The 207,796-nt window shown below is 66.0% G+C and carries 237 protein-coding genes, 5 tRNA genes and 5 pseudogenes; 154 read left to right on the plus strand and 93 right to left on the minus strand.

Going from position 1 to position 207,796, the window contains the following annotated elements; all coding sequences use genetic code 11:
* From LF41_RS04415 to LF41_RS04430, 4 genes and pseudogenes are all read right to left on the minus strand, one after another.
* Positions 1–213: pseudogene (locus tag LF41_RS04415) on the minus strand (hypothetical protein); the annotation flags it as partial.
* Positions 214–355: 142 nt separating this feature from the next.
* Positions 356–1,531 (minus strand): thiolase family protein, encoded by a 1,176-nt coding sequence (locus LF41_RS04420; protein WP_036166499.1) that lies wholly within the window; start codon positions 1,529–1,531, stop codon positions 356–358.
* 98 nt (positions 1,532–1,629) lie between these two features.
* Complete coding sequence (locus LF41_RS04425) at positions 1,630–2,787, minus strand: isovaleryl-CoA dehydrogenase (RefSeq protein ID WP_036166502.1); 1,158 nt, start codon at positions 2,785–2,787, stop codon at positions 1,630–1,632.
* 67 nt (positions 2,788–2,854) lie between these two features.
* The gene (locus tag LF41_RS04430; protein WP_036166504.1) at positions 2,855–3,955 is read right to left on the minus strand and encodes a Glu/Leu/Phe/Val dehydrogenase dimerization domain-containing protein; all 1,101 of its coding nucleotides are present in this window, start codon (positions 3,953–3,955) and stop codon (positions 2,855–2,857) included.
* A 209-nt stretch (positions 3,956–4,164) separates the two neighbouring features.
* On the opposite strand from LF41_RS04430, the gene LF41_RS04435 reads away from it, so the two are divergent.
* Complete coding sequence (locus tag LF41_RS04435) at positions 4,165–5,736, plus strand: tetratricopeptide repeat-containing sulfotransferase family protein (RefSeq protein ID WP_036166507.1); 1,572 nt, start codon at positions 4,165–4,167, stop codon at positions 5,734–5,736.
* Here LF41_RS04435 and pdxR read toward each other — a convergent pair.
* Positions 5,722–7,173, minus strand: coding sequence for a MocR-like pyridoxine biosynthesis transcription factor PdxR (pdxR, locus tag LF41_RS04440; RefSeq protein ID WP_036166509.1), 1,452 nt, complete (start codon positions 7,171–7,173; stop codon positions 5,722–5,724). The genes LF41_RS04435 and pdxR overlap by 15 nt on opposite strands.
* A 78-nt stretch (positions 7,174–7,251) precedes the next feature.
* Here pdxR and LF41_RS04445 point away from each other — a divergent pair, with 78 nt between their 5' ends.
* The 7 genes from LF41_RS04445 (at position 7,252) to LF41_RS04475 (ending at position 17,645) form a co-directional block, all read left to right on the plus strand.
* Positions 7,252–7,938, plus strand: coding sequence for a glutathione binding-like protein (locus LF41_RS04445; protein ID WP_036166513.1), 687 nt, complete (start codon positions 7,252–7,254; stop codon positions 7,936–7,938).
* A complete protein-coding gene (locus LF41_RS04450) occupies positions 7,935–8,735 on the plus strand; it encodes an MBL fold metallo-hydrolase (RefSeq protein WP_036166516.1) in 801 nt (266 codons plus the stop codon). The genes LF41_RS04445 and LF41_RS04450 overlap by 4 nt, the downstream gene beginning before the upstream one ends.
* On the plus strand, positions 8,732–9,202 hold the full coding sequence (locus LF41_RS04455; RefSeq protein WP_036166519.1) for a cupin domain-containing protein: 471 nt from the start codon (positions 8,732–8,734) through the stop codon (positions 9,200–9,202). Before LF41_RS04450 ends, LF41_RS04455 begins: the two co-directional genes overlap by 4 nt.
* Before the next feature lie 115 nt (positions 9,203–9,317).
* Entirely contained in the window at positions 9,318–12,755 is a 3,438-nt protein-coding gene (locus LF41_RS04460) for a methylmalonyl-CoA mutase family protein (protein ID WP_036166522.1), read from the plus strand.
* 555 nt (positions 12,756–13,310) lie between these two features.
* Positions 13,311–16,469, plus strand: coding sequence for an RNA-directed DNA polymerase (locus LF41_RS04465; protein ID WP_036166526.1), 3,159 nt, complete (start codon positions 13,311–13,313; stop codon positions 16,467–16,469).
* Positions 16,470–16,785: 316 nt separating this feature from the next.
* The gene (locus tag LF41_RS04470) at positions 16,786–17,034 is read left to right on the plus strand and encodes an XAC0095 family protein (RefSeq protein ID WP_036166529.1); all 249 of its coding nucleotides are present in this window, start codon (positions 16,786–16,788) and stop codon (positions 17,032–17,034) included.
* Positions 17,035–17,189: 155 nt separating this feature from the next.
* Positions 17,190–17,645: a hypothetical protein gene (locus tag LF41_RS04475; protein ID WP_036166532.1), complete on the plus strand. Its 456-nt coding sequence runs from the start codon at positions 17,190–17,192 to the stop codon at positions 17,643–17,645.
* A gap of 593 nt (positions 17,646–18,238) precedes the next feature.
* On the opposite strand, the gene LF41_RS04480 is transcribed toward LF41_RS04475, so the two are convergent.
* From LF41_RS04480 to LF41_RS04500, 5 genes are all read right to left on the minus strand, one after another.
* Positions 18,239–18,799 (minus strand): hypothetical protein, encoded by a 561-nt coding sequence (locus LF41_RS04480; RefSeq protein WP_036166535.1) that lies wholly within the window; start codon positions 18,797–18,799, stop codon positions 18,239–18,241.
* A 166-nt stretch (positions 18,800–18,965) separates the two neighbouring features.
* Entirely contained in the window at positions 18,966–19,679 is a 714-nt protein-coding gene (locus LF41_RS04485) for an NYN domain-containing protein (RefSeq protein ID WP_036166538.1), read from the minus strand.
* A gap of 27 nt (positions 19,680–19,706) precedes the next feature.
* On the minus strand, positions 19,707–21,632 hold the full coding sequence (locus LF41_RS04490; RefSeq protein WP_036166541.1) for a YaaW family protein: 1,926 nt from the start codon (positions 21,630–21,632) through the stop codon (positions 19,707–19,709).
* Positions 21,633–21,701: 69 nt separating this feature from the next.
* Entirely contained in the window at positions 21,702–21,923 is a 222-nt protein-coding gene (locus tag LF41_RS04495; RefSeq protein WP_036166544.1) for a hypothetical protein, read from the minus strand.
* Positions 21,920–22,933: a nuclease-related domain-containing protein gene (locus LF41_RS04500; RefSeq protein ID WP_152599884.1), complete on the minus strand. Its 1,014-nt coding sequence runs from the start codon at positions 22,931–22,933 to the stop codon at positions 21,920–21,922. Before LF41_RS04500 ends, LF41_RS04495 begins: the two co-directional genes overlap by 4 nt.
* Positions 22,934–23,094: 161 nt before the next feature.
* On the opposite strand from LF41_RS04500, the gene LF41_RS04505 reads away from it, so the two are divergent.
* Positions 23,095–23,943 carry a hypothetical protein gene (locus LF41_RS04505; protein WP_036166547.1) on the plus strand — a complete coding sequence of 283 codons (849 nt, stop codon included), beginning with the start codon at positions 23,095–23,097 and terminating at the stop codon, positions 23,941–23,943.
* 88 nt (positions 23,944–24,031) lie between these two features.
* Here LF41_RS04505 and LF41_RS04510 read toward each other — a convergent pair whose 3' ends face one another.
* Together LF41_RS04510 and LF41_RS04515 are read right to left on the minus strand one after the other, a co-directional pair.
* Positions 24,032–24,502, minus strand: coding sequence for a hypothetical protein (locus tag LF41_RS04510; protein ID WP_036166550.1), 471 nt, complete (start codon positions 24,500–24,502; stop codon positions 24,032–24,034).
* 1 nt (position 24,503) lies between these two features.
* Positions 24,504–24,896, minus strand: coding sequence for an SRPBCC family protein (locus LF41_RS04515; RefSeq protein WP_036166553.1), 393 nt, complete (start codon positions 24,894–24,896; stop codon positions 24,504–24,506).
* Positions 24,897–25,098: 202 nt separating this feature from the next.
* Between LF41_RS04515 and LF41_RS04520 the strand changes: the two genes are divergently transcribed.
* The gene (locus tag LF41_RS04520) at positions 25,099–27,060 is read left to right on the plus strand and encodes a hypothetical protein (RefSeq protein WP_036166556.1); all 1,962 of its coding nucleotides are present in this window, start codon (positions 25,099–25,101) and stop codon (positions 27,058–27,060) included.
* A 40-nt stretch (positions 27,061–27,100) separates the two neighbouring features.
* Complete coding sequence (locus LF41_RS04525; RefSeq protein ID WP_036166559.1) at positions 27,101–27,658, plus strand: YaeQ family protein; 558 nt, start codon at positions 27,101–27,103, stop codon at positions 27,656–27,658.
* Between the two features lie 10 nt (positions 27,659–27,668).
* Here LF41_RS04525 and LF41_RS04530 read toward each other — a convergent pair whose 3' ends face one another.
* Positions 27,669–28,430 (minus strand): potassium channel family protein, encoded by a 762-nt coding sequence (locus LF41_RS04530; protein ID WP_084073382.1) that lies wholly within the window; start codon positions 28,428–28,430, stop codon positions 27,669–27,671.
* Between the two features lie 223 nt (positions 28,431–28,653).
* Here LF41_RS04530 and LF41_RS04535 point away from each other — a divergent pair, with 223 nt between their 5' ends.
* The 6 genes from LF41_RS04535 to LF41_RS16025 all read left to right on the plus strand — a co-directional run bounded on the left by LF41_RS04535 (position 28,654) and on the right by LF41_RS16025 (position 34,748).
* Positions 28,654–29,463 (plus strand): type I restriction enzyme HsdR N-terminal domain-containing protein, encoded by an 810-nt coding sequence (locus LF41_RS04535; RefSeq protein WP_036166563.1) that lies wholly within the window; start codon positions 28,654–28,656, stop codon positions 29,461–29,463.
* Positions 29,464–29,561: 98 nt separating this feature from the next.
* Complete coding sequence (locus tag LF41_RS16020) at positions 29,562–30,656, plus strand: RHS repeat-associated core domain-containing protein (protein WP_052116139.1); 1,095 nt, start codon at positions 29,562–29,564, stop codon at positions 30,654–30,656.
* A 14-nt stretch (positions 30,657–30,670) separates the two neighbouring features.
* The gene (locus tag LF41_RS04545) at positions 30,671–30,925 is read left to right on the plus strand and encodes a hypothetical protein (protein ID WP_152599885.1); all 255 of its coding nucleotides are present in this window, start codon (positions 30,671–30,673) and stop codon (positions 30,923–30,925) included.
* Entirely contained in the window at positions 30,922–31,416 is a 495-nt protein-coding gene (locus tag LF41_RS04550) for a hypothetical protein (protein ID WP_036166568.1), read from the plus strand. The genes LF41_RS04545 and LF41_RS04550 overlap by 4 nt, the downstream gene beginning before the upstream one ends.
* Positions 31,417–31,511: 95 nt before the next feature.
* Positions 31,512–31,994: an energy transducer TonB gene (locus tag LF41_RS04555; RefSeq protein ID WP_036166571.1), complete on the plus strand. Its 483-nt coding sequence runs from the start codon at positions 31,512–31,514 to the stop codon at positions 31,992–31,994.
* A gap of 132 nt (positions 31,995–32,126) precedes the next feature.
* Positions 32,127–34,748, plus strand: coding sequence for a M14 family zinc carboxypeptidase (locus tag LF41_RS16025; protein WP_052116140.1), 2,622 nt, complete (start codon positions 32,127–32,129; stop codon positions 34,746–34,748).
* Here LF41_RS16025 and LF41_RS04565 read toward each other — a convergent pair.
* Together LF41_RS04565 and LF41_RS04570 are read right to left on the minus strand one after the other, a co-directional pair.
* Positions 34,745–35,116, minus strand: a complete 372-nt coding sequence (locus LF41_RS04565; protein WP_036166574.1) for a hypothetical protein — start codon at positions 35,114–35,116, stop codon at positions 34,745–34,747. The two genes, LF41_RS16025 and LF41_RS04565, sit on opposite strands and share 4 nt — an antisense overlap.
* Positions 35,117–35,191: 75 nt before the next feature.
* Positions 35,192–35,566: a hypothetical protein gene (locus tag LF41_RS04570; protein WP_036166577.1), complete on the minus strand. Its 375-nt coding sequence runs from the start codon at positions 35,564–35,566 to the stop codon at positions 35,192–35,194.
* 97 nt (positions 35,567–35,663) lie between these two features.
* Between LF41_RS04570 and LF41_RS04575 the strand changes: the two genes are divergently transcribed.
* On the plus strand, positions 35,664–36,254 hold the full coding sequence (locus LF41_RS04575) for a hypothetical protein (protein WP_036166580.1): 591 nt from the start codon (positions 35,664–35,666) through the stop codon (positions 36,252–36,254).
* Positions 36,255–36,319: 65 nt separating this feature from the next.
* On the opposite strand, the gene LF41_RS04580 is transcribed toward LF41_RS04575, so the two are convergent.
* Positions 36,320–37,141, minus strand: coding sequence for an alpha/beta fold hydrolase (locus tag LF41_RS04580; protein WP_036166583.1), 822 nt, complete (start codon positions 37,139–37,141; stop codon positions 36,320–36,322).
* A gap of 72 nt (positions 37,142–37,213) precedes the next feature.
* Positions 37,214–37,693 (minus strand): carboxymuconolactone decarboxylase family protein, encoded by a 480-nt coding sequence (locus LF41_RS04585; protein WP_036166586.1) that lies wholly within the window; start codon positions 37,691–37,693, stop codon positions 37,214–37,216.
* An 82-nt stretch (positions 37,694–37,775) separates the two neighbouring features.
* On the opposite strand from LF41_RS04585, the gene LF41_RS04590 reads away from it, so the two are divergent.
* The 3 genes from LF41_RS04590 to LF41_RS04600 are packed head-to-tail and all read left to right on the plus strand — an operon-like array spanning position 37,776 to position 39,821.
* Entirely contained in the window at positions 37,776–38,783 is a 1,008-nt protein-coding gene (locus LF41_RS04590) for a bestrophin family protein (RefSeq protein WP_036166589.1), read from the plus strand.
* Between the two features lie 46 nt (positions 38,784–38,829).
* Entirely contained in the window at positions 38,830–39,573 is a 744-nt protein-coding gene (gene rlmB, locus LF41_RS04595; protein WP_036166590.1) for a 23S rRNA (guanosine(2251)-2'-O)-methyltransferase RlmB, read from the plus strand.
* Positions 39,570–39,821 carry a CBU_0592 family membrane protein gene (locus LF41_RS04600; RefSeq protein ID WP_036166593.1) on the plus strand — a complete coding sequence of 84 codons (252 nt, stop codon included), beginning with the start codon at positions 39,570–39,572 and terminating at the stop codon, positions 39,819–39,821. Before rlmB ends, LF41_RS04600 begins: the two co-directional genes overlap by 4 nt.
* Here the strand turns inward: LF41_RS04600 and rnt are convergent.
* The 13 genes from rnt to LF41_RS04665 all read right to left on the minus strand — a co-directional run bounded on the left by rnt (position 39,818) and on the right by LF41_RS04665 (position 50,416).
* Complete coding sequence (rnt, locus tag LF41_RS04605) at positions 39,818–40,471, minus strand: ribonuclease T (RefSeq protein WP_036166595.1); 654 nt, start codon at positions 40,469–40,471, stop codon at positions 39,818–39,820. The two genes, LF41_RS04600 and rnt, sit on opposite strands and share 4 nt — an antisense overlap.
* A 9-nt stretch (positions 40,472–40,480) precedes the next feature.
* Positions 40,481–41,227, minus strand: a complete 747-nt coding sequence (locus LF41_RS04610) for an HvfC family RiPP maturation protein (protein WP_036166597.1) — start codon at positions 41,225–41,227, stop codon at positions 40,481–40,483.
* Positions 41,220–42,038, minus strand: a complete 819-nt coding sequence (locus LF41_RS04615) for an HvfB family MNIO-type RiPP peptide maturase (RefSeq protein ID WP_036166599.1) — start codon at positions 42,036–42,038, stop codon at positions 41,220–41,222. The genes LF41_RS04610 and LF41_RS04615 overlap by 8 nt, the downstream gene beginning before the upstream one ends.
* Before the next feature lie 7 nt (positions 42,039–42,045).
* A complete protein-coding gene (locus tag LF41_RS04620; RefSeq protein WP_161786915.1) occupies positions 42,046–42,465 on the minus strand; it encodes a CREC-EF hand family protein in 420 nt (139 codons plus the stop codon).
* A 129-nt stretch (positions 42,466–42,594) separates the two neighbouring features.
* The gene (gene phoU, locus LF41_RS04625; protein ID WP_036166600.1) at positions 42,595–43,293 is read right to left on the minus strand and encodes a phosphate signaling complex protein PhoU; all 699 of its coding nucleotides are present in this window, start codon (positions 43,291–43,293) and stop codon (positions 42,595–42,597) included.
* The gene (gene pstB, locus LF41_RS04630) at positions 43,290–44,108 is read right to left on the minus strand and encodes a phosphate ABC transporter ATP-binding protein PstB (RefSeq protein ID WP_036167031.1); all 819 of its coding nucleotides are present in this window, start codon (positions 44,106–44,108) and stop codon (positions 43,290–43,292) included. The genes phoU and pstB overlap by 4 nt, the downstream gene beginning before the upstream one ends.
* A gap of 39 nt (positions 44,109–44,147) precedes the next feature.
* A complete protein-coding gene (gene pstA / locus LF41_RS04635; RefSeq protein ID WP_202594022.1) occupies positions 44,148–45,020 on the minus strand; it encodes a phosphate ABC transporter permease PstA in 873 nt (290 codons plus the stop codon).
* Entirely contained in the window at positions 45,017–45,988 is a 972-nt protein-coding gene (gene pstC / locus LF41_RS04640; protein WP_036166603.1) for a phosphate ABC transporter permease subunit PstC, read from the minus strand. The genes pstA and pstC overlap by 4 nt, the downstream gene beginning before the upstream one ends.
* A 6-nt stretch (positions 45,989–45,994) precedes the next feature.
* Entirely contained in the window at positions 45,995–46,993 is a 999-nt protein-coding gene (gene pstS, locus LF41_RS04645; RefSeq protein WP_052116170.1) for a phosphate ABC transporter substrate-binding protein PstS, read from the minus strand.
* 212 nt (positions 46,994–47,205) lie between these two features.
* Positions 47,206–48,483: an OprO/OprP family phosphate-selective porin gene (locus tag LF41_RS04650; protein WP_036166604.1), complete on the minus strand. Its 1,278-nt coding sequence runs from the start codon at positions 48,481–48,483 to the stop codon at positions 47,206–47,208.
* Between the two features lie 99 nt (positions 48,484–48,582).
* On the minus strand, positions 48,583–49,269 hold the full coding sequence (gene nth, locus LF41_RS04655; RefSeq protein ID WP_152599886.1) for an endonuclease III: 687 nt from the start codon (positions 49,267–49,269) through the stop codon (positions 48,583–48,585).
* Positions 49,266–49,634: a hypothetical protein gene (locus LF41_RS04660; protein WP_036166606.1), complete on the minus strand. Its 369-nt coding sequence runs from the start codon at positions 49,632–49,634 to the stop codon at positions 49,266–49,268. Before LF41_RS04660 ends, nth begins: the two co-directional genes overlap by 4 nt.
* A complete protein-coding gene (locus LF41_RS04665) occupies positions 49,634–50,416 on the minus strand; it encodes an enoyl-CoA hydratase/isomerase family protein (protein ID WP_036166609.1) in 783 nt (260 codons plus the stop codon). Before LF41_RS04665 ends, LF41_RS04660 begins: the two co-directional genes overlap by 1 nt.
* A 176-nt stretch (positions 50,417–50,592) precedes the next feature.
* Here LF41_RS04665 and LF41_RS04670 point away from each other — a divergent pair, with 176 nt between their 5' ends.
* From LF41_RS04670 to LF41_RS04680, 3 genes and pseudogenes are all read left to right on the plus strand, one after another.
* A complete protein-coding gene (locus LF41_RS04670; RefSeq protein ID WP_036166611.1) occupies positions 50,593–51,288 on the plus strand; it encodes an FKBP-type peptidyl-prolyl cis-trans isomerase N-terminal domain-containing protein in 696 nt (231 codons plus the stop codon).
* A gap of 71 nt (positions 51,289–51,359) precedes the next feature.
* Positions 51,360–52,216: pseudogene (locus LF41_RS04675) on the plus strand (NUDIX hydrolase).
* 35 nt (positions 52,217–52,251) lie between these two features.
* Positions 52,252–53,097, plus strand: a complete 846-nt coding sequence (locus LF41_RS04680; protein ID WP_036166614.1) for a sulfurtransferase — start codon at positions 52,252–52,254, stop codon at positions 53,095–53,097.
* On the opposite strand, the gene LF41_RS04685 is transcribed toward LF41_RS04680, so the two are convergent.
* The gene (locus tag LF41_RS04685; protein WP_036166617.1) at positions 53,098–53,853 is read right to left on the minus strand and encodes an enoyl-CoA hydratase/isomerase family protein; all 756 of its coding nucleotides are present in this window, start codon (positions 53,851–53,853) and stop codon (positions 53,098–53,100) included.
* A 61-nt stretch (positions 53,854–53,914) separates the two neighbouring features.
* Here LF41_RS04685 and LF41_RS04690 point away from each other — a divergent pair, with 61 nt between their 5' ends.
* The gene (locus LF41_RS04690; RefSeq protein WP_036166621.1) at positions 53,915–54,346 is read left to right on the plus strand and encodes a copper chaperone PCu(A)C; all 432 of its coding nucleotides are present in this window, start codon (positions 53,915–53,917) and stop codon (positions 54,344–54,346) included.
* On the opposite strand, the gene LF41_RS04695 is transcribed toward LF41_RS04690, so the two are convergent.
* Entirely contained in the window at positions 54,343–54,753 is a 411-nt protein-coding gene (locus LF41_RS04695; RefSeq protein ID WP_036166624.1) for an acyl-CoA thioesterase, read from the minus strand. The genes LF41_RS04690 and LF41_RS04695 overlap by 4 nt on opposite strands.
* Positions 54,750–57,722 (minus strand): excinuclease ABC subunit UvrA, encoded by a 2,973-nt coding sequence (gene uvrA / locus LF41_RS04700; protein WP_036166627.1) that lies wholly within the window; start codon positions 57,720–57,722, stop codon positions 54,750–54,752. Before uvrA ends, LF41_RS04695 begins: the two co-directional genes overlap by 4 nt.
* Positions 57,723–57,993: 271 nt before the next feature.
* Between uvrA and rplU the strand changes: the two genes are divergently transcribed.
* From rplU to obgE, 3 genes are all read left to right on the plus strand, one after another.
* Positions 57,994–58,314 carry a 50S ribosomal protein L21 gene (gene rplU / locus LF41_RS04705; protein WP_036166629.1) on the plus strand — a complete coding sequence of 107 codons (321 nt, stop codon included), beginning with the start codon at positions 57,994–57,996 and terminating at the stop codon, positions 58,312–58,314.
* A gap of 12 nt (positions 58,315–58,326) precedes the next feature.
* Positions 58,327–58,581, plus strand: coding sequence for a 50S ribosomal protein L27 (gene rpmA / locus LF41_RS04710; RefSeq protein ID WP_036166632.1), 255 nt, complete (start codon positions 58,327–58,329; stop codon positions 58,579–58,581).
* A gap of 73 nt (positions 58,582–58,654) precedes the next feature.
* The gene (obgE, locus tag LF41_RS04715) at positions 58,655–59,692 is read left to right on the plus strand and encodes a GTPase ObgE (protein ID WP_036166635.1); all 1,038 of its coding nucleotides are present in this window, start codon (positions 58,655–58,657) and stop codon (positions 59,690–59,692) included.
* Between the two features lie 70 nt (positions 59,693–59,762).
* On the opposite strand, the gene rpsT is transcribed toward obgE, so the two are convergent.
* Complete coding sequence (gene rpsT / locus LF41_RS04720; RefSeq protein ID WP_036166639.1) at positions 59,763–60,032, minus strand: 30S ribosomal protein S20; 270 nt, start codon at positions 60,030–60,032, stop codon at positions 59,763–59,765.
* Between the two features lie 140 nt (positions 60,033–60,172).
* Between rpsT and murJ the strand changes: the two genes are divergently transcribed.
* The 6 genes from murJ (at position 60,173) to LF41_RS04750 (ending at position 67,207) form a co-directional block, all read left to right on the plus strand.
* Positions 60,173–61,765, plus strand: coding sequence for a murein biosynthesis integral membrane protein MurJ (gene murJ / locus LF41_RS04725; protein ID WP_202594023.1), 1,593 nt, complete (start codon positions 60,173–60,175; stop codon positions 61,763–61,765).
* A gap of 20 nt (positions 61,766–61,785) precedes the next feature.
* The gene (locus tag LF41_RS04730) at positions 61,786–62,727 is read left to right on the plus strand and encodes a bifunctional riboflavin kinase/FAD synthetase (RefSeq protein ID WP_036166645.1); all 942 of its coding nucleotides are present in this window, start codon (positions 61,786–61,788) and stop codon (positions 62,725–62,727) included.
* Positions 62,724–65,564, plus strand: coding sequence for an isoleucine--tRNA ligase (ileS, locus tag LF41_RS04735; RefSeq protein ID WP_036167039.1), 2,841 nt, complete (start codon positions 62,724–62,726; stop codon positions 65,562–65,564). The genes LF41_RS04730 and ileS overlap by 4 nt, the downstream gene beginning before the upstream one ends.
* On the plus strand, positions 65,564–66,061 hold the full coding sequence (lspA, locus tag LF41_RS04740) for a signal peptidase II (RefSeq protein ID WP_036166648.1): 498 nt from the start codon (positions 65,564–65,566) through the stop codon (positions 66,059–66,061). Before ileS ends, lspA begins: the two co-directional genes overlap by 1 nt.
* A gap of 8 nt (positions 66,062–66,069) precedes the next feature.
* Complete coding sequence (gene ispH, locus LF41_RS04745; protein WP_036166651.1) at positions 66,070–67,020, plus strand: 4-hydroxy-3-methylbut-2-enyl diphosphate reductase; 951 nt, start codon at positions 66,070–66,072, stop codon at positions 67,018–67,020.
* A gap of 111 nt (positions 67,021–67,131) precedes the next feature.
* Positions 67,132–67,207 (plus strand) — tRNA-Thr (locus LF41_RS04750).
* 69 nt (positions 67,208–67,276) lie between these two features.
* Here the strand turns inward: LF41_RS04750 and LF41_RS04755 are convergent.
* A complete protein-coding gene (locus LF41_RS04755; RefSeq protein WP_036166654.1) occupies positions 67,277–67,762 on the minus strand; it encodes a hypothetical protein in 486 nt (161 codons plus the stop codon).
* A gap of 193 nt (positions 67,763–67,955) precedes the next feature.
* Here LF41_RS04755 and LF41_RS04760 point away from each other — a divergent pair, with 193 nt between their 5' ends.
* Positions 67,956–68,276, plus strand: a complete 321-nt coding sequence (locus LF41_RS04760; protein WP_036166657.1) for a hypothetical protein — start codon at positions 67,956–67,958, stop codon at positions 68,274–68,276.
* Positions 68,277–68,369: 93 nt separating this feature from the next.
* A complete protein-coding gene (locus tag LF41_RS04765; RefSeq protein WP_036166660.1) occupies positions 68,370–69,176 on the plus strand; it encodes an MEDS domain-containing protein in 807 nt (268 codons plus the stop codon).
* A gap of 3 nt (positions 69,177–69,179) precedes the next feature.
* On the opposite strand, the gene LF41_RS04770 is transcribed toward LF41_RS04765, so the two are convergent.
* Positions 69,180–69,644: an FUSC family protein gene (locus tag LF41_RS04770; RefSeq protein ID WP_052116144.1), complete on the minus strand. Its 465-nt coding sequence runs from the start codon at positions 69,642–69,644 to the stop codon at positions 69,180–69,182.
* The gene (locus LF41_RS04775; RefSeq protein WP_202594021.1) at positions 69,644–70,141 is read right to left on the minus strand and encodes a hypothetical protein; all 498 of its coding nucleotides are present in this window, start codon (positions 70,139–70,141) and stop codon (positions 69,644–69,646) included. Before LF41_RS04775 ends, LF41_RS04770 begins: the two co-directional genes overlap by 1 nt.
* A 91-nt stretch (positions 70,142–70,232) precedes the next feature.
* Here LF41_RS04775 and LF41_RS04780 point away from each other — a divergent pair, with 91 nt between their 5' ends.
* The 13 genes from LF41_RS04780 to radA all read left to right on the plus strand — a co-directional run bounded on the left by LF41_RS04780 (position 70,233) and on the right by radA (position 88,483).
* Complete coding sequence (locus LF41_RS04780; RefSeq protein WP_036166663.1) at positions 70,233–70,670, plus strand: low molecular weight protein-tyrosine-phosphatase; 438 nt, start codon at positions 70,233–70,235, stop codon at positions 70,668–70,670.
* A 257-nt stretch (positions 70,671–70,927) separates the two neighbouring features.
* Positions 70,928–73,246, plus strand: a complete 2,319-nt coding sequence (locus tag LF41_RS16035; protein WP_052116145.1) for a UDP-N-acetylglucosamine 2-epimerase — start codon at positions 70,928–70,930, stop codon at positions 73,244–73,246.
* Positions 73,247–73,385: 139 nt separating this feature from the next.
* Positions 73,386–75,647 (plus strand): polysaccharide biosynthesis tyrosine autokinase, encoded by a 2,262-nt coding sequence (locus LF41_RS04790; protein WP_052116146.1) that lies wholly within the window; start codon positions 73,386–73,388, stop codon positions 75,645–75,647.
* A gap of 3 nt (positions 75,648–75,650) precedes the next feature.
* On the plus strand, positions 75,651–77,129 hold the full coding sequence (locus LF41_RS04795; protein ID WP_084073388.1) for an asparagine synthase-related protein: 1,479 nt from the start codon (positions 75,651–75,653) through the stop codon (positions 77,127–77,129).
* A complete protein-coding gene (locus LF41_RS16665) occupies positions 77,126–78,529 on the plus strand; it encodes an asparagine synthase-related protein (RefSeq protein WP_036166669.1) in 1,404 nt (467 codons plus the stop codon). Before LF41_RS04795 ends, LF41_RS16665 begins: the two co-directional genes overlap by 4 nt.
* Entirely contained in the window at positions 78,526–79,605 is a 1,080-nt protein-coding gene (locus LF41_RS04805; RefSeq protein ID WP_161786916.1) for a right-handed parallel beta-helix repeat-containing protein, read from the plus strand. Before LF41_RS16665 ends, LF41_RS04805 begins: the two co-directional genes overlap by 4 nt.
* 209 nt (positions 79,606–79,814) lie before the next feature.
* On the plus strand, positions 79,815–80,963 hold the full coding sequence (locus LF41_RS16040) for a glycosyl hydrolase family 28-related protein (RefSeq protein ID WP_052116147.1): 1,149 nt from the start codon (positions 79,815–79,817) through the stop codon (positions 80,961–80,963).
* Between the two features lie 152 nt (positions 80,964–81,115).
* On the plus strand, positions 81,116–82,468 hold the full coding sequence (locus tag LF41_RS04815; protein ID WP_052116148.1) for a lipopolysaccharide biosynthesis protein: 1,353 nt from the start codon (positions 81,116–81,118) through the stop codon (positions 82,466–82,468).
* 35 nt (positions 82,469–82,503) lie between these two features.
* On the plus strand, positions 82,504–83,682 hold the full coding sequence (locus tag LF41_RS04820) for a hypothetical protein (protein WP_036166674.1): 1,179 nt from the start codon (positions 82,504–82,506) through the stop codon (positions 83,680–83,682).
* Positions 83,679–84,833 carry a glycosyltransferase family 4 protein gene (locus LF41_RS04825; protein ID WP_036166677.1) on the plus strand — a complete coding sequence of 385 codons (1,155 nt, stop codon included), beginning with the start codon at positions 83,679–83,681 and terminating at the stop codon, positions 84,831–84,833. The genes LF41_RS04820 and LF41_RS04825 overlap by 4 nt, the downstream gene beginning before the upstream one ends.
* A gap of 19 nt (positions 84,834–84,852) precedes the next feature.
* The gene (locus LF41_RS04830) at positions 84,853–85,620 is read left to right on the plus strand and encodes a YdcF family protein (RefSeq protein ID WP_036166680.1); all 768 of its coding nucleotides are present in this window, start codon (positions 84,853–84,855) and stop codon (positions 85,618–85,620) included.
* Between the two features lie 127 nt (positions 85,621–85,747).
* Positions 85,748–86,821, plus strand: coding sequence for a polysaccharide biosynthesis/export family protein (locus LF41_RS04835; RefSeq protein ID WP_338037844.1), 1,074 nt, complete (start codon positions 85,748–85,750; stop codon positions 86,819–86,821).
* Between the two features lie 264 nt (positions 86,822–87,085).
* Positions 87,086–88,483 (plus strand): DNA repair protein RadA, encoded by a 1,398-nt coding sequence (radA, locus tag LF41_RS04840; protein WP_036166683.1) that lies wholly within the window; start codon positions 87,086–87,088, stop codon positions 88,481–88,483.
* Between the two features lie 22 nt (positions 88,484–88,505).
* Here radA and LF41_RS04845 read toward each other — a convergent pair whose 3' ends face one another.
* The 5 genes from LF41_RS04845 to LF41_RS04865 all read right to left on the minus strand — a co-directional run bounded on the left by LF41_RS04845 (position 88,506) and on the right by LF41_RS04865 (position 94,062).
* Complete coding sequence (locus LF41_RS04845; RefSeq protein WP_036166685.1) at positions 88,506–90,074, minus strand: DHA2 family efflux MFS transporter permease subunit; 1,569 nt, start codon at positions 90,072–90,074, stop codon at positions 88,506–88,508.
* Positions 90,075–90,083: 9 nt separating this feature from the next.
* Positions 90,084–91,265 carry an HlyD/EmrA/EmrK family protein gene (locus LF41_RS04850; RefSeq protein WP_036166688.1) on the minus strand — a complete coding sequence of 394 codons (1,182 nt, stop codon included), beginning with the start codon at positions 91,263–91,265 and terminating at the stop codon, positions 90,084–90,086.
* Between the two features lie 31 nt (positions 91,266–91,296).
* Positions 91,297–92,751, minus strand: coding sequence for an efflux transporter outer membrane subunit (locus LF41_RS04855; protein ID WP_036166691.1), 1,455 nt, complete (start codon positions 92,749–92,751; stop codon positions 91,297–91,299).
* A gap of 1 nt (position 92,752) precedes the next feature.
* Positions 92,753–93,199, minus strand: coding sequence for a MarR family winged helix-turn-helix transcriptional regulator (locus LF41_RS04860; protein ID WP_036166694.1), 447 nt, complete (start codon positions 93,197–93,199; stop codon positions 92,753–92,755).
* A 77-nt stretch (positions 93,200–93,276) separates the two neighbouring features.
* Entirely contained in the window at positions 93,277–94,062 is a 786-nt protein-coding gene (locus LF41_RS04865) for a cytochrome C assembly family protein (protein WP_036166697.1), read from the minus strand.
* A 72-nt stretch (positions 94,063–94,134) separates the two neighbouring features.
* Between LF41_RS04865 and ffh the strand changes: the two genes are divergently transcribed.
* From ffh to LF41_RS04895, 6 genes are all read left to right on the plus strand, one after another.
* The gene (ffh, locus tag LF41_RS04870; RefSeq protein ID WP_036166700.1) at positions 94,135–95,505 is read left to right on the plus strand and encodes a signal recognition particle protein; all 1,371 of its coding nucleotides are present in this window, start codon (positions 94,135–94,137) and stop codon (positions 95,503–95,505) included.
* A 91-nt stretch (positions 95,506–95,596) separates the two neighbouring features.
* Positions 95,597–95,854 (plus strand): 30S ribosomal protein S16, encoded by a 258-nt coding sequence (gene rpsP / locus LF41_RS04875; RefSeq protein ID WP_036166702.1) that lies wholly within the window; start codon positions 95,597–95,599, stop codon positions 95,852–95,854.
* Positions 95,855–95,888: 34 nt separating this feature from the next.
* The gene (gene rimM / locus LF41_RS04880) at positions 95,889–96,410 is read left to right on the plus strand and encodes a ribosome maturation factor RimM (RefSeq protein WP_036166705.1); all 522 of its coding nucleotides are present in this window, start codon (positions 95,889–95,891) and stop codon (positions 96,408–96,410) included.
* A gap of 2 nt (positions 96,411–96,412) precedes the next feature.
* Entirely contained in the window at positions 96,413–97,180 is a 768-nt protein-coding gene (trmD, locus tag LF41_RS04885) for a tRNA (guanosine(37)-N1)-methyltransferase TrmD (protein WP_036166708.1), read from the plus strand.
* Positions 97,181–97,325: 145 nt separating this feature from the next.
* Positions 97,326–97,739 (plus strand): 50S ribosomal protein L19, encoded by a 414-nt coding sequence (gene rplS, locus LF41_RS04890; RefSeq protein ID WP_036166711.1) that lies wholly within the window; start codon positions 97,326–97,328, stop codon positions 97,737–97,739.
* A 63-nt stretch (positions 97,740–97,802) separates the two neighbouring features.
* Positions 97,803–98,219, plus strand: a complete 417-nt coding sequence (locus tag LF41_RS04895) for an RNA-binding S4 domain-containing protein (RefSeq protein WP_036166714.1) — start codon at positions 97,803–97,805, stop codon at positions 98,217–98,219.
* A gap of 11 nt (positions 98,220–98,230) precedes the next feature.
* On the opposite strand, the gene mutS is transcribed toward LF41_RS04895, so the two are convergent.
* Entirely contained in the window at positions 98,231–100,831 is a 2,601-nt protein-coding gene (mutS, locus tag LF41_RS04900) for a DNA mismatch repair protein MutS (RefSeq protein WP_036166717.1), read from the minus strand.
* Positions 100,832–100,891: 60 nt separating this feature from the next.
* On the opposite strand from mutS, the gene LF41_RS04905 reads away from it, so the two are divergent.
* The 8 genes from LF41_RS04905 to LF41_RS04940 all read left to right on the plus strand — a co-directional run bounded on the left by LF41_RS04905 (position 100,892) and on the right by LF41_RS04940 (position 107,239).
* A complete protein-coding gene (locus LF41_RS04905; protein ID WP_036166721.1) occupies positions 100,892–101,392 on the plus strand; it encodes a CinA family protein in 501 nt (166 codons plus the stop codon).
* A 43-nt stretch (positions 101,393–101,435) separates the two neighbouring features.
* Entirely contained in the window at positions 101,436–102,071 is a 636-nt protein-coding gene (gene lexA, locus LF41_RS04910) for a transcriptional repressor LexA (protein ID WP_036166726.1), read from the plus strand.
* 175 nt (positions 102,072–102,246) lie between these two features.
* Positions 102,247–103,281, plus strand: coding sequence for a recombinase RecA (gene recA / locus LF41_RS04915; RefSeq protein WP_036166728.1), 1,035 nt, complete (start codon positions 102,247–102,249; stop codon positions 103,279–103,281).
* 91 nt (positions 103,282–103,372) lie between these two features.
* Positions 103,373–103,849: a recombination regulator RecX gene (gene recX / locus LF41_RS04920; RefSeq protein ID WP_036167060.1), complete on the plus strand. Its 477-nt coding sequence runs from the start codon at positions 103,373–103,375 to the stop codon at positions 103,847–103,849.
* A gap of 64 nt (positions 103,850–103,913) precedes the next feature.
* Positions 103,914–106,580: an alanine--tRNA ligase gene (gene alaS, locus LF41_RS04925; RefSeq protein WP_036166731.1), complete on the plus strand. Its 2,667-nt coding sequence runs from the start codon at positions 103,914–103,916 to the stop codon at positions 106,578–106,580.
* A gap of 171 nt (positions 106,581–106,751) precedes the next feature.
* The gene (csrA, locus tag LF41_RS04930; protein ID WP_036166734.1) at positions 106,752–106,961 is read left to right on the plus strand and encodes a carbon storage regulator CsrA; all 210 of its coding nucleotides are present in this window, start codon (positions 106,752–106,754) and stop codon (positions 106,959–106,961) included.
* 23 nt (positions 106,962–106,984) lie between these two features.
* Positions 106,985–107,077, plus strand: a tRNA-Ser gene (locus LF41_RS04935).
* 85 nt (positions 107,078–107,162) lie between these two features.
* Positions 107,163–107,239: transfer RNA gene (locus LF41_RS04940), tRNA-Arg, on the plus strand.
* A gap of 57 nt (positions 107,240–107,296) precedes the next feature.
* On the opposite strand, the gene LF41_RS04945 is transcribed toward LF41_RS04940, so the two are convergent.
* The 24 genes from LF41_RS04945 to LF41_RS16670 form a co-directional block, all read right to left on the minus strand.
* Positions 107,297–108,172, minus strand: coding sequence for a DMT family transporter (locus LF41_RS04945; protein ID WP_036167062.1), 876 nt, complete (start codon positions 108,170–108,172; stop codon positions 107,297–107,299).
* Positions 108,173–108,213: 41 nt separating this feature from the next.
* Positions 108,214–109,266, minus strand: a complete 1,053-nt coding sequence (gene murB / locus LF41_RS04950) for a UDP-N-acetylmuramate dehydrogenase (RefSeq protein WP_036166736.1) — start codon at positions 109,264–109,266, stop codon at positions 108,214–108,216.
* On the minus strand, positions 109,259–110,314 hold the full coding sequence (locus LF41_RS04955) for a quinone-dependent dihydroorotate dehydrogenase (RefSeq protein WP_036166739.1): 1,056 nt from the start codon (positions 110,312–110,314) through the stop codon (positions 109,259–109,261). The genes murB and LF41_RS04955 overlap by 8 nt, the downstream gene beginning before the upstream one ends.
* 19 nt (positions 110,315–110,333) lie before the next feature.
* Positions 110,334–111,863, minus strand: a complete 1,530-nt coding sequence (gene amaB / locus LF41_RS04960; protein WP_036166742.1) for an L-piperidine-6-carboxylate dehydrogenase — start codon at positions 111,861–111,863, stop codon at positions 110,334–110,336.
* A 21-nt stretch (positions 111,864–111,884) separates the two neighbouring features.
* A tRNA-Arg gene (locus LF41_RS04965) sits at positions 111,885–111,958 on the minus strand.
* Between the two features lie 8 nt (positions 111,959–111,966).
* Positions 111,967–112,953, minus strand: coding sequence for a tyrosine-type recombinase/integrase (locus tag LF41_RS17190; RefSeq protein WP_052116149.1), 987 nt, complete (start codon positions 112,951–112,953; stop codon positions 111,967–111,969).
* A gap of 219 nt (positions 112,954–113,172) precedes the next feature.
* Positions 113,173–113,307 carry a hypothetical protein gene (locus LF41_RS17260; protein ID WP_272913775.1) on the minus strand — a complete coding sequence of 45 codons (135 nt, stop codon included), beginning with the start codon at positions 113,305–113,307 and terminating at the stop codon, positions 113,173–113,175.
* 144 nt (positions 113,308–113,451) lie between these two features.
* Positions 113,452–113,628: a hypothetical protein gene (locus LF41_RS16880; RefSeq protein WP_161786917.1), complete on the minus strand. Its 177-nt coding sequence runs from the start codon at positions 113,626–113,628 to the stop codon at positions 113,452–113,454.
* A complete protein-coding gene (locus LF41_RS04980) occupies positions 113,628–114,194 on the minus strand; it encodes a DUF551 domain-containing protein (protein WP_161786918.1) in 567 nt (188 codons plus the stop codon). The genes LF41_RS16880 and LF41_RS04980 overlap by 1 nt, the downstream gene beginning before the upstream one ends.
* 26 nt (positions 114,195–114,220) lie before the next feature.
* A complete protein-coding gene (locus LF41_RS16885) occupies positions 114,221–114,502 on the minus strand; it encodes a hypothetical protein (protein WP_036166748.1) in 282 nt (93 codons plus the stop codon).
* Between the two features lie 23 nt (positions 114,503–114,525).
* Complete coding sequence (locus LF41_RS04990; RefSeq protein WP_152599889.1) at positions 114,526–114,729, minus strand: hypothetical protein; 204 nt, start codon at positions 114,727–114,729, stop codon at positions 114,526–114,528.
* 27 nt (positions 114,730–114,756) lie between these two features.
* Positions 114,757–115,044 (minus strand): hypothetical protein, encoded by a 288-nt coding sequence (locus LF41_RS04995; RefSeq protein ID WP_036166752.1) that lies wholly within the window; start codon positions 115,042–115,044, stop codon positions 114,757–114,759.
* Positions 115,045–115,695: an ERF family protein gene (locus LF41_RS16045; RefSeq protein WP_052116150.1), complete on the minus strand. Its 651-nt coding sequence runs from the start codon at positions 115,693–115,695 to the stop codon at positions 115,045–115,047.
* 2 nt (positions 115,696–115,697) lie between these two features.
* On the minus strand, positions 115,698–115,877 hold the full coding sequence (locus LF41_RS05005) for a hypothetical protein (protein WP_036166754.1): 180 nt from the start codon (positions 115,875–115,877) through the stop codon (positions 115,698–115,700).
* 97 nt (positions 115,878–115,974) lie between these two features.
* Complete coding sequence (locus LF41_RS16890) at positions 115,975–116,124, minus strand: hypothetical protein (protein WP_161786919.1); 150 nt, start codon at positions 116,122–116,124, stop codon at positions 115,975–115,977.
* Positions 116,121–116,372, minus strand: a complete 252-nt coding sequence (locus tag LF41_RS05010; protein WP_036166757.1) for a hypothetical protein — start codon at positions 116,370–116,372, stop codon at positions 116,121–116,123. The genes LF41_RS16890 and LF41_RS05010 overlap by 4 nt, the downstream gene beginning before the upstream one ends.
* On the minus strand, positions 116,369–116,575 hold the full coding sequence (locus LF41_RS05015; protein WP_036166760.1) for a hypothetical protein: 207 nt from the start codon (positions 116,573–116,575) through the stop codon (positions 116,369–116,371). The genes LF41_RS05010 and LF41_RS05015 overlap by 4 nt, the downstream gene beginning before the upstream one ends.
* Complete coding sequence (locus tag LF41_RS05020; protein WP_036166763.1) at positions 116,572–116,832, minus strand: hypothetical protein; 261 nt, start codon at positions 116,830–116,832, stop codon at positions 116,572–116,574. The genes LF41_RS05015 and LF41_RS05020 overlap by 4 nt, the downstream gene beginning before the upstream one ends.
* Positions 116,829–117,011 (minus strand): hypothetical protein, encoded by a 183-nt coding sequence (locus tag LF41_RS05025; RefSeq protein ID WP_036166766.1) that lies wholly within the window; start codon positions 117,009–117,011, stop codon positions 116,829–116,831. Before LF41_RS05025 ends, LF41_RS05020 begins: the two co-directional genes overlap by 4 nt.
* Positions 117,008–117,178, minus strand: a complete 171-nt coding sequence (locus LF41_RS16895; RefSeq protein ID WP_161786920.1) for a hypothetical protein — start codon at positions 117,176–117,178, stop codon at positions 117,008–117,010. Before LF41_RS16895 ends, LF41_RS05025 begins: the two co-directional genes overlap by 4 nt.
* Positions 117,175–117,453, minus strand: coding sequence for a hypothetical protein (locus tag LF41_RS05030; protein ID WP_036166768.1), 279 nt, complete (start codon positions 117,451–117,453; stop codon positions 117,175–117,177). The genes LF41_RS16895 and LF41_RS05030 overlap by 4 nt, the downstream gene beginning before the upstream one ends.
* Before the next feature lie 127 nt (positions 117,454–117,580).
* Positions 117,581–117,742, minus strand: coding sequence for a hypothetical protein (locus LF41_RS16900; protein ID WP_161786921.1), 162 nt, complete (start codon positions 117,740–117,742; stop codon positions 117,581–117,583).
* Between the two features lie 141 nt (positions 117,743–117,883).
* Complete coding sequence (locus LF41_RS05035; protein WP_036166770.1) at positions 117,884–118,255, minus strand: PAS domain-containing protein; 372 nt, start codon at positions 118,253–118,255, stop codon at positions 117,884–117,886.
* A 28-nt stretch (positions 118,256–118,283) separates the two neighbouring features.
* Positions 118,284–118,826 (minus strand): helix-turn-helix domain-containing protein, encoded by a 543-nt coding sequence (locus tag LF41_RS16670; protein ID WP_152599890.1) that lies wholly within the window; start codon positions 118,824–118,826, stop codon positions 118,284–118,286.
* 94 nt (positions 118,827–118,920) lie between these two features.
* Between LF41_RS16670 and LF41_RS05040 the strand changes: the two genes are divergently transcribed.
* The 59 genes from LF41_RS05040 (at position 118,921) to LF41_RS16070 (ending at position 155,562) form a co-directional block, all read left to right on the plus strand.
* The gene (locus tag LF41_RS05040; RefSeq protein WP_036166773.1) at positions 118,921–119,193 is read left to right on the plus strand and encodes a hypothetical protein; all 273 of its coding nucleotides are present in this window, start codon (positions 118,921–118,923) and stop codon (positions 119,191–119,193) included.
* Between the two features lie 105 nt (positions 119,194–119,298).
* Positions 119,299–119,697: a hypothetical protein gene (locus tag LF41_RS05045; RefSeq protein ID WP_036166775.1), complete on the plus strand. Its 399-nt coding sequence runs from the start codon at positions 119,299–119,301 to the stop codon at positions 119,695–119,697.
* A gap of 103 nt (positions 119,698–119,800) precedes the next feature.
* Positions 119,801–120,019: a hypothetical protein gene (locus tag LF41_RS05050; protein ID WP_036166777.1), complete on the plus strand. Its 219-nt coding sequence runs from the start codon at positions 119,801–119,803 to the stop codon at positions 120,017–120,019.
* On the plus strand, positions 120,016–120,162 hold the full coding sequence (locus LF41_RS16905; protein WP_161786922.1) for a hypothetical protein: 147 nt from the start codon (positions 120,016–120,018) through the stop codon (positions 120,160–120,162). The genes LF41_RS05050 and LF41_RS16905 overlap by 4 nt, the downstream gene beginning before the upstream one ends.
* A complete protein-coding gene (locus LF41_RS05055) occupies positions 120,159–120,446 on the plus strand; it encodes a hypothetical protein (protein ID WP_036166778.1) in 288 nt (95 codons plus the stop codon). The genes LF41_RS16905 and LF41_RS05055 overlap by 4 nt, the downstream gene beginning before the upstream one ends.
* The gene (locus LF41_RS16910; protein ID WP_036166781.1) at positions 120,443–120,667 is read left to right on the plus strand and encodes a hypothetical protein; all 225 of its coding nucleotides are present in this window, start codon (positions 120,443–120,445) and stop codon (positions 120,665–120,667) included. The genes LF41_RS05055 and LF41_RS16910 overlap by 4 nt, the downstream gene beginning before the upstream one ends.
* Before the next feature lie 196 nt (positions 120,668–120,863).
* Entirely contained in the window at positions 120,864–121,913 is a 1,050-nt protein-coding gene (locus tag LF41_RS16050; RefSeq protein WP_052116151.1) for a DUF1376 domain-containing protein, read from the plus strand.
* Positions 121,910–123,244 (plus strand): replicative DNA helicase, encoded by a 1,335-nt coding sequence (locus LF41_RS05080; protein ID WP_036166787.1) that lies wholly within the window; start codon positions 121,910–121,912, stop codon positions 123,242–123,244. Before LF41_RS16050 ends, LF41_RS05080 begins: the two co-directional genes overlap by 4 nt.
* 26 nt (positions 123,245–123,270) lie before the next feature.
* Complete coding sequence (locus tag LF41_RS16915) at positions 123,271–123,429, plus strand: hypothetical protein (RefSeq protein ID WP_161786923.1); 159 nt, start codon at positions 123,271–123,273, stop codon at positions 123,427–123,429.
* On the plus strand, positions 123,407–123,814 hold the full coding sequence (locus LF41_RS05090) for a hypothetical protein (RefSeq protein ID WP_152599891.1): 408 nt from the start codon (positions 123,407–123,409) through the stop codon (positions 123,812–123,814). The genes LF41_RS16915 and LF41_RS05090 overlap by 23 nt, the downstream gene beginning before the upstream one ends.
* Positions 123,811–124,149, plus strand: a complete 339-nt coding sequence (locus LF41_RS05095; RefSeq protein ID WP_036166797.1) for a DUF968 domain-containing protein — start codon at positions 123,811–123,813, stop codon at positions 124,147–124,149. The genes LF41_RS05090 and LF41_RS05095 overlap by 4 nt, the downstream gene beginning before the upstream one ends.
* A complete protein-coding gene (locus LF41_RS05100) occupies positions 124,149–124,442 on the plus strand; it encodes a hypothetical protein (RefSeq protein WP_036166800.1) in 294 nt (97 codons plus the stop codon). Before LF41_RS05095 ends, LF41_RS05100 begins: the two co-directional genes overlap by 1 nt.
* Positions 124,435–124,725: a hypothetical protein gene (locus LF41_RS05105; protein ID WP_036166802.1), complete on the plus strand. Its 291-nt coding sequence runs from the start codon at positions 124,435–124,437 to the stop codon at positions 124,723–124,725. The genes LF41_RS05100 and LF41_RS05105 overlap by 8 nt, the downstream gene beginning before the upstream one ends.
* Positions 124,725–125,045: a hypothetical protein gene (locus LF41_RS05110; protein WP_152599892.1), complete on the plus strand. Its 321-nt coding sequence runs from the start codon at positions 124,725–124,727 to the stop codon at positions 125,043–125,045. The genes LF41_RS05105 and LF41_RS05110 overlap by 1 nt, the downstream gene beginning before the upstream one ends.
* Positions 125,046–125,054: 9 nt before the next feature.
* Positions 125,055–125,333, plus strand: a complete 279-nt coding sequence (locus LF41_RS05115; protein ID WP_036166807.1) for a hypothetical protein — start codon at positions 125,055–125,057, stop codon at positions 125,331–125,333.
* A gap of 43 nt (positions 125,334–125,376) precedes the next feature.
* On the plus strand, positions 125,377–125,685 hold the full coding sequence (locus LF41_RS05120; protein WP_036166810.1) for a hypothetical protein: 309 nt from the start codon (positions 125,377–125,379) through the stop codon (positions 125,683–125,685).
* Positions 125,675–125,851 (plus strand): hypothetical protein, encoded by a 177-nt coding sequence (locus LF41_RS16920; RefSeq protein WP_161786924.1) that lies wholly within the window; start codon positions 125,675–125,677, stop codon positions 125,849–125,851. Before LF41_RS05120 ends, LF41_RS16920 begins: the two co-directional genes overlap by 11 nt.
* Complete coding sequence (locus LF41_RS05125; protein ID WP_152599893.1) at positions 125,848–126,591, plus strand: ribonuclease H-like domain-containing protein; 744 nt, start codon at positions 125,848–125,850, stop codon at positions 126,589–126,591. The genes LF41_RS16920 and LF41_RS05125 overlap by 4 nt, the downstream gene beginning before the upstream one ends.
* Positions 126,588–126,782, plus strand: a complete 195-nt coding sequence (locus LF41_RS05130; protein WP_036166815.1) for a hypothetical protein — start codon at positions 126,588–126,590, stop codon at positions 126,780–126,782. Before LF41_RS05125 ends, LF41_RS05130 begins: the two co-directional genes overlap by 4 nt.
* Positions 126,779–126,976, plus strand: a complete 198-nt coding sequence (locus tag LF41_RS05135) for a hypothetical protein (RefSeq protein ID WP_036166818.1) — start codon at positions 126,779–126,781, stop codon at positions 126,974–126,976. The genes LF41_RS05130 and LF41_RS05135 overlap by 4 nt, the downstream gene beginning before the upstream one ends.
* Complete coding sequence (locus LF41_RS16925; protein WP_161786925.1) at positions 126,973–127,122, plus strand: hypothetical protein; 150 nt, start codon at positions 126,973–126,975, stop codon at positions 127,120–127,122. Before LF41_RS05135 ends, LF41_RS16925 begins: the two co-directional genes overlap by 4 nt.
* Before the next feature lie 22 nt (positions 127,123–127,144).
* The gene (locus LF41_RS05140; RefSeq protein WP_161786926.1) at positions 127,145–127,651 is read left to right on the plus strand and encodes an HNH endonuclease; all 507 of its coding nucleotides are present in this window, start codon (positions 127,145–127,147) and stop codon (positions 127,649–127,651) included.
* The gene (locus LF41_RS05145; RefSeq protein ID WP_036166821.1) at positions 127,641–128,165 is read left to right on the plus strand and encodes an SH2 domain-containing protein; all 525 of its coding nucleotides are present in this window, start codon (positions 127,641–127,643) and stop codon (positions 128,163–128,165) included. Before LF41_RS05140 ends, LF41_RS05145 begins: the two co-directional genes overlap by 11 nt.
* Positions 128,162–128,401, plus strand: coding sequence for a hypothetical protein (locus tag LF41_RS05150; RefSeq protein ID WP_152599894.1), 240 nt, complete (start codon positions 128,162–128,164; stop codon positions 128,399–128,401). The genes LF41_RS05145 and LF41_RS05150 overlap by 4 nt, the downstream gene beginning before the upstream one ends.
* 116 nt (positions 128,402–128,517) lie before the next feature.
* A complete protein-coding gene (locus LF41_RS05155) occupies positions 128,518–128,997 on the plus strand; it encodes a hypothetical protein (protein ID WP_036166827.1) in 480 nt (159 codons plus the stop codon).
* The gene (locus LF41_RS05160; protein ID WP_036166829.1) at positions 128,975–129,178 is read left to right on the plus strand and encodes a hypothetical protein; all 204 of its coding nucleotides are present in this window, start codon (positions 128,975–128,977) and stop codon (positions 129,176–129,178) included. Before LF41_RS05155 ends, LF41_RS05160 begins: the two co-directional genes overlap by 23 nt.
* A 26-nt stretch (positions 129,179–129,204) precedes the next feature.
* A complete protein-coding gene (locus tag LF41_RS16930; protein WP_036166831.1) occupies positions 129,205–129,408 on the plus strand; it encodes a hypothetical protein in 204 nt (67 codons plus the stop codon).
* Entirely contained in the window at positions 129,384–129,854 is a 471-nt protein-coding gene (locus LF41_RS05170) for a lysozyme (RefSeq protein WP_036166833.1), read from the plus strand. Before LF41_RS16930 ends, LF41_RS05170 begins: the two co-directional genes overlap by 25 nt.
* 484 nt (positions 129,855–130,338) lie before the next feature.
* Positions 130,339–130,866 carry a trypsin-like peptidase domain-containing protein gene (locus LF41_RS05175; RefSeq protein ID WP_152599896.1) on the plus strand — a complete coding sequence of 176 codons (528 nt, stop codon included), beginning with the start codon at positions 130,339–130,341 and terminating at the stop codon, positions 130,864–130,866.
* The gene (locus LF41_RS16055) at positions 130,863–131,330 is read left to right on the plus strand and encodes a hypothetical protein (RefSeq protein WP_052116153.1); all 468 of its coding nucleotides are present in this window, start codon (positions 130,863–130,865) and stop codon (positions 131,328–131,330) included. The genes LF41_RS05175 and LF41_RS16055 overlap by 4 nt, the downstream gene beginning before the upstream one ends.
* A gap of 154 nt (positions 131,331–131,484) precedes the next feature.
* Complete coding sequence (locus tag LF41_RS05185) at positions 131,485–132,249, plus strand: DNA-methyltransferase (protein ID WP_036166838.1); 765 nt, start codon at positions 131,485–131,487, stop codon at positions 132,247–132,249.
* 117 nt (positions 132,250–132,366) lie between these two features.
* Positions 132,367–133,476, plus strand: a complete 1,110-nt coding sequence (locus LF41_RS05190; RefSeq protein ID WP_036166841.1) for a right-handed parallel beta-helix repeat-containing protein — start codon at positions 132,367–132,369, stop codon at positions 133,474–133,476.
* A 120-nt stretch (positions 133,477–133,596) separates the two neighbouring features.
* On the plus strand, positions 133,597–134,082 hold the full coding sequence (locus tag LF41_RS05195; RefSeq protein ID WP_152599897.1) for a hypothetical protein: 486 nt from the start codon (positions 133,597–133,599) through the stop codon (positions 134,080–134,082).
* Positions 134,082–134,468 (plus strand): hypothetical protein, encoded by a 387-nt coding sequence (locus LF41_RS05200; RefSeq protein ID WP_036166846.1) that lies wholly within the window; start codon positions 134,082–134,084, stop codon positions 134,466–134,468. Before LF41_RS05195 ends, LF41_RS05200 begins: the two co-directional genes overlap by 1 nt.
* Positions 134,443–135,717 (plus strand): terminase large subunit domain-containing protein, encoded by a 1,275-nt coding sequence (locus LF41_RS05205; protein ID WP_036166849.1) that lies wholly within the window; start codon positions 134,443–134,445, stop codon positions 135,715–135,717. The genes LF41_RS05200 and LF41_RS05205 overlap by 26 nt, the downstream gene beginning before the upstream one ends.
* 3 nt (positions 135,718–135,720) lie before the next feature.
* Positions 135,721–137,133: a DUF4055 domain-containing protein gene (locus LF41_RS05210; protein ID WP_036166852.1), complete on the plus strand. Its 1,413-nt coding sequence runs from the start codon at positions 135,721–135,723 to the stop codon at positions 137,131–137,133.
* A 71-nt stretch (positions 137,134–137,204) separates the two neighbouring features.
* Positions 137,205–138,398 (plus strand): SGNH/GDSL hydrolase family protein, encoded by a 1,194-nt coding sequence (locus tag LF41_RS05215; protein ID WP_152599898.1) that lies wholly within the window; start codon positions 137,205–137,207, stop codon positions 138,396–138,398.
* Entirely contained in the window at positions 138,398–139,480 is a 1,083-nt protein-coding gene (locus tag LF41_RS05220; protein WP_036166857.1) for a phage minor head protein, read from the plus strand. Before LF41_RS05215 ends, LF41_RS05220 begins: the two co-directional genes overlap by 1 nt.
* Before the next feature lie 33 nt (positions 139,481–139,513).
* Positions 139,514–139,747, plus strand: coding sequence for a hypothetical protein (locus LF41_RS05225; protein ID WP_152599899.1), 234 nt, complete (start codon positions 139,514–139,516; stop codon positions 139,745–139,747).
* Positions 139,744–139,887, plus strand: coding sequence for a hypothetical protein (locus LF41_RS16935; RefSeq protein ID WP_161786928.1), 144 nt, complete (start codon positions 139,744–139,746; stop codon positions 139,885–139,887). Before LF41_RS05225 ends, LF41_RS16935 begins: the two co-directional genes overlap by 4 nt.
* Positions 139,887–140,078 (plus strand): hypothetical protein, encoded by a 192-nt coding sequence (locus LF41_RS05230; RefSeq protein ID WP_152599900.1) that lies wholly within the window; start codon positions 139,887–139,889, stop codon positions 140,076–140,078. Before LF41_RS16935 ends, LF41_RS05230 begins: the two co-directional genes overlap by 1 nt.
* Positions 140,075–140,305, plus strand: coding sequence for a hypothetical protein (locus tag LF41_RS05235; RefSeq protein ID WP_036166866.1), 231 nt, complete (start codon positions 140,075–140,077; stop codon positions 140,303–140,305). Before LF41_RS05230 ends, LF41_RS05235 begins: the two co-directional genes overlap by 4 nt.
* Positions 140,306–140,398: 93 nt before the next feature.
* On the plus strand, positions 140,399–141,019 hold the full coding sequence (locus LF41_RS05240; protein WP_052116154.1) for a hypothetical protein: 621 nt from the start codon (positions 140,399–140,401) through the stop codon (positions 141,017–141,019).
* 3 nt (positions 141,020–141,022) lie between these two features.
* A complete protein-coding gene (locus LF41_RS05245) occupies positions 141,023–141,997 on the plus strand; it encodes a major capsid protein (RefSeq protein ID WP_036166868.1) in 975 nt (324 codons plus the stop codon).
* 40 nt (positions 141,998–142,037) lie between these two features.
* Positions 142,038–142,598: a class I SAM-dependent methyltransferase gene (locus tag LF41_RS16060; RefSeq protein ID WP_052116155.1), complete on the plus strand. Its 561-nt coding sequence runs from the start codon at positions 142,038–142,040 to the stop codon at positions 142,596–142,598.
* Positions 142,591–143,259 (plus strand): hypothetical protein, encoded by a 669-nt coding sequence (locus tag LF41_RS05250; protein WP_036166871.1) that lies wholly within the window; start codon positions 142,591–142,593, stop codon positions 143,257–143,259. Before LF41_RS16060 ends, LF41_RS05250 begins: the two co-directional genes overlap by 8 nt.
* Positions 143,259–143,747, plus strand: coding sequence for a DnaT-like ssDNA-binding protein (locus tag LF41_RS05255; protein WP_052116156.1), 489 nt, complete (start codon positions 143,259–143,261; stop codon positions 143,745–143,747). The genes LF41_RS05250 and LF41_RS05255 overlap by 1 nt, the downstream gene beginning before the upstream one ends.
* On the plus strand, positions 143,744–144,097 hold the full coding sequence (locus tag LF41_RS16065) for a hypothetical protein (protein ID WP_052116157.1): 354 nt from the start codon (positions 143,744–143,746) through the stop codon (positions 144,095–144,097). The genes LF41_RS05255 and LF41_RS16065 overlap by 4 nt, the downstream gene beginning before the upstream one ends.
* On the plus strand, positions 144,090–144,533 hold the full coding sequence (locus LF41_RS05265; RefSeq protein ID WP_036166873.1) for a hypothetical protein: 444 nt from the start codon (positions 144,090–144,092) through the stop codon (positions 144,531–144,533). Before LF41_RS16065 ends, LF41_RS05265 begins: the two co-directional genes overlap by 8 nt.
* Positions 144,530–144,943: a phage tail terminator-like protein gene (locus tag LF41_RS05270; protein ID WP_036166875.1), complete on the plus strand. Its 414-nt coding sequence runs from the start codon at positions 144,530–144,532 to the stop codon at positions 144,941–144,943. The genes LF41_RS05265 and LF41_RS05270 overlap by 4 nt, the downstream gene beginning before the upstream one ends.
* A 68-nt stretch (positions 144,944–145,011) precedes the next feature.
* A complete protein-coding gene (locus LF41_RS05275) occupies positions 145,012–145,659 on the plus strand; it encodes a phage tail protein (protein WP_036166877.1) in 648 nt (215 codons plus the stop codon).
* Between the two features lie 8 nt (positions 145,660–145,667).
* Positions 145,668–145,979 (plus strand): phage tail assembly chaperone, encoded by a 312-nt coding sequence (locus tag LF41_RS05280; RefSeq protein WP_036166879.1) that lies wholly within the window; start codon positions 145,668–145,670, stop codon positions 145,977–145,979.
* A 17-nt stretch (positions 145,980–145,996) separates the two neighbouring features.
* A complete protein-coding gene (locus LF41_RS16430) occupies positions 145,997–146,302 on the plus strand; it encodes a DUF1799 domain-containing protein (protein ID WP_272913776.1) in 306 nt (101 codons plus the stop codon).
* Positions 146,295–148,736, plus strand: coding sequence for a phage tail length tape measure family protein (locus tag LF41_RS05285; RefSeq protein WP_036166883.1), 2,442 nt, complete (start codon positions 146,295–146,297; stop codon positions 148,734–148,736). The genes LF41_RS16430 and LF41_RS05285 overlap by 8 nt, the downstream gene beginning before the upstream one ends.
* On the plus strand, positions 148,736–149,284 hold the full coding sequence (locus tag LF41_RS05290; RefSeq protein ID WP_036166886.1) for a DUF2460 domain-containing protein: 549 nt from the start codon (positions 148,736–148,738) through the stop codon (positions 149,282–149,284). The genes LF41_RS05285 and LF41_RS05290 overlap by 1 nt, the downstream gene beginning before the upstream one ends.
* On the plus strand, positions 149,281–150,177 hold the full coding sequence (locus tag LF41_RS05295; protein ID WP_036166889.1) for a DUF2163 domain-containing protein: 897 nt from the start codon (positions 149,281–149,283) through the stop codon (positions 150,175–150,177). Before LF41_RS05290 ends, LF41_RS05295 begins: the two co-directional genes overlap by 4 nt.
* Before the next feature lie 56 nt (positions 150,178–150,233).
* The gene (locus LF41_RS05300; protein ID WP_152599901.1) at positions 150,234–150,653 is read left to right on the plus strand and encodes an NlpC/P60 family protein; all 420 of its coding nucleotides are present in this window, start codon (positions 150,234–150,236) and stop codon (positions 150,651–150,653) included.
* A gap of 83 nt (positions 150,654–150,736) precedes the next feature.
* Complete coding sequence (locus LF41_RS05305; protein WP_036166896.1) at positions 150,737–154,588, plus strand: phage tail protein; 3,852 nt, start codon at positions 150,737–150,739, stop codon at positions 154,586–154,588.
* Positions 154,588–155,562 carry a hyaluronate lyase N-terminal domain-containing protein gene (locus tag LF41_RS16070; protein ID WP_052116158.1) on the plus strand — a complete coding sequence of 325 codons (975 nt, stop codon included), beginning with the start codon at positions 154,588–154,590 and terminating at the stop codon, positions 155,560–155,562. The genes LF41_RS05305 and LF41_RS16070 overlap by 1 nt, the downstream gene beginning before the upstream one ends.
* Here the strand turns inward: LF41_RS16070 and LF41_RS05315 are convergent.
* The 11 genes from LF41_RS05315 to LF41_RS05365 all read right to left on the minus strand — a co-directional run bounded on the left by LF41_RS05315 (position 155,527) and on the right by LF41_RS05365 (position 162,985).
* Positions 155,527–156,483, minus strand: a complete 957-nt coding sequence (locus LF41_RS05315) for an acyltransferase family protein (protein ID WP_084073403.1) — start codon at positions 156,481–156,483, stop codon at positions 155,527–155,529. The two genes, LF41_RS16070 and LF41_RS05315, sit on opposite strands and share 36 nt — an antisense overlap.
* Positions 156,484–156,533: 50 nt before the next feature.
* Positions 156,534–156,713 (minus strand): hypothetical protein, encoded by a 180-nt coding sequence (locus LF41_RS05320; protein WP_036166899.1) that lies wholly within the window; start codon positions 156,711–156,713, stop codon positions 156,534–156,536.
* Positions 156,706–157,020, minus strand: coding sequence for a hypothetical protein (locus tag LF41_RS05325; protein WP_036166902.1), 315 nt, complete (start codon positions 157,018–157,020; stop codon positions 156,706–156,708). The genes LF41_RS05320 and LF41_RS05325 overlap by 8 nt, the downstream gene beginning before the upstream one ends.
* On the minus strand, positions 157,017–157,196 hold the full coding sequence (locus LF41_RS16680; protein ID WP_152599902.1) for a hypothetical protein: 180 nt from the start codon (positions 157,194–157,196) through the stop codon (positions 157,017–157,019). Before LF41_RS16680 ends, LF41_RS05325 begins: the two co-directional genes overlap by 4 nt.
* Positions 157,197–157,470: 274 nt before the next feature.
* Positions 157,471–158,229 (minus strand): anti-sigma factor, encoded by a 759-nt coding sequence (locus LF41_RS05335; RefSeq protein ID WP_036166907.1) that lies wholly within the window; start codon positions 158,227–158,229, stop codon positions 157,471–157,473.
* The gene (locus LF41_RS05340) at positions 158,226–158,771 is read right to left on the minus strand and encodes a sigma-70 family RNA polymerase sigma factor (RefSeq protein ID WP_036167087.1); all 546 of its coding nucleotides are present in this window, start codon (positions 158,769–158,771) and stop codon (positions 158,226–158,228) included. Before LF41_RS05340 ends, LF41_RS05335 begins: the two co-directional genes overlap by 4 nt.
* Positions 158,772–158,894: 123 nt before the next feature.
* Positions 158,895–159,731 (minus strand): alpha/beta hydrolase family protein, encoded by an 837-nt coding sequence (locus LF41_RS05345; protein ID WP_036166910.1) that lies wholly within the window; start codon positions 159,729–159,731, stop codon positions 158,895–158,897.
* Positions 159,728–160,519, minus strand: coding sequence for a bifunctional hydroxymethylpyrimidine kinase/phosphomethylpyrimidine kinase (gene thiD, locus LF41_RS05350; RefSeq protein WP_036166913.1), 792 nt, complete (start codon positions 160,517–160,519; stop codon positions 159,728–159,730). The genes LF41_RS05345 and thiD overlap by 4 nt, the downstream gene beginning before the upstream one ends.
* Positions 160,516–161,913, minus strand: a complete 1,398-nt coding sequence (locus tag LF41_RS05355) for a PhoH family protein (RefSeq protein WP_036166916.1) — start codon at positions 161,911–161,913, stop codon at positions 160,516–160,518. The genes thiD and LF41_RS05355 overlap by 4 nt, the downstream gene beginning before the upstream one ends.
* 14 nt (positions 161,914–161,927) lie before the next feature.
* Positions 161,928–162,425, minus strand: coding sequence for a peroxiredoxin (locus LF41_RS05360; protein WP_052116160.1), 498 nt, complete (start codon positions 162,423–162,425; stop codon positions 161,928–161,930).
* Entirely contained in the window at positions 162,425–162,985 is a 561-nt protein-coding gene (locus tag LF41_RS05365) for a glycine cleavage system transcriptional repressor (protein ID WP_036166919.1), read from the minus strand. The genes LF41_RS05360 and LF41_RS05365 overlap by 1 nt, the downstream gene beginning before the upstream one ends.
* A 196-nt stretch (positions 162,986–163,181) precedes the next feature.
* Here LF41_RS05365 and dapA point away from each other — a divergent pair, with 196 nt between their 5' ends.
* Complete coding sequence (gene dapA / locus LF41_RS05370; protein WP_036166921.1) at positions 163,182–164,087, plus strand: 4-hydroxy-tetrahydrodipicolinate synthase; 906 nt, start codon at positions 163,182–163,184, stop codon at positions 164,085–164,087.
* 12 nt (positions 164,088–164,099) lie between these two features.
* Positions 164,100–164,603, plus strand: coding sequence for a hypothetical protein (locus LF41_RS05375; RefSeq protein ID WP_036166924.1), 504 nt, complete (start codon positions 164,100–164,102; stop codon positions 164,601–164,603).
* Between the two features lie 51 nt (positions 164,604–164,654).
* Here LF41_RS05375 and fdxA read toward each other — a convergent pair whose 3' ends face one another.
* Positions 164,655–164,978, minus strand: a complete 324-nt coding sequence (gene fdxA / locus LF41_RS05380; RefSeq protein WP_036166927.1) for a ferredoxin FdxA — start codon at positions 164,976–164,978, stop codon at positions 164,655–164,657.
* Between the two features lie 147 nt (positions 164,979–165,125).
* Between fdxA and LF41_RS16940 the strand changes: the two genes are divergently transcribed.
* The 5 genes from LF41_RS16940 (at position 165,126) to LF41_RS05395 (ending at position 171,482) form a co-directional block, all read left to right on the plus strand.
* Positions 165,126–165,293 (plus strand): hypothetical protein, encoded by a 168-nt coding sequence (locus tag LF41_RS16940; protein WP_161786929.1) that lies wholly within the window; start codon positions 165,126–165,128, stop codon positions 165,291–165,293.
* A 186-nt stretch (positions 165,294–165,479) separates the two neighbouring features.
* Complete coding sequence (locus LF41_RS16075; protein WP_052116162.1) at positions 165,480–169,871, plus strand: RHS repeat domain-containing protein; 4,392 nt, start codon at positions 165,480–165,482, stop codon at positions 169,869–169,871.
* Positions 169,868–170,242, plus strand: a complete 375-nt coding sequence (locus tag LF41_RS16685) for a hypothetical protein (protein WP_152599903.1) — start codon at positions 169,868–169,870, stop codon at positions 170,240–170,242. Before LF41_RS16075 ends, LF41_RS16685 begins: the two co-directional genes overlap by 4 nt.
* Positions 170,243–170,246: 4 nt before the next feature.
* Positions 170,247–170,714: a hypothetical protein gene (locus LF41_RS16690; protein WP_152599904.1), complete on the plus strand. Its 468-nt coding sequence runs from the start codon at positions 170,247–170,249 to the stop codon at positions 170,712–170,714.
* Between the two features lie 96 nt (positions 170,715–170,810).
* Positions 170,811–171,482: a hypothetical protein gene (locus LF41_RS05395; protein ID WP_036166933.1), complete on the plus strand. Its 672-nt coding sequence runs from the start codon at positions 170,811–170,813 to the stop codon at positions 171,480–171,482.
* 53 nt (positions 171,483–171,535) lie between these two features.
* On the opposite strand, the gene LF41_RS05400 is transcribed toward LF41_RS05395, so the two are convergent.
* Positions 171,536–171,611: transfer RNA gene (locus tag LF41_RS05400), tRNA-Glu, on the minus strand.
* A gap of 161 nt (positions 171,612–171,772) precedes the next feature.
* On the opposite strand from LF41_RS05400, the pseudogene pcnB reads away from it, so the two are divergent.
* The 6 genes and pseudogenes from pcnB to pgi all read left to right on the plus strand — a co-directional run.
* Positions 171,773–173,068, plus strand: a pseudogene (gene pcnB, locus LF41_RS05405) (polynucleotide adenylyltransferase PcnB); the annotation flags it as partial.
* A complete protein-coding gene (folK, locus tag LF41_RS05410; protein ID WP_036166936.1) occupies positions 173,065–173,565 on the plus strand; it encodes a 2-amino-4-hydroxy-6-hydroxymethyldihydropteridine diphosphokinase in 501 nt (166 codons plus the stop codon). The pseudogene pcnB and the gene folK, both read left to right, overlap by 4 nt.
* A 17-nt stretch (positions 173,566–173,582) precedes the next feature.
* Complete coding sequence (gene panB / locus LF41_RS05415; RefSeq protein ID WP_036166939.1) at positions 173,583–174,398, plus strand: 3-methyl-2-oxobutanoate hydroxymethyltransferase; 816 nt, start codon at positions 173,583–173,585, stop codon at positions 174,396–174,398.
* Entirely contained in the window at positions 174,395–175,237 is an 843-nt protein-coding gene (gene panC / locus LF41_RS05420; protein ID WP_036166941.1) for a pantoate--beta-alanine ligase, read from the plus strand. Before panB ends, panC begins: the two co-directional genes overlap by 4 nt.
* 103 nt (positions 175,238–175,340) lie before the next feature.
* Positions 175,341–175,721 carry an aspartate 1-decarboxylase gene (gene panD / locus LF41_RS05425; protein ID WP_036166943.1) on the plus strand — a complete coding sequence of 127 codons (381 nt, stop codon included), beginning with the start codon at positions 175,341–175,343 and terminating at the stop codon, positions 175,719–175,721.
* An 11-nt stretch (positions 175,722–175,732) separates the two neighbouring features.
* Positions 175,733–177,256 carry a glucose-6-phosphate isomerase gene (pgi, locus tag LF41_RS05430; RefSeq protein WP_036166945.1) on the plus strand — a complete coding sequence of 508 codons (1,524 nt, stop codon included), beginning with the start codon at positions 175,733–175,735 and terminating at the stop codon, positions 177,254–177,256.
* 2 nt (positions 177,257–177,258) lie between these two features.
* Here pgi and queG read toward each other — a convergent pair whose 3' ends face one another.
* Positions 177,259–178,323 carry a tRNA epoxyqueuosine(34) reductase QueG gene (gene queG / locus LF41_RS05435; RefSeq protein ID WP_036166948.1) on the minus strand — a complete coding sequence of 355 codons (1,065 nt, stop codon included), beginning with the start codon at positions 178,321–178,323 and terminating at the stop codon, positions 177,259–177,261.
* A gap of 40 nt (positions 178,324–178,363) precedes the next feature.
* Here queG and LF41_RS05440 point away from each other — a divergent pair, with 40 nt between their 5' ends.
* The 8 genes and pseudogenes from LF41_RS05440 to LF41_RS05470 all read left to right on the plus strand — a co-directional run bounded on the left by LF41_RS05440 (position 178,364) and on the right by LF41_RS05470 (position 185,959).
* Entirely contained in the window at positions 178,364–179,857 is a 1,494-nt protein-coding gene (locus LF41_RS05440; protein WP_036166950.1) for a bifunctional ADP-dependent NAD(P)H-hydrate dehydratase/NAD(P)H-hydrate epimerase, read from the plus strand.
* Between the two features lies 1 nt (position 179,858).
* Positions 179,859–180,341 carry a tRNA (adenosine(37)-N6)-threonylcarbamoyltransferase complex ATPase subunit type 1 TsaE gene (tsaE, locus tag LF41_RS05445; protein ID WP_152599905.1) on the plus strand — a complete coding sequence of 161 codons (483 nt, stop codon included), beginning with the start codon at positions 179,859–179,861 and terminating at the stop codon, positions 180,339–180,341.
* A 78-nt stretch (positions 180,342–180,419) separates the two neighbouring features.
* Positions 180,420–181,874 (plus strand): N-acetylmuramoyl-L-alanine amidase, encoded by a 1,455-nt coding sequence (locus tag LF41_RS05450; RefSeq protein WP_036166956.1) that lies wholly within the window; start codon positions 180,420–180,422, stop codon positions 181,872–181,874.
* A gap of 30 nt (positions 181,875–181,904) precedes the next feature.
* Positions 181,905–183,048, plus strand: a pseudogene (mutL, locus tag LF41_RS17345) (DNA mismatch repair endonuclease MutL); the annotation flags it as partial.
* 59 nt (positions 183,049–183,107) lie between these two features.
* Positions 183,108–183,701 (plus strand): annotated as a pseudogene (locus tag LF41_RS17350) (DNA mismatch repair MutL family protein); the annotation flags it as partial.
* A gap of 2 nt (positions 183,702–183,703) precedes the next feature.
* On the plus strand, positions 183,704–184,645 hold the full coding sequence (locus tag LF41_RS05460) for a DUF1684 domain-containing protein (RefSeq protein ID WP_036166960.1): 942 nt from the start codon (positions 183,704–183,706) through the stop codon (positions 184,643–184,645).
* 13 nt (positions 184,646–184,658) lie between these two features.
* Positions 184,659–185,591 carry a TraB/GumN family protein gene (locus LF41_RS05465; RefSeq protein ID WP_036166962.1) on the plus strand — a complete coding sequence of 311 codons (933 nt, stop codon included), beginning with the start codon at positions 184,659–184,661 and terminating at the stop codon, positions 185,589–185,591.
* 5 nt (positions 185,592–185,596) lie between these two features.
* Positions 185,597–185,959, plus strand: coding sequence for a VOC family protein (locus tag LF41_RS05470; protein WP_161786930.1), 363 nt, complete (start codon positions 185,597–185,599; stop codon positions 185,957–185,959).
* Positions 185,960–185,966: 7 nt separating this feature from the next.
* On the opposite strand, the gene rnfB is transcribed toward LF41_RS05470, so the two are convergent.
* The 3 genes from rnfB to LF41_RS05485 all read right to left on the minus strand — a co-directional run bounded on the left by rnfB (position 185,967) and on the right by LF41_RS05485 (position 188,993).
* Complete coding sequence (gene rnfB / locus LF41_RS05475; RefSeq protein ID WP_084073410.1) at positions 185,967–186,377, minus strand: Rnf electron transport complex subunit RnfB; 411 nt, start codon at positions 186,375–186,377, stop codon at positions 185,967–185,969.
* A gap of 13 nt (positions 186,378–186,390) precedes the next feature.
* Positions 186,391–188,451 (minus strand): methionine--tRNA ligase, encoded by a 2,061-nt coding sequence (gene metG, locus LF41_RS05480; RefSeq protein WP_036166966.1) that lies wholly within the window; start codon positions 188,449–188,451, stop codon positions 186,391–186,393.
* A 98-nt stretch (positions 188,452–188,549) separates the two neighbouring features.
* Positions 188,550–188,993: a DUF2147 domain-containing protein gene (locus tag LF41_RS05485; protein ID WP_036166967.1), complete on the minus strand. Its 444-nt coding sequence runs from the start codon at positions 188,991–188,993 to the stop codon at positions 188,550–188,552.
* A 142-nt stretch (positions 188,994–189,135) separates the two neighbouring features.
* Here LF41_RS05485 and apbC point away from each other — a divergent pair, with 142 nt between their 5' ends.
* From apbC to LF41_RS05500, 3 genes are read left to right on the plus strand one after another with little or no spacing between them, the layout of a single operon-like run.
* Positions 189,136–190,206: an iron-sulfur cluster carrier protein ApbC gene (gene apbC / locus LF41_RS05490; RefSeq protein WP_084073406.1), complete on the plus strand. Its 1,071-nt coding sequence runs from the start codon at positions 189,136–189,138 to the stop codon at positions 190,204–190,206.
* 41 nt (positions 190,207–190,247) lie between these two features.
* Positions 190,248–190,817 (plus strand): dCTP deaminase, encoded by a 570-nt coding sequence (gene dcd, locus LF41_RS05495; RefSeq protein ID WP_036166972.1) that lies wholly within the window; start codon positions 190,248–190,250, stop codon positions 190,815–190,817.
* Between the two features lie 33 nt (positions 190,818–190,850).
* A complete protein-coding gene (locus LF41_RS05500) occupies positions 190,851–191,342 on the plus strand; it encodes an RDD family protein (protein WP_036166974.1) in 492 nt (163 codons plus the stop codon).
* Between the two features lie 36 nt (positions 191,343–191,378).
* On the opposite strand, the gene LF41_RS05505 is transcribed toward LF41_RS05500, so the two are convergent.
* From LF41_RS05505 to LF41_RS05515, 3 genes are read right to left on the minus strand one after another with little or no spacing between them, the layout of a single operon-like run.
* Positions 191,379–191,669 carry a hypothetical protein gene (locus LF41_RS05505; RefSeq protein WP_036166977.1) on the minus strand — a complete coding sequence of 97 codons (291 nt, stop codon included), beginning with the start codon at positions 191,667–191,669 and terminating at the stop codon, positions 191,379–191,381.
* A gap of 21 nt (positions 191,670–191,690) precedes the next feature.
* Positions 191,691–192,110: an HIT domain-containing protein gene (locus LF41_RS05510; protein ID WP_036166979.1), complete on the minus strand. Its 420-nt coding sequence runs from the start codon at positions 192,108–192,110 to the stop codon at positions 191,691–191,693.
* Complete coding sequence (locus LF41_RS05515) at positions 192,107–192,775, minus strand: dienelactone hydrolase family protein (protein WP_036166981.1); 669 nt, start codon at positions 192,773–192,775, stop codon at positions 192,107–192,109. Before LF41_RS05515 ends, LF41_RS05510 begins: the two co-directional genes overlap by 4 nt.
* Positions 192,776–192,878: 103 nt before the next feature.
* Between LF41_RS05515 and rimO the strand changes: the two genes are divergently transcribed.
* Positions 192,879–194,228: a 30S ribosomal protein S12 methylthiotransferase RimO gene (rimO, locus tag LF41_RS05520; protein ID WP_052116166.1), complete on the plus strand. Its 1,350-nt coding sequence runs from the start codon at positions 192,879–192,881 to the stop codon at positions 194,226–194,228.
* Between the two features lie 10 nt (positions 194,229–194,238).
* On the opposite strand, the gene greB is transcribed toward rimO, so the two are convergent.
* Positions 194,239–194,739 (minus strand): transcription elongation factor GreB, encoded by a 501-nt coding sequence (greB, locus tag LF41_RS05525; protein ID WP_036166984.1) that lies wholly within the window; start codon positions 194,737–194,739, stop codon positions 194,239–194,241.
* A gap of 73 nt (positions 194,740–194,812) precedes the next feature.
* On the opposite strand from greB, the gene LF41_RS05530 reads away from it, so the two are divergent.
* On the plus strand, positions 194,813–196,279 hold the full coding sequence (locus LF41_RS05530) for a rhomboid family intramembrane serine protease (RefSeq protein WP_036166988.1): 1,467 nt from the start codon (positions 194,813–194,815) through the stop codon (positions 196,277–196,279).
* Here the strand turns inward: LF41_RS05530 and LF41_RS05535 are convergent.
* Genes LF41_RS05535 through LF41_RS05545 form a run of 3 tightly spaced genes read right to left on the minus strand, consistent with a single transcriptional unit; the run spans position 196,276 to position 199,559 of the window.
* On the minus strand, positions 196,276–197,529 hold the full coding sequence (locus tag LF41_RS05535; RefSeq protein WP_036166991.1) for a tetratricopeptide repeat protein: 1,254 nt from the start codon (positions 197,527–197,529) through the stop codon (positions 196,276–196,278). The two genes, LF41_RS05530 and LF41_RS05535, sit on opposite strands and share 4 nt — an antisense overlap.
* Entirely contained in the window at positions 197,526–197,981 is a 456-nt protein-coding gene (locus LF41_RS05540; RefSeq protein WP_036166993.1) for a hypothetical protein, read from the minus strand. Before LF41_RS05540 ends, LF41_RS05535 begins: the two co-directional genes overlap by 4 nt.
* Positions 197,982–198,032: 51 nt before the next feature.
* Positions 198,033–199,559, minus strand: a complete 1,527-nt coding sequence (locus tag LF41_RS05545) for a helicase HerA-like domain-containing protein (RefSeq protein ID WP_036166995.1) — start codon at positions 199,557–199,559, stop codon at positions 198,033–198,035.
* 153 nt (positions 199,560–199,712) lie between these two features.
* Here LF41_RS05545 and LF41_RS05550 point away from each other — a divergent pair, with 153 nt between their 5' ends.
* Positions 199,713–201,257, plus strand: coding sequence for a transglycosylase SLT domain-containing protein (locus LF41_RS05550; RefSeq protein WP_052116167.1), 1,545 nt, complete (start codon positions 199,713–199,715; stop codon positions 201,255–201,257).
* Positions 201,258–201,270: 13 nt separating this feature from the next.
* Entirely contained in the window at positions 201,271–202,374 is a 1,104-nt protein-coding gene (locus LF41_RS05555) for an acyltransferase family protein (RefSeq protein WP_036166998.1), read from the plus strand.
* A gap of 60 nt (positions 202,375–202,434) precedes the next feature.
* Here LF41_RS05555 and asd read toward each other — a convergent pair whose 3' ends face one another.
* Together asd and LF41_RS05565 are read right to left on the minus strand one after the other, a co-directional pair.
* Positions 202,435–203,304, minus strand: a complete 870-nt coding sequence (gene asd, locus LF41_RS05560) for an archaetidylserine decarboxylase (protein WP_036167001.1) — start codon at positions 203,302–203,304, stop codon at positions 202,435–202,437.
* A 4-nt stretch (positions 203,305–203,308) separates the two neighbouring features.
* Entirely contained in the window at positions 203,309–203,956 is a 648-nt protein-coding gene (locus LF41_RS05565) for an SCO family protein (RefSeq protein WP_036167005.1), read from the minus strand.
* Between the two features lie 112 nt (positions 203,957–204,068).
* Here LF41_RS05565 and prmB point away from each other — a divergent pair, with 112 nt between their 5' ends.
* The 4 genes from prmB to LF41_RS05585 all read left to right on the plus strand — a co-directional run.
* The gene (prmB, locus tag LF41_RS05570; RefSeq protein ID WP_036167007.1) at positions 204,069–204,995 is read left to right on the plus strand and encodes a 50S ribosomal protein L3 N(5)-glutamine methyltransferase; all 927 of its coding nucleotides are present in this window, start codon (positions 204,069–204,071) and stop codon (positions 204,993–204,995) included.
* Positions 204,996–205,001: 6 nt separating this feature from the next.
* Positions 205,002–206,102 (plus strand): chorismate synthase, encoded by a 1,101-nt coding sequence (aroC, locus tag LF41_RS05575; RefSeq protein ID WP_036167009.1) that lies wholly within the window; start codon positions 205,002–205,004, stop codon positions 206,100–206,102.
* 57 nt (positions 206,103–206,159) lie between these two features.
* Positions 206,160–207,179 carry an aspartate-semialdehyde dehydrogenase gene (locus tag LF41_RS05580; protein ID WP_036167012.1) on the plus strand — a complete coding sequence of 340 codons (1,020 nt, stop codon included), beginning with the start codon at positions 206,160–206,162 and terminating at the stop codon, positions 207,177–207,179.
* Between the two features lie 47 nt (positions 207,180–207,226).
* Positions 207,227–207,796 (plus strand): type IV pilus assembly protein FimV (locus tag LF41_RS05585; RefSeq protein WP_036167015.1); only part of this gene is annotated, 570 nt, incomplete at its 3' end.

The raw sequence follows: 207,796 nt of genomic DNA on the forward strand, positions 1-207,796 counted from the left end.
GGCGTCGGCAGCGGCGGCGGCCGTGTCGGCAGCAGCCTGGGCAGCGTCGGCGGCAGCGGCGTCGCCAGTGGCGGCGGCGTTGGTGGCGGCCTGCTGGGCCTCACCGGCGGCTTCGGACGCTTCGGCGGCCGAATCGGCAGCCTGCTGGGAGTTCGTGCACGCGGCCATGGAGAGACCCAGGGCAATGGCGAGCAGAGCCTTATTGATGGACATGATCACTTTCCTCGTCGTAGGGATCGGCAACGCGCTTCTGCGCGCCAATATCAATCTCAACCGGCGGTTGTCGCGTGTCAAGTGGCTTGGCCGGAACCGGTCAGCAATGTCGTTTGCGACTTCACGCAAAACAACGATTGCTTCACGCGATCTCGACAGCGATCGCCGTCGCTTCGCCGCCACCGATGCACAACGCAGCGACGCCACGCTTGCCGCCACGCGCCTTCAACGCGTGCAACAACGTGACGATCAAGCGTGCACCGCTCGCGCCGATCGGATGACCGAGCGCACACGCCCCGCCGTTGACGTTGAGCTTCTCGTGCGGAATTCCGAGTTCGCGCATCGGCGCCATCGCGACGCACGCGAACGCTTCGTTGACTTCGAACAGGTCCACCTCCTCGGCTTTCCAGCCCGCCTTTTTCAACACGTTCGCAATCGCAGTCACCGGCGCGGTGGTGAACCATTCCGGCGCCTGCGAGTGCGTAGCGTGCGCGACGATGCGTGCGAGCGGCGTGAGGCCCCGTTTAACGGCTTCTTCAGACGACATCACGACCGTCGCGGCCGCGCCATCGTTGATCGACGACGAGCTTGCGGCGGTGATCGTGCCGTCCTTCTTGAACGCAGGCTTCAGCGTCGGGATCTTCGCCGGATCGATCTTGCCCGGGCCTTCGTCGGTGTCGATCGTGACATCGCCCTTGCGGCCCGCCACGACGACCGGAACGATTTCATTCTTGAACGCACCCGAGGCGACCGCGCCCTGCGCGCGACGCACGCTCTCGGCGGCGTACGCATCCTGCTCTTCGCGCGTGAACGAATACTTCTCGACGCACGATTCACCGAACACGCCCATCGCCTGCTTGTCGTACGGATTGGTCAGGCCATCCCACGCCATGTGGTCGAGCATTTCGACCGAACCGTACTTCGTGCCGGTGCGCGAGTTGTTGAGCAGGTGCGGTGCGTTGGTCATCGACTCCATGCCGCCGGCGACGACGACATTGGCCGAACCGGCCTTGATCAGGTCGTGCGCGAGCATCACGGCCTTCATGCCCGAACCGCACACCTTGTTGATCGTGGTGGCGCCGGCGCTGGTCGGGATCTTGGCGGCGATGGCGGCCTGGCGGGCGGGGGCCTGGCCGAGTCCGGCCGGCAGCACGCAGCCCATGATCACTTCGTCGACCTGGTCGGGGGCCACACCCGCGTGGTCGAGCGCGCCGGCGATGGCGGCCGCGCCGAGGGTCGGGGTGGGAACGCCGGTGAACTGGCCCAGCAGGGAGCCCATTGCGGTGCGCTTGGCACCGACGATGACGATGTCGGACATGGATCGAGCCTCGGGAGGTCAGGCCGGCAAAGGTGGTGCCGGAACGACCCCGATTCTAGGTCCGAATGTTGCAGTGCCGCAAACGTGTGGCCGGGGGTTCAGGACTTCCCGTCGAACAGCTCCCGCCCGATCAGCATCCGGCGGATTTCGTTGGTGCCCGCGCCGATGGCGTACAGCTTGGCGTCGCGCAGGATCCGGCCGGTGGGGAACTCGTTGATGTAGCCGTTGCCGCCGAGGGCCTGGATGGCTTCCAGCGCGACCTGCACCGCGGCTTCGGTGGCGTGCAGCAGGCACGAGGCCGCATCGATGCGCGAACGATGCCCCGCGTCGAAGTCACGGCCGACCTGGTAGGCGAACCCGCGCGAGGACTGCATCGCCGTGTACATGTCGGCGATCTTGGCCTGCATGATCCCGAAGGTGCCGATGGCCTCGCCGAACTGCTTGCGCTCGCGCACGTAGGGCAGGGCGATGTCCATCGCGGCCTGCATCAAACCGATCGGGCCGCCCGTCAGCACCAGGCGCTCGGTGTTCAGGCCCGACATCAACACCTTGACGCCCTTGTGCACTTCGCCGAGCACGTTCTCCTGCGGGATCTCGCAGTTCTCGAACACGAGCTCGCACGTGTTGGACCCGCGCATGCCGAACTTGTCGAGCTTCTGCGCGGTGGAAAACCCCTTCATGCCCTTCTCGACGAGGAAGGCCGTCATGCACTGGCTGCCCGCGTCCTTGCCGGCGGTGCGCATGTAGACGATCAGCACGTCGGCCTCGGGGCCGTTGGTGATCCACATCTTGTTGCCGTTGGCGACCCAGGTGTCGCCGCGCAATTCGGCCTTGCACGCCATCGAACCGACGACGTCGGAGCCGGCGCCCGGCTCGCTCATGGCGAGCGCACCCTTCCACTCGCCGCTGCACAGCTTCGGCAAATACTTGCGGCGCTGCGCGTCCGTGCCGTTGGCGTAGAGGTTGCTGACGCACAGGTTGGAGTGCGCGCCGTACGACAGACCGACCGAACCCGACGCACGCGAGATCTCTTCCATCGCGACCAGGTGCGCGAGATACCCCATGTCGCTGCCGCCGAACTCGCCCGGCACCGTCAGCCCGAGCAGGCCCATCTCGCCGAGCTTCGGCCACAGGTCCTGCGGGAAGACATTCTCCTCGTCGATCTTCGCCGCACGCGGCGCGATCTCGGAATCGGCGAAACGGCGGACCGCCTCGCGCAGTGCATCGATGTCTTCACCCAAGGGGAACGCGCGCATCTGGAACTCCGGAATCGTGAGGTTCGCACAGCAGAACGGGGCCGAAGCCCCGTCCTGAATTTACAACTTAGTGGCCGCGGATGCGTCCCTGGAAACGCGGCTGCGCGCGGCCCAGCGGAAGCTTGAGCTTGCCGATGGCGCTGATGCGCTCCTCGGCGAGGCGGTCGGCAGCCTTGTAGGTCGGGATGCCGTCGCGCTCGCTGATTTCATAGATGCGCGCGAGGTTGTGGTAGATCGTGCGCATCATGCGCATCGCGCGTTCGCGGTTGTAGCCGTCGATCTCGAGCGACACGTTCATCACGCCGCCCGCGTTGACCGCGTAATCCGGCGCGTAGACGATGCCGCGCTTCTCGACTTCGTCGCCGATCTGCGTGTTGGCCAGCTGGTTGTTGGCCGCGCCGCAGATGACCTTCGCCTTGAGGCGGGGCAGGGTCTGCTCGTTGACGGTGGCGCCCAGCGCGCACGGCGAGTACACGTCCGCCGGCACGTCGTAGATCTCGTCCAGGCCCACTGCTTCGGCGCCGTATTCGCTGACGGCCTTGTCGACGAGCGACTTGTTGATGTCGGTGACGAAGATCTTCGCGCCGCGCTCCTTGAGCAGCTTCACGAACTCCATGCCCACGTGGCCGAGGCCCTGCACGGCGTAGGAGTACTTGCCGACTTCCTCGTCGCCGTACTTCTTGTTGAGCGTGGCCATCAGGCCCTGCAGCGTGCCGTAGGCGGTGAACGGCGAGGGATCGCCCGAGCCACCGTGCACCTGGTGCACGCCGGTGACGTATTCGGTCTCGCGGTACACGTATTCCATGTCGTTGACGTCGATGCCGACGTCTTCGGCCGTGATGTAACGGCCGCCGAGCGATTCGACGAACTGGCCGAACGCACGGAACAGCGCTTCGGACTTGTCCTTCGCCGGGTCGCCGATGATGACGGCCTTGCCGCCGCCGATGTTCAGGCCCGCCACCGCGTTCTTGTACGTCATGCCGCGCGAGAGGCGCAGCACGTCGTTGAGCGCGTCGGCCTCGGTCTTGTACGGCCACATGCGCGTGCCGCCCAGCGCGGGGCCGAGCACGGTGTTGTGGATGGCGATGATGGCCTTCAGGCCCGCATCCTTGTTGTGGCAGAACACGACCTGTTCGTGGCCGTAGGTGTCGAGCGTTTCGAAAATCATCGGGAGCTCCGGTCGAGCCGCCCCACATGCGCGGGCTGCGCAGCGTGGACGACACCGACAAGTCGAGGTAAGTCGTTGAGATTCCTGGAGACTGCGGTCGAAAGGCGCGCATGGGCGCCCTCCGCAGGCGGCGCAGTCTACTCCAATCGTCCGGATCGGTCGTGTGTAGCGGCCGCTACAATCACGGCCAAGACCCGATGGATCGACCGATGCAACCGCAGTCCCTGCAGGCCTGGCAAACCGCCGAGCGCCTGCTGAACGCGCAACAGCTGCCGCAGGCGCGCGCGGCATACACCGCCCTCACCAACGCACCGGACGTCGCGGCGCTGGCGCACCTGCGCCTGTCGCTCATCGCCGGGCGCGAAGGCCGCCTGCGCGAAGCCACCCACCACGCGGTGGCCGCGTGGGAAGCCCGGCAGCCCGAAGCCGACGTGCTGGGCATGATCGCCAAGCGCCTCTTCTCGCTGGGCGAACTCGAGCTGGCCGCCGGCATCGCCACGTACGACGCCGTACTGACCGCCGGCGACCCGGGCCTGCATTTCGAACTCGGCAAGCAGATGTCGGTGGCGATGCTGCCCGGCCACGCGCTGCCCCTGCTGGAACGCGCGCGCGAACTCGGCCTCGACACCGGCCAAGTGCGCTATCTCATCGGTTTGTCGAAGATGCACACCGGCGACATCGACGGCGCGCAACGCGAACTCGAATCCGCGCGCATCGCCGCGCCGGACTTCCCGCAGGCCGCGTGGTCGCTCGCCAAACTGCGCACGTGGACCGACGCCGACAATCACGTCGAACAATTGCGCGCCGATGTCGCACGCATCGGCGAAGACCGCCCGGAGTCGGCGCTGTTCCACTACGCGCTGGCCAAGGAACTCGACGATCTCGGCCGCGCGGATGAAGCCTGGCCCGTGCTCGACACCGCGATGCGCCTGCGCCGCGCGAGCGCGCAATACGACGCGGGTGACGCGCAACAGTTGTTCGCGCACCTCGGCGCGCTGGAAGGCGGCGTGTCCGACCTGGTGAAACGAGACGACGACGCCACGCCGATCTTCATCGTCGGCATGCCGCGCTCGGGCACGACGCTGCTCGAACGCATCCTCGGCGCGCACTCGCAAGTAGCCGACGCCGGCGAGCTGCTCGACTTCACCCGCCAACTGCGCTGGATGGCCGACCGCCAGGGCCCGGCGCAACTCGACCTCGCGCTCGCACGGCAAGCGACGGACATCGACTTCGCCGAACTCGGCCGCCGGTATCTCGACCACACCCGCTGGCGCACGCAGGGCAAGCCGTACTTCACCGACAAGATGCCGGAGAACTTCCTCAACGTCGGCTACATCGCCCGCGCGCTGCCGCACGCGAAGTTCCTGCACGTGATGCGCGACCCGATGGATACGTGCTTCTCGAACCTCAAAGAACACTTCGCCAGCTTCTACGGCCACACGTACGACCAGGTCGAACTGGCGAACTACTACAAGGGCTATCGCCAGTTGATGGCGCATTGGCGGCGCCTGTATCCGGACCGCATCCTGGATGTGCGCTACGGCGAGCTCACCATCGACACCAAGCGCGTCACGGGCGACATCCTCGAGTTCCTGGGTTTGCCGTGGGAAGACGCCGTCCTCTCGCCCGAGAAACGCACCGGCAGCGTGGCGACCGCGAGCACGACGCAGGTGCGCGAAGCGATCCACCAGCACGGCAAGAACAAGTGGCGCAAGTACGAAGCGCAACTTGCGCCGCTGAAAACCGCGCTGGGCTCGTACGGTTACTCAGCGCGCGACTGATTCCAGCGCGCGCTTGAGCGAAGCCAGGCGCGCGCTGATTTCATCGGCATCGATCACCCCGTAACCGAACACCACCGCCGGCTCCGCCAACGGCGCCATCGCGTACTCCGCGATCGACTGCGCCCCGGGCGCATGCTCGCGCATCAATCGGAAGAATCGATCCGCGCCACCGGGGTCGCGCAACCGCGCCGCCGTATGCATCCCGGCCTCCGACGGAATCGGATCCAGCCACCGGTCCATCGCCTCCAGCCCCGCGAACAACGCCGCGCGCCGCTCCGCGTAAATCCCGCGCATCTTCCGCACGTGCCGGGCCATGTGTCCATCGCGAATGAAGGCCGCCAGCACCGATTGCGTGATCGCATCGCTGTGCGAATCCACGCACTGCTTGACCTGCGCCAGCGGCGCGCGCGCCCACGGCGGCGCCACGATGAAGCCCTTGCGCAACGCCGGGAACAGACTCTTCGAGAACGTGCCGACGTAGAACACGATCCCGTCGCGATCCAGTGTCTGCAGCGCATCCAGCGGCCGTCCACCGAAGCGGAACTCGCCGTCGTAGTCATCCTCGATGATCACCGCGTTGCGCGACCGCGCGTAATCCAGCAATGCCATCCGCCGCCGCAACGACAACGCCGCGCCTGTTGGCGATTGGTGCGAGGGGGTGACCATCACGATGTCGACGTCGTTGTCGCCCAGGCATTCGACGCACAACCCCTCGTCGTCGACGCGCATCGGCACCAGTTCCGCGCCGACCGCCGCGAACGCCGCACGCAATGACGGATACCCCGGATTCTCCACCGCGACCCGCGTCTTCCCCGGCGTCACCAACAACCGCGCCAGCAGATCGAACGCCTGCTGCGCACCGGACGTCACGATCACATCGTCCGCCGTACACGCCACCGCCCGCGCGAACGCCACGTGCTGCGCGATCGCCGCGCGCAACGGTGGCAAGCCTTCCGACGGCGCGTAACGGAACGGTTGCTTCGAAAACGCCTGCAACGTCTGCGCCGTCAATCGCCGCCACAACGCATGCGGGAAATGCCGATGGTCGCCGACGCCCAGGCGAAAACTGCGCTCCGGCAATTCGCGCGTCGCCATCGATGGCATGAACGGCGTGCGCCAGAACGGCGCGAGCCGCGCATCCTCCACCGGCAACGGCGCATCGGGCTTGCGCATCGCACGCCCGCGCACGTCGGCGACGACCGCCTTCGCACCGCGACGCGGCATCACGTAACCCTCGGCGACCAGCAAGTCGTAAGCGGTCACGACCGTGTTGCGCGCCACCTTCAATTCGATGGACAGCGTGCGCGACGAGGGCAGGGCGGCGCCGGCGGCCAGGCGGCCGTCGAGGATCGCCGCCCGCAACTGCTGGTGCAGCGAGCCCGCCAAGTGGCCCGCAGCCCCGGTCAGATCGGGCGCGAAGGGGAGAACTGGTTCCATGAAGTCTCTCCGAAGTGGTCCGGACGCTGGGCCAGATTGCCGCCACCCTACACCCACGGACACCCATCGGAGGACTCGATGCTCGACCTGTACTTCGCCCGCTCCCCCAACGGCATGAAGCTGGTGCTGTTCATGGAAGAACTCGCGCAGCTTGGCGGCCCGATGCCCGCGCACCGCTGGCACCTCATGCGCCTGTCGGCCGGCGAGCAACACACGCCCGCGTTCCTGACGATCTCGCCGAACAACAAGATCCCCGCGATCGTCGACCACGCGCCCGCCGACGGCGGCCCGCCGCTGCCGATCTTCGAATCGGCCGTGATCCTGGAATACCTCGCCGACAAGACCGGCCAGCTGTTGTCGTGCGACCCGCGCACGCGCATCGAAACGATGCAGTGGGTGGTGTGGCAAGCCGCTGGCCTCGGGCCGATGGCCGGGCAATCCGGCTGGTTCCGCACGCACGCGCAGCAACGCGATGCGTATGCGATGGAACGCTACACGAAGGAAACGCACCGCCTGTACGGCGTGCTGGATCGCCGCCTGGAAGGCCGCGAATTCATCGCAGGCGATGCGTACTCGATCGCCGACATCGCGACCTGGCCGTGGATCGTCTCGCACGCCGGCCACGGCCAATCGCTCGATGACTTCCCGAACGTCCAGCGCTGGTACGAAGCGATTCGCGCACGCCCCGCGACGCAACGCGCCTTCGCCGATTACGTCGACGTGTACGCCACCCCGAAGTTCTCATTGGAAGAGGCCCTCGCATGACACCCTGGATCTGCGCCACGTGCGCAACGCAGTACGCCCCGAGCCACGAACCCCCGTCGAGTTGCCCCGTCTGCGAAGACGACCGCCAATACGTCGACTGGGCCGGCCAACGCTGGACCACGCTCGCCGAGCTCCAACGCAAATACCCGGTGCGCATCGGGGAAGACGCGGGCCTGCTCGCCATCGACATCCCCGGCTTCGCCATCCCGCAACGCCTGCTGCACCTGAAAACCGACGGCGGCAACATCCTGTGGGAATCGCTCGGCATCGTGACCGACGAAGCCGTGGCCGCATTGCAGGCGAATGGCGGCGTCGACTGCATCGTCGTCTCGCACCCGCATTTCTATTCCTCGATGATCGAATGGAGCGAAGCGCTCGGCGGCGTCGGCATCCTGCTGCACGACGCCGACCGCGAATGGGTGCGCCGCCCATCGCCCAACGTGAAGTACTGGCGCGGCGACACGCTGTCGCTCTCCAACGACGTCACCCTGATCAACGTTGCTGGCCACTTCCCCGGCAGCACCGCACTGCACTGGAAGAACGGCCCGCGCGGCCAGACGTTGTTCCCCGGCGACGCGCCGCACGTCGGGCAAGACCGCAAATCCGTCAGTTTCATGCACAGCGTGCCGAACTTCACCCCGATGAAACCCTCGGCCGTGCGCCGCATGCGCGAGCTGCTCGCCCCGTACGACTACGACGACGTGTACGGCTTCTCCTGGGGCCGCAACATCCTCGGCAACGGACGCGCGGCGGTGGAGGCCTCCTTCGACCGATTCCTGCAACAGGTGGCCGCATGAACGCCTTCCTGCACGACGCACTGCGCGGCGCGCTCCCCTCGCGCGCCGTGGCCACCGCCGACCTCCCGTGGGTGCCTGCGGACGAACCCGGCAAATGGGCCAAGCCCTTGCGCTTCCTCGGCGACCGCGGCTTCGTCGAACTCCTGCGCATGGCCCCCGGCACCGTGATGCCGCTGCACCGCCACACCGGCGAAGTACACGTCCACCAACTCACCGGCCAACGCCAGTTGTGCACCGGCGAAATCCTCGGCCCCGGCGACTATGTGCACGAACCGGCGGGCCATGTGGACTGGTGGAAGATCGTCGGCGACGAAGACTGCATCGCCTTCGTCGTGGTGATGGGTGACGTCGAATTCATCGGCCCCGGCGGCGAGGTGCGCGCGGTGGCCAACGCGCAAACCCAACGCGCCGACTACAAGCGCTACTGCGAGTCCCAGCGCGTCCCGATGAAAGACCTGGACGCATAGCACCCCCTCCCCCGCAGGCAGGAGGGCTGGGGAGGGGCCGGGCTCCCCCGACGGCCTTTAACTCCCCCGGCGCTACAATCCGGAATTCGTCGAATCCGTATTGAGCCGCCGCCCCATGAGCACCCCCGCGACCGAAGCCACCGCGCCGACCCCGCTGACCGAGACCAGCCCGCTGCGGTTCGTCACCGCCGCCAGCCTGTTCGACGGCCACGACGCCGCGATCAACATCATGCGGCGCCTGATCCAGGGGCAGGGCGCGGAGGTCATCCACCTCGGGCACAACCGCTCGGTGGAGGACGTGGTGCGCGCCGCGTTGCAGGAAGACGCCGACGCCATCGCGCTGTCGTCCTACCAGGGCGGCCACGTCGAATACTTCAAGTACATGGTGGACATGCTGCGCGAGCGCGGCGCCTCGCACATCCGCGTGTTCGGCGGTGGCGGCGGCACGATCACGCCGGAGGAAATCCGCGAGCTGCAGGACTACGGCGTCGAGCGCATCTACCACCCCAACGACGGCATGCACATGGGCCTCGTTGCGATGATCGAAGACGTGGTGCGCCGCGCGACCTCCGCGCGCCAGCCCGTCGAGAAGCCGCATCAGGTTGACCTGTCGAACGAGATCGCCATCGGCGCGATGCTCAGCGCCATCGAAGAAAGCGCGCTCGACGAGTCCGAACTCGCCCACCTGCGCAAGCAATGGCACCTGGCCGGCGGCAAGACGCCCGTCATCGGCATCACCGGCACCGGCGGCGCCGGCAAGTCGTCGGTCACTGACGAACTCCTCAACCGCTTCCTCGCGTCGTTCCCCGAAATGCGCATGGCGGTGATCTCCGTCGACCCCACCCGCCGCCGCACCGGTGGCGCGCTGCTGGGCGACCGCATCCGCATGAATTCGCTGCGCAGCAAGCGCGTCTTCATGCGCTCGATGGCCACGCGCCGCCAACACATGGCGACCAACGTGGTGCTGAAGGACTGCATCGCGTTCCTGAAGTCCCTCGGCTACGACATGGTGATCGTCGAAACCGCGGGCATCGGCCAGTCCGACTCGGAGATCGTCGACCTCGTCGACTTCCCGATGTACGTCATGACCAGCGACTTCGGCGCCCCGAGCCAGCTGGAAAAGATCGACATGCTCGACTACGCCGAACTGGTGGTGCTCAACAAGTTCGACAAGCGCGGCGCCGAAGACGCCCTGCGCGACGTGCGCAAACAGTGGAAGCGCAACCGCGTGGCCTTCCAGACGAAGGACGAAGACGTCCCCGTCTACCCGACCATCGCCAGCCAGTTCAACGACCCCGGCATCAGCTGGATGTTCGCCAACCTCACGCGCCTGCTGCGCGAGAAGCTGCAACTGCCGGCGGAAAAGTGGACGCCGGAGATCGACACGTCGTTGAAGGAACCGCGCGCCACCGTGCTGATCCCCGGCGCCCGCGTGCGTTACCTCGCGGAGATTGCGGAGCAGGGCAGGAGCATCAACACGCGCATCGAATCGCAGTCGGAGATCGCCGACCGCGCGCAGGCGTATTGGCAATCGCTGCAGGCGCTCGACGATGCGAAGTTGCCGAAGGCGTTGGACCTGTACACCGGCGATGACGCGATGGAAGGCGACAAGACGCTCGCCACGCTCCGCCAGCGTTACCAGGACGCCATCCACTCACTGGACAGCGAAGCCCTCAAGCTCCTGCGCGAATGGCCCGCCCGCCTGAAGTCGATCACCGACGACGTCAACGAATACAAAGTCCGCGACAAGGTGATCCGCGTCGACAACTACCGCGAATCCCTCAGCCACCAGAAGATCCCGAAGATCGCCGCCCCCACCTACAAAAGCTGGGGCGAACTCCTGACCTTCCTGCAGAAAGAAAACCTGCCGGGCTACTACCCGTACACCGGCGGCGTGTATCCCTATCGCCGCACCGGCGAAGACCCCATCCGCATGTTCGCCGGCGAAGGCACGCCCGAACGCACCAACCGGCGCTTCCACTACTTGAGCGTCGGCCAGCCCGCCGCGCGCCTGTCCACCGCGTTCGACTCGGTCACGCTGTACGGCGAAGACCCCGCCGTACGCCCGGACATCTACGGCAAGATCGGCAACTCGGGCGTCAACATCGCCACGCTCGACGACATGAAGAAGCTGTACTCCGGCTTCGACCTGTGCGCGCCGACCACGTCGGTTTCGATGACGATCAACGGCCCCGCGCCGATCATCCTCGCGATGTTCATGAACACCGCGATCGACCAGCAAGTTGAGAAGTATTTGCGTGCCGACCAAACCCGTTGGGACGAAGCGCACGACAAGATCGAAAAGATGTTCGAAGGCCGCAAGCGCCCCGAATACAGCGGCATGCTGCCCGAAACCAACGATGGCCTGGGCCTCGGCCTGCTGGGCGTGACCGGCGACCAGGTGATCGACGCTGAAACGTACGCGCGCATCAAGGAAGACACGCTCAAGACCGTGCGCGGCACCGTGCAGGCCGACATCCTGAAGGAAGACCAGGCGCAGAACACGTGCATCTTCAGCACCGAATTCGCGCTGCGCATGATGGGCGACATCCAGCAGTACTTCGTCGACCAGCAGGTGCGCAACTTCTACAGCGTGTCGATCTCGGGCTACCACATCGCCGAAGCCGGCGCGAACCCGATCTCGCAGCTCGCCTTCACCCTGAGCAACGGCTTCACCATCGTCGAGTACTACCTCGCGCGCGGCATGAAGATCGACGACTTCGCCCCCAACCTGTCGTTCTTCTTCAGCAACGGAATGGACCCCGAATACACCGTCATCGGCCGCGTCGCCCGCCGCATCTGGGCCCGCGCCATGCGCGAACGCTACGGCGCCGGCCCGCGCTCGCAAATGATGAAGTACCACATCCAAACGAGCGGCCGCAGCCTGCACGCGCAGGAAATCCAGTTCAACGACATCCGCACCACGCTGCAGGCCCTGTACGCACTGTTCGACAACTGCAACAGCCTGCACACCAACGCCTACGACGAAGCGATCACCACGCCCACGGAAGAAAGCGTCCGCCGCGCCGTGGCGATCCAGATGATCATCAACAAGGAACTGGGCCTCAACTTCAACGAAAACCCCTGGCAGGGCAGCTTCATCGTCGACAAGCTCACCGACATCGTCGAAGAAGCCGTCTACAAGGAATTCGAAGCGATCAGCGAACGCGGCGGCGTCCTCGGCGCCATGGACACCATGTACCAACGCGGCAAGATCCAGGAAGAAAGCCTGTACTACGAACACAAGAAACATGACGGCTCGCTACCGCTGATCGGCGTGAACACCTTCCTGCCGAAGGATCATGGCGGGGATATCGTTACGGAGATCGAGCTCATTCGATCGACCGAAGGCGAGAAGGGGCAGCAGATCGAGAACGTGGGGAACTACCAGCAGCTGCGGAATGGGGAGAAGGGGTTGGCGTTCTTGCAGAAGACTGCGCGAGAGAGGCAGAACGTGTTTGCGTCTTTGATGGAGGCGGTGAAGACGCATTCGCTGGGGCAGATTAGCCATGCGTTGTATGACGTGGGTGGGGAGTACCGCCGCAACATGTGATTGCTTTGCTCCCTCCCCTGCAAAGCAGGGGAGGGCCGGGGGGCTAGCACTTAGCGAGAACTCCAGCCATGCCTACACGGACGATTCAACCGCATACTCCGTGAACGTCTCCCGCGGAAGCGGCAGCGTATTCGGCGCCTCTGATCGGCATTGGGCGCATAGCGTGCTCGCCTTCGCCTTCGGCGTCCGTCTTGACGCGCCATATGCAGCGAGTGCGCGTTTGGCCTTGGAGGCCCCGGCAAGCGCCGAATCAACCGGCGGCTGTTTTATGAAAGTCGGTGCGAGCGATATCACGACGATGAGGCGAAGATCTGAGAGGCGATAAAGAGTCGTCGTAAACTTACACGTTTGCGGAGCGTTGCCAGCCGCATAGTAAAAAGCGATCGAGTGAATATCGGTCACTACCCATTTGGCCGTTCGACTTTCGTTGTACCGTTCTCCCGGGAATCTTGGCGCGAGCTATATCTGGCCGAAGTTGAAGGGTTGTTTACAGTCCCTTCAGCGCTCTGTGTCGGATGAGTGCTTACGCGGGCGAAATCAGCGGGGGAATGGGGAATGGATTTTTCAGCGATCGAAAGCTGGTCCAGCATTGAAGCCGGCCATTTGTTCTATGCGTACAGGAAAGCAAAATCCGACTGCTTTTATGACCGTACGCCGGATAGTGCTGAGCGCTTTGTTCGGTATGAGGAGGATCTCGCGCGGAACTTGTCCTCGCTCTTCGAACGGCTGCGTGCTGGTCAGGTTCTGAATGTGCTCGGTGTTTCGCACGACAGCGTTCGAGTCGTCGCAAAAAAGCTTTCGGTTGAATCACGAACGACTCAATTGGAACAAGAGGATAAAGAGTCTCTCGTCGAGCCAACTCCCGGTCATGCATTCTTTTCCGACGCAGATCGCGCATTCGCTCGGATGCTGCGCCACTCCAAGGTTGTGCCAGAGTTTAGATTAATCGGCGACTTCAACGTTGATATCCATGTGCTGTCTGCACTCTGGATTGCCACGGTCGGAGACAAGCTAGATAAGGCGCTGCGACCCTCCGCATACGGAGCGCGATTGAGGCGAACTCGCCCGGAACCGGGGGCCCGCGACGGCGAGGTCGGCAATTTTCACACCGAAGCGCTAGGGTCCTTCCAGCCTTACTTCATGCCCTACAAGCGATGGCGAGAGGGAGGGCTCGCTGCAATTCGCAGCGAACTGAAAGCTGAACGCCAAGTTGTTGCCATGTCTCTCGACCTGGCGAACTACTATCACCAGATTGATCCAGCATTTCTCGGAGACCCGAAGTTTTTTTCCTCTTTAGGAGTGGAGCTGACGCCTTGGGAATCCCAGTTCAACGCGGACTTTGTTCAATTTCTACTGAACTGGTCATCTGTCGCGGCGGGGCGGCTTATGGAGCTTGGCGCGACGATCATGAGCGGCAAGGCCGGGATTCCCATTGGAATTGCCGCGACGCGAGTTATTTCGAACGCGCTGCTGGCGGAATTAGACGCTGATATTGAAACTGGCGTGGCGCCTGTCTATTACGGCCGGTACGTTGACGACATTTTTCTAGTGCTAAGAGATCCCGGGCATCTTCTCGACGCGGGTGATGTCTTGCGCTACATAGCGAATCGAACAACCAGCTTTCCGCGCGACTTTGGCGCCGGTGCGATTCAACTGCAGCTTCGCGGTGGGTATCAGGGCGAATCCATACTTGCGTTGCAGCAAAGCAAGCAAAAGGCTTTTTTTCTTACCGGTAGAGCAGGGCTCGACCTGCTCGATAGCATCGAGGCGCAAATACGAAGTGTGTCAAGCGAGAGGCGTCTAATGCCGTCTCCTGACAAATTGAGCTCGATGGCGTCGGCGAAGGTCCTGAGCGCAGCGGCTAGCGGTGGTGAAGAGGCCGACACTCTTCGTCGTGCGGATGGTCTATCAGTTCGGCGCTTGAGTTGGGCATTGCAGTTACGCGCCGTCGAGATACTTGCTCGCGACCTTAAGCACCAGGATTGGAAGAAGGAGCGGGAAGAATTCTACCGATTCTCAAGAAGCCATATTCTTCGCGCGGACAAGATTCTTGATCACTTCGATTACTTGGCCCGTCTATTGTCGCTCGCAGTTGCGATGACCGATTGGTCGGAGGCAAAGCAGCTGTACGATGCTGCGGTTTTCGCGCTTAAAGAATTGCAAGGCAAGACGCACGGAGAGGCTCGTGTAAATGGCATCGATAGCGCCAGTTTGCCAGGGCTATGGACCGGCATATTTGAAACGTTGGCGGATTTTGCTCGCGACGCAATCTTGAGTTCGATTCGCTGGAATACCGTGACATGTACTCCACATGTGCTCCCGCCGGTTGCAATCAAGCTGTGCCGAGAGCTGGGATTGAGCGGCGATTCTGAAATTGAAGCGCGGGCTCTCGCCTATCGGGAAGCCGATCTCGCCAAAACGCCTTACAAGCAGCACATCCGGATAGCTGCAGCGCGACATCGCCCTGCCATCGATGGCGAAGGCATGGTAACTGCAGAGTACGCCCACCTGTCTGATCTTCTGGACTTCTTGAACAAGTGCGAAGAGACACCGAACTCGATCGCAGCAGCCAGAGTAAACGAGCGATTGCGAGGTATGGCGAACGGCGTGGCCTCGCTCTTGCCGTACGTATTTCCAACGCGTCCGTATTCGACTCAGGAAATATCTTTGTTCTTGCCGGAGCATTGCGTTCTAGGCGATGAGCAGGAGAGCGCTAGAAATTGGGCTAGATTTACTCGCGCTGTTCGTGGGTCGTGGGTCTGGGGTGTCACGTCGGCCTCGAGTCGAGTTAGGTCTGCCGGCTTCGCCGGAAATAAGGATCGAGACGTCGCCTACCTCGGAGACGGCGAGACCGACAAGCCAATTCATCTTGGTATCAGTAGTCTCTTGACTGAGGACAGTACTTGGAGCTTAGGTGCTGCCGGTAAGCCAGATGTGAGTCGAGAGCGCTACGCACGGATTGAGTGCATTGTTAACCAAGCAATCCAAGCCAAGCCTCGGCCAACCTATCTCTTGCTCCCAGAGTTGTCGCTTCCGGATCGTTGGATCGATACGGTTGCCGGAATGTTGTCGAACGCTGGCATCGGCCTGATTGCGGGGCTTGACTATCAAATTTCCAAGGAAGGAAGTATCCATAGTTCCGCGGTGTTGGTGTTGTCAGACACTCGCCTCGGGTACCCAGCTTCCGTCGAAATTCGACAGGTCAAATCGCTGCCTGCGCCGGGCGAGGATAAGAACTTGCAAAAGGATTTTGGGCTGAATTGGACTGAGTTGCCCCTGAACAAGCCGGTTTACGTACACAGGGGGCTAGCGTTTGGGGTGCTTGTCTGCTCAGAGCTGCAAAATGTTAGTCACAGACTGCAATTTCAGGGGGACGTAGATTGTTTGATGGTTCTGTCGTGGAATCCGGACATCGAGACGTTCTCGGCTCTAGTCGAGTCTGCGAGCTTGGACGTGCATGCAAGCATCGCCCTCGTAAACAATCGACGATATGGCGACAGTCGAGTGCGCGTTCCTGCAAAGAAGGCTCACCTAAGAGATGTTTGCAGGCTCAGGGGCGGCAAGAACGAGCATCTTGTGGTTGTCGAACTGCAAGTTGATGACCTGAGGTCCTTTCAGAGTCGTGCCAATAGGTGGCCTGAGGAGAGCGATCCGTTCAAGCCTGTTCCAGAGTCATTTGAGATCGCACCCTACCGCTGGCGCGTGCCGAAATAGCAGGGCGTTCGTTCGTTTGTGGCAAAGTGGATTTGGAAAATTCGTATCGACATTGCGTCACGCCCTGCTTGAGATCGGCAGGTCAAGTGCGAATGATGCACGAGGAGTTTAGAAGCTCTCACTAGCAAGCATCCCAGTCAGTTGGCGTGTCACTTCCTCGCTCCTCCGAGGCGGCTCACGATCTCTCTGCGTCGGGAGGGTGGCTAATACAAAACCGCGCAAGCGGAAATACGCCCACCGGCTAGTGCGGCTTCTAACCTCCCGACACCCTTGCGTCGCACCCCGCGACGCAAGCTTCCCCACTCGGAGGTCGATCATGCGCAACAAGTCCCCGCGCGCCCGCGCTGCGTCCGCGTCTCTCGATATCATCCTTCCGCTCGCCTCGAAGCTCTCCCTCGTCCAGATGCGCGATCACCTGCGCTTGCTGGCGGGGCTCATCGATCACCCCGGTGAAGCCGCCGAGGCCGCCGCCAGGTTCACGCCCGATTCGATGGCGTGGTGCCTGACGCGCATGGCGCAGGATCTCGACGACGTCATCGTCGCCGCACACCCGAAGTTGAACTGACCGCCAGTCGCTGGTCGACGGCATCGCCTCCTACCACGAAGGGAGGCGTCGCCGCTCGTCGGTTCTGCCCGATGGTGTATCTGCACCAAGTGGCAATAGCTCGCGCGTTTGCGGCGTGAGAAGACTTCTGCACACTTCAATGCAGGAGCGGTTCCGTGTCGCAGAATCTCGTTTCGATCACCATCACGCCCGAGCAGCAGGCCACTGTCCTGCAAGCGCTGGCCCAGATCGAGGCCGTGCTGAAGGACCTGATTACCTTGGCGCCGCCACAGCGCAAGAAGATGAAGTACATGGGCAGCAAGTCCGTCGACTTCACCCGCACCACCATCCGCACCGCCAGCAGCAACCCGGACGTCCTGCCGCCCAACCTGGACATCGCCGGCGCGGAAGCCGACGTCGCCGCCCTCGACATGCTGCTTCCCATCATGGAGCGCGTGAGCCAGTTGAGCCAACGGATCGATGACACCGTGGCAGCGCTCGGCAGCGACTCCTTCGCCACGGCTCGCAAGGCCTATGCGCAACTCAAGCTGTCCGGATTGGCGGCGGGCCTGGAGGGCCTGGTCAAGGCCTTGGGCGGGACGTTCGCGAGACCGTCCAGGAAGAAGAAGTAGGGCGCGACGGTGGCGAGGTGATCGACGAACGCTGGGGCATCATCGGAGAAGGAATTTTCTTCTCCGATGAACTCCAAAAGGTCTGTCGAGAACGAAAAGCGTTCGTTGATGAAGAAATTTCCTTCGCGCTTCAACGATTGGACATCTCCGGAGAACGAAACTCGTTGATCGGAGATGTACTCGCGCTCTCCGGGGAAGAAATTTCCTTCTCCGGATCAGGTTTGGCGCATCGGCAAGGCGCCGATCAAATGGTGTGGAGGGGAGGAATCGAACCTCCCTCGTTACTCCTCGCTAGCAATCCAATTTCCTCACCAGTCTCTCTCTCGTCCAGGGGAGCTAGCCGACCAGGCCTCCACAGTAACGTTGCTCCACACCAAACGCGAACAGCAGAAAGGATGTTCAGGTTCATCGCAAGTACTCCCATGGCCAGAATGTAAACAGTCATGGAGAGGTCGATTGCTCCCCCGAACGAGATAGCAAAGGTGATTCCCAAGGTTGCCTTCACCGCGAAGCCGGTAATCCGCAATGAATTGCGGACTCATTGCGCAATGGAGACGATATTAGGTTGCGGAGCGGGCAGAGACAAGATGCGATCAAAACCAATTATCCAGGCTCTGCCTTAGCGCGGCACGGAAGGCCTCGATGCCGATGAACTTTGATCCCGACTTTATCCATTTGAGCCCGCGAGATTCAGAAGGTTTCTTGGCTGCGTGGTCCAGATAGTTTTCGACGACGGTAAACAACTCAAAGAATCCGTGGATCAGATTGGCGTTGTCGAGTTGAACAACTTGAACGTCCTCAATCTGGTCGTCCTTAAACTTGAAAAATACAACGCAGGGCAACCCGGCTATCTCGTGTACGTCGAGCGTAGTCAGGAATTGAGCGTTGAACTTCTCAATAGATTTCTCACCGCCTCGATGCAGGTAGAAGATGCTAAGCCGGTCGCCCGACAAGCGATCGAGCTTCGCGAACACACCTTGATCCTTCAGGATCTTGCGAACGGAAGCGTCGTTGAAATCATAGAAGATGAAGGCAAACGCTTGGGCTCGGCCGTCGGCTAAATGTTCTCGCAAGATGTCGTCGAACCGCCCAATGAAAGTATCGACGCTGTGACCAATTCCTTGGCTACGGCCCTGCTCAAATATCGGGATCATGTGCGCCCCTGAATGATGAACTCTCGAAACCCGGCCTGAGCGGGCGTGGGCTGACGAATCGGATCGGGGGACGCGAGACAATCGACATCTCGTTCTCGCGTTCCGCGCTCTCGATAGTGATCTACGCAAAAGAGACAGAGAAACGGCATGCGCAAGTTTTTCGCAGTCACCTGCTGATTGCGTCCCTAATGCGGACGTAGAGGTGGGTGGCCGCGCCGTCGGTACCCGTCACCTGCTTAACCTCCAGAAATGGCAGATCACGCACCAGTTGCCCGAGCTTTTGATAACCGTAGTTGCGAGGGTCGAACGATGGGTGACTTTTGGCCGCCAGGTGTCCGACGTTGGCGAGTGCGGCCCAGCCGTCTTCCCGAGTGGAGTCCTGCACCGCAGGCCGTAGGATCGTCTCCGCAGACAGCGTGACTGGCTGGGGTTCGGACTTCTTGTCCGCGCCGCGAAGGATTTCCAGGAAAACGAACTTGTCGCAGGCGCTGACGAAAGCCTCGGGCGTCTTGTGCTGACCGAACCCGAATACCTCCATGCCCGACTCGCGCAGGCGAGTGGCCAAGCGGGTGAAGTCGCTGTCCGACGACACGATGCAGAAGCCATCCAGCCCGCCGGCGTGCAGCAGGTCCATGGCATCGATAATCAACGCAGAGTCCGTCGCGTTCTTGCGGGAGACGTAGCTGAATTGCTGCATCGGCTGGATAGCCAGCTTATGCAACCAATCCTTCCACGGGCCCAGATTGGGTGTCGTCCAATCGCCGTAGGCACGCTTGACCGAAGCGGTGCCGTATTTGGCGATCTCCGCGAACAACTCCTGCGCCACGCTCGGTTGCGCGTTGTCTGCGTCGATCAAGACTGCGAGTTTCTTGTTGTGCATGGATCCCCTTGGTTACTCCGGATGTCGTCAGCTCGTGGCCATTTCCGCCACGCGTCCATTTCGTATGACAAGCATCAATTCAAGTGGGCTACGGCTCTCGTGCATCAGTCGTTCAAACTCCTCCGCCATCACCTCCGTCTGGTGCTCCAGGGCGGGCAAGCGCGCCTGCTGGGCGATCCGCACGGTTTCGCGGCTCGCCTGTAGCTCGATGCGGCTGTCTCCCCACGCCGAAAATTTAGATAGCTGCCTTCCTACGCTGTCACGCATCCTGTCGATGGCACCCTTCGGCCCCAGCATCCATGCCACGTTCTCGCGAATGCGCTTCTCACGCCCCTCGACTGAGTGGCGGGTTTCCGGAAAGTTGCACAGCAGGCGGCAAGCCATCATGCGCGCGGCCACGCAGAGCTTCCAGAGATGAACGACCTCATCGAAGTCACCTTGCAGGCCAGTCAGCTTGTCGCGAAAAACGGTCATGCCGAACTTGCCGTCATCCTTGGCAGAGCTGGCCTCGGCGATGAGACCTTCGATGTCCGCATGGAGATGGTTTTGCACCCCCAGCAGGCTCAGTTCCATGCTTTCCAGTTGCTTCTCGAAGACATCGCGGATTTCGCCCGCCATGACGGAGTCTGCAATCTGCCGCAAGTACTGCGTTGCACTGACGATCTCGGCCTGGCGTTGGCGCTTCTGAAACGTGCTGATCTGATCGACGCCTTGCTGAATATCGTCGAGGCGGGCACTGATATCGGCCAAGTGCTTTTGCGCCAGGGCCATCGACGCGACATTGAAGACCGCTGCTGCATTCACGACCTTCGACAGGTCGCCATCGAACAGGCGGACGTGTTCCGTAATCTTTCCGTCAGTACCCTGGACGAACCCGCGGAAGCCGTTGCCGTCCTTGGCAAGCGTCAGCGGACCGTTGACCACGACCTTCATGAATCGCTCGCCCGACACTTCGTTGGCCAGCGCTGCAGTCGGTGCGGCCTGCAGTAGTGGAGAGAGTCGACTGATCCCGACCTTTTCGACATCCAGTCGCTTGGCCGAAGTTGGCAGCTCGTGAATGGACAGGTCCGACATGGAGAACGTGTCTTGGCCTGCCTGGTCTTTGATAACGAATGACCCCGGACTGTGCAGATGCGTCACGTTGCTCCCAGCTGATTCTCGCTTCTCGGCCTGGACAATCGCGACAGCGTCGGACACTCGCTCGTTGATCAGGCGAATGCGGATCAACTGGTTCACGCAAGGCAGCGTGATGCGATGCGAGGACACTGTGGAAACGACCTTGCCCATCAAATTCGGCGCGAGCCCACTGGCGGTCTTGCCGATCGCCTTGCCAGCCAACATGCCGAGAGCTCCGAATCTTGAGACGGCCGCCGAGGCGCCGTCCTCTGCCAAGTTCGAATGCGCGTGCAGCAAGTCGGACGGGTACTCCGCCCCGCACAAGAATGAAGCCAGCGCCATCAGACCCTCATCTGTCGTCAGGGCGTCGGACACAGCGTTCCAGCTCGCCTGGGTTTCCAGGGCATTCGCGATTTTCGCCTGAAGCTCCGGCGTGCCCAGATCCCAGAGCATCTCGGCCTGGCGACGCAGCACAGCCAACTCCAACAGCTCCACCTGCTGATCACGCTTGCCTACGAACCTCAGGTGATCGAGCGTGTCGTTGAGGATTTCGGCGTACGACACACCGGCGCCCCGCACCAGGTTGGCTGCCGCGTTGCCGCCATAGTGCTGCAGCTCCGCAACGAAGACCTCCAGTGCCCCGTCGGTAAACAGTTCCCTTTTGGTGGCGGTCTCGACCATCGCCCTGACCGCGGACCCCGTCGCGACTCGGCCTGTTCCCCCTAGCAGCGTGTCCCAAAGCTCCTTGATGGTGCTGACGGGAAGGCCTCTCAAACGCTCAACCAAGAAATGGTCTTTCAGGATGTTCAGACCATCCGTGTGCTCAGCCTTACTCATGTCGTCCCCTGAAAAATGTTCCCCGCGAGAAGTGCGGGACCAGCAATATTTTTAGAATCGGTAGCGAACCTACGTGACTTTGTTGGCACGCTTGCTTCCAAAAAAGTAGAAACTCCCCACGATCACCACCGTCTGCACCACCGCCAACGGCGGAAAGAACAGATGCGTCGCCGTCCATGCCAACGACAACACCAACGCAATCCACATCGCAGTGCGGCCGAAGCGGCTGGCTGCGTACATGATCCCGACGAACAACAACTGATACAGCACCACTGGGATGGTCAGGATCATTGGGTGTTCCGGTGGAAGAGGGCGCTGGTGCCGCACTCGGCGCATTCGCGGAAGAATTCGAGCTTCTCCTTGCGCAGCCGCGGTGCGTGGCCCGGGGCGCACTCGAACTTGATGCTCGTGTTCGTCTCGCACGCGTCGCACTTGAAGTAGTAGCCGAAGCGCCCGTGGAGGATCTCTCCCTTCGCAGCATTGCAGGCTTTGCACGCGGGTCCAGCGATCTGCTCCACCGGGTCCGACGCTACCTTGTTTGAGGCAACGGGAGGCGCGACCGTCGGCGCCTGGCGCTGCATCGGCACATGCTGCGCCGCTAACTGCCGTGCGAGCTGTTCCAGCGTTTCCGACGACACCACCTTCGCCAGTCGCAGCAGGGCTCCCGAGTCCAGGTCCTTCTCGATGAAGGCCTTCAACTGGTCGGCCTTGATGACGCGCGAGGTGTCGAAGCGCTTCGGTCGGTCGACACGCGCACTGGGCGCGACCAGCACCATGTTCACGAACGAAGGCGACAGCGTCAGGCCCATGCGCACGGGCAGGTCCAGGTCCGCCATGACGTCGCGCAGCACCGAGATGTGTCGGTCGTTCTGCGCCAGGGGCGAGGGCATGCCTTCGAACGTCTTCTTGTATCCGTTCCAACGCAGAAACTCGCCGTCGTCGGTGATCTTCAAACCGTCGCGGAAGTGCTTGGACTCCAGGACATAGACCTCGAGCATCCGGTTGATCAGCACGTGGTCGACCTGTGCGACACGCCCATTGCGCTCCAAGCGCAGGTCGTGGAGGACAGCCCAGTTGCGACCGCTGGCGAAATCGAAGTCGATCAGGTACGCGGACTCAGACTCACCCTTGAGCCCCGCCTTGCGGATACGCAGTTCTTCGGCGGCGCGCTTGGCCTCAGGCCCTTGGCCGTTCGCAGTGTGTTCGAGCTGCGCGATGAAAGCCGACTGGTCGTCGGCGGATTTGATCAGCACTTGGTGTTCCCCCCCCCCCCTGTCGCAAGCATAGGTCCACTCGTGCAAAACAGTCTATTCGCCGAGGTTGGTGAATTGTGGTCACCACGATGTTCGACCGGGGCTCGGACGCTTAACTATCCAATTGCGATTGCCCTCTACTCGCGGCGTTGATAACAGCTGCGATCCGTGATCAGATTCTAGCCAAGCCTTGGAGGGCCGCTGTACCCATGCCTGACAAAGACGATTATTTCGATGGTTTCGGAAAGCCGGTTCTTCGAACTTCCTATTGTGCGTTTCTCGATGTCTTGGGCTACACCGCGCGAGTACTCGCTAGTGAAAAGGAAGGGTCCGGGAACGCGCTCCTTCAGGAGTTTCATGGCGTTCTGTCTGAGCGCGTCCAGGAACTGAAAGACGAATCGAGCGATTCACTGCTGTACTTCAAGTCGCTAACCGACAACGTTATCTTGGCGCATCCTCGGTTTAGCGAAGATATGGAGTCGGAATTCGCTTTCATCTTGTGGTCGCTGCGCCGCTACCAGTTCCAGATGGCCAAGAAAGGTTTTTTTATTCGAGGAGGACTCTCCGTCGGCGCACTCTTCGTGGACGAGAACTCCGTGTACGGCCCCGCGCTGATTGAGGCCTATCACCTAGAAAACAAGGTTGCGGTGAATCCGATCGTTGTTCTCTCGGATGACGCGATGGGGTTGTCGCTGCATCACACGGGCTACTATGCAGGCGAGTCATCGCCACAAGAAGAGGACATTCTCGTTGGAGCAGATGGTCGCTTTTTTCTTAACTATCTAGTGGAGTGCGTCGACGACTCAGACTTTCCCACAGTGAACTGGGCTGACCTGCTGCTCCATAAGACTCAAGTTGAGAGCGCGCTTAACGAATACAAAGGAGACCTGCACGTATTCGCGAAGTACGCGTGGCTTGCCGCGTACCACAACTATTTTTGTGAGAGTAAAAAGCATCTTGTCGGATATAGCGACCAAGTTAAGATCAGCAGTTCGTTGGCCGCGACATCTTTCAGGAGATTGTCACAAGTAAAGGCGAAGAAGGCAGGGAAGGCTTAGGTTGGCGCTAAATGTGTTCAACCCTCCAGCGGCGAGGAGGATCAAGCTTCTCCATTAGTTCCATCGTCAGCGATTTCAGCGTGTTTCCTCATTCCCCAATATTCAAATGCGGCCGCATCTCGATGTTCTTCCCAGTGCACACGGGCGTCTGATTGGTGGACGTCACCGGGTGCGCGTCAGGCACGATGTCCTTCTCCGAGTGCACGGTCATCTCGCCGGTGTCTTCCGATACCGAGTAGGCCAGGCGGCTCTCGATCAATGTCCAGTCCGGCGGCACGGGCAGGGTGATCTTCAGTTCGTCCTGGAATGCGTGCACGGCGGCCACGTCGGCGGGCCAGTGCTTGTTCTCGCAGTAGTAGATCGCTGAGACGAAGTTCAGGACCATGTGCTGGTGCACCACGGTCATGATCGCTTTCTGCTCGGCTGTCTCGTCGGCGGCCCACGTGGGCAGGACGGTCAAGGTCAGAAGGGCGGCGAGTGCCCCGCGCAGTCGATTCATGGTGTCCCCTGTGATGGCGTTCGTGCCGATCCGCCACGTCCCCCGACGCGGCAGGGCCATTCTAGCCCTCGAGCGTGTCCTTCATGATCGCCAGCCCTTGCTCCATCAAGTCGTCCACCATCGTGGCCAGCTCGTTGGGCAACAGGTCGGCGATCCAGACGAGCCGGGTGAGCCCGGCGCCTTCATCGAAGACTTGCAACGAGGCGTTGTAGTGCTTGAACTGCCCGCCGACCGCGGCCCATGCGAGGCGGTGTTCGTTGTCGTCGATGGCGATGATGGGCTCGCGCACGATCATCCCGTTCGCGAACGTCACGATGCGGGTGTCGCCGTCGAGCTTGCAGTCGGTGAGCAGGCCGGGGACCAGGCGCTCGTGGACATTGCCGACGTCGCGCACGGCCGCCCAGACGTCGTCGGGGCTTGCGACGATCAGGACGTATTTCTGGATCGATGCCATGGCGGGACTTCAACTACGCCCTTGTCGTGGCGAGGGCAAGGACCAACCGGTTGAAACGCAGCGGTACCGCCATTCCTGCACGACCGGTCATACGCTGAATGCCGGGCCGTTGTTGAACTTTGTTCACCCCTGACCGCCACCGGAAGTGCGCGGCGTTGGGCTGGACTGCGTGCGACGGTTTCGCGCGCGACAAGGAGTGGACATGAATGGCTTCAAGCGCGCTGCGTGGGTGTGTGCATTCACGGGCCTGGTCGGTGCTGTCGCGTTCGCGGCGTTGCGCGACGACGGTGGCGACACGTCAGGTGTTGCGAAGCACGCAACCGCATCTGCGCCGCGCGCCACTGTCGCGAAGCCCGTCAACGGCCCGATCATGGAGATCCTGAGTTCGCCGACAGGCCCGCTGTCCGTCGAGCCGACGGTGCCGCGCCCCGACACGAAGCCCTGCGTCGTCACGCTGCTCTCCAACGAGAACCTGATGGCGTACCCGTTCTTCGATTACTCCCCGCCGGCCGCGTGCCCCGGGCCGTGGGCGAAGATCGTGTTCGAGATGGACATGACGCATGTGCGGCGCACGGGCACGGTCGCCAATGTCCGGGTGGCGCTCGACGGCGGTGGCGAGTTCATCGGGTCCACGTTCTACTCGCGGCGTTGGGATTTGTTCGTCGGTGCGCCCCAGATCAGCGCAGCGACGGGGCGGTGGCACGTCGAGCGCGATCTCACGCATTACGCGTGGCTGCTCGCCGAGCCGGAGGAACTCACCGGCGGCGCTGAGTACACGTGGGACAACAGTGGGGTAGGCGTCGATGACGACGAGGTGCTTGGCACGGCGCGTTTGCTGTTCTATCCGCCGAGCCCCACGCAGCCCGCGCCGCGCGTGCCGGATGCCGTGTTGTCCGACGGCTTCCCCTACAACATGCCGCGCAACATCGTGCGTGCGTACGTTGAGGTGATCGCGCAAGGCCTGGACTCCTCGCCCGAGACCAGCGATCGCTTCTGGTACACGTGCTTGCCGGATCGTGCGTTCGTCATGCATCCGGGATTGCGTAATCCCTTCGCGATCAGCGATGACTGGGGCGGCACGCTCAGTAGCTCGCCCATGGGCTGCGGTGGGGGCAGTTATCGCCAGGTGGTCGTCGAAATCGACGGCGTGCCGGTCGGCACCGCACCGCTGATGCCGTGGTTGCCGAACAACTTCCATCGGCGCTTCCCCAACACGCTCGATCCGCCGTTGCCCGGCGTGCAGGCGCTCAACTTCATTCCCTACCACGTGGATGTCACGCCGTTCGCGGCGTACTTCAACACGCCGGGGCGCCACATGCTGACGTTCCGGATGATGGGCGATGCCACGGGTCCGTTCGCGTCGCACCAGATGATCAGCGGCAAGATGTTCATCTATCGCGATCCCAAGCTCGTGGTGGTGCCGGGCGCGATCACGGCCTACGCGATGGAGCCGGCGCTCGGGAGCCCGACGGGGTCGATGGAATTCACGCGCACGGGCGACGTGCTACGCGGCACGGTGGTGACGCGTAACGACCGGACATGGATGACGGAAGGCTACGTCGATACCAGCGACGGGCGCATCACCACGCGCGTGCAGCAGCGCAATCGGTTCGACAACCGGCAGCAGATCACCGTGGAAGGCGATACGTATCCCAACCACCGCGGCTACATGCAATTCCTGCAATTGCAGAATCGCGTCGACCAGGTGCGCGTGAGCGTGCACGGGGCGGCGGTGGTGGCGGCCGATGCGCGCACGCTGTCGCAGCCGTTGCAGTTGTATTACGCGATGGCGGGCATCATGGAGCCGACGGAGGAGGGCGGCTATTGGTCGGTGAATCAACGCGGCGTGGCCGCCGTCGACCAGGCACGCGATATGCGCGCGGAACATTGGCGTGGCGCGACGCGCTATTCCAGCGCGCTGCGCGATCACTTCTACGCGCAGCGGTATCGCAACTTCCTGACGAGCACGGACACGGCCTGGCGGAGCCAGCGCGACTACGCGTTCATCGATTCGCTCGCGAGTTGCTTCACCGCGCGCCGTGAATCGACGATGGGCGTGTTGACGCTGTCCACGACGGGCGTCGGCTGCCCGGGCGGCGTCAACGACGTGATCTGGCACGCGCGGCCGGATGGGTCGCCGGAGATGATGGGGCGGGCGGAGTAGCGTCTAGAATGCGCATCCGTCTTTCCCTTCGAGGTTCCCCATGGCGCTCAAGGCCACCGTCGTCAAGGCCGAGCTCCAGCTCAGCGACCTCGACCGGCACCACTACGGCTCCTATCCGCTCACCCTGGCCCAGCATCCGTCGGAGACGGACCAGCGGCTGATGGTGCGGTTGGTGGCGTTCGCGTTGTTCGCCGGCGAGCGCCTCGAAATGGGCAAGGGCCTGAGCAACGAGGAAGAACCCGATCTATGGCGCCGCGATTACACCGGAGACATCGAGTTGTGGATCGACCTCGGCCAACCCGATGAGTCGCGCATCCGCAAGGCCTGCGGGCGCGCGCGGCAGGTGGTCGTCATCAACTACGCGGGGCGCGCCGCGGATCTGTGGTGGGAGAAGATTTCCGGCGCGCTCGGGCGTTTGGGGAATCTCACAGTGATCGACGTCGACAGCGCCGCAGTGGATGCACTCGCCGCGATGATGGAACGCAACATGCGCTTCGACGCGGTCATCCAGGATGGCGAATTGCAGTTCATGCACGACAAGGGCGCGGTGGTTGTGCACACGCGCACGCGGATGGGGCCGGCTGCGCGGGCGGCGTGATCGCCGCGCGCTACTCCGTGTTCCGGCGCTTCGCCGCGAACGCTTCCGAAAACGCGCCCGCCAGGATGCCGGTCGGCATCGCGATCAATCCGATACCCGACATCGCGGTCAGGCCGGCAAACACCTTGCCCCACGCGGTGTGCGGGACCACGTCGCCGTAGCCGACGGTGGTGAGCGTGCACACCGACCACCACAATGCGCGCGGGATGCTGCCGAAGGCGTCGGGTTGCAACTCCGCTTCCACCGAGTACAGCGCCGCCGCGGAAATCAGGATGACGCTGCCGGCGAGCGAGATCGAGAACAACAGTTCGTGCCGGCGGCTGTAGATCGAATCCAGCACCAGCCGCATCGCCATCGAGTAACGCACGAGCCGCGAGAGTGCGAGCAAGCGGAACAAACGCAGCAGGCGGATGACAAACGACTGCGAACCCCATCCCGCGAAGAAAGGCGCGATGGACAGCAGGTCGAGCAACGCCATCGGCGTCACCGCGTAACGCACGCGTCCCTGGAGGCCGGCGTAGCGCGGGTCTTCGCCGACGGACCACAGGCGCAACAGGTATTCGGCGGCGAACCAGGTCGCGAACGCGAGTTCGATCGGTGAGATCCAGCGGCCGACGCGCGCCGCGATGTCGGGCTCGGTGATCGCGATGGCGAACCCGACGGAGAGCAGGATCATCGCGGCGCTGAAGCGCTGCGCCCACGTGAGTCGGCCGGGCAGGCTGCCCGAGAGGCCGGCATGAATGCGCGCCCGGAAATCTTCTACAGCAATCATTGAATCCCCCGGGCGTTGAACGGCCCGATCCAATTCTATATGCCGCACAGGTCACCTCGAGACCGAGGGTCACCTCACTCACATGAGGAGAAGAGTCGCCCGGTCTGGAGAGGGCGCGGCGTGCCTTAGACTCTCCTCGGGGCTGTGAAGTGTCGGCGGGCGGTGACCGCTTCGCTTCGAGAGTCGCGTATCGATTACCGCATGCCTTAACAGGGGGATTCAAATGGCTGTCGTTCCGAAGAAGGTTGCCGAGCGTCTGGTGGCCGGCATCAAGCGCTACCAACCGATTCTGTCCGCCGCGAAGGCGCGCGATGTTGGCGAAGCCGACACGGTCACCATCATCAAGGACATGCTCGCGGACGTGTTTGGGTACGACAAGTACTCCGACGTGACGTCGGAGCATTCGATTCGCGGGACCTACTGCGACCTCGCCATCAAGATCGACAACCAGCTGCAGACGTTGATCGAAGTCAAGGCGATCGACATCGAGCTCAAGGATCAGCACGTAAAGCAGGCCATCGACTACGCCGCGAACCAAGGCGTGGACTGGGTGCTGCTGACCAACGGCATCGTGTGGCGCGTGTATCACCTGATCTTCGCCAAGCCGATTGACCAGGAACTCGTTCTGGAGATCGACTTCTGCAAGTTGAACGCACGAAACGCCGCAGACATCGAAATGCTGTTCCTGTGGTGCAAGGAAGGTTGGCAGCGTTCGGTGCTTGGCGAATACCACACTCAGAGGCAGGCGCTCTCGCGCTTCTTCGTCGGTGCGATGCTCCAGAGCGAAACCGTTCTCGACGTCGTCCGTCGCGAGTTGCGTCGCGTTTCTCCGGATGTGCGCATCGATACCAACCAGATTCGGGAAGTCCTCGTCAACGAAGTCATCAAGCGCGAAGTTCTGGAAGGCGAGAAGGCTGATGACGCGCGAAAGAAAATCGCGCGTGCAGCTAACAAGTCATTGCGAGCGGCCAACTCCAAGGCCGACACACCTGCGGTCGAAAAGGCAAAGGTTGCTGACGGCGCTACGGAGTAACCGCTATTGGTGGGGCGGCCCGGGGAGGCGGCTCCATCCCGACATCCAACGACACGATCCGCTACACCTACGACGCGCTCGACAACACCGAAACGCTCGTGGCCCCGGAAAGCGGCGCGAGTGCGGCGCGCGACTTGCGGTATTGCTACCACAAGGAGTCGTACCTCTACGACGCGCACGGGTTCCGGGTGCAGAGCACGTCGCCCGCCGGCAGGATCTTTTCGGTGTACGGCCAGTCCGGCGAATTGGTGTTCCAGCGCGACGAGCGCACCGGCACCAACAAAGCGTACGTGCATCTCGCCGGGAGTCTCGTCGCGACGCGCGAACAACCGCTCTCGGACGGCGCGCCCACACTGAAGTACCACCACACCGACGCGCTCGGGTCGCCGGTCCTGGTCACGGGATTGGGAAGGGAAGTCCTCGAACGAACCGAGTACGAACCCTACGGCCGCGTCCTCAACCGTGCGCGGACAAACACCCCGGGATTCACCGGCCACGTGGAGGACGCCGACACCGGGCTGACCTACATGCAGCAGCGGTATTTCGACCCGGTCATCGGGGGATTTCTCTCAGTCGATCCAGTCACTGCGTATTCCAATGGCGACTGGCGCTACCTGACCCGGTACGCGTACGCGTACAACAATCCGTACAGGTTCACCGATCCGGATGGGCGGCTTGCGATCCAGATTGCGGGTGGTGTTGCCGGGGCGCTTATCAGTGGTGGCGCGTCCTTCCTGAAAGGCAATGATTCGGGAACGATCTTCCGGGACGCAATGGTTGGCGGCGCTGTGGGAATGCTTTCGACTATTCCTGGTGGGGGTGCCATTGCCGCGGGTGTCAGGGCTGGACTGGCTTCTGGCGGTGGCGACGCGTTCACGCAGGCGATGGACAAAGGCGTGGCGAACGTCGATCTGAAGCAGTCGGCGAAGGAGGTCGTTGTCGGCGGTCTTACCGGTGGCGTCGCAAAGGGCTCCGTCGACAAGCTGATTCCCAACCGGGGCATTCCTGGGCTTCCAAGCAGTCATCCCTTGGTACGCGAGGGTCGCGCGATTGCCCAGGCTGGGTCCGAAGCGAGGGATTCCGCGGTACGCGACGCTGCGGAGGTTGCTGGTGGCGCTGTGATCGGCGGGTCTGTCGCCGGGACGAGAGCGGCGTTGTCGGACGAGTCGCCACCATCCGTCAAGAAGGACTAGTGGAGCAGCTACATATGCGCACGAACGATCCTTGGAAGGTTCACGGGTACTTCTTCTTTGCGTGCTTCGGCATCTTCATGGCCGCAATAGGCCGATTGTTCACACGGCTGATGAATATCCCCCCAGACGTGCCCGTCATCGAATATCTGCCACCTGCGCAGCAAATAGTTTTCCTGCTTCTGCTCGGAGTCAGTGCTGCGATGTCGTACCTGCTTGCACGCATAGCCTCGCTGGCTTTCCACAACCTGATCGACTATTTCAAGAAATGACGCAAGGAAAGAACCTCGACCGCGACTTCCTCGCCGCCGCCTGCGCCACCCCATGGTCCTGGGTCGACATCGCGGGCGCCGAAACCATCGGCAAGGGCCACAACCTGATGCGCGCCAACCACGTGCACGTCATGTGCCCAACGCCGTTCGTTCTCGCCGCATTCTCGGTGCGCGAGCCCGGGCGGTGTGAGCGCCATGGCATCCGGCTGATCCGCGATGCCGACGAGGTCGATCAGTTCCTGCGCGCCCCGTGGCGCCCGCACTACCGCTCGCACATGGTCTCGCTGGTCGACTCAGCGCACGACGGCTTCGCCGACTTCATGGATTTCGGCAAGACCTACTCCGTGCTGCGCAAGCGTGTCGCATCGCGCGGGCTCTCAACGGCCGAGCTCGAATACGGCATCGTGGTGCGGGGGCGTCAGAAGCGCGTCGCGGTGTACGCGGATGTCATCGTGCCGATGCGCGTTTGCGTCGCCGTGGATGAATATTGATTCGCAGACGATTCCTCGCCTCGCGGCGGCGCAATCCAATCATCGCAAACGCATTTCGAAGCGATCATGCCGGCCCCCTCAAGCTGGAGTTCGTCATGCGCCGCAATTGCATTGTTGCCTGCGCTGCACTGCTGTTCGCATCCCCCATCGTCGCCCACGCTGAAAAGATCGGTCGGTGGGAAGTGATCGATACCGGCAAGCATCGCCACACGTTCAACGCTGCCGGAGTGCTGACGATGGAAGTGCGCATCTCGCCGGATGGCCGCATCCTCGAGGCGCATCCCGCGCAATGCACGGTCACCGCGCGCAAGCCTGGTGTGCCGTACTTCAAGATCTGCGCGATGTTCGAGCGCCACGCAGCCAAGGTCGCTCGCAAGTGGAAGGCCGAGTACCGTCCGGTGCCGGGCGAGGCGATGCCCACTGTTTCGGAGAACGCCACGATGCCGATCGCCTTCCGCATCGGGAAGCGGGGGCGCGACCAGGAAGGCGAGGTGCGGGCGGCGTGGCGGACGGCGTACGAGTCGCCTTATCGCGCGGCGCCTTGGCACGGCGAGGAAGAGCTCGCTTCGCGGGATTGACCGCGCTGCCAGTCGAGGGTCCTCTCCCCCGATTCCCCGTGCCGCGGGGGAGGGGCCCAGCAGGCGCTTTCACCCCAGCTTGGCAAGCTCAGCGGAACAGTACGGGCTTTCCTATCCCCGGAACCTCCCCGCATGCCGGCTCGATTCCCCCGCCGACACCTCCTTGCCGCTCGCCTGGCGGCGGCCCTGGCCCTGCTTCCGGCGGTCGGTCTGCTGACCGCGGCCACGCCGGTCGACCGCTTCGCCGGGGACCCGGATCGCGTGGTGCTGGTCACCGTGCACTGGGCCAATCGCGCGCAGTTGCAGCAGATCGCGGGCCGATTCGAGCATTTGCGGATCGATGAGAAGCAGCGAACGGCCGTGGTCGAGGCCAACGCGGCGGACCTGGCGATGCTGCGCCGCATGGGCCTGCGGGCCGAGATCGACGATGCCGCCACGCAGAAACTGCGCAAGGGCGAATCGCAGATGGCCAAGGCGTTGTCGGGGCAACTGACGACGGCCAACGCCATCCCCGGATTCGTCTGCTACCGCACGGTCGAGGAAACCTATTCGACGATGGACCAGTTGGTGGCGCGCGCGCCGTCGCTGGCGAGCGTCGTCGACATCGGCCCGACGTGGTCGTGGGCGAAGACCGGCGGCGCGCAGGGCTATCGCATGCGCGTGCTGCGTTTGAACAACGCCGCCACCGATGCGACGGTGCCCAACAAGCCGAACATGGTGGTGCTCGCCGCGATCCACGCCCGCGAGTACACGACCGCCGAGCTCACCACGCGCTTCGCGGAGTGGCTGGTCAACGGCTACGGCACGGACCCAGAAGCGACGTGGATGCTGGACAACTTCCGTTTCCACTTCCTGCTGCAGGCGAACCCCGACGGCCGCAAGAAGGCCGAGTCCGGCATCTCGTGGCGCAAGAACACCGACACCGACAACGGCGCGTGCAGCGCCAATGCCTACGGCGTGGACTTGAATCGCAACTTCAACTGGCAGTTCGGCAACGTGCCCAACGGGTCGAGCCCCGAGCCGTGCGATGCGACGTATCGCGGGCCGGGCGCGCAATCCGAGAACGAAGTGCAGAACGCCGTGCGCTACATCATCGGCACGCCAGGCGCGGGCGGGACGTACAGCGGCGGCATCCTCCCGGACCGCCGCACCGACACGGGCACGGCGCCGGCGGATTACCGCGGCATGTTCCTCGACATCCACAGCTTCTCGCAGTTGGTGCTGTGGCCGTGGGCCGCCACCAATACCGCCGCGCCGAACATGCCGGCGCTGCGCACGTTCGGCCGCCGACTGGCGTACTTCAACAACTATCGCCCCGTGCAATGGACCGGCCTGTACCTGGCCGACGGCACCAACACCGACACCGTCTACGGCGTGACCGGTGCGCCGAGTTACACGATCGAGTTGGGCCAGGAGTTCTTCGAGGATTGTTCGACGTTCGAGTCCTCCACGTATCCGCAGAATTTCAACGCGCTGAAGTACGCCGCGCGCAACCTGATGAACCCGTATGTCTCGCCGGGTGGCCCGGATGCGATGGCGATGGGCGCGTCTGCGAAGTCGATCGAGCGTGGCGAGTCGTTCGCGGTGTCCGGTTGGTTCGATGACAGCCGCTACAACCAGAACAACGGCGCCGAGGCCGTGCAGAACATCGCGAGCGCGACTGCGTGGCTGGACGCCGCGCCGTGGACCAGCGGCGCGGTGCCGATCGCGATGCGGGCGAGCGATGGTGCGTTCGATACGTCGCGCGAGCAGGCGGTCGTCAATATCGATACGAGCGCGCTGTCGTACGGCAAGCACGTCATCTACGTGCGCGGCACCGATGCGTCGGGCACGTTCGGCACGCCGAGCGCGATCTATTTCAGCGTGCGGCGCCGCATCCCCGACGACGATTACGACGCGGATCGCCGCGCGGACTTGTTCTGGCACAACGATTCCACCGGGCAGAACACGATCTGGCGCGCAGGCAGCAATGGTGCGCAGATCGCGGTGACCACCACCGCGGGTGGTTGGCGCTTGGCGGGGCAGGGCGATTTCGACGGCGACGGCGTGTCGGATCTGTTCTGGCGCAATTCGCAGACCGCGCAGAACGTGATCTGGCGCTCGGGCAACAGCGCCGCGCCGATCGCGGTGGGCGCGGCGGGCGGCGGTTGGGAGCCGACGGGCTTCGGTGACTTCAACGGCGACGGGCGCACCGACGTGCTGTGGCGCAATAGCGCCAGCGGCGCGGGGACGATCTGGCGTTCGGCGAATGCGAACACGCAGCAGGCGGTCGCACCGGTGTCCAACGGGGCGTGGAAGGTGGTCGGCGTCGGCGATTTCGATGGCGATGCCGAAGCCGACATCCTGTGGCGCAACACGAGCACGGGCCAGAATTCGATCTGGCGCTCGGGCAACAGCGCGACGCAGATGGTGGTGTCGAGCGTGTCGAACCAGGAATGGAAGGTCGTGGGCGTCGGCGATTTCGACGGCGACGGCGCGTCCGACATCCTGTGGCGCAACAGTGTCGGCGGGCAGAACACCATCTGGCGCGGCGCGAGCAACGCCACGCAGATCGCGATGGCCGGCGCCGGCCCCGCATGGCGCGCGGTCAACGTCGGCGACTACGACGGCGACGGCATCGCCGATATCGCGTGGCGCAACCCGCAGACGGGGCAGAACCTGATCTGGAAGCGCGGCTCGAGCGCGACGCAGCAGGCGGTCGCGCCCGTGGGCGGTGCGTGGACGATCGGCCCGTACGAAAACCAGGTGTTCTAAAGGGTTCCCTTCAGCCACGCCAACGCGGTGGCGCGGTCATGGAAGCGGCGGATCACGAAGTGGCCCGCCGCGCCGGCTTGTTGCATCGGGTCTTCGTAGTCGTCGGGCGGATTGAGCAGTGCGATGCGCGCACCGCGCGGGAAGGTGGAGGACATCCATGCTTCGCGGACCGCGTCGGCGTGTTCGTCGTCCACCGGCGAAGTCGGCTGCGAACGCGTGAAGTCGATCAACAACTGCTTGACCCATCCATCGCGCAGGCGATGCTGCATTTCGTGGATCGCACGCACGCGGACGCGATGATCGATTTCGCCGATGTAGCAAACTTCGAACAGCGTGGCGTCGTCGGAAAGGCGGAGCAGGATGGTCATCGGGTCGATGGTGGGCCGGGTGGACTGAACCTCTCCATCTGACGCAAGCGGCAGGTGGCAGCGGCCATTGCGTCGTTACAACCGACCCCGCAACCATGCGAGCGCATGCCGCCGATCGCGAAAGCGCCGGCCGACGAAATGCGCGGACACACGGCCGACCTGGATCGCGTCGTCGTCGTACTCGCCCGGCGGATTGAGGAAGGCGATGCGCGCGCCGCGCGGATATGTCGCGCGCGCGAGCGTCTTCCGGAATTGTTCGACCTGCTCCGGATCCGCCGGCTCGACGGGCCACGCATCGGAGAAGTCGATCAGGATCTGCTTGACCCATCCATCCTTCAGCCGCCGCTGCGCCGCTTCGACGGCGCGCGTCCGCATGGCGTAATCGAGCGGCCCGACATAGCGCACCTCGAACAGGCGCGCGTCGTCGGAGAGTCGGAACTGGATCGTCATGGCGCGCGGATGGTAACGCGCGGTTCCCTGAAGCCGCCCATGTGACGGATGGCAGTGGTGGGTTAGCATCCGCCGGGGAAAAGGGGAACTACATCACATGAAACTGTTCCGCATGGCGGCGCTTGTCGCCGCGTTGACGTTCGCCACTGCCGCGTTCGCCGCCGACCACGTCAGCAAACACGGATTCCATGTCGACTTACCTGACGACTGGTCGGTCGCCGATATCGACGCGATGATCGCCCGGCACAAGGCCGCGGATCCGAACTGGGTCCCGACCCCCGACGCGATGACCCTGACTGATCCGAAGATCGAGGTCTATCAATACCAAGGCTCGCGCGAAGCGATCATCGTGAGCAAGGAGCCCGAAATGGCACCCACCTCGCTCGCGCTGATCAAGCAGATCTGCGACGACACGCGCGCGACGATCACCGCGACGCCCGGGGCCGGCTTGCCCAAGTGCGAAGCGCGCACCATCGATGGCGTGCACTTCATGGCGTACCAAATGACGCTCAACGACAAGTGGACCCTGCAGGCTGCACTGCCGACGGCGGATGGCCACACGTTGTTGGTGGTCGGCGGCGCGGACGCGACGACGCGCGCGGCGGTCGAGGCGATGCATGAGCGCGTGGTGCAGGCGGGCATTGCGCAGTTTCTGCAAGCGCGCAAGGGTGCTGCGTCGGCGAAGTGATGTTGGTCGGGTGAGGACCCTCACCCCAAACCCCTCTCCCGGAGGGAGAGGGGCTTCAATGGCACTCAGCTCTTGAAGAACGCGAGCAAATCCTTGTTGATCACGTCGGCATGCGTGGTCGCCATGCCGTGCGGGAAGCCTTTGTAGACTTTGAGTGTTGCGTTCTTCAGCAGCTTGGCGGAGAGCAATGCGGAGTCGGCGATGGGGACGATCTGGTCGTCGTCGCCGTGCATCACCAGGGTCGGGACGGTGATGCGCTTGAGGTCGTCGGTGAAGTCGGTTTCCGAGAACGCCTTGACGCACTCGTAGTGGGCGTTGACCGCGCCCATCATGCCTTGGCGGAACCAGTTCTGGCGGACGGCTTCGATGATCGGGGTGCCTTCGCGGTTGAAGCCGTAGAAGGGGATCGGGAAGTCCCAGAACGTGGCGGCGCGGTTGTTCGCCACGCCTGCGCGGATGCCGTCGAAGATGTCCATCGGCAACCCGCCCGGGTTCTTCTCGGACTTCAGCATCACCGGGGGCACGGCGCCGATCAGGACGAGTTTCGCGACGCGGCCTTCTCCGTGGTTGGCGACGTAGTGCGCCGCTTCGCCGCCGCCGGTGGAATGGCCGACGTGGATGGCGTCGCGCAGGTCGAGTTTCTGCACGAGTGCGGCGACATCCGCCGCGTACGTGTCCATCTCGTGGCCGCCGGCGGTTTGCGTCGAGCGTCCGTGGCCGCGGCGGTCGTGCGCGATGACGCGGTAGCCCTGTTGCAGGAAGAACTGCATCTGGGTGTCCCAGTCGTCGCCAGACAAGGGCCAGCCGTGGTGGAAGACGATGGGTTGGCCCTTGCCCCAGTCCTTGTAGTGGATCTGGGTGTTGTCTTGCGTGCTGACGTAAGGCATTCGAGATTCCTGTTGGGGGGAGCAGGAGGAGTTGAGCGGGGAAGGCGGGAGCGTGTCCTTCCCCCATGCGGGTTACGAGAGGTTCGCCTTCGTCAGCCCGTAGGCCTTGTCCATCGAACCGGGCACCGCGCCGAATCCGACGCTGATGCGGTTCCAGGCGTTGATGGCCATGATGCAGAACGTCAGGTCCGAGAGTTCCTTGCCCGTCAGGTGTTCGGACACGCGCTGGAAGATGTCCTGCGGCACGCCGTGCGCCGGCAGCGTCGTCAGCGCTTCGGTCCATTCCAGCGCGGCGCGTTCGCGGTCGTTGAACAGCGGCGATTCGCGCCACACGGCGATGTGGTACAGCCGCAGCGGCCGTTCGCCATGGATGGTGGCTTCCTTGCTGTGCATGTCCACGCAGAAGGCGCAACCGTTGATCTGCGAGGCGCGGATATTGATGAGGTCGATGATCGTCGTTTCGATGCTTGCCTTGTGTGCGTAGACGCTGAATTCGACGAACTTCTTCACGAGGTCGGGCGATTGGGCGTTGTAATCGAGGCGCATGGACATGGGGGTTGTTCCGCCGGGGAGACGCGGTTCAATCTAAGTGCGCGGTGTTGCATTCGGTCGCCGTTCGTCAGGGAGATTCGCCATGTTGATCGAGCGCTCGTACACCGTCCCCGAATTCCTGATGTGGACGCGCCGCAGCATCTACGTGCTGATCGTGCTCGGCACGGTGCCGGTGCTGTTGTACGAAGTGGCCGGCCTGCATTTCCTGCAATTGCCGTTCGCGATCATCTTCCTGCTCGGGACCACGGTCGCGCTGTCGGCGGGCTTCAAGAATCTGCAGACCTACGGGCGGATGCAGGAGGCGCAGGTGCTGTGGGCGTCGATCGGGAGCGCGAGCCGCACATGGGGTGCGTCGTGTCGCGACCTGGTGCCGGATGCCTTCGCGGCGAAGGCGTTGATCCACCGCCATCTCGCGTGGCTCGCGGCGTTGCGGCACGAGTTGCGCAAGCACAAGCCGTGGGAGCAGTCGGACAAACCGTATTTCCAGGAATGGAAGAAGTTCTACACGGTGCCCGAGCACGCGCAGTCGCTGACGTTCGAGCTGTCGCGTTACCTGGTCGCCGACGAAGCCGCGCAGGTGCTCGAAGCGCGCAATCCGCCGTGGCAGGTGCTGGCACTGCAGGGCGCGGAAGCGAAGCGCTTGCTGGAAGCCGGTGCGATTCCCGCCAGTGCGTTCGCGGAGTTGCAGCGCGCAACGCGCGAGTTCGGCGAGTTGCAGGGCAAGGTCGAGCGCATCAAGAACTACCCGTATCCGCGGCAGTTCGCGTTCATCCATTCGCTGTTCGTCAAGATCCTGTGCGTGTTGTTGCCGTTCGGAATGATCAGTGAGCTGGAACGGCTCAACGCCGTCGTCGGCGACTGGGCCGCCGGCTACATGGTGTGGCTCGCGATTCCGCTGAGCGTGGTGGTCTCGTGGATGTACGTGTCGCTGGACCAGGTGGGCGAGAGCACGGAGAACCCGTTCGAAGGTGGCGCCAACGACGTGCCGATCACGCGGATCTGCGAGGAGGTCGAGCGGGACCTGCGCGAGATGCTGGGCGAGATCGGCCTGCCGGCGCCGTCGCAGCTGGAGCGCGGCATCGCGATGTAGGCCTCGACGGGCCGCGCACCGGCACTTCGGGCACAATGCGGCCCCTATGAACAAGCAAGCCCAGTGGATCGCCGGCATCAATGCCGTGGCCTCGGCCGTCGAGCACGACGGCGAGAACGTGCGCGAGGTGCTCCTCGAAGCCGGCGCGAAGAACCCGCGGATCGTCGAGATCGAAACCCAGGCGCGCCGCGCGGGCATCGAGGTGCGGCGCGTCGCCGCGCAGGCGCTCGACGGCGTGGCCGGCGGCTTGCGGCACCAGGGCGCGGTCGCGCGCTACGCGGCGGCGAAGACCTGGGGCGAGGATGAGCTGGAAGGCCTCGTCGAAGCCGCCGGCGGCAAGGCGCTCGTGCTGGTGCTCGACGGCGTGCAGGATCCGCATAACCTCGGCGCGTGCCTGCGGAGCGCGGCGGCCGCGTCGGTGACAGCGGTGGTGATCCCGAAGGACAAGGCGGTGCAGGTCAACGCGACCGTGCGCAAGACGTCGGCGGGTGCGGCGGATTCGATTCCGGTCGTGCGCGTGACCAATCTCGCGCGCTGCCTGCGCGATCTGCAGCAGCAGGGCGTGTGGATCTATGGATTGGCGGGCGAAGCCGAAGCGTCGCTGTATTCGATCGACCTGAAGGGCAACGTCGCGCTGGTGCTGGGTGGCGAAGCGGATGGGCTGCGTCGTCTGACGCGCGAGCATTGCGACCAGCTGGTCAAGATCCCGATGCCGGGTGAGTTCGAGAGTTTGAACGTGTCGGTCGCCACCGGTGTGGCGTTGTTCGAAGCAGTGAGGCAGCGCCTGTGACTTTCGCCTGGTACGACGTGGTCGGTTTCGCGGGGACGTTGATGATCCTCGGCGCGTTCGCGGCGCAGCAGATCGGCAAGATGCGTGGCGATGGCGCGGCGTATCAGTTGCTGAACCTGTTCGGCGCGGCCGGGATCCTGGTGTCGTTGATGGGCTCGTTCAACGTCTCGGTGTTCGTGCTCGAGAGCGCCTGGGTGCTGGTCAGTGCGTATGGATTGTGGCGTTCGCGGAAGCTGCGCGCGCGTTAATCCATCCCGATACCCCATTTGTTCGCCACCGCGCAGAACAGCGCGGCCGTCTTCTCCGCGTCGTAGACCGCGGAGTGCGCTTCTTCTCCGTTCCAATCCATTCCCGCTGCCTGCACGGCGCGGGCGAGCACGGTTTGCCCGTACGCCACGCCGCCCAGGGTCACCGTGTCGAACACGCTGAAGGGGTGGAACGGGTTGCGCTTGTGTTGCACGCGCGCGACGGCGGCGTTGAGGAAGTTGAGGTCGAAGTGCGCGTTGTGCCCGACGAGGATCGCGCGCTGGCAGTTGTGCTTGCGCACCGCGGCGCGGATGGCCGCGAACACGTGGTCGAGGCCTTCCTTCTCGTGCTTGGCGAAGCGGAACGGGTGGTCGAGCACGATGCCGGTGATTTCCAGCGACTTCGGTTCGATCGCCAGGCCTTCGGCGGGGATGAAGTGCGCGCTGGCGACTTCGCCGGGAATGTAGCGGCCCTCTTCGTCGAGATCGATCGGGATGGCGGCGATCTCGAGCAGCGCGTGCTTCTGCCAGTCGAAGCCGCCGGTTTCCACGTCGACCACCACGGGCAGGTACCCCCGGAAGCGTTCGTGCATCTTGCGGAAGGGCGGCGCGTCGCCGGGTTCGGCGGCGGGCGGGGTGTCGGACTGCGTCATCGCGACAGCCTAGCAGCGCGGCGCGGTCCCTAGCAGTACGTCGTCCGCCTTCAGGGCCTGGAGCGTGGCCGCGCCTTCGCTGAGGAAGGCGTCGGGGTCGGGGGCGGCTGCTTCGGCCGCGAGCCGTTGCAACAGCGTGCGGCCGGTGTCGGACGCGTTGGAATCGATCAGTTGCAGCAGGCGGAAGGTGAGCGGGGAGAGGATGGAGAAGTGGACGTCGCCCGCCGGGTCGCGGCGCAGGAGCAGGAGCGTCGGTTCCGCCGGCGGCGCGTCGGGCTGGAAGTCGGGCCCGATGCGATGGACGGGCCAGGCGTAGGCCAGCGGCCATGCGAACGGGGACGCGACCGGGATGCCGTCGAGGAGATGGCCGTCGGGATCGTGGGGTGGGAGCGCGGCATCGGAGATCGAGAGGGCGAGTTCGGCGTATTCGTAGTGGGCGAGTTCGTGCAGCCACGCGGGGTCTCGCGGGGATGACGACAGCCAGGTGGCGAACTCGTTTCCGACTTCCGTGAAAAGTTGGGTTTGCGCGCGATGGTCGGCGAAGAACGCACGCTCCAACGCGCGCCACGCACCATCCCCCAGCGTCTTGCGGATGACCGGGAAGTTCGACGACAGCAATCCATGCAGGCTGTTGAACAACAGGTCGCGGTAGATCTTGAGCCGGCGGTCTTCGATGTCCGACGGCGCGGCCGCATTCTCCGGATCACGCAGATGCGCCGCGAAGGTCATCTGCTGCTGGCGCAGTTCCTCAGACATGGCGACGCTGGATCTCGCGGATGCGCTCGACTTCCGCCAGCAGCACATCGAACGCGGGGAAGTTGAAGTCGCGTTCCAGCAGTGTCGGGTGCACGCCGTGCAGCGCGTATGCGTGGTCGAGCAACGCCCACACATCGTCGATCACCGGCGCGCCGTGCGTGTCGACTTTCAGATCGTCCGCTTCGTCGAAATGCCCGGCGATGTGGTACTGGGTGACGCGCGCGGTGGGCATCGCGGCGAGGAACGCGCGGGCGTCGTAGCCGTGGTTGATCGAATTGACGTAGACGTTGTTGACGTCGAGCAGCAGGTCGCAGTCGGCGGCCTCGAGCACCGCGTTCACGAAGTCGGCTTCATCGAGCGCGCGATGGGGTGCTGCGTAATAGCTGACGTTCTCGATGGCGATGCGCCGGCCCAGGCGGTCCTGCACGCGGCGGATGCGGTCCGAGACGTGCCGCACGGCCGCGTCGGTGAAAGGGATCGGCAGCAGGTCGTAGAGCTGGCCGTCGTCGCTGCAGTAACTCAGGTGTTCGCTGTAGTCGCGCACGGCGTGGCGATCGAGGAAGGCACCCACGCGGTCGACGAATCCGTCGTCCAATGGAGCAGGGCCACCCAGCGACAACGACAATCCATGGCACGTGATCGGGTGCCGTGCGGCGAGCGAGGCGAACGCGTCGCCCAATCGCCCGCCGACGCCGATCCAGTTTTCCGGCGCGCATTCGAGGAAATCGAACGCACCCGCCGGCGCGTCCTGCAGCGCGCCCAGCAGGGCGCGCCGCAGTCCGAGTCCCGCGCTCGCGGCAGGCAGCGCCATCAGGCGATCAACCTTCGGCGCCGCACTTCCCTTCGCCGCACTTGCCTTCTTCCATCATCTTGCCCGCGCCGCCCGAGCCGCCCATGTGGGCCTGCATTTCCTCGGCGCTGATGAAGCCGTCGCTGTTGGTGTCGTGCGAGGCGAACTTGCTGTCGTCGTTGTCGTGCGCGGCGGCGAACTCGGCCTTGGACACCTTGCCGTCCTTGTCCGAATCCATCTTCGCCACGCCGCACTTGCCTTCGGCCTTCGCCTTGTCGCCGGCGGTCTTCTTGCCTTCGGCGGCCTTGTGGTCGGCGCCGCACGAGCCTTCGGCCACGGCCGAGGCCGACACCATGTAGCCCGCAGACAGCGGCTGCATCGCGAAGGCCGAACCGGTCAGCACCAGCCCACCCGCGAGCGTGGCTGCGAGGGCGAGGGGGGATTTCATCTTGCTGTACATACGCATCTCCATGACGCGGCTGGGCCGCAGGGGCGAGCAGGCGGGGATGATGCCTGAGCTCGGTCGGAGATACGCAACTCCCTCCCCCACGGATGCAGGGGAGGGGTGGGTGGGGGTTCAGGCGCTGTTCGTGGCGTCCCGCTTCTCGCGGGGCGGCAGGTCATCCTCGCCATGCACCAGGAACCAGATGTTTTCGGCGATGTTCGTGGCGTGGTCGCCCACGCGTTCGAGGTTCTTCGCCATGAACAGCAGATGCGTGCACGGGGTGATCGCGCGGGCGTCTTCCATCATGTAGGTCAGCAGCTCGCGGAACAGGCCGGTGTAGAGCGTGTCCAGTTCGGCGTCCCGGTTGCGCACGCGCTGGGCGGCGATGGCGTCGCTGTCGCGGTAGGCGATGATCACGTCGCGCACCTGTTCCAGCGCCAGGCGGCCGAGGGCGTCGAGCCCGCGCGTATGCGGCAGCGGCGGCGAGAGGTTCAGCGCGCACGAGCGCTTGGCGATGTTCGCCGCGTAGTCGCCGATGCGTTCGATGTCGGCCGAGACCTTCAGCGCGGCGAGGATCGTGCGCAGGTCGCGGGCCATCGGGCCGCGCAGGGCGAGTTTCATCGCGGCGTGGTCGATCTCGCGTTCGATCACGTCGATCGCTTCGTCGTTGGCGACGATGCGTTCGGCGGCCTTGTCGTCGCGGCGTTCGACGACGTCGAGCGCGGCCTCCAGTTGCGAGGCGGCCATCGTGCCCATTCGCACGATCTCGTCGAGCATGCGGCGCTGTTCTTCGTCGTAGCTCTTGACGATGTGGTCGTGGAGTTGGTTCATCCGAATCGCCCCGTGATGTAGTCCTCGGTCTGCTGCTTCGAGGGATTGGAGAAGATGGTTTCCGTCGTGTCGTGTTCGATCAGGTCGCCCAGGTACATGAAGGCGGTGTAGTCCGAGACGCGCGCGGCCTGCTGCATGTTGTGCGTCACGATGACGATCGTGTAGCGCTGCTTGAGTTCCTCCACGAGCTGCTCGATGCGGCTGGTGGAGATCGGGTCGAGCGCGGAGGTCGGCTCGTCGAGCAGCAGCACGTCGGGGCGCAACGCCACGGCGCGCGCGATGCACAGCCGCTGTTGCTGGCCGCCCGACAAGCCGAGCGCGCTTTTCTTCATCTTGTCCTTCACCTCGTCCCACAGCGCGGCCTGGCGCAGCGCTTCCTCGACGCGCGCATCCATGTCCGCTTTCGACAGGCGTTCGTGGTGGCGGATGCCGTAGGCGACGTTTTCGTAGATCGTCATCGGGAACGGCACGGGCTTCTGGAACACCATGCCGACCTTGCTGCGCAGGCGATTGAGCGGGTACTTCGGGTCGAGCACGTTCTGCCCGTCCAGCAGCACTTCACCCGAGGCGACCTGCTTGGGATACAGCGCGTAGATGCGGTTGAAGATGCGCAGCAGCGTCGACTTGCCGCAGCCCGACGGCCCGATCAGCGCGGTGACGCGGTGCTCGGGGATGTCCAGGCGGATGTTCTTCACCGCGTGGAAATCGGCGTAGTGGAAGTTGAGGCCGCGCGCGGAGAGCTTGATCGGCGCGGGGTGGGCCGTCGTCGCGATCTCGCGCTGCGGGGTTGCGACGGCGATGCGTGCGTCGTTCATGTGCGGGGTCGCCTGGAGGAGCGTCATGGGAATGGGATGTCAGTCGTGGACCATGCGCGACTTGGACACGATCGCGCGGGCGATGAGGGCGACGAGCAGTACGAAGACCGTCAGCACGAACGCGCCGGCCCAGGCGAGCGTGTGCCACGCTTCGAACGGGCTCATGGCGTACTGGAAGATCACCACCGGCACGTTGGCCATCGGCTGGTTGAGATCGGTCGTCCAGTACTGGTTGTTGAGCGCGGTGAACAGCAGCGGCGCGGTTTCGCCGGAGATGCGGGCCAGCGCGAGCAGGATGCCGGTGACGATGCCCGGCAACGAGGCGCGATAGAGCACCTGCACGGTCACCTTCCACTGCGGCACGCCGAGCGAGAGCGCGGCTTCGCGCATCTGCGCGGGCACCAGGCGGAGCATTTCGTCCGTCGTGCGCACCACGACCGGCAGCACGATGAAGGCGAGCGCGATGGCGCCGGCGAGGGCGGAGAAGTGCCCCATCGGCGCGACGACCAACGTGTACACGAACAGGCCGAGCACGATCGACGGCGCCGACAGCAGGATGTCGTTGACGAAGCGGATCGTCTCGCCGAGGCGCGCGGTGAAGCGGGTACGCGCGAACTCCGCGAGGTAGGTACCGGCCAGCACGCCGATCGGCGCACCGAACAGCACGCCCAGCAAACTCATCGCGATGCTGCCGAAGATCGCGTTGAGCAGGCCGCCATCGTCGCCCGGCGGGGGCGTCATTTTGGTGAACAGGTCGAGATCCAGCGCCGAGATGCCGTTGCGCAGCGTCGTCCACACGATCCACGCGAGCCAGAACAACCCGAAGATCGTCGCGGCCGTGGCCAGTACCTGCGCGGTGAGGTTCTTCGCGCGCCGGAACTTGTACAGCGTGTCCATCGAGGCGGCCATCAGTTGCCTTCCTTGCGCGCGAGCTGGCGGAGCATCAGGCGCGCGATGGTCAGCACGGTGAAGGTCACCAGGAACAACACGAAGCCCAGCGCGATCAGCGCGCTGCGGTACATCTCCGAATCGGCTTCGGCGAACTCGTTGGCGATGGTCGCGGCGATCGAGTTGCCCGGCATCAGCAACGAAGCGGTGAGTTCATGCGCATTGCCGAGCACGAAGGTGACGGCCATCGTTTCGCCGAGCGCACGGCCCAGGCCGAGGAAGATGCCGCCGATCACCGCCGAGCGCGTGTAGGGCAGCACGACGTCCCACACCACTTCCCAGCGCGTGGAGCCCAGCGCGTACGCCGATTCCTTCAAACGCCCCGGCACGGTGAGGAACACCTCGCGCATCACGGAGGCGATGAACGGGATCACCATGATCGCGAGCACCAGGCCCGCGGTGCCCATGCCCAGGCCCAGCGGTGGGCCGGCGAACAGTTTGCCGACGATGGGCCACGCGCCCATGTGCGTGTCGACCCAGGGATACACGTGTTCGGACAGCACGGGGACCAGCACGAACAGGCCCCACATGCCGTAGATGATGGACGGAATGCCGGCGAGCAGTTCGATCGCCGTGCCGACCGGACCGCGCAACCACTTCGGCGCGATCTCGGTGAGGAACATCGCGATGCCGAAACTCACCGGCACCGCGATCAACATCGCCACGAACGCGGTGACGAGCGTGCCGTAGATCGGCACGAGCGCACCGAACACCTGGTTCACCGGATCCCAGGCATCGGTCCAGAGGAACTTCAGTCCGAAGGTTTCGAACGCCAGCCGCCCGCCCCAGAACATCGAGAATGCGGCCGCGACGAGCGCGACGAGCACGAACACGCCGGCGGCGCCGACGATCCAGGCGAAGGTGCGGTCGTTGCGGACGTCGGCCGATGCGCGGGCATCGGCGACGTCGACCGGCAGGGCGATGGCATTCATCGACGATCAGTACTTGAGGTTCTGCGACCAGTAGGCTTCGATCTGCTTCACCAGCGCATCGGGCAGCGGCACGTAATCGAGCTTCGTGGCCGACTCGTCGCCGTTGCTGTACGCCCACTGGAAGAAGTCCTTCGCGTTCTTGGCGCCCGCGGCGTTCTTCGGCTGCTTGTACATCAGGATGAAATTGGTCGCGGTGATCGGCCAGGACTGTTCGCCCGGCGCGTTGGTCATCACCAGGTAGAAGTCCTTCGCGTTCGCCCAGTCGGCGCTGGCGGCGGCGGCCTGGAAGCTGTCGTTGCTCGGGTTGACGAAGTTGCCCGCGGCATTCTTCATGCGCGAGTAGGTCATCTTGTTCTGCAGCGCGTAGGACATCTCGACGTAGCCGATGCCACCGTTGATCTGCTTGACGTACGCGGCGACACCCTCGTTGCCCTTGCCGCCGATGCCGCCCGGCCACTTCACGGCCGTGCCTTCGCCGACCTTCGTCTTCCACTCGGGGCTGACCTTCGAGAGGTAGTTGACGAAGTTGAACGTCGTGCCCGAGCCGTCGGAGCGATGCACGATGGTGATCTTCTTGTTCGGCAGCTTCAGGCCGCCGTTGAGTGCGACGATGCGGGGGTCATTCCACATCGTGACCTTGCCGAGGAAGATGTCGGCCAGCAGCGGGCCGTCGAGCTTCATCGCACCGGCCGCAACGCCCGGCACGTTGATCACCGGCACGACGCCGCCGATCACCGAGGGGAACTGCGCCAGCCCGAACTTCGCGAGTTCTTCCGGCTTGAGCGGCGCATCGGACGAACCGAAGTCCACCGTGCCCGCCTTGATCTGGGCGATGCCGCCGCCCGAACCGATCGACTGGTAATTCACCTTCTTGCTGGTGGCCGCGGCGTAGTCGGCCGACCACTTCGACATGATCGGATAGACGAAGGACGCGCCCGCGCCCGTGACGTCGGCGGCGTGCGCGGAGGCGGCGAAACCGCCGGCCAGGACGAGCGCCAGCGACAGCGCGGTGGTGCGGAGCGGAGCGAAGTAGGACACGGATGTCTCCTGGAAGGGATATGCACGGACGACGTCGTCCGGATGCGTGCATTCCATAACCGTTGCGTGACACTCGGATGTTCGCGATATGACAGGGGCGTGACACCGCCATCTGCCGGCAAGAAAAAGGGCGCGACCTTGCGGCCGCGCCCTTCGAGGGACCCGTGGGGGAGTCGGTCTTACCAGTAGAACTGCAGGCGCGCTTCGAGGATGTTCGGGTTGTCGTCGACGACCGCGTTGAACGTGCGGTTGTTGTTGATCGGGTCTTCGGCGTACGTCGCCGAGGTGCGGCCGATGTACTTCGAGGAATCGACCATCACGTAGTCGAGCATGAACTTGAAGTTCGAGCGCCAGTACCAGTTCACGCCGACGGTCCAGGAATCCATCTCGCCGCCGAGCGCGCCGAGCACGGTGGGATTGGCGGTGGGCGTGGCGCGGAACAGCGCGCCGTCGTTCAGGTCGATCGTGTCGTAACGCAGGCCCACCTGCCACATGCCGCCGGCCGGGTTGTTCGGCAGCGGGGTGGTCGGTACGCCGTTCTTGTAGCCGAACGACTCACCGGTGATGTTCCACAGGCCGGAGATGTAGGCGCCGTCGGCCGAGAAGGTTTCCGAATTCGGGCCGAGGCCGTAACGCTCGGTCTCCGTCTTCATGTATTCGCCCTGGACCTTGAACGGGCCATGCGCCCAGAACGATTCCAGTCCGAACGTCTTGTTGCGGTCGGTGTTGCGCATCGTGCCGGTGTCGACGATGCGGTTCGACAGATCGGCCAGCGGGCGCGCGCGCCATTGGGCGGCATCGCCGAAAGTGTCGTAATCGTTGTACGACGCGCCGACGTGGAAGATGTTGCCGTTGCCGTTGATCGGGGCCCAGTAACCGCGGACGCCCCAACCCGGGCCGTGCGGCGTCGGTGCCGGATGCTCGGTCAGCTCGCGCGTGTACATGCTGGCGGCGATCGCCCAGTTGTTGTCGCCGTACTGGTACATGCCGCCGAGGCGACGGCCGAGGCCGAACGTGTTGGTGATCGACGCCTTGGCGATGAAGTCGTTGTTCTTCGTCGAGGAGAGTTCTTCCAGCGACATCAGCTGCTTGTACTGGCCCACCTGCACGAAGTGGTTGCCGTTGCCGCCGAACTTGTACTTCGCGTTGACGTCGAGCCACTTGTCGGCCTTGGCGTCGTAGCCCATGACCCACTCGATGTTGCCCGGGCCCTTGCCCTTCAGCACGAGCTCGGCGCGGCGCATTTCGTAGTCGCCGTCGCGGCCGTCGGGGCCGTCGGCGTTGAGGAGCGCGAAGTCGGCGTCGTACCAGTACATGTCGGCCTGGACGAGGCCTTCGAACGTCACTTCGGAATCGGCGATCACGTCGATCGCGACCTGCGCGTGCGCGGCCGGGGCGGCGAGGGTACCGATCGCGCCGAGCAGCGCGAGGACGAGGGTGCTGCGGGTCAGGTTCATGGCGAGCCCTTCTGGGCGGGGTGGTTGGTGGATGCCGCGCAGCGTAGGGCGTGAATCTTTCGTTATTGTGACAAGTTGCCACCGCATGACAGGGAAGCGTCACTCCCCGTCGGAGGTCTTGTCCTTGTAGCGGCAGAGATCGCGGATGGGGCAGGCCGGGCACAGCGGTTTGCGCGCGATGCAGGTGTAGCGGCCGTGCAGGATCAGCCAGTGGTGCGCGTCGTGCAGGAATTCCGGCGGCACGACGTGCATCAGGTTGTCCTCCACCACGCGCACGTCCTTGCCGGGCGCAAGGCCGGTGCGGTTCGACACGCGGAAGATGTGCGTGTCCACCGCCATGGTCGCTTCGCCGAATGCGGTGTTCAGGACCACGTTCGCCGTCTTGCGGCCCACGCCGGGCAGGGCTTCGAGCGTTTCGCGGGTGCGCGGGACTTCACCGCCGTGCTCGGCGAGCAGCCGGTTGCACAGCGCGATGACGTTGGCGGCCTTGGTGTTGAACAGTCCGATCGTCGAGATGTAGCGCTTCAGTGTTTCTTCGCCGAGTGCGGCGATGGCCGCCGGCGTGTTGGCGACGGGGAAGAGTTTGCGCGTGGCCTTGTTGACGCCGACATCGGTGGCCTGCGCGGACAGCACGACGGCGACGAGCAATTCGAAGGGGGTTTTGAATTCGAGCTCGGTCGTGGGTTTCGGATTGAGTTCGCGCAGGCGCGAGAACAGTTCGACGATCTCGGCCTTCGTCAACAGCGTCCGGCGCTTGCGCGCCTTCTTGGCGACCGCCACCGTCACTCCACCTTCTTCCGCGCCGCCAACGCCTTGGCGCGCTCCAACGCCGCCGCAGCGGCTGGAGGCAACGCAGGCGCGCCCGTCGTGGCCTGCACCGGCGCGCGCTTCGCATCGCGCTCGCGCTGCAACCGTGCAAGGCGCAACGCGCGATCACGATAGCGTTCGCGCGCGGCCAATGCGCTTGCGCGCGCAGCGCGTGCTTCCGCAAGCGCGTGCGTGCATTCTTCGGTGCAGTGCGCGCACGCGATGTCGTCGAGCAACCCGAGATCGATCGCGCGGTCGACGTCGTCCTCGCGCAAGGCCGCGACGATGCGATGCGCCGCGTCGCCGGCCGGCGACGTGCACGCGCAGGCGGGGCAGGGCGCCATCAGCGTCCGGCGAAGGCCGGCTTGCGGCGTTCGAGGAACGCGGCGGTGCCCTCGCGCATGTCGTCGGTGGCGAACATCAGGCCGAACTGCGCGCTTTCGTATTCGAGGCCTTCCTCGATGCCGCACTCGCCGCCGACGTTGATGCAGTCGAGGATGCCGCGCAGCGCGAGGGGCGCTGCATTGGCGAGCTGGTCGGCCAGCGCCATCGTCTGCGCTTCGAGTTCGGCCGTGGGCACGACGCGATTGACGATGCCGAGTTGCTGGGCACGCTGCGCGTCGATCGGTGCGCCGGCCAGGCACAGCTCGAGCGTCGCCGCGCGGCCGGCCAGTCGCAGCAGGCGCTGCGTCCCGCCGAAGCCGGGGATCAGGCCGAGGTTGATCTCGGGCTGGCCGACCTTGGCCGTGTCGGCCGCGATGCGCAGATGGCAGCTCATCGCCAGTTCCAGCCCGCCCCCGAGCGCGAAACCGTTGACCATCGCGATCACCGGCTTGGGCAGTTTCTCGATCCCGCGCATCATCCGCTGGCCGCGCAGGGAGAAATCGCGGCCCTGCACCGGTGTGAGGGTGTTCATTTCACTGATGTCGGCGCCGGCGACGAAGGCCTTCGGCCCACTGCCGGTGAGCACGACGCAACGGACGCTCGCGTCCACTGCGGCCGCCTGGAACGCCGCGTGGAGGGCATCGAGGGTCTGCGCATTCAATGCGTTGAGCTTGTCGGGACGGTTGACGGTGATGACGCGGACGGCGCCGCGGTCGGCGCTCAGCAGGACGGGGTCGGACATGCTCTGGGCTCGTCGAATGGGGGAATCGGTGGGCTTGCGCCGGGTGCGGAACTTCTGCCGTGAGGGCCGGTCACAGGGCCCGGTCGTCAGTGGCGATTCAGCGCCTCCGCCGCTATCCTAGCGCGCCCATCCGGGACCGACGGACGGGCAATCCCATCCCAAGAGGTACGTTCCGAATGAAGTTGCGTTTGCTTGCCGCCACCGTCGCGGCCCTGACCCTCGCCACGGGCTTCGCCCAGGCGCAGGACACCACGAGCGAGAAGGGCAAGCTCAGTTACTACTTCGGCTACCGCTTCGGTAGCGATCTTGCCGCCAGCGGCGAGCAGGTCGACATGGCCACCGTCTACAAGGCCATGCAGGACGCTTACGCCAAGAAGCAGCCCGCCATCGCCGAGAAAGACCTGGAGCCCGTGATCGCCGGCCTGCAGAAGCGCCAGAAGGCGCGTGCCGACCAGCGCAAGGCGGAGTTCGAGAAGGCCTCGGCCGACAACAAGGCGAAGTCCGATCAGTTCCTCGCGGCCAACAAGGCCAAGCAGGGCGTGAAGACCTTGCCGAGCGGCGTCCAGTACCGCGTGATCGAAACCGGCAGCGGCGCCAAGCCGACCAACGCCAGCACGGTGGACCTGGAAGTGACGGGCCCGTTCCCGCTCAACCAGCGCCCGCAGACCGCGCCGGCCGCCGAGAAGCTCACCGGCATCAAGATGAGCGAAGTCGAGATGAAGGGCATGCGCGAAGCGCTGTCCAACATGCCGGCCGGTTCCAAGTGGGAAATCGCCCTCCCGCCGGACCAGGGCTTCGGCAACGACCCGCGCAGCCCGTATCCGCCGAATGTCGCGGTGGTGTTCGAGGTCAAGCTGGTGTCGGCCAAGTAATCCGAACGCAGATGCAACGAGAAACGCCGGCCCCGCGCCGGCGTTTTTCGTTTCACCCCCGATCGCTCAAAATGCTCCCCGTGCACCCCATCCCCACCTACCGCCCGATCCTCAGCCCCTGCATCGGCATCTGCGAGCTCGACACGCAGAACCTGTGTTCGGGTTGCCGTCGCACGACGAACGAGATCGCGCGCTGGAGCCTGATGAGCGACGAAGAACGCCTGCACGTCATGGACGTCCTGCTGCCCGCGCGCCCGCCCTACGCACCGCAGCGATGAGCGTGCGACTGGACCTGATGCACCTGCGCGCGGTGCTGCATCCCGTCGACGCCCCGCCCGCCGGCCCCGGCTGGAACCATTCCGAACTCGAAGGCCTGCTGCCCGACGCGCCGTTGCGCGAAGCCGCGGTGCTCGTCGGCCTGGTCACGCGCGACGAAGGCTGGCAGGTCCTGCTGACGCGCCGCACCGACGCCTTGCGCCACCACGCGGGCCAGGTCAGCTTCCCCGGCGGCCGCATCGAACCCGATGATGCCGACGCGATCGCCGCAGCCCTGCGCGAAAGCCGCGAAGAGATCGGCCTGCTTGCCGCGCAGGCCTCGCCGGTCGGATTCCTCGATCCGCTGTGCACGATCACCGGCTTCCGCGTCTCGCCGCTGGTCGCGCTGGTGGACCCGGAGTTCGTGCCTCGGCCCGATCCGGGGGAGGTGGCCGAGGTATTCGAGGTGCCGCTGGAGTACGTCCTCGACCCCGGCAACCTCAACACGCTCGACGTCGCCACGTTCCTGGGCAGGCCGATCCCCGGCGGACGGCCGCGACAGGTATTCGAATTCGTAGATAGGGGTAACCCGGGGCAGCGGATCTGGGGCGCCACCGCCTCGATCCTCTACAACCTGCGCGAACGCATCAGCGCGGCGGGATCGAACAACTAAGGACCCGCGGGCCCCCGCCCGCACCGGAGGAACCGATGTCCGGCTGGAACACCCTCGTACAGGCCGAAACCCTGGCCATCGCCATCGGCAGGCCCGACGTGAAACTCGTCGACTGCCGATTCACGCTCACCAATCCGATGGCGGGCGAGAGCGCCTTTCTCGTCGGCCATCTCCCGGGCGCGGTGTACGCGCACCTGGATCGCGACCTCTCCGACATGAAGCGCACCGGCGCCGGCCGCCACCCGTGGCCCGACGCGGCGACGTTCACGCAGAAGCTGGGCGAATGGGGCATCGGCCCCGACGACCAGGTGGTCGCGTACGACGACGGCGACGGGTCGCATGCGGCGCGCTTCTGGGTGTTGATGCGCATGCTCGGTCACGAAAAGGTCGCGGTACTCGATGGCGGCTGGTCGCGCTGGACTTCGCTGGGCTTGTCCGTCGACTCCACGCCGAGAAAGCCGATCACCACGCGCTACACCGGCGCGTTCGACACCACGCGCTTGCTCGACGCCGACCAGGTGCAGCAACGCCTCGCCGCCGGAGAGCTGCTCATCGACGCGCGCGCTGCGGATCGCTTCCGTGGCGAGAACGAGATGATCGACCGCGTCGCGGGCCACGTGCCCGGTGCGGTGAATCGGCACTTCGCGAAGAACCTCGACCACGGCAAGTTCAAGCCGCCGGCGGATCTCGCCGACGAATTCCGCGAACTGCTGCTCGGCAAGCACGCCGACGAGGCGATGGTGATGTGCGGTTCGGGCGTCACCGCGTGCCACCACCTGCTCGCGATGGAGCGCGCCGGCTTGCGCGGCGCGCGCTTGTTCACGGGCTCGTGGAGCGGGTGGATCTCGGATCCGGCGCGGCCGATCGCGACCGGCGACTGATCACTTGCCCAGGCGCGCGATCAACGCGCGCAAACCCTTCTGCGTATCGGGCGCGGTCCACGCGTCGACGAACGATTCGAGCTGGATGCGTTCGGGCTGCATCGCGGCGACGACATCCGTGCGCGAAATCGCGCGCGTGCGCAGCATCGGTTCGCGCGGCAACGCGACCAGGCCTTCGAGCCACAGGCGCGCGCGCGTGGCGACTTCGTCGATGCCGGCGAGTTCGTCGACCATGCCGATGGCGAGCGCCTGCGCGCTTTCGATCATTTCACCGCCGACCAGCAAACGTTCCGCGCGATGCAGGCCGACGACGCGGCGCATCAAGTACTGGACGCCTTCGGGCGCGACCAGTCCGACCTGCGTTTCATTGAGGCCGAGGCGATACGGGCCTTCCGCCATGACGCGGTAGTCGCAGCACAACGCGAGCACGCAACCGCCCGCGGGCGCATGGCCGGCGAGGGCGGCGGCGACGGGGACCGGAGACTCCGCGAGTGCACGCGCTGCATCGAAGAACGCGGACCACGCCGACAGCAACGCCGCGCGATCCTCGCCGAGCGACAGCAGGAACGGTACGTCGAGGCCGGCGGAGAACACTTTCGGGCCGCCCGATAGCACGATGCCCTGCGCGCCGTCGCCGATCGCCTCGGCCAGTGCGTTGCGCAGGTCGTTGCAGAGCGCCGGATCGAGCGCGTTGACCGGCGCGCGCGCCAGCTTCAATTCGACGATGGGGCCGTGCGGGATGCGTTCGACGAGCATGCGGGCGGGTCCGACTTTTGGGGGCGAGCAGTATCATAGGCGCATGAACACTGTCCGCCGAATGCTCGCCATCCTCGCCCTGCTGTCCGCCGTGATCGCGACGCCCGCGTGCGCGCGCGGCAAGCCCGACGCGGCCTGCGTGCCGGTCGTGCGCGATGGCTGGATTCGCCTCGTGCCGGGCGGGATGCCGATGCATGCGGGCTTCGGCCGGTTCGAGAATCCGTGCGCAACCCCGGCGACGATCACCGGCGCGAAAAGCGCGTCGTACGCAAGCGTCGAGATGCACGAGACCAGGCTCGTGGATGGCGTGAGCCGCATGCGCGCGGTGCCGACGTTGCCGGTCGCGGCGAAGGGCAGCGCCGAGTTCAAGCCCGGCGGTTTGCACATGATGCTGATGGATCCCACGAAGCCGTTGAAGGCGGGGGACAAGGTCCGCATCGAATTCGCGCTGCAGGATGGGCGGGTGGTGCGCGGCGAATTCCTGGTGCGCTAAGCGCGCGTCGCCATCTCGCGTACGCCGTCGGGCAACGGAATCGGGCGGCCGCTCTTCGGGTCGATCCACACCATCACGACGTGCCCGTCGGAGTAGAGCGTTCCGCCGTCGAGCGATTCGATGCGGTGCCCGACGGTCACGCTGCTGTTGCCCACGCGGTCGGCGAACAGGCTGATCGCGATGTTCGACGGATACGGAATCGGCGCGCGGTAGTTGAGTTGCACCGCCGCGAGCAGCGGCATCATCGTGTCGCTCAACCATTCACGGCCGATGGATGCGAACCACTGGATGCGCGCTTCCTCGAGATACGTCAGGAAGTTGCTGTTGTTGACGTGGTTGAACGCGTCGAGATCGCGCCAGCGCGGCGCAATCTCCATGCGGAACAGCGGCGCGCGCTGCTCGCTCATGCCGCGGACTTCCGCTTGCCGGCGGCCTTTTTCGCGGCCTTCTTGGCGGCGACCTTCTCGGCCTTCGTCGGCGGGCGCGGCGCTTCCGGACGCGGCGAGGGTGCCGGCTTGGTCGGCTTGGCGTCGGTGCCGAGCACCTTCGCCAGGAACCGGCCGGTGTGCGAATGGCCGATGCCCGCGATGTCTTCCGGCGTGCCGGTCGCGAGGATGGTGCCGCCGCGGTGGCCGCCTTCGGGGCCGAGGTCGATCACCCAGTCGGCCGTCTTGATGACGTCGAGGTTGTGCTCGATCACCACGATCGTGTTGCCGTCGTCGCGCAGCTTGTGCAGCACGGCGAGCAGGTGCTCGATGTCGTGGAAGTGCAGGCCGGTGGTGGGCTCGTCGAGGATGTAGAGCGTGCGGCCCGTGTCGCGGCGCGAGAGCTCCTTCGACAACTTCACGCGCTGCGCTTCGCCGCCCGACAACGTCGTCGCCGGCTGGCCGAGCTTGACGTACGTCAGGCCGACATCGACCAGCGTTTCGAGCTTGCGCGCGATCGCCGGCACCGGTTCGAACAACGACAACGCATCCTCGACCGTCATCTCCAGCACGTCGTGGATGCTGTAGCCCTTGTAGAGGATCTCCAGCGTCTCGCGGTTGTAGCGCTTGCCGTGGCAGACATCGCACGGCACGTACACGTCGGGCAGGAAGTGCATCTCGACCTTGATCAGGCCATCGCCCTGGCACGCTTCGCAGCGGCCGCCGCGAACGTTGAAGCTGAAACGCCCCGGCGAATAACCGCGCGCGCGCGATTCGGGCACGGATGCGAACAACTCGCGCAGAGGCGTGAACAGGCCGGTATACGTCGCGGGATTGGAACGCGGCGTGCGGCCGATCGGCGACTGGTCGATGTCCACGACCTTGTCGAACAGGTCGAGGCCCTGCACTTCGCGATGCGGCGAGGGCTTGTGCGACGCGCCGTTGATCTCGTTGGCGGCCAGCGCATACAGCGTGTCGTTGATCAGCGTCGACTTGCCGGAACCCGACACGCCCGTGATCGCCGTGAACAAACCGGCGGGAATCTCGAGGTCGACGTTCTTCAGGTTGTGCCCGCTCGCGCCGAGCAGGCGCAGCGTCATCTTCTTGTTCGGCTTGTGGCGATGCGCGGGAATCTCGATCTTCTTCTTGCCGCTCATGTACTGGCCGGTGAGCGAGCGGGGCGCCTTCAGCACGTCCGCGAATACACCCTGCGCCACGACTTCGCCGCCATGCACGCCCGCGCCGGGGCCGATGTCGACGATGTGGTCGGCCAGGCGGATCGCATCTTCGTCGTGCTCGACGACGATGACCGTGTTGCCGAGATCGCGCAGGCGCGTGAGCGTGCCGAGCAGGCGCTCGTTGTCGCGCTGGTGCAAACCGATCGACGGCTCGTCGAGTACGTACATCACGCCGACGAGGCCCGCGCCGATCTGCGAGGCCAGGCGGATGCGTTGCGCTTCGCCGCCCGACAGCGTGTCGGCCTTGCGTTCGAGCGTCAGGTAATCCAGGCCGACATCGACGAGGAAGCGCAGGCGTTCGGCGATTTCCTTGACGATCTTGACCGCGATCTCGCCGCGCCAGCCGGGCAGTTCGAGGTGCGAGAAGAACGTGAGCGCTTCATCGACCGGCAGCACGACGATGTCGCTCAACGGGCGGTCGGCGACGAACACGTTGCGCGCGCTGCGGTTCAACCGCGCGCCGCCGCATTCCACGCACGGGCGCTCGCTGATGTACTTCGCCAGTTCCTCGCGTACCGCGGCGCTTTCGGTTTCCTGGTAGCGGCGTTCGAGGTTGGGCAGGATGCCTTCGAACTTGTGCTTGCGCGTCGTGCGGCCGCCGGCTTCGGTGAGGTAGGTGAAGGTCACGACGTTGTTGCCGCTGCCGTGCAGCACGGCCTGGCGCTGTTCTTCGTCGAGGTCGTGCCACGCGGTGTCGACGTTGAAGCCGTAGTGGCGCGCCAGTGAGGCGATCAGCTGGAAGTAGTAGACGTTGCGGCGGTCCCAGCCGCGCACCGCGCCGGCCGCGAGCGAGAGCTCGGGGTGCACGACGACGCGCGAGGGGTCGAAGAACTGGCTGACGCCCAGGCCGTCGCACGTCGGGCATGCGCCGACGGGCGAGTTGAAGGAGAACAGGCGCGGTTCGAGCTCCGGCAGCGAGTAATCGCACACCGGGCAGCTGTACTTGGAAGAGAACAGTTGCGGCGCGATGGACGCATCGTCGATGGCCTGCACGATGGCCATGCCGTCGCCAAGCTTGAGCGCGGTCTCGAAGGATTCCGACAGGCGCTGCTTGAGGTCGTCGCGCACCTTGAAGCGGTCGATGACGGCTTCGATGGTGTGCTTCTGGCGCAGCGCGAGCGGCGGCACGGCGTCGATCTCGTGCAGGATGCCGTCCACGCGCACGCGGACGAAGCCTTGCGCGCGGAGTTGTTCGAAGACCTGCGCGTGCTCGCCCTTGCGTTCGCGGATCACCGGCGCGAGCAGCATCCAGCGCTGGTCGGCGAGCTTGTCGTCCTTCGCGATCCCGAGCACCTGGTCGACCATCTGGCTGACGGTCTGCGCTTCCAGCGGGTAGCCGTGGTCGGGGCAGCGCGGCGAACCGACGCGCGCGTAGAGCAGGCGCAGGTAGTCGTAGATCTCGGTGATCGTGCCGACGGTCGAGCGGGGGTTGTGCGAGGTGGCCTTCTGCTCGATCGCGATCGCGGGGCTCAGGCCCTCGATGTGGTCGACGTCGGGCTTCTCCATCACGCTGAGGAACTGGCGCGCGTAGGCCGAGAGGGACTCGACGTAGCGGCGCTGGCCTTCGGCATAGATGGTGTCGAAGGCGAGCGAGGACTTGCCCGACCCCGACAGACCGGTGATGACGATGAGCTTGTCCCTCGGCAGGTCGAGGTCCAGGTTCTTGAGGTTGTGCGTCCGCGCGCCGCGGATGCGGATGAAATCCATCGCCATCGAGTGTGAGATCCGGGGTGTGCGTTCGGAGCCGAACAGGGGAGCCTAGCGAGGTCCCAAGGTCGGGGCAAATCGACGGAAACCCAGCCTCCGGGCGGCCTCGGGCCGGCTGCCCGACCTGAAGCCATTCAGTCTGGGGGCACCCGGGAGGCCGGGTTGGGGAAATCGTGGGGTCGGTTGACCCTAACCGACTGAAACCCCTACAATTCCGCTTCTGTTCGCCCTCGATGGCGGGCAGGCGACCACAATAACTACAGAGGAATGCCTGGTCATGTACGCAGTACTGGTCACCGGCGGTAAGCAATACCGCGTGATGAAGGGCGAGACGCTCCGCGTCGAGCTGCTCGATGTCGAAGCCGGCAAGGAGATCACGTTCGACAACGTGCTCATGCTGGGCGACGGCGAAGGCGTCAAGCTCGGCGACGCGCTCAAGGGCGCCAGCGTCACCGCCACCGTCAAGGGTCACGGCCGCGCCGACAAGGTGCGCATCGTGAAGTTCCGCCGCCGCAAGCACCATCGCAAGCAGATGGGCCATCGGCAGCACTACACCGAAATCGAGATCACCGGCATCGCCGGTGGCGACAAGAAGTAAGGAGAGGCAGCCATGGCACATAAAAAGGGCGTAGGTTCTTCGCGCAACGGCCGCGACTCCAATCCGAAGTACCTGGGCGTGAAGCTCTACGGCGGCCAGGCCGTCGAAGCCGGCAACATCATCGTTCGCCAGCGCGGTACGCAGTTCCACCCGGGTACGGGCGTCGGCCTCGGCCGCGACCACACCCTGTTCGCGCTGGTCGACGGCAAGGTCGCTTTCTCGACCAAGGGCCCGAACAAGCGCCGCACCGTCAGCATCGTCGAGTAACCTCGACGCGCCGGTGTCCGACGAGCCCCGCTCCGGCGGGGTTCGTCGTTTCTGAAGCAAGGAACGCAACACGATGAAACTCGTCGACGAAGCAGAAATCACCGTGATCGCCGGCAACGGCGGCAACGGCTCCATCAGTTTCCGCCGCGAGAAGTTCATTCCGCTCGGCGGCCCCGACGGCGGCGACGGCGGCGTCGGCGGCAGCGTCTGGCTGCAGGCGGACGAGAACCTCAACACGCTCGTCGATTTCCGCCACGACAAGATGTTCCGCGCCAAGCGCGGCGAGAACGGCATGGGCCGCCAGATGTACGGCAAGGGCGGCGAGGACACGACCATCGTCGTGCCTGTCGGTACCGTCGTGCACAACATCGAGACCGACGAGGTCATCGGCGACCTGACCATGCACGGCGATCGCCTGCTCGTGGCCAAGGGCGGCAAGGGCGGCCTCGGCAACATGCACTTCAAGAGCTCGATCAATCGCTCGCCGCGGCGTTCGACGCCGGGCGACGAGGGCGAGCAGCGCACGCTGCGCCTCGAACTCAAACTGCTCGCGGACGTCGGGCTGCTCGGCTTCCCGAACGCGGGCAAGTCCACCTTCATCCGCGCCGTCTCGGCCGCGACGCCGAAGGTCGCGGACTATCCGTTCACCACGCTCTATCCGAACCTCGGCGTCGTCGCGGTCGAACACCACCGCAGCTTCGTCATCGCCGACATCCCGGGCATCATCGAAGGCGCCGCGGAAGGCGCCGGCCTGGGCAGCCTGTTCCTGCGCCACGTGCAGCGCACGCGCTTGCTGTTGCACCTGGTCGACATGGCGCCGATGGAAGGCGGCGTGGAAGCCTCGCCGGCCGAGCAGGTGCGCGCCATCGAACACGAGCTGCGCAAGTACGATCCGGGCATGCTGGAAAAACCGCGCTGGCTGGTGCTCAACAAGTCCGACCTGATGTTCGAGGACGAAGCGCGCGAGCGCGCGGAAGAAGTCGTGCGCGAACTCGGATGGACGCAGCCCTGGTACATGGTCTCGGCGCTGGGCCGCGAAGGCACCTGGCCGATCATGCTGGCGGTGCAGTCGTTCTTCGACCGCCTGCGCGAGGAACAGCACGATGTTTGAGGTCTTTTCGAAGGCAACAAAAAACCCCGCCGAGGCGGGGTTTTTCGAAGCTGCTGCGGCGCCGTTTGTATCAGGCGGCCTGCAGGGCCTTGATGCGCGCCGTGAGGCGGCTCTTGTGGCGGGCGGCCTTGTTCTTGTGGATCAGGCCACGCGAGCTGAAACGGTCGAGAATCGGCTGCGCCACGACGAACGCGGCCTGGGCGGCGGCGGCGTCATTGGCGTCGAGCGCCTTCAGCACCTTCTTGACGGCGGTGCGCAGCATCGAGCGCTGAGCGGCGTTGCGAGCGTTGCGCACGACGGTCTGCTTGGCGCGCTTCTTGGCGGACTTGATATTGGCCACGACGGGAATCCTGGGAACGAAACGATGTGGATGAACGGGAATCGGGGTGCGTGCGGGCCCAAGGCCGGCACGACGAAGCGCGGAAGTATGGGCGTTTCAGGGACTTGCGTCAACCGAGGGGGCGTATGACCGCCCCGAGGATGATCCGGGGGCTGTTGTCCTTCGGCAGCATGACCATGGTCAGCCGCGTCTTCGGGCTGGTCCGGGACATGGTGATCAACGCCGTCTTCGGCGCCAACGCCATGACCGACGCCTTCTGGGTGGCCTTCCGCATCCCGAACTTCATGCGGCGGCTGTTCGCGGAGGGCTCGTTCTCCACCGCCTTCGTGCCCGTCTTCACGGAGATCAAGGAGAAGCGGACCCACGCCGAGCTGAAGGAACTGGTGTCGCGCACCGCGGGCACGCTGGGCGGGGTGCTCACCATCATCGTGGCCCTGGGCGTGATCTTCGCGCCGCAGGTCACGTTGCTGTTTTCGCCCGGTGCGTCGGACGAGCCGCAGAAGTTCGCGCTGACGGTCGATCTGCTGCGGCTGACGTTCCCGTTCCTGTTGTTCGTCTCGCTCACGGCGCTGGCCGCGGGCGCGCTCAACAGCTTCCACCGCTTCGGCATGCCGGCGCTGACGCCGGTGATCCTCAACATCTGCATGATCGCCGGCGCCGTGTGGCTCTCGCCGATGCTCGACGTGCCGATCCTCGCGCTGGGTTGGGCGATCCTCGCGGCCGGCGTGCTGCAGTTGCTGTTCCAGGTGCCGCAGCTGGCGAAGCTGGATCTGCTCGCGATGCCGAAATGGGGCGCCAAACACCCCGACGTGCGCAAAGTGATGAAGCTGATGGTGCCGACGCTGTTCGGCTCTTCGGTCGCGCAGATCAACCTGTTGCTCGATACGGTGATCGCGTCCCTGCTGATCGCCGGTTCGCAGACATGGCTCTCGCAGGCCGATCGCTTCCTCGAACTGCCGCTCGGCGTCTTCGGCGTCGCGCTCGGCACGGTGATCCTGCCCGCGCTCGCGCGCCATCACGTCAACACCGATCGCGCCGGGTTCTCGTCGGCGCTGGACTGGGGCCTGCGCACGACGCTGATCATCGCGGTGCCCGCCATGCTCGGCCTGATGTTGCTGTGCGTGCCGCTCGTATCGACGCTGTTCCAGCATGGCGCGTTCACCGCGTTCGATACGAAGATGGCCGCGCTGTCGGTGTTCGGCCTGGCCTTCGGCCTGCCGGCCTTCGCGCTGGTGAAGGTCGTGCTGCCGGCCTTTTATGCGCGGCAGGACACGAAAACCCCGGTGCGCGCGGGCGTGGCTTCGCTGGTCGCCAACATGGTCTTCAACGGCCTGTTCCTCGCTGTCCTCTATGTCCTGTGGGTCAAGCCCGAGCTGAAGCAGGGCCCGGTGCTGCACGCGTTGGCGCACACACCCGGCCTGCATTTCGCCCTGGGCCTGGCGAGCGCGGCGGCGAGCTACCTCAACCTGCTGCTGCTGTGGCGCTGGCTCCGGCAGGCGGGCGTCTACGAGCGCAAGCCCGGTTGGGGCAAGTTCCTGCTGCGGCTGGGCGTTGCGTGCGCGGCCATGACGGCGGCACTGCTGCTCGGCCTCCACGTCGCACCGGATTTCACGCAGGTGGCGGTCGCGACCCGGATCGTGTGGCTCGCCGGGCTGGTGGGTGGCGGCGTGGCGGTCTACGGCATCGCGATGGTCGCGATGGGCTTCCGGGCGGCCGACCTCAGGGAACACTGATCGCTATACTCCCGCGTTCCATGAGCAGGCTGTTCCGTGACGTCGAAGGCGGGCCTTTGTGCCCCCAAGGCAGCGTGGTCTGCATCGGCGCCTTCGACGGCCTGCATCTCGGCCATCGCGCGCTGGTGCGCCACGCGGTCGAGCGTGCGCGCGCGCTGGGCGCGCCCGCCGTCGCGCTGACCTTCGAGCCGCTGCCGCGCGAGTTCTTCGCGCAATCCGAACCCCCGCCGCGCCTCACGCTCGCCCGTGCAAAGTTCGAAGGCCTGCGCGATCTCGGCATCGACGTCGTCGGCCTGCTGCGCTTCGACGGCAGGCTGGCCTCGATGACCGCCGAACGATTCGTCCGCGACATGTTGGTCGGCCGCCTCTCCGCGCGCGAAGTCTGGATCGGCCCCGACTTCCGGTTCGGCAAGGGCCGCGCCGGCGACCTCGCATTGCTGCGCACGTTCGACGCATTTGAATCGCACGCGATCGACCCCATCCTCGTGGAAGGCGAACGCGTCTCCAGCACGCGCATCCGCGGCGCGCTGACGACGGGCGACTTCGATACGGCGGCGCGGTTGTTGGGCCGCCGCTACGCGATCGACGGCCGCGTCGTGCGCGGCAAGCAACTGGGACGCACGCTCGGGTATCCGACGGCGAACCTGCGCTACGGGCGTCGCCGTCCGCCGTTGCAGGGCATCTTCGCCACGCGCGTGCATGGCCTGGGCGGCGCGCCGATCGACTCGGTCTCCAGCTTCGGCACGCGCCCGACGGTCGCGGGCGTGGAGCCGTTGCTCGAAGCGCACCTGTTCGACTTCGACGGCGACCTGTACGGTCGCCGCATCAGCGTGGAATTCGTGGCGCACTTGCGCGACGAACTCACCTTCACCGATTTGCCCGCGATGGTCGAACAGATCCATCGCGACGCGCGCCAGGCGCGCGAACTCCTCTCTTCCCTTTCGCAACAGGCGTGCGCGTGACCCAGGATTACAAGTCCACGATCCACTTGCCCGCGACGGATTTCCCGATGCGCGGCGACCTGCCCAAGCGCGAGCCCGAAACGCTCAAGCGCTGGGAGGCCTCCGGCCTTTACGCGCAGATCCGCGCCAAGGCCCAGGGCCGTCCGACGTTCGTGCTGCACGACGGCCCGCCGTACGCCAACGGCCCGATCCACATCGGCCACGCGGTCAACAAGGTGCTCAAGGACATCGTCGTGAAGTCCAAGCTCATCGCGGGCTTCGACGCGCCGTACGTGCCGGGTTGGGATTGCCACGGCCTGCCGATCGAGCTGGTCGTCGAGAAGAAGTTCGGCAAGGTCGGCGACAAGCTCGACGCCGACGCCTTCCGCGCCAAGTGCCGCGAATATGCCGCCGAGCAGATCGACGTGCAGCGCGGCGGCTTCAAGCGCCTGGGCATCGTCGGCGCGTGGGAAAACCCGTATCGCACGATGGACTTCCGCTACGAAGCGGACATGCTGCGCTCGCTGGCGAAGATCATCGAACGCGGCCACCTGGCGCGCGGCGTGAAGCCGGTGCACTGGTGCTTCGATTGCGGTTCGGCGCTCGCCGAAGCGGAGATCGAATACCAGGACAAGGCGTCGCCAGCCATCGACGTCGCGTACCGCGCGAAGCAACCGCAATCGCTCGCCTCGGCGTTCGGCATCGCATTGCCCGAAGGCACCGACATCGCCGTGCCGATCTGGACGACGACGCCGTGGACGCTGCCCGCCAGCCTCGCGGTCACGCTGGGACCGGAACTCGACTACGTGCTGGTCGAAGGCCCGCAGCAGGGCGGCAAGCGCTTGTGGCTGGTGCTCGCCGAGGCGCTCGCGGAGCAGGCGCTCGCGCGTTACGGCGTGGAGGATTACGTCGTGCACGCCCGCGCGCAGGGCGTCGAACTCGAAGGCCAGCGTTTGCGCCATCCGTTCTACGACCGCGAGATCCCGCTGATCCTCGGCGACCATGTGTCGGCCGAAGACGGCACGGGGGCCGTGCACACCGCGCCGGGCCACGGCCAGGAAGACTTCGCGGTCGGCCTGCGTTACGGCCTGACCGATGCCTACACCGCGGCGCAGGTGAATCCCGTCGATGGCCGCGGTGTTTACCTGCCGTCGACGCCGGCGGCGAACGACACCACGCTCGCCGGCCTGCACATCTGGAAGGCGAACGACGCGCTGGTCGAAGTGCTGCGCGGCAACGGCGCCTTGCTCGCGCACGCCACGCTCGTGCACAGCTATCCGCATTGCTGGCGCCACAAGACGCCGGTGGCGTTTCGCGCGACGCCGCAATGGTTCATCTCGATGGAACAGGCCGGCCTGCGCCGCGATGCGCTCGCCGCGATCGGTCGCGTCGAATTCTTCCCCGACTGGGGCGAGGCGCGCATCTTCGCGATGGTCGAAGGCCGCCCCGACTGGTGCATCTCGCGCCAGCGCACGTGGGGCGTGCCGATCGCGCTGTTCATCGATCGCGAAACCGGCGAGCCGCATCCCGAATCCCCGGCGCTGATGCGCCAGGTGGCCGACCGCGTGCAGGAATCGGGCGTCGACGCGTGGTACGCGCTCGATGCGTCGGAACTGCTGGGAAGCGAGGCGTCGAAGTACGAAAAGGTGCGCGACATCCTCGACGTCTGGTTCGACTCCGGCGTCAGCCACGAATGCGTGCTCGCGCAGCGCCCGGAAGACGCACTGCGCAAGCCGGCCGACATCTATCTCGAAGGCTCCGACCAGCACCGAGGTTGGTTCCAGTCCTCGCTGCTCACGGGCGTGGCGATGGATGGCGACGCGCCGTACCGCCAGGTGCTGACGCATGGCTTCACCGTCGACCAGAACGGCCGCAAGATGTCGAAGTCCCTCGGCAACGTGATCGAGCCGCAGAAGGTCATCGACCAGATGGGCGCGGACGTGCTGCGCCTGTGGATCGCCTCGACCGACTACCGCAACGAGATCTCCGTCTCCGACGAGATCCTCAAGCGCAACGGCGACGTGTACCGCCGCATCCGCAACACCGCGCGCTTCCTGCTCGGCAACCTGCACGGCTTCGACCCCGCGCGCGACCTCGCGCCGCTGGATGCGATGGTCGCGCTCGACCGCTGGATCGTGCATCGCGCCCATGAGATGCAGGCGAAGATCGCCGACGCCTACGCGCGTTACGACTTCGCCGAGATCGTGCAGGCGCTCGGCAACTTCTGCAGCGTGGACCTCGGTGCGCTGTACCTCGACGTCACCAAGGACCGCCTCTACACGCTGCGCGAGGATTCGCCCGCGCGGCGTTCGGCGCAGTCGGCGATGTACCGGATCGCCGAAGCCTTCGTGCGCTGGATCGCGCCGATCCTCTCGTTCACCGCGGACGAAATGTGGGCGCACATCCCCGGCAAGCGCGAGGACAACGTGTTGTTCGCGACGTGGTACGAAGGCCTGGCGCCGCTGGGCGACGACGCGGTGCTGAGCGTCGAGGACATGGAGCGCCTGCTCGCTTTGCGCGACGACGTGGCCAAGGTGCTCGAGCCGATGCGCGCCAACGGCGCGATCGGCGCGGCGCTGGAAGCCGAGATCGGCCTGCATTGCGGCGTGTCGCACCAGAACTGGCTCGCGCCCTTCGTCGACGAGCTGCGTTTCCTGTTGATCAGCGGCGACGTGCACATCGTGGCCGACGACAACGCGCACGAGATCGGCGTCACTGCCGCGCCCACGCAGAAGACCAAGTGCGTGCGCTGCTGGCAGCATCGCGGCGATGTCGGCGCGGTCGCGGCGCATCCGCAGATCTGCGGACGCTGCGTGAGCAATATCGAAGGCCCCGGCGAAACGAGGATGTTCTTCTGATGCGCGCTTCCCCCAATGCACTGTCGTGGCTGCTGCTGTCCGTCGCGATCATCGTGCTCGACCAGCTGTCGAAGTCCTGGGTCCTGTCGAGCCTGCCGGAATACCAACCGGTGGTCGTCATCGACGGCTTCTGGAACTGGTACCGCAGCTACAACACCGGCGCGGCCTTCAGTTTCCTGAGCGACGCCGGCGGCTGGCAGAAGTGGATGTTCACGGCGTTGGCGTTCGTGATCAGCGGCCTGCTGGCGTTCTGGCTCTCGCGCACCCCGCGCCGCGACTGGCGCACGGCGCTGCCCTTCGCGCTGGTCATCGGCGGTGCGCTGGGCAACGTGATCGACCGCCTGCGCCACGGCCACGTGGTCGATTTCATCCAGTGGCACTGGCAGGAACACGCCTGGCCCGCCTTCAACGTGGCCGATTCGGCCATCGTGGTCGGGGCCGTGGGCATCGCGCTGTTCGGGTTGCTGCAAGGCAAGCGGCCGCAGGACGCGCGATAATCGTGGCCATGGATATCCTGCTGGCCAATCCGCGCGGGTTCTGCGCCGGGGTCGACCGCGCGATCGAGATCGTCAAGCGCGCGCTCGAACTGCTCGGCGCGCCGATCTACGTGCGGCACGAAGTGGTGCACAACCGCTTCGTCGTCGACGACCTCAAGCATCGCGGCGCGGTCTTCGTCGAGGAACTCGACGAGGTGCCCGACAACGCGACGGTCATCTTCTCGGCGCACGGCGTGTCGCAGGCCGTCCGCCAGGAAGCCGCGCGCCGCGGCCTGAAGGTGTTCGACGCCACGTGCCCGCTGGTGACCAAGGTGCACCTGGAAGTGGCGCGCCAGTGCAGGGCAGGGCGCGACATGGTGCTCATCGGCCACGCCGGGCACCCGGAAGTCGAAGGCACGATGGGCCAGTGGAGCGCGCAGGCCGGCAACGGCCGCATCTACATCGTCGAGGACATCGACGACGTGGCGACCATCGACATCGCCCAGCCGGAAAACTGCGCGTACACCACGCAGACGACGCTCTCGGTCGACGACACGCGCAGCATCATCGATGCGTTGCGCCTGCGCTTCCCGCTGATCCAGGGCCCGAAGAACGACGACATCTGCTACGCGACGCAGAACCGCCAGGACGCCGTGCGCGAACTCACGCGCGAATGCGACCTTGTCCTGGTCGTCGGCTCCCCCAACAGTTCCAATTCCAATCGCCTGCGCGAGCTCTCCGAGCGCGAAGGCGTCGAAGCGCACCTCATCGACGGCGCGAGCGAAATCGATCCGCGCTGGGTGGTGGGCCGCCACCACATCGGCGTCACCGCCGGCGCGTCCGCGCCCGACGTGCTGGTGCGCGGCGTGATCGCGCGCCTGCGCGAACTCGGCGCCGGGGGCGTGCGCGAGCTGGATGGCAAGCCCGAAGACATGGTGTTCGCGCTGCCGAAGGAATTGCGCGTCACGCTGGTCGATTGACGCCTCGGCGTGCCGGGCAGCGGGCGATGGGACGTTTTCGCCGACCGGGCCCTGTCCAAGTCGCCCGGCGTTTGACCTGCGCCCCCGCGGCCCCCTAGAATTCACGGCTCAGCCGGAATAGCTCAGTTGGTAGAGCGGCGCATTCGTAATGCGTAGGTCGTAGGTTCGATTCCTATTTCCGGCACCAGTAGAAACGAAGGGCCTGCAGGGTGCACACCTTGCAGGCTCTTTTTCTTTTACGGCCTGTTCCCGCGCGTCAGTGCGCGCATTCGGCTTTGTACGACAGTGCCGAGGGGTGGGTCGGCGACGAGACGTAGTTGCTCACGTCCGTCAGCCGGATATCGGTGAACACCACGGAGACCAGTGTCAGGACCTGGTTGCTCGGGCAGACCAACGTGGGTTGCGGCGCGGGGATGATCAACTTGTCGGAGATCTTCCCGTACTTGTCGGCCGTGAATGTGCCACCCACGGATACGTTGACCAGCACGTCTTCCTGATGCGTCGCGGACGGGCGTTGGTTGCTGCGGTAGACGCACTGGTAGTGCGCCCCGGCTTTCGCGCTCGCGATGTAGCTGACGTTCTCGTGCTTCAGGAGCTCGACTTCCGTCCATTGCACGATGACCCTCGGCGAGCCGAGCGACGCGCTGGGCGCGCGCAGGAAATGGGGCCGGCGACTCTGGGCGATGGCCGTCGTCGCGACGAGCGCCAGGGCGAGCAGGCACAACGTACGATTGATCCGCATATGTCCTCCTTTGATGCGCCGGAACAGGGGAAGGCCGGCGCCAGGGAAGCTGCAAACGGCTTCCAATCAGGGAGAACGAAGGGATCGCTCTTCGTGACTCCCCCGGTCGGGTGGGGCTAACCCGACCTGACCGAGGGATTGCGTGCAACCATTGGGGTGTCGCGCGGCGCCATGAAGCCGAAAGGGGAATCGAATGGAATCCATCACCGCAGGTGAGTTCGCTTTGCTGCTGGTCCTGTCCTGGGGGCCGGTGTACCTGGTCGCCGCGTTCGTGCAGTGGCGTTTGCTCGGTGCGCGCAAGGATCGCGCGGTCTGGCTTGTCGGCGCGCTCTTGTTCGAATGTCTCCTCGCGCTTGCGATCTGGCTGTCGCCGTTGAACCGCCACTTCGTGACGCGGCCCCTTCCGGGCGTGCTGGACGCCGGCAGCTTTCCGCTGCAGGCCGCGCTCCTGGCATCGGTGGTGACCACGTTGGCCGTGTGGCTCATGGGACGTTCGTTTCGCCAGGCGCGGTGAGCGAACCTGAACCGTTCAGCCGGTTCGTGATTTGACGCCTCCAGTGCGCGCGGCGGGCGCGGCGGCGCATTCGCCGCCTCCTACAATTCACCGATGACTGACGCCCGATTCCCGAAAGAAGCGCTTCGCAAGAAGCTCGTCGTCGCCGGCATCCCGGAGGACGCGCATACCCTCGCAGGCCTGGCGGCGCACATGCCCGACCTGGATGCGAAGCACCTGTCCGTGGACACCGCGGCGGAGTTGGTCCTGTATCTGATTTCGAAGGGCGTGATCACGCTGCCCGTCGCGGCGGACAAGGCGCTGCTCGACCTGCCGTGGGGCTCGCACGTGTGCCAGTTCTACGACACCAAGCAGGACCAGCTCGACATGCTGGTGCCGTACTTCAAACAGGGCCTCGACCGGAACGAAGCGTGCGCGTGGCTCGTCGGCGATCTGACCATCGAGGAAGCGCGCACTGCGCTCGCGGCAGTCGTGCCGAATCTCGATGTGTACTTGGCGAAAGGCCAGATGCAGATCCGCCACTACACGGAGTTCTACACCGACCCCAACGGCACGGTGAAGGCGCCGGAGCAACTGAGTCATCAGTTCGCGTCAATGGGTGCCGATGCCAATTCGAAGGGGTATTCCGGGCTGCGCGCCTCGGGCAGCGTCGCGTGGGTGCAGGACGACGACAGCATGTCGCGCTTCATGGCGTACGAAACGATCGTCAACGTCGCGATCCAGAACGCGCGGATCATGGCCGTGTGCACGTATCCCACGGAGGCCGCGGCGCTCTGCGGCTGCCGCGAGTTGATCCACAACCACGGCCATTTCTACGTCAAGCGTGGCGAGTGGATGCACGACAAGTCGAAGGACGCGGAGCGCATCGAATCTGTCTTCGCCTCGCTCGCTCGCGCGTAACGCTCACTTCGTCCGGCGTTCGCGCATCCACAGCGGTACGAGCCCCACGAGCAACGCCACGCCGATCCCGACGATCGTTTCCCACGCGCGGTCGAACGCGTACTGCCACGCATCGTCGCCGTGCGCCAGCATGACGATCGCCGCGACGTAACCGGCGACGCGTGCGCCGGCGTTCTCCAGCCGTAGCGCGAATGCGAGCAACATCGCCGCGAGGATCGCCACGCCGAGCGCGATGGCGCGGATGTCGAGCCACGGCAACAACAGCGCACCAACCATCGCGCCGACCAAGGTGCCCGCGAGGCGTTGCAATGCCAGGCGACGGCTGTTCGCCGGCGACAGATCCGTCACCAGCACCGCCGCGATCAGCGCGTAGATCGCATAGTGCGCGTGCAATGCATCGGCGATCCACCAGGCGAGCGCGGCCGCGACCGCGGCGCGCACCGACAACTGGATCGCGGGCGTGCGCATCAGCGCGTCGGATGGAACCGCCGCACGGCGAGCACGGTCAACGCGACGAACAACAACAGCACGACGCCCTGCGCGATGGCGAACGGCGGTTCGGCCTGCGTCGGCGCCAGCACGTGCAGCCACGGGACCTTCGCGAACGCCTGCACGACGAGCACGAACACGTTGAGATACAGCGAGATCATCGCGCCGACGACGTAGACCCACCGCCACGCGCCGTGCAACTTGCGCCCATACAGCGCGAACAACGTCGGCACGAGGACGAGCGCCGACACGATGCCCGTGCCGATCGCCGGCGTGAACCCGCGGAACGGAAAGAAGAACCCGGTCACCGTCGTGGCCACCGTGGTCCAGAGGAACAGCGTCGTCCATCCCGGCATGCGGTTCGATGCGAGCAGGCCCTTGGCGACGATCAATCCCGCCACGATGGCGACCAGGCTCAGGATCACGTGGAGCAGGGTGAAGGGGTGGGTCAACGGCAGGACGGGTTGCATGGACATCCCCAATGTCGAAGGCGACGGGCCTCGCAGAGGCAACGTCACATCGGGCCTCCATCGGCCGCAACCACGCCAGTCGCCTTAGACTGCGCGGATGATCAACCGCATCCTGATCGTCTGCGTCGGCAACATCTGTCGCTCGCCCATGGCCGAAGTCGTGCTGCGCAAGTACATGGGCGGCGGGGACGAGGTCGTCGTCGAGTCCGCGGGGCTCGCCGCGCTCGTCGGCAATCCCGTCGATCCGCTCGCCGAGCGCGTCTTGCGCGACAACGGGCTCTCCGCGGAAGGGCATGCCGCGCGGCAGATCACCGAGGCGATGATCTCGCAGGCCGACCTGGTGCTCGCGATGCAGCGCCGGCACATCGGCGCGATCCATTCGATCGCCCCGCAGGCGCGCGGAAAGACATTCCTGGTCGGCAAATGGGAAGGGGATGCCGAGGTGCCGGATCCTTACGGGAAGACCCTGCCGATCTTCGAGGACGCGTACGGCCGGATCGACCGGATGCTGTACGCGTGGCGAATGCACCTTTGATGCCGTCTCGCAGCGAAGAACGCACGCCGGCCGCGGCACCGGCCAAAACGACGAACGCGCCTGAACGATTCGACCAGCGGCGCCCGTCCATTTCCATTTAACTGTTTTTCTTCATCTTTTCGTCAAGTCCTCATCCATAGCCTTTTCGAACCTGAAGCCATGCACCGGGGCGTTAACGGTGCGGGGCTGCAGGCGAGGGGGGGCGAACGGCGAACGATTCGCGCTGCCCCCCATGACCTGGTCATCGAGAGGCGCGCATGGAAGAAGCAAAACTGGTGGCCGCGAGTGCGATCGCCCTGGCCGTCACCCTCTTCGCGATCTTTTCGCTGCGCCCGTTGGCGAAGCGATTGGGTCTCGTGGACAAGCCCGGCGGACGCAAGGCGCACAAGGGCCGCGTTCCGTTGATCGGTGGGCTGTGCTTCTTCCTCGGCACGGTGGCAGGACTGACGTACCTCGGATATGTCGACGCGTTCGTGGCGAGCCTGCTCGTGCCGTGCGCGTTGATCGTCATGACGGGCGCGGTCGACGACCTGAGCAACATGAGCGTCAAGTCGCGCCTGGTCATCCAGGCGTGCACCGCCTGGCTGGTGATCGGCGCCACCGGCATCTACCTGGATAGCGCGGGCCACCTCCTGGGCGAGGGCTTCGACCTGCAGCTGGGCCTGCTCGGCATTCCGATCACGATCGTCGCGGTCATCGGCCTGGTGAACGCGTTCAACATGATGGACGGCATCGACGGCCTCGCCGCGGGCATGGCGATGGTGAGCATCGGTTCGATCCTGCTGTTCGCGAACGGCGGCTGGCCGGCGCTGGGCGTGGTCCTGCTGTTGCAGGTGCTGTTCGCCGCGCTCGTGCCGTATCTCGCCGTGAACCTGGGTTGGCCCGACGGCCGCAAGATCTTCATGGGCGATGCGGGCAGCACGCTCATCGGCTTCCTGATGGCGTGGTCGCTGATCTACTTGAGCCACGGCAAGGTCGGCGTGCTCGCGCCGGTCGACACGCTGTGGTGCGTGGCGATTCCGGTCATGGACACCATCGGCGTCATGCATCGCCGCGTGCGCCTCGGGCGCTCGCCGTTCGAACCCGACCGCCAGCATCTGCACCACCTGCTGTGCGACGCCGGCTTCAACGCGCGCGCCACGCTGGCCATCATCGTCGCCGCGGGCCTGGCGATGGGCGGCATCGGCTTCGTGCTGCGCAACCTGCCGGAAATGGCGAGCCTCGGCGCCTTCGCGTTCGTCTTCGCGCTGTACCTGGCGAAGCTGCCGCAGGCGATCGCCGCGCTCGCCAAGCTGGTCCCGCAACGCGTGGCGCCGGTCGTCACCGCGCCGCAGGCGACGGTCGAAGAGCGCGTGCCGCTGACCGCCGATGCGCCCGCGTCGGGCGTGATGAAGGCCCTCTACGTGCTCAGCGCGTCGACGGATGCCGCGCAGATCGCGCCGATCGTCGAACAGATGTCGCGCGATGCACGCTTCGAAACGCGCGTGTGCATCGCATCGCCCGCCGGCAGCCATTCCGAAGGCGTGCTCGATCTGTTCGACCTGGCGCCCGACGTGCGCATCACGCTCGCCGAAGTCGACGACGTCGCGCAGGTGACCTCCGCCGCGCTCGGCACGCTCGACCGCGTGCTCAGCGACTTCCATCCCGATGTCGTCGTCGTGCCCGCGGGCGCGCCGACCAGCGTGGCGACGACGCTCGCCGCGACGTACCAGCACATCCCGGTCGCGTGCGTCGAGCCGGCGGGCGGCGCGGCGCGCGCCTCGCAGGACGCGGGGCGCAAGGTGATGAGCTCGCTCGCCGCGATGCATTTCACCGCCACCGATTCGGTGAGCCGTTCGCTGGTGGCCGACGGTGTGCCGTCCGATCGGGTCCTCGTGACCGGCGACCCCGCCGCGCGCACGCTGCACACGGCGGTCGACCGGCTGCACGAAGACCTCCCGCTGCAGCGCAACCTGACGCACCGCTTCGGCTTCATGCGCGAAAACGCGCCGATGTTGCTGGTGATGGGCCGCGAAAAGATGGGCGAACGCCTCGAACCGCTGGCCCGCGCGCTGCGCCGCATCGCGCTGCGCCGGCCCGACCTCGACGTCGTCTGCCTGATGCCGCCGTCGAAAAACATGGACGGCATCGACGGGATGCTCGGCGCCTTCGCCAACATCCACCTGGTCGCCCCCGGCGACTACCTGGGCTTCGCCTACCTGGCCGACTCGGCTTATCTCTCGCTCGCCCTGTCGGGCGAGTGCGCCGCCGAGGTCGCCCCGCTCGGAAAGCCTGTCCTGCTCCTGAACGGGGCGGGGGAGCCGGCATTGGCCGGACCGCTCACCAGCGAGGTTCCGAACGTCCGCCGCATCGACGTTCACGAGCAGACGATCTCCGATGTCGTACTCAACCTCATCTCCGATCGTCGTGCGTGGGAAATGCTGCGCAACGACGAACGGCCGCGCGTGGATGCGTGCGAGCGGATCGTGGAAGCGCTGGCCGCCATGCGGCCCAGCCCGGCCGCGGTCGTGCCGTTGGTGCCGGCAGCCGAGCTGCCGCGCTACGCGGCCGGCGCAGGCGTCCGAGAGGTGTCCTGAGGGCCTTGAAAGGGGGCCGGCAGGGGGCCGGCAACGTCGCGGGTCGACGGTTGGAACCGCCGAACCCGCGGAGCAGGGAAGTTCCGAAACGACGTCGATGCCTTGGCACCGACCTTTTTCATATCCATGAGCGAGATTTATGGCGACCTACCTTTCCACCCGCACGACGCCGCCTCCGCACATCGCGCCGACCTCGGTCCGCGATGAGGAGATCGACCTGCGCACGCTGTTCACCACGGTGGGCGACCACAAGAAGGCGATCTTCTTCGGCACGCTGATGTTCTTCCTGGCGAGCGTGTTGTATTGCGTCCTCGCCACGCCGAAGTACGAGGCCAACGCGACGGTGCAGGTGGAGCGGCGCACCGCGCAATTCCCCGGCCTGTCGGCCAACAGCGCCGCGCAGTCGGCGCAGGCCGAGTCGCCGGCGACCACCGAGATCCAGTTGCTCACCTCGCGCAGCGTGCTGAGCGAAGCGCTCGACAACCTGGACCTCGACGTGCAGGTCAAGGCCGCGCGCTTCCCGGTCTTCGGCGATTACATCGCGCGTTCGTTCACCACCGACCACCCGAACGAGGTCAACGACCCCTGGTTCGGCATGGCGCGTTACGGGTGGGGCGGCGAGCACGTTTCGATCGCGCGCCTCGACGTGCCGCAGGAACTGGTCGACCAACCGCTGAAGCTCGTGGCCGGCGATTCGAATCGCTACACCCTCTACGGCCCGGATGGCGACGTGCTGGTCAACGGCTTCGTGGGCCAGCCCGCGCAGGCCGCCGGCGTCAACGTGCTCGTGCGCCAGATGGCCGCCAACCCGGGCATGAAGTTCGAAGTCACGCGCCTCAACACGCTGGCGATCCTCTCGCAGCTGCGCAAGGACATCAGCGCGTCGGAACAGGGCCGCGATTCGGGCGTCATCGCGCTGAGCTACCAGAACGAAGATCCGATCCTCGCCCGCTCGGTGCTCGAGCAGATCAGCCGCGCGTACGTGCACCAGAACGTGGCGCGCAATTCGGCCGAAGCCGCCAAGCGCCTGCAGTTCGTCAAGCGCCAGCTGCCGAACGTGCGCAAGGAACTCGACAAGGCACAGGCCGCGTTGACCCAGTACCAGACGCGCACGCAGACGCTCGATGTCACCGTGCAGAACCAGTCGCTGTTGAACCAGACCGTGTCGATCGACTCGGCCATCAGCCAGTTGCGCATCCAGCAGGCGGACCTGGCCAGCCGCTTCACGCCGCAGCATCCGATGTACAAGGCGCTGCTCGCGCAGATCGGCCAGTTCGAATCGCAGAAGGCGCAGTTGCGCGGCCAGATCGCCGCGTTGCCGGAAACGCAGCAGAACCTGTTCCGCCTGACGCGCGACGTCGAAGTCACCAACCAGACCTACGCCAGCCTGCTCGACCAGGCGCAGCAGCTCGACATCGCGCGCGCCAGCGCGATCGGCAACGCGCGCGTGATCGATCCGGCCGCCGTCGACTATGAAAGCCCGGCATGGCCGAAGCCGATCCCGGTGATCCTGGGTGGCACGCTGCTCGGCGCGCTGGTGATGTTTGCCTTCGTGCTGCTGCGCCAGATGATGCGTCGCGGCGTCGAAGACCCGGCGGACATCGAACTGCTCGGCCTGCCGGTCTATGCCTCGATCCCGTACAGCGAGCGCGGCCGCGAACTCACGGTCAACCCGGCGCGTTTCGCGAACGGCCACCAGCGTCTGCTCGCGCTCAACGCGCCGACGGACCTGGCGATGGAGGCGCTGCGCAGCCTGCGCACGAGCCTGCACTTCGCGCGCTTCAAGACGAAGAACAACCTGCTGATGATCTCCGCGCCGAGCCCGGGCGTCGGCAAGACCTTCGTCTGCGCCAACCTCGCCGTGACCATGGCGCAGGCCGGCCAGCGCGTGTTGCTGATCGACGCCGACATGCGCCGCGGCACGTTGCACCACGCCGTGGGCGTGCGTTCGGAAGGCGGCCTGTCCGAGCTCATCGCCGGGCAGATCCCGCTGGAAGATGCGATCCGCAAAGTCGCCGGCGCCGAGAACATGTCGTTCATTTCGCGCGGTTCGATCCCGCCGAATCCCTCCGAGTTGCTGATGAACCCCGCGTTCAACGAAATGCTCGAACAGGTCGGCCCGAACTACGACATCGTGATCATCGATACGCCGCCGGTGCTGGCGGTGACCGACGCCGCGGTGATCGGCCACATGGTCGGCACGTGCCTGATGGTGGTGCGTTTCGGCCTGAACCAGCAGCGCGAGATCGCGCTGGCCAAGCAGCGCCTGGAACAGAACGGCGTGGAAGTGAAGGGCGCGATCTTCAACGGCGTCCAGAAGCGCAGCGGCGGCCACTACGCGTACACGTATTACGAGTACCTCCCGAGCCAGCAGACCGGAACGCACAAGGCCTATCGCTGACCCATGAATGCAACCACGACAATCGACGCGCGCACGCTTGCATCCCCGGTGGACACCTACCGCGGCCCGATGCAGATCACGATGTCGCCGTATTACGGCCGCCCGGATTTCTCCGGGTTGGTCGGTTCCCAGTCCCCCGCGCGCAATATCGATTTCATTTCCGTCGCCGACATCCTGCGCAACGCTTTCGTCTTCCCGCCGCACTCGATCTTCGAGGACATCAAGCTGGTGACCTTCGGGTTCTCGCCGTCGCAGGACATGCACGCGGCGCCGGAATTCCATTTCAAGTTCCGCGACTCGGGCAAGCGCGGCGAAACCGACGGCCGCCCCGACCACGACTTCGACTGGGTCGGCACGTACCACCGCCTGCTGTGCGAAGCGGTGTCCGAGTCCACGCGCGACGTGGCGTCCCCCTGGCTGCTGCAAAGCGGCGGCAAGGATTCGACGACGCTCGCCATCGCGGTGGCCGACGCGCGCCCCGACGCCACTTGCATCACGTATCTCGGCGGCCGGGAAGAGAACGAAATCGATTCGGCCACCTTCGTCGCGCGCACGCTCGGGCTGCGGCACGAAACGTTGATGTGCGATCCGGGGCGCGCCTACGACCGGTATCTCGCCATCGCCGATCGCATGCCGCTGCTCACCGCGGACTTCGCGCTGCTCTCGTACGTGGACCTGGCGACCGAGATTTCCGGCCGCGGCGGTGACGGCGTGATCGATGGCCTCGGCGCCGACAGCTACTTCGGCACGCCGATGTCGCGGCAGCAGCGCACCCTGATGCGCCTTGCGCGCGGCGTGCGCCTGCCATCCACGGTCTCCGAGCTACCGCTGGTCTCCAGCAGCTTCGAACTCTGCTTTTTGCTGGGCACACTGCAAATGACGTCCATCGAACGGGTGTTCCCCGGTTCGCGGTTCACGGACGCGGAGGTCGATGCGCTGTTCGGCAAGCCGGTGTCGCAGGCCTCGCGGGCGCGGCTGCAGCCGTTCCTGGCGGAGATCGCGTCGGCCCAGAGCCTCGACGAGTGGCGCGACATGTCGACGTCGATCGCCGGTTCGGCCGGTGCGTTCGCGAAGGGGCTGTACACGTGCAGCGCATTGGGCATGCACGCGTCCTATCCGTTCTGCGATGTGCGTTTCAGGGAGTGGGTGTATCGCGAAGTCCCTCCGCACGAAATGATCGATCCGCAGACCAGGATGAACAAGGTGCTCGTCCGCAAACATATCGCCACGCGTTTCCCGGAACTGCCGTACGTGAAGAAGAAGGGCAGCTTCCGCTTCGACGTGCGCGGCCTGGCCGAAAAGCGCTTCGACACCGTCCACGATTTCGCGGTGCAGGCGCGCGACGTGCTGCCCGGCGCCGTGACGTGGCTCGAACGCAATCGCCATCGCCTCGGCAACAAGTACCACGCCTCCAAGTTCTACCTGTTGGCGGTGGTGCTCCCATGGATCCAGTTGCATCGCACCCGCCCGACGCCGCCGTGACCCTCGTGATCCCGCAACCCATGCAGGCGGTTTCGATGCCGCCGATCCCGGCGCACCTCGGTGCTCGCCGCATCGACGATGTGTCCGTGGCGGACGTGTTGCGGAACGGCTTCGTGTACCCGCCCCATTCGATCTTCGAAGGGCAGGACATGCAATCGCTGTCGGCGAACCTCGCCGGCCGCGATCCCGCCGGCGAGACCGCGTACGAGTTCCGCTGGCGCGACAGCGGCAAGCGCCGCGACGCCAAGGCCACGCCGTCGAAGGATTGGGTCGACGCGTATCACACGCACCTGTGCCAGGCGATCGAGCACAGCTGCGCGACGATGCGCGGCCCGTGGTCGCTGCAAAGCGGCGGCAAGGATTCGACGACGATGGCGATCGCGCTCGCCGACGTGCGCCCGGACACCACGTGCATCACGTACCTGGGCGGCGTGGAAGAGAACGAAGTCGAGTCGGCGAAGACCGTCGCCACGACGCTCGGCCTGCGCCATGAAGCGTTGGTGTGCGATCCGGCGCGCGCGTACGACCGTTACCTGTCGGTCGCCACGAAGATGCCGTCGCTGACGGCGGATTTCGCGTTGCTCTCGTACGTGGACCTCGCGTTCGAGATCCAGGCCAGCGGCGGCGACGGCATGGTCGATGGGCTCGGATCCGATACGTATTTCGGCATTCCGGTCAATTCGCAGTACAAGGTGCTCAAGTGGCTCGCGCGCGGCATCCGCCTGCCGGCGATGGCCACGGAACTGCCGTGGGTGAGCAACAACTTCGAGCTGTGCTTCGCGCTCGGCACGTTGCAGATGAACGCCGTGGAGCGCGTGTTCCCCGGCTCGCGCTTCACCGATGGCGAAGTCGATGCGCTGTTCGGGCGCGACATCTCGCGCAAGTCGCGCGACCGCCTGGTGCCGTTCCTCTCGGAGATCCGCTCGGCGACCAGCGCGGAGGAATACCGCGTGTTGTCGCTGTCCATCGCAGCGGCCGCCGGCGGTTTCGCGAAGGGCATCTACACCGCCGAGGCCACCGCGCTGAAGATCGCGTACCCGTTCTGCGACCCGCACTTCTGCGACTGGGTCTACAACGAGGTGCCGGCCGAACTGCAGATGGACCCGGTGACGGGCATGAGCAAGGTGCTCGTGCGCCAGCACATCAAGACGCGCTTCGACAATCTGCCGTACGTCGCGCACAAGGGCAGCTTCCGTTTCGACGTGCGCGGGCTTGCGAAGTCGCGCTTCGACGCCGTGCATGCGCAATCGCGCGAAGCGCGCCACATCCTGCCGGGCGCGACGCACTGGCTGGAGCGCAATCGCACGCGCATGGACAACAAGTACCACGCTTCCAAGTTCTACCTGCTCGCCGTCCTGCTGCCATGGTTGACCGGCCGCGCGGACGCGGGGAAGGCATGACCCTGAAATTTTCGCGACGTTCGGTGCTCGCACGTGGTGCAGCGACCGGCATGATGCTCGCCCTGGGGGGCGGGGCGCTCGCGAAATCCCTTCGCGCGGTGAGCGTGCGCGCCTTCGGCGCGCAGGGCGACGGCGCGCATGACGACACGCAAGCCTTCCAGGACGCCATCGACTCGCTGCGCGACGGTGGCACCGTCGATGTACCCAGCGGCATCTATCGCATCGATCCGCTGCGCAGCGTGCGCCTGCGCAGCGGCATTCATTTGAAGATGGCCCGCGGCGCCGAGCTGCATGCGATCCCGAACGCCGCCCCGCGCGCATACGTGCTGCTCGTGCAGGCGGTGCAGGACGTGCGCATCAGTGGCGGGCGCATCGTCGGCGATCGCGACCGCCACCTGGGCACCGACGGCGAATGGGGCCACGGCATCGCGATCTACGACGGGCGCAACATCGTCGTGCGCGACATGCAGATTTCGCGCTGCTGGGGCGACGGCATGTCGATCGGCGGCAAGAAGCGCAGCAAGACCGACCTGCGCCCGAGCATGGATGTCGAAGTCGCCAACGTGAAGTTCATCGGCAATCGCCGCCAGGGCCTGACCGTCGGCCGTTCGCGCCGTGTGTGGGTGCACGATTGCGAGATGTCCGATACCGGCGGCACCGCACCGATGGCCGGCATCGATGTCGAACCCGACAAGGGCGACATCGCGAAGGACGTGCGCATCGAACGATGCCTCGTCCGGCGCAACCGCGGGCCGGGCATCCAGGTGTGGCACGACACGCACGACGTGCTGATCCGCGATTGCACCATCGAGGACAACCGCAACCCGGGCATCCTCGCGGTGGGCGCGAACGGGCTGTCGATCCGCAACAACCGCATCCGCGACAACGCCAAGGTCGGCATCGCCCTGCGCAAGCAGTCGCGTGGCGTCGACATCGCCGGCAACACCTTCGCCGACAACGCGCCGGGCCGCCCGCGCAAGGCGACCTTCGGCAAGGACCCGCGCTGGGCCCACCACCTCGAAGTGGCCGCCGACGCCTACCTGCCGAAGGTCTCCGCCGACAACCGCCTGGACTGAATCCTCGCCTGAGGTTTGCGCAGGTTGCGGAGAAGGTCACGGTCGAAGGGGTTCCAAGCCCCCGCCTGGACCCGCGATTTCCCCCAGTCAGCTCCGTGAATTGGCGGCAGCGTCCACGTTTCTCGAATTCCGCGCGTGTATTCACGCGGAACCGCGCGCCAACATCCGCCCCGCAACGCCATGTGAGCACGGCGTGAAGGGGAGGGGCGATGGACGCACAGGGGAAGGGGATCGCGCGGCGCACGTTCCTGCGCAACGCGCTCGTGGCCGCGGCGCCGGTCGTGCTGGGGAGCACGGTCTTCGGCGCGGCGGCCTCGTCGATGGCGGTCTACCTGCCGGTCGCACGCACCCGGGGGGGCAGCGTGCTCGACGTCCGCGACTACGGCGCGAAGGGCGACGGCATCCACGACGATACGGCGGCCATCAATGCAGCGATCAAGGCGCTGCCGGCCGACGGGGGCACGGTGTTCGTGCCGGCCGGCCGTTACCTGGTCGATGCGGTGAAGTCGATCGTCCTGCGCAGCAACATGCACTTCCGCCTGGATCCGAAGGCGGTGCTGGTCTGCAAACCCAACAACGTCGAGAAGGCGTACGTGGTCTACGCGTACAAGGTCAGCGACGTGGAGATCTCGGGCGGGCAGGTGGTCGGCGACCGTTACTCGCACCTGGGCACGACGGGCGAGTGGGGCCATGCGGTGTTCGTGCGCGGTTCGCAGCGCGTCACCGTGCGCGACATGCGCCTGTCGGATTGCTGGGGCGACGGCATGTCCATCGGCGCCGCGCTCGTCTACGGCGCCGCGCCCATCCCGTGCGAAGACATCGTCGTGGCCAACATCGTCTCGACCAACAACCGCCGGCAGGGCCTGTCCATCGGCCGCGGCACGAACATCACGGTGCGCGACAGCGAGTTCTCCTACAGCAACGGCACCGCGCCGGAGTGCGGCATCGACATCGAGCCGGACGACCCGGGCATCGCCGACCGCGTGTCCATCGAGAACTGCGTGCTCAAGGGCAACAAGAAGTACGGGCTGCTGGCCTACAAGCGCTCGCAGAACACGACCATCCGCCGCTGCACGGTGATGAACAACGGCAGCTGCGGGATCGTTACCGTCGGCAGTACTGCGATGACCATCACGCAGTGCAGCGTCCGCATGAATTCCGCCACCGGCATCTACCTCCAGGACGGCACCAGCGGCTGCGACATCAGCCAGAATACGTTCTACGGCAACTATGCCCGCAACGGCATCGTGGACCGCTCGGACTTCTCGATGTCGGGGTATTCGAGCAAGGTGGAACGCGACATCCTGGTGCGGGGCATCACGTCCAACATCGCGGTGGGCACGAACTACTACAAATAGGTTTCAGAGGACGGAAGGGTTTCGCGCATCGCGCGGGCCCGCCGCGGGGGGAAGCGCTGGGGGGCGCTTCCCCCTTTTTTTTGCCCTGTCCGACCCCGTCTTCACGTACGTGACGATAAGGTCCGCGGAATTGCAGGGGGCTGGTCGTTCAAATGGATTCGGAACAGGCAGGCGCCGTCACGATGGAAAGCCCGTCGCGCGTCGCGCAATGGCTGATGCCCGGTTGGAAACGGGCGCTCAAGACGATCTCGATGTTGGGTGCGGCCACCGCCATCGGCGCGGTGTGCGTGTTCCTGACGCAGACGCTGCTCGCACGCGAGTTGGGGCCGGACGACTACGGCCTGTTCGCCTCGTCGCTCGCCACCGTCACGATGATCGCGCCGCTCGCGGGCTTCGGCCTCGCGCAATTCCGCCTGCGCGTCTATGGCGTGGAAGGATGGGCCGCGCGCCGTTGGATCGCGCCGTCGTTGCGCTTCACCGTCGGCACCTGCGCGCTGGCGATCGCGATCATCGCGGGCTGGGCGTTGTTCGTCGCGCCCGATGCCGACACGCGCTACGACCTGCTCGTGCTGATTCCCATCGTGCTGCACATCCTGACCATCGAGATGTTGAGCACGAAGTACCGTCTCGAAGACCGCTACGCGCGCATGGCCGGATGGCAACTCGCGATCCCGGTGAGCCGTTTGCTCGTCGCCCTTGCGCTGTTGCTCGTGCCGCAACTCACCGGGCGATTCGTCGCGACCAGTTACGCGGTCATCTCGCTCGCGATGGTCCTCTGGGCCTTGCCGCTGCTGCGCTCGGTGATGCGCGGGGAGATCGACCTGCGCGGCCACGGGCCGGAACCTTCGGCGCACGCGCGCGTGCAGGAACCGCGCGTGTCGGAATTGTGGTCGCAGGCCTGGCCGTTCGGCATGGTCGCGATCCTGTATCCGGTGTTCTTCCAGGTCAGCACGATCTTGCTGAAGTACCTCGGGAGCGACAAGCAGGCGGGCTTCTGGGCGATCGGCCTGGCGGTGATGACCGCGATCTACCTGATCCCCGCGACGATCTACCAGAAATTCCTGCTTTCGAAATTGCATCGCTGGGCCGCGCACGACCCGATGAAATTCTGGATGGTCTACAAGCGCGGCAACGTCGGCATGTTCGCGCTGGGAGTCCTGGTCGCCGCGACGCTGGCGGTGGCTTCGCCCTTCGTGATTCCGCTGGTGTTCGGCGAGGCGTATCGCGGCGTGGTCGCGATCCTGCTCGTGTTGTCGTTGTGCCCGCCGATCCGGTTCCTCTCGACCGCCATGGGCTCGGCACTGCTCACCGATTCGCACATGCGCTATCGCGTCTACGCCATGGCCTGGGCCACCGGCGTGGCGATTTTGCTGAATGGCGCCTTGATCCCGGATTTCGGCGTCATGGGCGCCGCATGGGCCACGGTCACCGCGGAACTCGTGCTGCTGGCCGGCACCTGGTACGGCGTGCGCCATTTCCGGCGCGCGAAGGGCGTGCACCCATGACCTCTCGATCACGCCCGGCTCGTTATCAAAACGTCATGACCGACGTTCCCTACGCCGACCTCGCGGCCGAGCACCAGGCGCCGCCTGCCCGCAACAGGCTGGGCAAGGCGAGCGTGTACGCGATCTTCGTGGCGTGGACGCTGTTCGCGGTGTTCATCTACAGCCGTTTCAGCCAGCTCGGCGATGCGAAGGCCTACCTGACGGGCGGCTACGACGAAGAAGCCTCGGCGCGTACGTACTTCGTCACGCAGGTCGCGACCACCGTGGTGAACCTGTTGCGCGTCGACGTGCTCGCGCATCTGGTGTTCTCGCTGTTCGCCGCGAGCGGCGTGGCGTACCTGGTCGGGCAAGCGCGCCTGCATGGCCCGTATCGCTGGCCGTTGCTGGCGATCCTGTTGATCCCGAGCTTCGGCGTGTGGGCATCGGTGGTCGGGCGCGAAGCGCTGTACATCGGATTGCTCGGCTACTTCATGGGCGCGATGGTCGGCTACTTCCGGCAACGATCGACGGCACGCTGGTGGTTCGCGGTGTTGTGCGTCGCCGGCATGATGTTCATCCGGACACCCTTCGGCGCGGCGATGGGGTTGTTCTTCCTGATGGCGTGGCTGGTGCAGCGCGGACCGCGCGTCGGATTGAGCCTCGGCGTGCAGGCGTTGATGCTCGCGCTGCTCGGTGCGGTGGTCGCCATCGCGGTTTGGCCGCAGATCGACGACTACATCGCCAACGATGTGCTGCCCAAGGCGCGCGCGTACTTCACGATCGGTTCCGAAACCACGCGCATGTGGATCAACATCGATACGACCAACGGGTATCTCAGCAGCCTGTGGTGGACCTTGCCGCTCGCGATCGTCGGCCCGACGCCCGCGGAAGTGTTCGCGCGCCCGGTGATGCTGCCGTTCCTGGTCTCGGGCCTCACCGTGTTCTTCCTGCTGCTCTACGCGATCCAGCAAGCCTTCCGCGTTCCTGATCCGGTCGGCCGCAAGATTCTCGTGCTCGCATGGCTGCCGGCGATGCTGCTCACTCTGGTCGCTTACGTGCCGTTCGGCATGTACAACCCAGGATCGGGCATTCGCTACGCATCGTGTTTCCTGCTGTTCCTCGTCTTCCCCTGGATGCTGCGTTCGGTCATGGCTTCGAAAGCGACGGATGTCGCTACGTCGAAACCCTACGTGCCGTACCTGCACCACCATCGTCTGGCGGAGTCCACCCGATGAAATTCGTTTTCTATGCCAACACGGATTGGTATCTGTACAACTTCCGCCTCTCCACCGCGCTGCGCCTGCAGTCCGAAGGGCACGACGTCGTCATGCTGTCGCCGCCCGGCGAGTACGGTGCACGGTTCTCGAACCATGGCCTGCGCTGGATCCAGCTGGCCATGGACCGCGCGAGCCTGAACCCCTTGCGCGAAGCGCAGACGATCAGCGCGCTCACGCGCATCCTGCGCACCGAACGCCCCGACCTGCTGCACAACTTCACGGTGAAATGCGCGATCTACGGTGCGCTCGCCGCGCGCGCGGCACGCGTGCCTGCCGTCGTCAACGCGGTGGCGGGCATGGGCTACGTGTTCGCGAGCGACGCAGTGCTCGCACGCACGTTGCGCCCGTGGGTGAAGCTGCTGATGCGCGGCACGCTCGGCGGCAAACAATCGCGCCTGATCCTGCAGAACCCGGACGACGCCGATGCCTTCGTGCGCGCGCGCCTGGTGCCGCAGCAGCAGATCCGCGTGATCCGCAGTTCGGGCGTCAACCTCGAACGCTTCCTGCCGGTGGATCCCGTCGCCGAACCGCGTCCGCTGCGCGTGCTGCTCGCCGCGCGCCTGCTCTGGGAGAAGGGCATCGGTGAATTCATCGAAGCGGCACGCATGTTGCGTGCGCAAGGCCGCAACATCGAATTCGTCATCGCCGGCTCGCCCGATTCGGGCAACCCGCGTTCGGCGAGCCGCGAACAGGCGCAGGCGTGGGTCGACGAAGGCCTCGTCGATTGGCGCGGGCACGTCGACGACATGCCGACGCTGATGCGTTCGATGGACGTCATCGCGTTGCCGAGCTACTACCGCGAAGGCGTGCCCAAGAGCTTGATCGAAGCTGCCGCGTGCGGCCTGGCGGTCGTCACCACCAATTTGCCGGGTTGCCGCGAAGTGGTGAGCAGCGACGGCGTGGATGGGTTGCACGTCGAACCGCGCTGCGCGCGTTCGCTCGCCGAGAAGCTCGCGCTGCTCGACGACGATCGTCTGCTCGTGCGCCGCCTGGGCGACGAAGCGCGCCGCAAGGCGATGGAACACTTCGACGAGCAGATGGTCATCCGCCGCACGATCGAGGTGTACGACGAGTTGCTGCCACGTCGCCACGCGAGGGCCGCGGCCTGACGCCGCGGCGGCCCGCGTCATGACGTTCCTGCGCGAAATCGTCGTCGCGCTGACGTTTCCGCTGGCGCTGACGCTGGTGTTGCTCCTGCTCGCCTTCGGCGTGCACGCGGTGTTCAAGCGCAAGCGGGTGGCGGTCGCGATCGCCCTGATTGCGGTCGGGTGGTCGGCCTTCTGGTCGCTGCCGCGCAATGCCGAATGGCTGCGCGAATCGCTCGAGGACCGCTATGCCGTGGCGCCGCCGGCTGAAATGCCGAAAGCCGACGCGATCGTGGTCCTCGGAGGTGGGGGCTACACCTGGATCAACCGCCCGGGCGTGACGCTCGATGACCTCAAGTACAGCCGGCTCGCGCAGGGCGCGCGGCTGTACATCGCCGGCCGCGCTCCGCGCGTGATCCTCTCCGGCGGCGGCGAAGGCGTCCGTACCGAGGCACGCAACATGGCGCGCGGCATGCGCAAGTTCGGCGTCCCCGATACCGCGCTTCTGCTGGAGGAGCGCAGCACCGACACGACCACCAACGCGCGCTACTCGGCGCAGATCGCCCGGCGCAACGGCGTGCGCTCGGTGTTGCTGGTCACCTCGGCCATCCACATGCCGCGTGCCAGCGTGCTCTTCCGCGGCGCCGGGCTCGACGTGATCGAAGTGCCCGTGCCCGAGCCACCGTCCGTCCGCGGCGACGGATGGGCCGACCGATGGCTTCCCAGCCCCCGTGCCCTGTGGCGCAGCGGCCGTGCGTTGAAAGAGTACGCAGGCCTGATGGCCGCTTGTTTCGGCAATAAAACCGCGTGAACAACGCCGGGCGACCAAGCCCGGCAGTTTTCACATGACGCGCGCATTCCTGTCCGTAGGCTGCCGCGGACAACCTGAATTCGGCCCGCGCAGGCCTGCGCGGCTTCCCAGCTAGGAGGGCTCCACCTTGAATACCCAACTGACGCGCATCGCAATGCTCGCGATCGCACTGGCACTCACCGGCTGCATCCCGGGCCAGAAGATGTCGGCCAAGGGGCCGTCGACCATCGTCGACAACGGCCAGGAGTTGCAGGTGGTGCCGATCACGGCCGACCTCGTGGCGGCCAAGCGCCAGCCCGTGGTGCTGCCGGCCGAGCTGACGTCGTTCCAGCCGACGGCCTATGAAGTGGCCCCCGGCGACACGCTGATCATCACCGTGTGGGACCACCCCGAACTCACCACGCCGGCCGGCTCCCAGCAGCAGGCGATCACCAACGGCCGCCAGGTCCAGTCCGACGGCACGCTGTTCTACCCCTACGCCGGCAAGGTCAAGGTCGGCGGCATGACGGTGGAGCAGGTGCGCAGCACGCTCGAAAAGCGCCTGGCCCGTTACCTCAAGGATCCGCAGGTCGACGTCAACGTCGTCGGCTTCGGCGGTCGCGTGTCGCTGCAGGGCGCCTTCAGCAATACCGCGCCGCAGGACACGACCACCGTGCCGCAGACGCTGTCGCAGGTGATCGGCCGCGCGGGCGTGGACGTGACCAACGCCAATTTGTCGGGCCTGGTGCTCACGCGCGATGGCCGCAACTACAACATCGACATGGACGCCATCAACCGCGATGGCGTGGCGCAGGACATCTACCTCAAGCCCGGCGATCGCGTGTACCTGCCGTACAACGACCGCAACGAGGTCTACGTGGTGGGCGAAGCGCGCGACCCGAAGGCGATCCCGTTCAAGACCAGCGACATGACGCTGACGCAGGCCCTCGGCCGCGCCGGTGGCCTGAATCCGGAAACCTCGCGGGGCAACGCGGTCTACGTGATCCGCGGCATGGACGACAAGGGCAATCCGGCGGCGGTCTACAACCTCGACGCGACTTCGCCGGCCGCCTTCGCGGTCGCCTCGCGCTTCTCGCTGAAGGCAGGCGACGTCGTGTGGGTCGGCCCGGCCGGTATTACCCGCTGGAACCGTTACATCACGCAATTGCTGCCGTTCTCGGGCCTGATCCGCAACGCGGCCGCGGCCGGGAGCGACCTGTAAGGACAACGTGGGGAAAAAGGGCTGTGCGAACAGCCGGGAACCAATGCTCGCGCGGCGTAAGGGACGGCGCCGCGCGAGACCCCGGGCAGGGACGCCCGGAAGGATTGAGACAGGGACGCGCGCCACGGAGGGCGTACGCAAAGGCCGGGGGCTTCCCCGGCCTTTTTTTATGCGCGGGACATGCGATTGCCCGAGGGCGTGTCGCACGCCGTGGGATTGCAGCGGATACAGTGCGCCATCGCCCACGCACGTGCAGTCCGCAAAATGGCCAAGGTCGCCACCGGCAAGAAGCCCTCCCGTTCCGCCTACGTCTGTACCGAATGCGGCGCCGATTACGCCAAGTGGCAGGGGCAGTGCGACGCGTGCGGGGCATGGAATTGCCTGAGCGAAGTCGTCCTGGAATCGGCGACGGCCGCGGCGCCCGCGGCACGGCGCGGCGGGTGGGCCGGCAAGGTCGACGCCCCGCAGGTCACCGCGCTGCGCGAAGTGCGGCATAGCGAAGAGGCGCGCGTTCCCACCGGTATCGGCGAATTCGATCGCGTGCTCGGCGGCGGCCTGGTCGAAGGCGCGGTCGTGCTGGTGGGCGGCGATCCGGGCATCGGCAAGTCGACGTTGCTGTTGCAGGCGCTTTCGCAGATGGGCGCGACATTGCCCGGCCTGTACGTCACGGGCGAGGAATCGCTCGCGCAGGTCGCCGGCCGCGCGGTACGCCTCGGATTGCCCATCGATCACCTGCACGCGCTCGCCGAAACCGGCGTGGAGCGCATCCTCGAACAAGCCGTCGCGATGCGCCCGAAGGTGATCGTCGCCGACTCCGTGCAGACGTTGTGGACCGAGTCGATCGGCGCGGCGCCTGGGTCCGTCAGCCAGGTGCGCGAGAGCGCCGCGCGCCTCGTGCGTTACGCGAAGGAAACCGGCACCGCCGTGTTCCTCGTCGGCCATGTCACGAAGGAAGGCGGCATCGCCGGCCCGCGCGTGCTCGAACACATGGTCGATGCGGTGCTGTACTTCGAAGGCGAGAGCGGCAGCCGGTTCCGCGTGCTGCGTGCATTCAAGAACCGCTTCGGCGCGGTGAACGAGCTCGGCGTGTTCGCGATGGGCGAGAAGGGGTTGCGCGAAGTGCCCAATCCTTCGGCGATCTTCCTGTCGGGCGGCAGCACCGCGCAGCCCGGGAGTTCGGTGATGGTCACGCGCGAAGGCACGCGTCCGCTGCTGGTGGAAGTACAGGCGCTGGTCGATTCATCGCCGCTGTCCAACCCGCGCCGCGTGGCGGTGGGACTGGAACAGAACCGCCTGGCGATGTTGCTCGCGGTGCTGCACCGCCACGGCGGCGTGGGCGTCGGCGACCAGGACGTGTTCGTCAACGTCGTCGGCGGCATCCGCTTGCAGGAAACCGCGGCGGACCTTCCGGTGTTGCTCGCCGTGTTGTCCTCGCTCCGCGACCGTCCGCTCGCGGAGAAGACCGTCGCCTTCGGCGAAGTCGGCCTCTCCGGTGAAATCCGCCCGGTTCCGAACGGCGAAGAGCGCCTGAAGGAAGCCGCGACGCACGGCTTCAAGCGCGCGATCGTGCCGAAGGCCAATGCGCCGAAGGCCGGAGCTTACAAGGGCCTGGAAGTCATCGCGGTGGAGCGGTTGAGCGACGCGTTGTCGGCTGCGGTCTAGTCCGCGCCGCGCTGCGCGCGGATCAGTGCCCGCCCGCAGCCTCCGCGCTCGGCCCGGCCTTCGCCTGGAACGGTGGCTTGGCGATCCACACGAACGCGATCACGCCGAGGAACACGATGCCGAGCAGGTGGAAGATCTCGTTGAAACCGATCTGCGCGGCCTGGTTGGAGATCATGCGTTCGAGCACCGCCGCGCCGCGTTGCAGGTCGCCGTTGCCCAGGCGGGTGGCGGCCTCGATGGTCGCGGGGTCGTAGGCCGACAGTTTTTCCGTCAGGTGCGCGTGGTGCACGGCGCCGCGTTCGGTCCAGGCGTACGTCGTGAGCGATGCCGCGAACGAACCGCCCAGCGTCCGCATGAACGTCGCGAGCCCGGAACCGGCCGCGATTTCGTGCGGCTGCAGGTCCGACAAGAGGATCTGCAGCACCGGCATGAAGAACAGCGCCACGCCGAAGCCCTGCAACAACTGCACCATCGCGATGTGGTTGAAGTCGACGTCGAGGTTGAATCCGGCGCGCGCGAAACTCGTCAGCGACATCGCGATGAACGCCAGGCTCGCCAGCATGCGCAGGTCGAACTTGTGCGCGTACTTGCCGACGAAGGGCGTCAGCAACACCGGCAGGATGCCGATCGGCGCGGTGGCGAAGCCCGCCCAGATCGGCGTGAAGCCGAGATTGCGCTGCAACCATAGCGGCACGAGGATGCCGACGCTGAAGAACGCCGCGTACGCCACCACCATCGCGATCGTGCCAGCGGTGAAGTTGCGATGGCGGAACAGGCGCAGGTTCACGATCGGGTCCTTGTCCGTCATCTCCCAGATGACGAATACCGCGAGCGAGATCGCCGAGAGGATCGACAGCGCGACGATCAGGTTCGAGCGGAACCAGTCTTCGTCGTTGCCCAGGTCGAGCAGGATCTGCAGCGCGCCCACGCCGAGTACCAGCGTGATCAGGCCGACGTAATCCATCTTCGGCTTTTCCAGCCGCTCGGGGCGTCCCTTCAATTGCCGGCCGACGACGAACGAGGCGAACAGCCCGATCGGCACGTTGATGAAGAAGATCCATTCCCACGAATAGTTGTCGGTGATCCAGCCGCCGAGGATCGGGCCCGCGATGGGCGCCACGACGGTGACCATCGCCAGCAAGGCGATTGCCTGCCCGCGTTTGTGGGGCGGGTAGATCGAAATCAGCAGCGCCTGCGTGATCGGATACATCGGCCCGGCGACGAAGCCCTGCAACGCGCGCGCGGCGACGAGCAGGCCCATGCTGGAGGCCAGGCCGCACAACAACGATGCGACGACGAACAACGCGGTCGCCCACACGAACAACTTGCGCTCGCCGAAGTGGCGCGTCAGCCAGCCGGTGAGCGGCAGCGCGATGGCGTTGCTCACGGCGAAGGACGTGATCACCCACGTCGCCTGGTTCGCGCTGCCGCCGAGGTTGCCGGAGATCGTCGGCAACGAGACGTTGGCGATCGTCAGATCGAGCACCTGCATGAACGACGCCAGCGCCAGGCCCAGCGTCGTCAGCGCCATGTTCGGCGGGCGGAAGGCAGCCTGCGGCATCGGGGCCGCGTTTGCGGTCGTTGCGGACATGGGGGCGATTTAGCCGCGACGGCCCAGGTTGGCCTGCACGATCTTCGCGATGCGCGCGTTGGCATCGGCGAGTTGCTTGGCGTACGCGTCGGTCGTCAGCAGCGGCTTGGCGGGCGGCGCGTCGGCGAGCAGCGCGCCGCCGCGGTCGCGGATCGCCACGTCGGCGTGCATCGACAGCCCCAGGCGCAACGGATGATCCTTCAATTGCGCCGCGTCCACCGAAATGCGCACCGGAACGCGTTGCACGATCTTGATCCAGTTGCCGCTGGCGTTCTGCGCGGGCAGCAGCGCGAAGGCGCTGCCGGTGCCCAGGCCGAGGCTCACGAGATGGCCGTCGAAGCGCACGTCGTCGCCGTAGAGGTCCGAATGCAGTTCGACCGGCTGGCCGATGCGCATGTTCGCGAGCTGCGTTTCCTTGAAGTTCGCTTCCACCCACACCTGCTCGAGCGGGACGACCGTCATCAGCGTGGTGCCGGGCTGCACGCGCTGGCCGAGTTGCGTCGAACGCTTGGCGACGTAACCGGTGACCGGCGCGACGATGGCCATGCGCTGCAGGTTGAGATACGCCGAGCGCAACTGCGCGGCGGCGGCGGCGACCTGCGGCTGGGTCTGCACGGTGGTCGCATCGACCAGTGCGCGATTGCGCGAGAGGTTTTCGTTCGCGCCGGCCAGCGCGGCCTCGGCGGCGGCGAGTTCATCGCGTGCGTGCGCGAGTTCTTCGGCGGCGACGGCGCCCGTGGCCACGAGGCCCGCACGGCGCGCGACGTCCTCGCGGGCCTTCTGCACCGCGACGCGGCGCGCGGTGATGTCGGCCTGGTTCGCTTCGACGGCGCTATACAGGCCGCGCGCCTGGCGCACCGCATTGGCGAGGTTGGCTTCGGCCTGTTCGTAGGCGACGTGCGCGTCGTTCGGGTCGAGCTGCACGAGCACCTGGCCGGCGACGACCTTCATGCCGTCGTCGGCGGCGATGCTGACGACCGTGCCCTGCGACTGCGGCGTGATCGTCACGACGTTGCCCTGCACGTACGCATCGTCGGTGTCTTCGTGCCACCGCGCGACGAGGAAGTACCACAAGGCCCACGCGATGCCGCCGAGGACGACGACGGCGGCGAGGATCATCAGCGCGCGCTTGCGCTTGCTCACCGGCGCGCCGGCCGGTGCGGAAGCATTCGGATTGATTTGCTGGGTCATGGCTGCGGGAAGCGGAAAAGAGGGGAGGGAGTCAGTTCGAAGCTTGGTTGTTGGCGTCCAGCGCGATCGGATGGGCGATCTGCAACCCGCCGCCGAGCGCGCGCTGCAGGTCGACCGTCGCCTGCAAGCGTTGCGCACGCAGCGCATCGATCTGCTGGTCGAACTGCAGCAACGGGCGTTGCGCGGCGAGCACGTCGAGCTGCGTGCCCAGGCCGGCCTTGTAGCGTTGCGATGCCACCGAGTAGGCCGCGTTGGCCGACTCGCGCGCCTGCGCGATCGTCGCGAGCTGCGCATCGAGCGCGCGCGCGGTCTGCACGGCGTCGGCGACTTCGCGCACCGCGCCGACCAGCGTCTGGTCGTAGTCGGCGACGGCAAGGTCGTACTCGGCATCGCTCTTCGCGAGCGAGTTGCGCAGGCGGCCGCCGTCGAAGATCGGCAGGCTCAACGCGGGGCCGCCGTTGACCAGCGCGTTGTCGCTGTCGAACAAGTCCGACAGATGGCCGCCGGCGACGCCGACGAGTGCGTTGATGTTGACGGTGGGGTAGAACGCTGCCTTCGCGACGTGGATGCGTTCGCCCGCGGCTTCGACGCGCCAGCGCGCGGCGACGACATCGGGGCGATGGCCCAGCAGATCGCTCGGCAACACGTCGGGCACGCCGGGCGCGGGGCCTTGCAGCAATGCGGGCGTGGCGATCGCGCGGCCGCGGTCGGGGCCCTTGCCGAGCAACGCGGCGAGCGCGTTGCGAGCGAGGTCGGCTTGTTGCATCGCGGCCTGCGCCTGCTGCTTCGCCGCGCCGACGTTGGCTTCGGCGTTGCGCAACTGCAGTTGGTTGTCGATGCCGGCCTTGACCCGCTGCTGCGAGAGCGACGCGAGATTGGACGCGCGCGCGGCTTCGGCGTTCGCCGTGTCCGCCGCATCGTGCGCGAGGGCGAGTGCGATGTACGTGCGCGCGATGTTCGACGCGAGCATCAGGCGCGCGGCCTGCGCGTCCACTTCGACGGCGCGCGCCTGGTCGAGCGCACCGCGCCATTCCGCAGCGTGCGCGCCCCACAGGTCGAGCGACCACTTGAAGTTCAGTCCGAGCAGGAAGATGCCCTGGTATTCGCCGCCCAGGCCTTCCGGCGCGATGCTTTCGGGAATCAGCAGGCCGATGTACTGGCCGCTCGCGCCGAGCGTCGGCTTGCGCGCGGCGTCGGCGAGGCCCGCCTGCGCGGCGGCCTGGCGCACGCGTGCATCGGCGGCGGCGAGCGACGGCGTGCCCGAGAGCGCTTCGTCGATCAGCGCATCGAGTTGCGGATCGCCATACGCCTTCCACCAAGCCTGCGCGGGGAACCGTGCATCGGACGTGGCGCCGAAGGACTGCTTTGTCGCGAGAGTGGCGTTCGCATCGCGCGGCTGCGATTCCGGCGCCAGGCCGTGCGTGCTCGCGCAGCCGGCGAGGAAGACGGAGGTCGCAAGGGCGAGGGGAAGGAAGGAGGGGCGCATGTCAGTCCTGCGCCGCGAGGTTGTCGCGGACCTGGGAGAGGAGACGGATCAGTTCGGAGCGTTCGGTGTCGCTGAGGTGCGCCATCGCGGTGTCGTGCACGCGCTGCGCGGACGGGGAGATGTCTTCCCACATCGCGCGGCCGGCCTCGCTCAGCACGATCTGCAGGGCGCGGCGGTCGCCGACGACCGCCTCACGGGCGAGGAGCCCGCGTTCTTCGAGCTTGTCGAGCAGCCGGGTCATCGCGCCGGGGTGGAGGTACGCAGCGCGGGCCAGCTCGGTCACGCCCGCCGGGCCATGGGCCAGCGTCTTGAGGGTGATGTACTGGCTGAAGTTCAGGTCGTGGCCGCTGGCTGCGAGTTCGGCCTCCATGCGCGCCCACATGGCGTCGCGGACCTGGCGGAAGAGCAGGCCCAGCGAGGACCCGTTGCAGGGAGGCGTCGTATTCATGGGCCGGCATGATGGATGCCGACGCAATAGTTGTCAATGCAATTATTGTGAAAGCAGCCTTCCCGCGGCTGCCGAGCTCAGACCCGCTTCAGAACGAGCTCCAGCACGAACTGGCTGCCGAAAAAGGCCAGCAGCAACAAGACCATGGCAACGAGGGTCCAGCGCACGGCCTTCGACCCGCGCCAACCCCGCCGCCAGCGGCCCAGCAGCAGTCCGCCGAAGACCAGCCAAGACAGCACGCTCAGCACCGTCTTGTGCACCAGGTGCTGGGCGAAGAGGTTTTCGACGAACAGCACGCCGGTGAGCAACGTCGCGGTGAGCAGCCCGAAGCCGACGGCGATGGTGCGGAACAGCAGCGATTCCAGTTCGGTGAGCGGCGGGAAGGCGCGCAGCCATCCGTGGAATTCGCGGCGACGCAACGCACGTTCCTGCGCCCAGAGCAACACCGCGATCACCGCGGCGATGCCGAGCGTCGCGTAGGCCAGCAGCGCGCACCACGCATGCAACTGCAGGCGCCAGTCGAGCGGCGAGGGCGTATGCACGTGCCCGTACGACGCATAGGCCAGGGCGACGATGGCGGCGATCGGGAACACGATGACGCCGAGCGCGGCCATGCGACCGCTCGCGCCGAACAACGTCGTCAGGATCCCCATGCCGAGTCCGACGATCGACAGCGCCGAGAAGAAGTGCAGGTCGAGCGCGCCCGCCGCGTGCCACGTCGTCGCATGCAATGCCGCGTGCAGCCCGAGCGCGGCCAGGGCCGGCACGAGCCAGGCGCGGCCGTGGTCGTCGCGCGCGACACCGCGCGCGAGCAGCCCGGCGGCGATCAGGTAGGCGAGGGTGGCGATGAATGCGAGCGTCATGCCGAAAGTGTCGCACGGCGCAGGGGCTATACTGCGCGGCCCGTTTTCCGCGCGTTTCCAAGACCCCCGCCCATGTTCGAATCCCTGACCCAGCGTCTCTCCGGCACCATCGAGCGCCTGCGCGGCCGCGGCCGGCTCACCGAGGAGAACATCCGAGAGTCGTTGCGCGAAGTGCGCATCGCGCTGCTCGAGGCGGACGTCGCGCTGCCCGTGGTGCAGGCGCTGGTCGAGCGCATCAAGGTGCGCGCTGTCGGCCAGGAAGTGCTGAAGTCGCTGACGCCGGGCCAGGCGCTGATCAAGGTCGTGCGCGACGAACTGACGACCGTGATGGGCGCCGCCGCCGCCGATTTGAACCTCAACGTGCCCGCGCCTGCCGTCGTGCTCATGGCGGGCCTGCAGGGCGCGGGCAAGACGACGACCGTCGCCAAGCTCGCCAAGCACCTGAAGGAACGCCGCAAGAAGAAGGTGATGGTGGTGTCGGCCGACGTGTATCGCCCGGCCGCGATCGAACAACTGAAGACGCTCGCGCAGCAGGTCGACGTGTTGTGGTTCCCGTCCGACCCCTCGCAGAAGCCCGAAGCGATCGTGCGCGCCGCCATCGACGATGCCCGCAAGTCCTTCGCCGACGTGCTCATCGTCGACACCGCGGGCCGCACCAGCATCGACGAGGCGATGATGCGCGAGATCCAGGCGTTGCACGCCGCGGTCTCGCCGGTCGAAACGCTGTTCGTCGTCGACTCGATGACCGGCCAGGATGCGGCGGTCACGGCGAAGCATTTCGGCGAAGCGCTGCCGCTCACGGGCGTGGTGCTCACCAAGACCGACGGCGACGCGCGCGGGGGCGCCGCGTTGTCGGTGCGTTACATCACCGGCAAGCCGATCAAGTTCATCGGCACGGGCGAGAAGCCCGACGGCCTCGATGTCTTCCACCCCGACCGCGTCGCCAGCCGCATCCTCGACATGGGCGACGTGCTGTCCCTGGTGGAGCAGGTCGAGCAGCAGGTCGACAAGGACAAGGCGGCCAAGCTCGCGGAGAAGGTGGCCAAGGGCAAGCGCTTCAACCTGGAAGACATGCGCGACCAGCTGGAGCAGATGCAGAACATGGGCGGCCTGCACGGCCTCATGGACAAGCTGCCGGGCATGGGCCAGGTCCCCGAGCACCTGAAGAACCAGGTCACCGGCAAGGAAGTGCCGCGCATGATGGCGATCATCGGGTCGATGACGCCGAAGGAGCGCCGCAACCCGCATTTGCTGAACGGTTCGCGCCGCGCCCGCATCGCCCGCGGTTCGGGCACCTCGCCGGCGGACGTGAACAAGCTGCTCAAGCAGTTCCAGCAGATGGAAAAGATGATGGGCAAGCTGGCCGGCGGCGGCATGAAGGGCCTGATGCGCGGGATGAAGGGGATGATGGGCGGCCGGGGCGGGATGCCGCCGTTCCGCTGAGCCCGGGGTTCCCCCGGGGCCCGTTTCCCCAGTACAATCGCCGGCTTACCTCGGCATACCGCCGACTGGGCAACACAGGAAACTCCGCACCATGGTCAAGATCCGCCTCACCCGCGGCGGCGCGAAGAAGCGCCCCTTCTACCACATCATCGTCACCGACTCGCGCAGCGCGCGCGACGGCCGCAACATCGAGCGCCTGGGTTACTACAACCCGATCGCCGCCGGTGCGGAGAAGTCGGTCGAACTGAATACCGAACGCCTGAACTACTGGGTCGGCCAGGGCGCGCAGATGAGCGACAAGGTCGCCAACCTCGCCAAGCAGGCCGCCAAGGCCGCTCCGGCTGCCTGAGTTTCGCGGTCGCGCACCGCGCGACGCAAAACCCATGAGTGAAACCAACGCCCCACGGAAGCTGATTCTGGTGGGGCGCTTTCATGGCGGGTTCGGCATCAAGGGCGAAGTGAAACTCGAGAGTTTCACCGATCCGCCCGAACGCCTCTTCAAGTACCAACCGTGGCTGCTGCGCGATGCGCAGGGCCGCGAACGCGAGTGCACCGGCGCGAAAGGCCGCGTCACGCCGAAGGGCGTCGTCGCCGTGCTGCCCGACATCGCCGACCGCGACGCCGCCGATGCGCTGCGCGGCACCGAAGTCTTCGTCCCGCGCTCCACGCTCCCGCCACCGGCGCCCGGCGAGTATTACTGGGTCGACCTGGAAGGGCTGCGTGTGGTGAACAGCGAAGGCGTGGATTTCGGCACCGTGTCGCATCTGTTTTCGACCGGTGCCAACGACGTGCTCGTCGCGCAGGGCGATCGCGAACGCATGATCCCGTTCGTGCAACCCGACTACATCACGTCCGTCGATTTCGACGCCGGCCTGGTCACCGTGGACTGGGACGCGGACTTCTGAGCATGCGCGTCGACATCGTCAGCCTGTTCCCCGAATTCGTCGCGCAATGCGCCGCCTTCGGCGTGGTGGGGCGGGCGCAGGAGCGCGGACTGCTGTCGCTGCATGGCTGGAACCCGCGCGACTACGCCGCCGGCAACTACCGCCGCGTGGATGACCGCCCGTTCGGCGGCGGCCCCGGCATGGTGATGCTGATCGACCCGCTGCGCGACGCCATCGAAACCGCGCGCGCCGCCGATCCGGTGCAGGCCCGCGTCGTCTACCTCACGCCGCAGGGGACGAAGCTGACGCAGGCCAAGGTCCGCGAACTCGCGTCGCTGCCGCGCCTGATCCTGTTGTGCGGCCGCTACGAAGGCATCGACGAACGCCTGATCGAAGCCGAGGTCGACGAGGAACTGTCGATCGGCGACTACGTGCTTTCCGGCGGCGAGCTGGCGGCGGCCGTGGTGGTCGACGCGGTGGCCCGCCTGCAGGAAGGCGCGTTGAACGACGCCGAATCCGCCCAGCAGGACAGTTTCGAAGGCGGCCTGCTCGATTGCCCCCACTACACGCGGCCGGTCGAACACCCGCTGGGCAAGGTCCCCGAGGTGCTGCTCTCGGGCAACCATGCGGAGATCGCCCGCTGGCGCCGGATGGAATGCCTGGGCCGCACGTGGCTGCGCCGGCCGGACCTGCTGGATGAACAGGCCCTCGAAAAGGCCGATCGCGCATTGCTCGACGCCTTCCGCGCCCGCTACATGCGGGGCATCGACGAACCCGACGGGGACGCGTAACCCCCCGGTTCCCAAAGAAAAGCTGGCATTCGCCCGCGGAGACCCGCTAGAATGCGCGGCTTCGTCCCAACAGCCCCGGCATCGGCCTTGCGCCCGTGCCCGATAACAAGCGTCGCGCACTGCGCGAACACCAACAGGCCGTCCCATGAACAAGCCCTCGCTCAACACGCTGCTGCAGAACTTCGAATCCGACCAGATCCAGCGCCAGCTGCCCGACTTCGGTCCCGGCGACACCGTCGTGGTCAACGTCAAGGTCAAGGAAGGCAACCGCGAACGCATCCAGGCCTATGAAGGCGTGGTCATCGGCAAGAAGAACGCCGGCCTGAACTCCGCTTTCACCGTGCGCAAGATCTCGCACGGCTACGGCGTCGAGCGCGTGTTCCAGACCCACAGCGCCGCCATCGACTCGGTCGAAGTCAAGCGCCGCGGCGACGTGCGTGCGGGCAAGCTGTATTACCTCCGTGGCCTGGAAGGCAAGGCCGCGCGCATCAAGGAAGACCTGGCCGGCAACGCCAAGGCCAAGGCCGCTGCCGCTGCCGCCGCCGCTGCGCAGCAGTAAGCTTCCCTGCCAGAAGTACCCGAAACGACCGCCTCTTGGCGGTCGTTTTGTTTATATCGCCCCATGACGACCGAACATCCCGCCAACGCCCCGCAACCGGGCGTCCGCATCGACCTCTGGCTCTGGGCCGCGCGCTTCTTCAAGACGCGCAGCGTGGCCAAGCATGCGATCGAAACCGGCAAGGTCGAGATCGCCGGCCAGCGCGCCAAACCCTCGCGCCAGGTGCATGTCGGCGAAGCGATGACCATCGGGCGCGGCGAGGAGCGTTTCGAGATCCTCGTGCGCGGGTTGTCCGACACGCGCGGGCCTGCGAAGGTCGCGCAGGCGTTGTACGAGGAGAGTGTCGAATCGCGTGAGCGGCGTGCCGCGGAGCGTGCGACGCGCGCCGCCGAACGCGCCGGATATCAAGCGCCGGAGACGAAACCCGACAAGCGCGCGCGGCGGTTGATCCGCGCGCTGGGCGATCTCGACGCGCTGTAGGTGCGAAAGGCCTAGAGCAAGCCTTTGAGCCGATAGAGGGCCTCGAGCGCCTGCCGTGGCGTGAGCTCGTCCGGCTCGATCGCCGCCAACGCTTCCATCGCCGCGCTCGACGGCGCGAACAACCCGAACTGCTGCGGCGAATCCAGCGCGTCGACCGTCATCGGCATCGACGGCGCATCGCGCCCCTGCTGCTCCAGTTCCGCCAACCGCCCGCGCGCCTGGCGCACGACCGATTTCGGCAATCCCGCGAGCGCGGCGACCTGCAAACCGAAGCTGCGATTCGCCGGGCCGTCCTTCACCGCGTGCATGAACACCAGCGTGTCGCCGTGTTCCACGGCGTCGAGGTGCACGTTCGCGATTCCGCTGCCCGGTTCGGCGAGCGCGGTGAGTTCGAAGTAATGCGTCGCGAACAACGTGTAACTGCGATTGACCGCCGCCAGGTGCCGCGCACAGGCGTCGGCGAGGGCGAGGCCGTCGTACGTCGACGTGCCGCGGCCGATCTCGTCCATCAGCACCAGCGATTCGCTCGTGGCGTGATGCAGGATGTAACTGGTTTCCGCCATTTCGACCATGAAGGTCGACTGGCCGCGCGCCAGGTCGTCGCCCGCGCCGATGCGCGTGAGGATGCGGTCGATCGGGCCGATCACCGCGCGCGACGCCGGCACGAAGCTGCCGATATGCGCGAGCAGCACGATCAGCGCGTTCTGCCGCATGTACGTCGACTTGCCGCCCATGTTCGGGCCGGTGATCACGCGCATGCGCACGGTGTCGTCGAACACCAGGTCGTTCGGCTCGAACGGCGCGTCGCGCACCGCTTCGACGACCGGGTGGCGGCCGCGTTCGATGCACAGGCCCGATGCCTCGCGCAATTCCGGGCGCGACCAATCGAGCACCTGCGCGCGGTCTGCGAAGCAGGCGAGGACGTCGAGCTCGGACAACGCCGTCGCGCAACGCTTCAGCGATTCGAGTTCGGAGTTCAGCGCGTCGAGCAACCCGTCGTACAGCAGCTTCTCGCGCGCGAGCGAACGTTCGCGCGCAGACAGCACCTTGTCCTCGAATTGCTTGAGTTCTTCGGTGATGTAACGCTCGGCGCCGGTCAGCGTCTGGCGGCGCGTGTAATGCGTCGGCGCCTTGTCGGACTGGCCCTTGCTGATTTCGATGTAGTAGCCGTGGACGCGGTTGTAGCCGACCTTCAGCGTCGCGATGCCGCTGGCTGCGCGCTCGCGCGCTTCCAGGTCGACGAGGAATTGGTCGGCGTTGGTCGACAGTCGGCGCAATTCGTCGAGATCTTCGTCGTAGCCCTCGGCGAAAACGCCACCGTCGCGCGCGAGCACCGGCGGCTGCGGCACGATGGCCGACGCGAGCAGGGCGGCGTTGCCCGCATGTTCGCCGAGTTGCGCCGCGAGCGCTTGCAGTCGCGGCGAATCGAGCGGTGCGAGGATCGTGCGCACCTCGGGCAACAGGCCCAGGCCGTCGCGCAACGTGGACAGGTCGCGCGGACGCGCGCTGCGCAGCGCGACGCGGGTGAGGATGCGTTCGAGGTCGCCGAGTGCGCGGAAGCGGTCGCGCAATGCGACATCGCCGCGCTGGTCGATGAGCGTCGCGACGGCATGGTGGCGTTCGCCGACGACGCGCCGGTCGCGCAATGGGCGATGCAGCCAGCGGCGCAGCAGGCGGCCGCCCATCGGCGTGATCGTCGAATCCAGCACGCCGAGCAGCGTGGTGCGCACGTCGCCGTCGATGCGCGTGTCGAGTTCCAGGTGGCGGCGCGTGGCGGCGTTCATCGCGATCGCGCCGTCGCTGGCTTCCAGTGCGATCGACGACAGATGCGGCAGGCGCTGCTTCTGCGTTTCCTCGACGTAGCCGAGCAACGCGCCGGCGGCGGCGATGGCGCGCGGGCGCTCCTCGATGCCGAAGCCAGTGAGATCGTGCAAGCCGAAGAACTGCAGGAGTTGGCGGCGGCCGCTGTCGGCGTCGAACAACCACGGCGCGCGGCGTCGCACGCCGGTGCGGGACAACAGCGAGGCTGGTACGCCGTCTTCGTCGGGCACCAATATTTCAGCGGGTTCGAGGCGCGCGATCTCCGCGTCGAGCGCGTCGTCGCCGTCGACTTCGTTGACGAGGAAGCGGCCGCTCGACAGATCCATCCAGGCCAGGCCGTAACCGCGCTTGTCGCGCGAAACGGCGAGCAGCAGCGTGTCGCGGCGTTCGGACAGCAACGCTTCGTCAGTCACCGTCCCGGGCGTCACGATGCGGACGACCTTGCGTTCGACCAAGCCCTTCGACGCCGCCGGATCGCCGATCTGTTCGCAGATCGCCACCGACTCGCCGAGCGCGACCAGCCGCGCGAGATACCCCTCGCACGCGTGATACGGCACGCCGGCCATCGGGATGGGTTGGCCCGCGGACGAACCGCGCTGGGTCAGCGTGATGTCGAGCAGGCGCGCAGCCTTGCGTGCGTCGTCGTAGAACAACTCGTAGAAGTCGCCCATGCGGAAGAACAGCAGCACGTCCGGGTGCTCCGCCTTGGCGGCGAAGAACTGGCGCATGAGCGGAGTGTGGGCGTCGTTGCGCGCGGCGGCGCGCGGATCGATCGATTCGTGGAGGGACATGTCGGGCAAGGCAGGGCAGCCGTGGCAGTATGCCAGCGCCCACCGCTTCGAACGCTGCCCATGACGGTTCCGAACGACGACGCGCTGCACGCGCTTGCGCAGGCCCTCGGCGAGCGGCTGCGCGCCGCGCGCCACATGCTGGTCACCGCCGAGAGTTGCACCGGCGGCTGGATCGCCAAGGCGGTGACCGACGTGCCCGGTTCGTCCGACTGGTTCGATTGCGGGCTGGCCGCCTACAGCTACGAAGCCAAGCAGGCGTTGCTGGGCGTGCGGCCGGAGACGCTGGAGAAGTTCGGCGCCGTGAGCCGCGAGACGGTCATCGAGATGGTGTCGGGGGCGCTGTCGCATTCGGGCGCAACGGTCGCAGTCGCGGTCACGGGCATCGCCGGGCCGGGCGGGGGGACGCCGGACAAGCCTGTCGGCACGGTGTGGATCGCCTGGAAACGGCGCGGCGGCTACCCGAAGGCCGAGGTGGTCCGCTTCGATGGCGACCGCGAAGCCGTGCGCAGGCAGACGGTCGAATGCGCCCTGAAGGGGCTCGGCGGGCTGCTGGACCAATAGAAGGGTTGACGGCCACGTCCGGTTAGCAGTAATACTACTAACCATGGACCTGACCGATACGCAGCAAGCCATCCTCGCCCTGATCGCCGAGCGCATCGAGCGCGACGGTTTGCCGCCGTCGCAAACCGAGATCGCCCACGCCTGCGGCTTCAAGGGCGTGCGCGCGGCGCAATACCACCTCGAGGCGCTGGAACAGGCGGGCGCCATCCAGCGCATCCCGGGCGTCGCGCGCGGCATCCGCATCGTCGATGCGGCGCCGCCGAAGGCCGTCGCCTTGGCCGCCGCCAACGAGGACATGCTGCGGCTGCCCGTCCTGGGCCGTGTCGCCGCGGGCGTGCCGATCGGCGCGGACGTCGGCGGCGACAGCTACGTGCTGCTGGACCGCGTGTTCTTTTCGCCCACGCCCAACTACCTGCTCAAGGTGAAGGGCGACTCGATGCGCGACGAAGGCATCTTCGACGGCGACCTGATCGGCGTGCACCGCACGCGCGACGCGCGCTCGGGCCAGATCGTCGTCGCCCGCGTCGATGACGAGATCACCGTGAAGCTCCTGAAGATGTCGGCCGACCGGATCCGGCTGCTTCCCCGCAACCCCGACTACGCACCGATCGAGGTGAAGCCCGGCCAGGACTTCGAGATCGAAGGCCTCTACTGCGGCCTGGTGCGTCCCAACCGATGACCCCGATGACGCTTTCGCTTCAGTGTTTCTCTGACACGCGCACGCGGCCTTCCCTGATGCCGTCGAACGGCGCAAAAGAAAATACTTCCCCATGCGAACCCGTCTCAATCCGCGCGACCGCCGCTCCGTAACGTCGCCGCCAACCCAAGACCATCCCAAAAATCAGGACACGACCATGGACGAGAACAAGAAGCGCGCCCTTTCCGCGGCCCTCGGGCAGATCGAGAAGCAGTTCGGCAAGGGTTCGGTCATGCGCATGGGCGACAAGGCCGTCGAGCCGGCGGAAGTCATCGGCACCGGCTCGCTCATGCTGGACATCGCGCTCGGCATCGGCGGCCTGCCCAAGGGGCGCGTCGTCGAAATCTATGGTCCGGAATCCTCGGGCAAGACCACGCTGACGCTGCAGACCATCGCGCAGTGCCAGAAGAACGGCGGCACCGCGGCCTTCATCGACGCCGAGCACGCACTCGACCCGATCTACGCGCAGAAGCTGGGCGTCAACATCGACGACCTGCTGGTCTCGCAGCCCGACACCGGCGAGCAGGCGCTGGAAATCGCCGACATGCTGGTGCGCTCCGCCGCGGTGGACATGGTCGTCATCGACTCCGTCGCCGCGCTCACGCCCAAGGCCGAAATCGAAGGCGAAATGGGCGACCAGCTGCCCGGACTGCAGGCCCGTCTCATGAGCCAGGCGCTGCGCAAGCTCACCGGCAACATCAAGCGCAGCAACTGCATGGTCATCTTCATCAACCAGCTGCGCATGAAGATCGGCATCATGATGCCGGGCCAGAGCCCGGAAACCACCACGGGCGGCAATGCGCTGAAGTTCTACGCCTCGGTGCGCCTGGATATCCGCCGCATCGGTTCGGTCAAGAAGGGCGACGAGATCATCGGCAACGAAACGCGCATCAAGGTCGTCAAGAACAAGATGGCGCCGCCGTTCAAGCAGGTCATCACCGAAATCCTTTACGGCGAAGGCATCAGCCGCGAAGGCGAGCTGCTCGAGATGGGCGTGAACGCCAAGCTCGTCGAAAAGTCGGGTGCCTGGTACAGCGCGTACGACGAGCGCATCGGCCAGGGCAAGGAGAACGCCCGCCAGTTCCTCAAGGACAACCCGCAGATCGCGGTGCGCCTGGAGACCGAGCTGCGCGCCAAGTTCCAGCCGGCCGAAGCGCCGCGCGATGCGTCGCCGGAAAGCGCCGACTCCTGATCCGTCGTCCTCCCCGTTGGCTATGGGATGGCGCAGCGGGGAGGACGGTCGGGCCTCCGATGACGTCGCGTCGGGCGCGCAGGGCACGGACGTGCCCGAGCGCAAGCCGCGTCGCAAGAGGCCTGAACCCACACCGGCGCAACGCGCGCTCGGCTTGCTGGTGCGCCGCGAACACTCGCGGCGCGAATTGACCCGCAAACTCACCGCGCGCGGCGTCGAACCAGAAGACGCCGTCGCGGCCGTCGACAAGCTCGAAGCGGCCGGCTGGCAGGACGATGGCCGCTTCGCCGAATCCCTCGTGCGCAGTCGCGCCTCAACGGGTTACGGGCCGGTCCGAATTCGTGCGGAGCTTGGAACGCATGGCCTCGGTCGTGAGGCCGTCGGCGCTGCGATGGAGGCGGCCGAAGTGGATTGGGACGAGCTCGCGCGCGGCCTCGCGCGTCGCCGTTTCGGCGAAGACCTCGCGCAAGACCGCGACCGCCAGCGCAAGGCCGCCGATTGGCTGATGCGCCGCGGATTCACGGGGGCCCAGGTCCGCGCAGCCACGCGCTTCGACCCCGACGACTGAACTGGTTCGCACGGCCTGATACCCTTGGCGGCCTTCGGGAGCAGCGCTTCCCCCCGGTCGCCTCATGAACTCGCCCAACGCCATCCGCACCAGCCACCAGATCCGGTCCGACTTCCTCGAGTTTTTTCGCTCCAAGGGCCACACCATCGTGCCGTCCAGCCCGCTCGTGCCGGGCAACGACCCCACGCTGCTGTTCACCAACGCGGGCATGGTGCAATTCAAGGACGTCTTCCTCGGCGCCGAAAAGCGCAGCTACACGCGCGCGACGAGCTCGCAGCGCTGCGTGCGCGCCGGCGGCAAGCACAACGATCTCGACCAGGTCGGTTACACCGCGCGCCACCACACCTTCTTCGAGATGCTGGGCAACTTCAGCTTCGGCGACTACTTCAAGCGCGACGCAATCGCGTGGGCGTGGGAACTGCTGACGCAAGTGTGGAAGCTGCCGGCCGACCGCCTGCTCGTCACGATCTACCACACCGACGACGAAGCCTTCGACATCTGGAACCAGGTGGTCGGACTGCCGCCCGAGCGCATCATCCGCATCGGCGACAACAAGGGCGCGCCGTACGCGTCGGACAATTTCTGGCAGATGGCCGACACCGGCCCGTGCGGCCCGTGCACCGAGATCTTCTACGACCACGGCGCGCACATCCCGGGTGGCCCGCCGGGCTCGCCCGATGAGGACGGCGACCGCTTCATCGAAATCTGGAACAACGTCTTCATGCAGTTCGACCGCCAGCCCGACGGCACGCTCGTGCCGTTGCCGGCGCCGTGCGTCGACACCGGCATGGGCCTGGAGCGGTTGTGCGCCGTGCTGCAGCACGTGCACAGCAATTACGAAATCGACCTGTTCCAGCACCTGATCCGCGCGGCGGCGAAGATCACCAACACCGCCGATCTCGAACACAAGTCGCTGCGCGTCATCGCCGACCACATCCGCGCGTGCAGCTTCCTCATCGTCGACGGCGTGCTGCCGTCGAACGAAGGCCGCGGCTACGTGCTCCGCCGCATCATCCGCCGCGCCGTGCGTCATTTCTGGAAGCTTGGCGCCTTGCAGGCCGACGGCGCGTTCTGGCGCATGGTCGCGCCGCTGTGCGAAGCGATGGGCGATGCATACCCGGAACTGAACACCAAGCGCGAACTCGTCGAGCGCGCGCTCAAGGCCGAAGAGGCCGCGTTCGCGCAGACGCTCGACGCCGGCATGCAGCGCCTCGAAGGCTACCTGCATCAATCCGACGGCGCGCTGTCGGGCGAGCAGGTCTTCCAACTGCACGACACCTACGGCTGCCCGCCGGACCTGATCGCCGACATCCTGCGCGAGAAGGGCATGACGCTGCCCGGCGAGACGATGGCCGACTACGAACGCCTGATGGAGCAGCAGCGCGACCGCGCGCGCGCCGCGGGCAAGTTCGGCGGCGGCCTGGCATTGCCGGGCGAGCTGATCGCGCAGCTCGCGCCGACGCAGTTCGAGGGCTACGAAGGCCCGACGGCGAACGACCTGCTCGTGCAGGCCATCGTGCGTGACGGCCGTCCGGTCGAGACCTTGCGCGCCGGCGAATCGGCCATCGTCGTGCTGGATCGCACGCCGTTCTACGCCGAAAGCGGCGGCCAGGTCGGCGACACCGGCCAGCTCGCCACCGCGAATGCGACCTTCGACGTGCGCGACACGCTCAAGCTCGCGGGCCAGTTCCATGGCCACGTCGGTGCACTGATGTCGGGCGAACTGAATGTCGGCGATCGCGTGAGCGGCGCCATCGACGCGGAGCGCCGCGCATCGACCGTGCTCAACCACAGCGCGACGCACTTGCTGCATTCGGCGCTGCGCACGGTCCTCGGCACGCATGTGACGCAGAAGGGTTCGCTGGTCGCGCCCGATCGCCTGCGCTTCGACTTCTCGCATTTCCAGCCGGTCTCGGCGGAGGAGCTGGCGACGATCGAGCGCATGGTCAACGCCGAAGTGCGCCGCAACCATTCGACCGAAATCCACCACATGGGCATGCAGGAAGCGCTCGACTTCGGCGCGATGGCCCTGTTCGGCGAGAAATACGGCGAGCGCGTGCGCGTGTTGCGCATGGGCGAGACGTCGACGGAGTTGTGCGGCGGCACGCATGTCTCACGTACCGGCGACATCGGCTTGTTCAAGATTGTTTCGGAAGGGGGCGTCTCCGCCGGCGTGCGTCGCATCGAAGCGGTGACGGGGCAGGGCGCCCTGGACCACGTCATGGACGAGGAGCGCCGCTTGAACGACGCCGCCAGGCTGCTGGGCGGGAATGCCAGCGAAGTGAACGAAAAACTCCGTGCGCTGCTCGACAGGCAGAAGAAGCTCGAGCGCGAAGTCGAACAACTCAAGGCGAAGGCCGCATCGGGCGCCACCTCGGACCTCGCGGCCGGCGCGGTCGCGGTCGGCGACGTGCGCGTGCTGGCCGCGCGCCTGGAAGGCTTCGATGCGAAGGCGCTGCGCGATGCGATCGATCGTTTGAAGCAACAACTCGGCGACGCCGTGATCGTCCTCGCAGGCGCGAGCGACGGCAAGGCGGCGCTGGTCGCGGGCGTGAGCGGTTCGGCGGCCGGCAAGGTCAAGGCCGGGGAACTGCTGGCGCATGTCGCGAGTCGGATCAACGGCAAGGGTGGTGGACGTCCGGACCTCGCGCAGGGCGGCGGCGACGACGGCCCGGCATTGCAAGCGGCGTTGGAAGCGGTTCCGCAGTGGGTGGCCGAGCGCCTACACTGATCGTCCGGCGCCCCGGCCTGACCGGGGTGCATGACGAGTTGCGGTTGTGGGCCCATGTGGCCCGCGACTATGATCGTTCAGCTTCGAGCACCAAGGGATGTGCCCCGCCGCGCGGTTTGTGCGGCGGACTGGACCAGCGGGATGGCCGCTGGCGAAGGAAGGAGACTCAACATGTTGATCCTCACGCGACGCGTCGGCGAAACACTCATGATCGGTGACTCGGTCACCGTCACGGTGCTGGGCGTCAAGGGCAACCAGGTCCGCATCGGGATCACCGCGCCGAAGGACGTCGCCGTGCACCGCGAAGAAATCTACCAGCGCATCCAGCGCGGCGAAGAACCGGGCGAGCCGGGCAAAACGGGTTTGCCGGGCGCAGGCTGAATCTGTAGACTTCGCCGCTCTCCGGAGACGTGCCCGAGAGGCCGAAGGGGCTCCCCTGCTAAGGGAGTATGGGGTCAAAAGCTCCATCGAGGGTTCGAATCCCTCCGTCTCCGCCAGTCACAAGCGTTGATGCAACACACTTCAACGAACGCAAAAAATTCGTTGACGAAATGCAGAGACGTTCTTCATAATTCCGCTTCTGCGCCCGTAGCTCAGCTGGATAGAGCACCAGGCTACGAACTTGGTGGTCGGGAGTTCGAATCTCTCCGGGCGCGCCACTCAAGTAAAAAGGCCGATGCGAAAGCATCGGCCTTTTTATTTGTGGCGCGACTTGCTTACTCGTTCGGCTGCGCCGCTTCCGTCGGCGCCGTCGTCGCATGCTTGCGCAGCAACGTCGCTTCGCGGTGGGCGATGTACGCGTTCGCGGTGAAGATGATCGCGGCACCCAGGACGGTCCAGCGGTCCAGGGTTTCGTCGAAGAGCAGCCAGCCGGCGACGGCGACCACCGGCAATTGCATGAAGCTGATGGGGGTCAGGGCGCTGACGTCGCCGAGTTTCAGGGCGCGGGTCCACAACAGGTGCGCGGTGGTGCCGAGCACGCCGGCGGCGGCGACCCACAGCCACGTGATGCCTTGCGGCCATTCCCACACGAACAGCGCCGGCAGCAGCGACATCGGCACCCACAGCATCGTCGTGTAGAGCACGATGCGGTCGGCCGGTTCGGTGCGCGAGAGTTGCTTGATCTGGATCGCGACCAGCGCGCTCAGCACCGCGGCGCTCAGGGCGACGAGCGTGCCGATGGAGAAGTTCGCGCTGCCGGGGCGGACGATGATCAGCACGCCGATGAATCCGACGAAGACGGCGGCCCAGCGTCGCGCGCGGACGTGTTCGCCGAGCATCCACACGGCGGCGATGGTCACGAACAGGGGCGTCGAATAACTCAGCGAGACCGCCTGCGCGAGCGGCAAATGTCCGATCGCCCAGAAGCCCGCGAACATGCCGAGCACGCCGATGACGCAGCGGACGATGTAGCGGGGGAATTGCGTGGTGCGCAGGATCTGCGTGCCGTGGCGCATCAGCAGCGGCGTGGCCGCGAGCAACCCGAAGAAGTTGCGGAAGAAGGCGATCTCGAAGGTGTGCAGCGTCTTCGACGCCAGGCGGATCGCCACCGCCATCAAGCCGAAGAACAAGGCGCTGCCGAGCATCAGCATCGCCGCCTTCCAGTACCGCGCGCCGTGGTCGGCCTGTGCGGTCACCAGCTGCCGCCGACGATGCGCGGCTCGGGTTCGATGGCCACGCCGAAGCGTTCGTGCACGCTCGCCGCGATGCGCCGGGCCAGCGACAACAATTCCGCGCCCGTCGCCCGCCCGTGGTTCACGAGCACCAGTGCATGCGACGGCGCGACGCCCGCATCGCCTTCGCGGAATCCTTTCCACCCGCACTGGTCGATCAGCCACGCGGCCGACAGCTTGCGCGTGTCGTCATCCGCCCCGCGGAACACCGGCGCATGCGCGTGCGCCGCGACCAATGCTTCGGCCTGCGCGTACGGCACGATCGGATTCTTGAAGAAGCTCCCCGCGTTCCCGATCACCGCCGGATCCGGCAACTTGCGGCGGCGGATGCGGCAGACCGCTTCGGCGACCTGCGAGGCGCGCGGGGTGTCGATGCCCATCGCGGCGAGTTCGTCGCCGACGCCCGCGTAGTCGATCCGCACGCGCGTGGCGCGAGAAAGGCGGAATTCGACGGCGGTGACCACGTAGCGGTCGGGATCGTGCTTGAACACGCTGTCACGGTACGCGAAGGCGCACTGCGCAGGCGTGAGCGAGGTCATGGTGCGCGTCGTGCGGTCGAACGCATGCACGGCATGGATCGAGTCGCGCACTTCCACGCCGTAGGCGCCGATGTTCTGGATGGGAGCCGCACCGACCGTGCCGGGAATCAGCGCGAGGTTTTCCAACCCCGCGAGCCCGTGCCCCAACGTCCACAACACGAGCGCATGCCATTCGACGCCGGCATCGGCGCGCACGATGGCCGTGTCGCCATCGTCCTCGACGAGCGCGATCGACTGCGCGGTCAGCGCGAGCACGACGCCTTGCGGATCGCCGGCGAGCAACACATTGCTGCCGCCGCCGAGCACGAGCACCGGGCCCTCGCGCAGCATCGCGTAGCCGAACAGCTCGGGCAGGGCGTCGGTGTGCGCCACTTCGACCAGCATCGGCGCGCGCGCGGCCACGCCGAAGGTGTTGCGTGCATCGAGCTTCGCGTTCTCGACGATGCGGTACTGCGACGACGCGAAGTCAGGCATGCGGCGGCAGGTTCCCGCGGCTCGGCGCTTCCTTGCGGCGGCGCATCGCATCCACGCACTCGCCGATCAACGCCGGCCCGCGATACACCAGGCCTGTATACATCTGCACGAGCGAGGCGCCCGCGGCCGCCTTCGCGGCGGCATCGGCGCCGGTGAGTACGCCGCCCACGCCGATCATCGGGATGTGTTCCGGCAAGCGCGTGCGGAGGCGGCGCAGGACGAGCGTCGACTTGCCCATCAGCGGTTCGCCCGACAGCCCGCCGGCTTCGCTCGCGTGGCGCGCGCCTTCGAGCCCGAAGCGGCCGACGGTGGTGTTGGTCGCGATGACGCCATCGACTTCCAGGTCACTGAGCACGCGGCCTGCGGCGTCGATGTCGTCGTCCGACAGGTCCGGCGCGATCTTCACCAGCATCGGCACGCGCCGGCCATGCTGCGCGGCCAGGCGCTCCTGCGCTTCGCGCAAGGTGCCGACAAGGCGGCGCAGCTGCTGTTCTTCCTGCAGTTCGCGCAGCCCCGCGGTATTGGGCGAGGAAATGTTGACCGTCACGTAGTCGGCCAGCGGATACACGCGTTCCAGGCAGAACAGATAATCGGACTCGGCCGATTCGTTCGGCGTGTCCTTGTTCTTGCCGATGTTGATGCCGAGCACGCCGCGCCGCTTGGCGCGCTCGACGTTGCGCACCAGCGCATCGACGCCCGCGTTGTTGAACCCCAGGCGGTTGATCACCGCGCGATGCTCCGGGATCCGGAACATGCGCGGCTTCGGGTTGCCTTCCTGCGCGCGCGGCGTGGTGGTGCCGATCTCGACGAAGCCGAACCCCAGCGCCATCAGCGCGTCGATGTGCGTGCCGTTCTTGTCCAATCCCGCGGCCAGGCCGACGGGATTGGGGAACTGCAGGCCGAAGACCTTCGTCGGCAGCGGCTTGGGCGTGCGCGCCACGAGCGGGTTCACGCCGCTGCGGTACGCGGTTTCGAGCGCGGCGAGCGTCACGTCGTGCGCGCGCTCGGCATCGAGGCCGAACAGGAAGGGGCGAGCGAGTCCGTACATCCGTGTCAGGGCGCCTTCGTCACAGGTCGAACTTGATGCCTTGCGCCAGCGGCAGCGCGTCGGAGTAGTTGATCGTGTTCGTCTGGCGGCGCATGTACGCACGCCATGCGTCCGAACCCGATTCGCGGCCGCCGCCGGTTTCCTTCTCGCCGCCGAACGCGCCGCCGATCTCCGCACCCGAGGTGCCGATGTTGACGTTCGCGATGCCGCAATCGGAACCGGACGCGGCGAGGAACGCTTCGGCAGCCTTGAGGTCCTGGGTGAAAATCGAGGACGACAGGCCCTGCGGCACGGCGTTCTGCATCGCGATGGCTTCATCGAGCCCGCTGAACTTCATGACGTACAGGATCGGCGCGAAGGTCTCGTGCTGCACGATCGGCGTGTCGTTGGTCAGGCCCGTGATGATCGTCGGCAGCACGAAGTTCCCCTTGCCTTCGATGGCGGCGCCGCCCGTTTCGACCTTGCCGCCGGCGGCCTTCGCCTTGCCGATGGAATCGAGGTAGGCCTCGACGGCATCGCGGCTGTTCAGCGGTCCCATCAGGTTGGCCGGATCGGTCGGATCGCCGATCTTCTTCTCCACCTGCTTGTACGCGGTGATGAGCTTCGACAGGACATCGTCGTGGATGGATTCATGAACGATCAGGCGGCGCGTCGTCGTGCAACGCTGGCCCGCGGTGCCGACCGCGCCGAACACGATGGCGGGGATCGCGAGCTTCAGGTCCGCCGACTTGTCGACGATGATCGCGTTGTTGCCGCCCAATTCCAGCAGGGAGCGGCCCATGCGCTGCGCGACGCGCTCGCCGACCATGCGGCCGACCTTCGTCGAACCGGTGAAGGAGATCAGCGGGATGCGCTTGTCGTCGACGAACGACGAGGCCAGGTCGCTGCCCGCGTCGTTGAACAGGAAGAAGATGTCGGGGAAGCCGGCCTGCTTGAGCGCGGCATTGCAGATCTTCATCGAGGCGATCGCCGAGAGCGGGGTCTTCGGCGAGGGCTTCCAGATCGAGATGTCGCCGCACACCGCTGCGATGAAGCTGTTCCAGGCCCACACGGCGACCGGGAAGTTGAACGCGCTGATGATCCCGACGATGCCGATGGGATGCCACTGCTCGTACATGCGGTGGCCGGGGCGTTCGGAATGCATCGTCAGGCCGTACAGCTGGCGCGAGAGGCCGACGGCGAATTCGCCGATGTCGATCATCTCCTGCACTTCGCCGTCGCCTTCGGGCTTCGACTTGCCCATCTCCAGCGCGACGAGCGAACCCAGCGCGTCCTTGTTGGCGCGCAGCGCTTCGGCGCACAGGCGGATCGCTTCGCCGCGGCGCGGGGCCGGCGTGGTGCGCCACACCTTGAAGGCCTGCTGCGCGCGTTCGACGATCAGGTCGTAGTCGGCCTGCGAGGAGGCGTGCACCTTGGCGAGCACGCTCCCATCGGTGGGGCTGACGGGTTCGATCACACCGGCGTCGGTGGTCTTCGACCATTCGCCGTTACCGAGATAGGTGCCGGATTCGGTCTCGTTGAGGCCGAGCGCTTTGAGGACAGGATGCATCTGCGACTCCGATTGGGGGAACGGCCCCGACACGATTCGAACGTGCGACCTGTCCCTTAGGAGGGGACCGCTCTATCCAACTGAGCTACGGGGCCTCAATAACTTACGTGCGGGCTTGTGCTTTTTTTGAGCTTACACCCGTCAGGTTCAGTTTACCAATAGCCGCCTGTCCTGCGCCGGGTGCGTGGTGTGAATACTTCTCGGTCATCGTGATGGAGCTGTGCCCCGCCAGCTCCTTGATGTCGTGCAGGCTGACTCCCGCCTGCGCCAGGTACGTGCAGAACGAATGCCGGAGCCAATGCGGCGTTCCGCGCTTGACCTTCGTTCCCTTGTCTTCGGTGAACCAGTCGTTGAGCGTGTCCTTGTGACAATCCACCAGCCTGTCCGGCCCTAGCCGTTTCAGAGCGTCCTTTGCCTCTTTGTTGAGGGGCACCCAACGCCACTTGCCCGACTTCGTTCGGCCGGTCGGCAAACTCTCCACGAACAGCTTTCCGTCACGCACGTCCTCGCGCGTGGCCTTCGCCATCTCGGATCTTCGCAGGCCCGTGTTCGCCATGAACTGCCAGATCGCCCCGCGTTCGGCCTTGAACAAGTCATCCAGTTCCTTGCGGGTGAAGTAGGGCGGCGCGCGGCTCGTCACCACCTTCGGCAACTCCACGCGTGCGAACGGGCTATCGGCCACCAGTCTGAGACGCTGTGCGCGCCTGTACGCAGCGCGGGCCATCTTCAGCGACTTGACCACCGTCGCAGCGGCGTTCGCGCTCTGCGCGGCCCAGCGTTCGACGAGGGCGGCGTCCAGCTCCTCGGCAGGGTATCCGCCGAAGGAGGCAATCAGCGGGCGCAATGCCGCGTTGGTGCCCTTGAATGAGTCGGGGCGGGCCTGCTTGGACCAGTCGAGGTAATCCTGGAGGATCACGGCCACGGTGCGCCCCGAACGCGGGAGGATCAGCCCAGCGAGTTCTGCTTCTTTCTCGGCGCGTATGGCCTCAGCCTCGCGTCGGTCAATCTTTCCGAGAGACCGGCGAAGCTGCGTGCCGTCCTTCCGCCAGTTGAGGTAGTAGGCGTCGCCGCGCTTGTAGAGGGTTGCCACGGTCGGGACAGGAGGCAGGCATCCAAGGTGGCGCGATGATAGACCTTGCGGCCACCGGAGTTGGAGGCCGGAAGGCGCATCTTCCTGAATGCCCACTTCGAGCAGCGGCAATAGTCGGCCGCCTCGGGCTCGGTCATCCAGTCTGGCACTGGCAACCGCTCCGCCGCGCTCATCCCGCCCCCTGCGCGTTATCCCGGCAAGACTGGAAGTTTATTTCCATCATGGGGTGGGCTCCGGCTTGTGGTCGCGCACTTCGACGAGGAACCCTTCGATGCGGTCGAGCATCACCCACGCCTGCCGCAGGCCGGTTCGCGCGATCTCCTGCGCCTCCTCGTGCGCAATCTCGGCGCTCACCCACGGCTTCCCTGCGTGCCGCATGTCGTCGCAAAGTTGCTTCACCCTGCGCGCCTTCTCTCGCACTTCGGCGGCCTGATCCAGAATTGATTGGTTAGCCATTCTTCCCTCCCTGCGCGTTATCCCCGCCAGACTGGAAGTTGCTCATAGCGGACCGGCCCCCTCTTTGCCTTTCGTGATTGGCCATTCCCACCAGCTCAGCTCTCGCTCCTTGCGAGGCGTTCTCTCCTTTCGCGTCACGTCGCACTTCGGGCAATAGATCGCGCCAGCCACGTCAGCGTCGGGCTGCCATTCATGCTCGCATTCGCGCAGCTCGGCCATCACGCCTCTCCCTTCGTGCTTGCGGGTGGGGTGGGGAGCGGTTGCCAGTGGGTCGGCTTGCATTCCACGTCGGTTCCGTTCGCACTGCGGACCCACTTGCCGCGCCCGCCTGCATTGTTCGGCAACAGCGGCTCCCACCAAACCACGTCGATCATGACGCAGGGGTCTTCCACGTCATCTTCCGGCACGAAGCCAAGCAGGTAGATTCCGCCAACGCGCGAACCATCGGCCACTGACTTCGGCGCACTCTCAATCGGCAACCACCCCCTCCCCTCAGCCTGCGGTGCGGCGGACAGGGCGGCGGTTAGGGCGGCGCGCATTGCGTCCTTTCCGACATACCCGCCATAACCGGGCTGGTAATCGACGCTGCCGAACATGCCATCCATCGCACGCTCGACCATCGCGTCATCCACCAGCGCCCCCACGGCGGGCGGGGCCTCCTCGCCCTTGGCGGCACCAGCTGCGGGGGCGGCGGCGAGCATGGCGACCGCCGCGTGTGCGCCAGCTTCCTGCAACAGTTCGGCGAGGCGTTCTTCGCTCAGTTCGATCTTGTGCGTGCCGCTCATTCCCATCCTCTCCTTGAGTGCGCCGGCTAGGCGAAGGCCGCGAGGGCTTCGGCTCGGCGTTCGTTTGCGGCGGTCAGTCGGTGCCACTTCGGGCTGTCGTAGTCGTAGCCGCTGTCGTCGGGCAGACGCGCGGGCACGGCATCCCATGCGAAGTGCGCCGCGTCGTACTCCCGATCCGCCGCGAGCAGTTCGGCGATGGCTGTGACCGCTTCGTTCTGCTTCGCGCAAGCCGCGCAATTCGGCAGCGGACAGAGCGCGTCCATTTTCAGGTCGCGCAACACCGCCAGCACGTCAATCTTCTCGATCACGTTCCTCTCCTTGAGTGCGCCAGTTAGCGGAAGTCTTCTTGGTTTTCCGGCATCGTGAAGTGCGTTCCGCAATTGCGGCACTCGTAGTCGATGACAGCGGGCCAGTCTTCGGTCACGGTCTCACCAGCCTCGTTGACGAACTGGCGAATGTGGTCCGGCACGCGCTCGGCGCTGAGATGGTCAATCGCGCCGCACATCGGGCACATCACGGAATACTTCTCGCTCACGTTCCTCTCCTTGAGTGCGGACTGCGGTTAGAACGGCGGGAAGTCGTCGAAATGCTCGTCGCGCGGGGTCTCGCGCAACGGAATCGGCTTGCTCTCCTGGTGCTTTCCGTCCGCCCTCCACTGATCCACCTGCACGTACCACTTGCCCTGCTGCGAAACCTTCACGTCTGCGTTGATCCACTCGCCCGTCTGCGATTGCAGCCACGCGATCAGTTCTTCGCGCTTGATGGACAGCTTCGCCTTGACGTACTCCGGCGCTTTTTCGTGCGGGGCCTTCGCGATCAGGCCTTCGATGAATTTGGTGTCGTTGCTCATTTAGGCTGCCTTCTGTTGGGATTGAGCGGTCGTGTGCGCCTTCTTCAGCGCGGCGCGCGTCTTTGAATCGAGCCTCGTCCACAGCGCCGCCTTGGCGTCCGCGTCGAGGTTTTGCGAGGTGAGGTAGTCGTGGGCGTCGGCGGGGTCTGCCGCTACGCGCGCGGACACTTGCGCGGCGATCTTCAGCAGGTACGCCTGGTCTTCCTCGTTCATGGCTTCCCATGCGCCCGAGGTCGGGCGGCCCGAATTGCGGGTGTCGTTGGCGGCGGGCTTTTCCTTGCCGGTGGTTGCGTCGAGCGCGTCGTGTTCGACGATCTCGAATGCGGTCACCCACAAGTAGCGGCGCTGGTAGGTTTCGACCGCGCCGATGTTCTGCACCTCGTGGCAACCCTTGAGGGCCGCGCTGCCCATCGGCGAAGTGATCTGCACGGACGTGTTGTCTTCGGTGTCCGTGATCGTCAGCGTGGCGATGTCCGCCGTGAACGACACGATGCCGCACAACTTCAGCTCGGCGAAAATCGCCTGCGCGGTCGGCAGGAAGTCGCCCAGCTCGAAATACTTGTAGCCCGCGAACTTGTTTTCGCCGGTCTTCTTCAGATCCCGCTTCGCCAATTCCAGGCGGGCTTGGGTCAGCTTGGTGAGAACGCTCATGTTCAGTCTCGCTCGTAGAAATCGGTGGTAGGCGCGGCGTCTGCGATCTGCTCGGCCTCGTACATGCGCCCATAACTCGGATGCTCCCGGTTCGCGAACCGCGCCAGTTCGTCCATCTGCACAAGGACGGCGGCGTGTTCCGGCTTCGTGCCGTTCGCGACGAGTGCGGTGAAGTAGTTCATTCGCGGAACTCCTTGTCGTTTTCGATGAAGTCCATGCAGAACCCCGCGATCACCCACAGGAGGGCAATCAGGGCGATGGCGTGGTAGGCGAGGAAGGTCATGCGACCTCCATGCCGGTGGCGAACCACATGACGACCGACGCCAACCCGTAGAGCGCGCCGAACGAAAGAACGATGGCGACTACCCACACGAGCGCGGCGAGGACCAGCTCCGCAACCTTGTCCGTCAGTTCGATGAATCCACTCATACGGGCTCTCCGGTCGCCTTGGCGATGGCGCTGTGCAGACGGTCGTGCAGGTCGCCGCCGTCAGGGATGACCGAGACGCGACCGATGCATTCGCGGACGAGCGCGAGCAGTTCCGGCGCGGCCGCAATCAAAAGGGCGTCGCCCACTTGGTACTGGCATTCGCTCGCGAGGCGCGCGACGTCTTCACCGTTTGCGATCACGTCGCCGTAGGCGTCCACTTCCCACGGCCCCGGCGTGTGCTTGCTCATCGCGGCAACTCCTCGATCACGGGCACCAACCCCCGCACGCTGTCCAACTGCGCGCCCACCCGCTCGCACAGCGCGATTTGCTCGCTCACTTGCGCGTGGTACGCCTTGTCGCTGGCGTACAGCAGGTTCATCACGTCGCGGATCAGTGGATCGTCCGCCAGCCCCAGTTCGTTCGCGGCGGCAAGGTAGTTTTCGCGGCTCATGCGTCTGCTCCGGTTTTCAGGTCGTCTTCGAAGTCCTCGCGGGAGTCCGCCAGGATTTCGGCCTTGTCGTTTGCGGCGTGCTGGAAGTAGGCGCGGGCCATCTTCGCGAGCAGGGAATCGGGGAGGCGGTAGCGCGCGAAGTCCGCGAGGCGCGCATCGGGGCCGTCGAACAACCAGCGCTCGTGGAGTTCTGCGTCGTACATCACGCCATCCATCAGCGCGGGGTTGATGTGGTCGTGGCAGCCAAAGCGGGTCATGGCTTGCGCTCCACGTAAGCGTCTGCGAGCGCAAAATAATCTGATCGCAGCCCGTCGATGTACGCCTCCAATTTGTCGGCGGCGTTGGCAAGCGTTTGTTGCTTGACCGCGCAATCGGTGGTGTGCATGGCGATGCGGATCGCCTCAATCCAGAACGCGGGGTTGATTTGCTCTCTCACAGCTCGACTCCGTAATTCGTGTGCCAAACTTCCGGGGGCGTGCAGGCGTGGTTGCGCGCGAGGATGTGTTCGGGGCGTTCGGGGTGGGCCGTCGCGAAGTCGCCAGGCTCAACGCGCGTCAAGGCATAGACCCATGCGAACAGGGATTCGTCGTTGAAGGCCGTCATGGCAGCGTGTCCAATTCGCCGCACGCTTCGTCGTAATCGCGGCGAAGGTCACTGACGGCCTGCACAGCACGATCAGCAAGGCGCGGCGCATAGTTGTCGCCGTCCGTATCGCCGCCAGCCACACGGAAGCATTCGGCCAACTGCTCCTCACGGTCGCTCAGGAGGCGAAGAAGATCGGCAATCGCGCGGGCCTCCCCGTGCGTCAGTTCGATATCGCGCCAGCGCGGCGTCTGGTCGATGCGGACGCGCAGCTCGACGAGCCAGTCGGTGTTCATGCGATCACCTTCCACACGCAGAACCCCATCACAGCGCACACCACAACCCAGCACACAAGGGCAGGGAGGTCGTGGCGGGGTTCGTATGCGCCGAAATCGGAAACTTCGGGAGCGATGTGCGGAGGCATTAGCGGGCCTCCGTCTCGTTGAGCTGGTCCGCGATCCGGCGCGCCATGTCCTCGCCGCCGAAATACACGTCACAAACGGTGTCGTCGCCGCACTTGACGCACCAGCCCGTCTCGCCGGTGTCGATCACGCAGTAGGACTCGCAGGTGTAGGTCGCGTCCATTTCTCCAATCTCCGGTCCGCTTGGGGTGCGGACTTCGATGGGTGTAGTCTACCTATCCGGTAGCGTTTGTCTACTACCGCTCGTCGGGCGGGTAGACACGGCGGGCGACAAAAAGCCCTCTAGTTGTGAGGGCTGAACGGTTCAGGCAATTAGCCGAAGGTGGTGCGTTTTGGCGTCCGGTAATTCGGTCGAGGAGCCGACCCAGTACGCGATGGAACCGTCGTCCGCGTAGAACGGATGCGCGTGCGTCATCAGCGCGCGATACGTGCCATCGGGCAGGCGGAACCTGGCGATGTACTTGTAGGGCAGGCCGCTGCGCAGACACGCCTCCCACGACTTCGCCACGCCGTCCATGTCGTCGGGGTGGCAAATCTCGGCGTAGTCCGCGTTCTGGCCGAACGTCTCGTGCCAGTGGCGGTTGTGGTACGTCGGGATGCCGTCAGGACCGGAGGTCCAGACGGTCAACGGCAGTTCGTCGGCGACGAGCCGGAACGCTGCCTTTTGCGAACTCACTGAGGCGGACTTCTGCCCGCGAACTTCGTCAATCCTTGCCGACATGAGCGCCGCGATCTCTCGCAGGCGCGCCGCTTTCCGGTGTGGCATCTATCCCCCCTTTGACCCTTGCCGCTAGACGTTTGGTGACATCTATCACGTTAGATGCCCCCAGTGGAGTGTCGATCTCCACTAGGACTTCATACGCATAGGCGATGTACATGGGGTCAGATGCCATTTCAGGTTCATCTCTGAGTTCGGCAAGCAACCGGGCCAGCTCCATCGCGTCACGCATCTTGTCTAGGTCAAGTCTCTGGGGATGCGACGCTATCCGCGTTTCCTTGTGATTTCGATGTGAAGTCGTGGATGGTTCACGATCCATCCAGCCATCGGGTTTGCGCGTTTCGCGTTCGAGTTCGCGCGCACTCGTGTCAGAAATATTCTTGGTCCCCGTGATCCATGCGGACACCTGTCGGCGGTCTTTTCCGGTCGCGCGCGCGAGGTCCGCAGCCGTCCGGTACTCGGCGATGAGTCGCTCAAGGTTCCGGCGTCGCGTGAGGGCGGTGGGATTTGTGATGGCGGGGGAAGTCATACCGGGATGGTAGTCCCCCGGAGTAGCCGCTGAGGCTACCGCGCGAGGCGACAGACGGTCGCCCGTTTGTCTACCCGCGTGGTAGCATTCACCCATGGAAACGACCACGCTCCAAGAGTTCAACGCCGATCTGGCCCGTAGGCGGCAACTCGCCGTCGCGCTCGGCCAGGCCCCCGAGTCGAAGTACCTCTACCTCGTCGCCAAGGGGTTCAAGCAAGTCAGCCCCGACATGGCCAAGCGCATCGACGCCGCGACGGCCCAGCTCGGACTGCGCGTCCCGAAAGAAACGCTGCGTCCCGATGTTTGGGAAGTCGATCTCGACAACAACAACGCTGGGCGTCAGAGGCGGGACAACAAGAAAGGTTGAGCGGGGCATGGCGGGCGTTCCGTTTGGGACGCCCCTTTTTTAAGCAAAGGGGTTTGCGAAGGGCAGCGAAAAAACGCGAAGCCCGGCGACTACAGGAGATCCACGGTGAAACAGCTTCCGCTTCAAGGTGTTAGCCCGTTTGCAGAGGCCCCGATCCAAGCACCGGACGCCATCGTGACCGCGTGCAAGACCGAGGCAGAGGCAGTCCGCTGGTGTCTTGAGTTCGCGGCGGATTTCGGAATCGGCCAGTCCACGGTCGCGAAGTTGTGCGGCTGGAAGTCGAGCAGCTTCCTCAGCGAGATCGCCAGCGAGAGCAGCGGCAAGCGATTCCCGCAAACCCGCATTCGCAAATTTTCGCTCGCGACGGGCTGCGAGCTCGTCGAGCAGTTCCACGAGCGCCAGCGCCAGCTCCGCGAAATGACCGGCAAGCAGACCGCGCACGACAAGGCGCGCGAAGCCGTGGCCGCCATCCGCCAGCAGTTCGAGCGGAGGAGCGCGGCATGACCACGCTCGCCATCGTCCTCGGAATCCTCGCCGTCCTCTACATCGTCGTCGGCCTTGTTGCCGCTGCGCTGTTTGGAACGCCCGTGTTTGGAGGCAAGAAGAAATGAACATCGTTGCGTGGATGGATGAGAAGCACGCATGGCGCTCGCCGCGTGCGCCCACAGAGCCGGGCACTTACGCACTGGTTCTCGCTGACGACTACGACGCCCTGCTGGCTCTTGTTCGGGAGTGCATCGGCCGCGTCTCAGTCATCCCCGACGGCGGCGATCTCCACGACCGCCTGCACGTCGCCATTGAGAGGGCAACCGGAGACAACGCATGACCACCACCGCCGAACCCCTGCCGGACCTGTCCGCCTTCGTCCTGCACCCCAAACCCAACCCCATCGAACGTGCCGTGTCGGACGAAGCAGGCCAGCTCGCGATGCTGGATGCGATGGATGAATCCAAGGCGGTGTTCCAGTGAAGGGGCACACGCCGGGGCCGTGGGTGGTCTACGACTGCCGATTCGATGACAAATCGGGGGTTTGGTATCGCTTGAGCAACGTGCAGACGTTGTGTGCAGCCGACGCCCGCCTGATCGCCGCCGCGCCGGACTTGCTGGCCGAACTCAAGTTTGCAAATGGGCAAATGGCGCTGGTCGCCGAGTGCATCGAAGCGGGCCGCTACGACGAAGCTCTGTTGCACGTTCGCTCCATGTCGCGCACGCGGCTCGCCGCCATCGCCAAGGCAACCGGAGAGACGAAATGACACCCGACGACTTCTGGCGTCAATACAACGCCATCACCCGCCGCGCCATGTGCTTCCAAGTCGCTGACGACCTGCGCAATGCGGCGATCCAGGCGGACGACTTCGGCCACGAAGCCCGCGAACGCGCCTTCGCCAAGTGGGCGTTCGCCCACCCCTTCACCCTCGGTGAAGTCGTGGACGCCATCGGAACCATTGGGGATCGGAAGGAGTGGTGGCGGTGAAGAACTTCTTTCTCTGGCGCCTGTTGCGTCGGCGCGCACTCCCGCTATCGGAGCAGACCAAACGTCGCGAGAAGGTCGCGCGATGGCGGCAGGCAGCGTTCGGGCCGATAGACGAACGAACGCGGGCAGAGGACAGACAGCGGTTGGCGGATGCACAGGGCGGGCGGGGCGGGTTGATCTAAGCAGGGGGTGGGGCGTGGGCGACAAGAAGGCAGATACGTGGATGCCGCTGTACGTGGGGGCCTACCTCGGGGCCACCATGCACCTGTCCACGGAGCAGCACGGCGCATATCTGCTGTTGCTAATGGCGTGCTGGAAGGGCAACGGTCGCGTGGCGAATAACGACGAAGGCCTGGCGGCAATCACCCGGCTTCCCAAAGCTCGGTGGCGCGCCCACCGCTCGACCATCCTCCAGTTCTTCCAAGTCGCGGATGAATACATCACCCACGAACGCGTGACGACCGAGCGAGCGCGGGCCGTTGAAATCAGCGAGGCGCGTAGCAAGTCTGGCTCCGGTGGCGCTGCGTCGAAGTGGGGAAAACCCCCGCAGAATCAAAGGGAACGCGACGCGATGTATGCGGAGAAGCGTTCCGAACGCCTGGCAAATGCAAGGCGTCTTGCCACCCACACGCCAGCGGAATGGCAGGCGTTGGTCGAGCTGTGCGGACGCCATTGCCTGCGCTGCGGTGCTGACGCCTACTGCAAAGACCACATCGTGCCGATCTACATGGGCGGCTCCGATGGCATCGAAAACCTGCAGCCGCTGTGCCGTCAGTGCAACTCCGCTAAGGGGCAGGACACCACCGATTTGCGCCCGAACGATTGGCGCGAACAACTGGCAAAACGCCTGGCAAACGCCTGCGGAACGTCTGGACAGTCACAGTCACAGTTACCAGAAGATAAGAACAACCCTTCGGGTTGTTTGTTGCCTCCCGGCAACCCGCCGTGTCCGCACGCTGAAATCGTGGCTCTGTACCACGAGCTTCTCCCCACCAACCCGCAGATCAAGTCGTGGGACGGCACGCGCGCAGACAACCTGCGTGCGAGGTGGCGCGAGGATAAGAAGCGCCAGAGCCTCGACTACTGGCGACGCCTGTTTACGCACGTCGCGGCCTCCGAGTTCCTGACGGGACGGCGCACGGATCGGGACGGCCGCCCGTTCCTGCCTGGCCTCGACTGGCTGGTGAAGCCGCAGAACTTCGCCAAGGTCATCGAAGGCCGCTACCACGACCGGAGCGCCGCATGAGCGTCGCAGCCGAAAACGTCGTGGGCGGCATCCTGCTGGCCGGGCGCGATGCCTACTGGCGCGTTGCGCCGATCCTGAGCGCGGAAGACTTCCCGAGCCGCACGCTGGCCGACCTGTACCGCATCTGCGGCGAGGTGGCGCAGTCGTCGGCCGCGTGGGACTTCTTCATCGTCGCGGACGAGGCCGAGCGTCAGGGCGTGTGCAGCTCCGCCGACGTGATCGCGATTGCCTCGGCCACGGGCAGCGCGGTGGCGATCCGCGACCATGCCGAGCGCGTGAAGTCCGATGCGGTGGGCCGTCGCGTGCGGGCCATCTGCGCGGATGGGGCAAAGACCGGCGACGTGGCGACGGTGCAGGCGCAGCTGACGGCCCTCCTGCTGTCGCAGCCTGCGAGCGCGGTTCCGGCGCGGGACGCACTGAACCGCATGTGGGCGGGCGTCATGGCCCGCTATGAGTCCGGTGACGCACTGAGCGGCATCCAGACGGGCATCCCGCTGGTGGACGAAATGACGGGCGGCCTGCAAGCCGGGCGCGTCTACGGCATCGGTGCGCGCGCCAAGATGGGCAAGACGATCCTGGCGATGAACGTCTGCGCGAACATCGCCTGTCCGCCCGTGGATAACGACGGCCTGCCGATCCGCAAGCCGCGCAACGTCGCTGCGTGGTCGCTGGAAATGAGCGACGAGGAATTGATGCAGCGCATGGCCTCGGCCATGTCGGGGACGCGCTCGGTCCTGCTGCAACGCCCGACGCTGCTGGACGATGAGCCGGAAGCGATGACGCGGCTGAACGTCGCGATCAAGACGTTGCGCGAAGCCCCGCTGCGGATCAGCGACCGCACCGACGTGACCATCGAGCAGATCGAATCCCAAGCCCGCCAGATGCACGCAGGCGGCGAGCTGGACCTGTTGTGCATCGACTACCTCGGTTTGCTGCGGATGCCGAAGATGGACCGGCACGACCTGTCGGTGGCCCATTGCACGCGGCGCATCAAGATCATCGCCAAGGAACTGCGCATCCCGGTCCTGCTGGTCTTCCAGTTGAACCGTGGCAGCGAGAACGGCATGCAGGTGCGCCCGCCGCGCCCGTCCGATGCGCGCGACTCCGGTGCGATTGAGCAGGACTTGGACGCGATGTTCCTCCTGCATCGCCCGAGCTACTACGACAAGAACGCGCCCAAGGGCCTGCGCCTGGACCTTGCGATTCAGCGCAACGGGCCGACCGGGCTCATCCACATGAACGACGAATTGGACTGCTGCCGATTCACGGGCGGCGCATCGCACTGGACGGACGCCATCCAATCGAATGGGGGCCGGGATGACGACCTGTGAAGTGGACCAAATCGAAAACCGACCCCATGCGCGACTTCTACATCGACGGCGAGGACGGCTGGCGCATCTGCAAGACATATCCCGGCCCGGTGTACGTGCTGTCGCGGAGCGGGAAGTTGGTGAAGTGCGGCAGGGACTTGGACGAGTTGAAGCGGAGGGCAGATGAAGATTGCAACGACAACTGAGCTGGCCCGCTGGATGGCCTACGTGCAGGCGCAACCGTTGCCGCTGGACGTGTCGTGCGCGCCGTGGAAGGCCACGCGCAGCAACGAGCAAAACGCGCTCCTGTTCGGCGTTTTGTACCCGCCGATTGCCGAGGCGATGGGGTACGACGTGGACGACATCCACCAATACGCTTGCGGCACGTTCTTCGGCTGGGTGGATCGCAAGGTGCCGAAGACGCCGAACAACCCCGCAGGGCTGGAGTCGGTGCCGTTCCGCAGCACGACGCGCGACGAGAACGGACGCCGCCAGGTGATCGACAAGAAGCGGTTTAGCGAATTCGTGGCGCACGTCGAGCGCATCGCGGCGAAGGCGGGTGTGTTCATTCCGATGGAGAAGGTGGCATGAAAGCCATCCACCGCGACTTCGCTATCCGCGAAATCGGCTGCGTGATCGCTGTTCTGCGGAAGATTGGGTACCTGCCCGCAGAAAAACATCACCTGCTGTCCACCGGCCTGCACGGCAACGGCAAGCGACGCGGCGAGCAATTCACCGTGGGCCTGAACCCCTGGTCGCATCGCGGCGTGGTCCTGCCCGGCTGGACGGAAGACGAGTGCCGCGAACGGTTGGGGCCGAGCTATGCGCGGGAGCCTGCGTTGTTCCGCGCGCAGTACCCGGACGATTTGTTGCTGACCACGCAAGACGCGCTGCTGCGCGATTGGGAAATGGGAGTAATTGGCTAATGAAGAAACCACGCTGGAGCGAAGCAGAAAACGACCTGATGGTCGCGCACTACATCAAGGGCATGGCGGTGATCGCGCCGATGCTGCCGGGACGCTCGCCGGATTCGATCCGCAAGCAGGCGACCGCGCTGGGCGTGGCGCGCGAGAACGAAGCGGACCGCACGCCGGGTTGGCCGATGCCTGCGATGGATTTGCTGCAAAGCCTTGAGTGCGTGCGCCTGAAAAAGTGGGCGCGCGACGTGCAACCGAATGCCCGCTTTGGCGTGGCGATGATTGGGGGTGGGTATGTCTGAGTTGGTTGAGTTCACGGTTGAGGAGGCATTGCGTCTAGCAGATGCGAATGCCGACGCATACACGGGCATTCCGAGCGTTAGCCGAACGCTGGCTGCCGAGGTTCGCCGTCTGCAACAAGACGCACAACATGGCCGAGATATTGCCGATGCATTTCTGCCAGTGATGGAGGCTATGCGCCCACTTGTGTTGAACCTAGAGCGACTTCGCGACGCGGTGTCGCCCCGGTACACCATCACCGAAGCAGGCAAGCAAGCCCTGCGCGAGTCGAAGGGGGAGGGCTGATGGCGAGCGCAAGCCCGACTTCCCGATCCCTGGCGAACATCCGCGAACGTGGCTACACCCCGTGGGTGGTGGAGTACTGGAATTCCTTTAGCCGCAAGCGCGTGGACCTGTACGGGATCTTCGACATTATCGCGGTCGGCAACGGGGAAACCCTTGCCGTGCAGACCACGAGCGGTGCGAACGTCTCGGCCCGCGTGAAGAAAATCGCCGACAGCGAGTACATCGACGCCATCCGCAAGTCGGGCTGGCGGGTGGAGGTGCACGGCTGGCGCAAGAGTTCGCGGAACCGTTGGGTTCTGCGCATCGTCGATGTCTCATAGGGGATCACCATGAACTACGGCCTGTTTCACCAATGGGTGCTGGACCGTGTTGAGGAGTTGGTGTCGATGGGCGTCTCGCGCCGCGAGGCCAACCACCTGATGACTGCGCTGGAGCTGGGGGCGATTGCCGACGAGGCGAGGAATCGCGCCGACAACCAATTCCTGCTGGACTTCAACCGGCGCGGCGCGGAGTCGATGGCGAAGTGTCACAACAAGACGCCAGCGTGGGCGCGCAAGCGCCGCCGCGAAATTCTGGCGAAACAAACCGTAGCAACACCTGTTTCGTAGTTGCGAGGACGATTCAATTCCAGAAACCCGAGAGGATTCTGGAATGGGGAAGCTGACCACATCGTTTGAGGACCACGGCGACCACCTGCGCGTGGTTGCGATCATCTGGCCCCGCCGCAACGGCCTGCCGAATCTGGCGTGCATGAAGCGCGCGATGGCGGTGCTGGAGGAAATCAATCCGGACACGTTCGACCCCATCGAGGGGGTCTCCGAGGACGTGGCACGCGCGGCAATGCGCGACCGTCCTGTCGAGCAGATCACGCTGGCCGAGAACCAGCCGCCCGTTCCGGTGTTCGAGGAAGACGAAATCCCCGGCCCGCGCTGCAACAGTGGGGTGTGTCTTGGGGACTAACTGGAAGCTCAACGCGCACGCCCCGCGCTTCGGCCACTGGGGCCGCATCCCGCTGATCGGCCTGAAGCTGGAATGGATGCGCGCTGCCGATGACGTGGGCGGCTGGGTCTCCCTCCAGGCCGCGCTGCTCGGGTTCTCCGCATCGCTGACGTGGTGGCGCGCATGAGTCGCATCCTGTGTATCGACATCGAAACCCGCCCGATGGAGTCGCGGCACTGGGGCTTGTGGGGGCAGAACATCGCCATCTCGCAAATCCAGAAGCCTGACGGCCTGTTGTGCTTCGCCGCGCAGTTCGTGGGTGAGCGCAAGGTCCACTACGCAAGCCAGTGGGACGACGGCGAGCGGGGCATGGTCCGCGCCGCGCACAAGCTGCTGGACGAAGCGGACGTGGTGATGGGCTGGAACAGCCAGAAGTTCGACGTGCCGTGGCTGCAACGCTGCTTCATCGAACACAAGCTTCATCGTCCGTCGCCATTCAAGCAACTGGACCTGATGCGCGCGGTGAAGAAGTATGCGCGGCTTCCGAGCTACAAGCTGCAATTCGTCGCGGGCTGGCTCAACGTCGGCTCCAAGCTGCGCACGGGCGGCATGGAGTTGTGGGACGACGTGCTGGCCGGTGACGACAAGGCGCGCGAGAAGATGCGCCGCTACAACATTCAGGACACGAAGCTCACGGGTGAGGTGTACGCCGAGCTGAGTTCGCGCGGGTGGGTGTCCGCGCCCGTGAATCACTCCACGCTTGACGGCCACGTCTGCCCGCATTGCGCAAGCGATCGACTGCAAGCCCGTGGCTACGACTTCCGCGCCACGCGGCGCTACAAGCGGTGGTTCTGCCTCGACTGCAAGCGGTGGAGTAGCTCGGTGGCGAGTGAGCCAGGTTCCGCGCAACTGAGGCCAGCAGCATGAAAGATTACATCGGGCGATTCGGCGCAATCCTAGGCTGCATGGTCGGTGTCGTTGGCGGACTGGCTGGGATTGGCTGGCTGATGTACGCCATCAGTGAAGCATTTGGATTCATCGCTGTTATCGCTTTCATCATCATCATTGCAGCAGCTACAACCGCTGCGATGCCGAAAGGTGGGCCGCCGCTGCTATGAAAGAGTTCTTCGACGCCATCAACAACTCGCGCGGCTTCCACCTGTTCGCGGTCGGCCTGCATGCGGTGGGGGTGATCTTCTTCGCGTGGGCCTACAGCAAGGTGCCGTCCAACCTGTTCGTGTTCTTTGCGGGCTGGTGCTGCGTCTACGGCGCATCCAGCCTCGTGTGGCTGCGGAAGGAGAAAGCGAAATGATCGTGTTCCTGCTGACGGTGGGGATCTTGGGCGGCGCGTGGCTGTGGACGACGAAGCATCGGCGCTATGCGCTTCCGTTCGCGCTGACGTTCGTGGGGCCGCCGCTGTTCGGGTATGCGCTGGTCTGGCTGTTTTGGGCTCAGTAAGGGGAAGGATGTGGGCGTAGCCGTGTTGCTGAAGGACGCGACCATCGCGCAGCTTGAGGCGGCCCTTGAGGCTGCGAAGCTGAAGAATCGTCTCGATGAGTGGTCGATTCCCGTGCCCGAATCGGGCTGCTGGCTGTGGACCGGCTGCACATCCGGCGGCTATGGATTGACCAGCCACCGAAACAAGTCCGTTGGCGCGCATCGCGTTTCATGGATGGTCCATCGAGGACCTATTCCTGACGGCGCGGTCGTTTGCCACAAGTGCGACACGCCAGGCTGCATCAATCCCGATCACCTGTTCCTCGGCTCGCATCGCGAAAACATGCTGGACAAGATCCGTAAGGGCCGCCAGCCAAGCAACGCAGGGGAGCGGCACGGGATGTCGAAGCTGTCGGACGCCGACGTTCGCGAGATTCGCCGTCGCGTGTGGGCGGGTGAGCGCCAGCGTGATGTTGCTGCGGCATTTGGCGTCACTCGGGGCCACATCAGCTACATCACCACGAGCAGGGGGTGGCGCGATGTTGCCTGAAGTTGTCGAGACCACTATCCGCGAGAACTGCGTGGACATTCGCGGTGGCGATCTGCGCAGCTACTACGCAGGCTTCACCCGCCGCGCGTTGCCTGATGGCGCGATCTGGCGTCTGTCCCTCGCATCGTCCTGCCTGCCCGTCGAGCATCCCGGCTACATGGCATGGCTCACGACGGTGAGCGGCACGGAGCGGTTCTGCCCGAAGTTGCAACAGTGGGCGATTGGGCTGGGGGCGACGATTGCCCGGATGAAGCCGCGCCTGCGGACCCGTGCGCGGACGTTCGTTGCGAGCTACGACCACACATGGGGGCGGCAGGCGTCGCTGGATGGCCTGAGCGTGGCGCTGTTCGGCGCGGACACGGTGCCTGCGACGTTGGCGCGGTCGGAGGAGTTCGGCTGCGACAGGGACGCCTACGCACGCATTCGCAATTTCGTGGCGGGGGCAATCCTGCTCGCGTCGTGGCAGTACGAGGACGCCCTGTCGTGGGCGCACAAAGTAGCGAGGGATTCATGAAGACTGTGATCGGCTGCGTGATGATTTTGAGTGCCATCGTGCTTGGCCTGTGGGCTGGCGTCTGGTGGGCCTTTATCGGCGGCATCGTGGACGTGATTGAGCAGGTTCGGGCTCCGGAAATGTCCGCCATCGCCATTGCCATTGGCGTCGCCAAGGTGGTTTTCGCAGGGTTCATTGGTTGGTTGGCGTTCGCTGTGTTGGCGATTCCGGGCAAGTTGCTGATCCTGTCGGACTAAGGGCTCGTTACGGGCGCAGCCCTCAGAAAGCCGTTATATGGTGAGTATGAGGGCGAAGTATTTGCCCGCCCGGATGCTCCGGCTGAGGACGCCGGGTTCTCATTAGGGAGTCACGCATGACCACAGCCGCCATTGCTGACGGCGTGGTCGCTGCGGACACCCAGCTCACGGGCGGCAACTACGCGGTACGGGTCGCCAAGATGGTGCGCCTGCCCGATGGTGGCGTGGCCGTGGGCTGCGGGCTCTGGCGCAACGCATGGGCGGGCCTGCAATGGCTGGCTGGCGGCGAGAAGGGCGATCCGCCCGACTTGGACGGCGCGCAGATCGCGGTGGTGCGGCCTGACGGGGCGATCCTCCTGGCCGACGAGAGTTTCCCCCTGTATCCGATCATGGAAAGCAGCTACGCCCTCGGGTGCGGCGCTGACCTTGCCCGCAAGGCGATGGCGGACGGGAAGGACCCGGTGCAGGCGGTGGCCGAGGCCTGCGAGCTGGACGCGGTGAGCAGCGGTCCGATCATGCGGATGAAGGCGCAGGCGATTGAGTTCGACGCCCCGACCTTGCACGAGGTGAAGCGTGGACGACGACCCGCTCGCTGACCTCGACGCGGCCGACGAGGACTTGCTGCGCCTGCGGGCGATGGCGAACCAGATTGCGCTGCATATCGTGTTCGACGGCAAGACGATCATGGTGCGCTGCCAGAACGGTAGCGACGTGGAATGGCTGTGCAGGCGGGTGCTGGAGCAGTACGCAGCTCCGGCGGGCCGCACGGTCAACTAATCAAGCGCCAAGGCGCAACACAAAGGATGCGCCCAGTGCGAAGTGAAGTCGTCGATGCGCTCAAGTCAGCGCCCCCCGCAGGCTATCTCGTGGGAACGGTTGCAGGCTTGTCGTGGAGCGAATGGGCGTCGATTGCGGCGCTGGTCTACACCTGCTGGCTGCTTGGCGAGAAGGTGTGGAAGGTGCTGGGTCCGAAGGTGAAGGCATGGCGAGCCGCGCAGGGAAAGTAGGCGGCGCTACGGCGGCCGTGCTGCTCCTGGCGGCGGGCCTCATTCGCCCGTGGGAAGGCGTGCGCTACACGCCGTATGTCGATCCCGTTGGCGTCCTGACGGTCTGCTACGGTTCGACCAAAAACGTTGACCCGAACCGCAAATATACGAAGGCGGAATGTCAGGCGCGGCTCGACGCGGATATGCGCGAGGCCGATGCCGCAGTCCGCCGCTGCGTGGCGCGTGAGATGCCCGATGGCGTCCGCGCTGCGCTGATCTCGCTGACCTTCAACGTCGGCCCGAAGCCGGTATGCGTGGGCTCGCCGGGGAAGTTCGCGCGAGCGGGCGACTGGCCGAACACGTGCAAGTCGCTGGAGCTTTACAAGTACGCAGGCGGCCGCGTGTATCGCGGGCTGGTGCTGCGTCGGGCCGACGAAAGGCGCGTGTGCGAGCAGGGCTTGCGGTAGGATATGCAACATGCAAAGCGCATTTGAACAAGCATTCTGGAATGTGTATTTCGCCGTCGTGGTGATGGCGCTGCGTTCCAACTGAACGAACCTCGGGGCAGACGAGCCGAAAGGCCGATCCGAATACGAGGTTTGTCGCGTTAGTCGTAGACGGACGCGCGACTCCGTTGGCAAGCCGGGTAACGCCGGATGCGCGAACGGGTTTAACCAAAAGGCTCGCCCTAACCGGCGGGCCTTTTCTTTTGGAGGTCTCGTGATCGCATTCGCCCTCGGCATCGTGATCGGCATTCCGGTAGGCGGCGCACTCACGCTGTACGCGCTGTGGAAGCAGGGAATCCTCACGCGGGACGACTTCAACGCATGACCCCCGATAAGCGCGCAACGCTGCTGAAGGCCCTCGTCTTCATCGGCGCGGGCCTGTTGCTGGTCTTCGGCTACATCTCGCAAGACGTTTGGCTGCACGCGGTAATCGGGAGTTAGGCATATGCGCATCCTTCTGCTCGCCCTTCTGGCTTTTGTGACGGGGTGTAGTGGATGCGCAACAACGCAGGACGTACAGCACTCGGCGGCCCTCCGCCTGGAGTTCGCTGACGGCCTGTGCAGCGGCACAGCGGTCGCGGCGGACGAGATCGTCAGCGCGGCCCACTGTTTCGGCGGCGTGCTTGAGAGCATCAACGGCGAGCCCGTGACGGGTTACCGCCTCGTGAGCCGGAAGGATGACGTGGTGCGCATCCACGTCGATGGCCCGCGCTTCAAGGTGTGGGCGCGCAAGTTCGGCAAGGCGGTGCAGGGTGATCGCGTGTCGTGGCATGGCAACCCGCTGGGTGCGCCCGACATGCTGCGCGAAGGCTACGTCTCTGGAATCGTTGACGGCCTGTACGTCATCGCGGCGGCAACGTGCGTGGGCGACAGCGGGCCGGGCATCTTCAACGAGCGCGGCGAATTGGTGGCGGTGGTGAGCAAGATCCCCACGCCCAAGTGCAGCCCGTTCGTGCTGGCGGTGCCGGTGTGACTTGGCTCGCTGCATTCCGCCTGATCGGCATTCGCGGCCTGCTGGCGATTGCCTTTGCCCTCTCCACGCTGACCTTCTACGCCATGTGGAAGCACCAAGTGGAACGCAACTGGCAGATCTTGAGCCAGTACACCAAGGCGCAGGCCGACGCACAGATTGCGGCTCGCCAGGCCGAGGCCCGCAAGGCCCAAGAACTGGCGGCCATCGCGGACAAGTACGAGCAGGACAAGAGGGCAGCCGATGAAGCGCAACGCAAGCTGGTTGCTGATCTGCGGGCTGGCTCTGTGCGGTTGCAAGAGCGTTGGGCCGGTTGTGTGTCCGACGTTGCCGCCACCGCCGCCGAGCGTGATGCAGCCGCCCGAGACCGAGAAGAAAGTGCGGCGCGAATTGTTCGTGCAGCCCGAGACGCCGACGACCAAATCCGCGCCCTCCAAGAGATTGTGAGGAAGGACCGGCAGCCATGATTCACCACAAGACCACGATGCGCTGGGATTGGAAGGCGTCGGAGTGGAAGCATGTCGGCTGGCGCATGGGGCACGTAGTCGCGTCACCGTTGCCGGGCAAGTTCCATCCGTCATTGATCGGCAGTCATTGGAAGGCGCCGTTTCTGGCGCGCGGATGATTGACCTATATCAAGGCGATTGCCTAGAGGTTATGGGGCGGTTGCCGAGCAACAGCGTTGACTTGATTTTGTGCGATCTGCCGTATGGCACCACCTCGTGCAAGTGGGATTCGGTCATTCCGTTCGACGCCCTGTGGTCGCAGTACCGCAGGATCGCCAAGCGCAATGCCGCTATTGTGCTGACGGCAAACCAGCCTTTCACCACGGCGCTGATCGCCAGCAACTTGTGCGAGTTCCGCTATACGTGGGTGTGGGACAAGGTGAATCGCCCCACAGGATTCCTGAACGCAAAGCTGAGGCCGCTACGCGCGTTTGAGGATGTTTGCGTGTTCTACAGGGCGCAGCCCACGTACAACCCGCAGAAGTGGCGGGGCGAGCCGTACAAGACGACTCACGGCAGTTCGGGCGAGGCATACCACAGGACAGAGACAAGGACGCAGGTGTGTGCGGACGGGATGCGCTACCCGCAAGACCTGATCCGCATCAAGGCCGACAACCGAGGGGTTGAGGGCCGCGTCCACCCGACGCAGAAGCCCGTCGCGCTGATGGAATACCTCGTCAAGACATACAGCAACGAAGGCGACACCGTTCTGGACAATTGCATGGGCTCCGGCACTACCGGCGTCGCTTGTGCAAATACAGGGCGCAGGTTCATCGGCATAGAGCGCGACGCCGACTATTTCACCATCGCGTCGAAGCGCGTTGGGGTTGCGGGGGCTAAGCCCCGCGTGTGGGTACCGCTTGCGGTGTCAGGCGACTGACCGGCCCACCGTAGACGCGCCGTGTTGGTGGCAAGAGCGACGGGCGTGCCGCAAGCAATTATTCGCAAGGACGCCCCAACAGAGGGCAACAGCTTGAGCATTGACGCCAAGGCGGCCATGAAGGTCGTCGAAGATGGTTTGCAAGTCGTGTCCACGGCATTTGCCGAGAAGGACGCCAGCCTCAACGCGATGTCCCTGCAAGTGGATGGCCTGAGCGCGGCGAACGTGGCATTGCAGGCGCAGCTGGACACCGCCAACGCGACGATTGCGGACCTCAAGGCGAAGTTGGAGCCGAAACCGCCTGCGCCGAAGACCGTGAAGGACTATGGCGTTGTCGGTGATGGCATCAAGGACGACACCGCCGCAATGCAGGCTGCGCTCGATGCCGGCGTGCGGGACGTGCCTGCGGGCAAGTACCTGATCGACCCGGCCAAGAGCCTGCTGGTCCGCGATGGCGTGCAGGTGAAGGCTGATCCGAACGCAATCCTGCTGTGCAAGGCCAACGCCCTGCCGCGCTACTACATCGTGCGCTTGGTGGGGGCGAAGTCTGCATGGACGGGCGGGCAGATCATGGGCGACCGTGACCGCCATACGTACACCGCTGGCAGCACCCACGAGTGGGGCTACGGCGCGATGCTGTCGGGCGATGGCGCAAGCCTGACCGACTGCGTGATCGACGGTTGCACGGGCGATGGCATTGGCGTGAGTGGCGATAACGTCACGCTGCGCAATGTCGTGTCCAAGCGCAACCGTCGCCAGGGGTTGAGCGTGTTCGCCTGCAAGGGCTTCCGCGCCTACAACTGCCAATTCAACGACACGAAGGGAACCGCGCCGCAAGCGGGCGTGGACTTCGAGCCGGATAACGGTGCGGTGCTGGATGCGGTGATGGAGAACTGCATCGCCAAGAACAACAGCACGGCGGGCTTCATGGCATGGGTGCGCGCTGAAGTGGCGGGCAACGTGGAAGTCACGCTGAAGAACTGCAACACCGAAGGCAACGCCAACGGGATCCAAGGCAAGGGGCTGAACGGCAAGGCGCTGATGCGCGTGGAGGGCGGTAATCACGTCAACCGCAGCGCAGGGGTTCGGTCCGAGGATGGATGCACGGTGACGCTGGTCGCGTCCACGTTCTCCTTTGCAGGCAAGCCCGTGTCCTTCGCCCAACAGTGGGCCGTGCAGAAGGTCGGCACGGGGCAGGTGGTGCAGACGGGGGTTGTGTACAAGTGAGCCGCAAGACCGAAGGCGGCAAGGGCGACAGGATCGCAGGATTCAACCAGTCCGCCTTCGAGGCGGGCTATGCGGCAATCAAGTGGAACACAAGGCCAGAGGCCACTGAGGAGGTGGCTTGTGGCCGCCAAGATCGAAATCGAATCGTCAGAGACGACCGACTTGCAGGGGTTCTTGAGTCACCTGGCGGGGAGTCATCCGGCCAAGAGTGAGAGCGAATACGAACACTGGCTGCTGGATAACAGCGCCGCGTTCCTATCGTGCCTTGGGTACACCGCATCACATATCCGTCGCAACGCTCCGCTGCGCGGCACATCGACTCGGCCTGATTGGGTCATCGAAGGTGACGACTTCGTTGCCATCTTCGAGATGAAGCACAAGCGCGCTGGCCTGCCTTATCCGGGATGCACCTATCAGACTTCGGGCCTCGGCCAGTTGCTGATGTACGGCGCGGCCGCAAGGGCGCTAGGTAAGCGCGTCCGCCTGTACCTCGTGGACAGCCATATCCACACCGAAACGGTGGATACGGTGCTGGCCTATGGGTTGCCGGTGACGCTGGTTGAGGCCAGCGAGGAAAAGATCGCCGTTCTGTACGGGCCGCAGTGATGGCCCGCCCGAGGACGACGCTCGCCAAGCTGCCTGACGACTGGCAAGAGATCTGTAAGCGTGTGGGTTCTGAGGGCGGATCGGCCGTCGAGCTGCGTGCCGAATTAGGCATTGGCCGGTCGGCGTGGGACACCCTCCAGACCGACTCGCCAGAGTTTCAGGCAGCCGTAAAAAGCGCCGAGGACGCCAGCAACGTCTGGTGGGAACAGTTGGGCCGCAAGCTGGCCGCCAATGGTGGTGGCAATTCGGCCGTGTGGATCTTCAACATGAAGAACCGCTTCAACTGGCGCGACAAGCAAGATGATGCAGGCGAGGATGGCGATGCGCCGTCCCCGGTCAAGATCGAAGTGACGGTGAAAGATGGGCGTAAGCCCGACGCTGACTAAGCCGCAGGCGCGGTTCCTCGCGCTGCCGCACAAGTTCGGCGCATTCGTGGGTGGGTTCGGCTCCGGCAAGACGTGGACGCTGTGCGCGGGCCAGGCGAAGCACTACTGGGAGCATCCCAAGGCGCATCGCGGCTACTTCGCGCCGACCTATCCGCAGATCCGCGACATCTTCTTCCCTACGGTGGAGGAGGTGGCCCACGACTGGGGCCTGCGCGTGCGCATCGCGGAAGTGAACAAAGAGGTGCATTGGTACAGCGGTCGCCAGTACCGAGGCACGACGATCTGCCGCAGCATGGAGAAGCCCGATTCCATCGTGGGCTTCAAGATCGCCGAGGCGGACGTGGACGAGGTGGACACGCTCCCCGCGCTCAAGGCGCAGCAGGCGTGGCGCAAGATCATTGCGCGACTGCGACTGAAGTACGAGGGCAAGAACGGCGCGCGGGTGGCGACGACGCCTGAGGGCTTCAAGTTCACCTATGACCAGTGGGTCAAGCAGGTGCGCGACAAGCCCGCGCTGGCCCCGCTGTACGGGCTGGTGCAGGCCTCGACCTATGAGAACGAACGCTTCCTGCCCGATGGCTACATCGACTCGCTGCTGGCGTCCTATCCGCCGCAGCTGATCGAGGCCTATCTACAGGGACACTTCGTCAACCTCACCGCTGGCACGGTCTACCACGCCTTCGACCGCAAGCAGAACGCTTGCTCGGATGTGATGGTGGATGGCGAGCCGGTGTTCGTCGGCATGGACTTCAACGTCGGCAAGATGGCCGCCGTGATCCACGTGAAGCGCGACGGACAACCGCGCGCCGTGGGCGAGGTGGTGAATGCCTACGACACGCCCGACATGATCCGCATCCTGAAGGAGCGGCTGGGCGAGCGGCAGATTCGGGTGTACCCCGACGCCTCGGGCGGTTCGCGCAAGTCGGTGAACGCGAGCGTGACCGACATCAAGCTCCTGAAGGAAGGCGGGTTCCAGGTCTCCGCACCTGACGCCAATCCTCCAGTGAAGGACCGCATCAACAGCATGAACGGCATGTTTTGCAATGCGCAGAACGAACGCCGTTACCGGGTGAACGTGGACCTGTGCCCGACCTATGCCGACTGCCTGGAGCAGCAGGTGTGGGCCGAGAACGGCGAGCCCGACAAGGCCAGCGGCAACGACCACCCCAACGACGCGGCCGGGTACTTCATCCACCGCGACTTCCCGATCATCAAGCGCATCGCGCGCGTCGAACCTCTGCGAGTCTGACCGATGCCCTTGGCTGTCAACGAACAAAGCGAGGAGATCAACCTCCTTGCGTGCGAGTGGCCGGTGCTGGAGGCCTTGCAGGCTGGCACGCCCGCCATGCGCAACGCCCGCATGACCTACCTGCCGCAATGGCCCAACGAGGAAGCGGCGAGCTATACCGCACGTCTCGCCACGGCTACGCTGTTTCCCGCCTACCGCCGCACGGTCAACGTGATGGCGTCCAAACCCTTCGCCAAGGCGCTGGTGCTGTCCGACGACACGCCCGAGAGCATCGTGACGTGGGCCGAGGACATCGACTTGCAGGGCGTCTCGCTGCACGCCTTCGCCGCCGAGATGTTCAACGAGACCGTGGGCTATGGCCTGGCGGGCATCCTCGTGGAGTATCCGGCCGAAGTATCGTCCGCAGGGCTGACGGTCGCGCAGCTGGAGGCCTCGGGTCGGCGTCCGTACTTCGTGCGCGTGATGCACGACCAGATCCTTGGCTACAAGACCGAGAGCGTGGCCGGGCGCGTGCGCCTGACGCAGCTGCGACTGGCTGAGTCCACGACCGAGGACGACGGCGAGTACGGCACCAAGACGATCCCCTGCGTGCGCGTGTTGCGGCCGGGCTCGTGGGAGGTGTGGAAGCAGACGACCGACAAGAATTGGGTGCTGGAGGCTTCCGGCACCACCTCGCTGGCCGAGATTCCGTTCGTGCCGCTGTACGGTGTGCGCGATGGCTTCATGGTCGGCAAGCCTGCGCTGCTCGACTTGGCATATCTGAACGTCAAGCATTGGCAGTCGCAGAGCGATCAGGACACGATCCTGCATGTGGCCCGTGTCCCGATCCTCGCCATGATCGGCGCGGAGGACGAGACGCAGCTGACGGTGGGCGCGATGGCGGCGGTGAAGCTGCCCGACAAGGCCGACCTGAAGTTCGTCGAGCATTCGGGCGCGTCCATCGAGGCGGGCAAGCAATCACTGCTCCAGCTCGAAGAACAGATGGTGCAGACCGGCGCGGAACTGCTCGTGCAGAAGCCCGGTGCGCGGACGGCCACCGAAGACGCCAATGATGCCGAGGGCAACAAGTCCGACCTCCAACGCATGGCCGAGAACTTCGAGGATGCGCTCGACCAGGCGCTGTCCTTCATGGCGCAGTTCGCCAGCCTGCCCTCGGGCGGCTCGGTGTACCTGTTCAACGACTACGGCGCGGCGACGCTCTCGGATGCCTCGGCGGTGCTGCTGAAGGATCTCCAGATGGCGGGCCTGCTGTCGAAGGAGACCACGCTCAAGGAATTGCAGCGTCGCGGCTTCCTGTCGCCCGACCTGAGCATCGACGAGGAACTGGAGAAGGCCGAGGCCGATGGTCCGCCGCTCGGCGCGCAGCTGGACATGCTGGCGATTGGGGCGAAGCAAGACGCCAAGGACGACGAATAATGGGCTTCGGGACGGGGTGGTGGCGTAAGAGCGGGACGCCGGGTTTCGGTGGCGCGTTGCCACTGTCCTCCTTGTCCGCTGCGAAGTACGCCATCCAGCAAGGCGCGGCCGACGTGAACATCCTCGTCATCGGGGACAGCACCGGCAACGATACGACCGAATGGGTCTACCTGTTCGCGCAATGGCTCGAAGCGGAATATCCAAGCCACGCCGTGAGCTACCGGCTCTGGAACGACGGCGGCAACGTGTACGACGCGGCCGTCGCCATCGGCACCGGCACGGGCTCGCGCACCATCCGCATCTGGAATGCGAGCGTGGCGGGTGTGCGCCCGGCGTACTTCACTGGCAGCAAGTTCGCCCCGGCGATCAGTTCGCTGACCACGCCAGACCTCGTGATCTGGAGCCACGGCAAGAACAACATTTCGCAGGCCGGGTTCCCGCTGATTCGCGGTGACTTCCTGGCGGCGATGGAGATGGTTCGGCAAGCGCATCCGACTAGCGCACACGCGGTCATTTCGCAGAACCCGAACCGCGACGACGACGATTACCTGACGTGGATCGACCCGACGTTGCGCGAGATTTGCGCGGATCGCGGGGATACCACCCTGATCAATGTGTATGGGGCTTTCGCAGGCAAGGCGTCGAGCCTGTACCTCGACAACCTGCATCCGTCTGATACCGGCTCCGCATTATGGGCGTCGGTCGTGCAGGGTTATTGGCGGCAGGCCGCAGCGAGCCCGTTCACGTCGCTGGCCGCGTGGCTCAACACGCAGGCCACGAATCTGATTACCAACGGCGACTTCTCCACATGGACTGGCGCCGTTCCGACTGGCTGGACAGTCACGGGGTCGGGCACGACGACGACCAAGGACACGGGCGAGGTGGATGGCGCTTCGCCGTACTCGGCGCGCGTCAACTGTACGGCCGCCAGTTCGATCCTGCGCTTCTCGGCGGGCGCGCCGCTGCTGGCATCACTCGTCGGCAAGACCGTGACGCTTGCGGTGCGCCAGAAGATTCCGGTGGCGCAGGCCAGCACTGTAGGCCGCATCGCCGTGGCGTACACGGGTGGTGCGATGACATCCTCGGCGTCCACCTACGGGCAAGGTGCCTGGCGCTGGCTGGTCTTGTCGGGCGTGGCGATCCCTGCGGGCAGCGCGTTCCTCCGGTGCGAGTTGTACGGCGACTCCGCCGCGAGCGCGGGCAGCACGGTCTACTACGACCGCGCGATCCTGGTCGAAGGCGACATTCCGCGCGACATGCTCTGATGCCCGTCAACGACATACTGCTCGACCGCGTGATCGACCGCGAGGTGGATCTGCGCCGCTTCGAGCGCGGGGTAATCCTGCGCCTGATCGCGGTGTTGAACCGCACCGACGCGCGCCTCACCGCGCAGCTGTCGGAAGCCTTGCTGCGCTTGGATCGCGAGAGCTTCACGGTCGAACGACTGGAGGCCTTGCTCGCCTCGGTGCGTGCGACCAATGCCGAAGCCTACGCTGCGGTGTTCGCGGCGCTGGAACCCGAGCTGCGCGACCTCGCTGCGCTGGAGGCCGAGGCGCAAGCCACGCTCATGCAGCGCACGGTACCTGCGGCGGTCCAGCTGCGCGTGCCGGTCGTGGGCGTGGGGTTGGATGTGGTGTATGCCGCAGCGTTCTCCCAGCCCTTCCAAGGCCGCCTCCTGCGCGATTGGGTGCGCACGGTGGAGCAGGGCAGGCTGGTGCAGATTCGCAACGCGGTGCGCGCGGGTTATGTCGAAGGTCGCACGACCTCCGAGATCATCCGCAGCATCCGGGGCACCAAGGCGCTGAACTACGCCGACGGGCTGCTGGATCGCTCGCGGCGGGAGCTGGCGACGGTCGTGCAGACGGCCCTGTCGCATACCGCGCAGACGGCCCGCCAGGCGTTCACGGATGCCAACGCGGGGCTGGTGAAGGCGATCAAGTGGGTGTCCACGCTGGACAGCCGCACGAGCCCGATGTGTCGGGTCCGCGATGGGTTGCTGTACACCACCGAACACAAGCCAGTCGGCCACAAGGTGCCGTGGCTGGAGGGTCCGGGGCGGCTGCACTTCAACTGCCGCTCGGTGTCCGTGCCGGTGCTGAAGTCGTGGCGCGAGCTTGGTCTGGACGCCGACGAGCTGCCTGCGGGAACGCGTGCCTCTATGGACGGGCAGGTTCCGGCCGATCTGACGTATGCCCAATGGTTCGCCAAGCAATCGGCGGCCCGACAGGATGAGATCGTCGGCCCGGTGCGGGGCAAGCTGTTCCGTGAGGGTAAGGTCAGCTTTGACCGCTTTACCGATGACCGGGGGCGCTGGTTGACCCTTGATAACCTGCGGGAAAGGCTATAGTTCGTAAGGACTTGGCAATGGCGCGAGGTGGCTGTGGGCAAGGTCTTTCTGAATGACGAAGGCGCAGCTCCTGCGCTCGGCCTAAAGCGGCACGAGTCGTGGGACATTGAGAACCTTCGCTGCTGGCGCGATGCGACTGGCAGCTACTTCTACGCAGACGGAAAGTTGGTGGACATCATTCCCCACATTCCGATAAGCGACGAAGAGTTCCTGCGCCGCAAGCTTGGCCTAGACGACAACGACCCTCGCGACAGGTCAAACTCATGACCACTCAGCTCAGCGAGTTCTGGCAAATGGTGTTGTTCGCATGGGTGTTCTTCGGAATCCCTGCGGTGCCGCTGACGTTCGCGCTTGTCATGCAATGGAAGCAGCGCGGCCGACGCGGCAAGGGCCGCTCTCTGGTCTGATGCCCGACCTCAAGGCCATACGCGGCAACAAGCCCAAGGCGATGGCGCAGGCGCGCATCCTTGAGTGCCCGTGTGGCTCGCGCCGCATCCGCGAGGAGCGCGTGGGCGTGGCGGTGGACGCTGGCGGCAAGACCGTCCACCGTGGCACCCTTGTCCGCGTCTGTGGGGAATGCGGGAAGGTGCTGCAATGAAATGGGTACTGGTGGCGGTCGTGCTGGTGGGCGCGTTCCTCGCCTACGGCTCGCATCTGGCGAACACGCCGGAGGGCAAGCAACGCATTGCGGAACGTCGCGCGATTGATCGCTGCCGCGAGCAGCAGGACGACGCGTTACAGGAATTGGCGACGCGCAGGTTGATCCGCGTGGCCTGCGACAACATGGTGGCGGACTACCGCGCGAAGTGGAACCGCGAGCCGTAACGACAACGACATTCGATACACCAAGGGCCGCCCAGTGGGTGGCCCTTTTCTTTTGGGGCCGCGCCCCGCAATCCGCCTAGAGGGCAAACCAACGTGAGTGATGCAATCGACCTGTCCGCACCCGAGGTGCAGGACGCGATCCGTGCTGCCGTGGAAAAAGCAACCGAAGGCCTCGTCACCAAGAACCGGGAACTCCTGGCCGAAGTGAAGGAAGCCCGCAAGGGCCGCGAGGTGAAGCCCGAGGATGTCGAAAAGCTGGAAAGCACAATCGACACGCTGAAGGAACAACTGAGCGAGGCCACCAAGTCGGCGAAGCAGTCCACCAAGGACGCCGAAGCGGCACGCAAGGAACTGGAAAACGAACGCACGCAGACCAATCGCCTGCTCGTGGACAACGGCCTCACCGACGCGCTGGTCAAGGCGGGCGTGACCAACCCCGTCCACCAGAAGGCGGCCAAGGCGCTGCTGCGCGAAGGCGTCTCGCTGGATCCCGACAAGGCTCTGAAGGTCGGTGAGAAGGCGCTGGGCGATTACATCACCGAATGGGCGGGCGGCGACGAAGGCAAGCACTTCGTGGCGGCTCCCCAAGCACAAGGCGGCGGCTCGCAGGGCGGGCGCAGCAAACCCGAAACCAAACCAAAGGGTGACAGCGGCGGCGACAAAGACGCTCGCCTCGCACGCGCCCAAGAGCTGCTTGCGCAGCACGAGGAATAAAGAATGGCTCTGTCCAGCATGAAGGTCTTCAACAAGACCGTCCAGACGATGGCGACCGAAAAGCTCGCCCAAGATGTCGAAAAGTTCAACGCCGCATCCGCCGGCGCGATCCGCCTCACGGCCGAAGGCTTCGAGGGCGACTACCGCTACGAGAACTTCTGGGCGTCGCTGCACGCGGCCCAGCGTCGCGTGGATCGCTATGCGTCCAACGCGGCTGCCTCCAGCACGGCGCTCTCGCAGCTCCAGGCCGTGGGCGTCAAGGTGGCTGGTGGCTTCGGCCCCATCCTGTTCGAGCCGGGCCAGCTGGCGTGGGTGCAGAAGTCGCCCGCCGAAGCGGCCGAAGTGATCTCGCGCTACATGGCCGAGGCGATGCTGAAGGATCAGCTCAACACGGCGATTGCCGCGCTGGTTGCCGCCATCGAGGCGGGCACGACCAACACCGTGTACGACGCCAACACCGGCCCGATCACGTATGCCGACCTCAACTCGGCGCACGCGCTGTTCGGTGATGCGTCGCAGTCGTTGATCTGCGAAGTGATGGACGGCGTGACGTACCACAAGTTCGTCGGCCAGAACATCGCCAACGCCGCCACCCTGTTCACGTACTCCAGCGTGCGCGTGGTGGACATCCTCGGCCAGCGCGTCGTGGTCACGGACGCCCCGGCGCTCCGCGAAGCCTCGACCACGGCGAACGATGCGAAGGTGCTGTCGCTGGCGGCGGGTGCGGCCACGATCTACGACGGCTCGGACCTGATCACCAACATCCAGACGACCAACGGCAAGGAACGCATCGAGACCACGATGCAGGCCGACTACACCTTCGGTGTGGCGCTCAAGGGCTTCGCGTGGGATGTCACCAACGGCGGCAAGTCGCCGACCGACGCCGAACTGGCGACGGGCTCGAACTGGGACAAGGTGGCCTCCTCGTGGAAGCACACGGCGGGCGTCATCACCCTCGGCATCGTCACCAGCTCGTAAGGACCAAACGGAGGGCTCTTTCGGGAGCCCTCCTTCCTGCATGGACGACATCGACAGCGAACGCACGAAGTACCAGAAGGCGTGGGCCATTCCGGGCTACGCCGACTACGCCCCCGGCCTGCACGAGCTCGCAGGCGCATTGAAGTGGATGCAGCCCGAAGCCGGGGCGAGCATCACCGACTGGGGCAGCGGATCGGGCAAGGCCGCCGATGCGCTCGTGGACCGTGGCTTCAAGGTCCGCATGGTGGACATCGCGTCCAACGCCTACCGGGGCAAGCACGGCCCGGTGATCGAAGCGTGTTTGTGGGACTTGCCTGCCGACATGGAGGCCACGCAGTACGGCTACTGCACGGACGTGATGGAACACATCCCGCCCGAGCATGTGGACGCCGTGTTGCAGGGCGTCGCCCAGCGCACAGAGCGTGCGTGCTTCTTCCAGATCGCCCTGTACCACGACCGATTCGGCGCGCAAGTCGGTGCGCCGCTGCACCTGAGCGTGTTCCCACCCAAGTGGTGGGAAGCACGGCTCAACCAACATTTCGCGCGCGTGGAGTACGTCCAGGTGCGCAACAAGAACCTACTGGCCCTCGCCCATGCGTGATTTCAAAGAACTGATCCTCGCGCACAAGGGCAAGCGGATCTGCGTGATGGGCGGTGGCCCGCTCGTGATCCCGAAGGCCGACGTCTACATCAGCACCAACGCCCACGGCGTCGAGCTGCAAGCGCCCGACTACCTGCTGGCGATGGACGAGAAGAACAGCCGCGAGGGCAAGGAGATGGGCGCGTTCCTGCGCGCCAAGTCCGACGCCCCGATCATCAGCCCACACGGCTACGCGGACTTCCGCCTCGGCCACTGGCCGCAGAACCCGCGCTTCGTCCTGTCCGGGATGATCGCCACGTGGGCCGCGTTCGCGATGGGCGCAAAGGTCGTGCTGCTCGCAGGCTGCGATGGCTACGGCGGCGACCCCGGCTACGTGGACGAGGCGCGCAAGATCGCCCGCGACGTGAAGTGTCCGGTGCGTGTCGTTGGGGGTGGCCCGCTCACGCAGGTGTGGCCCGAGTACGACGCCAAGGAACGCTTCGGCAAGTACGTCCCGCACAGCGCCATCGACGGCCTGCTCGGCGTTCCAGGGCAGATCCGCATCCGCGCCCGCAAGGCGTGTTCGGTCGGCTACACCGATTTGGTCAAGGGCCAGGAAATGAGCGCCATGCGCCATGAAGTCGCCCTGTTGCTCAAGCACCGCATGGTGGAGGAAGTCTAGTGGCCCTGATTGTCGAAGATGGCTCGGGCGTCGCTGGCGCGGAGTCCTACATCAGCGTGGCGGATGCCGATACGTACTTCGCCGCGCGCGGCAATGCGGCGTGGGCGGCGCTGACCACCGACCAGAAGGAACAGGCGCTACGCAAGGGCACCGACTACATGGAGGCCCGTTACCGCTGGCGCGGTGATCGCGTGGCGGACGGACAGGCCCTCTCGTGGCCGCGCAGCTGCGTGTATGCCTTCGGGTACTCCGTGGACGCGGACATCGTTCCTGAGCGCGTACAGCGCGCCTGCGCGGAGCTGGCGGTGCGTGCCTCGGCCGACGACCTCTCGCCCGATGTAGGCGCACAGGTGAAGCAGGAGACGGTGGGACCGATCTCGGTCACCTACGCGGACGGGGCGCGGCAGACGACGGCATACAAGGCCGTGGACGCCATGCTCGCGCCCTACGTGTACGGCATGGGCTCGATTCCGGTGTCGCGCGCGTGAGCTTCGACTACAGCCGCACGTCCGCCACGGCACTGGGCCTGCTGCAACGCTTCGGCGCGGCGGCCACGCTCAAGCGCAAGACGGCGGGCAGCTACGACCCCAGCACGGGCACGAGCGCCGAGACGGTCACGTCGCTGGCAACGACCGCGTGCGTGTTCGACTACCCGCAGTCCTACGTGGACGGCACGCTGATCCTGGCGGGTGACAAGCGCGCCTACCTGTCCAGTGAGCAGGAGCCCAAGCAGGGCGACGTGCTGACGTGGAATGCCGTGGACCAGACGGTGATCGCGGTCAAGGCCGTGGCCCCTGCCGGGGTGGCGGTGATGTACGAGGCGCAGCTGCGTGGGTGAGTTCGCGCTCGATATTTCCGCCTTCGTGCAAAAGGCCGAAGGCAACGTGACGCAAGTCGTGCAGAAGGTGAGCGGACACCTGCTCGCCTCGGTCGTCCTGCGGACTCCGGTCGGCAATCCGTCCCTGTGGAAGTCCAAGCCCCCGAAGGGCTACGTGGGCGGTCGCCTGCGCGGCAACTGGAACGTCTCCATCGGGGCGGGGGACTTCGGCACGACGCCGGTCCGCGACCAGTCGGGCGGCGCGACGATTGCGCGCGGCACCAACATCCTGCACGGCTGGAAGGACGGCGACATCTACCTGATGAACTCGCTGCCCTACGTGCGCCCCATCGAATACCTCGGGCACAGCAAGCAAGCCCCGGCAGGCATGGTGCGGCTGACCGTGACCGAGTTCCAGACATTCGTGGAGCAGGCGGTGAACGAGGTGGACAAGTGAGCGCCAAGCGCATCCGCGCCATCTACGAAGGCCGCCTGAAGACGTGGGCCGATGCGCGCAGTCCTGCGCTGTCGGTGGCGTTCGAGAACGTGCCCTTCAATCCAGCGAACGGCAGCACGTACCTGCGCGCCTTCCTGCTGCCAGCCGCCACGACGAGCCCCGATCTCGCGGGCGCGCTGACCACGTATCGCGGTGTGTTCCAGGTTTCGGTGTGCGCACCGATCAACAAGGGCGCAGGGGCCGCGCTGGGAATCGCCGACGAATTGGCTGCCCTGTTCGTGGTCAACGCACGCCTGACAGCCTCGGGCTTCACCGTGCAGCAGATCACGCCCTGTTCCGTCGCGCCTGCCTTGCAGGACGACACGCACTACATCGTGCCGGTCTCCTTCGAGTACCGCGCCGACACGTAACTCCAGCTCCGCGCTGGTTCCATCCGCCGCCTCCGGGCGGTTTTTTTATGCCTAGAGGAAATGCCTAAATGGCCGTCACCCTGCCGAATGGGTCGTTGATCGCTATCGCTAGCGGTTACGGCTCCAGCAAGACCGTCTCCGCAATCTCCAACGCCAACCCCGGTGTCGTGACTTCGACCTCGCACGGCATCAGCGACGCCACGTTCGTGGAAGTCACCTCGGGCTGGTCGCGCCTGAACAACAAGATCGTCCGCGTGTCGGGCAGCGCCACCAACTCCTTCAACCTCGAAGGCTACGACACCTCGTCCACGAGCATCTATCCGGCCGGTTCCGGCACGGGCTCGGTGCGTGCGGTCAGCGGTTGGACGCAGATCAGCCAGATCCTGGCGTCGTCCTTCTCGGGTGGCGAACAGCAGTTCACCGATTACCAGTTCCTCGAATCGGACGCTGCGGTGCGCATCCCGACGTTCAAGTCGCCCGCCACGGTCACGCTGACCATTGCCGACGACCCGTCGTTGGCTGGCTTCGTCGCTGCGTTGGCGGCGAACAACGACCGCGCCCAGCGCGCCGTCAAGATCACGCTGTCGAACGGCGCGATCCTGCTCTACAACGCCTACGTCTCCGTTGCGACGCTGCCGTCGCTCACGGTCAACGAAGTGATGTCCACCCAGTTGACGCTCTCGTTGCTCAACGAGCCGGTCCGCTACACCTCGTAAGGAGCAACATGGCGAAGTTGAAGCTCAATCCCGAGCCCACCTTCAAGGCCGACGTGCCGGTCCCCGTTCCGGGGGCCGGTCCGGTCAAGGTGAAGTTCACGTTCAAGTGGCGCAAGCGCGACGAGATCGTGGATTGGCTGGAGTCGGCCAAGGACATGACCGACGCGGAAATCATTATGGACAGCGCGATTGGCTGGGAACTCGATGACGAGTTCAACGCCGAGAACGCCGAACGCCTCTGCAACACCTACACGGGCGCGGGGCGTGAGTTCGTCAATACCTACCTCGACGAACTGCGCGGAGTGCGCACAAAAAACTGAAGGGCATCGCCAGGGCGATTGCCGAAGGGGACCAGCGCGAGAAGGAGGCCGCCGAGTTCGGCTTCCTTCCCGAAGACTTCCCTGACGATGCCTTAGAGATTTGGCCCGACACGCTCGCGGCCCACAACGCCTTCGTCGCCCTTTCGACGCAATGGCGCACCAGTTACGGCGGCATCACCGGACTGGACTACAACGCCATCCCTTCCGTGCTTCGACTGATCGCCATTCCTCGCAAGGAGTGGTCGGGCGTGTTCGAGGACTTGCGGGTGATGGAGGCCGAGACGCTGAAGATCCTCACCGAGCAAAGGGAACATCGTGGCTGACATCGCATCGCTCGGTATTCGCGTCACCACGACTGGCGCGAAGGAAGCCGCCGCCGACCTCGGGCAGCTGGACACCGCCAGCCAGAAGGTCGAGAAGTCCGCGAACACCGCCGCCAAGGCGATGTCCGCGAACGCCAAGTCGGCCAAGGAACTGCAATTCGCCACGCGCGGCCTGCCCGCGCAGTTCACCGACATCGTGACCTCGCTACAAGGGGGCCAGCGTCCGCTGCAAGTCCTGCTCCAGCAGGGCGGCCAGATCAAGGACCTGTTCGGTGGCATCGGCCCCGCCATCCGTGCCGTGGGTGGTTACGTCGCGGGCCTCATAAATCCCTTTACCATCGCTGCCGCTGCCGTTGTCGGGCTGGGCCTTGCGTGGAAGGAGGCCGCCGACGAGGCGCAGGCCTTCAACCTCGCGATCATCCAGTCGGGCGACTATGCCCGCAAGAGCGCGGACGACCTCGAAACGCTCGCCAGTCGCCTCGACGAGACGACCAACGCCACGCAACGCTTCGCCAGCGACGTGATCGCGCAGGTGGTGGCCTCGGGCCGCTTCACGGGCGAACAGGTCGATCTGGTTTCCACCGCCATCATCAACATGGCGAAGGCCGTGCAGGCGGCCGGTGGCGATGCGGACGACACGATCAAGGATCTGATCAAGTCGTTCACCGACCTGTCGCGCGATCCGGTCGATGCGCTGCTCAAGCTCAACGAAACGCAGCACTTCCTCACGCAGTCCACGCTGGAACAGGTCGAGACGCTGAAGAAGCAAGGCCGCGAGGCCGAGGCGGTCGATGTCGCCATCAAGGCGATGGCCGACACGCTCAACGCCCGCGCGCCCGAGATGCAGTCCAACCTCGGCGCGACGAGCATTGCGTTTGCCAGCCTGCGCGACAACGCCGCCGAAGCCCTCGACGGCATCGTGGACGGCTTCCGCCGCGCCGACGAAGCCGCGCTGAAGTTCCTGCGCTCCGGCTCGCTCGCTTCGCGCTCCGTGCGCAGCCTGCTCCCCATCGACTTCGGGAGTGCGAACGACGCGGACTTCTCCGGCGTCAAGGGCAGCGTCAACGGCGGCGGCCTGAGCATCGTCGATAGCAAGAAGGCGCGCCAGGACATCAAGGAGGTCGAGGACGCCCAGCGCGAATGGAACTCGTCGCTCCGGCAGGGCGAGACCAGCGCGCAACGACTGAAGCGCGAACTGGACGAGGTAGCGGAGGCCGGTAAGCGCCTCGGAAAGACCGACCCGGAAATCGCAGCGGCGCAGGACGCCATCCGCGACGCCTTTGCGCGCAAGGGGCCGAAGGCCCGCAAGCCGCGCAAGGTCAACACGCGCGGCATCGAAAACGCATCCGACCGCTTCGACGATATGGTCGGCAGCCTGCGTGCCGAAATCGAAGGCCCGCTGGAGCGTGTCGAGCAGCAACACATCAAGCGGATGCGCGAGCTGGAGCAGGCCGCACGTGACGGCAAGCGGTCGCACGAGGATCTGGCCGAGGCGCTGAAGCTCGAAGGCGAGGCCTACCAGCGCGCTGGCGACGAGGTGCAGCACCGCTACGAAGCGGAGATTGCCGCGCTCTCCGGCCCCATCGTGCAGGCCCAGCAGGCGCACGAGGCTGCGCTGCGTCGCATCGAGGAATTGAAGAAGGAAGGCGTGCTGACCGGCGCGCAATACAACGCGATGCTGGAGGAGGAGGCCAAGGCCTTCGAGGCCGACATGCACGCCGCCGAGCGTGCCGCCGATCCCATCGGTGCACTGCTGTCGGACATGGCCGCAGAACTCGACCTGATCGGCAAGAGCAACGCCGAGCGCGCGGTGATGGTGGAACTGCGCCGCCAGAACATCGACGCGATGAGCGCCGAGGGGCAGGCCGCGCTGGAAACGGCCCGCCAGTTCGACGAGGAAGCCAAGGCCAAGCAGCGCTCCATCGACCTGATGGACGACTTCCGCCGAGGGGCCAGCGACGCGCTGTCCGACATCATCACCGGAGCCAAGAGCGCGAAGGAAGCCTTCGCCGACTTCTTCGACGATCTGGCGCGGCGCATCACGCAAATGATCGCCGAACGCTGGATCGAGCGCGCCTTCGGTGCGATGGGGACGAACGGCTCCGGCACGTCCGGTGGCGATTGGCTTGGTGCTGCGGTCGGTGCGCTGTTCGGCGGTGGCCGTGCAATGGGCGGCCAGGTGGCGGCAAACCGCGTCTACGAAGTGGGCGAACACAACCAGCCCGAACTCCTGCAAGTCCACGGCCGTTCGTACCTGATCCCCGGCAACCAAGGGAACGTCACGCCGATGCACGGCGGCGGCAGCGAGCAGCGCGTGTACCAGCTCACGCAGAACTTTCAGGTGCAGGGCGCACCGAACCGACAGACGAGGGAACAGATGGCGCGCAGCAGCGGACGTGAAGCGCGTCGCGGCATGACGAGGACGGGCACCTGATGGCCTACCTCACCACCCGGATGCCCGAGCGCATCGCCGCTGGCTTCGTGATCGGCCCGCGCTGGCAGACGCTCGTGGTGCCGCTGGATAACGGCCGCGAGCAGCGCAACGCGCAATGGCTGTTCCCGAAGTACGAAGCCCGCGCCAACATCGGCATGTTCAATGCCGCCGACCGACAGGCGATCCGCAACCTGTTCATGGCGTGCCGGGGCCGCGCCAATCCGTTCCGCGTGCGCGATCCGCTGGACTACACGGCCACCGCGCAACCGCTCTACACCGTTGGCGGCGTGACGTACCTCGCGCGCAGCTACGCCTACGGCGGCGAGACCGCGTATCGGCTGATCCAGGCTCCGGTCACCGCGACGCTCTCCGGTGCGGGATCGGTGGATCTCACCACGGGCATCGTCACGGGCGCGAATCCGGTGGCGGACACGTGGACCGGCACGTTCGACATCTGGATGCGCTTCGAGAGCGACTTCGGCGCGATCACGGCCACGACGACCAACGTGCAAACGGCCGACATCGAGCTGGTCGAGGTGCGCCGATGAAGCAGATTCCGGCGTCGCTCGTCACGCACCTGTCGGGCGACACCACGACGCATTGCCTCTTGCTGCGCGTCCTCACGAAGTCGGGCGACCTGTACGGGTTCACCAACCTCGACGTGGACGTGACCTACAACCCCGCGACGGTCGATCCGTACTCGACGGGGGACGATTGGGGCTCGGCTTCGCATCGTGCGGACAACGGGTTCACGCCCGAGCGGATGCAGGCCACGGCTGACCTCAGCGTTGACAACACCGAACTGCAAGGCTGGGTGGCTGAGACGGGCATCACCGAGCAGCAGATTCGCGCGGGGTTGTTCGACTACGCCAAGGTGCGCGTGTACCGCGTCAACTACATGGACCTCACGCAAGGCCATGAGCTGGTGCTGGCAGGGACGTGCGGTGAAACCACCTTCTCCCGCAACGGCTGGAAGGCCGAGTTCCGCTCGCTGACCCAGCAGCTCAAGCAACCGCTCTCGCAACTGTATTCGATCAAGTGCCGCGCCAAGTACGGCGACGCGCGTTGCGGCAAGGCGTTCGTGTGGACGGCCGGGACGGTGACCTCCGTGGGCTCCGAAACCGACCGCATCTTCACCGACACGTCCATCGCGCAGGCCGACGACTTCTACGCACTTGGCGTCGTGGAGTGGCTCACGGGCGACAACGCAGGCGCGCAGATGGAAGTGGACTCGCAGATCTCCGACGAGGTGACGATGGCGTTGCCGCTGCCGTATCCGATCCAGATCGGGGACACGTACCAGATCCGCCAGGATTGCGACAAGACGCGCGAGATGTGCCGTGACACGCACGCCAATCTCGTGAACTTCCGGGGCGAGCCTGACATCCCGATTGCGGATGGCGGGACGCTCATGGTGCCGGGGGCGTACATCCGGCGATGAGCAAATCGAAGAAGCAACGTCCCGGCCTGCATGAAGCAGCTCGCCGGTACCTTGGCGTGCCTTTCAAACACATGGGCCGCTCCGAGAAAGCCATTGATTGCGTGGGCCTCGGCATCCTCGCTGCCCGCGATTGCGGGTGGACCGCCGATGACCTGTCGGTCTACGGCCGCGCCCCGCGCGATGGATTGCTCGACGCGATGCTCGTGCGCAACTGCGGCGAGCCCGTCGCACGCGAGCCGGTGTCGCTGAGCGATCTGCAACCGGGCGACATCCTCGCCATCCATTTCGACGGCCAGCGCGTCTCGCGCGGCATTCCGTCCAAGTGGCCCGTTCGCCACGTCGGCATCGTCGGCGAACAGAACGGACGCATGACCCTGATCCATACCGATTCCTACATCGGCCGCGTCGTCGAACAAAGCATCGACCCAACCATTTTGTCGCGCATCGCGGCCGTCTATCGGAGGGCTTCACTTTGAGTGGGTCCACGATTGGAGGTGTCGTTGGCGCAGTTGTCGGCTATTTCTTCGGCGCACCACAACTAGGCTGGGCCATTGGCTCGATGATCGGCGGCTACGTCGATCCCGATGTCATCAAGTCGTCCGGTCCGCGCCTGACCGATGCGATGCAGCAGACCGCACGCGACGGCATTCCGATCACGATTGGCTACGGCACGTTCCCGACTGCGGGCAACGTGATCTGGCGTGCGCCGCTGGTCGAGAACGTCATCGTGACGCGCGAGCGCCAGGGCAAGGGCGGCCCGGTCACCGAAACCACCGAGTTCCAATACACGCGCTCCTACGCCATCGGCATCTGCGAAGGCCCGATCACCGGCCTGCTGATCGTCAAGCGCAACGGGAAGATCGTCTACGACGCGCGCACCGACGAAGAATTGACGGCGGTCGGCTACACGGCCAACGACATTGCGGCCTCGCGCTCCGGCTCTGCGGCCTTCATGCAGAACGCCGTGATGTATACGGGCGACGAGTCGCAAGTCGCGGACTCGGTGATGGAGGCCCACGAAGGCGTCGGCAACGTGCCTGCGTACCGTGGACTGGCTTACATCCGATTCGAGAACGACGATCTGTCGGAACTGCGCGGCGCGATCCCGCAATTCGAGTTCGTCGTCAACGGCTCGGGCAACGTCGTGGTGGTGGAGAACGAGGAAGGGCTGATCTTCCACTACCCGCTGGACGACTACGCGCCGGGCGGCGTGGCCCGCGAAGTCGTCGGCGGCTACAACGGCGTCTACTCCAGCACCAACGTGGCGGGCGGCCCGATCCTGAGCCTTGGTGGCACGGGGTCGATGAACATCACCGATTTTGGCGGCTACATGCAGACCGCCTCGGGTGTTACGCCGAGCATGAACACGCACACTAGCTGGAGCGTGTCCGCATGGATCCAGCCGCGCCCGAACTCTGACGACGACAACGGCGGTGGCGCGACGCAGAAGACCATCGCCATCCTCGACAACGGCGGCTTCGTCGATGAGTGCAACTGGTGCCTGTGCCTGCGCACGCCCAGCTCCCCGGCCGACCTGAAGAACCTGCGTCCCTACGCGTTTTACTCGCACAGCCTCGGCACGCAGAACAGCATCGTCAGCACGGAAGAAGCGACGTTCTTCCGCAACCACTACGTCGTGATGACGTGGGAGCGGACCGGGCCCGGCACTCTCGGAACATTCAAGTTCTACGTCAACGGATCGCTGATCGACACCGAGACGGGCCAGCCCAATCCATCGTTTGCCAACACCTCGATGCATCTGATCGTGGGTGGCGCGCGCTCCGGTGTGCCTTCCTACGCGACCGACCACCAATTCCTCGGCTGCATCGCGGACCTCAAGGGCTACAGCCGTGCGCTGACGCTGGCCGAGATTCAGGCCAAGTTCCTGGCGTCCGACGACCGCTACTACGAAATCCCGGACATCCCCGGCACCTACGTCGATGCGAACGGCAACTACGTCTACTTCGGCGCGGATGCGCTGGAGCGCGAAGTGGTCACCGTGGGCGACATCGTGGCCGACATCTGCCTGCGTGCAGGACTGACGGCCGACCAGTTCGATGTCAGCGAGCTGACGGACGAAATCGACGGGTATCGCATTGCAACCGAGGGCGGCGGGGATGCGTTCCTCAATCCCCTGCTGGCTTATGCCTTCGCTGACTGCGCGGAGTGGGATGGCAAGCTGCGTTTCGTCAAGCGTGGCGGCGATCCGGTCTTTGCACTGACTGCCGACGATCTGGTCGAGCGCGACGGCGATGCGTTCGAGCGCGAGCGCGTGCAGGAAGCCGAATTGCTGCGCAAGACCACGGTGTCCTACCTCGACCCGCTTGCCACCTACACGGTCACCACGCAGCAGTGGGAGCGCCGTTCGGGCACCGTCGAGGCCAAGGGTGAGGGCTCGCTGGAATTGCCCGTCGTGGCCGGTGGCACGCAGATGGCGCAGGTGGCCGAGAAGCGCGGCAAGGTCGCGTGGTCGGAAACCGAAAAGCAGAAGTTCTCGCTCACGCACAAGTGGACGAAGCTCACGCCCACGGACGTGGGTACGTACACGGACGCGGACGGCAACGTCACGCGCATTCGCCTCGGCCAGCGCGAGGACGACTCGGGCGTGCAGCTCATGGAGGCCGTCACCAACCGTGGCGCGTCCTACACCGGCACGGCCGAAGCCCAGCCCCTCCCCGGCGGTGGCGTGACGCCTCCTGCGGTGCGTGGCCCCACGGTCATGGCGGCATTCAACGGTCCGCCCCCGCGCACGAACGAACAACAGCAGGCGGGCATCTTCGTGGCGGTTCGGGGATTGCTGGAAGGCTGGGTCGGCTGCGACCTGTATATCTCGGCGGACAACGGCGATACGGAGACGTTCGTCGGGCGCCTGGTCAACCCCGCGCGCATGGGCTGGCTCACCGCCGACATCACCTCGTCGGCCAGCGACACCATCAGCGTGGAGCTGTACGGCTCGGCCGACATCGACACGGTGACCGACGACCAGCTCGACGCGAACCAGAACGTGTGGGCGATCATCACCGGGGCGAATGCGGAGTTCGGCCAGTCGCAGACCTCCACGCCGAACGGCGATGGCTTCGACCTGACGGACACCGAACGCGGGCTGGTGGGCGAAGCGACCTCGCACGACACCGACGACGTGTTCGTGATGGTGGACCAGTACGTCTACTACATCCCGGTGAACACCGAATATGCCGGGCGCACGCTGATCCTGCGCGCGGTGACGGTCGGCACGCAGGCGGCCAACAACACGACCACCACGCTTGTCTACGACCCGCCCGAAATCGTGTGGGACGGCAACGGGGAAGACGACGACGGCGAGGATGGCCCCGACCCGGATCCGGGTGGCGCTGGCACGCCGGGCACGCCAACCTCGCGCACCGTTGACCCCGGCAGCACCACCGTCTCGCTCACGGCGGGCGAAGCGAACGCCACGGCCAACAGCGCGGCGATCAATACGGCCTTTGCCTCTTACGGCACGGTCATCACCCCGGCGGGCACGTACTACATCGACACCGCCAACCCGATTGAGCCCGCCACCAATTCGGTCCTCGACTTGGCGACGAATGGGACGATCCTGCGCGCGAAGGGCAGCAACACCACGACGGCCCCCGCCACGCATCGGGACATGATCCGCATTGACGGCGTCCACGATGTCGTCGTCAAGGGCGGGCAGCTGATCGGCTACCGCGACTACTGGAAGGCCAATGGCGGTGTCTCGGCGTTCGGCGTGTCGGAATGGGCGCACGGCATCTACGTCACCAACGGTGCGTACAACGTCACGATCTACAACACGACCTTCGACAAGTTCGTCGGGGACGGGATTTCGCTGGGCCGCTCGGCGCACGACATCCACATCCTCAACATCAAGTCCACGAACAACCGCCGCCAGGGAATCTCGACCGGCGCGGATGATGTGCTGATCGAGAACTGCGAATGCGCCTACATCGGCGTGGGCGATGGCACGGCCCCGCGTGCGGGCATCGACATCGAGATCGACGGGCCGGAGACGAACACGTCCAACAACACGACGGTCACGGGCTGCTACCTGCACCACAACGCAGGCCCCGGCCTGATCTGCTATCGCTCCTGCGACGACATCACCATTACCGAAAACCGCATCGAATACAACGTGCGCGGCATCTACGCCTACGACAGCCAGAACGTCGATTGCCACAACAACACGATCAAGTGGAACGGGCTGGAGGGCATTTCGCTGCTGTCCACCTGCGCCAATTGGGACATCGACGGGAACACGCTCTACAGCAACAAGACGCGCCAGTACGGCACGTTTGCTGACGGCCGCACCACCACGACGAGCCCGACCACCGCGCAGAAGGCCAAGCAGATCACCGTCGCGTCCTCGGTGACCGGCACGACCTACGGCACCAACACCTACGGGCCTGTCTGATGGCGACGTATACGATCCCGCAGCGGTTCGCCATTCGTGGCGACACCGCAGAAATCCTGTACGCGCGCAACGAGGTGTTGAAGGCCCGCGAGCAGTGCGTGGAAACCGACACCGGCAAGATCAAGATTGGCGACGGCACGACGGCATGGAACGACCTTCCTTATGTCGCCTACGCCTTCGCGAATCTGGCGGACCTGGCGGATGGCGACGTGCTGCTGTGGGATGCCACGGCAGAGCGGTGGATGCCTTCTGCGGGCGTGGGTGACAACTCCATCACCTACGCGATGTTGCAGGACATCACGACGACCAAGCGCGTGTTGGGTCGGAACACGGCGGGCTCGGGCGACACCGAGGAAGTCAGCCTGACGCAGTTGCTTGACTGGATCGGTTCTGCGGCGCGCGGCGACATCCTGTATCGCGGCGCGTCGAGCTGGGCGCGGCTGGGTGCCGGTACGGCGGGACAGGTATTGCAGACGGGCGGTACGAGCGGCGATCCCTCTTGGGTGTCGCCCTCTGGCGGGATGTGGACGGCCGTTAAGAAGACGGCAAACACCAGCCGCACCAGCACCACAACCCTCGCTGACGACCCGCACCTGTCGTTCGCATGTACGTCAGGCACGACCTATCGGGTGCGTGTGTTCGTGTCCTACAGCAGCGTGAGCTCGACCCCGGACTTCAAATACAACCCGGCATTCTCCGCTGCGTTTACCAACGAGTTCACCATTCGTCGCCAGTTCCTGCCTGTCGGCACCATCGGCACGGACAACGAGGCGGTCGCGGTCGGTACGGGCATCATCAACAGCGCGGGGGTCGGCGTGACATCCAGCGCGGCCGGGCAGGGGTTCGTCCATCTGGACCTCATCTTCACCGCGTCCGCCAGCGGGACGTTCTCGTTCCAGTGGGCGCAGAACACCTCGGATGTAACGGCAGTGATCGTGCTAGCTGGCAGCTACCTGGAGTACGCGACGTTCTGACCGGAACAGGGCTTCGATGGTCACGAACGACAACCACGCGAGCAGGATGGAGGCGGCCGAGACGAGCAGGAGCGTCGGCAACCAGTGCATCTTCACTGGGTTGAGCATCGCGATGGGGAAATGCCACAGGTAGATGCCGTAGGACAGCTTCCCCATCCAGACCATCACCGGATGCGCCAAGCCGCGCAGATGTTGCGCGCCGATGACCAGCAACACGCCCGCCAGTTCAACGAACGGCAGGGTGGGGCGGTCGTTCAGTGCAATGATGGTGGCGAGCATCAATGCGCCCGCCAACCCTGCGACGCGCGCCGAAATGAACGTCCACGGACGCATCGCGAGCAGGCATCCCGCCACAAGGCCAGTGGCGCGCGTGTCGAAGCGAAAGCCGACAGCCCCCATGTTCGCCATGTGGCGCTGCCAGAGCCACGCGAGTAAAAACAGGACGGCGGTGAGCTTCCACGGTGCCGTCCGCCCCTTGAGCATCCACAGCAGGACCAGCGGCCACAGCAAGTAGAAGTGTTCCTCGACCGCGAGGCTCCATGTGTGCCCGAGATAGTGCGGCACCTTCCAGAACGTCATGGCGTAGTCCGACAGGTACAGCCCCGCGACCAGTGCATCGCGGGTGTGCTGTCCTTCGGGGGCCAGGATCGGCGCAAGGGCCAGATATGCCGCGAGCATCGCCAGCAGGGCCGGGTAGAGCCTCCGCGCCCGTCGCCAGTAGAACGCCCCGATGCGGATGCGTCCGGTTGACTCATGCTCGGCCAGCAGGATCGCGGTGATCAGGTAGCCGGAGAGGACGAAGAACAGCTCGACGCCGATGTATCCGCCCGTAAACCACGGCACGCCGCAATGCACAGGCACGACCAAGGCCACGGCAACCGCCCGCAGCCCGTCCAGTTCCGCTCGATATTGGATCCCCATGTGGTGAGAGTACGGGTGTCGGGGCGGGTGGCGGACGGGGTGACTGAGATTCAACGCGGCCGATCAGGCGCGACCCAAAATATCCACGGCGCGACCATATCGCTGCCGTCCTGAATCGCAATGATTCGCTCGGTGGGCACGGGGCCATCAAGGTACGCCAGCTCTATGGTCTGTTTCTCGGTCCAGTACGCGCCATCGGGGCGCACGTACATGATCGCTTCTTCAGCCATTTCGCCCTCCCGGAGCTTGCGGCAGCGGTTGCCAGTGGGTCGGCGGGTCGGTGAACTCGTCGCCTTCGTCGGCATAGTCAATCCAGCACTTACGCTGCGACCAATACCGGCCCATTGTGATGAAGTCGCCGTTCCAGACCATCACAACCGCGTCCTTCGGTGCGGTTTCGATGGGCTGCCATTCGTTCGTCGCAAGCATTTCCCTCGCCGCCTCCCACACATCCCGGATGGCGGCCTGTTCCCTCTGGTGGAACGCCTGCGGCGGGTGGTCAGCCAGCAGGGCGCGGAGGCGGGTGGGGTCGATCATCGGTAGGCCTCGATTTGGTAGTCGCCTTCATTGTCGTGCACGCCGTATCCGTGCCCGCTGATCTGCACCCCCACCGCAATCCCGAAGTAGTCGCCGCCGAAGTCACCCATCCCCGCACCGTCTTCGACAGCTTCAACGATTGCGGACTGGGTGGTTTTGAACCGCTTGGCCGCCATGCGGACGGTCGGAAACTCAGTCCCGCGCCCGCTGCGTTCGGCCTTGTCGGCGTAACGTCGGGCGTAGGCGAAAACTGCCTTGGGGTTGACTGTGCTAACTGTGCTAACCATCCCTCTAAACCCCCCTCTAGAACACCATCTGAGATCCTGAGAGCCCGCACAACAAAGCCATTCCTGAGCCGACCGTGTAATTAGGAGGGGACCGCTCTATCCAACTGAGCTACGGGGCCAAAAGGCCGCCGGATTATCGCAGAGGACGCCCCGCAGGCCCATCTCAGAGGTGGGTCAGCTGGCCCCGGCCGATGACGAACCCGGTGGGATGGCCGGTCTTCGAGCCGCCGGGCGGCTCCATCGACACGGCGATGGTGTGGTCGTCGCGCAGCAGGTGCGCGCGCAGGGCGTCGGGGACCGTCATGGATTGCAGCGGCGCATCGTTGCCCACGCCGAGCGATTGCGTGGAGCCGTCGCTGGATACCAGCCAGACCTGCGGCACTTCGCCGGGCGTGGGGTCCTTCACCAGCGGCATCAGGACGAGCGTGCAGGCATCGTCGTCGACGGCCGCCATGTAGGTGTTGCGGCCCTTGCCGTCGTTCATCGTGCTCACCAGCCGCACGGGGTGCGGCAACGCCGAATGTACGGGCGCCGGGATCTGGCTCGCCGGATTGCGGGGGAGGGCGATGAGGGCGATCACGCAGGCGGTGGTCGCGGCCAGGCCCGCCAGGCTCATGCCGCGCCAGAAGGCGATGCGATCCCACCAACGTTCGCGTTCGACGCGCGCCGGCTGCGCGACATCCAGACCAGCCCGCGCGCGCACCTTGTGCCAGAGATACATCGGCGGCACGACGGGCGCGATGTCGTCGGCGAGCGGCGCCAGCCGCATCCGCCAGGCATCGATGGCGCGTGCGAGACCGGGCTCGCGCGCGATGCGTTCGGCGAAGGCCTGGCGCGATTGCGCGTCCATCGTGCCGAGCACGTATTCGGCCGCGATCACGTCGTCGCCGCCGGGGCCGGTGATGTCGTCGATGGCGCTCATGATTCCAGGCACGTCCGCAGTTGCATCAGGCCGCGGCGGATCCAGCTCTTCACCGTGCCGATGGGGGTGTCGGTGCGGCGCGCGAGTTCCTCGTACGTCGCGCCTTCGTAGAACGCCGTGCGTATCAGCGTACGGCGCCGCGCTTCCAGTTGGTTGAGGCAGCGATCCAGCTGCCGCGTTTCCCCCGCGTGTTCGGCCATCGCCGGTGCGCCCGGGGCCGTGTCGCTCACCTCGAACGCGAATTCGATGGGTAGTGCATTGCGCGAGGCGCCGTCGCTGCGCAAGCGGTCGATGGCCTTGTTGTGCGCGATCATCGCGAGCCACGAAATCGGGCTGGCGATCGCCGCGTCGTATTGCGCGGCCTTGCGCCAGATCGCCGCGTAGGCTTCCTGCACCGCGTCTTCGGCTTCGTCGCGGTCGGACAACAGCCGCAGGCACACGCCGAACATCTTCGCGGAGGTCGCGTGGTACAGCCGCTCGAAGGCCATCGCGTCGCCCTTGGCGACCGCGGCGAGCAGGCGTTCGAGCCCGTGCCGGTCCATCGGCGCGTCGTCGGTCGGATTGCGAAGAGCCAGGGTGTCTTCCATGCACGGGTCCACGCGGGGGCGCGGGTCGATCCTACGCCCAACCCGGCAGATACGGACCTCGGGGCCCGGCGGATGCAGTCAGCGCAACAGCGCCTCGGCCGTCGCCGAAGGGTGCTTCATCCAGGCGTAGTGGTCGGCGCGCACGTGCGGGGCGACGGCATCGACGACCGCGATCGCGGGTTTCGCATTCGGCATCTTCCCGAGCAACGCCTGCAACGACGAGGCGGGCGCGAGCCAGTCGTGCGCCATGCGGACCGCGCGGATCGGCAGTGCGACGCTGTGCAATGCGGTTTCGAGGTCCATGGCGAGACCCGCCGCCGCGTATCGCCCGCTGAGCCCGCAGCGCGACCAATCGGCAATCACGCCGCGCGCTTCTTCACCGCCGAATCCGATCCGACGTCCGGGCAGTTTGCCCGCGACCCGCGCGATGCCGTTCAACAGGTGATAGGCCCCGGGCAGCCACCATCGCGTGCGCGCGGGGAAGGCGCGGAAGTCGGGCGTTCCGCTGGCGACGAGCCACACCGCATTCGCGCTTTCAGGCGCGAGGCCCGCGCGCACGCAAGCGAGCTGCCCGCCGAGGCTGTGGCCGCCGACGACGCGTTCGATGCCGGGCAACGCGTGCGCGATGGCGGCTTCGCTCGCGGGGAGGTCGGCCATCAGCAATTCGCGATAACCCCAGTCGGACGTGCGTGTCGCGCGCAGGTTGCTGCTGCCCAGGCCGCGCCAATCCTGCGCGAACACGGCGATGCCCTCGGCCGCCAGCGCGTCGGCGAAGGGCAGGTAATGCCGCGCGGCGATGCCCATGCCGCCGAGCCACAACAGGCTCGCGCGCGGATTGCGCGGCATGCGGGCCTGCAACGTGAAGCGATGGCCGTCGCTCGCGGCGACGGCCAGTTCGACCGACTCCACTGTCATTGCGCCGCCCCGAAATGATCGAGCACGACGATGTCGCTGCGCCCGGGACGATAGCCCTTCACCAGCGCGCGATGCACGTAGTCGGAGGCGGCAATGCACGCATCGCGCAAGCCGTCGCCCAGCGCGATGCGCGCCGCGACGGCGGAGGCGAGGGTGCAGCCGGTGCCGTGCGCTTCGAGGGTGAGGCGGGCGTGCCGGATTTCGTGCATGCCGGTCGCATCGATGAAGACATCGACCACGTCGCCCTCGCCCTGCAAATGCCCGCCCTTCAGCAGCACCGCATTCGCGCCGCGCGCACGCAATGCCTGCGCGGCATCGTGCATCGCGACGACGCTGTCGATTCGGGCGCCGAGCAGCAACTCGGCTTCCGGCAGGTTCGGCGTCGCGATCGTCGCGCGCGGCAGCAGCCGCGTGCGCATCGCATCGAGCGCGTCGTCGGCCAGCAACTTGGCGCCACTGGTGGCGACCATCACCGGATCGAGCACCACCGGCACGTCGGGACGCGCATCCAGCAACGAAGCGACGGTCTCGATCACCTCCGCCGTCGCCAGCATCCCCAGCTTCACCACGCGCACGTCGAAGTCGTCGAAACACGCTTCGACCTGCGCTCGCAGGAACGTCGTCTCCGGCACGTGCACCGCGGTCACGCCCCGCGTGTGCTGGGCCGTCAGCGCGGCAAGCGCCGACAGCCCGTGCACGCGGAACGCCGCGAAGGTCTTGAGGTCCGCCTGGATGCCGGCGCCGCCGCCGGAATCGGATCCGGCGATCGTCAGCGCCGCCGGCGTCACAGCACTTCGGACGCGTAGTCCGCCAGGCGCGAACGCTCGCCGCGACGCAAGGTCACGTGCGCGCTGTGCGTCCAGCCCTTGAAGCGATCCACCGCGTACGTCAGGCCCGACGTCGTCTCCGTCAGGTACGGCGTATCGATCTGCTCGACGTTGCCCAGGCAGATGATCTTCGTGCCCGGGCCGGCGCGCGTGATCAGCGTCTTCATCTGCTTCGGCGTGAGGTTCTGCGCTTCGTCGAGGATGAGGTAGCGCGAGAGGAACGTGCGGCCGCGCATGAAGTTCAGCGAGCGGATCTTGATGCGTGACGCCAGCAGGTCGTTCGTCGCCGCGCGGCCCCAGCTGCCGCCTTCCTGGTTGTGCGTGAGCACTTCGAGGTTGTCGGTCAGCGCGCCCATCCACGGCGTCATCTTTTCTTCCTCCGTGCCGGGCAGGAAGCCGATGTCCTCGCCGACGCTCACGGTCGCGCGCGTCATGATGATTTCGCGATACCGCTGCTGGTCCATCGTTTGCGCCAGGCCCGCGGCGAGCGCGAGCAGGGTCTTGCCGGTGCCTGCGGTGCCGAGCAGCGAGACGAAGTCGATGTCCGGGTCCATCAGCGCGTTGAGCGCGAAGTTCTGCTCGCGGTTGCGCGCGGTGATGCCCCACACCGCGTGCTGGTTGTGGCGGTAGTCGTCGACGATCTGCAGCACGACCTTCGCGTCGTTGACGCGCGCCACCTTCATCTCGGCTTCCTCTTCGCCGGGCAGGAAGAGGAACTGGTTGGGATACCAATCGTCGTCGTCGCGGCGGGCGATCTCGTAGAACGTGCGCCCCTTGTCCGTCCACGACTTCAGGTCCTTGCCGTGGCGCGACCAGAAATCTTCCGGCAGCTCGGTGGCGCCGGTGTACAGCAGGCTGAAGTCGTCCAGGGCGCGGTCGTTCTCGTAATCCTCCGACACGATGCCCGCGATCGCGGCCTTGATCCGCAGGTTGATGTCCTTGGAGATGAACACCACCGGCGTATCGGGTTCTTCCTCCTTCAACGCGAGGATCGCGCCGAGGATGTGGTTGTCCGGGATCACCGCGCCGAAGCGCTTGCCCGCATCGAAATTGGCGACCTGGAAGCGCAGGCGCCCCGCGCTTTCCTTGCCGCGCAACTGCAGGCCATCGGGCGGGGCGAGCGGAACGCCGGCCGAGATGTCCATGACGTTCTGCTGCTGGATCAACTCGTTGAGGAAGCGGCTGACCTGGCGCGCGTTGCGGCTGGGTTCGGACGTGCCTTTCTTGGCATTGTCGAGTTCTTCCATGACCTGCATCGGCAGGTACACGTCGTGCTCCTCGAACTTGAACAGCGCGGTCGGGTCGTGCATCAGCACGTTCGTATCGAGCACGTAGATCCGCTTGCTTCGGGTCATCAAGGCTTCCTGATTTAGGTGTGCGTCGATTTCGAGTGTTGCGTCAGTGCGTCGAGCACGGCCTGCGCGTGGCCGGGGACTTTCACGCCGCGCCATTCCTGCGCAATGCGGGCGTCGGGACCGAGCAGGAAGGTGCTGCGCTCGATGCCGATGTACTTCCTTCCGTAAAGTTGTTTCTCCTTGATGACGCCGAAGGCGTTGCACAAGGTTTCTTCCGGGTCGCTCACCAGCTCGAACCCGAAGCCCTGCTTGTCGCAGAAGTTCTGGTGCGAGCGCGCCGAGTCGCGCGAGACGCCGAGCACGTCGGCGCCGAGCTTGCGGAATTTCGGGAGCAGGGCGGCGAAGTCGCGGCCTTCGGTGGTGCAGCCTGGCGTGTTGTCCTTCGGGTAGAAGTACAGCACCAGCCAGCGGCCCGTGTAATCCGACAGCGTGGCCTCGCGCGTGCCGTCCTTGCCCGCGAGCGCGAGCGGCGCATCGAGGACCTTGCGGGGCAGCGGTTTGGCGGTCGGCATCAGAACTTCATCGGATCCATGATGGCGTCGAGGTTCAGGTGGTCGCAGAACTCGAGGAAATCATCGCGCAATGCCGCGATGTGCATGTCCGACGGGATCCCGATGGTCACCTGCGCGGAGAACATGTCGGCGCCGGTCTGCATCGCGCGGTAACGCGAGCAATGCAGGCTTTCGATGGTGATGCCCTGGCGGTCGAAGAAATCCGCCAGCTGGAAGAGGATGCCGGGCTTGTCGGCCGCCACCACTTCGACGATGTAGGGCAGCAGGTTGGACTGCACCTGCTTGGGGCCGGTGCGATAGAAGACGAGCTTGAGGCCTTCTTCGCGCTCGAGGCGGCCGAGCATGGTTTCGAGCTTGGCGACGGCGTCCCACGACCCGGTGGCGAGCGCCGTGACCGAGACATCGCGCCCCACGGTGCTCAGGCGCGCGTCGACGAGGTTGCAGCCGCTGTCGGAAATGCGGCGGGTGACCGCGAGCAGGGGCGACTGCGGGTGCGTCGTGTACGCGTTGATGAGCAGGTGGTTCTCGTTCGGCGCAGGACGGGCGGGGGTTTCGGTCAAGGCGGCCTTCCGAGGTCTGAACGAGGTCCCCGAAAATCCTTCGGGGCCGTGGTCAGCATACTTGCCGCTGGTTTCACGCCGCAAGTAAGATCGCGACGGGCGGCGACGCTTCCGCTCATCCGTTGCCGTGCGTTGCACGCGCAATGCCGGAGGATTTCCGGCATCTTTGTCTTCTTTCACGAACGGGCCCACCGTCTTGCGACCGACCGGCAGCATCACCGCGCTCGCCACGCCTTTCACGGCAACCGGCGAACTCGACCTCGACGCCTGGCGTCGCCTCATCGACCTCCAACTCGCCGGCGGCACGCAGGGCGTCGTGGTGGCCGGTTCGACGGGCGAAGCGGCGGCGTTGTTCGACGTCGAGTACGACGCGCTGCTGCGCACGGCGGTGGAACGCATCGCGGGCAGGATCCCGGTGATCGCCGGCACGGGCCAGTCCAATACCCAGAAGACCATCGAATGCACGCGCCGCGCGAAGGCGCTGGGCGCGGATGCCGCGCTCGTCGTCACGCCGCCCTACGTGCGTCCGACGCAGGCCGGCCTGGTCGCGCATTACACCTCGGTGGCCGACGACGGCGCGCTGCCGGTCATTCTCTACAACGTCCCCGGCCGCACCGGTTGCGACATGCTGCCCGGGACGGTCGCCGCGCTCACCGGCCACGAGCGCATCGTCGCGCTGAAGGAAGCCCGCAGCGACGCCGAGCGCATGGACGCGTTGCTGCCGTTGCGCAGTGACGGCTTCACGATCCTCAGCGGCGACGACCCCACCGCATGCCGCGCGATGCTCGCCGGCGCGGACGGCGTGATTTCCGTCGCCTCCAATGTGTTGCCCACCGCGTTCCGCCGCCTGTGCGATTTTGCGCGGAAGGGTGAACGCGAGCAGGCGGAGGCGCTCGATGCGCGCCTGCGCGAAGCCAACGATTTCCTCGGCGTCGAACCCAACCCGATCCCCGTCAAGGCGCTGCTCGCGCAGATGGGCATCGGGCACGGCCTGCGCCTTCCGCTGTTGCCTCTTTCCGCGGCGCACGCCGGGCGCACGCCCCTGGTCGCCGCGGCCATCCTCGACATCGAAAACGCGATCCGCGACGCGCTCGCGGCCTGACAGGAGTTTCCAATGCGCATCACCCCCACGTTCGTCCGTTCGGCCCTCGTTGCGACCTTGCTGGTCGGCGTGCTCGGCGGCTGCCACTGGTTCAAGAAGGACAGCGACCTGTACAAGGACGACGTCGCCGCGCGCCCGCTCGAAGTGCCGCCGGATCTCGACAAGCCCAGCACCGACGCCGCGATGAAGATGCCGCCGACCGCCTCGGCCGCCGCGCCTGCCGCGCCGGTGGGTGCCGGCACCACGCCGCTCGGCTTCACCGTCCCCGGTGAGCGCGACGCGGTGTTCGCGAAGGTCGGCGATGCACTCGGTGGCATCACCGGCGTGACCGTCGCCAGCCGCGCGCAGCTGCTCGGCACCTACGACGTCGACTTCGAAGGCGCCAAGTTCCTGATCCGCATCACCAAGACCGATGCCGGCGTGTACATCAGCGCCGTCGACCCGCGCGGCCTGCCGGCCTCGGGCGAGGCCCCGGTGAAGCTGATGGGCCAGCTGAAGACCGCGCTGGGCGGTTGATCCGCCCCGCCATCGCCGGAAACGAAACGGGCGCCGAAGGGCGCCCGTTTTTCATTTCTCGAGCAATGGCAGCTTGTCCGGCTTGCCTTCCCATTCCTTCGCATCCGCCGGCGGGTCCTTGCGCACCGTGATCGCCGGCCACGACTTCGACAGCTCCGCGTTGATCTGCACGAACTGCTCCTGCCCGGCGGGCACGTCGTCCTCGGGGTAGATCGCGTTCACCGGGCACTCGGGCTCGCACAGCGTGCAGTCGATGCACTCGTCGGGATCGATCACCAGGAAGTTCGGGCCTTCACGGAAGCAATCGACGGGGCACACCTCGACGCAGTCGGTGTATTTGCACTTGATGCAGTTTTCGGTGACGACGAAGGGCATGGGCGTGTGCGCGCGCGATACGGAAGGCGCCAGTGTAGCGGGCTGACCGCCCATGAGGGTTTGTGCGACGCACATCACGCCGCAGTGCACAACGGGGTTATGGTTGGGTTGGCCTGGGGGGCAGGCCGATCACGCAAGGGGAACACCATGAGTCACGAGCCCGGTTCACCGGATGCGTTCGCGCAGGCGATGTTGGAGCGTTCGAACGATCCGACGATCGCCGCCAAGCCGCCGAAGGGCATGCCGATGGAAATGCTGGCCGCCGCGCTGGTCGCGGTGGTGCTGGCCGGCCTGGCCTACGCGCTGGCCAACTGAGGGTCGCTGACCGCGCGGGGCGGGAAGCCTCGCGCGGGCTGGCTGCGAAATCGCCCCGGAGTGACGGGGTAGGGGACGCATTCCCCTGGTGAATGATCGTTTCCCGCTTTTCGAGCGGTTTCCAACGCCACGTGCGCAAGAGAATCGCGGCCTCGCCGGTTGCACCGGCCATCGTCGCTCTCTCGAATGGATGCCCGACGCTCGCTTTGCTTCCTGATCCTGTCGGGGCTCCTCGCCCTGTCCGCCGGCGCCGCGCGATCAGCCGAGATCGACGCGGACGACGAATACGCGCGCAGGATCAAGGTCTACCGGACGATCCAGCCGGCCGGCGACACGCCCTTCGGCGAACAGATCAACCTCTACACCGGCGCGCTGTCGTTCCGCCAGGTCGACGTGGTGCTCGAAGGCACGGGCCCGTCGATCTCGCTCACCCGCAACACGGCCACCCTGCTGGCCGACACGAAGATCGACAAGCCGCACGCCTTCGGCGACTGGACGCTGTCGATTCCCCGCATCGAAACCCTGGTCGACAAGAGCGGCGGCTGGTTCATCGCCGCGGCCGCCGCCGACAAGCACAAGCGATGCAGTCTGTTCGACCGGCCCTGGTATCCCACGCAGATCGAGAAGGGATGGTTCGGCATCGAACTCGTCGATGGCGCCGGCGATCGCCACGCGTTGCTCAAGCGCGCCACGGGCAATACGTTGCAACCGGCGATGACCGATGCACACGGCGCGCCGATGGCGTTTCCGATCGTGACGCAAGGCAATTGGCAGGTCGCATGCCTGCCCTCCACGCGCAACGGCCAGCCGGGTGAAGCATTCCTGGCGGTCGATCCGTCGGGGACGCGGTACTGGTTCGACCACCTTGTCTACGACACAGCCGACACGATCACCGAAAACGACATGGGCACGATCATTCGCCAGCGGCGCGCGCTGGCGACGATGTTCGTCTCGCGCATCGTCGATCGCTTCGGCAACACGATCGTCTTCGATTACGGCGGCGACGACACGCTCGATGCGATCGCAGCCGACGATGGGCGCGAGGTCGCGATCGCCTGGCGCAGCGATGCGCGCCTGGTCGACCGCATCATCGTGCAACCGCGCGCCGCGCAACCACGCATCTGGCGCTACGAATACCGCAATGTCACCGCGGACAGCGGCGAGCTCGCCGCCGTGGTGATGCCCGATGCGTCGCGTTGGGGGTTCGCGCTGCGTGGCCTGGGTTCGGGCGGGGTGCCGAGCAATGCACGCACCAAGTGCGGCACGCGCACGTTGGGCAATACGGGTGCGCCGTCCGTCTCGCGCGTGACGAGCCCCGCGGGCCTGACCGGGACGTTCGAGATCGCGCCGACGTGGCATGCCCGCAGCTACGTGCCGAGCGCGTGCGCGCAACCGCCGAACAGCGATCCCTTCGAGGACAATCCGCCTCTGTTCGGCACCGGCACGCTCGTACGCAAGACCTTCGAAGGGCCGGGCGTGCCGCCGCAATCGTGGTCGTACGCGTTCGCACCGGCGGTGGGAAGCACGACCTCGGATGCCTGCGCGAAGGACGCCACCTGCGCCGACACCAAATGGGTCGACGTCCTTGGGCCCGATGGCAATCGCGCCCGCTACACGTACGCCAATCGCTGGGGGCCGACGGAAGGCAAGTTGCTGCGGCTCGAGCGATTCCAGGGCAATCCGGGCGTCGCCCTGCGAACGGAAAGTCATGCGTACGCCGCGCATGATCGCGGGCCATGGCCGGCGTCGCTCGGCCATGGCTTCGAGGATGCGCGCAGCAATGCGTCGAAATCGACGACGTGGACGCCGCAGGTCGAACGCACCATCGTGCAGCAGGGGCGGACGTTCCGATGGCGCGCGTCGTCCTTCGATGCGTATTCCAATCCGCTGACCGTCACGCGCTCGAGCGACGTCGGCCCCGGATATTCGCGTACGGACACGACGGCGTACCACAACGACACGCGGCTCTGGGTCCTCGGGCAGGTGGCGTCGTCGACCAATACGGACGCGACGCCGCATCTTGTGGAATCCAGCGCGGTGTTCGATCACGCGACGGCGTTGCCGACGCAGGTTTTTGCGTTCGGCCAGTTGCAACGCACGCTGGCGTACGACGCACGCGGCCACCTTTCCGCGGTGTCCGACGGGCGCGATACGCCGGCGTACGACACGACGGTGGCATTGACGGATTTCAGGCGGGGCATCCCGCAAACGATCCGCTATCCCGACGGCACCTCCAGGTCGGCCCATGTCGATGACTTCGGCCAGATCGAATGGGTGCAGGACGAAGCCGGCCACCGCACGTGCCATCGCTTCGACGCGATGGGACGGCTGGCGGGCGTGTTCCATCCCAATGATGCGCCAGCAGCGTGCGACCTCGCCGAATCGCAATGGAATGCCGCGCGCCGCACCTTCGAGCAGGCCGCGGTCGCGCAATTGGGCCTGGCACCCGGGCATTGGGTGGAAACGCAACGCACCGGCGCCGGCGTGGAGAAGACGTACTTCGACGCGCTGTGGAGGCCCGTCGTCACCGAGCGTTACGATGACACCAATGCGGTCACGCGCGATGCGACGCTCAGCCAGCGCGTCACGCGTTACGCGCCGCTGGGTGGGGTCGCGTTCGAGTCATATCCACTGAAGGGCGTGGCGGACTACGCGAGCGTCGTCCACGGCACGCGCACGACATACGACGCGCTCGGCCGGCCCACGGAGGTCCGGCAGGATTCCGAGCTCGGCGTGCTGGCTACGCACTACGCATATCTCGACGGATTCCAGTCGAGGGTCACGCCGCCACGCGGCGTCGCCACCACGACGCAATACCAGGCCTTCGATCAACCGGCCACCGATCGGCCCGTGTACCAGGCCCTTCCGGAAGGCGTACACACCGATATTCCGCGCGATGTCTTCGGCAAGCCGCGCGCGATCACGCGACGCACCCTCGACCGCTCGCTCCAGCAAACCCGCCTGTATCGCTACGACGCCGCGCAACGTCAGTGCGCGACATACGAGCCGGAAACCGGGACGACGATGCAAGGCTACGACGCGGCGGGGAACGTCGCGTGGTCCGCCTCCGGCCTGCCATGGGGCATCGTGTGCGATGCCGACGGAGCGAGTACGCCCGTCGCCGCGCGCAAGTCCACGCGCACCTACGACCAGCGCAATCGCTTGATCGCACTGGAGTTCGCCGACGACATCGGCGAACAGGTTTGGACGTACACGCCCGACGGCCTGCCGAAAAGCGCGTGGACCTGGAACGGCCCCGGCCGCACCGAGGGCGTGTACAACGCATGGCGCTACAACGGCCGACGCATGCTGGACGGCAGCGGGGAAATGCAGCACCACCCCGGCCGTTACACGTGGACGCTGGGATATGGCTACGACCGCAACGGCGCGGTGACGGCCCGGCATCTGCCGGATACATCGAGCGTGTTGTTCCAGGTCGACGCGCTGGGCAGCACGACGGGCATCTCCGGCACCTCCGGCACGTACGTCTCCAACGCGAGCCGCCATCCGAATGGCGCGTTGCAAGGATTCACCTACGGCAACGGTATCGCGCACGAAGGCGCGCTCAACGCACGTGGATTACCAGACCGCAGTCGCGATGCGCACGGCGGAATCGCCGTGTTCGACGACAGCTACGCGTACGACGGCAACGGCAACCTCGCGGCCATCAGCGATGGCCTGCCGGGCGGGCACGGCGATCGGACGATGACGTACGACGCGCTCGATCGCCTGGCATCTGTGTCGTCCCCGTCGTTTAACGGGACGATCGGCTACGCCTACGATGTCCTCGACAACCTGCGCACGTTGACGGCCCCCGCGCGTGCCGCGACCGGCACGATGCCGGCGGTGGCCGAACGCAAATTGCGCTATTGCTACCTGTCGAACACGAACGCCCTGCAATTGCTCAAGTCCGAATCGACGGACTGCACCGACGGCACCGCGGTCAGTGGCTTCCATTTCGACGTGCAGGGCAACCTCGCCAATCGCGACGGCCACGCCTACGACTTCAGCCAGGACAACCGCCTGCGCGCCGTGCGTGACAAGGAAACCTACCGCTACGACGCGCACGGCCGTCGCGTGCAGCAGGCCAGCCCAACGCGCGGGACGATTCTCTCGTTCTACGACCGCGAAGGCCGCCTGGCTTTCCAGAAGGACGAGCGCACCGGCAAGAACCTCGCCTACGTATCGCTCGACGACCGCCTGGTCATGGTCCGCGAACAACCCACTGCCGGCGGCGCGCCCACGCTGAAATTCCAGCACACCGACGCACTCGGCACGCCCGTCGCCGTGACCGGCCTCGATCGAAAAGTGCTGGAACGCAGCCACTACGAACCTTACGGCGCGCTCATCAACCGCCCCATCGATGACGGCCCCGGCTACACGGGGCACGTCGAAGACGCGCAGACGCAGCTGACTTACATGCAGCAGCGGTATTACGACTCGGAGATCGGGAGGTTCACGAGCATTGATCCGACGGTCGTCGATACCGGCACCGTACCTCAACCAGCCCGTGGGTCGACGCGGGAGGAACGGCGAGACCATGTTCGCCAGAGAACGCACTTGGAGCAGACCAGATGAGTACCGCGGCAAACACAATTGAAGCATTACGAGAGCGCGTTCCTCTCAGTATGAGTGAGATCCTTTGGCAGGATCCGACGTTGGTGCTTCGGGGCGATGGATGGAGCATCGCGATAACGACGCCTTGGCGTCTTGTGCGCGCCGATACGTTGTTGCTAGGTTCCGATCACGCAAGTCAATCCGCACTCGATGCAATTGTCGCCGGCAGGGCGATCGTAGGTTGTGAAGCGCAAAGCACGAGATCGACGATCGACCCGGCATTGTTGTTCGACGGTGGGATCACGCTCGAAATCTTTTCGGTCACATATCTGGAGCCATGGATCGTGGTGACTGCAGGTCGAGGGCATTTCGTCGCGTCCCCTTCGGATTGAAGTCATGATCGAGATCGCCATTCGCGCATTCGTCGGGACGTTGAACGCTGGATGGTCGTCGGTGCGAAAACTTGAAGACGAGTCGAAACATCACAACACGGTTTCTGATTGGGCACAGGCCTCCTGGGAAGTGCTCGTCGAGTCGTCCCTGCAACAGGATCGCGTCAAGGTCAGGCTCGTCGTATACGGAGATGGAGCCGACTGCCATGGTGCCAGCAGCCGCTTCTCCTTTCCGGAAGATCGGGAGACTCACGAGGTTCGTTGCACGCCGATCCACGACATGGTGGTCGATCGCGTTACCGGCAATCCCGTTTCGCAAAACGGGGCCAGCTATGCGCTGGATCGGTTCGTGTCCGTGGCCGATGGCTGGTATTTCGAGCGGCCTGCATTCGACCATGCGTTGATAGAACGTGATGGAAAGGAATTCGTCGTGTCGATCGAACAATTGAAGTGGCAACTGGTCGAACTCTGATGTACAGCCTTCCTTCCGAATTCGTCGCCACCCGAATGGCGCATTGCAAGCCGTCGGCAACGGTATCGTCCATTGGCGGCGAGTAGGGCTGAAGCAATGACCGAGAACATGCTGGAATTTCCAATCGACGGGCGCGCGGTCTGCAAGCTGCTCTCGGACTTGGCCGCCCCGAATGACACATGGGTCATGAGGTCGATCGAAACGATGGGTGAGTCACTGCTCCTTGGCGACCTTTGGCGTCGTACCAACGAAGGGGAAGTGGTAATTACCACTCGCGAGCTATGCGGCGCATTGTCCTGTGCGAGCCAAGTCATCGTCCTGGATCTGCGCCTGTCGAAGGATGCGGAATCCGAACTCTATATCGAGGACGGCAAGGTCTTCGAAAACACGCTGCGAGCTGCCAGACAAAGGGTCATAATGAGGAGTAGCGCGGCAAGCACCATCCAAGGGTGTCAGGATGAACTGGAAAGGGAAGGCCCTATGTGGAACCCCCGAAACCGATTCTGGCTGGCCTGCACACTCGCCCTGGGCCTGTCGTTCCTTGCCGCGACTTATCTAGCCCCCATCGCCACGTACGCGATCACGCTCATCGTCGCCGCGGGCCTGGCCTGGGTCGTCGCCGCGCATGCAAAGTTGGCGGGGGGCTTCTACCAACTGTCGCCGGCGCGGGCGTTCGCGATCTTCGCGGGGGTCGGCGGGGCGCTCGTCGTTGCCTGCGGCATCGGCGCATTCGTCGCCATCGCCATGGCGACCGGCCTCAGGGATTGAGGGCCACCGGAGACGAAAAACCCCCGGAAACGCAGCTTCCGGGGGTCGGGATATGGCGCTCCCTACGGGATTCGAACCCGTGTTTTAGCCTTGAGAGGGCCACGTCCTAGGCCTCTAGACGAAGGGAGCAAAAGGGGCGGCGAGGGCGGCTTTCCGTGCCGAAACAAGGCCCTGCGCGAAGGCTTGCTACTATACGGGCCGCCGTGGCCACAGGCAACGGAACGTCCTTCCATCGGCCCTGAATGTCGACCATCACCGTTTCCAACCCCAATGCCATCGCCGTGCATGCGCGCAGCATCGAGCGCGACGCGCATCCGATTTCGCGCAAGGACATCAGTCCGAACGCGTTGCGCGTGCTCTATCGCCTGCGCGAGGGCGGCTTCGGCGCCTACCTCGTGGGCGGCGCAGTGCGCGACCTGCTCGTCGACGGCCACCCCAAGGATTTCGACGTCGCGACCAGCGCCACGCCCGAGCAGGTGAAGGCGCTGTTCCGCAATTGCCGCCTCATCGGCCGTCGCTTCCGCCTGGCGCACGTGGTCTACGGGCGCGAAATCATCGAAGTCGCCACCTTCCGTTCCAACGCCGACGACGGCAGCGGCGACCGCGAGACGCACGAAGGCGGCCGCCTGCTGCGCGACAACGTCTACGGCACGATCGAGGAAGACGCGGTCCGCCGCGACTTCACCGCCAATGCGCTGTACTACGCGATCGAGGATTTCTCGGTGCGCGACTTCGTCGGCGGCTACGAGGACGTGCAGGCGCGTCTGCTGCGCCTGATCGGCGATCCGGAAACGCGCTATCGCGAAGACCCGGTGCGCATGCTCCGCGCGATCCGGCTGGCCGCGAAGTTGAACTTCACCATCGAGCCGGCCACGGCCGCGCCGATCCCCGCGCTGGCACCGCTGTTGCGCGAATCCGCGCCGGCGCGCCTGTTCGAGGAGTCGCTGAAGCTGTTCCTCTCCGGCAATGCGGTCGCGAGTTTCGAAGGCCTCGAACGCCACGGCCTGCTGCCGGTCTTCCTGCCGGAAACCGCGAAGGCGCTCGCATCCAACCGCAGCGGCGCATTGCGTCGCATGGTGCTCGAAGGCCTGCGCAGCACCGATCTGCGCGTGGCCAACGATGAGCCGGTGTCCCCGGCATTCCTGTTCGCAGTGCTCCTGTGGCCCGCGTATTGCCGCGACCTGATGCAGTTGCAGGCCCAGGGCGTGCACGCGGCCGAAGCGCAGCGTCGCGCCGCCGACCGCGTCACCGTGCACCAACTCAACACCATCGCGTTGCCCCGCCGGTTCTCGCTGCCGATGCAGGAAATCTGGCTGCTGCAATCGCGCTTCGCGCAGCGCCAGCGCAAGCGTGTGTTCCGGTTGCTGTCGCATCCGCGCTTCCGCGCCGCGTTCGACTTCCTGCAGCTGCGCCAGTTTGCCTCGCCCGAGCACGCGGAAGACATCGCGTTCTGGATTGAGGCGCAGACGCAGCCGGCCGAAGTCGTCGCGCAGCTCGAAGCGCAGGCGATCGAAGCGGGCGAGGGCGATGCGCCGCGCAAGCGCCGGCGCCGCCGGCGCCGCACCAACGGCGGCGCCCCGGAGTGAGCGAACGCACGCAGGCCTGCATCGGCCTCGGCGCCAACCTCGGCGATGCGGTCGCCGCGGTGCAGGGCGCGCTCCAGGCGCTCGATGCGCTGCCGGACACCAGGCTCCTGCGCGCCTCGCGCCTCTACCGCACGCCGGCGTGGGGCAAGACCGACCAGCCGGCGTTCGTGAACGCGGCGGCCATCGTCGAGACCACCCTCGACGCACGCACTTTGCTCGACCACATGCTGCGCATCGAACGCGACTTCGGCCGCGACCGCGCCGGCGACGGCAGCGACCGCTGGGGTGCGCGCACCCTCGACCTCGACCTGCTGCTGTTCGGCGATGCGGCGATCGACGAACCGGGCCTGCGCGTACCGCACCCGCATCTCCACGAGCGCGCCTTCGCGTTGGTGCCGCTGGTCGAAATCGCCCCCGACCTCGTGATTCCCGGTCATGGCCGCGCGTCGGACCTGGTCGCCGCGATGGTGACCGGCGACATCCACGCGCTGGGCTGACGCGCTAGGCTATCGCCATGTACACCAGCACCGACGCCAAGCCCTGGACCGTGCCCATGCTGGCCGACGCCAAGCGCGACGGCCGCAAGCTCGTCATGCTCACGGCCTACGACGCGGGATTCGCGCGCGTGATGGACGACAACGGCGTCGACCTGGTCCTCGTCGGCGATTCGCTCGGAATGGTGGTGCAGGGCCACGACAGCACGCTGCCCGTGACCGTCGATGACGTCGCGTATCACGTCGCGTGCGTGTCGCGCGGATTGGAGCGTGCGTTGTTGATCGCCGATCTTCCCTTCGGCGCCGATGCCACGCCGGAACGCGCGCTCGACGCATCGCTGGCCCTGCTGCGCGCGGGCGCGGCGATGGTCAAGCTCGAAGGCGCGGGCCACAAGCTCGAGGTGATTCGCTTCCTCGTCGAGCGCGAGATTCCCGTGTGCGCGCACCTCGGGCTCACGCCGCAATCGGTGCTGCGCCTGGGCGGTTACAAGGTGCAGGGCCGCGAAGACGCGGCCGCCAAGAAGATCCTCGCGGATGCGCTCGAAGTCGCCAAAGCGGGCGCCGCGTTGCTGGTGCTGGAATGCGTGCCCTCGCAACTGGCGGCCGCAATCACCCTCGCCAGCCCGATCCCCACCATCGGCATCGGCGCAGGCGCCGCGTGCGATGGCCAGGTGCTCGTGCTGCACGATCTGCTCGGCGCCAACACCGGTCATCGCCGCCCGAAATTCGTGAAGAACTTCCTCGCCGAAGGTGGCTCGATCGCGGGCGCGGTGAAGGCCTACGCGGAGGCCGTGCGCAGCGGCGCGTTCCCCGACGCCGCGCACGCCTACGAATGACCCTCGCCGTCGCCACCACGCTCGACGAGCTGCGGGCGCACGTTGGCGAATGGAAGCGCGCGGGGTTGCGCGTGGGTTTCGTGCCGACGATGGGCAACCTGCACGCGGGCCATCATTCGCTCGTGCAACTCGCGCGCAAACACGCCGATCGCGTGGTCGCCAGCGTGTTCGTGAACCCCACGCAGTTCGGCCCGAACGAAGATTTCGCGCGCTATCCGCGCACGCCCGACGCCGATGCGGCGGGCCTGTCCGCCGCCGGTTGCCACCTGCTGTGGCTGCCCGAGGTGGTGACGATGTACCCCTTCGGCGCGGACAACGCGGTGCGCATCCGCGTGCCGGGCGTCACCGACGTGCTGGAAGGCGCGCATCGCGCCGGGCACTTCGATGGCGTGGCGACGGTGGTCGCGCGCCTGTTCCTGCAGGTGCAGCCCGACATCGCCGTGTTCGGCCGCAAGGATTACCAGCAACTCGCGGTGATCCGTTACCTCGTGCGCGACCTCGCGTTCCCGATCGAGCTGATCGCGGCGGACACCCTGCGCGAATCCGACGGCCTGGCGATGAGCTCGCGCAACCAGTACCTGTCGGCGGAAGAGCGCCCCGTCGCCGCCACGATCCACCGCACCTTGCTGCGCATGCGGCAGGCCACGCTGGGCGGAACGCCGCGTTCCGCCGTCGAGGCGGAGGCGAGGGCGGCACTGGCGCAGGCCGGGTTCGACGTCGACTACGCCGTGGTGCGCACGCCGGAACTCATTGAACCGCAAGACATTCCGGGCCCGCGGGTGGCGCTGGTCGCAGCAAGGCTGGGCCGCACGCGCCTCATCGACAACCTGGAATTCTGAACGACCGCCGGGCCTCCGGCCCCCTTTGTTGCGGCGCGGAAAACCCCTATCTAGACTGCGCACCTTTCCCGGGCCGGTGCCCGGTTTCCCGCGGAGCCGTTCCATGCAGCTCAACCTGCTCAAAGCCAAGATCCACCGCGCCTCGGTCACGCACGCCGAGCTTCACTACGAAGGCTCGTGCGCGATCGACGGGCGCCTGCTCGACATCGCCGGCATCCGCGAGTACGAACAGATCCACATCTACAACGTCAACAACGGCGCGCGCTTCGTGACCTACGCGATCCGCGGCGAGGAAGGCTCGGGCGTGATCTCGGTGAACGGCGCGGCCGCGCACTGCGCTTCGCCCGGCGACCTCGTGATCATCTGCGCCTACGCCACGATGGACGAGGCCGAGGCGGCGAAGTACAAGCCGACCTGCGTGTACGTCGACCGGCAGAACGGCCTGACGCACACCAATCACTCGATGCCGAAGCAGGCTGCGTGATACTGGGGCGCATGGACGCCAGCCCCTTCAAGCAGCACTTCGAGGCCCTGCGCGCGCACGCCGCGCGCCTGGCGGGCACGCCGATCCGCGTTCTCGCGCAAACACCGGCGCGCGCGACCGACCTCGCATTGCGCATCGGCCCGCTCTACGCCAACTTCGCGCGCCAGCGTTACGACGCCGCCGCCATCGACGCGTTGTTCGCGCTCGCCGACACCGCGCAATTCCCCGAACGCGTCCGCGACCAGTTCGACGGCAAGCGTGTCAATCCGACCGAAGACCGCGCCGCGCTGCACACGGCCTTGCGCAGCGCGTTGAGCGATGCGCCGATCGCGGTGGCCGCGCATGAAGAAGCGCAGGCCGCCATCACGCGCATGCGACGCGTGGTCGACGCCTTGCAGGACACGCCCGTCACCGATGTCGTCAGCATCGGCATCGGTGGCTCCGACCTCGGGCCGCGGCTGGTCGTCGATGCGCTGTCGCCGCCACGCCCGGGCCGCTTCCGCGTGCATTTCATCTCGAACGTCGACGGTGCCGCCGCACAGCGCGTGCTCGCGGGGCTCGACCCGAAGCGCACCGCCGCCATCGTCGTGTCGAAGACCTTCGGCACGCAGGAAACGCTGCTCAACGGCGGCATCGTGCGCGAATGGCTCGGCGACGACAGCCGGCTGCTCGCCGTCACCGCCAACGTCGCACGCGCGGCGGAGTGGGGCATCCCCGAAGCGCGCATCCTGCCGATGTGGGATTGGGTCGGCGGCCGGTATTCGTTGTGGTCGGCGGTCGGCTTGCCGATCGCGCTCGCGCTCGGCATGCCTGCGTTCGAAGCCTTGCTCGCCGGCGCGGGCGAAATGGACGCACATGTATTGCAGGCCGCGCCGCGCGAAAACCTCGTCTACTGGCATGCGCTGACCGCGATCTGGAATCGCAACGCGCTCGGCTATTCGACGCAAGGGGTCTTCGCCTACGACGATCGGTTGAAGTTGCTGCCCGCGCATTTGCAGCAAGTGGTGATGGAAAGCCTCGGCAAGTCCGTGCGACTGGATGGTTCGCCCGTCGCCGAGGACACCGTGCCCGTGTGGTGGGGCGGCGCGGGCACCGACGTGCAGCACAGCTTCTTCCAGGCGCTGCACCAGGGCACGGATGTCATTCCCGGCGATTTCGTCGGCACGATCCAGGCCGACCATCCGAACCGCGAAAGCCACCGCGCGTTGTTCGCCAATCTGCTCGCGCAGACCGAAGCCTTCGCCAACGGCCAGGACAACGACGACCCGCACCGCCGCTACGCCGGCAACCGCCCGAGCACGATGGTGTTGCTCGATGCGCTGACGCCGCGCTCGCTCGGTGCGCTGATCGCGCTGTACGAGCACAGCGTGTACCTGCAGTCGGTCGCGTGGGGCATCAATGCGTTCGACCAGTTCGGCGTCGAACTGGGCAAGCAGGTCGCCAATTCCCTGCTACCCGCGATGCGCGGGCAGAAAGCCGAAGTCGCCGACCCCGTGACACGCGCGCTGCTGGACGAGATCCTGCGCGAACGCTGACTTCAGCGCGAAGCGTGACGCGCGATCGCCCACGCCACATGCTCGCGCACGACGGGATCCTCCACATCCCGTCGTGACTCCAACGCCCGCAACACCTCCGGCGTCGTCGGCGCATTTCCCAACGCCACCGCGATATTGCGCAACCATCGCGCATATCCGCTGCGCCGGATGGCAGACCCTTCCGTCCGCCGGAGGAAATCGTCCTCCGACCACGCGAACAACTCCGGCAACGTCGCCGTATCGAGATTGTTGCGTGCGCGGAAATCGGGTTCGTCGGTGCGCTTGGCGAACTTGTTCCACGGACAGATCAGCTGGCAGTCGTCGCACCCGAAGATGCGGTTGCCCATCAGCGGGCGCAGTTCCGGATCGATGCTGCCCTCATGCTCGATCGTCAGGTAGGAAATGCAGCGCCGCGCATCGAGCCGGTTGGGCGCCACGATCGCCTGCGTCGGACACACGTCGATGCAACGCCGGCAGGAACCGCAGTGCGCGCTCGCGGGCGGATCGATCGGCAACGGAATGTCGACGAACACCTCGCCGAGGAAGAACCACGAGCCCGCGTCGCGATCGATCAGGCACGTGTTCTTGCCGATCCAGCCCAGCCCCGCATTGCGCGCCAGCGCGCGTTCCAGCACCGGCGCCGAATCCACGAACACGCGATGCCCGAACGGCCCGACGAGCGCCGCGATCCGATCGGCCAGCGTCTGCAAGCGGTTGCGCATGAGCTTGTGGTAGTCGCGGCCCAGCGCGTAACGCGCGACGTAGGCGCGTTCGCCGTCGGCCAGGGTGCGCCACGCGAATTCATCGTCCTGCGCGTAATCCAGGCCCACCGAGATCACGCGCACGGTGCCGGGGACCAGTTCCCCCGGCCGCGATCGCTTGTCGCCGTGCCGCGCCATCCAGTCCATCGACCCGTAGAGCCCCTGCGCCAGCCAGTCGCGCAAGTGGCCCTCGTCCTGGTCCAGGTCCACGCCGGCGATGCCCACGCGCTGGAACCCGAGGTCGCGGGCGAGCGCACGGATCTGCCCGGCGAGGACGCTGCCCTCTGGTGCAGGTTGCGACGGCATTGGCGAAAGGGGGACCACGTGCCAAGTATAGAATCCACCGATGCTTGCGACCCTGGCGCTGTACGACACGAAGGCCGCGCGCGCGCTGGATGCGCGCGCCACCACCGAATTGGGCGGAGACGCGTTCGAGCTGATGCGCCGCGCCGGCCGCGCGGCGTGGCATTGCGCGCTGCGCCACTGGCCGCAGGCGCAACGCATCGTCGTGGTGTGCGGCCCCGGCAACAATGGCGGGGACGGCTACGTGCTCGCCCGCCTGGCGCTGGAAGCCGGGCGCAACGTGCGCGTCGTGCGCCTGGCCGAGCATTCCTCGTCTACGCCCGCCGCGCAGCGCGCGTGCGACGAGTTCCGCCAGCGCAACGGCCGCATCGAAACCTTCATCGATGCGTTGCCACCCGCCGACCTCATCGTCGATGCGCTGTTCGGCATCGGCTTGTCGCGAGCGCCGGAAGGCAATGCCAAGGCGTTGATCGATGCGGTCAACGTGCACGCGGCACCACGGTTGTCGCTCGACGTGCCGAGCGGCATCGACGCAGACACCGGCGCGGTGCCCGGCGCGGCGGTGGTCGCGACGCGCACGCTCGAGTTCATCGTGCCCAAGCCAGGGTTGCACACCGGCACTGCGATGACGCTGCGCGGCCGGCTGGAACTCGCCGAATTGCAGGTCGCATCGACGATCTTCGAAGGCATCGAACCGCATTCGGCCCTGCTGTTGCCCGATGCGTTGAAGGGCGTGTTGCGTCCGCGCCGTCGCGACGCGCACAAAGGCGATTCGGGCCGCGTGCTGTGCCTCGGCGGCGACCACGGCAGCGGCGGCGCGATCGTGTTGTGTGCAGAGGCCGCGTTGCGCGCGGGCGCCGGGCTCGTCGATGTCGCCACGCGCGAAGAACATATCGGTGCATTGCTTTCGCGCCGGCCCGAGGCGATGGCGCGCGCGGTGGAGCGTAGCGAAGACCTCGCGGTGCAACTCGAGCGCGCGGATGTCGTCGCCGCCGGACCCGGCCTGGGGCAGGGCGTGTGGGGGCGCGTGCTGTTCGGCGCTGCGCTGGGTTCGGGCAAGGCGCTCGTGCTCGATGCCGATGCGTTGAACCTGCTCGCCACGCGCGAAAACGTCTCGCTTCCCGCGGGCACCATTCTCACGCCGCATCCGGGCGAGGCGGCGCGCTTGCTCGGCATGTCGACGCAGGACATCCAGCGCGATCGCCACGGCGCCGCGTTCGCCATCGCCGAGAAATTCGGCGCGGTCGTCGTGTTGAAAGGCGCGGGCACCGTCGTCGCCGAAACCGGACGCCGCGCGGGCGTGATCGGCGCGGGCAATCCCGGCATGGCCGTCGGCGGCATGGGCGATCTGCTCACCGGTGTCATCGCAGCGTTGCGTGCGCAGGGCATGCCGGCGTTCGACGCGGCGTGCGTCGGTGCGTTGCTGCATGCGAGCGCAGGCGATGACGCCGCGCGCGATGGCGGCGAGCGCGGATTGATGCCGTCGGATCTGTTGCCGCGTTTGCGTCGCCTCGCCAATCCGGATGCGCTGCGCTGACATGCGCGCGCATCTGCCCGATCCCGACGCCACCGATCGCATCGCCGCGGTGTTCGCGCGCTCGCGCCCGGCGCGCGCGGTGGTGCATTTGCGCGGCGATCTCGGCGCAGGCAAATCGACGTTCGCGCGTGCGTTGTTGCGCGCACTCGGCGTGCAAGGCGCGATCCGCAGTCCGACGTACACGCTCGTCGAGCGCTACCCGCTCGACGGCGGCGGCGATGCGTTGCATCTGGACCTGTATCGCATCGGCGATCCGGGCGAGCTCGAGTTCCTCGGCCTCGATGCGGGCGAGGGCACGCTGTGGCTGGTCGAATGGCCCGAGCGCGGCGGCCGTGCGCTGCCTCCGGCGGACCTCGACGTCCAGCTCGCGCTGGAAGGCGACGGGCGGTCCCTGGACGCCGTCGCGGGGTCGCCGGTGGGCGACGAGTGGTTGGGCCGTTTGGCCGGTCACCCGGACTTGCATGCGTTTGTTCCCCCTCCCTGAGAGGAACCATCGGCAGGTCCCGGATTGATAAGGAAAAAGTGGTTGCAAAACCTACCGGCCGGTGCTTAACTCCGCGGCATGCGGATCAAAGGGGCCACCGTGCAGCAATGGGCTCTCGGCGCAGCGCTCGTCTTCGCGCTGTGCTGGAACATCGCGCGCGCCGGTGAAATCAAGGACCTGACCCTCCGCGAGGGCGCCACCGGCACCCGCGCCGAACTCCTCCTCGACGGTCCCGCCAGCTACTCGACCATTTCCCTCGCCGGCCCCGACCGCCTGGTCGTGGACCTGCCGTCCTCGAAACTCCGCCATTTCGCGATGCCCACCGGCGCCGGCGTGGTGAAATCCGTCCGCAGCGGCCAGCCGGTACCGGGCACCGTGCGCATCGTGTTCGACCTCGCCGCGCCGGTCGTCGGCCTGCAGCCGCGCATGGAGACCACCGACGGCGTGACGCGCCTGGTGCTCGAATGGCCGGGCGATGGCAAGGCGCCGTCGACCGCCGTCGTTCCCGTGCAGCCCACGCTCGACCCGATCGGCGCGTTCGCGACCAAGCCCGAGCCGACGCCGCAGGAAACCGCAGCGCGATCCGCGGAAGCGACGTCGCGCCTGGTCGCCACGCTTCCGAATCCGCCGCCGGGCGCCGGGCCCGCCGTCACGCAGCCGCCTGCGTCGTCGACGAAGGCCCCCGCGACGCCTGTCATCGTTCCCGCGCCCATCGCTTCGGCCACGCCGCCGCCCGGCGCGACCAAGTCGATGCAGCAGTTGCGCAACGCGGGCATGCGCCCGCTCGTGATCGCCATCGACGCCGGCCACGGCGGCCAGGATCCCGGCGCGCGCGGCGGCAAGGGCACGCGCGAAAAAGACGTGACGCTCGCCATCGCCCGCGAACTCGCGCGCCAGATCAACGCGACGCCCGGCCTGAAGGCCTACCTCACCCGCGACACCGACGTGTTCATCCCGCTCGCGCAGCGCTACCAGAAGGCGCGCGCGGCAAAGGCGGACATGTTCGTGTCGATCCACGCCGATGCGTTCAACAACCCCGACGCCAACGGCTCGTCGGTGTTCGTGCTCTCGCAGCGCGGCGCCTCGTCGCAGGCCGCGCGCTGGCTGGCGAACCAGGAAAACGCGGCCGACCTGGTCGGCGGCGTTCGCCTGCAGGACAAGGACAACACGCTGGCCTCGGTGCTGCTGGATCTGTCGCAGAGCGCGACGATGAAGGCGTCCGAAGACATCGCCGGCCACGTGCTGAGCGGCCTGAAGAAACTGGGCAAGACGCACAAGGCGAGCGTGGAGCGCGCGAACTTCGTCGTGCTGCGTTCGCCCGACGTCCCCTCGATGCTGGTCGAGACCGCGTTCATCACCAACCCGGAAGAAGAACGCCGCCTCAACGACCCCGCGCACCAGCGGGACCTCGCGCGCGCCATCCTCGACGGGGTCAACATGTACTTCACCCGCCAGCCGCCGCCGGGCACGCTGTACGCCGCACGCGCGCAGGCGATGGAGAACCCCACGGCGTCGGCCGCGGGCAGCCGCTAAGACGGGGCATCCAGCCGGTATCATTCCGGCGTGCCCATCCGCCAACTCCCCGACACCCTCATCAACCAGATCGCCGCTGGCGAAGTGGTCGAGCGGCCCGCGTCCGTCGTCAAGGAATTGGTCGAAAACGCGCTCGACGCCGGCGCACGCCGCGTGGAGATCGACCTCGAAGAAGGCGGCATCCGCCTGATCCGCGTGCGCGACGACGGCGGCGGCATCGCGCCCGAAGAACTTCCGCTCGCGGTGTCGCGCCACGCCACCAGCAAGATCGCGTCGCTCGACGACCTCGAGGCCGTCGCCACGCTCGGCTTCCGCGGCGAAGCGTTGCCGTCGATCGCCTCCGTCAGCCGCTTCACGCTGGCCTCCCGACGCACCGACGCCGAACACGGCGCCGCGTTGCAGGTCGACGGCGGTCGCGTCGGCGAAATCGCACCGAAGGCGCATCCGCACGGCACCACCGTCGAGGTGCGCGACCTGTTCTACAACGTGCCTGCGCGCCGCAAGTTCCTGCGCGCCGAGCGCACCGAGCTCGGGCACATCGAGGAATGGCTGCGTTCGCTCGCGCTCGCACGCCCCGATGTCGAACTGCGCGTCTCGCACAACGGCCGCCCCGCGCGGCGTTATCGCGGCGACGGCATGCTCGCCTCCACCGATCGCCTGTTCGAAACGCTGGGCGAAGAATTCGCGAAGCACGCATTGCGCGTCGAGCACGCCGGCGCCGGCTTGCGCCTGCACGGCTGGATCGCGCAACCGGTCTACAACCGCGCCAGCGCCGATCAACAATACCTGTACGTCAACGGCCGCAGCGTGCGCGACCGCAGCGTCGCGCATGCGGTGAAGCAGGCCTACGCCGACGTGCTCTTCCACGGCCGCCAGCCGGCGTACGTGCTGTTCCTCGAACTCGACCCGCGCACCGTCGACGTCAACGTCCATCCGGCCAAGCACGAAGTGCGCTTCCGCGAATCGCGCCTGGTACACGACTTCGTCTATCGCACGCTGCATGCGGCGTTGGCGGAAACGCGGGCGGGATTGTCCGCTGAAGGCGCTGTGCCCGTTGTTGCCGAACAACCCGCGCGCACCTGGGTCGGCCCGTCATGGACCGGCGCGGATCAGTCGGGCTTGTCGCTGCGGGTCGGCGAAGCGCGCGCCGCCTACGCCGCGCTGTACGCCGGCAACGACAGCGATGTCGCACTGGCCGAACCGCCGCGCCCGATGCCGATGCCCGACGCAAGCGACGACGCCGCGCCGCCGCTCGGCTTCGCCATCGCGCAGCTCCACGGCATCTACATCCTCGCCGAGAACGCCGACGGCCTGGTGGTCGTCGACATGCACGCCGCGCACGAGCGCATCGGCTACGAACAATTGAAGCATGCGCACGACGGCGAGGGCCTGCGCACGCAACCGCTGCTGGTGCCGATGAACGTCGCGGTGTCCGAGCGCGAAGCCGACGTCGCCGAACGCGAAGCGGCCACGCTCGCCACGCTGGGGTTCGAGCTCACGCGCAGCGGCCCCGGTTCCCTGCTGCTGCGCAGCGTGCCCGCGTTGCTCGCCGACGGCGATGTCGAAGCGCTGTTGCGCGACGTGCTCGCCGACCTGCGCGAACACGGCGAGTCGCGCCGCGTCGCCGCCGCACGCGACGAATTGCTGGGCACGATGGCCTGCCACGGCGCGGTGCGCGCCAACCGCCGCCTCACCATCGCCGAAATGAACGCGCTGCTACGGCAGATGGAAGCGACCGAACGGTCCGGCCAGTGCAATCACGGCCGGCCCACGTGGACGCGCTTCGGCCTGGGCGATATCGACAAATGGTTCCTGCGAGGGCGTTGAAGATGAAGGGGAAGGGGACGACGGCGGCATTGCTCGCCTGCGCGCTGATGCTCGGCGCGTGCGACAAGGGCGAGGACGAGGCGGCGGCGCGCGCCGCGGCGGAAGCACGCGCGCGTGCATTCGCTGCATCGGAAAAACCGTGGCGCGATGAACGCGTCGCCGAACTCACGGCGCCGGAAGGCTGGACGTCGGTCGTCGGCCTGCACTGGATCGAACGCGGGTCGCACTACGCCGGTACCGCGGGCAGCAACGGCATCCGCATGGCGAAGGGGCCCGAACACTTCGGCATGCTGGACCTTGGCGCCGATGGCCACGTGCGCTTCGTGCCGGACAAGGGCACGGCGTTCACGCTCGACGGCGCGCCGCTCACCGGCGCGGTCGTCCTCAAGAGCGATGCGGACGAAGGCGGCCCGAACAAGATCGGCTTCGACGACGGCAAGGGCGTGGCGACCATCATCAAGCGCGGCGATCGTTTCGCGCTGCGCGTCAAGCACGGCGACGCCGAGGCGCGCGCGCACTTCGCAGGCATCCAGTACTGGCCCGGCGGCCCGGAATGGAAAGTCACCGGGCGCTTCGTGCCGCACCCGGCCGGCACGACGTTGCCGATCGTCAACATCGTCAACATGGTCGAACAAGTCGCCAACCCCGGCGCCGTGGAATTCACGCACGCGGGCAAGACGCATCGCCTCGAATTGCTCGACCAGGGCGAGCCGACGCTGTTCCTCGTCTTCGCCGATCGCACCAGCGGCCACGGCAGTTATCCCGCCGGCCGTTACCTCGACCTCGCGCGCCCGGCCGCGAACCAGCAGATCACCATCGACTTCAACCGTGCGGAAAATCCGCCGTGCGCGTTCACCGCATTCGCCACCTGTCCGCTGCCGCCCGTCGCCAACCGCCTCGACCTCGCGGTCGAAGCCGGCGAGCGCGTGTACGCCAAACACTGATCGAAGGATCTCCATGCGTCGCATCACGTTGCTCGCGTCGGTACTCGCCCTGATCGCCGCCGTTCCGTCCCTCGCGGCCGATTCGGCGGAACCGGCGAAGTCCGCCGCACCCGTGCCGTTGCTGTGGAAGGTCTCCGACAAGGACAACAGCGTTTACCTGCTCGGCTCCTTCCACATGCTGCGCGAGAGCGACTACCCGTTGTCGAAGGATGTCGACGACGCGCTCGCAGATGCGGAGGAAGTGATCTTCGAAATGTCGCCGGAGGAAATGACCTCCCCCGACATTGGCCGCAAGATGGTGCAGGCCGGCCAGCGGACCGATGGCACGTCGCTCGACAGCGACCTGACGCCCGCCTTGCGTGCGCGCCTCGACGCATGGCTGAGGACCAGTGGCTTGCGCAAGACGCAGTTCGACACGATGAAGCCTTGGTTCGCGAGCCTGTTCATCACGATCATGGAAGCGCGCAAGGCGGGCTTCAATTCGGAGATCGGCCTGGACAATCACCTTGGCAAGGCGGCCACGCAGCAGGGCAAGCGCACCGGCGGGCTGGAAAGCGGCATGCAGCAGATCGCGTTCTTCGAGTCGATGACGTCGCACGAGCAACTGCAGATGCTCGCCGAATCGCTTGACGAGGACGACAACGGCAGCGCCGCGATCGAACGCATGCATGCACAGTGGCGCGCCGGCGATGTCGATGCGTTGTGGAAGACGCTCGGCGTCGAATTCCGCGACGAATACCCGGCGCTGTACAAGCGCATCAACAAGGACCGCAACGATGCCTGGGTTCCGAAGCTCGTGCAGCGCCTGGAGAAGAAAGGCAGCACCGACGACACGCTCGCCGTCGTCGGCAGCCTGCACCTGCTGGGCAAGGACGGGGTGGTCGCCCAGTTGAAGCAGCGCGGTTACACCGTCGAGCGCGTGTGCTCGGCGTGCGCGAAACGCTGACGCACATGGCGACGCTGACGCCGATGCTGCAGGTGCCCGACATCCGCACGACGATCGCGTGGTACGTCGCCGTCGGATTCACCCTGCTGGAATCGGCGGAAGAAGACGACGTGCTGACTTGGGCGCTGCTCGGGTATGGCGACGGCCGCGTGATGCTCAACTGCGGTGGCCAGTCCAGCGATGCGCCACGCCGCGATGCGGACCTGTACCTGCAGGTCGAAGGCGTCGACGCATTGTTCGATGCGCTGCCGAAAGGCGTGGTCGTCTTCGAAGGCCCGCACGACACCTTTTACGGCATGCGCGAATTCATCGTGCGCGACAACAACGGTTTCTGGCTGACGTTCGGCGAACCGCTCAGGCGGCACTGAGCAAGACTCAGGGCGCGATCATCACGATGCAATCCACCGGGCAGGCGGGCACGCACAGCTCGCAGCCGGTGCACAGCGGTTCGATGACGGTGTGCATGTGTTTGCTGCCGCCTGCGATCGCATCGACGGGGCAGGCCTGGATGCACTTGGTACAGCCGATGCAGTCGGGTTCGACGATGTAGGCCAGCATCGGCGGCTTGTGCGCGCCGCGCGTGCGGTCGAACGGCACGGGCGCGACACCCAGGACTCTCGCCAGTGCGCGCGCACCGGCATCGCCGCCGGGCGGGCATCGTTCGACGCCGGCTTCGCGGCGCGCCATCGCTTCGGCATACGGCCGGCAACCGGCGAAACCGCATTGGCCGCACTGCGTTTGCGGCAACACGCGGTCGAGGCGTTCGACGAGATCGATGTCGCTCACGACCACGCAGCCGTTATTTGACGGGCGAACCCGCGGGTGCGTCGGGGGCGTCGAGCAGGTGCAGCGAACCGCCGTCGGCGCCGGCCGACAGGATCATGCCTTCGCTGATGCCGAAGCGCATCTTGCGCGGTGCGAGATTGGCGATGAACACGACGTTGCGGCCGACGAGCGCCCCCGGTTCCCCGTACGACGCACGGATGCCGGAGAAGATCTGGCGCTTGCCGAGTTCGCCGGCGTCGAGTTCGAAGCGCAGCAGCTTGTCGGAGCCTTCGACGAAGTCGCACGCGAGCACCTTCGCCACGCGCAAGTCGAGCTTGCCGAAATCGTCGATGCCGATGTGCGCGGCGTCGGAGGCTGCGGGCTTCGGCGCTTCGGGCTTGGCGGCTGCGGCCTTCGCGGCGACAGGCTGCGCGGCGACGGGCGCCATGGTGTCCTTGCTGGCTTCGGTCATCTGGTCGATCTGCTTGGGGTCGATGCGGGTGAACAACGGGACGTAGGCGTCGATGCGGTGCGCGAGCAACGGCTGCGCAAGGTCCTGCCAACCCACCACAGGTGCGCGCAGGAAACCTTCCGCGCGTTGCGACAACAACGGCAGCACCGGCTTCAACATCGCGGCGAGGACGCGGAACAGGTTCAGGCCCTGCGTGCACACGGCCTGCAGTTGGGCATCGGCGCCTTCCTGCTTGGCGAGCACCCACGGTTTGGTGTCGTCGATGAAGCGGTTCGCTTCGTCGGCGAGCGCCATCACGTGGCGCAGCACGGCGGCGGGCTGGTTCGCTTCATACGCGGCGGCGACCTGCGGGATCGCGTCGACGAACCGCGCGTACATCGCCGCATCCGGCAAGGCATCGGCGAGCTGGCCGCCGAAGCGCTTTTCGATGAAACCCGCGCAGCGGCTGGCGAGGTTGACGAACTTGCCCACCAGGTCGCTGTTCACGCGGGCGACGAAGTCGTGCAGGTTCAGGTCGAGATCGTCGACGCCGCCGCCGGATTTCGCGGCGAAGTAGTAGCGCAGCGCCTCGGGGTCGATGCCCGCGTCGAGGTACGTGCGCGCCATGACGAACGTGCCACGCGATTTCGACATCTTTGCGCCGTCGACGGTCAGGTAACCGTTGACGTGGAGCTTCGTCGGCGCGCGGAAGCCCGCGCCGTGCAACACCGCCGGCCAGAACAGGCCGTGGAAGTTCACGATGTCCTTGCCGATGAAGTGATGCAGTTCGGCCTCGCTGTCATGCGCGAGGTACTGCATGAAGTTGGCACCGTCGCGTTCGCACAGCACCTGCAGCGCCGAGAGATAACCGATCGGCGCATCGAGCCACACGTAGAAATACTTGCCCGGGTGGCCGGGAATCTGGAACCCGAAGTAGGGCGCGTCGCGCGAGATGTCCCACGCGCGCAGGCCGCCTTCGGCATCCAGCCATTCCGACAGCTTGGCCTTGACGCCGGGGATCGCGACATCGCCTGCGAGCCAGCCGCGCAGGAAGTCGCTGAAGTGCCCGACGTCGAAGAAGAAATGCTCCGAATCGCGCAGCTCCGGCGTGGCGCCGCTGAGCACCGAGCGCGGCTCCTTCAGGTCCGTCGGCGCGTAGGTCGCGCCGCAGTTCTCGCAGTTGTCGCCGTACTGGTCGGGCGTGCCGCAATTGGGGCAGATGCCCTTGATGTAGCGGTCGGGCAGGAACATGCCCTTCGCCGGATCGTAGAACTGCGCCACGCTGCGGCGTGCGATGTGCCCGCGCGCGTCGAGCGCCGCGTAGATCGCTTCGGTCAGCTGGCGATTGGCCGGCGAGTTGGTCGAATCGTAATGGTCGAACGCAACGTGGAAGTCCGCGAAGTCGCGTTCGTGCTGCGCCTGGATCGCGGCGATGAAGGCTTCGGGCGTTGTGCCGGCCTTTTCCGCCGCGAGCATGATCGGCGTGCCGTGCGTGTCGTCGGCGCACACGAAGCGCACCGCGTCGCCCGACATGCGCCGCGCGCGCACCCAGATGTCGCCCTGGACGTAGCCCACCAGGTGCCCGAGGTGCAGGGGCCCGTTGGCATAGGGCAGGGCGCAGGAAACGGCGACGTTGCGAGGCATGGCGCGTGGTTCGAACGGGGCCGGCGATTATGGCACGGACACGAAAAAGCCCGGCTCGCGCCGGGCTTTCCGAAGGCGATCGTGCGCGTGCGCGACGATCAGTCGACCTTTTCCCACTTGCCGGTGCGGCAGAACACCAGCTTGCAACCGGTGACTTCCAGGTGCTTGCCGTCGGCCGTGGCCTTGACGCTCTTGACCTTGAAGTTGTCGCCCGTCGAAGGCTTGAAGCCCTTGCCGCCGACCCACGCGCCGTTTTCCTGCTTCACGTCCCAGAACACCAGCATGCCGGCGACGGGCTTGCCCTTCTTGTCGCCCGAGCATTCGTCGCACGTGGCGTTGGGCTTGTTGAGCGATTCGACGACCTTGGCCGCGATGCCGCCGTTCTTGGTGCGATAGACCTCGGTGATCGACATCGCCTTGCCGGTTTCGTCGTCGAAGGTCTTCCACTTGCCGATGACCGGATCCGGCGTCTGGGCCGAGGTCGCGAATACGGCCGCGAGCAGCGGCATCGCCAGCACGGAGGCGAAGAACTTGGTGCGCATGGTCCCCTCCCAGGGATCGTTGGAATGGCCCGCGGTTGAAAGCGCCGGGTTGGCGGCTTTATACCGCATCCGGATGCGTACGGAAGCCGGGCCCGCGCGACGGTTCAGCCTACAATGCGCTGCTTCCCCCGCATCGAATCCCATGACGCCGCTCGAATCCCGCATCGCCGCCCTTCGCGACCCCGCCGCGGGCCTGACGCTGGCCGATACCGGCGCCCGCATCCGCGCCGCCGTGAGCGAGGGCAACGCCGCCGTCGCCGTCACGCTCGGTTATCCCGCAGCCAGCTGGCACGAGGCGCTGCGCGCGCAGGTCGCCGAGGTCGTCGCATCGGAAGGCCTGAAGCTCGCGAGCCTCGAGGTGCAGACGCGCATCGACGCGCACGCGCCGCAAGGCCAACTCGCGCCGCTGCCGCGCATCCGCAACGTCATCGCGGTGGGTTCGGGCAAGGGGGGCGTGGGCAAGTCGACGACCGCGGTGAACCTCGCGATGGCGCTCGCCGGCGAAGGCGCGCGCGTCGGCGTGCTCGATGCCGACGTCTACGGCCCCAGCATTCCCACGATGCTCGGCCTCACCGGCCGCCCCGACAGCCCCGACGGCAAGGCGATCGAACCGATGCATGCGCACGGGCTCGAAGCGATGTCGATCGGCTTGATGGTCGAACAGGACACGCCGATGATCTGGCGCGGCCCGATGGCGACCTCCGCCCTGACGCAGCTGCTCGAACAGACCCTGTGGGGCGGCGAGGGCCAGCTCGATTACCTGATCGTCGACCTGCCCCCGGGCACCGGCGACATCCAGCTCACGCTGGCGCAGAAGATCCCCGTCGCCGGCGCGGTGGTGGTGACCACGCCGCAGGACGTGGCCACGCTCGATGCGCGCAAGGCGTTGCGCATGTTCGAGAAGGTCGAGGTGCCGGTGCTGGGCCTGATCGAGAACATGGCCGTGCACGTGTGTTCGAACTGCGGCCACGTCGAACACCTGTTCGGCCACGGCGGCGGCGAACGCATCGCATCGCAATACGGCAAGCCGCTGCTCGGCGCGCTGCCGCTGGACATCGCCATCCGCCAGCAGGGCGACGCGGGCACGCCGCTGGTCATCGCCGACCCCGGGTCGCAGGCCGCCGCGGCTTATCGCGCCGCCGCGCGCCGCATGGCCGCCGAGCTCGCGCGCCGCCCGCGCGCGCCGGTCTCGCTGGGCGCCCAGCTGCTGTAGAACCCCCTACAATCCCCGAAACCTTTCACGCACGAGCCCGCATGAGCATCAAGAGCGACCGCTGGATCCGCCGCATGGTCGAACAGCAGAAGATGATCGAGCCGTTCGAACCCGGGCAGGTCAAGCACGCCGCCGACGGCCACCGCATCGTCAGCTACGGCACCTCCAGCTATGGCTACGACGTGCGCTGCTCGCGCGAGTTCAAGGTCTTCACCAACATCAATTCCACGATCGTCGACCCGAAGCACTTCGATTCGGGCAGCTTCGTCGACATCGAATCCGACGTGTGCATCATCCCGCCGAATTCCTTCGCATTGGCGCGCACCGTCGAGTACTTCCGCATCCCGCGCGACACGCTCGTCGTGTGCCTGGGCAAGAGCACGTACGCGCGCTGCGGCATCATCGTCAACGTCACGCCGCTGGAACCGGAATGGGAAGGCCACGTGACGCTGGAATTCAGCAACACCACGCCGCTGCCGGCACGCATCTACGCCAACGAGGGCGTCGCGCAGATGCTGTTCTTCCAGTCCGACGAAGTCTGCGAGACCTCGTACAAGGACCGCGGCGGCAAGTACCAGGGGCAAACGGGCGTGACACTGCCGCGGACCTGATTCGTTCGTTCAACCAATCGAAAGGGGAAGTCGATGGACAACAATCCGTACCAGGCGCCGGGCGCGCACGTGGCAGAAGCGGCGGACGAACAACTCGCCGGACGCGGTGAGCGCCTGCTCGCGGCGATCATCGACGGCATCATCATGGTGGCCATCGTGCTGCCGGTGATGTTCGCAACGGGGTATTTCACGCGGATCCAGAACGGTGATACGCCGGCGATCTCCGTCACCATCGGCTACGCGATCGCGGGCTTCCTGATCTTCCTGATCGTGCAGGGCTACCCGCTGGCGAAGTCCGCGCAGACCTGGGGCAAGAAGGTGCTCGGCATCCGCATCGCGCTGCTCGACGGCACGCAGCCGACCTTCGGCACGATCGTGCTCAAGCGCTACCTGCCGGTGCAGGTCGTCGGCTCGGTGCCGCTGATCGGCCCGCTGCTGTCCATCGTCGACGTCCTGCTGATCTTCCGCAGCGACCGCCGCTGCGCCCACGACCTCATCGCGGGCACGCAGGTGTTGAAGGGCTGACGCACCATTGTCATCCCCGCGAATGCGGGGATGACGTCAGGGCTTCTGGTAGGTCACGAAGAACCCCTGCAAGTCGCCGTTCTCGACATACGGCTCCACGCTCTGCACCTTGTAACCGCGTCTGGCGAAGGCCTGGTGCGCCTTGCTCAGCGAATTGGCGGCGCCCTGGTTGCGGAAGCCCCAGCTGGCGTCCACCCAGATCGTCACCGCGAGCAGGTTGGCGCGGACCGCTTCATTGGCCACGTCGTCGGGTTTCTTGTCGAACAAACCCGCCTGCGCGGGCAGGGCGAGGGCGGCCAGTGCGGCGGCCAGGAACAACTTGCGCATCGGGAACTCCCCGGAGATCGGTCAGGAACGTTCGCCGATTGTGTCGCGCAACAGCTGAATCCGCTCGATCAGCAATTCGGGTGCGTAAGGCTTGGCGGCCGCCATGCCCCACACCGGGCGCGGCCAGGCGATGTCTTCCTGGAAACGCGCGATCACATGCACGTGCAATTGCGGCACGAGGTTGCCGAGCGCGGCCACGTTGAGCTTGTGCGGCCGGAAGACCTGCAGTGCGCGGCTGGCGCGGTCGATCTCGTGCACCAGCAACATCTGCTGCTGCGGCGCCAGGTCGATGACCTCCGTCGCCTCGGCCACGCGCGGCACGAGGATCAGCCACGGGTGGTTGGCATCGTCCATCAGGCGCACTTCGCACAGCGGCCACGAGGCGACGGGGTGCGTGTCGTCCGCCAGTTGCGGGTGCAAGTGCCAGGGATCGTGGCTCATCGCAGTTGGGCCTCGAGGAAGTCGGTCGTGCGCTGCCATGCGAGTTTCGCGGCCGGCTCGTTGTAGACCTTCGGGTCCACGTCGCGATTGAACGCGTGCCCCGTGCCTTCGTAGACGAACAGTTTCGCCTGCGGCTGCTTCTGCCGATGCAGGTCGATGTCGTGCGGCGGGATGCTGTTGTCGTCGGCACCGAAATGGAACATCAGCGCCGCGCCGGCGCGTTCGTCCAGGAACGGCACGCTGCGCGCACCGTAGTAGCCGACCGCGGGCAGCGACAGCCGCGTCGCGCACAGGAAGGCGAGGGTGCCGCCCCAGCAGAACCCGACCGCGCCGACGCGCAGGCCCTCCATCTGCAGCGTTTCGGCGGTGGAGTTGAGGATGTCGATGGCGCGCTCCGTGCCCAGCGCCGCCACCAATGCCCGTGCGCGCTGGATGCCGGCATCGTCGTAGTCCAGCTCGACGCCGTGCTCCACCGGATCGAACAACGACGGCGCGATCGCCACGAACCCCGCCGCGCACAGCCGCTCGGCCACGCTGCGGATATGGGCGTTCACGCCGAAGATTTCCTGAATGACGAGGACCGCGCCCTTCGAAGGGCCCACCGGGTCCGCGCGCCAGCCCCGCACCGGCCCGTGCGGGGTCTCGATGTCGATCCATCCGTGCATGCGGGCGGCCTCCTGGCGGTGTGGCTTGGGGGGATCGTACTCCCGCCCGTCCCCCGGCCTCTATAATCCGCGCCCTCCCGCAGTCCCCCTGGTCCGCCCCCCGATGTCCACTGTCCTCAAGCCCAAATCCGCCAGCCAGGGAGGCAAGGTCGGGTTCGTCAGCCTCGGGTGCCCGAAGGCTCTCGTCGACTCCGAACGCATCCTCACGCAGCTGAAGGTCGAGGGCTACGACATCGTCCAGAGCTACGACGACGCCGACATCGTCGTGGTGAACACGTGCGGCTTCATCGACTCGGCCGTGACCGAATCGCTCGACGCCATCGGCGAGGCGATCGCCGAAAACGGCAAGGTCATCGTGACCGGTTGCCTGGGCAAGAAGCCGGAACAGATCCGCGCAGCGCACCCGGGCGTGCTCTCGATCAGCGGCCCGCAGGACTACAAGTCCGTGATGGAAGCGGTGCACCTCGCGCTGCCGCCCTCGCACGACCCGTTCACCGACCTGCTGCCCGACTTCGGCCTGAAGCTGACGCCGAAGCACTACGCGTACCTCAAGATTTCCGAAGGCTGCAATCACCGTTGCAGTTTCTGCATCATCCCGTCGATGCGCGGCGACCTCGTCTCGCGCCCCGTCGACGACGTCCTGCGCGAAGCCGAGAAGCTCGCGATGGGCGGCGTGCGCGAGTTGCTCGTCATCTCGCAGGACACCTCCGCCTACGGCGTGGACGTGAAGTACGCCGAGCGCACATGGCGCAACAAGACCTATCAGACGCGCATGAAGGCGCTATGCGAAGGCTTGTCCGAACTCGGCATCTGGACGCGCCTGCACTACGTCTACCCGTATCCGCACGTCGACGACATCATTCCGCTGATGGCCGACGGCAAGTTGTTGCCGTACCTCGACATCCCGTTCCAGCACGCCTCGCCGCGCATCCTGAAGTTGATGAAGCGCCCGGGCGCGGTGGAAAAAACGCTGGAGCGCGTGCACGACTGGCGTGCGATCTGCCCCGATCTCGCGATCCGTTCGACGTTCATCGTGGGCTTCCCCGGCGAGACCGAGGAAGAGTTCGAAACGCTGCTCGACTTCCTCGATGAAGCGCAGCTCGACCGCGTCGGCGCATTCGCCTATTCGCCCGTCGATGGCGCAACCGCGAACGCGTTGCCCGATCCGGTGCCGGAAGCCGTGAAGCAGGAACGCCTCGCGCGCTTCATGGAACGCCAAGCCGCGATTTCCGCATCGCGCCTGGAAGCGAAAGTGGGCACCACCCAGCGTTGCATCGTCGATGCGATCGACGGCGAACTCGCCATCGCGCGCTCGCGGTTCGATGCGCCGGAAATCGACGGCCTCGTGCAGATCCAGGATGGCCGCGAGGCGGGGCTGAAGCCGGGTGAGTTCGTGGACGTCGAGATCCTCGGCTCCGACGAACACGACCTGTACGGCGAAGTCGCTTACTGAAGCGAGAACCTCAGCGGTACTTCACTTCGACGATGAAGTACCGCTCCGCGCCGCCCGGCAGCATGGCTTCGAATTCGTCGTCGACGCGTTTCTTCAGCATCGCGCGCGCGAGCGGGGAGTCGACGCTGATCCAGCCGAGTTTCGCATCGGTTTCGTCGGGGCCGACGATGCGGTAGCGCTGCGTCTGCCCGGTCGTCGCGTGTTCGATTTCCACCTGCGCGCCGAAGAACACCGCCTCGGGGTCCGACGGCGCGGTGTCCACCACGCGCAAGGCTTCCAGTCGTTTCGACAGGTACCGCACGCGGCGGTCGATCTCGCCGAGTTGCTTCTTGCGATACGTGTACTCGGCGTTCTCCGAGCGGTCGCCTTCGGCCGCGGCGGCGGCGAGCGCCTTGACGACTTCGGGCCGGCGCATGCGCCACAGATCGTCGAGTTCCGCCTTCAGGCGCGCGTGGCCTTCGCGGGTGATCAGCGCGGTGGCTTTCTCGGCAGGGGGGCGCCAGCGTCCCATCGGTCTTTTCGTTCCAAAACGTCCAACGCTTATGCCAAGCTCGCGCCCAACGATCAAGGGCGATGAGTCCCGCATGCTCCTGCTGCCGCTGCATCGCCCGCTCACGCGCGCCACGTTCCCGGTCGTCACCGCGCTGCTCGTCCTGGTCAATGTCTTCGTGTTCCTCGGCCTGCAGGCGGGCGACAACGCGCGCATGCAGGAGGCATTGGCGCTGTACGCGTCGTCGCGCCTGGCCGATCTCGAAGCGCCCGCTTACGAGCGTTGGCTCGTCGAGCGCGGCGGGCGAGGGGAGGAACTGCAGGAATTCCGCGCGCTCGACGGCGAACTGCCGCGCCACGCATTCGTCGGGCAGAACACGCTGGTCGACCGCGAGTTCGTCCCCGCGATGCAGACCGGCCGCTTCTTCGACGACACGGCGGCCTTCGATGAGTGGCGCCGCCTGCGCGCGCCGTACGACACGCGCCTGCAATCGATCACGACGCTGCGCTATCTGCTGCGATCGTCCGAGTTCGATCCGGTCCGGCTGGTCGCTTCGGCCTTCCTGCATGCCGACCTCGGCCATCTGTTCGGGAACATGGTGTTCCTGATGATCATCGGGTTGCTGGTCGAAGGGGCGCTCGGTCCCTGGCGTTTCCTTGGTGTCCACCTGCTCGGCGCGGTCGGCGCGAACCTCGCGTCGCTCGCCTTCCATTGGGGCGATGCCGCCGGCGGGCTCGGTGCGTCTGGCGCGATCGCGGCGCTGATGGGGTGCTTCTGCCTGGTGTGGGGCACGCAGCCGGTGCGGTTCTTCTACTGGATCGGCGTGTGGTTCGACTACGTGCGCGCACCTGCGTTGTGGTTGTTCCCCGCATGGCTCGGGTGGGAACTGTTCAACCTGCTCGTGCGTGACGATTCGAACGTCGCCTTCGAAGCGCACGCCGGCGGCCTGGTCTGCGGCGCACTCATGGGCGCGGTGCTCGCGAAGACCGGACAGGTGCGCGTGGGCTTCATCCGCGACGCCGCGCCCGATGCGGCCGTGCAGGACGATCGCTGGGAACGCGCGCAGCGCCACATCGGGCGGATGCAGCTACCCGAGGCGGATAGGTTGCTCGACGAACTGGCGAAAGAATCGCCGTCGCGAACGGACGTCCAGCTCGCTCGCTATCGCGTCGCGCGCAACGCGGGGCGCACGGAGCAGGCGGATGCACGCGCGCTGCACGTATTGGACGTCGAAGCAGGCAACGCGCCCGACGTCCGCGCCCAGGGCGAATTGCTGGCGGAGCTGGCGGGCCGCACCGTCGCGATTCCGGTGGAAACCCGACTCGCTTTCGCCAGGCGCGCCATCGTGCATGGCGCGCTGGACGAGGTCGAACGCGTGTTGCAATCGCTGGAAGCCGACGTCCCCGACGAAACGCAGTCGCAACTGTGGTTCGACCTCGCGCTGCGCCACCGCGATGCCGGGGCGCAGGCCGCGCACGTGCGCTGCCTGCGCCACCTCGCGCAACGCCACCCGCAACAACCGCAGGCGGCGAAGGCGCGTTTCCTGCTGGAGAACGCTTAAGTCAGCGACAACGCGCTGTCGATCTTCTTCAGCAGGTCAGCGTCCGTCGTGCGCGAACGCGCGCGTTCCAGCAGCACCTTCGCTTCGGCGTTGCGGTTGAAGCGTTCCAGCAGCAGCATCGCCGCCGTGAGGCCCCAATGCGCGGACGCCGGTTCGCTCGGGTTTGCATTGAACAGCGCGTGCAGGATGTCGACCGCCAGCTGTGCCTGCCCGCCGAGGCGCGCCTGCTCCGCAAGACGTGCGCCGTGTTCGGGCAGCAGGGGGACGAACGACGGATCGGCATCGAGGCATTCGCGCAACAACCCGAGCGCCTTGCGGTCCTGCTTCTCCATCATCAGCTGGTGCAGGTATTGGCGCGCGTGTTCCTGCACGGTCTGCGGGTCGCCGGCCTTCTGCAACAGGCGGCGATACAGATCGTGCACTTCGACCGAGACCGCGCGCGTGCGCACTTCGGTGCGCAACAGGGCGATGGCGTCCTGCATGCGGCCTTCGCGGATCAGCGGTTCGGCCTGCGCGATGGCGATGTCGTTGGCGGTGGTGAGCGTGGGGCGCGCGGCGTCGGCCTGCATCGTCGCCGGGTCGTAACCGAGCTCTTCGTGCGCCTGGTAGACGAGGTAGCCCATCAGGTGGAACGCGGAGAACAAGCCCCAGAACGCGAGCACCGTGGACACCCACCCCGCGGCGAACGGCGGCATGAAGTTCCCGAGCCACGCACCCGCTGTCAGTGCGCTGGCCTGGATGACGAACAGCAGACCGACCACCGCGAGGTAAGGCCAGCCGACGCGCCCGACGACCGCGAAGGCCATCGACGGATTCAGCGCATCCGACAAGCTCCCCGTCATCGCCAGCGTCATCGTCACCGCCGGCTGCAGGAACACCACGAGCACCAGCCCCGCGACGACCAGCGCCATGCTGCCCGTGAGCGCCAGGCCGACGACGAACAGGATCATCACGAACTGCATCGCGAGGAAGCGCCAGACCACGCCGTTGTCGACCGACATGACGATTTCCGGCGCCTCCATGTCGCCGTCCGCCGAGCGGCGCAGGATCTCGAACGCGTACTTGTACGCGCCCAGCCACATCAGGCCGCCGAGGATCCAGCCGACCACCGGGATGATGCGGAACAGCGCGAGCACCGCGAGCATCACCAGCGTGATGAGTGCGGCGCCGCGCAGCGGGTACAGGATGATCGACGGGATGCGGTGCCAGAACGGTTCGGGCGACGACACCGCGCGGGATGCCGCACTCATCGGGCGCTGCCTTTGCGGCGCAGGACCTGCGTGCCGTTGGCGGCCTTCAGCTGGTCGTTGTCGACCAGTTCGTACACGCGGTCGTCCTCGGCCTTCGCATTCGGATCCAGGCGGATGTGGCGCGCGTCGGGTTCCAGCGTCCATGTCCCTGCGCTGCCGGCGGCGGCCTGCGAATCGAGCGTGTACGTGCCGTCGGCGGCGAACGTCACGTCCATGTTGGCGTCGGAGAACGCGCCGGCGAACGCCTTGGCATCGAACGTCGTGTGCTCGCCGGGCGCCGGCGATTCGGACACACCGGGGGCGGTGGCGACGGTGGCGGTGACGGGCGCCTGCATCGTCGCGGGCGCCGCGGCTGTGGCGGCGGGTGCGACGGCGGCATTGTCTTCGCGCTTGCACGCGGACAGCGCGAGCAGGGCGATGGCGGGCAACAGGATCTTGGCGGACGTGCGCATGCGGTGAACCCCTGGAATGAGTCGTGCGTTGTCGTTATGGACTGCTGAAGATCAGCGGCGCGAGCCGCCGAAGATGCCGCCGAGCAACCCGCGCAGGATCTGCCGACCGATCTGGCTGCCGACGGTGCGCGCGGTCTGCTTGGCCATGGTTTCGACCATGCCCTGGCGCCGCTTGGTGCCGAACACGGCGTCCTTCACGGCCGAACCGACGCCCGGCTCGTCGCGGTCGTCGTCTTCGCGCGATTTCGCCTTCGGCGCGTCCACGCGTTCGGCGGCGGCCTGTGCGTGCGCGGCGAGTTTTTCCGCGGCGGATTCGCGGTCGATGCGCGTGTCGTATTTCGTGCCGACGGGGCTGGTCGCGCGGACCTGTGCGCGCTCGGCGTCGGTGATCGCGCCCATGCGACAGCGCGGCGGTGCGATGAGCGTGCGTTCGACGGGCATCGGCACGGCGCGCGCGCCGTCGACGTCGTGCAACGTGGAGACGAGCGCTTCGCCGACGCCGAGGGCGGAGATTGTCTTGCCGACGTCGAGGTTCGGATTGGCGACGAAGGTTTCCGCCGCGGTGCGCACGGCCTTCTGGTCGCGCGGCGTGAACGCGCGCAGCGCATGCTGCACGCGGTTGCCGAGCTGGCCGAGGATCTCGTCCGGTACGTCATCGGGAAACTGCGAGCAGAAATACACGCCGACGCCCTTCGAGCGGATCAGGCGGACCACTTGTTCGACGCGCTGCTGCAGCGCCGGCGGCGCATCGTCGAACAACAGGTGCGCTTCGTCGAACACGAAGACGAGCTTGGGTTTGTCGAGATCGCCCACTTCCGGCAGCGTTTCGAACAATTCCGACAACAGCCACAACAGGAAGCTCGAATACAGCCGGGGCTTCAGCACGAGTTGCGCTGCGGCAAGGATGCCGATGACGCCGCGGCCGTCGGGCATCGTGCGCATCAGGTCGGACAGTTCGAGCGCGGGTTCGCCGAAGAATTCTTCCGCGCCGTCCTGTTCCAGGCGCAGCAGCGCGCGCTGGATCGCGCCGATCGAGGGTGCGCTGACCAGGCCGTAGGACGTCGAGATGTCCTTGCGTTCGTCGGCGACGACGCCGAGCAGCGCGCGCAGGTCTTCGAGGTCGAGCAGCAGCAGGCCGCGGTCGTCGGCGAGCTTGAAGACGATGTCGAGCACGCCCGACTGCGTGTCGTTCAATTCCAGGATGCGCGCGAGCAGGGTGGGGCCCATCTCGCTGACCGTCGTGCGCACCGGATGCCCCAGCTTCCCGTACAGGTCCCAGAACACGACGGGGTTTGCGGCCGGTGCGTAGCCGGCGACGCCGATCTTCGCGGCGCGGTCGAGCACCTTCTGGTCGGGCGTGCCCGCGACCGCAAGGCCTGCGACGTCGCCCTTGACGTCGGCGAGGAATACCGGCACGCCGATGCGCGAGAAACCCTCGGCCAGCGTCATCAGCGTCACCGTCTTGCCCGTGCCGGTGGCGCCCGCGACCAGCCCGTGCCGGTTGCCGTACTTCGGCTCCAGCACCACGGGGCCGCCTTCCGCGGTGGTGACCGACTTGCCGACGAGGATGGGGTCCATGGCGCCGCCTGTTCAGGTGTCGGTCGATTCTAGCCGTGCGTCGGCCACGTGCGGGAATTCCACGATGGGGTCCGCAGTTTCACGTCGGACGCGGGTTGCAGTGCAGCACGCGCGCCGATACCTTCGACGCGCCTTCGTCTGCCTTGAACACTCATGTCCCACTTTGCGTTCCCGCGGGTTGCCGCACTCTGCTTCGCCACCACCGTGGCACTGGCCGCCATCGTGTCGCCCGCGCACGCCGCTTCCAAGCGGGACCAGGCGGCCGTGGATGCGCTCAACACGCGCATGTCCGCCGCCGAGCAGCGATATCGCGGCGCGCTGGTGAAGATCGGCAATGCCGATCCCACCGGGACGGCGGAAAGCGACGCGGCGCTGGAGGACATGGAGGACGTCATCGCCGCCTGCATGCAGCAGAAGGGCTGCTCGGTGCCGACGATGCTCGCCTCGTACAAGCGGCTGCTGAAGACGCAGGCCGATGCGGAAGCCCAGTCGGCCGACGAGGACGTTCCCGCCGACGACGAGGGCGACGACCACGCCATCGCGGCCATCGCCGCCGACGTGCCGGAAGCCGCGCGCGCCGCGCAACTGTTGTCGGAGGACCATCGCTTCGACCAGATGGTGCAGTACAACCCCGCCGTGCAGGCCGGCATTCGCAAGTGGCTCACCGACATGCGCCCGGCGCTGGTCGGCAGCTACGAGAACTACCAGTACATGCGCCACCTGATGTGGCCGCAGTTCGAGCGCGCGGGCCTGCCCGAGGCGCTGCTGTTCGGCATCATGGCCAAGGAATCCAACGGCAAGGTCCATGTCAGCTCGCGCGCGGGCGCGGCGGGGCCGATGCAGTTCATGTACGCCACCGGCAAGCGCTTCGGCCTCGGGCCGGACGGCTCCGGGTTCGACACGCGCTTCGACGCGCGCGCCTCGGCCGAGGCCAGCGCCGCGTACCTCAACGAGCGCATGGGCCAGCTGAATCGCAGCATCGAGCTCGCGCTGGCCGCCTACAACGGCGGCGAAGGCCGCGCGCTGCGCGTCTACAACGGCGCGAACGGGCAGGGCTTCTGGGACGCGTCGGTCTACAACCAGTTCCCGCAGGAAACCCGCGACTACGTGCCGATGGTGATCGCCGCCGCGTGGCTGTTCCTGCATCCCAAGCAATATGGCCTGACGTTCCCGAAGGTCGATGCCAAGCCCGCCCCGCTCAAGCTGGTGCGCCCGGCGTCGATCTACGAACTCACGATCTGCCTGGGAAACGGCGGGACGCGCGACGGCTACATGCGCGCGCTGCGCAACCTCAACCCGCGTTACGAGGCCGACAGCTGGCTGCCGGCCGGTTCGACGCTCAATGCGACGACGAAGATCGTCGGGCTGTACGGCCGTCACTGCGCGCAGGGCCAGCGCGCGGATCTCGCGCACCAGCTGGTCATGAGCGATGCGGCCTCCGCCGTCGTGCGCAGCGCGTCGGCCGTCGCGAGCGTGGACGACACCGCCTCGCGTCCGATGCCCGTCGCGTCGGCCGACACGCCCAAACCCGCGAAGGCGGCCAAGTACAAGGTGCGTGGCGGGGAAACGCTGACGGCGATCTCGCGCAAGTTCTCCTGCGACATGCGTGAGTTGGCGCAAGCCAACAGCATCAAGGGGCCGCGCTATGCGATCCGGCCGGGGCAGACGCTGAAGCTGGAAGGCTGCACGGCGAACTGAGACCCCACCACGGATGCCAGCCAGCGACCAACTGCGCACGCTGACATCCCTGCGGGCCTTCGCGGCCGCGGCCATCGTCGTGTTCCACCTGCAGGGCACGCTGGTCGCGGTGACGCCGCGCCCGGTCTGGGCCACGGGGGTTTCGTTCTTCTTCGTGCTGTCCGGCTTCGTGCTGACGTATGCGCATGCGCGCGGTGCGCTCGACATGCGGCGTTTCTACGCGACACGTTTCGCGCGCCTGTGGCCGTTGCATCTGTTTTCGGCCCTCGCGTGGCTCGTGGTTTCCCAAGTGGGAAACGCGACGCCTTTCCATTGGGGATGGGCCGAAACCCTCGACGTCCTCCTGCTGCAAGCGTGGGTGCCGTTGTGGGGCGTCGTATTCGCCATGAACGGCGTGGCGTGGAGCATTTCGGTCGAGGTGTTCTTCTACCTGCTGTTTCCGCTGCTGCGCGGCAGGTGGCTGGCCCCGATCTTCATCGCCGGCGCCATCGCGACGGCCGCGATCCTGTTCGCGATGGACGCATTCCTGGCGCCCGCGGTGCCGCCGTATCCGACGCCGGCCGCGGGCGAGTTCTGGTCGGTGCACGCCGCGCTGCAGTTCCCCGTGTTGCGCTTGCTGGAGTTCTGCCTGGGCGTCGCGACCGCGAAGTTGTTCCTGTCCCGCCGGATTCGCCCGAACACGACGATGGAGCTGTGCGCGATCGCCGGCGTCCTCGCGTTCGCGTTCGCCAGCGAGCCCTTACGCGTGGCCTTGGCGGACCTGGGTTTTTCGCATGTCGGTCTGTGGTTGAGCCAGTCGGGCGGGCTGTTCGTGTTCGCCGCGGCAATCTTCATCTTTGCGCACGAAAGCGGTGCGATCAGCCGCGTGTTGCGCGCAAGGACGCTCGTCCTGTTGGGCGACATCAGCTTCTCCACCTACATGCTGCATTGGGTGGTGCTGTCGGCGTTCCTGAAATTCGGTCGGCCGGAAGGCATTGCGCCGTGGTTGTGGGTCGCGATGTTCGTCCTGGCGGTCTACGCCGCGTCGTACTTCGCCTGGCGTTTCATCGAACTCCCCTCGAAGCGCTGGATCCTCGCGCGCGCGGCGCGGAAGGACGCGGCGCCGTCGTTGGCGTAGACGTTATCCGTGGGAAAGCAGCGATCCAGGCCGATTGCGTTGCCCGGCGCGGAAAACGGACTAAACCAGCGTCGCCAGCTTTTCGCCCAGCCGCACGGGTTGCTGCGAGTGCAGGTTCGGCGCCAGTTCCGCAACGCCCTCCGGCAGCAGCACGATCACGGTGGAGCCGTAGTTGAAGCGCGCCATCTCGGCGAAGCGTTCCAGCACGATGCCTTTGCCGCGGTAATCCTTGCGCGTGACCGGGCCGCCGTAGGGCGGGATCTCGACGCCGCCCCACACGGTTTCCACACCCGACACCAACAACGCGCCGACCATCACGCACGCCATCGGCCCGAAGTCGGTGTCGAAATGGCACACCACGCGCTCGTTGCGCGCGAACAGCCGCGACACGCTGCCCACCGCATCCACGCCCACGCTGAACAACCGCCCGGGAATGTGCACCGTCTCCACCAGCGTGCCGGTCCATGGCATGTGCACGCGGTGATAGTCGCGCGGCGACAAGTACACCGTAGCGAACGTGCCGCCCGTAAAGGCCTTCGCCTTTTCCGCATCGCCCAGCAACTGCGCCGTGCTGAACCCGTGCCCCTTCGCCTGGAAGATGTGCCCCGGATCCTCGTGCTCGGCTTCGCCCGCGAACCCGATGCGCCCGCATTCGCTGATCGTGCCGTCGGCCGGCATCGCCAGGGCGCGCGGATCGGTGTCGGGCACGCGTGCACCGGGACGCAGCGCGCGGGTGAAGAACGCGTTGAACGTCGCGTAGCGCGTGGCGTCGGGCTCCAGCGCTTCGGACAGATTGACGTCGAACTTTCGCACGACGGTATCGATCAACCACTGCTTCGTGCGCGGATTGCTCGAATACGCAAGCTTGCGCGCCAGCGACGACAGGAAGCGATGCGGCAGGACGTAGGTGAGGGCGGTGATGAGTTGCATGGGATCAGCGTGCCACCGTCGGCGTGAGCAACTTGAAATCGGCGGCGATCGCCTGCGGCACCAGTGGCGGCGAGATGATCCCGGCCATGCGGCCCTTCGGGTCGAGCACCGCGAGCGTGGCGTTGTGGTCGACGCTGTACCGGTCGGCCGGCTGGCCCGCTTCCGGCGGCACTTTCATGAAGACCAGCGACATGCTGCGCGCGAAGGCTTCCAGCGAGGGCAGGTCGCCGGTGGCGGCCAGCGTGTCGCGATGGAAGGCGTGCGCGTATTCGCCGGTGCGGATCGCGCTGTCGCGCTCGGGGTCGACCGACACGAACAACACGCGCGGCCGCACCGAATCCGGCATGCCTTCCCACTGCTTCTGCGCCACGCCCAGCTCGGCCAGCGTGGTGGGGCACACGTCCGGGCAATGCGTGAAGCCGATGAAGACGATGGTCCAGTGCCCCTGCAATTCGCCGGGGACCAGGCGCGTGCCGTCGGACTGCTGCAGCGAGAAGGCGGGCAGCACGCGCGGTTCGGGGAACAGGCGCACGGCCTGCGTCTGCGGCAGGGCCGACGGCGCGGGGCGGGAGTACCAGCGATGCCCGGCCCACAGGCCGATGGCGGCGGCCAGCGCGACCACGAGGATCCAGGCGGTGGTGCGGTTGAACATGCGGGGCGTTCCGTCGGGGGCGCCGCACGCGGCGCGAAGCTGGGGATGATACCGGGCGCGCTATCATGCACGGCCTCCACGACCACGGCCTTGTCGCCGCGCAGACTTGCCCATGACCGACGAGCTGGCCACGATCATCGACCTGATCCGCTACGGCGCGAGCCGTTTCAACGCGGCCGGCCTGACTTTCGGGCACAGCTACGACAACGCGCTGGACGAGGCCACCCAGCTGACGCTGCATGCGCTGCACCTGCCGCACGACCTCAGCCCGGTGTACGGCAACGCGCGCATCACGGAAGCCGAGAAGGAAGAAGTCCTGTCGCTGTTCCTCCGCCGCATCGAGGAACGCATGCCCGCGGCGTATCTCACTGGCGAGGCGTGGTTCGCGGGCCTGAGTTTCAAGACCGATCGCCGTGCACTCGTGCCGCGTTCGCCCATCGCCGAGATGATCGAGAACGGCTTCCAGCCCTGGCTCGGCGACCGTGAAGTCATGCGCGCGCTCGATCTGTGCACCGGTTCGGGCTGCATCGCCATCGCGATGGGCCACTACAACCCGGAGTGGCACGTCGATGGCGTGGACATCTCCGACGATGCCCTCGCGCTCGCCAACGAAAACAAGACGCGCCTGCACGCGGACAACGTGCGGCTCCTGAAGTCCGACCTGTTCTCCGGCCTGCAGGGCGAGCACTACGATCTGATCGTCACCAATCCGCCGTACGTCACCAACGACGAAACCGACGCATTGCCGAAGGAATACGCCTACGAGCCCGACCTCGGCCTGCGCGCCGGCGACGACGGCCTCGACCTCGCGTTGCAGATCCTGCGCGACGCGCCGCTGCACCTGAGTGCGGACGGCCTGCTGGTCTGCGAAGTCGGCGAGTCGGAAAAGGCGCTGGTCCACCTGCTGCCCGAACTCCCGCTCGCGTGGGTGGAATTCAAGGTCGGGCAGATGGGTATCTTCGTCGCCGAATGCGCGGACCTGGTGCAGCACAACGCGCGCATCCGCGAACTCGCCGATCGCCGCCGCCCGGCACGCTGACACCCCGTGAACACCTTCGGCGAACTCTTCCGCGTCACCACCTTCGGGGAGTCGCACGGCCCCGCGATCGGCTGCGTGATCGACGGCTGCCCGCCGGGCGTCACCATCGCCCCCGAAGATTTCGCCGAAGACCTCGGCCGCCGCGCGACGGGCCGCACGCGCCACACCTCGCAGCGGCACGAAGCCGACGTCGTCGAAATCCTCAGCGGTGTGTACGAAGGCCGCACGACCGGCACGCCGATCGCGCTGGTCATCCGCAACACCGATGCGAAGTCGAAGGATTACGAAGACATCGCGCAGACCTTTCGCCCCGGCCATGCCGATTACACGTACTGGCAGAAGTACGGCCACCGCGATCCGCGCGGCGGTGGGCGTTCCTCGGCGCGCGAAACCACGATGCGCGTGGCCGCCGCGGTCATCGCGAAGCGCTGGTTGAACGACAAGTTCGGCGTGCGCGTGCGCGGCCACCTGGCGCAGATCGGCGAAGTCGTGCCCCGTTCGTTCGACTGGAACGCCGTCGAAGGCAATCCGTTCTTCTGGCCGGATGCCGCGCAGGTCGCCGAGCTCGAGACCTACATGGATGCGTTGCGCAAGTCCGGCGATTCGGTCGGCGCGCGCATCACCGTCGTCGCCGACGGCGTGCCGCCGGGTTGGGGCGAACCGATCTACGGGAAGCTCGACGGCGAACTCGCCGGTGCGCTGATGTCCATCAACGCGGTGAAGGGCGTGGAGGTCGGCGATGGCTTCGCGGTCGTCGCGCAGCGCGGCAGCGAACACCGCGACGAGATCGCGCCGGAAGGCTTCCAGTCCAACCACGCCGGCGGGATCCTCGGCGGCATTTCCACCGGGCAGCAGGTCATCGTGTCGGCGGCGTTCAAGCCGACCTCGAGCCTGCGCCTGCCGGCGCGCAGCCTCGACATGGACGGCCAACCGGTCGAAGTCGTGGTGAAAGGGCGCCACGACCCCTGCGTCGGCGTCCGCGCCACGCCCATCTGCGAGGCGATGGTCGCGCTCGTCCTGATGGACCAGGCGCTGCGCCACCGCGCGCAATGCGGCGACGTCGGCGACGTCTCGCCGCGCATCAAACCGGGCAAGGCAAAACGCTGAGCCCGACGTTCCACCCGACGTTCCGCAACACACTCCTGACCGAAGAACCACGCACACATGACGAACAAGACTTTCAAGGTCGCGGTCGTCGGCGCCACCGGCGCCGTCGGCGAAACCATGCTCTCGATCCTGGCCGAACGGAATTTCCCCGTCGGCGAGCTCGTCGCGCTGGCCAGCGCGAAATCGGCGGGCACGAAAGTCAAATACGGGCATCGCGACGTCGTGGTGCAGGACCTGGCGACGTTCGATCCGGCCGGCGTGGACATCGCCTTGTTCTCGGCGGGCGCTGCGACGTCGAAGGAACATGCCCCGAAGTTCGCCGCCGCCGGCGCGGTCGTGATCGATAACTCCTCGGCGTTCCGTTACGAAGACGACGTCCCGCTGGTCGTGTCCGAAGTGAACCCCGACCAGGTCGCCAACCGCCCGCGCGGGATCATCGCGAACCCGAATTGCTCGACGATGCAGATGCTCGTCGCGCTCGCGCCGATCCATCGCAAGGCGGGCATCGAGCGCATCAACGTCGCGACCTATCAGTCCGTCTCCGGCGGTGGGCGTTCGGCGCTGGAGGAGCTGGGCCGCCAGACCGCGGGCATCCTCAACTTCCAGGATCCCGAGCCCAAGCGCTTCCCGGTGCAGATCGCCTTCAACCTGATCCCGCACATCGACGACTTCCAGCCCAACGGCTACACGAAGGAAGAGATGAAGCTGGTGTGGGAAACGCGCAAGATCCTCGGCGACGACAGCATCCGCGTGAACCCGACCGCCGTGCGCGTGCCGGTGTTCTTCGGGCATTCGGAGGCGGTCAACGTCGAGACGCGCGAGAAGATCACGGCCGACGAGGTGCGCACGATGCTGCGCGCCGCGCCGGGCGTGGAGGTCGTCGACGACCGGGAGCCGGGCGGCTACCCGACGCCGGTGACCCACGCCTCGGGCCGGGACCCGGTGTTCGTCGGCCGCATCCGCGACGACGAGTCCCACCCGCGCGCCGTCAATCTGTGGATCGTGTCGGACAACATCCGCAAGGGCGCGGCGCTGAACGCGGTGCAGATCGCGGAACTGGTCGCTGACGAACGCTAATTGCGTTACAGCTGTTACAGTCTTCGCGAGCCTGAGGGGAGAAGGGCATGACACTTCGACGCATCGCGCTGGCGATCGCCCTGGCCGTTGCGGCCGGGCCGGTGGCCGCGCTGGGGCTTGGCCAGATCCAGGTGAAATCGCGTGTCGACCAGCCGCTGCTGGCCGAGATCCCGATCGTGTCCACCGATCCGGGCGAGCTCGAGCAGTTGCAGGCGCGCCTGGCCTCGCCGGAGACCTTCCGCCGGATCGGGCTGGAGCCGCCGAGCGGCGCCGCCGCGGACCTGCAATTCACCGTGGCCCTCGACGACCGCGGGCGTCCCGTCATCCGCGTCACCAGCAGCGCGCCGGTCAGCCAGCCGCTGGTGACCTTCCTGGTCGAAGTCGACTGGGGCTCGGGCCGCCTCGTGCGCGAGTACTCGGCGTTGCTCGACACGCCGCGCACCGTCGCCGCTCCCGCGCAGCCGCCGATCCAGGCGCCGAGCGTCGCCCCGTCGAATGTCATCGAACGCCCGGTGGCCGCCGCGCCGCAGCCGCCGCCGGAACCGCAGCCCGCGCCGCCCGAAGGCGCCGCGCCGGCCGAACCGACGCCCGCCGATGCGGACGCCGTCGCCGCCACG

The sequence above is a fragment of the Lysobacter dokdonensis DS-58 genome, assembly GCF_000770795.1.
GTDB classification, from domain to species: domain Bacteria; phylum Pseudomonadota; class Gammaproteobacteria; order Xanthomonadales; family Xanthomonadaceae; genus Noviluteimonas; species Noviluteimonas dokdonensis.

What these genes read in the sequence shown, in the direction of transcription:
- LF41_RS04420 (WP_036166499.1), bottom strand. Translation starts at nt 1,531, where the DNA reads ATGTCCGACATCGTCATCGTCGGTGCCAAGCGCACCGCAATGGGCTCC.
- LF41_RS04425 (WP_036166502.1), bottom strand. Translation starts at nt 2,787, where the DNA reads ATGCGCGCGTTCCCCTTGGGTGAAGACATCGATGCACTGCGCGAGGCG.
- LF41_RS04430 (WP_036166504.1), bottom strand. Translation starts at nt 3,955, where the DNA reads ATGATTTTCGAAACGCTCGACACCTACGGCCACGAACAGGTCGTGTTC.
- LF41_RS04435 (WP_036166507.1), top strand. Translation starts at nt 4,165, where the DNA reads ATGCAACCGCAGTCCCTGCAGGCCTGGCAAACCGCCGAGCGCCTGCTG.
- pdxR (WP_036166509.1), bottom strand. Translation starts at nt 7,173, where the DNA reads ATGGAACCAGTTCTCCCCTTCGCGCCCGATCTGACCGGGGCTGCGGGC.
- LF41_RS04445 (WP_036166513.1), top strand. Translation starts at nt 7,252, where the DNA reads ATGCTCGACCTGTACTTCGCCCGCTCCCCCAACGGCATGAAGCTGGTG.
- LF41_RS04450 (WP_036166516.1), top strand. Translation starts at nt 7,935, where the DNA reads ATGACACCCTGGATCTGCGCCACGTGCGCAACGCAGTACGCCCCGAGC.
- LF41_RS04455 (WP_036166519.1), top strand. Translation starts at nt 8,732, where the DNA reads ATGAACGCCTTCCTGCACGACGCACTGCGCGGCGCGCTCCCCTCGCGC.
- LF41_RS04460 (WP_036166522.1), top strand. Translation starts at nt 9,318, where the DNA reads ATGAGCACCCCCGCGACCGAAGCCACCGCGCCGACCCCGCTGACCGAG.
- LF41_RS04465 (WP_036166526.1), top strand. Translation starts at nt 13,311, where the DNA reads ATGGATTTTTCAGCGATCGAAAGCTGGTCCAGCATTGAAGCCGGCCAT.
- LF41_RS04470 (WP_036166529.1), top strand. Translation starts at nt 16,786, where the DNA reads ATGCGCAACAAGTCCCCGCGCGCCCGCGCTGCGTCCGCGTCTCTCGAT.
- LF41_RS04480 (WP_036166535.1), bottom strand. Translation starts at nt 18,799, where the DNA reads ATGATCCCGATATTTGAGCAGGGCCGTAGCCAAGGAATTGGTCACAGC.
- LF41_RS04485 (WP_036166538.1), bottom strand. Translation starts at nt 19,679, where the DNA reads ATGCACAACAAGAAACTCGCAGTCTTGATCGACGCAGACAACGCGCAA.
- LF41_RS04490 (WP_036166541.1), bottom strand. Translation starts at nt 21,632, where the DNA reads ATGAGTAAGGCTGAGCACACGGATGGTCTGAACATCCTGAAAGACCAT.
- LF41_RS04495 (WP_036166544.1), bottom strand. Translation starts at nt 21,923, where the DNA reads ATGATCCTGACCATCCCAGTGGTGCTGTATCAGTTGTTGTTCGTCGGG.
- LF41_RS04505 (WP_036166547.1), top strand. Translation starts at nt 23,095, where the DNA reads ATGCCTGACAAAGACGATTATTTCGATGGTTTCGGAAAGCCGGTTCTT.
- LF41_RS04510 (WP_036166550.1), bottom strand. Translation starts at nt 24,502, where the DNA reads ATGGCCCTGCCGCGTCGGGGGACGTGGCGGATCGGCACGAACGCCATC.
- LF41_RS04515 (WP_036166553.1), bottom strand. Translation starts at nt 24,896, where the DNA reads ATGGCATCGATCCAGAAATACGTCCTGATCGTCGCAAGCCCCGACGAC.
- LF41_RS04520 (WP_036166556.1), top strand. Translation starts at nt 25,099, where the DNA reads ATGAATGGCTTCAAGCGCGCTGCGTGGGTGTGTGCATTCACGGGCCTG.
- LF41_RS04525 (WP_036166559.1), top strand. Translation starts at nt 27,101, where the DNA reads ATGGCGCTCAAGGCCACCGTCGTCAAGGCCGAGCTCCAGCTCAGCGAC.
- LF41_RS04530 (WP_084073382.1), bottom strand. Translation starts at nt 28,430, where the DNA reads ATGATTGCTGTAGAAGATTTCCGGGCGCGCATTCATGCCGGCCTCTCG.
- LF41_RS04535 (WP_036166563.1), top strand. Translation starts at nt 28,654, where the DNA reads ATGGCTGTCGTTCCGAAGAAGGTTGCCGAGCGTCTGGTGGCCGGCATC.
- LF41_RS04545 (WP_152599885.1), top strand. Translation starts at nt 30,671, where the DNA reads ATGCGCACGAACGATCCTTGGAAGGTTCACGGGTACTTCTTCTTTGCG.
- LF41_RS04550 (WP_036166568.1), top strand. Translation starts at nt 30,922, where the DNA reads ATGACGCAAGGAAAGAACCTCGACCGCGACTTCCTCGCCGCCGCCTGC.
- LF41_RS04555 (WP_036166571.1), top strand. Translation starts at nt 31,512, where the DNA reads ATGCGCCGCAATTGCATTGTTGCCTGCGCTGCACTGCTGTTCGCATCC.
- LF41_RS16025 (WP_052116140.1), top strand. Translation starts at nt 32,127, where the DNA reads ATGCCGGCTCGATTCCCCCGCCGACACCTCCTTGCCGCTCGCCTGGCG.
- LF41_RS04565 (WP_036166574.1), bottom strand. Translation starts at nt 35,116, where the DNA reads ATGACCATCCTGCTCCGCCTTTCCGACGACGCCACGCTGTTCGAAGTT.
- LF41_RS04570 (WP_036166577.1), bottom strand. Translation starts at nt 35,566, where the DNA reads ATGACGATCCAGTTCCGACTCTCCGACGACGCGCGCCTGTTCGAGGTG.
- LF41_RS04575 (WP_036166580.1), top strand. Translation starts at nt 35,664, where the DNA reads ATGAAACTGTTCCGCATGGCGGCGCTTGTCGCCGCGTTGACGTTCGCC.
- LF41_RS04580 (WP_036166583.1), bottom strand. Translation starts at nt 37,141, where the DNA reads ATGCCTTACGTCAGCACGCAAGACAACACCCAGATCCACTACAAGGAC.
- LF41_RS04585 (WP_036166586.1), bottom strand. Translation starts at nt 37,693, where the DNA reads ATGTCCATGCGCCTCGATTACAACGCCCAATCGCCCGACCTCGTGAAG.
- LF41_RS04590 (WP_036166589.1), top strand. Translation starts at nt 37,776, where the DNA reads ATGTTGATCGAGCGCTCGTACACCGTCCCCGAATTCCTGATGTGGACG.
- rlmB (WP_036166590.1), top strand. Translation starts at nt 38,830, where the DNA reads ATGAACAAGCAAGCCCAGTGGATCGCCGGCATCAATGCCGTGGCCTCG.
- rnt (WP_036166595.1), bottom strand. Translation starts at nt 40,471, where the DNA reads ATGACGCAGTCCGACACCCCGCCCGCCGCCGAACCCGGCGACGCGCCG.
- LF41_RS04610 (WP_036166597.1), bottom strand. Translation starts at nt 41,227, where the DNA reads ATGTCTGAGGAACTGCGCCAGCAGCAGATGACCTTCGCGGCGCATCTG.
- LF41_RS04615 (WP_036166599.1), bottom strand. Translation starts at nt 42,038, where the DNA reads ATGGCGCTGCCTGCCGCGAGCGCGGGACTCGGACTGCGGCGCGCCCTG.
- LF41_RS04620 (WP_161786915.1), bottom strand. Translation starts at nt 42,465, where the DNA reads ATGAAATCCCCCCTCGCCCTCGCAGCCACGCTCGCGGGTGGGCTGGTG.
- phoU (WP_036166600.1), bottom strand. Translation starts at nt 43,293, where the DNA reads ATGAACCAACTCCACGACCACATCGTCAAGAGCTACGACGAAGAACAG.
- pstB (WP_036167031.1), bottom strand. Translation starts at nt 44,108, where the DNA reads ATGAACGACGCACGCATCGCCGTCGCAACCCCGCAGCGCGAGATCGCG.
- pstC (WP_036166603.1), bottom strand. Translation starts at nt 45,988, where the DNA reads ATGAATGCCATCGCCCTGCCGGTCGACGTCGCCGATGCCCGCGCATCG.
- LF41_RS04650 (WP_036166604.1), bottom strand. Translation starts at nt 48,483, where the DNA reads ATGAACCTGACCCGCAGCACCCTCGTCCTCGCGCTGCTCGGCGCGATC.
- LF41_RS04660 (WP_036166606.1), bottom strand. Translation starts at nt 49,634, where the DNA reads ATGGCGCCCTGCCCCGCCTGCGCGTGCACGTCGCCGGCCGGCGACGCG.
- LF41_RS04665 (WP_036166609.1), bottom strand. Translation starts at nt 50,416, where the DNA reads ATGTCCGACCCCGTCCTGCTGAGCGCCGACCGCGGCGCCGTCCGCGTC.
- LF41_RS04670 (WP_036166611.1), top strand. Translation starts at nt 50,593, where the DNA reads ATGAAGTTGCGTTTGCTTGCCGCCACCGTCGCGGCCCTGACCCTCGCC.
- LF41_RS04680 (WP_036166614.1), top strand. Translation starts at nt 52,252, where the DNA reads ATGTCCGGCTGGAACACCCTCGTACAGGCCGAAACCCTGGCCATCGCC.
- LF41_RS04685 (WP_036166617.1), bottom strand. Translation starts at nt 53,853, where the DNA reads ATGCTCGTCGAACGCATCCCGCACGGCCCCATCGTCGAATTGAAGCTG.
- LF41_RS04690 (WP_036166621.1), top strand. Translation starts at nt 53,915, where the DNA reads ATGCTCGCCATCCTCGCCCTGCTGTCCGCCGTGATCGCGACGCCCGCG.
- LF41_RS04695 (WP_036166624.1), bottom strand. Translation starts at nt 54,753, where the DNA reads ATGAGCGAGCAGCGCGCGCCGCTGTTCCGCATGGAGATTGCGCCGCGC.
- uvrA (WP_036166627.1), bottom strand. Translation starts at nt 57,722, where the DNA reads ATGGCGATGGATTTCATCCGCATCCGCGGCGCGCGGACGCACAACCTC.
- rplU (WP_036166629.1), top strand. Translation starts at nt 57,994, where the DNA reads ATGTACGCAGTACTGGTCACCGGCGGTAAGCAATACCGCGTGATGAAG.
- rpmA (WP_036166632.1), top strand. Translation starts at nt 58,327, where the DNA reads ATGGCACATAAAAAGGGCGTAGGTTCTTCGCGCAACGGCCGCGACTCC.
- obgE (WP_036166635.1), top strand. Translation starts at nt 58,655, where the DNA reads ATGAAACTCGTCGACGAAGCAGAAATCACCGTGATCGCCGGCAACGGC.
- murJ (WP_202594023.1), top strand. Translation starts at nt 60,173, where the DNA reads ATGATCCGGGGGCTGTTGTCCTTCGGCAGCATGACCATGGTCAGCCGC.
- LF41_RS04730 (WP_036166645.1), top strand. Translation starts at nt 61,786, where the DNA reads ATGAGCAGGCTGTTCCGTGACGTCGAAGGCGGGCCTTTGTGCCCCCAA.
- lspA (WP_036166648.1), top strand. Translation starts at nt 65,564, where the DNA reads ATGCGCGCTTCCCCCAATGCACTGTCGTGGCTGCTGCTGTCCGTCGCG.
- ispH (WP_036166651.1), top strand. Translation starts at nt 66,070, where the DNA reads ATGGATATCCTGCTGGCCAATCCGCGCGGGTTCTGCGCCGGGGTCGAC.
- LF41_RS04755 (WP_036166654.1), bottom strand. Translation starts at nt 67,762, where the DNA reads ATGCGGATCAATCGTACGTTGTGCCTGCTCGCCCTGGCGCTCGTCGCG.
- LF41_RS04760 (WP_036166657.1), top strand. Translation starts at nt 67,956, where the DNA reads ATGGAATCCATCACCGCAGGTGAGTTCGCTTTGCTGCTGGTCCTGTCC.
- LF41_RS04765 (WP_036166660.1), top strand. Translation starts at nt 68,370, where the DNA reads ATGACTGACGCCCGATTCCCGAAAGAAGCGCTTCGCAAGAAGCTCGTC.
- LF41_RS04770 (WP_052116144.1), bottom strand. Translation starts at nt 69,644, where the DNA reads ATGCGCACGCCCGCGATCCAGTTGTCGGTGCGCGCCGCGGTCGCGGCC.
- LF41_RS04775 (WP_202594021.1), bottom strand. Translation starts at nt 70,141, where the DNA reads ATGTCCATGCAACCCGTCCTGCCGTTGACCCACCCCTTCACCCTGCTC.
- LF41_RS04780 (WP_036166663.1), top strand. Translation starts at nt 70,233, where the DNA reads ATGATCAACCGCATCCTGATCGTCTGCGTCGGCAACATCTGTCGCTCG.
- LF41_RS16035 (WP_052116145.1), top strand. Translation starts at nt 70,928, where the DNA reads ATGGAAGAAGCAAAACTGGTGGCCGCGAGTGCGATCGCCCTGGCCGTC.
- LF41_RS04790 (WP_052116146.1), top strand. Translation starts at nt 73,386, where the DNA reads ATGGCGACCTACCTTTCCACCCGCACGACGCCGCCTCCGCACATCGCG.
- LF41_RS04795 (WP_084073388.1), top strand. Translation starts at nt 75,651, where the DNA reads ATGAATGCAACCACGACAATCGACGCGCGCACGCTTGCATCCCCGGTG.
- LF41_RS04805 (WP_161786916.1), top strand. Translation starts at nt 78,526, where the DNA reads ATGACCCTGAAATTTTCGCGACGTTCGGTGCTCGCACGTGGTGCAGCG.
- LF41_RS16040 (WP_052116147.1), top strand. Translation starts at nt 79,815, where the DNA reads ATGGACGCACAGGGGAAGGGGATCGCGCGGCGCACGTTCCTGCGCAAC.
- LF41_RS04815 (WP_052116148.1), top strand. Translation starts at nt 81,116, where the DNA reads ATGGATTCGGAACAGGCAGGCGCCGTCACGATGGAAAGCCCGTCGCGC.
- LF41_RS04820 (WP_036166674.1), top strand. Translation starts at nt 82,504, where the DNA reads ATGACCGACGTTCCCTACGCCGACCTCGCGGCCGAGCACCAGGCGCCG.
- LF41_RS04825 (WP_036166677.1), top strand. Translation starts at nt 83,679, where the DNA reads ATGAAATTCGTTTTCTATGCCAACACGGATTGGTATCTGTACAACTTC.
- LF41_RS04830 (WP_036166680.1), top strand. Translation starts at nt 84,853, where the DNA reads ATGACGTTCCTGCGCGAAATCGTCGTCGCGCTGACGTTTCCGCTGGCG.
- radA (WP_036166683.1), top strand. Translation starts at nt 87,086, where the DNA reads ATGGCCAAGGTCGCCACCGGCAAGAAGCCCTCCCGTTCCGCCTACGTC.
- LF41_RS04845 (WP_036166685.1), bottom strand. Translation starts at nt 90,074, where the DNA reads ATGTCCGCAACGACCGCAAACGCGGCCCCGATGCCGCAGGCTGCCTTC.
- LF41_RS04850 (WP_036166688.1), bottom strand. Translation starts at nt 91,265, where the DNA reads ATGACCCAGCAAATCAATCCGAATGCTTCCGCACCGGCCGGCGCGCCG.
- LF41_RS04855 (WP_036166691.1), bottom strand. Translation starts at nt 92,751, where the DNA reads ATGCGCCCCTCCTTCCTTCCCCTCGCCCTTGCGACCTCCGTCTTCCTC.
- LF41_RS04860 (WP_036166694.1), bottom strand. Translation starts at nt 93,199, where the DNA reads ATGAATACGACGCCTCCCTGCAACGGGTCCTCGCTGGGCCTGCTCTTC.
- LF41_RS04865 (WP_036166697.1), bottom strand. Translation starts at nt 94,062, where the DNA reads ATGACGCTCGCATTCATCGCCACCCTCGCCTACCTGATCGCCGCCGGG.
- ffh (WP_036166700.1), top strand. Translation starts at nt 94,135, where the DNA reads ATGTTCGAATCCCTGACCCAGCGTCTCTCCGGCACCATCGAGCGCCTG.
- rpsP (WP_036166702.1), top strand. Translation starts at nt 95,597, where the DNA reads ATGGTCAAGATCCGCCTCACCCGCGGCGGCGCGAAGAAGCGCCCCTTC.
- rimM (WP_036166705.1), top strand. Translation starts at nt 95,889, where the DNA reads ATGAGTGAAACCAACGCCCCACGGAAGCTGATTCTGGTGGGGCGCTTT.
- trmD (WP_036166708.1), top strand. Translation starts at nt 96,413, where the DNA reads ATGCGCGTCGACATCGTCAGCCTGTTCCCCGAATTCGTCGCGCAATGC.
- rplS (WP_036166711.1), top strand. Translation starts at nt 97,326, where the DNA reads ATGAACAAGCCCTCGCTCAACACGCTGCTGCAGAACTTCGAATCCGAC.
- LF41_RS04895 (WP_036166714.1), top strand. Translation starts at nt 97,803, where the DNA reads ATGACGACCGAACATCCCGCCAACGCCCCGCAACCGGGCGTCCGCATC.
- mutS (WP_036166717.1), bottom strand. Translation starts at nt 100,831, where the DNA reads ATGTCCCTCCACGAATCGATCGATCCGCGCGCCGCCGCGCGCAACGAC.
- LF41_RS04905 (WP_036166721.1), top strand. Translation starts at nt 100,892, where the DNA reads ATGACGGTTCCGAACGACGACGCGCTGCACGCGCTTGCGCAGGCCCTC.
- lexA (WP_036166726.1), top strand. Translation starts at nt 101,436, where the DNA reads ATGGACCTGACCGATACGCAGCAAGCCATCCTCGCCCTGATCGCCGAG.
- recA (WP_036166728.1), top strand. Translation starts at nt 102,247, where the DNA reads ATGGACGAGAACAAGAAGCGCGCCCTTTCCGCGGCCCTCGGGCAGATC.
- alaS (WP_036166731.1), top strand. Translation starts at nt 103,914, where the DNA reads ATGAACTCGCCCAACGCCATCCGCACCAGCCACCAGATCCGGTCCGAC.
- csrA (WP_036166734.1), top strand. Translation starts at nt 106,752, where the DNA reads ATGTTGATCCTCACGCGACGCGTCGGCGAAACACTCATGATCGGTGAC.
- LF41_RS04945 (WP_036167062.1), bottom strand. Translation starts at nt 108,172, where the DNA reads ATGCTGATGCTCGGCAGCGCCTTGTTCTTCGGCTTGATGGCGGTGGCG.
- murB (WP_036166736.1), bottom strand. Translation starts at nt 109,266, where the DNA reads ATGCCTGACTTCGCGTCGTCGCAGTACCGCATCGTCGAGAACGCGAAG.
- LF41_RS04955 (WP_036166739.1), bottom strand. Translation starts at nt 110,314, where the DNA reads ATGTACGGACTCGCTCGCCCCTTCCTGTTCGGCCTCGATGCCGAGCGC.
- amaB (WP_036166742.1), bottom strand. Translation starts at nt 111,863, where the DNA reads ATGCATCCTGTCCTCAAAGCGCTCGGCCTCAACGAGACCGAATCCGGC.
- LF41_RS16880 (WP_161786917.1), bottom strand. Translation starts at nt 113,628, where the DNA reads ATGGCCGAGCTGCGCGAATGCGAGCATGAATGGCAGCCCGACGCTGAC.
- LF41_RS04980 (WP_161786918.1), bottom strand. Translation starts at nt 114,194, where the DNA reads ATGAGCGGCACGCACAAGATCGAACTGAGCGAAGAACGCCTCGCCGAA.
- LF41_RS04995 (WP_036166752.1), bottom strand. Translation starts at nt 115,044, where the DNA reads ATGAGCAACGACACCAAATTCATCGAAGGCCTGATCGCGAAGGCCCCG.
- LF41_RS16045 (WP_052116150.1), bottom strand. Translation starts at nt 115,695, where the DNA reads ATGAGCGTTCTCACCAAGCTGACCCAAGCCCGCCTGGAATTGGCGAAG.
- LF41_RS05005 (WP_036166754.1), bottom strand. Translation starts at nt 115,877, where the DNA reads ATGAACTACTTCACCGCACTCGTCGCGAACGGCACGAAGCCGGAACAC.
- LF41_RS16890 (WP_161786919.1), bottom strand. Translation starts at nt 116,124, where the DNA reads ATGAGTGGATTCATCGAACTGACGGACAAGGTTGCGGAGCTGGTCCTC.
- LF41_RS05010 (WP_036166757.1), bottom strand. Translation starts at nt 116,372, where the DNA reads ATGAGCAAGCACACGCCGGGGCCGTGGGAAGTGGACGCCTACGGCGAC.
- LF41_RS05015 (WP_036166760.1), bottom strand. Translation starts at nt 116,575, where the DNA reads ATGAGCCGCGAAAACTACCTTGCCGCCGCGAACGAACTGGGGCTGGCG.
- LF41_RS05020 (WP_036166763.1), bottom strand. Translation starts at nt 116,832, where the DNA reads ATGACCCGCTTTGGCTGCCACGACCACATCAACCCCGCGCTGATGGAT.
- LF41_RS16895 (WP_161786920.1), bottom strand. Translation starts at nt 117,178, where the DNA reads ATGACGGCCTTCAACGACGAATCCCTGTTCGCATGGGTCTATGCCTTG.
- LF41_RS05030 (WP_036166768.1), bottom strand. Translation starts at nt 117,453, where the DNA reads ATGAACACCGACTGGCTCGTCGAGCTGCGCGTCCGCATCGACCAGACG.
- LF41_RS16900 (WP_161786921.1), bottom strand. Translation starts at nt 117,742, where the DNA reads ATGGACGCGACCTACACCTGCGAGTCCTACTGCGTGATCGACACCGGC.
- LF41_RS16670 (WP_152599890.1), bottom strand. Translation starts at nt 118,826, where the DNA reads ATGACTTCCCCCGCCATCACAAATCCCACCGCCCTCACGCGACGCCGG.
- LF41_RS05040 (WP_036166773.1), top strand. Translation starts at nt 118,921, where the DNA reads ATGGAAACGACCACGCTCCAAGAGTTCAACGCCGATCTGGCCCGTAGG.
- LF41_RS05050 (WP_036166777.1), top strand. Translation starts at nt 119,801, where the DNA reads ATGAACATCGTTGCGTGGATGGATGAGAAGCACGCATGGCGCTCGCCG.
- LF41_RS16905 (WP_161786922.1), top strand. Translation starts at nt 120,016, where the DNA reads ATGACCACCACCGCCGAACCCCTGCCGGACCTGTCCGCCTTCGTCCTG.
- LF41_RS16910 (WP_036166781.1), top strand. Translation starts at nt 120,443, where the DNA reads ATGACACCCGACGACTTCTGGCGTCAATACAACGCCATCACCCGCCGC.
- LF41_RS05080 (WP_036166787.1), top strand. Translation starts at nt 121,910, where the DNA reads ATGAGCGTCGCAGCCGAAAACGTCGTGGGCGGCATCCTGCTGGCCGGG.
- LF41_RS16915 (WP_161786923.1), top strand. Translation starts at nt 123,271, where the DNA reads ATGCGCGACTTCTACATCGACGGCGAGGACGGCTGGCGCATCTGCAAG.
- LF41_RS05090 (WP_152599891.1), top strand. Translation starts at nt 123,407, where the DNA reads ATGAAGATTGCAACGACAACTGAGCTGGCCCGCTGGATGGCCTACGTG.
- LF41_RS05095 (WP_036166797.1), top strand. Translation starts at nt 123,811, where the DNA reads ATGAAAGCCATCCACCGCGACTTCGCTATCCGCGAAATCGGCTGCGTG.
- LF41_RS05100 (WP_036166800.1), top strand. Translation starts at nt 124,149, where the DNA reads ATGAAGAAACCACGCTGGAGCGAAGCAGAAAACGACCTGATGGTCGCG.
- LF41_RS05105 (WP_036166802.1), top strand. Translation starts at nt 124,435, where the DNA reads ATGTCTGAGTTGGTTGAGTTCACGGTTGAGGAGGCATTGCGTCTAGCA.
- LF41_RS05110 (WP_152599892.1), top strand. Translation starts at nt 124,725, where the DNA reads ATGGCGAGCGCAAGCCCGACTTCCCGATCCCTGGCGAACATCCGCGAA.
- LF41_RS05115 (WP_036166807.1), top strand. Translation starts at nt 125,055, where the DNA reads ATGAACTACGGCCTGTTTCACCAATGGGTGCTGGACCGTGTTGAGGAG.
- LF41_RS05120 (WP_036166810.1), top strand. Translation starts at nt 125,377, where the DNA reads ATGGGGAAGCTGACCACATCGTTTGAGGACCACGGCGACCACCTGCGC.
- LF41_RS05125 (WP_152599893.1), top strand. Translation starts at nt 125,848, where the DNA reads ATGAGTCGCATCCTGTGTATCGACATCGAAACCCGCCCGATGGAGTCG.
- LF41_RS05130 (WP_036166815.1), top strand. Translation starts at nt 126,588, where the DNA reads ATGAAAGATTACATCGGGCGATTCGGCGCAATCCTAGGCTGCATGGTC.
- LF41_RS05135 (WP_036166818.1), top strand. Translation starts at nt 126,779, where the DNA reads ATGAAAGAGTTCTTCGACGCCATCAACAACTCGCGCGGCTTCCACCTG.
- LF41_RS16925 (WP_161786925.1), top strand. Translation starts at nt 126,973, where the DNA reads ATGATCGTGTTCCTGCTGACGGTGGGGATCTTGGGCGGCGCGTGGCTG.
- LF41_RS05145 (WP_036166821.1), top strand. Translation starts at nt 127,641, where the DNA reads ATGTTGCCTGAAGTTGTCGAGACCACTATCCGCGAGAACTGCGTGGAC.
- LF41_RS05150 (WP_152599894.1), top strand. Translation starts at nt 128,162, where the DNA reads ATGAAGACTGTGATCGGCTGCGTGATGATTTTGAGTGCCATCGTGCTT.
- LF41_RS05155 (WP_036166827.1), top strand. Translation starts at nt 128,518, where the DNA reads ATGACCACAGCCGCCATTGCTGACGGCGTGGTCGCTGCGGACACCCAG.
- LF41_RS16930 (WP_036166831.1), top strand. Translation starts at nt 129,205, where the DNA reads ATGCGCCCAGTGCGAAGTGAAGTCGTCGATGCGCTCAAGTCAGCGCCC.
- LF41_RS05170 (WP_036166833.1), top strand. Translation starts at nt 129,384, where the DNA reads ATGGCGAGCCGCGCAGGGAAAGTAGGCGGCGCTACGGCGGCCGTGCTG.
- LF41_RS05175 (WP_152599896.1), top strand. Translation starts at nt 130,339, where the DNA reads ATGCGCATCCTTCTGCTCGCCCTTCTGGCTTTTGTGACGGGGTGTAGT.
- LF41_RS05185 (WP_036166838.1), top strand. Translation starts at nt 131,485, where the DNA reads ATGATTGACCTATATCAAGGCGATTGCCTAGAGGTTATGGGGCGGTTG.
- LF41_RS05190 (WP_036166841.1), top strand. Translation starts at nt 132,367, where the DNA reads ATGAAGGTCGTCGAAGATGGTTTGCAAGTCGTGTCCACGGCATTTGCC.
- LF41_RS05200 (WP_036166846.1), top strand. Translation starts at nt 134,082, where the DNA reads ATGGCCCGCCCGAGGACGACGCTCGCCAAGCTGCCTGACGACTGGCAA.
- LF41_RS05205 (WP_036166849.1), top strand. Translation starts at nt 134,443, where the DNA reads ATGGGCGTAAGCCCGACGCTGACTAAGCCGCAGGCGCGGTTCCTCGCG.
- LF41_RS05210 (WP_036166852.1), top strand. Translation starts at nt 135,721, where the DNA reads ATGCCCTTGGCTGTCAACGAACAAAGCGAGGAGATCAACCTCCTTGCG.
- LF41_RS05220 (WP_036166857.1), top strand. Translation starts at nt 138,398, where the DNA reads ATGCCCGTCAACGACATACTGCTCGACCGCGTGATCGACCGCGAGGTG.
- LF41_RS16935 (WP_161786928.1), top strand. Translation starts at nt 139,744, where the DNA reads ATGACCACTCAGCTCAGCGAGTTCTGGCAAATGGTGTTGTTCGCATGG.
- LF41_RS05230 (WP_152599900.1), top strand. Translation starts at nt 139,887, where the DNA reads ATGCCCGACCTCAAGGCCATACGCGGCAACAAGCCCAAGGCGATGGCG.
- LF41_RS05235 (WP_036166866.1), top strand. Translation starts at nt 140,075, where the DNA reads ATGAAATGGGTACTGGTGGCGGTCGTGCTGGTGGGCGCGTTCCTCGCC.
- LF41_RS05245 (WP_036166868.1), top strand. Translation starts at nt 141,023, where the DNA reads ATGGCTCTGTCCAGCATGAAGGTCTTCAACAAGACCGTCCAGACGATG.
- LF41_RS16060 (WP_052116155.1), top strand. Translation starts at nt 142,038, where the DNA reads ATGGACGACATCGACAGCGAACGCACGAAGTACCAGAAGGCGTGGGCC.
- LF41_RS05250 (WP_036166871.1), top strand. Translation starts at nt 142,591, where the DNA reads ATGCGTGATTTCAAAGAACTGATCCTCGCGCACAAGGGCAAGCGGATC.
- LF41_RS05275 (WP_036166877.1), top strand. Translation starts at nt 145,012, where the DNA reads ATGGCCGTCACCCTGCCGAATGGGTCGTTGATCGCTATCGCTAGCGGT.
- LF41_RS05280 (WP_036166879.1), top strand. Translation starts at nt 145,668, where the DNA reads ATGGCGAAGTTGAAGCTCAATCCCGAGCCCACCTTCAAGGCCGACGTG.
- LF41_RS05290 (WP_036166886.1), top strand. Translation starts at nt 148,736, where the DNA reads ATGGCCTACCTCACCACCCGGATGCCCGAGCGCATCGCCGCTGGCTTC.
- LF41_RS05295 (WP_036166889.1), top strand. Translation starts at nt 149,281, where the DNA reads ATGAAGCAGATTCCGGCGTCGCTCGTCACGCACCTGTCGGGCGACACC.
- LF41_RS05305 (WP_036166896.1), top strand. Translation starts at nt 150,737, where the DNA reads ATGATCGGCGGCTACGTCGATCCCGATGTCATCAAGTCGTCCGGTCCG.
- LF41_RS16070 (WP_052116158.1), top strand. Translation starts at nt 154,588, where the DNA reads ATGGCGACGTATACGATCCCGCAGCGGTTCGCCATTCGTGGCGACACC.
- LF41_RS05315 (WP_084073403.1), bottom strand. Translation starts at nt 156,483, where the DNA reads ATGGGGATCCAATATCGAGCGGAACTGGACGGGCTGCGGGCGGTTGCC.
- LF41_RS05320 (WP_036166899.1), bottom strand. Translation starts at nt 156,713, where the DNA reads ATGGCTGAAGAAGCGATCATGTACGTGCGCCCCGATGGCGCGTACTGG.
- LF41_RS05325 (WP_036166902.1), bottom strand. Translation starts at nt 157,020, where the DNA reads ATGATCGACCCCACCCGCCTCCGCGCCCTGCTGGCTGACCACCCGCCG.
- LF41_RS16680 (WP_152599902.1), bottom strand. Translation starts at nt 157,196, where the DNA reads ATGGCGGCCAAGCGGTTCAAAACCACCCAGTCCGCAATCGTTGAAGCT.
- LF41_RS05335 (WP_036166907.1), bottom strand. Translation starts at nt 158,229, where the DNA reads ATGAGCGCCATCGACGACATCACCGGCCCCGGCGGCGACGACGTGATC.
- LF41_RS05340 (WP_036167087.1), bottom strand. Translation starts at nt 158,771, where the DNA reads ATGGACCGGCACGGGCTCGAACGCCTGCTCGCCGCGGTCGCCAAGGGC.
- LF41_RS05345 (WP_036166910.1), bottom strand. Translation starts at nt 159,731, where the DNA reads ATGACAGTGGAGTCGGTCGAACTGGCCGTCGCCGCGAGCGACGGCCAT.
- LF41_RS05355 (WP_036166916.1), bottom strand. Translation starts at nt 161,913, where the DNA reads ATGACCCGAAGCAAGCGGATCTACGTGCTCGATACGAACGTGCTGATG.
- LF41_RS05360 (WP_052116160.1), bottom strand. Translation starts at nt 162,425, where the DNA reads ATGCCGACCGCCAAACCGCTGCCCCGCAAGGTCCTCGATGCGCCGCTC.
- LF41_RS05375 (WP_036166924.1), top strand. Translation starts at nt 164,100, where the DNA reads ATGCGCATCACCCCCACGTTCGTCCGTTCGGCCCTCGTTGCGACCTTG.
- fdxA (WP_036166927.1), bottom strand. Translation starts at nt 164,978, where the DNA reads ATGCCCTTCGTCGTCACCGAAAACTGCATCAAGTGCAAATACACCGAC.
- LF41_RS16940 (WP_161786929.1), top strand. Translation starts at nt 165,126, where the DNA reads ATGAGTCACGAGCCCGGTTCACCGGATGCGTTCGCGCAGGCGATGTTG.
- LF41_RS16075 (WP_052116162.1), top strand. Translation starts at nt 165,480, where the DNA reads ATGGATGCCCGACGCTCGCTTTGCTTCCTGATCCTGTCGGGGCTCCTC.
- LF41_RS16685 (WP_152599903.1), top strand. Translation starts at nt 169,868, where the DNA reads ATGAGTACCGCGGCAAACACAATTGAAGCATTACGAGAGCGCGTTCCT.
- LF41_RS16690 (WP_152599904.1), top strand. Translation starts at nt 170,247, where the DNA reads ATGATCGAGATCGCCATTCGCGCATTCGTCGGGACGTTGAACGCTGGA.
- LF41_RS05395 (WP_036166933.1), top strand. Translation starts at nt 170,811, where the DNA reads ATGACCGAGAACATGCTGGAATTTCCAATCGACGGGCGCGCGGTCTGC.
- panB (WP_036166939.1), top strand. Translation starts at nt 173,583, where the DNA reads ATGTACACCAGCACCGACGCCAAGCCCTGGACCGTGCCCATGCTGGCC.
- panC (WP_036166941.1), top strand. Translation starts at nt 174,395, where the DNA reads ATGACCCTCGCCGTCGCCACCACGCTCGACGAGCTGCGGGCGCACGTT.
- panD (WP_036166943.1), top strand. Translation starts at nt 175,341, where the DNA reads ATGCAGCTCAACCTGCTCAAAGCCAAGATCCACCGCGCCTCGGTCACG.
- pgi (WP_036166945.1), top strand. Translation starts at nt 175,733, where the DNA reads ATGGACGCCAGCCCCTTCAAGCAGCACTTCGAGGCCCTGCGCGCGCAC.
- queG (WP_036166948.1), bottom strand. Translation starts at nt 178,323, where the DNA reads ATGCCGTCGCAACCTGCACCAGAGGGCAGCGTCCTCGCCGGGCAGATC.
- LF41_RS05440 (WP_036166950.1), top strand. Translation starts at nt 178,364, where the DNA reads ATGCTTGCGACCCTGGCGCTGTACGACACGAAGGCCGCGCGCGCGCTG.
- tsaE (WP_152599905.1), top strand. Translation starts at nt 179,859, where the DNA reads ATGCGCGCGCATCTGCCCGATCCCGACGCCACCGATCGCATCGCCGCG.
- LF41_RS05450 (WP_036166956.1), top strand. Translation starts at nt 180,420, where the DNA reads ATGCGGATCAAAGGGGCCACCGTGCAGCAATGGGCTCTCGGCGCAGCG.
- LF41_RS05460 (WP_036166960.1), top strand. Translation starts at nt 183,704, where the DNA reads ATGAAGGGGAAGGGGACGACGGCGGCATTGCTCGCCTGCGCGCTGATG.
- LF41_RS05465 (WP_036166962.1), top strand. Translation starts at nt 184,659, where the DNA reads ATGCGTCGCATCACGTTGCTCGCGTCGGTACTCGCCCTGATCGCCGCC.
- LF41_RS05470 (WP_161786930.1), top strand. Translation starts at nt 185,597, where the DNA reads ATGGCGACGCTGACGCCGATGCTGCAGGTGCCCGACATCCGCACGACG.
- metG (WP_036166966.1), bottom strand. Translation starts at nt 188,451, where the DNA reads ATGCCTCGCAACGTCGCCGTTTCCTGCGCCCTGCCCTATGCCAACGGG.
- LF41_RS05485 (WP_036166967.1), bottom strand. Translation starts at nt 188,993, where the DNA reads ATGCGCACCAAGTTCTTCGCCTCCGTGCTGGCGATGCCGCTGCTCGCG.
- apbC (WP_084073406.1), top strand. Translation starts at nt 189,136, where the DNA reads ATGACGCCGCTCGAATCCCGCATCGCCGCCCTTCGCGACCCCGCCGCG.
- dcd (WP_036166972.1), top strand. Translation starts at nt 190,248, where the DNA reads ATGAGCATCAAGAGCGACCGCTGGATCCGCCGCATGGTCGAACAGCAG.
- LF41_RS05500 (WP_036166974.1), top strand. Translation starts at nt 190,851, where the DNA reads ATGGACAACAATCCGTACCAGGCGCCGGGCGCGCACGTGGCAGAAGCG.
- LF41_RS05505 (WP_036166977.1), bottom strand. Translation starts at nt 191,669, where the DNA reads ATGCGCAAGTTGTTCCTGGCCGCCGCACTGGCCGCCCTCGCCCTGCCC.
- LF41_RS05510 (WP_036166979.1), bottom strand. Translation starts at nt 192,110, where the DNA reads ATGAGCCACGATCCCTGGCACTTGCACCCGCAACTGGCGGACGACACG.
- LF41_RS05515 (WP_036166981.1), bottom strand. Translation starts at nt 192,775, where the DNA reads ATGCACGGATGGATCGACATCGAGACCCCGCACGGGCCGGTGCGGGGC.
- rimO (WP_052116166.1), top strand. Translation starts at nt 192,879, where the DNA reads ATGTCCACTGTCCTCAAGCCCAAATCCGCCAGCCAGGGAGGCAAGGTC.
- greB (WP_036166984.1), bottom strand. Translation starts at nt 194,739, where the DNA reads ATGGGACGCTGGCGCCCCCCTGCCGAGAAAGCCACCGCGCTGATCACC.
- LF41_RS05530 (WP_036166988.1), top strand. Translation starts at nt 194,813, where the DNA reads ATGCTCCTGCTGCCGCTGCATCGCCCGCTCACGCGCGCCACGTTCCCG.
- LF41_RS05535 (WP_036166991.1), bottom strand. Translation starts at nt 197,529, where the DNA reads ATGAGTGCGGCATCCCGCGCGGTGTCGTCGCCCGAACCGTTCTGGCAC.
- LF41_RS05540 (WP_036166993.1), bottom strand. Translation starts at nt 197,981, where the DNA reads ATGCGCACGTCCGCCAAGATCCTGTTGCCCGCCATCGCCCTGCTCGCG.
- LF41_RS05545 (WP_036166995.1), bottom strand. Translation starts at nt 199,559, where the DNA reads ATGGACCCCATCCTCGTCGGCAAGTCGGTCACCACCGCGGAAGGCGGC.
- LF41_RS05550 (WP_052116167.1), top strand. Translation starts at nt 199,713, where the DNA reads ATGTCCCACTTTGCGTTCCCGCGGGTTGCCGCACTCTGCTTCGCCACC.
- LF41_RS05555 (WP_036166998.1), top strand. Translation starts at nt 201,271, where the DNA reads ATGCCAGCCAGCGACCAACTGCGCACGCTGACATCCCTGCGGGCCTTC.
- asd (WP_036167001.1), bottom strand. Translation starts at nt 203,304, where the DNA reads ATGCAACTCATCACCGCCCTCACCTACGTCCTGCCGCATCGCTTCCTG.
- LF41_RS05565 (WP_036167005.1), bottom strand. Translation starts at nt 203,956, where the DNA reads ATGTTCAACCGCACCACCGCCTGGATCCTCGTGGTCGCGCTGGCCGCC.
- prmB (WP_036167007.1), top strand. Translation starts at nt 204,069, where the DNA reads ATGACCGACGAGCTGGCCACGATCATCGACCTGATCCGCTACGGCGCG.
- LF41_RS05580 (WP_036167012.1), top strand. Translation starts at nt 206,160, where the DNA reads ATGACGAACAAGACTTTCAAGGTCGCGGTCGTCGGCGCCACCGGCGCC.